Origin of the sequence: Peribacillus sp. NPDC096448 (assembly GCF_044762675.1) — a bacterium.
Lineage (GTDB): Bacteria > Bacillota > Bacilli > Bacillales > DSM-1321 > Peribacillus > Peribacillus frigoritolerans_B.
The window spans coordinates 57672-267049 of record NZ_JBIWEU010000007.1 but is presented as its reverse complement, the minus strand read 5'-3'; the positions used below and the strand labels follow the sequence as shown (position 1 = coordinate 267049).

General features: G+C 39.2%; 195 protein-coding genes, 1 other RNA gene and 7 pseudogenes (1 of these 203 only partly in view). 154 read left to right on the top strand and 49 right to left on the bottom strand.

Annotated elements, in window-relative coordinates; translation table 11 throughout:
* Positions 1 to 132: 132 nt before the first annotated feature.
* Entirely contained in the window at positions 133 to 720 is a 588-nt protein-coding gene (gene plsY / locus ACIQ0C_RS14560; protein ID WP_403061076.1) for a glycerol-3-phosphate 1-O-acyltransferase PlsY, read from the bottom strand.
* A gap of 490 nt (positions 721 to 1210) precedes the next feature.
* Here plsY and ACIQ0C_RS14555 point away from each other — a divergent pair, with 490 nt between their 5' ends.
* From ACIQ0C_RS14555 to ACIQ0C_RS14450, 22 genes are all read left to right on the top strand, one after another.
* Complete coding sequence (locus ACIQ0C_RS14555; RefSeq protein WP_403061073.1) at positions 1211 to 1621, top strand: CoA-binding protein; 411 nt, start codon at positions 1211 to 1213, stop codon at positions 1619 to 1621.
* A gap of 383 nt (positions 1622 to 2004) precedes the next feature.
* On the top strand, positions 2005 to 3990 hold the full coding sequence (gene parE / locus ACIQ0C_RS14550; protein WP_402841358.1) for a DNA topoisomerase IV subunit B: 1986 nt from the start codon (positions 2005 to 2007) through the stop codon (positions 3988 to 3990).
* Positions 3980 to 6424 carry a DNA topoisomerase IV subunit A gene (gene parC / locus ACIQ0C_RS14545; protein WP_402841361.1) on the top strand — a complete coding sequence of 815 codons (2445 nt, stop codon included), beginning with the start codon at positions 3980 to 3982 and terminating at the stop codon, positions 6422 to 6424. The genes parE and parC overlap by 11 nt, the downstream gene beginning before the upstream one ends.
* A 316-nt stretch (positions 6425 to 6740) precedes the next feature.
* Entirely contained in the window at positions 6741 to 8342 is a 1602-nt protein-coding gene (locus ACIQ0C_RS14540) for a long-chain-fatty-acid--CoA ligase (RefSeq protein ID WP_403061070.1), read from the top strand.
* 39 nt (positions 8343 to 8381) lie between these two features.
* Positions 8382 to 9533: an acyl-CoA dehydrogenase family protein gene (locus ACIQ0C_RS14535; protein WP_403061067.1), complete on the top strand. Its 1152-nt coding sequence runs from the start codon at positions 8382 to 8384 to the stop codon at positions 9531 to 9533.
* A gap of 26 nt (positions 9534 to 9559) precedes the next feature.
* Entirely contained in the window at positions 9560 to 10735 is a 1176-nt protein-coding gene (locus ACIQ0C_RS14530) for an acyl-CoA dehydrogenase family protein (protein ID WP_403061064.1), read from the top strand.
* 20 nt (positions 10736 to 10755) lie between these two features.
* On the top strand, positions 10756 to 11520 hold the full coding sequence (locus tag ACIQ0C_RS14525) for an SDR family oxidoreductase (RefSeq protein WP_402841371.1): 765 nt from the start codon (positions 10756 to 10758) through the stop codon (positions 11518 to 11520).
* Between the two features lie 18 nt (positions 11521 to 11538).
* Entirely contained in the window at positions 11539 to 11991 is a 453-nt protein-coding gene (locus tag ACIQ0C_RS14520) for a MaoC family dehydratase N-terminal domain-containing protein (protein ID WP_402841373.1), read from the top strand.
* A complete protein-coding gene (locus ACIQ0C_RS14515) occupies positions 11988 to 12389 on the top strand; it encodes a MaoC/PaaZ C-terminal domain-containing protein (RefSeq protein WP_053534836.1) in 402 nt (133 codons plus the stop codon). Before ACIQ0C_RS14520 ends, ACIQ0C_RS14515 begins: the two co-directional genes overlap by 4 nt.
* A gap of 129 nt (positions 12390 to 12518) precedes the next feature.
* Positions 12519 to 14216 carry a sigma-54 interaction domain-containing protein gene (locus ACIQ0C_RS14510; protein ID WP_402841379.1) on the top strand — a complete coding sequence of 566 codons (1698 nt, stop codon included), beginning with the start codon at positions 12519 to 12521 and terminating at the stop codon, positions 14214 to 14216.
* 824 nt (positions 14217 to 15040) lie between these two features.
* A complete protein-coding gene (locus ACIQ0C_RS14505; protein WP_403061060.1) occupies positions 15041 to 15904 on the top strand; it encodes a branched-chain amino acid ABC transporter permease in 864 nt (287 codons plus the stop codon).
* Positions 15905 to 15932: 28 nt separating this feature from the next.
* On the top strand, positions 15933 to 16901 hold the full coding sequence (locus ACIQ0C_RS14500; RefSeq protein WP_403061102.1) for a branched-chain amino acid ABC transporter permease: 969 nt from the start codon (positions 15933 to 15935) through the stop codon (positions 16899 to 16901).
* A 2-nt stretch (positions 16902 to 16903) separates the two neighbouring features.
* On the top strand, positions 16904 to 17668 hold the full coding sequence (locus tag ACIQ0C_RS14495) for an ABC transporter ATP-binding protein (RefSeq protein WP_403061057.1): 765 nt from the start codon (positions 16904 to 16906) through the stop codon (positions 17666 to 17668).
* Positions 17661 to 18368 (top strand): ABC transporter ATP-binding protein, encoded by a 708-nt coding sequence (locus ACIQ0C_RS14490; RefSeq protein WP_402841391.1) that lies wholly within the window; start codon positions 17661 to 17663, stop codon positions 18366 to 18368. Before ACIQ0C_RS14495 ends, ACIQ0C_RS14490 begins: the two co-directional genes overlap by 8 nt.
* Before the next feature lie 21 nt (positions 18369 to 18389).
* On the top strand, positions 18390 to 19571 hold the full coding sequence (locus ACIQ0C_RS14485; protein ID WP_403061054.1) for an ABC transporter substrate-binding protein: 1182 nt from the start codon (positions 18390 to 18392) through the stop codon (positions 19569 to 19571).
* 262 nt (positions 19572 to 19833) lie between these two features.
* The gene (gene murQ, locus ACIQ0C_RS14480; protein ID WP_402841631.1) at positions 19834 to 20742 is read left to right on the top strand and encodes an N-acetylmuramic acid 6-phosphate etherase; all 909 of its coding nucleotides are present in this window, start codon (positions 19834 to 19836) and stop codon (positions 20740 to 20742) included.
* Between the two features lie 10 nt (positions 20743 to 20752).
* Entirely contained in the window at positions 20753 to 21610 is an 858-nt protein-coding gene (locus ACIQ0C_RS14475) for a MurR/RpiR family transcriptional regulator (RefSeq protein ID WP_402841395.1), read from the top strand.
* Between the two features lie 32 nt (positions 21611 to 21642).
* The gene (locus ACIQ0C_RS14470) at positions 21643 to 23013 is read left to right on the top strand and encodes a PTS transporter subunit EIIC (protein WP_402841399.1); all 1371 of its coding nucleotides are present in this window, start codon (positions 21643 to 21645) and stop codon (positions 23011 to 23013) included.
* The gene (locus ACIQ0C_RS14465; protein WP_403061050.1) at positions 23010 to 23345 is read left to right on the top strand and encodes a MupG family TIM beta-alpha barrel fold protein; all 336 of its coding nucleotides are present in this window, start codon (positions 23010 to 23012) and stop codon (positions 23343 to 23345) included. Before ACIQ0C_RS14470 ends, ACIQ0C_RS14465 begins: the two co-directional genes overlap by 4 nt.
* A complete protein-coding gene (locus ACIQ0C_RS14460; protein WP_403061047.1) occupies positions 23342 to 24013 on the top strand; it encodes a MupG family TIM beta-alpha barrel fold protein in 672 nt (223 codons plus the stop codon). The genes ACIQ0C_RS14465 and ACIQ0C_RS14460 overlap by 4 nt, the downstream gene beginning before the upstream one ends.
* Before the next feature lie 208 nt (positions 24014 to 24221).
* The gene (locus ACIQ0C_RS14455; RefSeq protein WP_403061044.1) at positions 24222 to 26156 is read left to right on the top strand and encodes a glycoside hydrolase family 3 protein; all 1935 of its coding nucleotides are present in this window, start codon (positions 24222 to 24224) and stop codon (positions 26154 to 26156) included.
* 13 nt (positions 26157 to 26169) lie between these two features.
* On the top strand, positions 26170 to 27408 hold the full coding sequence (locus ACIQ0C_RS14450; protein WP_403061041.1) for an exo-beta-N-acetylmuramidase NamZ family protein: 1239 nt from the start codon (positions 26170 to 26172) through the stop codon (positions 27406 to 27408).
* Positions 27409 to 27553: 145 nt separating this feature from the next.
* On the opposite strand, the pseudogene ACIQ0C_RS14445 reads toward ACIQ0C_RS14450, so the two are convergent.
* A pseudogene (locus tag ACIQ0C_RS14445) lies at positions 27554 to 28858 on the bottom strand (transposase).
* A gap of 469 nt (positions 28859 to 29327) precedes the next feature.
* On the opposite strand from ACIQ0C_RS14445, the gene nagE reads away from it, so the two are divergent.
* The 4 genes from nagE (at position 29328) to ACIQ0C_RS14425 (ending at position 33013) form a co-directional block, all read left to right on the top strand.
* Complete coding sequence (nagE, locus tag ACIQ0C_RS14440) at positions 29328 to 30803, top strand: N-acetylglucosamine-specific PTS transporter subunit IIBC (protein WP_403061038.1); 1476 nt, start codon at positions 29328 to 29330, stop codon at positions 30801 to 30803.
* 370 nt (positions 30804 to 31173) lie between these two features.
* Entirely contained in the window at positions 31174 to 31602 is a 429-nt protein-coding gene (locus ACIQ0C_RS14435; RefSeq protein WP_403061035.1) for a DUF1801 domain-containing protein, read from the top strand.
* 44 nt (positions 31603 to 31646) lie between these two features.
* The gene (locus tag ACIQ0C_RS14430) at positions 31647 to 32690 is read left to right on the top strand and encodes an oxidoreductase (protein WP_403061032.1); all 1044 of its coding nucleotides are present in this window, start codon (positions 31647 to 31649) and stop codon (positions 32688 to 32690) included.
* Between the two features lie 128 nt (positions 32691 to 32818).
* Positions 32819 to 33013 (top strand): hypothetical protein, encoded by a 195-nt coding sequence (locus ACIQ0C_RS14425; protein WP_403061029.1) that lies wholly within the window; start codon positions 32819 to 32821, stop codon positions 33011 to 33013.
* Between the two features lie 15 nt (positions 33014 to 33028).
* On the opposite strand, the gene ACIQ0C_RS14420 is transcribed toward ACIQ0C_RS14425, so the two are convergent.
* The gene (locus ACIQ0C_RS14420; RefSeq protein WP_402841420.1) at positions 33029 to 34216 is read right to left on the bottom strand and encodes an MFS transporter; all 1188 of its coding nucleotides are present in this window, start codon (positions 34214 to 34216) and stop codon (positions 33029 to 33031) included.
* Positions 34217 to 34337: 121 nt separating this feature from the next.
* Here ACIQ0C_RS14420 and ACIQ0C_RS14415 point away from each other — a divergent pair, with 121 nt between their 5' ends.
* The 7 genes from ACIQ0C_RS14415 to ACIQ0C_RS14385 all read left to right on the top strand — a co-directional run bounded on the left by ACIQ0C_RS14415 (position 34338) and on the right by ACIQ0C_RS14385 (position 41472).
* Positions 34338 to 34784, top strand: a complete 447-nt coding sequence (locus ACIQ0C_RS14415; RefSeq protein ID WP_403061026.1) for a MarR family winged helix-turn-helix transcriptional regulator — start codon at positions 34338 to 34340, stop codon at positions 34782 to 34784.
* A 618-nt stretch (positions 34785 to 35402) separates the two neighbouring features.
* Positions 35403 to 36506, top strand: coding sequence for an amidohydrolase/deacetylase family metallohydrolase (locus ACIQ0C_RS14410; RefSeq protein ID WP_403061023.1), 1104 nt, complete (start codon positions 35403 to 35405; stop codon positions 36504 to 36506).
* Positions 36484 to 37587, top strand: coding sequence for a DgaE family pyridoxal phosphate-dependent ammonia lyase (locus tag ACIQ0C_RS14405; protein ID WP_403061020.1), 1104 nt, complete (start codon positions 36484 to 36486; stop codon positions 37585 to 37587). The genes ACIQ0C_RS14410 and ACIQ0C_RS14405 overlap by 23 nt, the downstream gene beginning before the upstream one ends.
* 2 nt (positions 37588 to 37589) lie before the next feature.
* Positions 37590 to 38345: a 2-dehydro-3-deoxy-phosphogluconate aldolase gene (dagF, locus tag ACIQ0C_RS14400; protein ID WP_402841430.1), complete on the top strand. Its 756-nt coding sequence runs from the start codon at positions 37590 to 37592 to the stop codon at positions 38343 to 38345.
* Positions 38338 to 39351, top strand: a complete 1014-nt coding sequence (locus tag ACIQ0C_RS14395; protein WP_403061017.1) for a sugar kinase — start codon at positions 38338 to 38340, stop codon at positions 39349 to 39351. Before dagF ends, ACIQ0C_RS14395 begins: the two co-directional genes overlap by 8 nt.
* A gap of 16 nt (positions 39352 to 39367) precedes the next feature.
* The gene (locus ACIQ0C_RS14390; protein WP_403061014.1) at positions 39368 to 40090 is read left to right on the top strand and encodes a GntR family transcriptional regulator; all 723 of its coding nucleotides are present in this window, start codon (positions 39368 to 39370) and stop codon (positions 40088 to 40090) included.
* Between the two features lie 56 nt (positions 40091 to 40146).
* Complete coding sequence (locus tag ACIQ0C_RS14385) at positions 40147 to 41472, top strand: GntT/GntP/DsdX family permease (protein WP_403061011.1); 1326 nt, start codon at positions 40147 to 40149, stop codon at positions 41470 to 41472.
* 213 nt (positions 41473 to 41685) lie between these two features.
* Here the strand turns inward: ACIQ0C_RS14385 and yppF are convergent, their stop codons facing one another.
* Together yppF and ACIQ0C_RS14375 are read right to left on the bottom strand one after the other, a co-directional pair.
* Positions 41686 to 41868, bottom strand: coding sequence for a YppF family protein (gene yppF, locus ACIQ0C_RS14380; protein ID WP_055348417.1), 183 nt, complete (start codon positions 41866 to 41868; stop codon positions 41686 to 41688).
* Positions 41869 to 42129: 261 nt separating this feature from the next.
* Complete coding sequence (locus tag ACIQ0C_RS14375; RefSeq protein ID WP_403061008.1) at positions 42130 to 43422, bottom strand: MFS transporter; 1293 nt, start codon at positions 43420 to 43422, stop codon at positions 42130 to 42132.
* Between the two features lie 1176 nt (positions 43423 to 44598).
* Between ACIQ0C_RS14375 and ACIQ0C_RS14370 the strand changes: the two genes are divergently transcribed.
* The 11 genes from ACIQ0C_RS14370 (at position 44599) to ACIQ0C_RS14320 (ending at position 55856) form a co-directional block, all read left to right on the top strand.
* Entirely contained in the window at positions 44599 to 45414 is an 816-nt protein-coding gene (locus ACIQ0C_RS14370) for an IclR family transcriptional regulator (RefSeq protein WP_402841447.1), read from the top strand.
* Between the two features lie 269 nt (positions 45415 to 45683).
* Positions 45684 to 46217, top strand: a complete 534-nt coding sequence (locus tag ACIQ0C_RS14365; RefSeq protein WP_402841450.1) for a cupin domain-containing protein — start codon at positions 45684 to 45686, stop codon at positions 46215 to 46217.
* A gap of 121 nt (positions 46218 to 46338) precedes the next feature.
* A complete protein-coding gene (locus ACIQ0C_RS14360) occupies positions 46339 to 47277 on the top strand; it encodes a VOC family protein (RefSeq protein WP_403061005.1) in 939 nt (312 codons plus the stop codon).
* Positions 47278 to 47378: 101 nt separating this feature from the next.
* The gene (locus tag ACIQ0C_RS14355; RefSeq protein WP_402841455.1) at positions 47379 to 48170 is read left to right on the top strand and encodes an SDR family oxidoreductase; all 792 of its coding nucleotides are present in this window, start codon (positions 47379 to 47381) and stop codon (positions 48168 to 48170) included.
* A gap of 30 nt (positions 48171 to 48200) precedes the next feature.
* Positions 48201 to 49889 carry a thiamine pyrophosphate-binding protein gene (locus ACIQ0C_RS14350; protein ID WP_403061002.1) on the top strand — a complete coding sequence of 563 codons (1689 nt, stop codon included), beginning with the start codon at positions 48201 to 48203 and terminating at the stop codon, positions 49887 to 49889.
* 12 nt (positions 49890 to 49901) lie between these two features.
* Positions 49902 to 51347, top strand: a complete 1446-nt coding sequence (locus ACIQ0C_RS14345; RefSeq protein ID WP_403060999.1) for an aldehyde dehydrogenase family protein — start codon at positions 49902 to 49904, stop codon at positions 51345 to 51347.
* 16 nt (positions 51348 to 51363) lie between these two features.
* The gene (gene nadX / locus ACIQ0C_RS14340; protein ID WP_403060996.1) at positions 51364 to 52149 is read left to right on the top strand and encodes an aspartate dehydrogenase; all 786 of its coding nucleotides are present in this window, start codon (positions 51364 to 51366) and stop codon (positions 52147 to 52149) included.
* 43 nt (positions 52150 to 52192) lie between these two features.
* Positions 52193 to 53494, top strand: coding sequence for an aromatic ring-hydroxylating oxygenase subunit alpha (locus ACIQ0C_RS14335; RefSeq protein WP_402841465.1), 1302 nt, complete (start codon positions 52193 to 52195; stop codon positions 53492 to 53494).
* A gap of 21 nt (positions 53495 to 53515) precedes the next feature.
* On the top strand, positions 53516 to 54025 hold the full coding sequence (locus tag ACIQ0C_RS14330; protein WP_402841468.1) for an aromatic-ring-hydroxylating dioxygenase subunit beta: 510 nt from the start codon (positions 53516 to 53518) through the stop codon (positions 54023 to 54025).
* Positions 54026 to 54067: 42 nt separating this feature from the next.
* The gene (locus ACIQ0C_RS14325; RefSeq protein WP_403060993.1) at positions 54068 to 54856 is read left to right on the top strand and encodes an SDR family NAD(P)-dependent oxidoreductase; all 789 of its coding nucleotides are present in this window, start codon (positions 54068 to 54070) and stop codon (positions 54854 to 54856) included.
* Between the two features lie 40 nt (positions 54857 to 54896).
* Positions 54897 to 55856, top strand: coding sequence for a VOC family protein (locus tag ACIQ0C_RS14320; protein WP_403060990.1), 960 nt, complete (start codon positions 54897 to 54899; stop codon positions 55854 to 55856).
* A 364-nt stretch (positions 55857 to 56220) separates the two neighbouring features.
* On the opposite strand, the gene ACIQ0C_RS14315 is transcribed toward ACIQ0C_RS14320, so the two are convergent.
* Complete coding sequence (locus ACIQ0C_RS14315; RefSeq protein ID WP_402841475.1) at positions 56221 to 56616, bottom strand: GntR family transcriptional regulator; 396 nt, start codon at positions 56614 to 56616, stop codon at positions 56221 to 56223.
* Positions 56617 to 57242: 626 nt separating this feature from the next.
* On the opposite strand from ACIQ0C_RS14315, the gene cuyA reads away from it, so the two are divergent.
* Positions 57243 to 58235 carry a D-cysteate sulfo-lyase gene (gene cuyA, locus ACIQ0C_RS14310; RefSeq protein ID WP_403060987.1) on the top strand — a complete coding sequence of 331 codons (993 nt, stop codon included), beginning with the start codon at positions 57243 to 57245 and terminating at the stop codon, positions 58233 to 58235.
* Positions 58236 to 58406: 171 nt separating this feature from the next.
* Here cuyA and ACIQ0C_RS14305 read toward each other — a convergent pair whose 3' ends face one another.
* Complete coding sequence (locus tag ACIQ0C_RS14305; protein WP_403061099.1) at positions 58407 to 59252, bottom strand: amidohydrolase; 846 nt, start codon at positions 59250 to 59252, stop codon at positions 58407 to 58409.
* A 53-nt stretch (positions 59253 to 59305) separates the two neighbouring features.
* Here ACIQ0C_RS14305 and ACIQ0C_RS14300 point away from each other — a divergent pair, with 53 nt between their 5' ends.
* Both ACIQ0C_RS14300 and sigH read left to right on the top strand, forming a co-directional pair.
* The gene (locus tag ACIQ0C_RS14300) at positions 59306 to 59809 is read left to right on the top strand and encodes a DinB family protein (RefSeq protein ID WP_402841480.1); all 504 of its coding nucleotides are present in this window, start codon (positions 59306 to 59308) and stop codon (positions 59807 to 59809) included.
* A gap of 505 nt (positions 59810 to 60314) precedes the next feature.
* Positions 60315 to 60965 (top strand): RNA polymerase sporulation sigma factor SigH, encoded by a 651-nt coding sequence (gene sigH, locus ACIQ0C_RS14295; RefSeq protein WP_403060984.1) that lies wholly within the window; start codon positions 60315 to 60317, stop codon positions 60963 to 60965.
* A gap of 236 nt (positions 60966 to 61201) precedes the next feature.
* On the opposite strand, the gene ACIQ0C_RS14290 is transcribed toward sigH, so the two are convergent.
* Positions 61202 to 61516: an iron-sulfur cluster biosynthesis family protein gene (locus tag ACIQ0C_RS14290; protein ID WP_403060981.1), complete on the bottom strand. Its 315-nt coding sequence runs from the start codon at positions 61514 to 61516 to the stop codon at positions 61202 to 61204.
* 316 nt (positions 61517 to 61832) lie between these two features.
* On the opposite strand from ACIQ0C_RS14290, the gene ACIQ0C_RS14285 reads away from it, so the two are divergent.
* From ACIQ0C_RS14285 to cntE, 9 genes are all read left to right on the top strand, one after another.
* Positions 61833 to 62666, top strand: coding sequence for a histidine racemase CntK family protein (locus ACIQ0C_RS14285; protein WP_403060978.1), 834 nt, complete (start codon positions 61833 to 61835; stop codon positions 62664 to 62666).
* Between the two features lie 35 nt (positions 62667 to 62701).
* Complete coding sequence (locus ACIQ0C_RS14280) at positions 62702 to 63490, top strand: methyltransferase domain-containing protein (RefSeq protein WP_403061096.1); 789 nt, start codon at positions 62702 to 62704, stop codon at positions 63488 to 63490.
* Positions 63491 to 63519: 29 nt separating this feature from the next.
* Positions 63520 to 64830 (top strand): opine metallophore biosynthesis dehydrogenase, encoded by a 1311-nt coding sequence (locus tag ACIQ0C_RS14275; protein ID WP_403060975.1) that lies wholly within the window; start codon positions 63520 to 63522, stop codon positions 64828 to 64830.
* A gap of 123 nt (positions 64831 to 64953) precedes the next feature.
* Positions 64954 to 66579, top strand: coding sequence for a staphylopine-dependent metal ABC transporter substrate-binding lipoprotein (cntA, locus tag ACIQ0C_RS14270; RefSeq protein ID WP_403060972.1), 1626 nt, complete (start codon positions 64954 to 64956; stop codon positions 66577 to 66579).
* A gap of 80 nt (positions 66580 to 66659) precedes the next feature.
* Positions 66660 to 67592 carry a nickel/cobalt ABC transporter permease gene (gene opp1B, locus ACIQ0C_RS14265; protein ID WP_403060969.1) on the top strand — a complete coding sequence of 311 codons (933 nt, stop codon included), beginning with the start codon at positions 66660 to 66662 and terminating at the stop codon, positions 67590 to 67592.
* Entirely contained in the window at positions 67593 to 68495 is a 903-nt protein-coding gene (cntC, locus tag ACIQ0C_RS14260; RefSeq protein ID WP_403060966.1) for a staphylopine uptake ABC transporter permease subunit CntC, read from the top strand.
* Positions 68492 to 69298 (top strand): staphylopine uptake ABC transporter ATP-binding protein CntD, encoded by an 807-nt coding sequence (cntD, locus tag ACIQ0C_RS14255; RefSeq protein WP_403060963.1) that lies wholly within the window; start codon positions 68492 to 68494, stop codon positions 69296 to 69298. The genes cntC and cntD overlap by 4 nt, the downstream gene beginning before the upstream one ends.
* 1 nt (position 69299) lies before the next feature.
* The gene (locus tag ACIQ0C_RS14250; RefSeq protein ID WP_403060960.1) at positions 69300 to 70046 is read left to right on the top strand and encodes an ABC transporter ATP-binding protein; all 747 of its coding nucleotides are present in this window, start codon (positions 69300 to 69302) and stop codon (positions 70044 to 70046) included.
* 43 nt (positions 70047 to 70089) lie between these two features.
* Entirely contained in the window at positions 70090 to 71268 is a 1179-nt protein-coding gene (gene cntE, locus ACIQ0C_RS14245) for a staphylopine family metallophore export MFS transporter CntE (protein ID WP_403060957.1), read from the top strand.
* Positions 71269 to 71597: 329 nt separating this feature from the next.
* Here cntE and ACIQ0C_RS14240 read toward each other — a convergent pair whose 3' ends face one another.
* The gene (locus ACIQ0C_RS14240; protein WP_403060954.1) at positions 71598 to 72506 is read right to left on the bottom strand and encodes a LysR family transcriptional regulator; all 909 of its coding nucleotides are present in this window, start codon (positions 72504 to 72506) and stop codon (positions 71598 to 71600) included.
* Positions 72507 to 72829: 323 nt separating this feature from the next.
* Here ACIQ0C_RS14240 and ACIQ0C_RS14235 point away from each other — a divergent pair, with 323 nt between their 5' ends.
* The 3 genes from ACIQ0C_RS14235 to ACIQ0C_RS14225 all read left to right on the top strand — a co-directional run bounded on the left by ACIQ0C_RS14235 (position 72830) and on the right by ACIQ0C_RS14225 (position 76684).
* A complete protein-coding gene (locus ACIQ0C_RS14235) occupies positions 72830 to 74644 on the top strand; it encodes an assimilatory sulfite reductase (NADPH) flavoprotein subunit (protein WP_403060951.1) in 1815 nt (604 codons plus the stop codon).
* A gap of 27 nt (positions 74645 to 74671) precedes the next feature.
* Positions 74672 to 76390 (top strand): assimilatory sulfite reductase (NADPH) hemoprotein subunit, encoded by a 1719-nt coding sequence (gene cysI / locus ACIQ0C_RS14230; RefSeq protein WP_403060948.1) that lies wholly within the window; start codon positions 74672 to 74674, stop codon positions 76388 to 76390.
* Between the two features lie 72 nt (positions 76391 to 76462).
* Entirely contained in the window at positions 76463 to 76684 is a 222-nt protein-coding gene (locus ACIQ0C_RS14225) for a hypothetical protein (protein ID WP_403060945.1), read from the top strand.
* Positions 76685 to 76833: 149 nt separating this feature from the next.
* Here ACIQ0C_RS14225 and ACIQ0C_RS14220 read toward each other — a convergent pair whose 3' ends face one another.
* From ACIQ0C_RS14220 to ACIQ0C_RS14205, 4 genes are all read right to left on the bottom strand, one after another.
* Positions 76834 to 77382 carry a RidA family protein gene (locus ACIQ0C_RS14220; protein WP_403060942.1) on the bottom strand — a complete coding sequence of 183 codons (549 nt, stop codon included), beginning with the start codon at positions 77380 to 77382 and terminating at the stop codon, positions 76834 to 76836.
* Between the two features lie 241 nt (positions 77383 to 77623).
* Positions 77624 to 78709, bottom strand: a complete 1086-nt coding sequence (locus tag ACIQ0C_RS14215) for a Ger(x)C family spore germination protein (protein WP_403060939.1) — start codon at positions 78707 to 78709, stop codon at positions 77624 to 77626.
* Positions 78706 to 79797, bottom strand: a complete 1092-nt coding sequence (locus ACIQ0C_RS14210) for a GerAB/ArcD/ProY family transporter (RefSeq protein ID WP_402841526.1) — start codon at positions 79795 to 79797, stop codon at positions 78706 to 78708. The genes ACIQ0C_RS14215 and ACIQ0C_RS14210 overlap by 4 nt, the downstream gene beginning before the upstream one ends.
* An 18-nt stretch (positions 79798 to 79815) precedes the next feature.
* Positions 79816 to 81342, bottom strand: a complete 1527-nt coding sequence (locus ACIQ0C_RS14205; protein ID WP_403060936.1) for a spore germination protein — start codon at positions 81340 to 81342, stop codon at positions 79816 to 79818.
* Between the two features lie 211 nt (positions 81343 to 81553).
* On the opposite strand from ACIQ0C_RS14205, the gene ACIQ0C_RS14200 reads away from it, so the two are divergent.
* Genes ACIQ0C_RS14200 through ACIQ0C_RS14190 form a run of 3 tightly spaced genes read left to right on the top strand, consistent with a single transcriptional unit; the run spans position 81554 to position 85183 of the window.
* The gene (locus ACIQ0C_RS14200) at positions 81554 to 83008 is read left to right on the top strand and encodes a spore germination protein (protein WP_403060933.1); all 1455 of its coding nucleotides are present in this window, start codon (positions 81554 to 81556) and stop codon (positions 83006 to 83008) included.
* A complete protein-coding gene (locus ACIQ0C_RS14195; protein WP_403060930.1) occupies positions 82980 to 84074 on the top strand; it encodes a GerAB/ArcD/ProY family transporter in 1095 nt (364 codons plus the stop codon). Before ACIQ0C_RS14200 ends, ACIQ0C_RS14195 begins: the two co-directional genes overlap by 29 nt.
* Positions 84071 to 85183, top strand: coding sequence for a Ger(x)C family spore germination protein (locus ACIQ0C_RS14190; protein ID WP_403060927.1), 1113 nt, complete (start codon positions 84071 to 84073; stop codon positions 85181 to 85183). Before ACIQ0C_RS14195 ends, ACIQ0C_RS14190 begins: the two co-directional genes overlap by 4 nt.
* Positions 85184 to 85262: 79 nt before the next feature.
* On the opposite strand, the gene ACIQ0C_RS14185 is transcribed toward ACIQ0C_RS14190, so the two are convergent.
* Positions 85263 to 86711: a flavin monoamine oxidase family protein gene (locus tag ACIQ0C_RS14185; protein WP_403061093.1), complete on the bottom strand. Its 1449-nt coding sequence runs from the start codon at positions 86709 to 86711 to the stop codon at positions 85263 to 85265.
* A gap of 854 nt (positions 86712 to 87565) precedes the next feature.
* Between ACIQ0C_RS14185 and ACIQ0C_RS14180 the strand changes: the two genes are divergently transcribed.
* Positions 87566 to 89263: a sigma-54 interaction domain-containing protein gene (locus ACIQ0C_RS14180; protein WP_403060924.1), complete on the top strand. Its 1698-nt coding sequence runs from the start codon at positions 87566 to 87568 to the stop codon at positions 89261 to 89263.
* A 788-nt stretch (positions 89264 to 90051) separates the two neighbouring features.
* Here the strand turns inward: ACIQ0C_RS14180 and ACIQ0C_RS14175 are convergent.
* Positions 90052 to 91446: an amino acid permease gene (locus tag ACIQ0C_RS14175; RefSeq protein ID WP_402841542.1), complete on the bottom strand. Its 1395-nt coding sequence runs from the start codon at positions 91444 to 91446 to the stop codon at positions 90052 to 90054.
* Between the two features lie 807 nt (positions 91447 to 92253).
* On the opposite strand from ACIQ0C_RS14175, the gene pruA reads away from it, so the two are divergent.
* From pruA to ACIQ0C_RS14070, 21 genes are all read left to right on the top strand, one after another.
* Positions 92254 to 93822, top strand: coding sequence for an L-glutamate gamma-semialdehyde dehydrogenase (gene pruA, locus ACIQ0C_RS14170; RefSeq protein WP_403060921.1), 1569 nt, complete (start codon positions 92254 to 92256; stop codon positions 93820 to 93822).
* 72 nt (positions 93823 to 93894) lie between these two features.
* Entirely contained in the window at positions 93895 to 94809 is a 915-nt protein-coding gene (locus ACIQ0C_RS14165) for a proline dehydrogenase family protein (RefSeq protein WP_403060918.1), read from the top strand.
* 541 nt (positions 94810 to 95350) lie between these two features.
* Positions 95351 to 95857 (top strand): acyl-CoA thioesterase, encoded by a 507-nt coding sequence (locus tag ACIQ0C_RS14160; protein WP_053534899.1) that lies wholly within the window; start codon positions 95351 to 95353, stop codon positions 95855 to 95857.
* Positions 95858 to 96440: 583 nt separating this feature from the next.
* The gene (locus tag ACIQ0C_RS14155; RefSeq protein ID WP_403060915.1) at positions 96441 to 96695 is read left to right on the top strand and encodes a biotin/lipoyl-containing protein; all 255 of its coding nucleotides are present in this window, start codon (positions 96441 to 96443) and stop codon (positions 96693 to 96695) included.
* 987 nt (positions 96696 to 97682) lie between these two features.
* Positions 97683 to 99044: a cytochrome ubiquinol oxidase subunit I gene (locus tag ACIQ0C_RS14150; protein WP_403060912.1), complete on the top strand. Its 1362-nt coding sequence runs from the start codon at positions 97683 to 97685 to the stop codon at positions 99042 to 99044.
* Positions 99045 to 99060: 16 nt separating this feature from the next.
* A complete protein-coding gene (locus tag ACIQ0C_RS14145; RefSeq protein ID WP_403060909.1) occupies positions 99061 to 100107 on the top strand; it encodes a cytochrome d ubiquinol oxidase subunit II in 1047 nt (348 codons plus the stop codon).
* A 28-nt stretch (positions 100108 to 100135) separates the two neighbouring features.
* Entirely contained in the window at positions 100136 to 100891 is a 756-nt protein-coding gene (locus tag ACIQ0C_RS14140; protein WP_402841558.1) for a hypothetical protein, read from the top strand.
* 112 nt (positions 100892 to 101003) lie between these two features.
* On the top strand, positions 101004 to 101705 hold the full coding sequence (locus ACIQ0C_RS14135) for a TetR/AcrR family transcriptional regulator (RefSeq protein ID WP_403060906.1): 702 nt from the start codon (positions 101004 to 101006) through the stop codon (positions 101703 to 101705).
* Positions 101706 to 101765: 60 nt separating this feature from the next.
* Positions 101766 to 102908 (top strand): acyl-CoA dehydrogenase, encoded by a 1143-nt coding sequence (locus ACIQ0C_RS14130; protein WP_402841564.1) that lies wholly within the window; start codon positions 101766 to 101768, stop codon positions 102906 to 102908.
* A gap of 124 nt (positions 102909 to 103032) precedes the next feature.
* The gene (locus ACIQ0C_RS14125; RefSeq protein ID WP_402841639.1) at positions 103033 to 104670 is read left to right on the top strand and encodes an AMP-binding protein; all 1638 of its coding nucleotides are present in this window, start codon (positions 103033 to 103035) and stop codon (positions 104668 to 104670) included.
* A 12-nt stretch (positions 104671 to 104682) separates the two neighbouring features.
* The gene (locus tag ACIQ0C_RS14120) at positions 104683 to 106032 is read left to right on the top strand and encodes an acetyl-CoA carboxylase biotin carboxylase subunit (protein WP_403060903.1); all 1350 of its coding nucleotides are present in this window, start codon (positions 104683 to 104685) and stop codon (positions 106030 to 106032) included.
* A gap of 31 nt (positions 106033 to 106063) precedes the next feature.
* Complete coding sequence (locus tag ACIQ0C_RS14115; protein ID WP_402841570.1) at positions 106064 to 106276, top strand: acetyl-CoA carboxylase biotin carboxyl carrier protein subunit; 213 nt, start codon at positions 106064 to 106066, stop codon at positions 106274 to 106276.
* Between the two features lie 17 nt (positions 106277 to 106293).
* A complete protein-coding gene (locus ACIQ0C_RS14110) occupies positions 106294 to 107193 on the top strand; it encodes a hydroxymethylglutaryl-CoA lyase (RefSeq protein WP_403060900.1) in 900 nt (299 codons plus the stop codon).
* A gap of 19 nt (positions 107194 to 107212) precedes the next feature.
* Positions 107213 to 107995 (top strand): enoyl-CoA hydratase, encoded by a 783-nt coding sequence (locus ACIQ0C_RS14105; RefSeq protein WP_403060897.1) that lies wholly within the window; start codon positions 107213 to 107215, stop codon positions 107993 to 107995.
* A gap of 23 nt (positions 107996 to 108018) precedes the next feature.
* Positions 108019 to 109548, top strand: a complete 1530-nt coding sequence (locus ACIQ0C_RS14100; RefSeq protein WP_403060894.1) for an acyl-CoA carboxylase subunit beta — start codon at positions 108019 to 108021, stop codon at positions 109546 to 109548.
* Positions 109549 to 109739: 191 nt separating this feature from the next.
* The gene (locus tag ACIQ0C_RS14095) at positions 109740 to 110504 is read left to right on the top strand and encodes an NUDIX domain-containing protein (protein WP_403060891.1); all 765 of its coding nucleotides are present in this window, start codon (positions 109740 to 109742) and stop codon (positions 110502 to 110504) included.
* Positions 110505 to 110519: 15 nt separating this feature from the next.
* On the top strand, positions 110520 to 111071 hold the full coding sequence (locus ACIQ0C_RS14090) for a cysteine hydrolase family protein (RefSeq protein WP_403060888.1): 552 nt from the start codon (positions 110520 to 110522) through the stop codon (positions 111069 to 111071).
* A gap of 61 nt (positions 111072 to 111132) precedes the next feature.
* On the top strand, positions 111133 to 112602 hold the full coding sequence (locus tag ACIQ0C_RS14085) for a nicotinate phosphoribosyltransferase (protein WP_402841587.1): 1470 nt from the start codon (positions 111133 to 111135) through the stop codon (positions 112600 to 112602).
* A gap of 34 nt (positions 112603 to 112636) precedes the next feature.
* Positions 112637 to 113467 (top strand): ammonia-dependent NAD(+) synthetase, encoded by an 831-nt coding sequence (gene nadE / locus ACIQ0C_RS14080; protein ID WP_403060884.1) that lies wholly within the window; start codon positions 112637 to 112639, stop codon positions 113465 to 113467.
* Positions 113468 to 113582: 115 nt separating this feature from the next.
* Positions 113583 to 114608 carry a serine hydrolase domain-containing protein gene (locus tag ACIQ0C_RS14075; protein ID WP_403060881.1) on the top strand — a complete coding sequence of 342 codons (1026 nt, stop codon included), beginning with the start codon at positions 113583 to 113585 and terminating at the stop codon, positions 114606 to 114608.
* A 355-nt stretch (positions 114609 to 114963) separates the two neighbouring features.
* Positions 114964 to 115257: a hypothetical protein gene (locus ACIQ0C_RS14070; protein ID WP_402841595.1), complete on the top strand. Its 294-nt coding sequence runs from the start codon at positions 114964 to 114966 to the stop codon at positions 115255 to 115257.
* Between the two features lie 152 nt (positions 115258 to 115409).
* Here the strand turns inward: ACIQ0C_RS14070 and ACIQ0C_RS14065 are convergent, their stop codons facing one another.
* Positions 115410 to 115814, bottom strand: a complete 405-nt coding sequence (locus tag ACIQ0C_RS14065; protein ID WP_101221979.1) for a hypothetical protein — start codon at positions 115812 to 115814, stop codon at positions 115410 to 115412.
* Between the two features lie 357 nt (positions 115815 to 116171).
* Between ACIQ0C_RS14065 and ACIQ0C_RS14060 the strand changes: the two genes are divergently transcribed.
* From ACIQ0C_RS14060 to ACIQ0C_RS14020, 9 genes are all read left to right on the top strand, one after another.
* On the top strand, positions 116172 to 116420 hold the full coding sequence (locus ACIQ0C_RS14060; protein WP_403060878.1) for a hypothetical protein: 249 nt from the start codon (positions 116172 to 116174) through the stop codon (positions 116418 to 116420).
* Between the two features lie 239 nt (positions 116421 to 116659).
* Positions 116660 to 117088 (top strand): YwqH-like family protein, encoded by a 429-nt coding sequence (locus ACIQ0C_RS14055; protein WP_403060875.1) that lies wholly within the window; start codon positions 116660 to 116662, stop codon positions 117086 to 117088.
* Positions 117088 to 117378: a YwqI/YxiC family protein gene (locus ACIQ0C_RS14050; RefSeq protein WP_403060872.1), complete on the top strand. Its 291-nt coding sequence runs from the start codon at positions 117088 to 117090 to the stop codon at positions 117376 to 117378. Before ACIQ0C_RS14055 ends, ACIQ0C_RS14050 begins: the two co-directional genes overlap by 1 nt.
* On the top strand, positions 117375 to 119399 hold the full coding sequence (locus ACIQ0C_RS14045; RefSeq protein WP_403060869.1) for a ribonuclease YeeF family protein: 2025 nt from the start codon (positions 117375 to 117377) through the stop codon (positions 119397 to 119399). The genes ACIQ0C_RS14050 and ACIQ0C_RS14045 overlap by 4 nt, the downstream gene beginning before the upstream one ends.
* 16 nt (positions 119400 to 119415) lie before the next feature.
* Positions 119416 to 119928 carry an Imm6 family immunity protein gene (locus ACIQ0C_RS14040; protein WP_063593421.1) on the top strand — a complete coding sequence of 171 codons (513 nt, stop codon included), beginning with the start codon at positions 119416 to 119418 and terminating at the stop codon, positions 119926 to 119928.
* A 112-nt stretch (positions 119929 to 120040) separates the two neighbouring features.
* Entirely contained in the window at positions 120041 to 120508 is a 468-nt protein-coding gene (locus tag ACIQ0C_RS14035) for an immunity protein YezG family protein (RefSeq protein ID WP_403060865.1), read from the top strand.
* Positions 120509 to 120852: 344 nt separating this feature from the next.
* Complete coding sequence (locus ACIQ0C_RS14030; RefSeq protein WP_403060862.1) at positions 120853 to 121416, top strand: RNase A-like domain-containing protein; 564 nt, start codon at positions 120853 to 120855, stop codon at positions 121414 to 121416.
* 17 nt (positions 121417 to 121433) lie between these two features.
* The gene (locus ACIQ0C_RS14025) at positions 121434 to 121733 is read left to right on the top strand and encodes a contact-dependent growth inhibition system immunity protein (protein WP_403060859.1); all 300 of its coding nucleotides are present in this window, start codon (positions 121434 to 121436) and stop codon (positions 121731 to 121733) included.
* A 144-nt stretch (positions 121734 to 121877) separates the two neighbouring features.
* Positions 121878 to 122162, top strand: a complete 285-nt coding sequence (locus ACIQ0C_RS14020; protein WP_403060856.1) for a hypothetical protein — start codon at positions 121878 to 121880, stop codon at positions 122160 to 122162.
* 277 nt (positions 122163 to 122439) lie between these two features.
* On the opposite strand, the gene ACIQ0C_RS14015 is transcribed toward ACIQ0C_RS14020, so the two are convergent.
* The gene (locus ACIQ0C_RS14015) at positions 122440 to 123324 is read right to left on the bottom strand and encodes an iron-hydroxamate ABC transporter substrate-binding protein (protein ID WP_403060853.1); all 885 of its coding nucleotides are present in this window, start codon (positions 123322 to 123324) and stop codon (positions 122440 to 122442) included.
* Between ACIQ0C_RS14015 and ACIQ0C_RS14010 the strand changes: the two genes are divergently transcribed.
* Together ACIQ0C_RS14010 and ACIQ0C_RS14005 are read left to right on the top strand one after the other, a co-directional pair.
* The gene (locus ACIQ0C_RS14010; RefSeq protein ID WP_402841613.1) at positions 123290 to 123391 is read left to right on the top strand and encodes a hypothetical protein; all 102 of its coding nucleotides are present in this window, start codon (positions 123290 to 123292) and stop codon (positions 123389 to 123391) included. The genes ACIQ0C_RS14015 and ACIQ0C_RS14010 overlap by 35 nt on opposite strands.
* A 464-nt stretch (positions 123392 to 123855) precedes the next feature.
* On the top strand, positions 123856 to 124311 hold the full coding sequence (locus ACIQ0C_RS14005; protein ID WP_403060850.1) for an MBL fold metallo-hydrolase: 456 nt from the start codon (positions 123856 to 123858) through the stop codon (positions 124309 to 124311).
* 708 nt (positions 124312 to 125019) lie between these two features.
* Here the strand turns inward: ACIQ0C_RS14005 and ACIQ0C_RS14000 are convergent.
* Complete coding sequence (locus ACIQ0C_RS14000; RefSeq protein ID WP_403060847.1) at positions 125020 to 126231, bottom strand: SpoIIE family protein phosphatase; 1212 nt, start codon at positions 126229 to 126231, stop codon at positions 125020 to 125022.
* 22 nt (positions 126232 to 126253) lie between these two features.
* Positions 126254 to 127075, bottom strand: coding sequence for an alpha/beta fold hydrolase (locus ACIQ0C_RS13995; protein WP_403060844.1), 822 nt, complete (start codon positions 127073 to 127075; stop codon positions 126254 to 126256).
* 499 nt (positions 127076 to 127574) lie between these two features.
* On the opposite strand from ACIQ0C_RS13995, the pseudogene ACIQ0C_RS13990 reads away from it, so the two are divergent.
* From ACIQ0C_RS13990 to ACIQ0C_RS13975, 4 genes and pseudogenes are all read left to right on the top strand, one after another.
* Positions 127575 to 127718 (top strand): annotated as a pseudogene (locus ACIQ0C_RS13990) (IS110 family transposase); the annotation flags it as partial.
* A 483-nt stretch (positions 127719 to 128201) separates the two neighbouring features.
* Entirely contained in the window at positions 128202 to 129635 is a 1434-nt protein-coding gene (locus tag ACIQ0C_RS13985; RefSeq protein ID WP_403060841.1) for an alanine/glycine:cation symporter family protein, read from the top strand.
* 986 nt (positions 129636 to 130621) lie between these two features.
* Positions 130622 to 131878: a cation:dicarboxylate symporter family transporter gene (locus ACIQ0C_RS13980; protein ID WP_402844151.1), complete on the top strand. Its 1257-nt coding sequence runs from the start codon at positions 130622 to 130624 to the stop codon at positions 131876 to 131878.
* A gap of 735 nt (positions 131879 to 132613) precedes the next feature.
* Positions 132614 to 132850, top strand: a complete 237-nt coding sequence (locus tag ACIQ0C_RS13975; protein ID WP_402844148.1) for a DUF3953 domain-containing protein — start codon at positions 132614 to 132616, stop codon at positions 132848 to 132850.
* 253 nt (positions 132851 to 133103) lie between these two features.
* On the opposite strand, the gene ACIQ0C_RS13970 is transcribed toward ACIQ0C_RS13975, so the two are convergent.
* Positions 133104 to 133334: a hypothetical protein gene (locus ACIQ0C_RS13970; RefSeq protein ID WP_403060838.1), complete on the bottom strand. Its 231-nt coding sequence runs from the start codon at positions 133332 to 133334 to the stop codon at positions 133104 to 133106.
* A 97-nt stretch (positions 133335 to 133431) separates the two neighbouring features.
* Between ACIQ0C_RS13970 and ACIQ0C_RS13965 the strand changes: the two genes are divergently transcribed.
* Entirely contained in the window at positions 133432 to 134391 is a 960-nt protein-coding gene (locus ACIQ0C_RS13965; protein WP_403060835.1) for a peptidoglycan-binding protein, read from the top strand.
* A 111-nt stretch (positions 134392 to 134502) separates the two neighbouring features.
* Here ACIQ0C_RS13965 and ACIQ0C_RS13960 read toward each other — a convergent pair whose 3' ends face one another.
* Positions 134503 to 134811: a hypothetical protein gene (locus ACIQ0C_RS13960; RefSeq protein ID WP_402844142.1), complete on the bottom strand. Its 309-nt coding sequence runs from the start codon at positions 134809 to 134811 to the stop codon at positions 134503 to 134505.
* 284 nt (positions 134812 to 135095) lie between these two features.
* Between ACIQ0C_RS13960 and ACIQ0C_RS13955 the strand changes: the two genes are divergently transcribed.
* Positions 135096 to 136700, top strand: coding sequence for a phosphodiester glycosidase family protein (locus tag ACIQ0C_RS13955; protein WP_403060832.1), 1605 nt, complete (start codon positions 135096 to 135098; stop codon positions 136698 to 136700).
* A 113-nt stretch (positions 136701 to 136813) separates the two neighbouring features.
* Here the strand turns inward: ACIQ0C_RS13955 and ACIQ0C_RS13950 are convergent, their stop codons facing one another.
* From ACIQ0C_RS13950 to ACIQ0C_RS13940, 3 genes are read right to left on the bottom strand one after another with little or no spacing between them, the layout of a single operon-like run.
* Positions 136814 to 137077 carry an IclR family transcriptional regulator domain-containing protein gene (locus ACIQ0C_RS13950; RefSeq protein ID WP_403060829.1) on the bottom strand — a complete coding sequence of 88 codons (264 nt, stop codon included), beginning with the start codon at positions 137075 to 137077 and terminating at the stop codon, positions 136814 to 136816.
* Between the two features lie 12 nt (positions 137078 to 137089).
* Positions 137090 to 137674: a TetR/AcrR family transcriptional regulator gene (locus ACIQ0C_RS13945; RefSeq protein ID WP_403060826.1), complete on the bottom strand. Its 585-nt coding sequence runs from the start codon at positions 137672 to 137674 to the stop codon at positions 137090 to 137092.
* 1 nt (position 137675) lies between these two features.
* On the bottom strand, positions 137676 to 138434 hold the full coding sequence (locus ACIQ0C_RS13940) for an alpha/beta fold hydrolase (protein WP_403060823.1): 759 nt from the start codon (positions 138432 to 138434) through the stop codon (positions 137676 to 137678).
* Between the two features lie 521 nt (positions 138435 to 138955).
* On the opposite strand from ACIQ0C_RS13940, the gene ACIQ0C_RS13935 reads away from it, so the two are divergent.
* Together ACIQ0C_RS13935 and ACIQ0C_RS13930 are read left to right on the top strand one after the other, a co-directional pair.
* A complete protein-coding gene (locus ACIQ0C_RS13935; RefSeq protein ID WP_403060820.1) occupies positions 138956 to 139180 on the top strand; it encodes a hypothetical protein in 225 nt (74 codons plus the stop codon).
* Positions 139177 to 139407, top strand: a complete 231-nt coding sequence (locus ACIQ0C_RS13930) for a peptidoglycan-binding protein (protein WP_403060817.1) — start codon at positions 139177 to 139179, stop codon at positions 139405 to 139407. Before ACIQ0C_RS13935 ends, ACIQ0C_RS13930 begins: the two co-directional genes overlap by 4 nt.
* Positions 139408 to 139552: 145 nt before the next feature.
* Here the strand turns inward: ACIQ0C_RS13930 and ACIQ0C_RS13925 are convergent, their stop codons facing one another.
* Positions 139553 to 140083, bottom strand: a complete 531-nt coding sequence (locus ACIQ0C_RS13925; protein WP_403060814.1) for a hypothetical protein — start codon at positions 140081 to 140083, stop codon at positions 139553 to 139555.
* A 543-nt stretch (positions 140084 to 140626) separates the two neighbouring features.
* On the opposite strand from ACIQ0C_RS13925, the gene ACIQ0C_RS13920 reads away from it, so the two are divergent.
* Complete coding sequence (locus ACIQ0C_RS13920) at positions 140627 to 141358, top strand: hypothetical protein (RefSeq protein WP_403060811.1); 732 nt, start codon at positions 140627 to 140629, stop codon at positions 141356 to 141358.
* Positions 141359 to 141370: 12 nt separating this feature from the next.
* Positions 141371 to 141595, top strand: coding sequence for a hypothetical protein (locus ACIQ0C_RS13915; RefSeq protein WP_403060808.1), 225 nt, complete (start codon positions 141371 to 141373; stop codon positions 141593 to 141595).
* A gap of 185 nt (positions 141596 to 141780) precedes the next feature.
* On the opposite strand, the gene ACIQ0C_RS13910 is transcribed toward ACIQ0C_RS13915, so the two are convergent.
* Complete coding sequence (locus ACIQ0C_RS13910; RefSeq protein ID WP_403060805.1) at positions 141781 to 142035, bottom strand: hypothetical protein; 255 nt, start codon at positions 142033 to 142035, stop codon at positions 141781 to 141783.
* A complete protein-coding gene (locus ACIQ0C_RS13905; RefSeq protein WP_403060802.1) occupies positions 142022 to 142291 on the bottom strand; it encodes a hypothetical protein in 270 nt (89 codons plus the stop codon). The genes ACIQ0C_RS13910 and ACIQ0C_RS13905 overlap by 14 nt, the downstream gene beginning before the upstream one ends.
* Positions 142292 to 142556: 265 nt before the next feature.
* Between ACIQ0C_RS13905 and ACIQ0C_RS13900 the strand changes: the two genes are divergently transcribed.
* Positions 142557 to 142829: a hypothetical protein gene (locus ACIQ0C_RS13900; protein WP_403060799.1), complete on the top strand. Its 273-nt coding sequence runs from the start codon at positions 142557 to 142559 to the stop codon at positions 142827 to 142829.
* 228 nt (positions 142830 to 143057) lie between these two features.
* Here ACIQ0C_RS13900 and ACIQ0C_RS13895 read toward each other — a convergent pair whose 3' ends face one another.
* Positions 143058 to 144119, bottom strand: a complete 1062-nt coding sequence (locus tag ACIQ0C_RS13895; protein ID WP_403060796.1) for a DUF3900 domain-containing protein — start codon at positions 144117 to 144119, stop codon at positions 143058 to 143060.
* Between the two features lie 510 nt (positions 144120 to 144629).
* Here ACIQ0C_RS13895 and bcaP point away from each other — a divergent pair.
* Both bcaP and ACIQ0C_RS13885 read left to right on the top strand, forming a co-directional pair.
* Entirely contained in the window at positions 144630 to 146042 is a 1413-nt protein-coding gene (bcaP, locus tag ACIQ0C_RS13890) for a branched-chain amino acid transporter BcaP (RefSeq protein WP_403060793.1), read from the top strand.
* Positions 146043 to 146517: 475 nt separating this feature from the next.
* Positions 146518 to 147816 (top strand): protoglobin domain-containing protein, encoded by a 1299-nt coding sequence (locus ACIQ0C_RS13885; RefSeq protein ID WP_403060790.1) that lies wholly within the window; start codon positions 146518 to 146520, stop codon positions 147814 to 147816.
* Positions 147817 to 148144: 328 nt separating this feature from the next.
* On the opposite strand, the gene tatA is transcribed toward ACIQ0C_RS13885, so the two are convergent.
* Positions 148145 to 148351, bottom strand: coding sequence for a twin-arginine translocase TatA/TatE family subunit (gene tatA, locus ACIQ0C_RS13880; protein ID WP_101222064.1), 207 nt, complete (start codon positions 148349 to 148351; stop codon positions 148145 to 148147).
* Positions 148352 to 148706: 355 nt separating this feature from the next.
* On the opposite strand from tatA, the gene ssrS reads away from it, so the two are divergent.
* From ssrS to ACIQ0C_RS13860, 4 genes are all read left to right on the top strand, one after another.
* A non-coding RNA gene (gene ssrS, locus ACIQ0C_RS13875) (6S RNA) lies at positions 148707 to 148894 on the top strand.
* A 327-nt stretch (positions 148895 to 149221) separates the two neighbouring features.
* The gene (locus tag ACIQ0C_RS13870) at positions 149222 to 150589 is read left to right on the top strand and encodes an MFS transporter (protein ID WP_403060787.1); all 1368 of its coding nucleotides are present in this window, start codon (positions 149222 to 149224) and stop codon (positions 150587 to 150589) included.
* A gap of 292 nt (positions 150590 to 150881) precedes the next feature.
* Complete coding sequence (locus ACIQ0C_RS13865) at positions 150882 to 151070, top strand: hypothetical protein (protein WP_241588640.1); 189 nt, start codon at positions 150882 to 150884, stop codon at positions 151068 to 151070.
* A gap of 243 nt (positions 151071 to 151313) precedes the next feature.
* Entirely contained in the window at positions 151314 to 152657 is a 1344-nt protein-coding gene (locus ACIQ0C_RS13860) for an MFS transporter (protein ID WP_403060784.1), read from the top strand.
* A 115-nt stretch (positions 152658 to 152772) separates the two neighbouring features.
* Here ACIQ0C_RS13860 and ACIQ0C_RS13855 read toward each other — a convergent pair whose 3' ends face one another.
* Positions 152773 to 153099 carry a YnfA family protein gene (locus ACIQ0C_RS13855; protein ID WP_403060781.1) on the bottom strand — a complete coding sequence of 109 codons (327 nt, stop codon included), beginning with the start codon at positions 153097 to 153099 and terminating at the stop codon, positions 152773 to 152775.
* Positions 153100 to 153474: 375 nt separating this feature from the next.
* Here ACIQ0C_RS13855 and ACIQ0C_RS13850 point away from each other — a divergent pair, with 375 nt between their 5' ends.
* Positions 153475 to 154422, top strand: a complete 948-nt coding sequence (locus ACIQ0C_RS13850) for a DMT family transporter (protein WP_403060778.1) — start codon at positions 153475 to 153477, stop codon at positions 154420 to 154422.
* Positions 154423 to 154809: 387 nt separating this feature from the next.
* Here the strand turns inward: ACIQ0C_RS13850 and ACIQ0C_RS13845 are convergent, their stop codons facing one another.
* Both ACIQ0C_RS13845 and ACIQ0C_RS13840 read right to left on the bottom strand, forming a co-directional pair.
* Positions 154810 to 155097, bottom strand: coding sequence for a hypothetical protein (locus ACIQ0C_RS13845; RefSeq protein WP_403060775.1), 288 nt, complete (start codon positions 155095 to 155097; stop codon positions 154810 to 154812).
* Positions 155057 to 156142 (bottom strand): MBL fold metallo-hydrolase, encoded by a 1086-nt coding sequence (locus ACIQ0C_RS13840; protein ID WP_403060772.1) that lies wholly within the window; start codon positions 156140 to 156142, stop codon positions 155057 to 155059. Before ACIQ0C_RS13840 ends, ACIQ0C_RS13845 begins: the two co-directional genes overlap by 41 nt.
* A gap of 283 nt (positions 156143 to 156425) precedes the next feature.
* Between ACIQ0C_RS13840 and ACIQ0C_RS13835 the strand changes: the two genes are divergently transcribed.
* Both ACIQ0C_RS13835 and ACIQ0C_RS13830 read left to right on the top strand, forming a co-directional pair.
* Positions 156426 to 157169, top strand: coding sequence for a type II toxin-antitoxin system SpoIISA family toxin (locus ACIQ0C_RS13835; RefSeq protein ID WP_402841993.1), 744 nt, complete (start codon positions 156426 to 156428; stop codon positions 157167 to 157169).
* Positions 157170 to 157346: a hypothetical protein gene (locus ACIQ0C_RS13830; protein WP_403060769.1), complete on the top strand. Its 177-nt coding sequence runs from the start codon at positions 157170 to 157172 to the stop codon at positions 157344 to 157346. It begins immediately after the preceding gene.
* Positions 157347 to 157623: 277 nt separating this feature from the next.
* Here ACIQ0C_RS13830 and ACIQ0C_RS13825 read toward each other — a convergent pair whose 3' ends face one another.
* Positions 157624 to 158583, bottom strand: a complete 960-nt coding sequence (locus ACIQ0C_RS13825) for a sensor domain-containing diguanylate cyclase (protein WP_403060766.1) — start codon at positions 158581 to 158583, stop codon at positions 157624 to 157626.
* Between the two features lie 550 nt (positions 158584 to 159133).
* Here ACIQ0C_RS13825 and ACIQ0C_RS13820 point away from each other — a divergent pair.
* Positions 159134 to 161704, top strand: a complete 2571-nt coding sequence (locus ACIQ0C_RS13820) for a helicase-related protein (protein ID WP_403060763.1) — start codon at positions 159134 to 159136, stop codon at positions 161702 to 161704.
* A gap of 77 nt (positions 161705 to 161781) precedes the next feature.
* Here ACIQ0C_RS13820 and ACIQ0C_RS13815 read toward each other — a convergent pair whose 3' ends face one another.
* Positions 161782 to 161991 (bottom strand): YqaE/Pmp3 family membrane protein, encoded by a 210-nt coding sequence (locus tag ACIQ0C_RS13815; RefSeq protein ID WP_403061090.1) that lies wholly within the window; start codon positions 161989 to 161991, stop codon positions 161782 to 161784.
* A gap of 323 nt (positions 161992 to 162314) precedes the next feature.
* Between ACIQ0C_RS13815 and ACIQ0C_RS13810 the strand changes: the two genes are divergently transcribed.
* The gene (locus ACIQ0C_RS13810) at positions 162315 to 162986 is read left to right on the top strand and encodes a hypothetical protein (RefSeq protein ID WP_403060760.1); all 672 of its coding nucleotides are present in this window, start codon (positions 162315 to 162317) and stop codon (positions 162984 to 162986) included.
* A gap of 190 nt (positions 162987 to 163176) precedes the next feature.
* Here ACIQ0C_RS13810 and ACIQ0C_RS13805 read toward each other — a convergent pair whose 3' ends face one another.
* Positions 163177 to 163488, bottom strand: a complete 312-nt coding sequence (locus ACIQ0C_RS13805) for a hypothetical protein (protein ID WP_402841829.1) — start codon at positions 163486 to 163488, stop codon at positions 163177 to 163179.
* 188 nt (positions 163489 to 163676) lie between these two features.
* Positions 163677 to 163957, bottom strand: a pseudogene (locus ACIQ0C_RS13800) (four-helix bundle copper-binding protein).
* A gap of 190 nt (positions 163958 to 164147) precedes the next feature.
* Here ACIQ0C_RS13800 and ACIQ0C_RS13795 point away from each other — a divergent pair.
* Both ACIQ0C_RS13795 and ACIQ0C_RS13790 read left to right on the top strand, forming a co-directional pair.
* The gene (locus tag ACIQ0C_RS13795; RefSeq protein ID WP_403060758.1) at positions 164148 to 164537 is read left to right on the top strand and encodes a DUF948 domain-containing protein; all 390 of its coding nucleotides are present in this window, start codon (positions 164148 to 164150) and stop codon (positions 164535 to 164537) included.
* Positions 164538 to 164632: 95 nt separating this feature from the next.
* A complete protein-coding gene (locus tag ACIQ0C_RS13790) occupies positions 164633 to 164998 on the top strand; it encodes a DUF948 domain-containing protein (protein ID WP_403060755.1) in 366 nt (121 codons plus the stop codon).
* A 194-nt stretch (positions 164999 to 165192) separates the two neighbouring features.
* On the opposite strand, the gene ACIQ0C_RS13785 is transcribed toward ACIQ0C_RS13790, so the two are convergent.
* Positions 165193 to 165384 carry a DUF3934 family protein gene (locus ACIQ0C_RS13785; protein ID WP_402841820.1) on the bottom strand — a complete coding sequence of 64 codons (192 nt, stop codon included), beginning with the start codon at positions 165382 to 165384 and terminating at the stop codon, positions 165193 to 165195.
* Between the two features lie 179 nt (positions 165385 to 165563).
* A complete protein-coding gene (locus ACIQ0C_RS13780; protein ID WP_403060752.1) occupies positions 165564 to 166895 on the bottom strand; it encodes an oligosaccharide flippase family protein in 1332 nt (443 codons plus the stop codon).
* Between the two features lie 179 nt (positions 166896 to 167074).
* Here ACIQ0C_RS13780 and ACIQ0C_RS13775 point away from each other — a divergent pair, with 179 nt between their 5' ends.
* Complete coding sequence (locus ACIQ0C_RS13775; RefSeq protein ID WP_403060749.1) at positions 167075 to 167212, top strand: hypothetical protein; 138 nt, start codon at positions 167075 to 167077, stop codon at positions 167210 to 167212.
* Between the two features lie 76 nt (positions 167213 to 167288).
* Entirely contained in the window at positions 167289 to 167567 is a 279-nt protein-coding gene (locus ACIQ0C_RS13770) for a hypothetical protein (RefSeq protein ID WP_403060746.1), read from the top strand.
* Positions 167568 to 167842: 275 nt separating this feature from the next.
* Here the strand turns inward: ACIQ0C_RS13770 and ACIQ0C_RS13765 are convergent, their stop codons facing one another.
* The 3 genes from ACIQ0C_RS13765 to ACIQ0C_RS13755 form a co-directional block, all read right to left on the bottom strand.
* Positions 167843 to 169279, bottom strand: a complete 1437-nt coding sequence (locus ACIQ0C_RS13765; RefSeq protein ID WP_402841811.1) for an amino acid permease — start codon at positions 169277 to 169279, stop codon at positions 167843 to 167845.
* Between the two features lie 365 nt (positions 169280 to 169644).
* Positions 169645 to 170595, bottom strand: a complete 951-nt coding sequence (gene rocF / locus ACIQ0C_RS13760; RefSeq protein ID WP_403060743.1) for an arginase — start codon at positions 170593 to 170595, stop codon at positions 169645 to 169647.
* Between the two features lie 562 nt (positions 170596 to 171157).
* On the bottom strand, positions 171158 to 171889 hold the full coding sequence (locus ACIQ0C_RS13755) for a hypothetical protein (RefSeq protein WP_403060740.1): 732 nt from the start codon (positions 171887 to 171889) through the stop codon (positions 171158 to 171160).
* A 187-nt stretch (positions 171890 to 172076) separates the two neighbouring features.
* Between ACIQ0C_RS13755 and ACIQ0C_RS13750 the strand changes: the two genes are divergently transcribed.
* The 10 genes and pseudogenes from ACIQ0C_RS13750 to ACIQ0C_RS13705 all read left to right on the top strand — a co-directional run bounded on the left by ACIQ0C_RS13750 (position 172077) and on the right by ACIQ0C_RS13705 (position 183084).
* Positions 172077 to 172961 carry a hypothetical protein gene (locus ACIQ0C_RS13750; protein WP_402841803.1) on the top strand — a complete coding sequence of 295 codons (885 nt, stop codon included), beginning with the start codon at positions 172077 to 172079 and terminating at the stop codon, positions 172959 to 172961.
* 319 nt (positions 172962 to 173280) lie between these two features.
* A pseudogene (locus tag ACIQ0C_RS13745) lies at positions 173281 to 174900 on the top strand (amidohydrolase).
* Positions 174901 to 175003: 103 nt separating this feature from the next.
* Positions 175004 to 176236 (top strand): Zn-dependent hydrolase, encoded by a 1233-nt coding sequence (locus tag ACIQ0C_RS13740; protein ID WP_403060737.1) that lies wholly within the window; start codon positions 175004 to 175006, stop codon positions 176234 to 176236.
* Between the two features lie 139 nt (positions 176237 to 176375).
* Entirely contained in the window at positions 176376 to 176576 is a 201-nt protein-coding gene (locus ACIQ0C_RS13735; RefSeq protein ID WP_402841793.1) for a DUF3311 domain-containing protein, read from the top strand.
* Positions 176573 to 178057 (top strand): sodium:solute symporter family protein, encoded by a 1485-nt coding sequence (locus ACIQ0C_RS13730; protein WP_403060734.1) that lies wholly within the window; start codon positions 176573 to 176575, stop codon positions 178055 to 178057. Before ACIQ0C_RS13735 ends, ACIQ0C_RS13730 begins: the two co-directional genes overlap by 4 nt.
* Before the next feature lie 70 nt (positions 178058 to 178127).
* Entirely contained in the window at positions 178128 to 178994 is an 867-nt protein-coding gene (locus ACIQ0C_RS13725; protein ID WP_403060731.1) for a nitrilase-related carbon-nitrogen hydrolase, read from the top strand.
* Positions 178995 to 179318: 324 nt separating this feature from the next.
* Entirely contained in the window at positions 179319 to 179636 is a 318-nt protein-coding gene (locus ACIQ0C_RS13720; protein WP_402841785.1) for a DUF3870 domain-containing protein, read from the top strand.
* 161 nt (positions 179637 to 179797) lie between these two features.
* A complete protein-coding gene (locus ACIQ0C_RS13715; protein ID WP_402841782.1) occupies positions 179798 to 180958 on the top strand; it encodes a DUF819 family protein in 1161 nt (386 codons plus the stop codon).
* Positions 180959 to 180973: 15 nt separating this feature from the next.
* Complete coding sequence (locus ACIQ0C_RS13710; RefSeq protein ID WP_403060728.1) at positions 180974 to 182056, top strand: dipeptide epimerase; 1083 nt, start codon at positions 180974 to 180976, stop codon at positions 182054 to 182056.
* Between the two features lie 26 nt (positions 182057 to 182082).
* Positions 182083 to 183084, top strand: a complete 1002-nt coding sequence (locus ACIQ0C_RS13705; protein WP_403060725.1) for a C40 family peptidase — start codon at positions 182083 to 182085, stop codon at positions 183082 to 183084.
* A gap of 424 nt (positions 183085 to 183508) precedes the next feature.
* Here ACIQ0C_RS13705 and ACIQ0C_RS13700 read toward each other — a convergent pair.
* Positions 183509 to 183940 (bottom strand): annotated as a pseudogene (locus ACIQ0C_RS13700) (formylglycine-generating enzyme family protein); the annotation flags it as partial.
* A 356-nt stretch (positions 183941 to 184296) separates the two neighbouring features.
* On the opposite strand from ACIQ0C_RS13700, the gene ACIQ0C_RS13695 reads away from it, so the two are divergent.
* The 5 genes from ACIQ0C_RS13695 (at position 184297) to ACIQ0C_RS13675 (ending at position 188487) form a co-directional block, all read left to right on the top strand.
* The gene (locus ACIQ0C_RS13695; RefSeq protein WP_402841774.1) at positions 184297 to 185094 is read left to right on the top strand and encodes a DUF2935 domain-containing protein; all 798 of its coding nucleotides are present in this window, start codon (positions 184297 to 184299) and stop codon (positions 185092 to 185094) included.
* A gap of 218 nt (positions 185095 to 185312) precedes the next feature.
* Entirely contained in the window at positions 185313 to 185963 is a 651-nt protein-coding gene (locus ACIQ0C_RS13690; RefSeq protein WP_402841772.1) for a GntR family transcriptional regulator, read from the top strand.
* 113 nt (positions 185964 to 186076) lie between these two features.
* Positions 186077 to 186865 carry an SDR family NAD(P)-dependent oxidoreductase gene (locus ACIQ0C_RS13685; RefSeq protein ID WP_403060722.1) on the top strand — a complete coding sequence of 263 codons (789 nt, stop codon included), beginning with the start codon at positions 186077 to 186079 and terminating at the stop codon, positions 186863 to 186865.
* A gap of 33 nt (positions 186866 to 186898) precedes the next feature.
* Positions 186899 to 187651: an SDR family NAD(P)-dependent oxidoreductase gene (locus tag ACIQ0C_RS13680; protein WP_403060719.1), complete on the top strand. Its 753-nt coding sequence runs from the start codon at positions 186899 to 186901 to the stop codon at positions 187649 to 187651.
* Positions 187652 to 187701: 50 nt separating this feature from the next.
* Complete coding sequence (locus tag ACIQ0C_RS13675; RefSeq protein ID WP_403060716.1) at positions 187702 to 188487, top strand: glucose 1-dehydrogenase; 786 nt, start codon at positions 187702 to 187704, stop codon at positions 188485 to 188487.
* A gap of 219 nt (positions 188488 to 188706) precedes the next feature.
* Here the strand turns inward: ACIQ0C_RS13675 and ACIQ0C_RS13670 are convergent, their stop codons facing one another.
* Positions 188707 to 188865 carry a DUF4021 domain-containing protein gene (locus tag ACIQ0C_RS13670; RefSeq protein WP_402841760.1) on the bottom strand — a complete coding sequence of 53 codons (159 nt, stop codon included), beginning with the start codon at positions 188863 to 188865 and terminating at the stop codon, positions 188707 to 188709.
* Between the two features lie 229 nt (positions 188866 to 189094).
* On the opposite strand from ACIQ0C_RS13670, the gene ACIQ0C_RS13665 reads away from it, so the two are divergent.
* On the top strand, positions 189095 to 189745 hold the full coding sequence (locus tag ACIQ0C_RS13665) for a lysozyme family protein (protein ID WP_403060713.1): 651 nt from the start codon (positions 189095 to 189097) through the stop codon (positions 189743 to 189745).
* An 86-nt stretch (positions 189746 to 189831) separates the two neighbouring features.
* Here ACIQ0C_RS13665 and ACIQ0C_RS13660 read toward each other — a convergent pair whose 3' ends face one another.
* The 4 genes from ACIQ0C_RS13660 to ACIQ0C_RS13645 form a co-directional block, all read right to left on the bottom strand.
* Positions 189832 to 190383: a DUF402 domain-containing protein gene (locus ACIQ0C_RS13660; protein ID WP_403060710.1), complete on the bottom strand. Its 552-nt coding sequence runs from the start codon at positions 190381 to 190383 to the stop codon at positions 189832 to 189834.
* 207 nt (positions 190384 to 190590) lie between these two features.
* Entirely contained in the window at positions 190591 to 191091 is a 501-nt protein-coding gene (locus ACIQ0C_RS13655; RefSeq protein ID WP_402841751.1) for a VOC family protein, read from the bottom strand.
* 301 nt (positions 191092 to 191392) lie between these two features.
* Entirely contained in the window at positions 191393 to 191806 is a 414-nt protein-coding gene (locus tag ACIQ0C_RS13650) for a VOC family protein (RefSeq protein ID WP_403060707.1), read from the bottom strand.
* Positions 191807 to 191868: 62 nt separating this feature from the next.
* Positions 191869 to 192336, bottom strand: coding sequence for a DinB family protein (locus tag ACIQ0C_RS13645; RefSeq protein ID WP_402841745.1), 468 nt, complete (start codon positions 192334 to 192336; stop codon positions 191869 to 191871).
* Between the two features lie 164 nt (positions 192337 to 192500).
* Here ACIQ0C_RS13645 and ACIQ0C_RS13640 point away from each other — a divergent pair, with 164 nt between their 5' ends.
* Together ACIQ0C_RS13640 and ACIQ0C_RS13635 are read left to right on the top strand one after the other, a co-directional pair.
* Positions 192501 to 192992, top strand: a complete 492-nt coding sequence (locus ACIQ0C_RS13640; protein WP_403060705.1) for a hypothetical protein — start codon at positions 192501 to 192503, stop codon at positions 192990 to 192992.
* A 196-nt stretch (positions 192993 to 193188) separates the two neighbouring features.
* Positions 193189 to 193569, top strand: a complete 381-nt coding sequence (locus tag ACIQ0C_RS13635; RefSeq protein WP_403060702.1) for a VOC family protein — start codon at positions 193189 to 193191, stop codon at positions 193567 to 193569.
* A 101-nt stretch (positions 193570 to 193670) separates the two neighbouring features.
* On the opposite strand, the gene ACIQ0C_RS13630 is transcribed toward ACIQ0C_RS13635, so the two are convergent.
* A complete protein-coding gene (locus tag ACIQ0C_RS13630) occupies positions 193671 to 193991 on the bottom strand; it encodes a 2Fe-2S iron-sulfur cluster-binding protein (RefSeq protein WP_048686384.1) in 321 nt (106 codons plus the stop codon).
* Between the two features lie 273 nt (positions 193992 to 194264).
* On the opposite strand from ACIQ0C_RS13630, the gene cdaS reads away from it, so the two are divergent.
* The 5 genes from cdaS (at position 194265) to ACIQ0C_RS13605 (ending at position 199518) form a co-directional block, all read left to right on the top strand.
* Complete coding sequence (gene cdaS / locus ACIQ0C_RS13625) at positions 194265 to 194885, top strand: sporulation-specific diadenylate cyclase CdaS (RefSeq protein ID WP_403060698.1); 621 nt, start codon at positions 194265 to 194267, stop codon at positions 194883 to 194885.
* A gap of 272 nt (positions 194886 to 195157) precedes the next feature.
* Positions 195158 to 195904, top strand: coding sequence for a type I methionyl aminopeptidase (gene map / locus ACIQ0C_RS13620; protein ID WP_403060695.1), 747 nt, complete (start codon positions 195158 to 195160; stop codon positions 195902 to 195904).
* A gap of 238 nt (positions 195905 to 196142) precedes the next feature.
* Positions 196143 to 196895 (top strand): PadR family transcriptional regulator, encoded by a 753-nt coding sequence (locus tag ACIQ0C_RS13615; RefSeq protein ID WP_402841729.1) that lies wholly within the window; start codon positions 196143 to 196145, stop codon positions 196893 to 196895.
* A gap of 116 nt (positions 196896 to 197011) precedes the next feature.
* Entirely contained in the window at positions 197012 to 198259 is a 1248-nt protein-coding gene (locus tag ACIQ0C_RS13610) for a GTPase family protein (protein WP_402841726.1), read from the top strand.
* A 116-nt stretch (positions 198260 to 198375) separates the two neighbouring features.
* Complete coding sequence (locus ACIQ0C_RS13605; RefSeq protein ID WP_402841988.1) at positions 198376 to 199518, top strand: acyl-CoA dehydrogenase family protein; 1143 nt, start codon at positions 198376 to 198378, stop codon at positions 199516 to 199518.
* 263 nt (positions 199519 to 199781) lie between these two features.
* Here ACIQ0C_RS13605 and ftsZ read toward each other — a convergent pair.
* Positions 199782 to 200805, bottom strand: a pseudogene (gene ftsZ, locus ACIQ0C_RS13600) (cell division protein FtsZ).
* Positions 200806 to 201432: 627 nt separating this feature from the next.
* Here ftsZ and ACIQ0C_RS13595 point away from each other — a divergent pair.
* From ACIQ0C_RS13595 to ACIQ0C_RS13550, 10 genes and pseudogenes are all read left to right on the top strand, one after another.
* On the top strand, positions 201433 to 201774 hold the full coding sequence (locus ACIQ0C_RS13595) for a metal-sensitive transcriptional regulator (protein WP_403061087.1): 342 nt from the start codon (positions 201433 to 201435) through the stop codon (positions 201772 to 201774).
* A gap of 17 nt (positions 201775 to 201791) precedes the next feature.
* Positions 201792 to 201998, top strand: coding sequence for a copper chaperone CopZ (copZ, locus tag ACIQ0C_RS13590; RefSeq protein ID WP_403060691.1), 207 nt, complete (start codon positions 201792 to 201794; stop codon positions 201996 to 201998).
* Positions 201999 to 202116: 118 nt separating this feature from the next.
* Positions 202117 to 202323 carry a copper chaperone CopZ gene (gene copZ / locus ACIQ0C_RS13585; RefSeq protein WP_403060688.1) on the top strand — a complete coding sequence of 69 codons (207 nt, stop codon included), beginning with the start codon at positions 202117 to 202119 and terminating at the stop codon, positions 202321 to 202323.
* Positions 202324 to 202432: 109 nt separating this feature from the next.
* The gene (gene copZ, locus ACIQ0C_RS13580; protein ID WP_403060685.1) at positions 202433 to 202672 is read left to right on the top strand and encodes a copper chaperone CopZ; all 240 of its coding nucleotides are present in this window, start codon (positions 202433 to 202435) and stop codon (positions 202670 to 202672) included.
* A gap of 91 nt (positions 202673 to 202763) precedes the next feature.
* On the top strand, positions 202764 to 205184 hold the full coding sequence (locus tag ACIQ0C_RS13575) for a heavy metal translocating P-type ATPase (RefSeq protein ID WP_403060682.1): 2421 nt from the start codon (positions 202764 to 202766) through the stop codon (positions 205182 to 205184).
* A 29-nt stretch (positions 205185 to 205213) separates the two neighbouring features.
* Complete coding sequence (locus ACIQ0C_RS13570) at positions 205214 to 206092, top strand: hypothetical protein (RefSeq protein ID WP_403060679.1); 879 nt, start codon at positions 205214 to 205216, stop codon at positions 206090 to 206092.
* A gap of 25 nt (positions 206093 to 206117) precedes the next feature.
* Positions 206118 to 206450: a (2Fe-2S) ferredoxin domain-containing protein gene (locus ACIQ0C_RS13565; RefSeq protein WP_403060676.1), complete on the top strand. Its 333-nt coding sequence runs from the start codon at positions 206118 to 206120 to the stop codon at positions 206448 to 206450.
* Positions 206451 to 206605: 155 nt separating this feature from the next.
* Positions 206606 to 206889, top strand: a pseudogene (locus ACIQ0C_RS13560) (Lrp/AsnC ligand binding domain-containing protein); the annotation flags it as partial.
* A 120-nt stretch (positions 206890 to 207009) separates the two neighbouring features.
* The gene (locus tag ACIQ0C_RS13555; protein WP_403060673.1) at positions 207010 to 208281 is read left to right on the top strand and encodes an ATP-binding protein; all 1272 of its coding nucleotides are present in this window, start codon (positions 207010 to 207012) and stop codon (positions 208279 to 208281) included.
* 108 nt (positions 208282 to 208389) lie between these two features.
* Positions 208390 to 209378 carry the 5' portion of an acetoacetate--CoA ligase gene (locus ACIQ0C_RS13550; protein WP_403060670.1) on the top strand. The gene runs 988 nt beyond the window's last position, so only the first 989 of its 1977 coding nucleotides appear in the window; its start codon is at positions 208390 to 208392; the stop codon falls past the right edge of the window.

The window sequence follows — 209378 nt, the reverse complement described above, 5'->3', positions numbered from 1 at the left end:
AGGACAGCTTTTAATTTCAACTCTAATGAATATTTTGTCATAAAAAATAGCACCTCCAATTGTTAGATGGTGTCTAACAATTGGGGTGCAGTTCATATATACGGGCCTGTTTTCACTTGGATATGGTGTGTTTTACAACCATTTTACTTTAGGTTCAGTTTTATCGATAATCCGCTTGATGTTTGCGCGATGCCGGTAAAAAATGAAAATCGTTATTATACCGATTACAATAATGAGCGCTAAATCACCAGTATGAAACACTAAACTGTAGATGAGAGCAAGTAAACAAGCAATCATGGAAGAAAGCGAGACATATTTGGATATGTATAAGGATATGAAGAATATGAAAACGGCGAAAACGAAAAACAATGGTTCATATGCAAGAATGACACCAGCAGAAGTCGCCACAGCTTTACCGCCCCGAAAGTTTGCGAAAATGGGAAACATATGACCGATGACCGCAAAAACTCCGGCTAGCAATGGATTCATACCCACGCCTAGCATATCCGGCAGAAAAGTTGCTAGGGTACCCTTAAGAATATCCATTATAGTAACGGTTAGTCCCGCCTTGACACCAAGTGTCCTGAAGGTATTTGTCCCGCCTAGATTTTTACTGCCATGCTCCCGGATGTCAATTTTGTAAAATGTTTTACCGATTATTAAACCGGAAGGAATCGAACCGATCAGGTAGGCAGCCAGTATAGTGATAAATGTAAGCATTCTATTACCCTTTCTTTAAGAAAAATCTTCTTTTTTTATCACGTTTAAGGGTGATTGTTCCCTTTTTCAAAAATAAACGTGTAGAAATAGCTAAAAACAGCCCTAAAATACCTGTTAAGCTTCTCTTATTGTAACATTTTCGTGACAAAATGGTACGGCTGTCCAAAAAAAATCCACTAAAAAAATGAATTTTCCTTGATGGACTTACATCTTTTGATATACGTTAAGTTCATGAACGGTAATAGGTTTAGGCTTCCTTATTTTCGTAAATATAAAATGAAGGATGCCTACTTGTATAAATTGTTACAATACGTGGTAGTCTGTATGAACATAAGAAAGTTAATTGAGTCATGCCTTTTCGAAACTTATTCTTTCTTGTATAATGGTTTTTCTTAATAATGGTAATAAACAGCTTTTCTCTGTAAAATACCTTTGTTAGGAATACTCTTTATTCAAATATTACATTTTATTATAAAGGGGATTGAAAAGAATGATAGAAAATCCAAGCAGAGAAGAAATGGGAAAGATGTTGAAAAAATCGAAGCGCATCGCTGTCGTTGGTTTATCTAATAACCCTGAGCGCACTTCTTATATGGTATCGAAGGCCATGCAGGATAGCGGATATGAAATCATCCCGGTAAACCCTGCCGTAACCGAAGTGCTGGGTGTAAAGGCAGTTAAAGCCCTGAAAGATATTGAAGGGCACGTCGATATCGTCAATGTTTTCCGCCGTTCAGAGTTCCTTCCGGAGATAGCCAAGGAATTTGCAGAAATCGATGCAGATATCTTTTGGGCGCAGCTAGGGGTGGAAAATGAAGAAGCATATAATTTTTTGAAAGAAAAAGGATATACTGTCATCATGAATCGATGTATAAAAGTCGAACACGCCCTTACTAAGTAAAATGAAGAGCGGAACTTCCGCTCTTTTTTTAAGGTATCGCTGTCTCTCTGGGGAAGAACTAAAAGGCGGCCATAGCAGGCATTGAGCGGTCGGGCAAATTTAGGCCGTTAAAGCTTAATTTGATTAAAATAATAAAAGTATATTTGCCAAATGAAAATTTACCGCTACAATTAGAATGGTAGCTATGATACGTTTTGTTCCACACAAATGTACTAACGCTAATAAAAAGGACAAAAAAACAGAACACTTGTTCTTTGTTCGTGAAAGTATTATACTTGTTATAATGATATTAACGTATTAATGGATTTGTTAAGCTAGTGAGTCATTTCATTGCAGTATGATTTGGCCCGGAAATTGTGTTTAGTAAGGAAAGGGGAATTTCTGTGGCAAAGAAAGTAAAAACAATCGAGTACAATGATGATGCAATTCAGGTACTGGAAGGACTCGAAGCGGTCAGAAAACGTCCCGGTATGTATATCGGCAGTACTGATGCACGCGGACTTCATCATTTAGTGTATGAGATTGTAGATAACTCCGTAGATGAGGCTTTAGCTGGATATGGAGACCAAATTAGTGTGAAAATACATAAAGATAACAGTGTAAGTGTGTCCGATAAAGGGCGTGGAATGCCTATTGGCATGCATAAATTAGGTAAACCGACACCTGAAGTAATTTTGACGATTCTTCATGCTGGAGGTAAATTTGGACAAGGCGGATATAAAACGAGTGGAGGCCTTCATGGAGTCGGTGCTTCGGTCGTTAACGCGTTGTCTGAATGGCTTGTCGTGACAATCAAAAGGGACGGGTTCATTTACGAACAACGTTTTATCAATGGCGGAAAGCCAGAAACCACATTGGAGAAAATCGGTAAAACCAATCAAGCCGGGACCAAAATCCACTTCAAGCCCGATCCTAAAATATTTTCAGTGACGACTTTTAATTATGAGATCCTATGTGAGCGTCTTCGCGAATCAGCTTTTCTTTTAAAAGGAATGAAGATAGAATTGACGGATGAGCGTAACGACCATAATGAAATTTTTCACTATGAAAATGGCATTGAAGCGTTTGTCGATTATTTAAATGAAGAGAAAGAGACACTTCATAGTGTAGTCAGCTTAGAAGGGGAACAAAATGGGATAGAAGTCGAACTCGCCTTTCAATTCAACGATGGTTATTCAGAAAATATTTTAAGCTTTGTGAATAACGTTCGTACAAAAGACGGAGGCACCCATGAGATTGGTGCCAAAACGGCCATGACACGGGCATTTAATGATTATGCCAGAAAAATGGGGCTATTAAAGGAAAAAGATAAAAACCTCGAAGGTACCGATATACGTGAAGGCTTGTCTTCAATCATTTCAGTGCGCATCCCTGAAGAACTTCTTCAATTCGAAGGACAAACCAAGAGCAAACTTGGAACCAGCGAAGCCCGTTCTGCAGTCGATTCCATCGTATCAGAGCACCTAGCCTACTTTTTTGAAGAAGATCCAACCACGAGTACCCTATTGGTTAAAAAAGCGATTAAAGCGTTCCAGGCAAGGGAAGCGGCACGCAAAGCCCGAGAAGATGCAAGAAGCGGGAAGAAACGGAAAAAATCCGATGCCATCCTTTCTGGGAAATTAACACCAGCTCAATCGAAAAATCCCGAACGAAATGAATTGTATCTTGTAGAAGGTGACTCTGCTGGGGGATCCGCTAAACAGGGGCGGGATCGCCGTTTCCAAGCAGTTCTTCCATTGCGGGGTAAAGTTATCAATACGGAAAAGGCAAAACTGGCGGATATTTTTAAAAACGAGGAAATAAATACGATTATCCATGCAATCGGCGGAGGTGTCGGTGCGGAGTTCAATACGCCGGATACTAACTATGATAAAGTGATCATCATGACTGATGCCGATACGGATGGAGCCCATATCCAAGTGCTGCTGCTGACTTTCTTTTACCGATATATGAAGCCGTTAATAGAGTCAGGAAAGGTTTACATTGCCTTGCCCCCTTTATATAAAGTGAGTAAAGGGACAGGGAAGAAAGAAGTCATTGAGTATGCTTGGAGCGACGAGGAACTTCAGGAAGCGATAGACAAGGTGGGGAAAGGCTATATGATTCAGCGCTATAAAGGGCTGGGTGAGATGAATGCCGATCAATTGTGGGATACCACCATGAACCCGGAAACAAGGACATTGATACGTGTGAAGATCGATGATGGAGCACGTGCAGAAAGACGTGTGACAACTTTGATGGGAGATAAGGTTGAACCGCGTCGTAAGTGGATTGAAGCCAATGTCGCTTTTGGTCTCGAAGAGGAATCGAATATTTTAGATAATGAAAATATGTCGATTGAAGAGGAGGTCATTGACGATGGTATTTGAAGAAACGTTTCGGGATTTGCCGCTTGAAGAGGTAATTGGTGACCGCTTCGGCCGTTATAGTAAATATATTATCCAAGATCGGGCACTTCCAGATGCAAGGGACGGCTTAAAACCGGTTCAGCGCAGGATATTGTATGCGATGCATGTCGAAGGAAACACTCAGGAAAAAGGCTTTAGGAAATCCGCAAAAACGGTCGGTAATGTAATCGGTAATTATCACCCTCACGGAGATTCATCCGTTTATGAGGCAATGGTTAGGATGAGCCAAGACTGGAAGCTGCGGAAGGTCATGGTCCAAATGCACGGAAACAATGGTAGCATTGATGGTGATCCGCCTGCTGCGATGCGGTATACGGAAGCAAGGCTTTCATCGATTGCCTCCGAGATGCTGCGGGATATTGAAAAAAGGACGGTCGATTTTGTACCGAACTTTGATGATACTTCAGAAGAGCCCATTGTATTGCCTGCAATGTTCCCTAACCTGCTTGTAAACGGCTCTACGGGAATTTCAGCCGGCTATGCCACTGAAATCCCGCCGCATCAACTAGGTGAAGTCATTGATGCTGCCATTATGCGAATCGATAAGCCGGAAGCGACAGTCGCTGATTTAATGACTGTCATTAAAGGGCCGGATTTTCCTACTGGCGGTATCATCCAAGGTATTGAAGGCATTCGTAAGGCCTATGAAACAGGTAAAGGGAAAATAATCATTCGCGGGTTGGCGGAAGTGGAAACGATTCGGGGCGGCAAACAGCAAATCGTCATCACTGAAATCCCATATGAAGTCAATAAAGCAAACCTTGTTAAGAAAATGGATGAATTCCGTCTAGACCGGAAAGTGGAAGGTATCGCTGAAGTAAGGGATGAGACCGACCGTACAGGACTGCGCATTGTCATCGAACTGAAAAAAGAAGCAGATGCAAATGGAGTCCTGCATTATTTATACAAAAATTCCGATCTCCAGATTGCATACAATTTCAATATGGTTGCGATTTATAAAAAACGGCCAACATTGATGAGCCTGCCTAAAATGCTCGATGCTTATATCGAACACCGTAAAGAGGTAATCGTGAACCGTTCGCGTTATGAGCTGCAAAAGGCACATGACAGGGCACATATCGTCGATGGATTAGTGAAAGCTTTATCTATATTAGATGAAGTCATCGCTGTCATCCGGGCATCTAAAGACAAACGGAACGCTAAAGATAACCTCATAGCTAAATTCGCTTTTACAGAAGCGCAAGCTGAAGCCATTGTCTCCTTGCAGTTATATAGGCTGACAAATACGGATATTACAGCACTTGAAGCAGAGGCAGCGGAATTGAAGAACAAAATTGAGGAATTGACAAAGATTCTTGGCAGTGAAAAAGTTCTTCTTCAAGTAATTAAAAAAGAACTTCGATTCATTAAAAAGGGCTTTGATGACGGACGGCGTTCTAAAATCGAAAAAGAAATTGAAGAAATCAAAATAAATCTTGAAGTCTTGATTGCGAGTGAAGACGTGATGGTTACCGTGACGAAAGAAGGCTATGTCAAACGGACATCGTTACGATCTTATGCAGCATCAGGAGGTCTTGATTTTGGCATGAAGGATTCCGATCGCCTACTCCAGAGACTGGAGATGAATACAACAGATGTCCTGTTGCTGTTCACATCCAAAGGGAACTACCTCTATTGTCCAGTTCATCAGCTTCCTGATATTCGCTGGAAGGAAACCGGTCAGCATATCGCGAACATCATTCCGATTGACAGGGAAGAACAAATCATAAAAGCGATTCCAATCAAAGATTTTACCATGCCGGAATTCTTAGTGTTCATCACGAAAAATGGTATGGTGAAAAAGACAGAATTGGCTTCCTATAAAGCCCAGCGTCATTCAAAACCGCTGGTTGGTGTCAATTTAAAAGGTGATGATGAACTGGTCGATGTCCATCATACCGATGGACAGGCTGACCTTTTCCTAGTCACTCATAACGGCTATGGTTTATGGTTTGATGAAGAAGAAGTAAGTGTTGTCGGTGTCCGGGCAGCAGGAGTCAAAGGGATTAATTTAAAAGAAGATGACTATGTCATTGGCGGAAAGGTTTTGGCCAAGGATAGTAAAGAATCGATCTTTATCGTTACACAGCGCGGGGCCATAAAGAAAATGAAATTAACCGAGTTTGAAAAAACGAGCCGGGCAAAACGCGGTGTCGTGGTCTTGAGGGAATTGAAGTCGAATCCTCATAGGGTCATTGGTTTCGATATCATTAACAAAACCGACAGTCTATTCATTCTTTCCGAAAAGGGAACCATTGAAACGGTTCATGCCGCTTCATTAAAAAATCATGATCGATATACGAATGGATCATTTATTTTTGATGAAACGGTTAGTGGAAAAGCGAAAGAATTATGGAAAATATCATTGGAAGATGACACCGCCATAGAGCAGTGAATCATTTATTAAAACGGGATGCTGAACTTGATCAGCATCCCGTTTTATTTTACCGAAAATGATCAGTTATATCGACATGCCAGCACTATAGTTTGAGTCCTTTTATGAAAGCAATGACTCAATTCAAAAATGACTTATTGAGTCAAATATAAATCCTATAATTATAAACCTAATATTATTAAGAGCGCAGCAAATAATTCAATTTTGAATTTTACCATTAATTGAATCAACGTTTCAAAACGATTTATTTTTGGCACACTCCTTGCATATTGTTAGTATGACTTCTTTATTTTTGAATGAAGAAAGGGGAGGACCAATGGATAGACCTTGGATAAAGCATATCCCGTCCGGAAATCCAATAGAGATTGATATTCCTGAAATTTCATTGACAGAACTATTTTTTCAATCGGTCGAACAGTATTCGGAAAATACAGCGGTAACGTTCATGGAGGAAAGGTATACATATTCAGAGTTGGGGATGTTAGTGAAAAAATGTGCCCGCTTGCTTGCTGATGAAGGGATTGGTAAGGGAGAACGTGTGGCTCTTATGCTACCTAATTGTCCCCAATATCCAATTGGTTTTTTTGGAACTCTTTTGAATGGAGCCATTGTTGTCCAAATCAATCCAATGTATAAGGAGAACGAATTAATACATGTCTTGAAAGATTCAGGTGCAAAGCACATCATTGTGCTCGACGATTTATTGTCAATAGTTGAAGCCGTCATAGCTGAAACCGATGTTGAAAATGTGTTGAGCGTGTCGCTGGAAAAGGGCAAATGTGAAATGACAAAAAAGCTGCTATCTGTAACAGAGGCGGATTTCACTGTGGAGATTGAACCTGCTAGAGATGTCGCCGTCCTCCAATATACAGGAGGAACGACAGGGCGTTCTAAGGGCGCGATGCTTACCCATCGTAATATCGTAGCCAATACGCTGCAAAGTGCAGCCACTTCAAGAATCAATACTCAAAAGGGGAAGGAAAGGGTACTAGGTGTTTCCCCATTATTTCATGTTTATGGCATGACTTCAGGGATGAACCTGACGTTTTATAATGGCGGGGAATTAATTCTTGTATCCCGATTTCAGGTAACGGAGATCGTCGATATTATCAATAATCTTAAACCGACTATTTTTCCAGGGGTACCGACGATGTATATTGCTTTATTACAATATTACCAGTCCCAACCATTTGATTTGCATACATTGACATCTTGTGTTTCGGGTTCGTCACCATTGCCATTGAATGTATTGTCAAGGTTTAACGAACTTAGTGGAACAAAGATTGCAGAGGGCTATGGACTATCCGAGGCGTCACCTGTCACGCACCGGAATCCAGTCAGCGGCCTGCAAAAACCCGGAAGTATCGGGATTCCGATACAAAATACGGATGCCGCCATAATTGACAATATTACAGGAGAGCCTGCACTTTTGGTTGATACACCAGGTGAATTGGTCATAAAGGGTCCACAGGTAATGAAAGGGTATTGGGGCATGCCTGAAGAGACTAGGCAGACGATTCAAAACGGATGGCTGCATACCGGTGATATTGCCAAGATGGATGAAGATGGCTTCTTTTACATTGTGGGACGGAAGAAAGAGATGATCATCGCAGGCGGATTCAATATTTATCCAATTGAAATTGAAGATATACTATACAGCCATCCTAAGGTTCTGGAAGCTGCCGTCTTTGGCGTTCCCGATCAATATCGGGGTGAAACGGTACATGCAGCGGTAGTTCTTAAACCAAGTGAAAGGATAACTGAAACCGAATTGAAGGATTATTGCCGAAAGCAGCTAGCTGCCTTTAAAGTCCCAAAAGCAATCACATTTGAAAGTGAACTTCCGAAGACGGCGGTCGGTAAAATCTTGAAACGAAAACTTCAAGAAAAACATATCGCTCATTCGGATAAGATATGAAAGCGCTAACAACCAATTCGCAGATAAAGGGGAATGCAAATGGACTTTCGCTTAGATGAAGACATCCTGCTATTAAAAGAAAATATACGCCAGTTTATCGAAGAAAAAATCGATCCATTTTCCATGCAGATAGAGGATGAAGATCATATCCCGGAATCCATCATAAATTTATCGAAGGAAATCGGGCTATTCGGACTTAGTATCCCGGAAAGGTATGGCGGACTCGGAATCGGGATGGTGGGAAAATGTGCTTTATATGAGGAAATCGGCAAAACACATAATGGATATACCACTCTGATTGGGGCTCACACCGGTATAGGGACCGTAGGGATAGTTGAAATGGGCAATGAAATGCAAAAGGAAAAGTATCTGCCAGATATGGCAAGCGGTAATAGAATTGGCGCTTTTGCTTTAACTGAGCCTGCAGCGGGTTCCCATGCTACGAATCTCAAGATGACGGCTGTCAAAAATGGCGATAAATATATTCTAAATGGGACCAAGCATTATATAACGAATGCAGATGTAGCCGATATTTTTACAGTTATGGCCGTTACGGACAAAGATAAAGGTGCGAAAGGAATCTCTTCATTCATAGTAGAAAAAGATTTTCCTGGTTTTAGAGTTGGTAGCCTGGAAAGGAAGATGGGTCTTCGAGGCTCACATTCGGCCGAATTGTTTTTTGAAGATTGCGAGGTTCCTGCCGAAAATGTACTGGGGGACATCGGCCAAGGGTATGTAAACGCATTGAAGATCCTTGCAAATGGCCGGGCAGGCCTTGCTGCCCGTAATTTGGGGTCCTGTCAATACCTGCTCGATCTATCTACCAAATATGCCACAGAACGTGAACAATTCAATGTCCCGATCATTGATCATCAAGCCGTATCCCATATGATTGCCGAGATGGCAATGGAAATAGAAGCACTTCGCTCATTCACATACCGTGTTGCATGGATGGTCGATCAGAAAGAAAAAATCATTAAAGAAGCGGCAATGCTTAAGTTGTATGGTTCAGAAGTATATAATCGTGTCGCTGATAAGTCCGTTCAGATTCATGGCGGGATGGGATACATGAAGGATTATCCAGTTGAACGTTTCTATCGGGATGCCCGAATCACTAGAATATATGAAGGCACGTCCGAAATCCAAAAGAATATCATTACCGGACAATTAAAGAGAAAATATCAAAACTAGTCTAATTGGAAAGCGGAGGGGTTAAAATGGATTTACGACTATCAGATGAACAAAAAATGGTACAAAAAACAATACGCAAGTTCGTGGAAAATGAATTGATTCCATTGGAAAATGAAGTGCTTCGCAATGAAATGGCTGGAAAACCCAGTTTGCCAGAGGGGACATTGAAAGATTTACAGGAAAAAGCAAAAAAAGCTGGGTTTTGGGGCATCAATACCCCGGAGGAATTTGGCGGGGCAGACTTAGGGCAGCTCATGATGGCAATTGTCTTGATGGAAGTATCAAAAACGTTTGTACCATTCAGTTTTGGAGGTTCGGCTGATAACATACTTTATTATGCAAATGAAGAACAGAAACAGAAATATCTGATCCCTACGATTAATGGTGAGAAAAAGTCCTGTTTTGCCATGACGGAGCCGGGAGCTGGGTCCGATACGAGAAATATTAAAATGACGGCGGTAAAAGAAGGGAACGAATGGATGCTGAACGGTGAAAAAACTTTCATTACCGGAGGAAATGATGCCGATTTCGTCATGGTCATTGCTGTAACAGACAAAGAACGTCATCAAGCAACCGGAACGGAAGGGGTAACCTGTTTCATTGTAGACCGTGATATGGGCTGGAGATCAGAGTATATCAATACGATGGGAGAATGGGGACCGGCCGGTTTAGTTTTTGATAATGTCAGGGTACCTGAAGAAAACATCTTAGGGGAAGTGCATGGCGGTTATAAACTAGGTTTGGAATGGATTGGGTTTGCAAGATGGATCGTGGGCGCACGCGCTGTCGGTTCTGCAGAAAGATTGCTGCAAATGGCTATAGAATACGCTAAAGAACGAGTCACGTTCGGTAAACCGATAGCTGAGCGCCAGGCCATTCAATGGCAGATAGCTGATTCCGCTGTAGAGATTGAAGCTGCAAGATGGCTTGTATTGAATGCGGCTTTTACACTTGATAATGGAGAAGACAACCGCCATTTAGCTTCAATGGCTAAACTCTATGGAGCCAATATGGGGAATCGCGTCGTGGATCGAGTATTGCAGATACATGGTGGCATGGGCTATACGAAGGAGCTTCCCATCGAACGTTGGTACCGCGAGGCCAGGCTTTGGAGGATTTATGATGGTACGGATGAAATACAGCGTATGATCATTTCCCGAAATTTGATCAAGGGCCATGTTAAATTAGGACAATTCTTATAATAGATTAGGAGGAAACGATTATGACAGGGAGATTTTCAGGGAAAACGGCTTTAGTTACAGGTGGAAGCAGAGGGATTGGCCGGGCGATCGTCGAACTATTTGCCAGTGAAGGCGCAAACGTAGCGATTATCGATATCAATGAAGAGGTTTTGACAGCAACAGGAAATGAATTAAGGGATAAGGGTTATACCATTTTTACTAAAGTGGCCAACGTGGTCAATTCGGAAGAGGTGGAAGCATCGATAAAAGAAATTGCCGACACATTCGGATCGCTTGATATTCTCGTGAATAATGCTGGGGTCATCCGGGATAATCTACTTTTTAAAATGACCGATTCAGATTGGCAGACGGTAATGGATGTGCACTTAAAAGGTACTTTCAATGCGGTGCGTGCCGCCCAGAAACATATGGTTGCAAATAAATACGGAAGAATCATCAATATTTCATCCACTTCGGCCCTCGGGAACCGCGGGCAGGCTAATTATTCAGCCGCTAAAGCCGGGCTACAGGGGTTAACAAAAACACTGGCGATTGAACTTGGAAAATATGGGATAACGGCTAATTCGGTCGCACCAGGTTTTATCGAAACCGAAATGACGAAAGAAACAGCTAGGCGGGTGGGAGTGAGTTTTGAACAATTCGTCCAGGATAGGGCAAACAGTATTCCGGTTGCCAGAAGCGGTTTGCCAAGTGATATTGCTCATGCTGTTGCATTCTTTGCCGATGAGGCATCCTCATTCATTAGCGGGCAGGTTTTATATGTTGCGGGCGGTCCAAAAAATTAAGGGAAAAGGCGGGATGTTATGTTCAACGAAAGTATTGGAAAACGATCCAACCCCGTTAAAAATATAGTTGAACGGGGAGCCGTTAAAAAATTCGCATTATCGATTGGTGATCCCCACCCGATTTTCATTGATGAAGAAACAGGCAGGCAATCAAGGTACGGAACGAATATCGCTCCACCAACTTTCCCAAGGGTCTTTGATTTCGGGAAGATTGAAAGCTTAAATCTCCCGAATAAAGGCTTGATTCACGGTGAGCAGATATATCGCTATAACAGGCCACTGAAAGTAGGGGAAGAAATCACCTGTTATACGGAAGTGAAAGACTACTACGAGAAAAAAGGGAAACAAGGGGAAATGGGATTTCTAGCCTTTAAAAATTATGGTACGGATGCAAATGGGGAAATTGTCTTCACTGCTGAACAGCTTGTCATTTTAAATGAAACGATCAGAAGGATGGTGATGAGTAAGTGACGACATTAACCGAACTTCATATTGGTGACTCGTTACATTCAATCGAACTTGCACCTGTAACGCGACTGGACCTCATTAAATATGCCGGCGCATCAGGTGATTTCAATCCCATTCATACGATTGATGAGGAAGCAAAAAATGCTGGTCTTCCAGGTATCATCGCACATGGTATGTGGACGATGGGAAACCTCGCAAAGCTTTTCAGTAATCTTTATGAAATTGGGTTTATCGAAGAATACAAGATTCGTTTCAAAGGCATGGTTTTCTTAAATGATGTCATAACTCTTCAAGCGGATCTTAAAGAAAAAAATGGGAATAGATATTTTTTTAACGTAGCGGCCACTAACCAGTCAGGTAAGGAAGCGATCAGTGGAGAGGTTATTTTTAAGACTTACTGAGGGAAAGTAGTGATGAAAATTATTTCATCACTACTTTTTTTGGGAGCGAAATTCGACAATTTTAAAGGAGTTTCGAAAATTATCCAGAATTGTACTTAAAAAGAATTCTTTTTGCGGCGGTGAATAGTAATGAATCAAGTGAAACAGGATTCTCAGATTAATTTGCTCAAAGAGTGGACCTTTCCTGCACTGGTCGTGGATTCTGCAAATCGGATAAAGGATTGGGGAAACTATTTTAATCAATTGTTAAGTCAGGATGGTAATAATACACTAACCGAAAAATTCGATGAGTGGCAATTTCTAGATAATAAAAGGCTTGCAGCTGCAAGGCTGCATGATAAACGGTATTTATTTTTATTAATGAAACAAATGGATGCTGACAATACTCTTTATATAGGCAGTGAAACAGAATTTTTGGACGATTTGTTGATTGATGCTCATGAAACGGATAAATTGAATCGCGCACTGGATGCAATAATCGAAAATTCCTATGATGGAATATACATCACCGATCAAGATGGAATCACACTTTATACCAATTCGGCAATTGAACGGATCACTGGCATACCAAAAGAGTATTATATAGGCAAATCGGTGGACCAATTGATTAAACGCGGCATACTGAATGCGTCGGTGACTCATAAGGTAGTGAAGCTGAGGCGAACGGTATCAGTCGTACAGGATAATTTTGCGGGAAAGGAAACATTGATTACAGGAAGTCCCGTTTTTAATGAAGAAGGCGAAATAGAGCAAGTCGTTACGAATATAAGGGATTTATCTGATTTAAATGAACTGATGCATGAGTTGACGAAAGTTAATGAACTGAATAATCAATATAAGCAGGAAATTGAGAAACTGCGGAAGATAACAAGCAAAGATGGAGTCGTATTTGTCAGTGATAAAATGAAAATGATTTATGAGATAGCAGAAAGAATATCGGACATTGATGCGACAGTACTCATTCTGGGAGAAACGGGTGTTGGAAAGGATGTCCTTGCCCGCAATATTTATAATCGGAGCATCCGATCTAAAAAAGGAGACTTCATCAAAATAAATTGTGGGGCAATTCCCGCTGATTTATTGGAATCCGAGCTCTTTGGATATGAAGGAGGGGCATTTACCGGAGCCAATCAAAAAGGAAAACCAGGGATGTTTGAGCTGGCAGAGAGTGGGATCTTATTCCTGGATGAAGTCGGTGAGCTTCCCCTTCAACTTCAAGTGAAGCTGCTTCGGGCTCTTCAGGAAAGGGAGATTCAAAGAATCGGAGGTACAAAACCAAAGAAAATCGATGTTCGCATAATAGCAGCCACGAACCGAAATCTATCGGAAATGGTCAAATCTGGTGATTTTCGTGAAGACCTCTTTTATAGGCTGAATGTCATTCCGATTACGATTCCTCCTCTAAGGGAAAGAAGAGAGGACATCTTGGCATTGATTGACTTGTTTTTAACAAAAGCAAACGAACAATATAAATTCTCAAAAGAGATAGATTCGCGGTTGAAGGAATATTTTTATCAACATGATTGGCCAGGAAATGTCCGTGAATTGATTAATATAGTGGAAAGGCTCGTCGTGCTGACGGATAATCAAATATTATCTATTAACGACCTTCCGGAAGAATATCAGCCGGAAAATCGGAATCAGCCGAACCTCAATGCTACCTTAACTTTAAAACAAGCGGTGGAAAGAGCTGAAAAGGAAATCTTGGCGAAAGCTGCTCAAACCTACCAAACTACATATGAAATTGCAGAAGCCCTTGATTCCAGTCAGGCAACAATTGTGAGGAAACTTAAAAAATATCGATTAAAGGTCATTGGAAAAGAGTAGGTAAGTATGAACAGCACCTCCATTGGTGGACTTTATCCACCAATGGAGGTGCTATTTTTTTGACTAAAGTTCCTAATGATATTTACGAGTTTTTTGGGGAGATAGCTTTAATTACCAAATTTTTTTTTAGTGAATTATTGGTTTTGAGGTTGTTTATTTGTGCATTTTAACCAGTAATTTCGTGAAATGATTTAGGTTGTGAAAGGTATTTTTGAATCCTTTTCATGTTATGTCTTCATTTAATTCTTTTATTGATTCAGAAATGATTTTTTCAGTCAATAGTGAATGAAGGACATCCCGTATGGAACCGATACTTTTGATTTTTTACAATTCAATAATGAATTCACAGACTGGTGAATGTCTTATTGACGGTGATTTAATGTTTGGCACGGCACTTGCATTTATTAACAGGAAATTAATCTACGTATTAGTCCTTTAGAGGCGTGGAAGGGGTGAACGATCCATACGATATCATCGGGCAACCGTTATTAATGAGAAAGTGGAATCATTAGGCATGAAGAATGAGGAGTTACAACGTTAGGTGCATGTTTTGAAATAAGGGTCATAAGAAATGAAAGCGCTAACAACCGATCAGGTGCTTTTTTTCCGCTACATTTAAGCTATATCTGTGGCGGGGAAAAAAGGGACATAAAACAAACAGTTCCTATTTAATTGATCGACTGAATTACTGTTCCTTCCGGAGAGGTTGAGCATGTGGGGAAATAAGTAAAAGAGTGTTTCTTTGCATTTTCAAATATGGACAGGATTGTGAGTCAGGGAATGAACAGTAAAGTGAAATTCAATAATTACCAAGGAGGGGTTAAATGGAAATTTTGATCCAGCAGCTTTTTAATGGTTTGACGATTGGCAGCGTATATAGTCTTGTTGCACTGGGATTGACGCTAGTATATGGAATTTTGCATATCCCGAACTTCGCCCACGGTGCCCTATATATGTTGGGGGGATATATCACGTTGTCAATGATGACATTATATGGGGTCAATTACTGGATTGCCATGTTCGTATCCATTATCGTCGTTGGTTTGTTGGGAGTCCTTTTGGAACGTTTCGTGTTCCGCCTGTTAAGGCAGGCACCTCCATTGCACGATAAGATTGCAGCAATCGGCATTCTCCTTTTTCTTGAAGCTTTTGCCCAATTTGTCTGGGGTGCCGACTTCCATACTATGACTTCTCCATACGGTCAAGTCGTCAATATCCTGGGACTGACCTTCACACTTCAGCGATTATTGATCATCGTGTCAGCTATCGCAGTGATGGTTTTACTTTACCTTTTCCTAAAGAAAACTTATACCGGTTCGACGATAATTGCAATGTCCCAAAGCCGTGAAGGGGCGTCATTAGTGGGAATCAACATTAATAAGGTCGCGATGCTTACCTTCATGATATCGGGTGGATTAGCAGCCATCGCTTCATCCCTTGCATCACCGATTAACCTTGTTTTTCCCGGCATGGGTCATTTAGTCATCCTAAAAGCCTTCGTCATTATCATATTGGGTGGGATGGGGAGCATCCCGGGGGCGATCGTTGGCGGATATATCCTAGGTTTCAGTGAAAGCCTGGGTGCAACTTATATTTCAAATGACTATAAAGACATCATCGCATTCATACTTTTAGTCATCATATTAACGGTGAAACCAACAGGCCTTTTTGCAAAGGGGGAGAGGTAGTGTGAAGATATTAACGAAAAGAAATGGGATTATCGCTCTTATCATCTTTGCTTTTTCATTCCCCTTTATTGCGCAAAACGACTATTATCTCCATATGCTGACACTTTCGTTCATCTGGGCGATAGCTGTTTATGGTATCAATTTATTATCAGGTTATACTGGATATCTCTCGCTTGCACATGCTGGGTTTTTTGCGATTGGAGCATATTCTCTAGGCCTGCTGACGGTAAAAGCGGGAATGAACTTTTGGCTGGCGCTTGTATGTGCATGTTTAATCACATGTGCACTGGGGTTTTTAATCGGTTTGATCGCGCTGAGGACAAAGGAACACTTTTTCGCGATTTATACCCTATGTGTGGGTTACATCATATATCTGGTCATCGATAAATGGGAGGGACTTACAGAGGGGGTTAGGGGATTGATCGGGATCCCTGCTCCTGGGAATATAGGGCCGATCACATTCGATACTGCAGCATCCCAATATTATCTAGTTCTCATTTTCCTGCTTGCAGTGATTTTAATCGTTTATCGGATTATACGCTCGTTGACCGGCAGAACGTATATGGCCATCAGGAACAGCGAGGACCTTGCACAAACGATTGGTATATCCACAATGAAGAATAAGTTAACCGCATTTGTCCTATCCACATTCTTTGCAGGTTTGGCAGGTGCCTTGTACGCTTCGTTCATTCGTTTCATTGGACCTGATATCGGATCAACGGCCATAATGTTCGATCTTTTGATGTATTTATTGGTTGGTGGAATCGGTACACTTTCAGGTCCATTGGTAGGAACATTATTGTTAGTAATCCTTTCGCAGAATCTGCAATTCCTTCAAGAATATCGAATGTTGATATTCGGACCATTGCTTACGGTGATTATTATCTTTTATCCGCGCGGAATAGCAGGAGCCTTCTTTGATTGGCAAAGAAAGCGAAAAGATAATACGCTGTCCGGGGTAAGGGGCGAATTGCACATAAAAGCTGAGGAGGGATGAATTTGCTAATCGAAACTAAGAATTTGACAAAGCGGTTCGGAGGACTGGCGGCGGTGAATAATGTTGATTTTTCAATGGAAAAAGGTAGAATCAATGCAATAATCGGACCAAATGGTGCAGGAAAATCCACTTTTTTTAACTTGATCAGTGGCTTTCATCGACCAACTTCCGGGACAGTCCTTTTTAAAGGGATTGAAATCACCAAACTTCCTGCCAATGAAATAGCAGGGCTCGGAATTTCAAGAACCTTTCAAACGACAAGCCTTTTCGATCAATCGACCGTGTTGGATAATGTCATTGTCGGTCATAGACTGCGAACAAAATCCAATTTAGTGGATGCCATTCTAAGAACAAAACGTTTAAAACGGGAGGAAGCGGCTTGCAGGGATAAGGCTATGGAGGTGCTTGAAATTGTCGGATTGACGGAATCGGCTGACAGAATAGTCTCGAGCATCTCGCAAGAGGAAAAGAAACGGACAGCTATTGCCCTTGCCCTTGCGACGGAACCGGAAATCATTTTTCTTGATGAACCTGCTGCGGGAATCAACCCGGATGAAACGGAGGGCTTGACGGAACTTATTAAAAAATTGAATCGATCAGGACTGACCATTTGTTTAATTGAGCACAAAATGCATATGATCATGAACTTGGCCGATCACATCATGGTCCTTAATTACGGTGAAAAAATTGCCGAGGGCACACCTAAGGAAATCCGCCGAAATGAAGCGGTTATTAAAGCCTATTTGGGAGGTAGTGCCAGTGCTTAAGTTAACAGATGTCGCCGTGAATTATGGGAGCTTCACTGCGATAAAACAGGTGAATATCGAAGTTGCCGAGGGAGAGATCGTTGTTTTGTTAGGAGCTAATGGGGCAGGAAAAAGCACGACTTTTCGTTCCATAAGCGGAATCAGTAAGCTATCCAAGGGGGAAATTCATTTTCTGGGCATGCCCATAGGGGGCCGTGCCCCGGATAAGAATGTTCGGGAGGGGATAGTTCAGTGTGCCGAAGGACGTAAACTGTTTCCGCAGATGACCGTACAGGAAAATCTGAGGATGGGTGCCTATGTGCATCGAAAGAAAAAAGCGGAGATCAAGGATTCTCTGGAATACGTCTATCATTTATTCCCGATTTTAAAAGAAAAGCATCATGATGAAGCGGGAAGCCTGAGCGGGGGCCAACAGCAAATGCTGGCAATTGGAAGGGCTTTAATGTCGAAACCGAAATTGTTGATGCTTGATGAGCCATCGGTGGGACTCGCTCCACTCATAGTCGAACAAATGTTTCAAGTCATTGAAGAAATAAACCGCGAAGGAATCACGATCTTGCTTGCTGAACAAAACGCGAATGCTGCCCTCAGCATTGCGGATAAAGGATATGTTTTTGAAAATGGGGAAATTGTCGTCCAAGGGACAGCAAGTGAGTTATTAGCCAATGATGAAGTAAGGAAAGCGTATATTGGGGCCTGAAAAATTGAATGGGGGATTTTTATGAAGAAACTGAAAGTATTATTTGTCTTTCTCCTGCTAACCATCACTGTTTTGACCGGGTGCAATAAAGGGGATAGCCCTGTGTCCAGCAGTGGCAGTAAAGGAAAAGGTGAAAATGTCGTTAACATCGGTTTTAGCGGTCCTTTAAGCGGGGCAGCAGCGTTATATGGGAAACGGACATTGAATGGTGTTGAAATGGCCGTCAATGAAATTAATGATGCTGGCGGGTTTGAAGTAGATGGTAAGAAATACACGCTGAATTTAGTATCGTTGGACGATAAATACTTACCTAATGAAACAGGGTCGAATGCTAAACGTTTAATTCAGGAATATGATACGCCGATCATTTTCACGCCTCATAGCGGAGGTGTGCTGGCACTTCAGGTTTTTAATGAACAAGAGGAATTCATCATTGGTGCATATACGAGTGAACCGGCAGTGACCGAGAGCGGAAATTCATTAACTGTTCGAATTCCACCGAATTACGAGGGGTACATCGAACCTTTTACAACATATGCAATGGAACATTTCGGCAAGAAGATTGCCGCTTTGCCAACATCTTCGCAATACGGTAAAGATTGGACGGAAGCCGTGCTCCCACATTGGGAAAAGCAAGGCGGAAAAGTCGTTTATAATTCCTCGATTGATTTCGCCAAAGAAACCGATTTCTTTACGATTGTCACAAATGCCTTGAAAAAAGATCCTGATGTGCTATTTATCGGTGGAGCTTCGGAACCTACGGCAAAAGTGGCGAAGCAAGCTCGGGAGCTGGGATTTAAAGGCGGTTTCATCATCATGGATCAAGCAAAGCTGGATCAAATGAAGCCGATTGCAGGTTCATATGAAACATTGGAAGGCTCGATTGGCGTTCTGCCACTGATGGACTCAGATGAAGAAGCAGTGCCTGCTTTCGTCGAGAAATATCAAAAGAATTATAAAGAAGATCCAAGCTCCGAAGTTGGTTTGAATTATATCGCCATGTATGCTTTTGTGGAAGCGATGAAATCTGCAGGCAGCGTTGATGATGCCAAGGCCATCCGTAAACATATGCAAGACGGACTTTCAAATATAGGGCCAGATCAAAAAATATATGATATTCCTACGATCGATGAAAATGGAGGATTTGCATCAACTATTGTGGTCGGTGCAGTAGAGAACGGGAAAGTAGTCCCGATCCGTTAACTGGTAAAGGGATCGGGGCAGTTGTAGTATACTAGTTTAGAATTTTGTTATATTATTTGTGCGTGTATCGTTCCTAATCATAGGTGACGGTACACGTTTTTTATTGTTGAAAAAAATCCTGGGGGCAAAATTCTCAAAAATATCTTGTATCTAAGTAATGAAAACGCTAACATTGAATATAATATGAAATATAATTTCATTATTTTCTATTAAAAAATGAAATTATATTTAAGTGATTGTTTATAGGAGGATTTAATTGTCTATGGAAGAACATTTGCGTTCATTAACGACTGAATTACGTAACGAAAAGACGCTGAATATCGACAGTGTAAATACGATGGAAATCATTTCTGCAATCAATAAAGAAGATTTTAAAGTGGCAGCAGCGGTTCAGGAGGTTTTGCCAGAGGTTGAAACGGTAGTTGAATGGGCTTGCGAATCGTTAAAAAAAGGAGGGAGACTCATATACATCGGGGCAGGCACGAGCGGAAGACTCGGTGTGCTGGATGCCGTGGAATGTCCCCCGACTTTCAGCACACCGCCTGATAGGGTGCTGGGAATAATCGCAGGAGGGGAAAAGGCGTTTGTTCGGGCTGTTGAAGGAGCAGAGGATAAGGAAGAGTTTGGGGAATGTGATCTGATTGACGTCGCGCTTACAGCAAATGATACGGTTATTGGCATCGCGGCAAGCGGCCGCACACCTTATGTGAGGGGCGCTTTACGCTATGCAAAAAAAGTTGGGGCTAAAGCGGTGGCTTTATCATGCAATAAGAACGCGAGCATCACGAAAGAAGCTGATATAGGGATTGAAGTGGTGGTCGGACCGGAAGTGTTAACAGGATCGACGAGAATGAAAGCGGCAACCGCACATAAAATGGTACTCAATATGATTTCAACTGCAACCATGATCCGGTTGGGAAAAGTCTATGAAAATCTGATGGTTGATGTAAATGTCAGTAATCAAAAACTGAAGGACCGTGCAATAAGCATCATAGAAACTGTAACGAATGCTGACTATGATCAAGCTTTGAATACGCTTGAAAAGGCAGATAATCAAGTTAAACCAGCGATTGTCATGATAAAAACGGCAACAGATTATGAAAAAGCAATGGAGTTACTGGAAAATGCGGATGGGGATGTCAGAAAAGCCATCTCTATCTATGAAGATTAGGAGGGAAGCAATGGCTACAGGAGGGTTATCCATCATACAGACGATGTTGAGCAAGTTGCCGCAATCTGAACAAAAACTAGCAGAATATATTCTAAAGAATCCTCATGAAGTTGTGAACAGCACTGTACAGGAATTAAGCACGTCTGCCCAATCAAGCGGGGCTGCAGTTATTAGATTGTGTAAGTCGCTTGGCATAAAAGGATTTCAAGATCTTAAAATAAGGATTGCTGGAGATTTGATGAAGACCGTTGAACAGGGTTACCGGGATATCGAGCCTTCCGAATCACTGTATCGGATTGTGGAGAAAACAACGAGTAATTCGATTCAGACCATCCGGGACACATCTGAAATAATCGATCATGATAATCTCAAACATGCCATAACGCTTATGCTGAATGCAAAAACCGTCCACTTTTGCGGTGTGGGTGCTTCGAATATCGTTGCTGCTGACGCTCAGCAAAAATTACTTCGTATCAATAAAGGAGCGACGGCTTTTACAGATATGCATTTAGTTGCAACCCTGATTGCAAATGCTGATGAGAATGACATCGTTTTTGCCATTTCATTCTCAGGGGAAACACCTGAAGTTGTCAATATATTGAAGCTGGCAAAAGAACGTGGGGTCAAGACAATCGGGCTGACTCATTATGGCCAAACAACGGTATCTTCTTTGTGTGACGCCACATTGTTTACGTCCTATTCGAATGAAGCACCATTTCGAAGTGCAGCGACATCCTCACGATTGGCGCAATTATATATGATTGACATTTTGTTTTTGGGGATGGCTTCAGAGCAGTATGAAGAAACTGTCCAATATATTGATAACACCAGGTCTGCCATTAAATCGATGACAGATCGATATAAATGATTAATCCGAGATTTGACAAAGGGGGCTTATGAATGGGTAAGGGGGATAAGTACGCCAGTTTAGCCGAAGAGTTATTGGGGAAATTAGGTGGGGCTTCTAATGTTGCCGATGCTGCACATTGTATGACCAGACTAAGGGTACTGCCAATCGATCGTTCGAAAGTAAAAATGGAAGATATAAAAAATACGGAAGGCGTTTTTGGCGTCATTGAAGAGGAAACGATACAAATCGTCCTCGGGCCAGGCGTGGTGAACAAGGTTCATACAGAATTTGAAAAGCTTTTGGAGGAAGCTTCTGGAGATTTGAACTTAAAAGAAGTAGCCTCGAAGAATAAATCAGAGATCGATAGGAAAAACGCAAAACCGTTTAAACTTTTTTTACGCAGGATTGCAAGTATTTTCATCCCTTTAATTCCCGCCTTAGTGGCATCAGGTTTGATTACCGGTATTACAAAGGCAATCGTTCAAGCAGGCTGGCTTGCAGCAGAATCACAATTAGCCATCATTTTAACCGTTATCGGATCCGGCCTGTTTGCCTACTTGGGGATTTTGGTCGGGACCAATGCTGCAAAAGAATACGGTGGATCACCAGCACTTGGTGCCCTTGCAGGTATCTTGGTCATAAACCCTGCCGTCGGCGACATTTCATTGTTCGGTGAAAATTTGCTTCCTGGCCGCGGTGGGTTGATAGGAGTACTCTTTGCAGCTATTTTCATAGCCTTGGTGGAAAAACAGGTCAGGAAATTCATTCCCCAATCACTGGATATCATTTTGACGCCAACCATCGCTTTACTCATTACCGGGATCGTCACTTACATTGTATTTATGCCGGTAGGAGGGTTTTTATCGGATGCCATTACGACAGGGTTATTGAATGTTTTGGATTTCGGCGGCGTTATAGCTGGATTCGTGCTTGGGGCGGCCTTCCTCCCTCTCGTCATTACTGGTTTACATCAAGGTTTAACGCCTGTCCATCTGGAATTGATAAATTCGATTGGTGATGACCCACTTCTTCCCATTTTGGCGATGGGTGGCGCGGGCCAAGTGGGAGCGGCATTTGCCATCTATATGAAAACGAAGAAAGCAAGTTTGAAGAGAGCTATCGGAGGGGGGCTTCCTTCAGGGATGCTAGGTATCGGTGAACCCCTTATATTTGGAGTGACCCTGCCATTGGGGCGGCCCTTCTTAACTGCATGTTTAGGTGCAGGAGTAGGCGGAGCATTCCAAGCTCAATTCGGAATCGCAACGTCGTCCATCGGTGTTTCCGGACTGCCGCTTACCTTTTTAGTTCATCCAAACCAAATCGCCCTGTTCCTTGCTGGATTGTTCATTTCCTATATAGCAGGATTTATTTTTACGTATCTTTTCGGATTTAAAGATGAAATGGCGGTTGAATTTAAGTGATCGGAATTTCTTTTTATCTACAGGACCCCCATGCAGAAACACAAATCATACATGCTGCTGACCTTGGAGTGAAGAGAGCATTTACTTCGCTCCATATTCCTGAAGAAAAGGGGGACCTCGTGAAAAGGATGATCAGGCTTTTAAAGCTTGCTGAGGCCTATGGGATGGAAATCCATGCAGATGTCTCATTAAACACGCTTGATCATTTGGGGATTAGCAAATTTAAGGATTTATGGCCATTAGGTATTAAGGGGATTCGCCTTGATGATGGGTTTGATAAAGAAACGGTCATATCCTTATCTAAGGTGTTTTCACTTATGCAAGTACGTTGAATGAAGATGAACTTTTAGCGGTGCTTGGGGGCGGTGTGGAACCGGAAAGTCTGATAGCTTGGCACAACTTTTATCCAAGGCCTGAAACGGGACTTGAAGAAGAGTTCTTTCATGAACAAAATCGAATGTTCAAGAAATACGGCATACCGATCTTTGCTTTCATCCCGGGTGCAGGAAGTAAACGCGGTCCTCTTCATGAGGGTCTTCCAACGCTTGAAAAACACAGGTTGATGAATCCTTACGCCGCCGGAATTGAGCTGATTCAGCATGTGGAAGGAGTTTACGTTGGAGATCAAGGAACGGAGAATGACCTGCTTGAGAATCTGACTGCATATAAAAATCTAAATATTCTAACTGTTAGAGCGGAATCCCTTCTTTTGCAAAGCGGTCAGTATAAATTAAGGCCTGATGTTTCTCAAGATGTATTCCGGCTGCAGAATACCCGGGTCACCGCAAATGTTGAGCCGTTTAATACAGTTGCACGAAGCCTTGGATCCATAACGATGGACAATGATGGTTATGGAAGATATCGGGGAGAGGTTCAAATTTGCAAGAGAGACCTGGGGGCAAACCACCGAGTCAACGTTATTGGAAGAGTTATAGAAGAAGATATTCCCTTGCTGGCCCTTCTAAAGCCTGGTCAAACGATAAAACTTTTAATTGAGTGACCATTGAGCTCCATGAATCAATTATACAGGGTTAACCGGATATATTTCATGAAGGCTTGTTAAAAGAGGCGGCTGCTGGGATTCCCAATGCTGCCTTGATTTCTTTATAGGATCTATATAGTTCATTTCCATTCGTTTTTACCCTTCATAGGGTTATATGGAATTTGCTGCTAACAGAACTAAAAAGTATACAAGGGAGGAAGCCTAAATGATAAAAAGGATATGTGCCCCAGCTGGAATCGCATTATTCTTGGTTTTATCCATTATGGGAGGGAATGCGACAGCAAAAGGATCTGAAAAAACGGAATCGGATATTCAGGAAGTCGTAGAAAACATGACAGTCGATGAAAAAGTCGGTCAAATGCTCATGCCGGATTTTCGTAATTGGCAAAAACAAGGAGAGGTGAAGGCGACGGGGTTTATTGAAATGAACTCAGAAGTTGCAAGCATCATCAAAAAATATCATCTAGGCGGTGTGATTCTGTTTGCTGAAAATGTAGTCGATACTGAACAAACGGTTCGGCTCACAGATGGTTTGCAGATGGCAAGCCAGGACCTTCCGCTGTTCATAACGATCGATCAGGAAGGGGGAATCGTAACTCGACTTCAAACTGGTACGAACCTTCCTGGTAATATGGCACTTGGTGCAGCCAGAAAAGAAAGTTACGCTTATCAATCTGGAGAAATCATTGGCAAGGAACTGTCTTCACTTGGCATAAATGTCAATTTCGGGCCTTCTGTCGATGTCAATAATAATCCTGGAAATCCTGTTATTGGCGTTCGTTCCTTCAGTTCTGATCCGGAACTTGTATCAAAGCTTGGCATTCAGACGATAAAAGGATTGCAAAATCAGAACATGATAGCAACTACCAAGCATTTCCCTGGTCACGGAGATACAGCAGTCGATAGTCATTATGGTCTCCCCCTTGTTTCTCATGATAAAGAACGCTTGCGCTCCATTGAGTTGGTTCCTTTCCAAAGGGCCGTCGATGCTGGAGTTGATATGATGATGACTGCACATGTTCAATTTCCTGCATTCGATGACACTACGTATATCAGTAAAAAAGATGGTCAAGAAATCATGGTTCCTGCAACGTTATCAAATAAGGTCATCACGGGTCTATTACGTGAAGAAATGGGTTTTGGCGGTGTTGTGGTTACAGATGCTTTAAATATGAAAGCCATCGCGGACAACTTCGGGCAGGAAGAAGCTGTTGTCCTTGCCCTGAAGTCTGGAGTTGATATTGCATTGATGCCGGCACAGGTTAATTCGCTTCAAATGGAAAAGAATCTAACTTCTGTATTCAATGCAGTGAAGGCAGCAGTGGCAAGCGGGGAAATTCCTCTAGGGCAAGTCAATCAATCTGTAACGAGGATACTGGAACTGAAAGTGAAAAGAGGGATATTAAACCCTGATAATACCCCGATAGATAAAAAAATCGAAACCGCACTTCAAGTGGTAGGGAATGAAGATCATTTGAAAAAAGAAAGGAAAATGGCGGAAGATGCCATCACTCTATTGAAAAATGAAAACAAAACATTGCCTTTCAAACCTAAGAAAAATGATAAAGTTTTAATTCTTGCTCCTTTTGATGACCAAGTTGAATCCATGTCCAGGAGCATCAGCGAATTAGCTGATAAAAAGAAAATAAAGAAAGTCCAGATAACGGGTATGAGTTTTTCAGGAAAGTCATTTACAGATCAAGTGGCCAGCCTCATTGATGAATCGGACTTTGTCATAACTGGTTCCTATATCGTCAAAAACGATCCGGCTGTCAATGATGGAGTGATAGATGATAGCATTCAGGATTCGTCGAAGTGGGCAACCGCCTTCCCTAGGGCAGTCATGAATCATGCTAAGAAGAAAGATAAAGAATTTGTTTTAATGAGTTTAAGAAACCCTTATGATGTTGCAAACTTTGAAGAAGCGAAAGCGGTTCTTGCTGTTTACGGGTTCAAGGGTTATTCGAATGGGCGTTATAGACAACCGAATATCCCGGCCGGCATCTCGACCATTTTTGGAAAATCAAAACCTAAAGGCACGTTGCCGGTAGATATACCATCAGTAACTAAGCCCAATGAAAGCCTTTATGAATTTGGATATGGATTAGATATTAAATCTGGAAGACCCATTAAAAAATAGGGAGAGAAGCAATTTGAAAAGAATGATAATCCTATTTACCATGTGCCTGTTGACTATCGGCATCGTTTCCTCAAAAAGTGTAACAGCTGTTAAAGAGAAGAAAAAACAAAAGGTCAGTCCCGGTATTGAAGTTCTTTTAAAGGAAGAAAAGAACGTTTTAAGCGGAAAGAAAGTCGGCTTGATTACGAATCCAACTGGCATCGATTCTAAACTAACCAGCATCGTCGATCTCCTTAATGATGATCCGGATATTAATTTGACAGCGTTATTTGGTCCTGAACATGGAGTGCGTGGGGATGCACAAGCTGGTGCAAGCGTTGAATATTATATTGATGAAAAAACAGGGTTGCCCGTATATAGCTTATATGGCAAAACGAAAAAACCGACGCCTGAAATGTTAAAGGATGTCGAGGTCCTTGTTTTTGATATCCAGGATGTCGGAACACGCTATTACACTTATATCTACACGATGGCATATGCAATGGAAGCAGCCAAAGAAAATGATATCCCCTTTATCGTGCTGGACCGGCCGAACCCACAGGGCGGGGAGTTGGTAGATGGGCCGGTACTTGAACCTGAATTCTCATCGTTTGTCGGTTTGTACCCAATACCGCTAAAGCATGGGATGACAGTTGGGGAACTCGCGACTTTGTTCAATAAAGAATTTAATATTGGTGCAGATCTAAAGGTCATCAAGATGAAAGGCTGGAAGCGAGATATGGACTATGATGATACTGGTCTCCCTTTTGTCTTGCCGTCACCGAATATGCCCGCAGTTTCCACTACTTTCGTATATCCGGCTACAGGCTTGATCGAGGGAACGAATGTCTCGGAAGGCAGAGGAACGACTAAACCATTCGAGTTGATTGGTGCTCCTTATATAAACAGTGATGAGCTTGCTGGGAAATTAAATGCATTAAGGTTACCTGGCGTAAAATTCAGGGCAGCCTCCTTTACACCTACATTTTCAAAACATGCAGGTAAACTCAGCCACGGTGTGGAAATTTATATAACGGATAGGGAGGAATTCAAGGCTGTACCTACTGGACTTCACATCATCAAGACCATTCAGGATCTATATCCTGGTGATTTCGAATTCCTTGCAGCCAACAATTTCAATTTATTGATTGGCAATGGCTGGGTAATGTCAAGAATTGAAGATGGTTCATCAGTAAATGAAATCATGAAAGAATATCAAGTAAAGCAAGATGCTTTTAAAAAGGTTCGCAAAAATTACTTGCTCTATAAATAAGTGAAAAAAGAAAAGTCCGGTTGGACTTTTCTTTTCAGTTTGTAGACAAAAGGGGTTCGGAATTTAAAAAATTCCGAACCCCTTTTAAAATTCCCTTGAAATTTTGACCAAAGGATAAGAGATTTGGGCTCTTCGAGCCACCATGTTAAGCCATTTTAGGACCTTTCCATGTCCAAGTGGCCATCTTCTTTAAATTAATGGCAGCGAAAGTAAGCATCGCTTGCATCGACAATTTTTAAGTCCCCTTAAAGTAGTCCAACGCATATTATGCTTTTCTTTTGCATCTGCGAATACACGCTCAATCGTTTCTTTGCGTTTCGCATATATAGGTTTTACATCTTGATGATGACGCAGATGATCTGCTTCTTCTACATATGCTTGCCAGATATGCCGTGTCACTACTTTTTGATAGTCTTTGCTTTCAGTACACCGTGATAAAAATGAGCATGTTGCACAAATTTGTTTTGGCGATTTGTACTCGCGATAGCCCTCTTTATTTGTTGTTGAGTACTTTAAAGTTTCTCCCGAAGGGCAAAGATAACAATCAAGGTGTTCATCGTAAACATAGTCATGTTTGCGAAAGAATCCTTCTTTTGTACGAGGACGTGTATAGGTAAAGCAGGTGTGATTTCTTTGTTAAATAGGTAGCTTGTAATCACTGGTGTTTTATAAGCTGCATCTGCGGCAACTGATTCTGGTTTTCCAACTCTCTCAATCACTTGCTCAAAAAAAGTGGCTCCAAAATATGACTGTCATGTGTATTACCAGGTGTTACAATCGTTCCCAATACAAAACGGTTGCAGTCTGCGGCCGCATGGAATGAATAGGCAAACTGTTTTGTTCGTTCATCTTTCACATAGTAGCCACTCTCAGGATCCGCAGTACTTTCTTTAATTACTTTGGTTTCATCCTTATCAAATTTATCTAGTGGAAAAGGCTTCTTTCCATGGTTTTCACGATCTTGATTTATTTCATCTTGAAGACGTCCTTGATATGCTCGTGTTTCTTTGCGTACGATTTTCTTTTCAAATTACGCTTATTAACTTTCTTTCAGCAGCTGTCATTAAGATGCAATAGAAAATCTGTTCAAACAGGTCTGTATCTTTAAAGCGTCGCTCATAATTTTTCCCGAACGTTGAGAAATGAGGTACTTTAGTATGGAAACCATAGCCTAAGAACCAACGGTAAGCCATATTTGTTTCAACTTCTTCAATCGTTTTACGCATGGAACGAATACCGAAGGTATAGTGAATGAATGTCATTTTACTAAGATAACTGGATCAATACTTGGGCGTCCTACCTCTGAATACATATCTATCACCAAGTCATAAATGAAAGTGAAGTCAATGGAAGCCTCCATTTTACGAACCAAATGATTCGCCGGCACCAGTTGATCTAAAGTAATTATTTCAAGTTGATCTCGCTGATTAGAATTATGTTTCGAAAGCATCTTCATCACCACAAGTTTTAATAGTTCTATTTTAAAACAAAAAAGACTGTAGGCAAAAAGGAGTTCTATCTGAAATTTTAAACATAGTTGATTGGAACGGAAGGTGCGAGACTCCTGTGGGAATAGCGAGTCCAAGGGAGACCCCACAGGCGCAAGTGCGCCGAGGAGGCTCCCGGACCGCCCGCGGAAAGCGAGTGCCTGAAGTGGAAATCAACGTCAAAATTTGTACAAGCCCAAAAAAACTGTAGACAAACTCGATTTTCATCGAGTTTGTCTACAGTCTGAAAAGAAAAGTCCGGTTGGACTTTTCTTTTTTTTATGATTTTTCGAAGGAGGAGTAAATCGCTAAGACTTTATTCCTGAATATAGCCAAATTTATAAATGAAATGAAGTTCTAAAATGGAAGGAACCGTTGTCTAATAGAATATGGGGTTTGCCCTAAATCAGTAATTGTCAGGAGGAAAGCGGAATGAAAAAATATCTTCAAAAAATAGGGCGTTCCTTGATGCTGCCAGTAGCCGTCTTGCCGGCAGCCGCCATTTTAATGGGGATCGGTTACTGGATAGACCCAGCAGGATGGGGAGCGGGAAGTCCGTTAGCGGCTTTCTTAATAAAAGCAGGTTCTTCGATCATTGACAATATGGCCATCTTGTTTGCCGTTGGAGTGGCGTTGGGGATGTCGAAAGGAAAAGATGGAGCCGCCGCTTTAAGCGGGCTGGTAGCCTATCTAGTCGTAACGACTTTGCTTTCCACGGACTCGGTGGCGATGCTGCAAGGAATTGAAGCAAAAGATGTAAATCCAGCATTTGTGAAAATAGAAAATGCATTTGTCGGAATTCTCTCGGGTCTTATAGCGGCAGCTATGTATAATCGGTTCAGTAAGGTAGAACTGCCGGATGCATTCGCTTTCTTTAGCGGTAAACGCCTAGTCCCGATCCTTACTGCGGTGGCCATGTTACTGGTTTCTCTTATATTATTCTTCGTATGGCCACTCATCTACTCCTGGTTAGTTATATTTGGGGAAGGAATAAGTGAATTAGGTGCTGCTGGAGCAGGACTCTATGGATTCTTCAATCGGCTTTTGATACCGACAGGTTTACATCATGCGTTAAACTCCGTATTCTGGTTCGATGTAATAGGACTTAACGATATCGGTAAATTCTGGGCTGGAACAGGAATAAAAGGAACGACAGGCATGTATCAAGCCGGATTCTTTCCCGTCATGATGTTCGGTTTACCGGCAGCGGCTCTTGCCATGTACCATTCGGCAAAATCACGGAAGAAAAAACAAGTGGCCTCATTAATGCTCGCAGCCGGATTCGCTTCATTTTTCACAGGCGTCACAGAACCGTTGGAATTTGCTTTCATGTTTGTTGCACCAGCCCTATTTGTTGTGCATGCCTTACTAACAGGAATATCGTTGGCTATTGCTGCGACTTTCCAATGGACAGCTGGGTTCGGTTTTAGTGCAGGATTCATTGACTTTGTATTAAGTTCAAGATTGCCAATGGCAAATGAACCTTATATGCTTCTTCTTCAAGGGCTGGTTTTTGCTGTCATCTACTATTTCTTATTCCGATTCTTGATAACAAGGTTCAATTTAATGACTCCCGGCAGAGAAGATGATACAGAAGATGAGCTTGATGGAGGAGGAGCGATTGCGGAAGCAGACAACCGTCAAGGCGGGAATAATGAGAGTAAATTCTTTGTAATGGCCTCCGCCATTTATGAGGGATTAGGCGGAGACGCTAACGTAACATCTGTAGATAACTGCGTTACCCGATTAAGGGTAGAGGTGGAGAATATGGGAGCTGTCGATCAGAATAAAATCAAATCAACAGGGGTTGCCGGAATCAATATTGTGGGTCCCCAAAGCATTCAAGTCATCGTAGGGACACAGGTACAATTCATAGCTGATGAAATCGAAAAGATCAGGCGGCAATAGAAATGGTTAAACTGCATTTTGCCTTTTAATTAAAAAATCTACGATCTGAATTATATTTTCTGATCGTAGATTTTTATGATAAAGTACCGTTATAAAACGCGAAAAAGTCTTATCTTTATAAACTATGCTCTTAAAATAGAATAAAACGAATCAATGTTCTATAATATATAAAGGTATTGAATGAAGGATTTGCCATGGAGTATAGAGAATTAGTGTAAAGAAGCTTGTCTGATAATCGTTGGTGGTCAGGGTTTCATCGGTGATGAAGGCTGTATACATATACGTCAATCTAATAGCACTATTCATATAATGTACTAAGTTTTGAGCAAGGATTTTCTTTTGCATTTTTAGTACAGGGGAGGTTCCGGTCATGTATAAGCAAAAAACCAAAGAAACTGACAGTAGTGTCATTGAGTTCATTGAAAATGTCGATAATCCAAAAAAGCGTGAAGATGCATATGAATTGTTGGATATTTTTACCGAAACGACAGGTTATGAGGCTAGGATGTGGGGACCGAGCATAATTGGGTTCGGTACTTATCATTATAAATATGAATCAGGTCACGAAGGCGATGCCCCTCTGGTAGGTTTCTCGCCTCGAAAAGCAAAAATCAGTTTATATTTTGCTCCAGGGGACAAAAAAAGGGAAGAATTATTACAGGCATTTGGAAAACACACTTCCGGAAAAGCGTGTGTGTACATCAATAAAGTGGCAGATATCGATATTAATGTATTGAAAGAGTTGATTAATCAGTCTGTCAAGTTTTTGAGAGATACGTACCCGGATAATGAAATATAATAAAATGTATGTTTAAGAGGAACAAGAAAGCGAGTGGGAACGAAATGGGAAAAATTAAAGTGGGCATAGTTGGGTACGGATTGTCAGGAGCTACTTTTCATGCGCCATTACTTAGTGTTTTAGGGCAGTTTCAAATAGCGAAAGTTGTCAGCTCCAATAAGGAAAAGGTCCAAAAAGATTTGAAAGATGTAGAAGTGGTAAGCAGCTTGGGGGAAGTCCTTGAAGACCCGTCCATTGATTTGGCTGTTATTACGACACCGAGTGGCTTGCATTATGAAATGGCCAAGCAAAGCTTGTTGGCCGGGAAGCATGTCATCCTCGAAAAGCCGATGGTAGTGGAAGCTTGGGAGGCGGAGGAGCTCATCAAGATTGCAGAAGAAAAGAATCTGTTATTAAGCGTCTATCATAACCGGAGATGGGATAATGACTTTTTGACCGTCAAAAAACTTATGGATGATGGAGTGCTTGGGGAAATCAATACATACCAAGTCCATTATGATCGATACCGGCCTGTGGTCAGGGATAGATGGAGGGAAAAACCGGGCCCGGGATCAGGCATGCTTTATGATTTAGGATCACATCTCATCGATCAAGCACTGCATTTGTTTGGATTGCCGCAATTCGTTTGGGCAGATGTAATTTCCCAAAAAGAAAATGCAGAAACGGATGATTATTTCCATGTGATATTAGGATATGAAAAGCTGAGGGTTATCTTGCATTCAGGCTCTATCGTTCCGTTTAATGGACCGCGCTATCAGGTGCATGGAAGTAAAGGGTCATTTATCAAGTACGGTCTTGACTGCCAAGAGGAGGCACTGGCTAAGGGGAAAAAACCGGTGGATGACACTTGGGGTGCAGATGATCCCGAATTCTATGGTAAGCTGGTTACGGTTGAAGGAGAAAATGAGATACATGAAACCATTGAAACACTGAATGGTTCTTATTTAACGTATTACCAGGCAATTGCCGATAGTATATTGAGCGGAAAAAAAGCTCCAGTCACTGCCCAAGAGGGGTTATCAGTCATTAAAATCATTGATGCGGCTTTTGAAAGCAGTAAAGGAAAGAAAGCCATTTATATTAAATGAAATTCCCTTTATAACAATATGAAATGAGAAAACTGAATGATAAGCGGCCTTATTTTCAAAAATAAGGCCGCTTTTTATTTGTCAAAAATAAAAAGCTTCAGCTTAATGAAAAAATGGAGCAAATACTCGTGAACTCGAATGTTATGCAATATTATGAGCAGTTTCCACATGAAATGGGAGTGAATATCCGAGAGTTGGAAGCGTTACTCGTTATTAAACTGTTTTGGAGGGTTTCGATTACAAGAAGTATGGATATAAAAATCATAACGAAACCCCCGGGTAGCGGCCGCTATTCGGGGGTTTCGTTAATGTATCCAATTTGAAATGCCTTTTAAGCTCTAAGATAATGCCTTTGCATGAAGAGATCGCTTTTGCCAAGCCATAGTAATCATTAAAGTAATGAATAAGAGGATCAGGCCCAACATGAACGGATAGGTAATGTGGACATCATACATCATTCCGGCAAGTGTAGGTCCGAGCACATTTCCGATGCTCATATACGCATTATTCATACCCATTGCAAAGCCTTGCTCATTTCCTGCCATCTTGGAAATCAGTGTGTTAAGAACTGGACGTAAGATGGAAGTGGAAAGGAAGATGATAAGTGATATTAAAAAGAAAATCAGGTAACTTGAAGCAAAAAGTGATAGGAGGAAACCGATGGCTGCAACACTGATAAAGATATTCAGCACATTCACTTCTCCGAAACGCTGTACGATCCGGTCGACGACAAATAATTGAACAATTACACTGACGATACCGGTGGCTGTAACCATGACGGCGATGTCCTTTGGACTTGAATTGAATTGATTATCAAGATAAAGACCAATTACAGATTCATACGCCATTAAGCCAAAGCTCATTACAAGAGTAATGATGAGTGGAATGAAATAGGGCTTTTTCACGGATAAAGCAATCTTCCGAACCATCGTTTCAGTTTTTGCATCCATGGATTGAGTAACCTGTGCCGTTTCGCTTTCTTTTAAAACAAAAATCGAAAATACCACTGCTGATAGGGATACCAGCGCAGAAATCAAAAAGGGAAACTTCAAGCCAAAGTCAGCTAAAAAACCTCCAATTCCTGGACCGACTACAATTCCCAGGGACATGGCGGCAGATACTAAACTATTGCCTTTAGCGCGTTGATCGAATGTGGTGATATCGGCTACATAAGCAAAAATTGCGGGTATAAGCAAAGCTGCCCCGATTCCGCCAATGATCCGTGAAGCATATAATAACCAAATGGAATTGACTGCATAAAAAATAAACATGGATAATGTCAAACCGACCAATCCATAAATAATCATTTTTCTGCGCCCAAATTGGTCAGTCCATTTTCCGGCAATTGGCGAAAAGATAAGTTGTGCACCTGCGAAAATGGCAATCATTAGACCAGCGGCGGTTCCGCCTTGATTAATGGATGCCAGGTATGCTGGTAAAATGGGAATGATGATACCGAAACTTCCTATTGCTATAAACATATTGATCATGAGGATAATGATCTTTTTGCGTTGTTCTGCTGACATGGACAGCCTCTCTCTCTCTTTAAAAATCAATAACCAATTTAATTCGCATGGTTAATTTTTTGTTACGTTAATTATGTTATAGTTTTAGATAGATAGTGTCAATAAGAAAGGATTGTCAAACATGCATTCAAGTGAATTGTATAATTTACATCTAGAGATCAGGGAACTTAGCAGCCTATCACAGGAATTGGCGGAACCGATATTGGTTGTATATGATTTAACTTCAGTACAGTATCGCGCATTGCAATTAATAGTCTTGAATGAATCCATAGCTGTTAAAGATGTTTCCAATTATTTGAAAATTAAACCAGCAGCAGGAACTGCACTAATTGATCGGCTGGAACGGAAGAAGTTGATTGAGAGGGTACACAGTGAGGATGATCGGCGGGTCGTTTTTATCCAAACCACCGAAAGTGGAAGGAATACCTATCATTCCATCAATAAGTGTTTTACCAAAATCTTTCGTGACTTTTATAGCGTCCTAAATGAAAAGGAAACGGAACAGCTCAAACAAATTGTTGGGAAACTTAACGAACATCTGTCGTCATGCATAGAGAATAAAAGATAGTCTTCCTGACGTGTACAGTTTCCATTATATATAGAAAGAAGAAGTACTATATAAATTTTCATGTTGCCTTTTTTGAAAAAAGTAATGATTAAAGCAGTGAATTTCACTGTTTTTAGGAGGTTAATTATCAGAATAATCAAAAAACACTTGCGTTACACTGCCAGCAAGTGCTGGAGGCAACGTTCAAATTGTTTAATCCCTTAAAATCTCATCGAGTTTGTCTACAGTCTGAATTAGAGTTAGTTTTTCTTTAAAATATTTCCGGATAATTAGAGTAGGTACTTACAGTATTGGTTATTTGTAACAATCGTAAAAAAAAGGCGGGAGGAAAAACAATCTGTTTTTCCTCCCGCTTTTTTTATGAATAGCACGAAAAAATGAAAAAAACTAATGAGATCATATTATATGAAGAAACTAAGAAACACATAGAAAAATAAGCGTTGATCTTATAAAAATTCTGTAAATTTAATTTAAACATTATAACGTTATATTGATTAGTTCGACAAAATATGATAATCTATTTTTGTAAAGAGAAATGTAATGAATTCTTACACAATTCAGTGTAATCGTATACAAAGTACTTGCAATCGATAGGATGTACCGAAAAGGATGAGGGAAATGACAGATACGTTAGTTCTGAAGAATGTAAAGATGTTAGAGGGAAAAGCAGCGGATATCATTCTGGAAAATGGGATGATTAAAGAAATCGCACTAGCAGGAACTGCAACTGGAGATAAGGTAATAGATTATGATCAAAAAGTTTTTGTTTCGAGCGGATGGATTGATATGCATGTACATGCTTTCCCGGAATTCGATCCTTATGGTGATGAGGTTGATGAGATTGGATATAAAACTGGCGTGACAACGGTCATTGATGCGGGAAGCACGGGTGCAGATAGGATAACTGATCTGGTTAAAAGTTGTGAAAATTCCAAAACGAATGTTTTCGCCTTTCTGAATATTTCGCGGATTGGATTGAAAAGGATTGATGAGTTATCGGATATTTTATGGCTGGACGAAGGAGAATTAATGAAGGCAATTTCCAAGTGCGGGGATTTTGTCGTTGGACTTAAAGCTAGAATAAGTAAAAGTGTGGTTGGTCCAAATGGTGTCGAGCCATTAAAAATAGCTAGGAAGTTCTCGGCTGAAACTGGTTTACCATTAATGGTTCATATCGGTTCAGGGCCGCCTGATATTAAGGAAGTCCTTGAATTACTTAAGGAAAAGGACATTATTACTCATTTTTTAAATGGTAAAGCGAATAATTTATTTGATGAAAGAGAAGAGCCGCTGCCTGAGTTGAGTAAGGCGATTGAACGTGGTGTTCATTTGGATGTAGGTCATGGAACGGCAAGCTTTTCTTTTAAAACTGCAGAAATGGCGAAAAAGCGGGGAATCGGCTTCAATACGATCAGTACGGATATATATCGGAAAAACAGAGAGAATGGGCCAGTTTTTAATATGGCAAATGTGCTTACAAAATTTTTGTACCTCGGTTATCCATTAAAAGAAGTAATAGATGCCGTAACGGTCAATGCAGCAGCTTGGTTGAATAAACCAGAGCTTGGCAGGATTTCGGCTGGGGATATTGCGAACTTGACCTTATTCTCGATCGAGAATGAGCCAACCCTTTTATTGGATTCCGAAGGAGAAAAAAGGATGGCAGAAAAAAGAGTTGTTGTAAAAGGAGTGGTTATAAATGGAGAATTCATTGAATGCTAAGTACGGTTTGAAAAGAGTCATCAACGCAAGCGGAAGAATGAGCATATTGGGGGTCTCTGCCCCAACTGACACAGTGATGGACGCAATGAAAAAGGGTGGGCAAAATTATGTGGAAATTTCTGATTTAGTCGATAAGTCAGGCCGGCATATAGCGAATTTGCTTCATTCTGAAGCTGCGGTGGTCGTAAATTCAGCATCAAGCGGAATTGCGCTTTCAGTAGCGGCGATCGTTACTGAAGGAAACAGAAGGAAAAGCGAAAGGCTTCATCAAGATCTTATTCAAAAGAATGAAATCATCATGCTGAAAGGCCATAACGTTCAGTATGGTGCACCGGTTGAAACCATGATTTTCCTTGGCGGCGGAAAATTGGTTGAAGTTGGGTATGCAAATGAAGGGAAAGCAGAACATATTGCGGATGCCATAAATGAAAATACTTCAGCTATTTTATATGTGAAATCGCATCATGCTGTACAGAAAAATATGATATCGGTCGAAGAAGCATGGGAAGTGGCCAAAACGAATAATATTCCTCTGATTGTCGATGCAGCAGCAGAGGAGGATTTGGAAAAATACGTACAATTCTCCGACCTGGCGATTTATAGTGGATCGAAAGCCATTGAAGGACCCACATCCGGTATCGTTGCTGGCAGAAAAAAATATATCGAATGGGTAAAGGTTCAATTGCACTGTATCGGAAGGAGCATGAAGGTTGGAAAGGAAACGACCTTTGGGCTGCTTCAGGCATTGGATGAGTATTTTGTCAAGATTGATAATAGCGAAAAAGAAAAAGCCAGTTTACAAGTTCTCACATCACTTGACTCCATTGATGGCGTAAAAGTAACGATAGTTCAGGATGAAGCCGGCCGTGCCATATATAGAGCCCGTATTTCCATTGATCCCTTGATAACGGAAACGACGGCGAAAGAAGTGAACGAGCAGCTCAGAAATGGGGATATCGCCATTTATACACGAGATTATGGGATACGGCAAGGCTTTTTCGATATAGATCCGCGTCCATTGCAAGGTGATGATATAAATGTCATTGAAGCACAATTAAGAACCATATTAGGAGGAAAATAAAGATGACAAACATAAACAAACGGTTATTGAATGATCGTGTAGCCTTAAATGTACTTGCAAATAGTGTGGAAAATGCTGTGGAAGTCTTTGAAGCGGCTGAAGGACATGTATTGGTTGGTGTACTCTCAAAGGACTATCCAACTGCGGAAGCTGGTGTTACAGCAATGAAAGAATACGGGGAAGCCATTGATGAGGCCGTTTCAATAGGATTGGGCGCGGGCGATAATAGACAGGCAGCAGTTGTCGCAGAAATAGCAAAATACTATCCAGGCAGTCATATTAACCAAGTTTTTCCGGCTGTTGGTGCTACAAGGGCCAATTTAGGTGATAAGGATAGCTGGATAAATTCACTTGTTTCTCCAACTGGAAAAGTCGGTTATGTGAATATCTCCACTGGTCCAGTAAGTGCAGGAGCAAGTGAAACTGCCATTGTGCCTATCAAAGCTGCCATTGCGCTCGTTCGCGATATGGGAGGAAATGCTTTGAAATACTTTCCGATGAAAGGACTTAAGCATGAAGATGAATATCGTGCTGTGGCAAAAGCTTGTGGTGAGGAGGGATTTGCTTTGGAACCAACAGGTGGAATCGATTTAAATAATTTCGAAACCATATTAGAAATCGCATTAGAAGCAAAAGTGCCTAAAGTCATTCCCCATGTATATTCTTCCATCATCGATGAAGAAACTGGTAAAACGAATGGAGAGGATGTACGGAACCTATTGGCCATAACAAAAAAATTGGTTGAAAAATATGCCTAAAAGGATTGTGGCATTCGGGGAAGTAATGATGCGTTTACAGGTACCAGGGCATGAACTGCTATCACAGGCTAACACTCTGCAATACTCCTTTTCAGGCACGGGAGTAAATGTGGCTTCTGCGATGACAAAACTAGGACATGATGGGTATCTTGTGACAATGTTACCGGATAACCCCCTTGGGGATTCAGCGATTTCAGCTTTGCAGCGCTTAGGAATTGGCAGGAACTATATCTCTAGAGGCGGCAAATACATGGGGATGTACTTTTTGGAAAATGGATTTGGCCAGAGGGCGAGCCGTGTCACATATTCCAATCGACTGGAAAGCAGTTTTAATACAGCCACCTTATCCGATTATGATATGGATAAGGTTTCGGAAAGTACGGATATCATCCATTTTTGCGGAATCACGCTTGCAATGGCGGAAAATGTACGGGAAAGCATGAAAGTGCTGGCTAGAAAGGTCAAAGAAAAGGGCGGTACAGTCTGTTTCGACTGCAATTACCGACCTTCCTTATGGGAGGGAGGTTACGCTGACGCAAAGCCTCATTATGAAGAAATGCTTTCTTTGGCTGATATCGTCATGATGAATGAAAAAGACGCCCTGTATATTTTAGGAATGAAGTCAGAAGGCTCCACAAGGGAAGAACAGCTTGTTGAGTTGATCCCTGAAGTGGCCAAAAGATTCAAAATTCAATCGATAGCGGGGACACATCGTTCGATCAACAGTGATAATAGCCATACGTTGAGGGGGTATATATACAAAGAAGAAACATTTTACTTTTCCGATATCCTATCATTTTCCGTATATGATAGAATAGGTTCAGGCGATGCTTACACCAGCGGAATCTTACATGGCGAATTGCTAGGATATTCCCCTGAAAAGACAGTTCGGTTTGCAGCTGTATCAGGAATGCTGGCATGTACTGTCGTGGGAGATACCCCTTTGGCAACCGAAAAGGAGATACTCTCCGCAATGGAAGGTAAAATGGAAGATATTAAGAGATAAAGGCAGGAGATTAGGAATGAATGTGAACAGAAAAAATGGACCGATGTATTTACAGATAAAAGAAATATTAAAGGATCGTATTTTACATGGGGTTTATGCCATCGACACAAACATTCCCTCTGAGCCTCTTTTGGAAGAAGAATTTAACGTAAGTAAGGTCACTGTCCGTAATGCAATCAAAGAACTCGTGCAAGAGGGGTATGTTGAAAAGAAAAGCGGCAAAGGCACCAGAGTCATAGCTAATGGTTCGATTGTCAAACTTTCCAAAGGAAAACGTTTTACAGAGCTGTTGGTGGAGGAAGGGCACTCCATTTTAAAAAAGGTGTTAAACATAAGTCATGTTGACCTTTCTTCAGACTCCAAGCTGCATTCTTTATTTGGTGACCATTGCATAAGTATCGAACGGATATATTTATTGGACAATGAACCTTATATTTACTTTACACATTATATTTCACTTGATTTAAACCAAGAAGAGATAAAAGAGGTCCAAATCAATTCTTTGTACCGCTTTTTGGAAGATCAAAACGTCAAACTTGAAACATTCAGAGATGAGTTTGCCGTTGCTATCGCTCCGGATCACATTTGCGAAACACTGAAAATCGAGAACAATAGTCCAGTACTAATGAGGATTCGGATTTCCAGTGATGGGGACGGAAATGTTACGGAATACAGTGAAGGATATTACAACACGGCTAAACAGAACTACATTGTGACATATAACGAGCCGGTACAATAATCCCATTTATTGTATTGGTTTGAATGTAAGCGATTTCTTGGGAATGGGGAGAACATATGGATCTATATTTATTAGGAATCACGCTGATAGCAATTGTAATAGTTATTTTGGGTGTATCATGGTGGAAATGGCATGCGTTCATCAGCTTGACTGTAGCCAGTTTATTTTTAGCGATTTTTTCCGGACTGCCTATGGACAAGATTGTTGGAGCTTATGAAACGGGTGTCGGAGCGGTCCTTGGTCACCTTATTGGAATATTGGCCTTAGGGACCATCTTGGGAAAGATGATGTCCGACTCTGGAGCCGGTATGCAGGTTGCTGACTTTTTCATTAATAAATTCGGCGTGAAAAACCTGCCATGGGCCATGCTTTTATCTGGTTTCATCATCGGCATTCCGGTATTTTTCGAGGTTGGATTAGTAATATTGCTTCCTTTGGTCATTTCCATTCGGAAATCAACCAAAGTGAACATCTTGTTAATTGGTATTCCAGTACTTGCTGGTTTATCGATCGTACATGGGCTGGTGCCTCCACATCCAGGAGCCATGACAGCTATTGGAATCTATAATGCTAACATGGGGCAGGTACTTCTGTACTCATTGATCATCGCATTCCCGACTGCTGTAATTGCGGGACCTCTGTTCGCAAAATGGATTCACAAACGGGTTATTCCTATCGGAGAACCGGAATTGATCCGGGTGGAAACAAAGTCAAGTGGATTACCAGGCACTGGAGTTTCGTTCTTCATCATCCTTTTGCCAGTATTGTTGATGGTTTTAACTGTAGTGGCGCCTTATCTGCCGATACCGGGTTCAATTGAAAAATTCTTATTGTTTATTGGAAGTCCAGTGATCGCCCTATTAATCTCCTGTTTTGCAGCCTACTATTTCTTGGGCTACAGACAGGGAATGGACAAATCACTAATTAAAAAGTTGACGGAAGAATGCTTATTGCCATTAGCTTCCATAATTCTTATTATCGGTGCTGGCGGAGGGTTCAAGCAAATTTTAATTGATAGTGGAGTAGGGACTGCAATCGCTTCCATGTCTGAGGAAATTTCTTTGTCCCCGATCGTTCTTGCATTCCTTGTGGCCGGATTGATTCGGATTGCCACAGGTTCTGCAACCGTCGCTTTGACAACGGCAGCAGGGATCGTTTCACCGGTCGTTGCCAATATGACGGGTGTTAATCTAGAATTGCTAGTTATTGCCACGGGAGCAGGCTCACTTATGTTCTCCCATGTTAATGACGCCGGTTTCTGGTTAGTAAAAGAATACTTGGGATTAACCGTTAAAGAAACTTTCAAAACATGGACAGTGATGGAAACATTACTTTCCTTCGTGGCATTCGGTTTGGTTTTAATTTTCGATATATTCATTTAATTAAAGAAAATTTCTGCAATGCCTGATTAAGTAACATTTACCTCCGTGAACTGTCTTGGGGTGACAGATCACGGAGGCTTTTATTTAGTTATGAACATACTGGGGAGGGAGAAAATGGCCGGCTTTACTTTTAAAAATAGGTCGTTGCTGAAAAAACAGAAACAAAATTCATCCACAATCGGAAGTGGTTAGTCTAGTGATAAGGGTGTAGTTTCATCCAGGCGACGTTTGTTTGGCTCCTCGAAGATATAAGTCCTGACAGAGACTTCTATATTGCAAGATTGACAGCTTCCCGTTTACATATTCATTCTGAATATAATCCAACAAATCATTGGCATGGTTAGGCTTTTGACGTTTTTCCTGAATATAATGGAGAATTAAAACTTCTATATTCACACACTCACCTTACTTGACAAGTATTTTTTTCCATTAACAATATAACATGGGCATTCAAAAAAATATCATTTTTTGAATATTTTAACTATCGACATATTTATACAAATAAAGGAGTGATTCGGAGTAAGCAGTGGAAAATTTTATCGGGAATTGCAAAAAAAGCGATATTGTACCAACTTACTTTTAAAGCGGCACAAAAACCCTTGATAATTCAAGGGTTGGATGGTTAATTGAGGTGATGAAACTGATCTTACAAGGAATTCATGCTTGTATCTTTTGTACAGGTATAGGTGATAAGCGCAGTTCTGCGGATTCTCTCTTAATGGAGAATAAATAAGCTGCCAAACCTAAGATGGCTGTAAAGATCAGCATGGCGATCGATGAACTGAAGTCCCCGCCAGACAAGTCACGAAGCCATCCCATGATATAGCTCGAAAAGCCGCCCATGATATTCGTGAATCCAATTAGACCAGCGGCTCGTCCTGCCGTTTCAGGTGTTGAGTATTTTACCATGAGCATATTGCTTAGATGGAACACACCGCCTTGACATCCCATTGCCAGTCCCATACATAGTCCGGCCAAAATAGGATTGGGGATGAAGACAGCTACAGTCAAAAAGACAGCTGTCAATGAAAATAAAATCGTGGCCATCAAACTTGGACGTCTGGTTTTGTCAGCCAGAAAACCGCATGCCAAGACAAATCCTAGAGCGAATAGCCAGGAAAGAGAAGTAATGCTCGACATTCCTTCCTTTTCGAATCCTTTTGCTTCAATGAGATATGTAGGAAGCCAAATGCTGATTCCGAAAAATAAGAAGGAGCATACGAGCATGCCGAACCAAACGATCCAGAAACGATAATCTTGGGCGAAGCTCTTCTTGTTCTGGGAGGGGGCGGTTTCTTTCATTTCATCATCCGTTTGGCGAATGAAAGCCAATTCCTCCTTACTTATACGGGGGTGCTCTTCTGGTGTATTCCTCGTCATAAAGATGAACATCGGGATATTTATAAATAAGTTGAAAGCTGCAAGCATAAAGAAAGCTGCTTGCCAGTGGAGTAATGATATCACGAGCACCAAAACTACGGCTCCCATTGCCGGTCCTAAATAGTTTCCGGTAAGCCAAGATGCCTGGGCCCTACCCAATTCGCGTTTATTAAACCAGTTAGAAATAAGCTTTCCGGAAACCGGAATCATCATCCCTTCACCAAAACCAAGAATTATCCTGCTAATTAAAAATATTTCATATGAATTTGCCAGGCCTGAAGTGATCATCGTGAGTGTCCAAACGAATAAACCGGCGATGGCTGTTTTTCGGGCACCTAATTTATCAATGATGAAGCCCCAAAAAAGATTTGAAACTCCATAAGCAATGGTGAATACAAAAGATAGAAGACCGATCTTCGCATTTTTGTCATCGCCTGTCATACCGAGTGCATGCAAGAATTCCGGATCTGTTTGAATGATGGAAATGCCAACTTTATCAATTTGTCCGAAAAACCAAAAGAAAAAAATTGGAACGGCAATATACAACCATCTTTTTTGCCCATTTAACATAATACCATCTCCTTATCGCTTTTTAGCATTCCTTAAAACACTTACATTTGAGAATAAGTGTTTTACGGTTATCCCTGTAGAAAGGTACCAGTTTTGATTTTTCCCGCCTTTCTTTATAATTTTGATAGATAAAAAAGGAACATTAGTGTTTTGTAAGGAAAACAAAGTTTTACTTTCTTAACGATAAATTAAAATAATTTGATTGTCAATTTAATATTTTGACAATTTTATATTTTTAGAATATAAGCGCTTTCAGTCCGAAACCGAACTTTGTTTCATCCTAATTGAGTAGATGGAACTCTATCAAGAAAGGACTTAAAATGGAAGTAAATCTAATTCTTTGTGTCCAAAAAACAAATTATTAACAAAATATTAAAAATTCTGACTTGTTGATATTGAATTTAAAATCAGGAAAATCTATAATTCATTTATATTGTTTTGTATATGAAATGCTTAATACGAAAAATTTCGTGATTTGGCAGAGAATCGATGTATTAAAATTATTTATTTGTTTTCACTTGAATGATTGGTTATATTTGGGTTATATAACAACGAGCTTTTCTATCGAAACGTCAATTAAGCTAGGCCTTCCAAATAGTTTTATATATGTAAATATGCTTTAATTGACACATGAACACTATTTTATTTATACATGAAGAGTAAAGGATTGTAAGGTAGAAATGGTAGCCAATTTGCAGTACTTACCGATTCTTTATCAGAATAGGGATGACACCAGCTCGGCTTTTACTAGCCGTTTTCCGGAATTGGTGAAAGCGTTGATTTTATCTAATGTGACTCGTTGGGCAGCTGTTTTTAACAGGAAAGAAAGTAAACGGAAACTTCTGAATTGATTACAATCTCGAAATGTGATCGGGTGAACTTGCAAAGCAGAGCGCAGTGCGCTACTCGCGAAAAATGTTCCTGTCCAGTTAAGGAAGCGCAAGTGCCTACGTCAGGATACCGGCCATTTAAGTTATCAGCAGGATACAGGTGTGATAAGGAAGCTTAAGAAAACAGGCAACCATTGAAGTATGCATCAAAAACATTTACCAAATGAACTAACAGAAAAAATGTACATATACTTCAAGTTCTTCTTTCTATTGATGAAGAAAGCTTTACTGAATGGGTTATAGTCACGAGAAAATGAGATTTATTCACAACGGGGGGAATACTCGAATGGCAAGCGAAGAAAAAGAGAAAGAGAAATATAGTGCTAATTCATTGGTTAGAGGGTTGGAAATCATTAAGCTCTTTAATGAAGTACAGCCGAGTTTGTCTCTTTCAGAAATAGCAAAACAACTCGGAGTAAGCAGAACAGTACCATATCGTTTATTATTCACATTACAAAATATTGGTTATTTGTCTCAGGATGAACATACCAAACGTTATAGTTTAACTCCTAAAGTTCTTGAACTGGGATTCAGCTATTTGAATAGCTTGAAATTCCAGGAAATTGTACAACCTTATATGGAGAACTTGCGTGATGAAATCGGAGCCTCCTGCCATCTGTCCATTTTGGATGGACAGGAAGTGGTTTATGTTGGAAGTGCCCCTGTAAGAGGTGTATCAGCTGTCAATGTGAACATAGGTTTGCGGCTGCCGGCACATGCTTTGGCCAATGGAAAATTACTTTTGGCATATCAACCGAAAGAAATGCTAATGCAAATGTTCAAAATCTCAAACCTAACTCCTTATACAGACAAAACACTCACCGCGCCTGGTGAATTTCAAAAACAGTTGGAATCGATTCGGCAAAATGGTTATTCGATGACAAGCGGGGAATTCCACCCTGGCATCCGTTCCGTTGCCGCCCCGATTTTTGACAGGACTGGGAAAGTATTGGCTGCCTTGAATGTCGTGGCAACAGAGTCTGCTTACCAGGAGGATTTCATCGATAAAATTGCCTTGCCGAAACTGTTGGAAGTTTCTCGGCAGTTATCCGTTTATATGGGATTTAGCGGGGTTAAGCCTTATCAACACGAAGATGTCTGAATGATGTAAAATCTATTAATAAATGAATAGCCTCTTTCGAAAGTGTGGATTTCCATTAGGAATCCACACTTTTTTTGTTAAGAAAAGCGATTCGTTACAAGTTTATCCCAGAGTCGCGAGCTTTCGGACTATAAAAATAGTTTTAAATATTCTAAAAACTAATTGACAATGAAGCGGTTTCATTTTAGACTTAATTCATAGACAAAACAATGTTTTGCTTATGAAACATAACGTGTTTTAGAAACAACCAATAAGGGAGGAATTTTAAAATGACAAAAGAAGCTTTCTCAGTGAAGGATTTTGAAAAAAAATATGTTGCCCGATTGAAAGACCGTTCGCTTGATTGGGATGTCTTGAAGTTCCAAGAAGAAATCGATCCCGCCTACAGACGTGCACAGATGAGATATATCGGACGTGGTGCGACTGCCAATAACGATACGAATGTAATTGCAGGTGTACATTTCACTTTAAGTACTATGGTGCTTCCTCCGGGATGTATCGGTCCTTTGCACCTTCATGACGATGTTGAAGAAGTGTTTTTCATTCTTGAGGGTGAAGTCACGGCATTAATTCAAGAGGATAGCTACAGTGAAGTGCATGAAATTAAATTAAGTGCGAGAGATTGCATCAGCAGCCCACCAGGAGTTTATCGGGGAATTAGGAATGACGGGGATGTGGAGGCGCGCATGCTCGTGATGCTAGGGGCAGTGAAACCTAACTTACCGACTTATCCTGAAGGCAGTGACCTCGAAGAACTTCGTAAACAACGCGCTAAAGAAAGAGAAGCCATTATTAAAGAGTGATCATTTAGCCGAAAAGGGCACCTGCATTATGAGAATTAATGAGGCGCCCTTTTCGATTAATTGTTAAATATGGCCAATGCAAATTATCTAAGGGCAATCTAAATTATGGGAGGTATAAAAGATGCTTGGGATTACTCATTTACGACATATAAGCATGATAACTCCGAATTTCGACGAACAAGCAGAGTTTTATGAAAAGGTATGGGGACTGGATAGAGTGGATGTTCCTGAAGAGGAGAATACGGTTTATTTCCGCGGGGCTGGACCGGAACATCATATTTTAAGCCTTCACAGGGGAGAAAAACGTGGTTTGCATCATATAGCTTTTGGCATGGTCGATAAAAATGCGGTGGATCGTGCAGCAGGGATATTACAATCGAAGGGCGTTCGAATTATTGAACCACCTGGGTATTTGGATGAAGCAGGTGCCGGTTATGGCCTGCGGTTTATTGATCCGGAAAACCGCGTGATTGAGCTTTCGGCTTGGGTGGAAGTGCAAACGTCTATTTGGAGCAAGAAAAATGTCGATCCGGTGAAATTGAATCATGTTGTAATGAACACGAAGAACTTAGATATGATCGTTGAGTTTTATACGGATGTACTTGGTTTTAAAGTTACTGATTGGAGTGAGCACCAAATGTCATTCCTCCGGTGCAACAGAAAGCATCACTCCATTGCTTTCAATCAAGATGAGCATGCGTCAGTCAATCATATCGCATACGAAGTCGATTCCGTGGATGAATTGATGCGAGGAATAAGCAATGTGCGAAAAGCGGGCTTGTCAGAACTTTGGGGACCTGGACGTCATGGGCCAGGAGACAATATTTTCTGTTATTTTCAAGACCCAGGCGGTTTTGTAATGGAGTATACATGCTATCTGGAAACGATCGAAGATGAATCTGAGTGGAGAGCACGTGTATGGAAACGGGTTCCGCATTTAATGGATCAGTGGGGGATTGCAGGGCCGCCGAAACCTGAAGCCCGCAAAGCAATGGGAGGAGATCCTGATCCAGGCTGGGTTGATTCTCATATAGACGGTTCTGTCATGGCGGAAAAATGAGGAGGATTTCGGTTTCCTCCCATGATTCTAGCGCGTAGTTAGCTTCTTGTAGATTAAAGGACAGCGTTTGAGGAAAATGGCTTTGAAAAGGAGTGAAGAAAGTGGATTTAGGACTGCAAGGAAAAGTGGCTGTCATTATGGGCGGCACGTCGGGCGTGGGATTAAAAACAGCTGAAATGTTTTTAGCTGAAGGAGCGAAAGTGGCTATTTGCGGCAGAAGCGCTAAGCGTATGGAAAGTGCACAAAGTCAATTGCTCTCATTTGGTGAAAAGGCAGATATTTTTGCATCAACATGTGATGTCACTTCAAAATCGGATGTGGATTCTTTCATTAATGGTACCGCTGAGAGGTTTGGGGGAATCGATATATTGGTGAATGCAGCCGGTCAAAGCGTGATGGGTCACTTTTTTGACATAACGGATGAGCAGTGGGAAGAACAGATTCAGTTAAAGTTCTTTGCCATCATATATGCCGTTCGTGCTTCACATCCTCATTTAGTGAAAAGGGGAGGAGGGCGGATTATTAATATTAATGCAACGCTTGCTAAAGAACCTGAACGTCATATGGTAGCGACTGCAGCAGCAAGGGCTGGCCTCCTTAATTTAAGCAAAACTTTGTCCCAGGAATTGGCCTTTGACAATATATTGGTGAATTCAGTGAGTCTTGGATTGATCCGGACCGATCAATGGGAGCGAAGAAGATTGAAAAATGCGCCTGATATGGACCCTGAAGAGTATTACGGAGACCTAGCGAAAAAACGGAATATTCCTCTTGGCCGCGTAGGGGAAGCGGAAGAAGTGGCCAGTGTCATTGTTTTCCTTGCTTCAGACAAAGCAAGTTATGTAGCAGGTTCGACGATTGAGACGGCAGGAGCGATTGGAAAGGCCCTATAAATATATTACTAAAAAAGGTAGGATAACGCGATGAAAATACAAGAAGAAATAGAGTTTACGACCGCCGATTCCATCGTAAAGGAGCTTGTTCGAGCAGGAGTGGAGGCTGCTTTCGGGATTGTCAGCATTCACAATATGCCAATCTATGATGCAATTCTTAGAGAAGGGAGCATCAAACTCATTTGTTCACGTGGTGAGAGCGGTGCCGTAAATATGGCTGATGGATATGCACGCGCCACCGGGAAATTGGGTGTAGTGATTACCAGTACTGGCACAGGGGCAGGAAATGCTGCTGGTTCACTAGTGGAAGCTTGGGCAGCTGGTGTCCCCCTTCTTCATCTTACCGGTGAAGTGGCTTCTTCTTATCTTGGTACAGGCAAAGGATACATACATGAGTGTAAAGACCAGCTTTCAATGATGAGCGGAGCTTGTAAAAATGCAGTAAGGCTTAGAAACCCTGACCAAACCGCAGCAGTGGTAAGGAAGGCAATCCAAGAAGCTTTAACTGCACCAACGGGTCCGGTTACATTGGAAATTCCCATTGACTATCAATCGGCGATCATAGAAGATCTTTCACTCGAAGGGATGCGAACTTCAAACTCTGAAACAAATTCAATGCCATTTATTCCTGAACAAGCCGTACAAAAAATGGTAGGCGCACGCCGTCCTGTAATATGGGCCGGTGGTGGAGTCATCAGTGCCAATGCTTCGCAAGAGCTGCAAAAATTAGCGGAAATCCTTGGTGCAGCGGTTATAACCAGTCAGTCAGGAAAAGGTTCGATTCCAGAAAACCACGAACAATGCATAGGGCATTTTGCGGCATATGAAACAACAAAAGAGTTTTTAAGAAATGCAGATTTATTGATTAGCGTAGGTGTAAGGTTTAGGGGGAATGAAACATCAAACTGGAAAGTGCCGGTGCCACAAGAACATATAGCGATCGATGCGGATTGGCAGGCCATTAACCGGAATTATAAAGCCACGTTAGGTTTGGTGGGTAATGCAAAAGATATGCTGGGTGCCATCATTCAAAAGATTGAAGAACATTCAGTTCATGCGGAGCCTTCTTATTTACAAGAAGTTCTTTCGCTTAGAAATGAAGTGCGCGCTCAACTCAGGGAAACGCTTGGACCGTATGAGCAATTTGTAGATGGGATGAGGGAGATATTACCAGACGATACCATTCTAGTCCGTGATGTAACCGTACAGGCAAACGTTTGGGGCAGCCGTTTATTTGAAATCTATGAACCGAGAACATCCATTCATGCATCAGGTGGTGGAATTGGTCAAGGTCTTCCAACAGCAATCGGTGCCCAAATGGGGTGTCAAGATAAAACCGTCGTTCTTATGGCTGGAGATGGTGGTTTTATGGTGAACATCGGGGAAATGGTTACGGCAGCCGAAGAAAACTTACCAGTTATCATCGTATTGTTCGATGACTCAGGCTATGGGGTTCTTCGCAATATTCAAACAGCCGCATATGGTCGGCAGGTAGCTGTGGATTTATTGAGTCCTGATTTTGTGAAACTGGCTGAGTCGATGCATTTCGATGCAGTGCGTATTGGTTCTGGAGATGAATTCATATCCGAACTGAAAAAGGCTAAGGAAAGACGTAAACCTTCCATGATCGTTGTTGATATGGAAGCTGTGGGGCCAATGGCCAAACCATTTGGCGGACCGCCAGGAGCTGCGGAAGCATTCAAGCCAAAAAAACTATAAGGAGGATTGAGAATGATTTCGACATACCCATTTGTTTCAGGAAAATATCTAGTTAATGGAGAATGGATAGAATTACCGGAAAAAGTCGATGTGGTAAATCCGGCAAATACATTGGAAGTAGTTGGCCAGGTGGCAAAATGCTCTGAAGAAATCGTGAATGACGCGATTGAAGCTGCAGAAAATGCTTTTGAAACGTGGTCTCGCTCTGATATCGGGGAACGGGCTAACCGGATGAACACTGCGGCTGAAGAACTTTCAAAAGTTATCGAGGAAAATGTTACAGTGTTTGTACGTGAAAATGGCAAAACACTTGTTGAAGCTAAAAAGGATTTACTGCGCTGTGTTGAAGTCATGAAGGGCTGTGCAGCAGAGTTACTTGATTGGTGGAAGCCTGAAGTCCTCCCAGGAAAACAAAAAGTCCAAATCCGAAGAAGGGCAAGAGGTGTCACGGCAATAATCACACCGTGGAATTCTCCGATGATATTAACCTTTAAAAGGGTCATACCTGCTGTTTTGGCAGGCAACGCCGTTGTCGTAAAACCTGCAACGAATTGCCCTTTAACGATCATGACCTGTTTAAAAGTAGTTGCTGAACATTTTCCTCCAGGAGTCATCAATATAGTCTCAGGATCTGGAAAAGCAATCGGCGACACACTATGTTCCGATTCACGCGTACGGACATTGGCGTTTGTCGGAAGTACGGAAACCGGGAAAGCTATCATGCAGAAATCAGCTGGAAATCTGCAAAAAGTATATATGGAACTTGGCGGCAATGATCCTGCCATCATTTTGGAAGATGCCAATATGGATGAAGCGGCTATCAAACGTTTGAGGATGGGGATTTTACGGGCAGCGGGTCAGGTCTGTTCCGCTGTAAAAAGAGTGTACGTCCAAGAATCACGATATGATGAAGTTGTGGAGAAGCTGACCAAAGAGTTTAGCCGGATGGTAATCGGTGATGGCATTCAGCCTGATGTAACCATGGGTCCATTGAATAATAAAGCACAATATGACTTTGTGAATGGCTTGATCGAACGTACCTCTAAGTCAGGAGGAAAAATAATCACAACCGGCATCCAGCTGAATCCGGAAACTTGGGATAAAGGTTATTATATGCTTCCTTCCATTATTACTGGCGTCGATCAGCAAAGTGAATTGGTTCAGGTGGAACAATTCGGGCCCATCATTCCAATTTTACCTTTCCATGATATTGATGAAGCTGTAAAATTAGCGAATGATAGTGAGTTTGCGCTGCGTGCATCTGTTTGGACCGAGAATGAAGATATCGCTGTCGAAATGGCAGATCGCCTTGAAGCTGGTGCGGTTTTCCATAATAATCATACCGTTTTCAGCGACTTGGCCCTGGATTTCCCTGGCTTAAAAGAAAGCGGTGTTTCTCGGGAAACAAGACATTGCGGGTTGGAATTCTTTGCGGACTCATACGGGTTTGCTGATTGAGGAAGGATGAAACTACATGAAGTTAGGTTTAATCGGGTGCGGTAATATCGGAAAATTTCTGCTTCAGGCCATTAATAACGACGGGCTTCTTCCAGGTGGGAGAATCGTTGCCATTTATGCCCGCCGTGAAGAAATTGCGTCACAACTAGCAGAAGAATTCAGGACACAGACATATGGTGATGTCGACGAACTTCTTAAATCCGATGTAGATTTAGTCATAGAGGCTGCAACGATTGAAGCAGCTGAAGAGTATGCATTGAAAGTGATTAAAAGCGGGAAGGATCTCTTGCTAAGCAGCATAGGCGTGATGGCGAATTCTGCCTTTGAAGAACAATCGAACCAAATTTGCAAAATGAATAACGTGAATATTCTCCTTCCGTCTGGTGCGATTGGAGGTCTCGATGTACTTAAATCGGCAAAAGCGGTGAATGGCCTTGAATCTGTTTCCATCACCACAAGAAAACCGCCCAACGCATTGCCAGCAGGTACTTCCACGACAGAAGAAACGGTATTATTTGAGGGATCTGCTGCAGAAGCGATCAAACAGTTTCCGAGAAACATTAATGTTGCGATTGTGCTGTCAATGGCTGGTCTTGGATCTGAAAGGACGAAAGTGAAAATCATTGCCGATCCAAATGTGTTAAAAAACATTCACCTGATCGAAGCGTCAGGTTCGTTCGGGAAACTGAAACTGGAAGTGGAAAATGATCCGATGCCAAATAATCCGAAAACGAGTTATCTAGCGGCATTAAGTGTTTTGGCGACTCTGCAAAATAAGGAAAAGAGCGTTCAAATCGGGTAATGCATTATGATGTGATGTAAAGCTTGGAAGGGAGAGAAAAAGTATGCTTAAAACTGAAAAATCCTTAGAAGAAATGTCGAAACAGCAAGTTGTTAACTATTTGAACGAAACGGTTAAACCAGAGGAAGGCGTCATACCTGCATACCTCCTTGGAGATCCAAAGGTTTATGATATAGAACATGAAAAAGTGTTTCTGAAAACATGGGTTTTTATCGGTCATGATTCTGAAGTACCGAACAAAGGAGACTTCATGACCCGTGAACTTGCTGGCTACTCGCTTATCATAACTCGTGATGCTGAAGGGGAAATCAGGGCTTTTTATAATATGTGCACCCATCGCGGAATGAAACTATGCCGTGCAGATAAAGGGAACAAGTCATTATTTACGTGTCCCTACCATGGGTTTAATTTTAAAAACACTGGTGAGCTCGTAGGGGTGCCGTTACAAAAGGACATATACGGGGGCAACCTTGACCGCTCGGAAATGGGCCTTCACAAAGTGAAGCTTGAATCCTATAAAGGTCTATTATTTGGAACTTGGAATGAAGATGCAGAGCCGCTTGAAGAGTTTCTTGGAGACATTAAATGGTATTTGGATATACTTGTAGGTCGTGCAGAAATGGAAGTAATCGGGGTTCCGCAAAGATTCGTTGTTAATTCCAACTGGAAAGTTGGTTCCGATAACTTTGTTGGTGATTCCTATCACACGATGGTCACACACGGATCCATTGCAAAACTGGGCATGGTGCCAAATGCTACCTATTCAAAGCGCGGTTTTCAAATCCATACGGATAACGGGCACGGCCTAAACTTAGGGACACCTAATCCTGACTTCGCTTTCCCGGAAGAATTGAAAGATGAATTTAAAACTAACCTGTCTGAAGAACAATATGGAGTGTTATCAAACTTAAAGAATATGATTGGGAATGTATTCCCCAACTTATCATTTTTAATATCCCATACAAAAATCAAAGACCAATTCATCTCCAACACCTCAATAAGGATGTGGCGGCCAATCGGTCACAATAAAATGGAAGTGATCGCTTGGATGCTCGTGGAAAAGAACGCCTCCCAAGATTGGAAAGATAGATCAAGAGATTCATTTATCTTGACCTTTAGCCCATCCGGCATTTTCGAACAGGATGATACGGAAGTGTTTACGGATATTACTGAAGCAGCCCAAGGCCCAATGCCTTTCCTAAAGAATTTAACCTACAATTATACAATGGGGCTCCATCGTGAACCAGTTGATTTTATAGGGCCTGGTGTTGCTTATGATGATAAATTCACTGAAGCGAGCCAACGGAATTTTTACAAGTACTGGCTTGAATTAATGACGAAATGATAAGCGGGAGGGGGAACCGAAATGAATGTGGAGAAAATGTTGCTCAAATGTGAATTTGAACAGTGGCTGTATGATGAAGCTCAATTACTGGATGATATTGAATTTGATGATTGGTTCGATTTAATGCACTCTAGCTTGCGGTATCAAATGCCTGTACGTGTTAATAAAGAAGGGGTGGAACGACCGGATTATTCAACGGACATGTTTACTTTTAATGATGATATTGAGCTGCTGAAACTGCGCGTGGATCGTTTGAAAACGGATTATGCTTGGGCCGAAATACCGCCATCAAGAACACGGCGTTTTGTCTCTAATGTACGCGTTAAAGACTATGTTGAAGGTGAAAAGGCAGTCGTCAAGAGCTATCTGCTCATCTATCGGAGCCGCAGCACGGATATTCAGCATGATTTGATTTCGGGGGAAAGAAATGATGAATTCATTTTCGAAGAAGGTAAATGGAAACTTTCCAAACGGATATTCATTGTTGATCAATCAACGATAAATACCAGAAATCTTGCTATCTTCGTATAATATTGACTTTGATTAAAATAGATAACAAGGAGGCTGGTTACAATGACAATGGCATTAAAGGATAAAGTAGTGTTGATTACCGGTGGCAATTCAGGTATCGGGGAGGCTGTCACTAGACGCTTCATACAAGAAGGGGCAAAAGTCAGCATCATCGGCCGCTCGATAGAAACGCTAAAGAAAATGAAAGTGGAATTTGGTGAAGAGATTCTCATTAACCAAGGCGATGTAAGCAAATATGAAGACAATGAGAGGGCTGTACAGGCCACTGTCGAGCAATTTGGAAAGCTGGATGTTTTCGTTGCCAATGCAGGAGTCTTTGATGGATTTGCTAAATTTGCCGACGTAACTCCCGATGCACTTTCCGATGCATATGATTTTCTGATCGATATTAACGTTAAAGGATCTTTCTTCGGTGCTAAAGCCGCTCTTGAAGAACTGCAAAAATCGAATGGCAATATTATTTTCACCGTATCCGGTGCTAGTTTTTATCCGGATGGCGGCGGGGTGTGGTACACAGCAAGCAAGCATGCCCAAATAGGGCTGATGCGCCAGCTTGCCTTTGAACTCGCCCCTAACATCAGGGTGAATGCTGTAGCGCCTGGTGGCACTCTGACAGCATTATCGGTCATTCCTCCCCTACGTCCATTCGTTAAAATCGTGGATAATGAAACGAAGGCAAATAGCATAAAGAAAAGAAACCCTCTGCAGCTTGCACAGCTGCCAGAAGATCATGTAGCTGCATATGTCCTGTTAGCATCGGACGCAGCGCGTGCAATTACCGGCGAAGTCATCTCCAGTGATGGAGGATTGTCAGTTCGCGGACTGGGTTGAGTCCATAACAAAATAAACTATGGGAAGTAGGTTTATAAGTATGGCTGAATCACTATTGGGCAATAGGAATATTAATCAACTCGCATTTGTTGTAAAAGATATTGAATCTGCTAATCTTGCTTTCACAACGCTGCTGGGCATTAAGAAAGCAGAACCATTTTTAACTGGTGACAGTTCTGTTTCGAAAGTCACTTTTAGAGGCGTACCAACGGAATCACAATCCAAACTGGCTTTCCTGAATACTCCGACCGTCCAATTTGAACTAATAGAACCCGATAAAAATCCTGGAACGATGCGTGAGTTCCTGGATGAAGTAGGTGAAGGGATCCACCATATAGCTTTTGATGTAGACTCTATCCAAAAGAGGCTGCCAATCATGGAGAAAAGTGGATACCAAGCCTTGCAAACGGGTGAATTCACTACAAGTGACGGCCGATATGTATATGTGGATACACTAGATGATCACAAAACGTTAGTTGAACTGCTTGAAAGTGCGGAGCCAAGAGCAACGGCATGGGAAAGGCCGGAAGATGCCAGCGTTCAGCCGCTATTAGGGACTAACATAGTGGAACAACTTGCGTTTGTTGTAAAAGACCTCGACGCGGCTTCAGATGTATATTGTAAGTTATTGGGTGTTGAAAAACCTCCCATCATCCATTCTGGTTCAACCGATATTACAAACGTGATTTATAAAGGGAAACCCACTGAAGGCAAATCAAAATATATATTCATCGATACTCCGTTAATTCAAATTGAATTGATCGAGCCGGGCGAATCGCCCAGTACGTGGAAAGATCATCTTGAAACATATGGTGAGGGTGTTCACCATATCTCTTTTGTCGTTAAAGACATGGAGGCTAAAATGAAGCTGCTGGAAGAAATGGGCTATCCGGTCATACAGACAGGTAACTTTTTTAACGGAAAAGGCCGGTATGCCTATATGGATACAACAGCGACCTTTAAAGTGATCATTGAACTGCTAGAACGTTTTGATGAGTAAACAAGTAACAATTGATCATCAAAAGGTTTTCGGATGCAATTGACTGATCACTTGGGAGTTACATAATTAGGAATGATGAACTCCAGCGGTCATTATTTCGAAAACCTAGCCATTTTCCCACCTGACCAGCTGATTAACTTACGAGAAGTGAAACCATAAAAGGCATACAAGGCAATGGTCGGGAAGGGGACTTCAACCATGGCCTTGTACGGTTCGAATAAAAGTGGAAAATTTAAAATCAATATGGATTGTATTGACCTTTATTCTTTTTTCTACACCTTTGTCACGAATGGCATAGATTACCTGAAAGTGCTTGTTGTTTCGTTCCTCATACCAAAATTTATCAACCATTGTAACATCTTCATTACGGGCCGATAAAAAGGAAATTCGAAAAGAAAGCCATGATGAATCTGTAGTCTTTGGAGAAAGGTATTTCTCGAGTAGGAATATAATAAGCGGTGAAATTCAAGATTTGCACGCTTGCCGCTATTCGGCTATTTTTATTAATTGCCTGTTGTAGTTTATCCGTTGCCCATTCCAGTTTTTTTAATTCTTCTTCCGTAATTCCTTCACATGCTTTTTGTATAGAATGGTTTTCGAGCATTTTCCTGATTTCCAATTCTTGCTGCAAAAGATCAATATCCACATTGGATATGACCATCCCTATGCCAGGCTTCACCTGAAGCAAATTTTCCTGTTCCAATTTCCTCAAAGCTTCACGAACCGGTGCGGCTACAATTGAATTGTTGGGCGATATCATCTTCCGTTAACCGGTCTCCGGGCAAAATATCCCTTCAATGATCGCATTTTTAATAACAAAAAATATAGCTTCCCTTAAGGGCTTAGAAGAATAATGTTCTATTTGTGTTTCCAGGGTGCTCCTTTTCTAAAATCCAATTATATACAAGTGTATTTATTTTATCTTAAAAAACGATTGAAGTCATTCTCTGCTTCAGACTTTTGATTGTTTATACATTTCAATGAGCTTTTAGTTCATAAAAACGTTGGTTTATATCAACTATGAAACAATTATAACCAAAGACGCTCACAAAGCTATCGGACCTTATGGAAATTCTAGGTAGCCCTCATATATATGCTGTAACTGGGAAACTGCCTAGCACTTTTGGGAAATAAGGTGTCATAGAGTAAGAGGATGCAAACTTAGAGCAGGTTATATAATCATCGGTTTGGAAAGGGGTCACTTTCCCCTGATGAATGATGTATATGGAAATTCTTTTTACAGATAACCATGCAAGAAGTGAGATTCATGTTGCTCGATTACATAAAGATGCTATGATTGAAATCGAAGCTTATTAAACAAAAGAGAACATCAGATTGATATTTTCTTTTGTTTAATATACATAGAGGATACAGGAGGAGTAATAAATGAATTTAGCACAATTTCCTAGAAAGCGATATACACCGACATATACACCAGTTGAGAGATTAGATCATTTTTCTGAAGTTCTTGGTGGCCCATCCATTTACGTTAAACGAGACGATATGCTTGGTCTGACGGCCGGGGGAAATAAAACAAGAAAACTGGAATTCCTTGTTGCCGATGCATTGGAAAAAGGCGCGGATACATTAATTACATGTGGAGGCATTCAATCCAATCATTGCCGCTTGACACTAGCTGCTGCGGTTAAAGAAAAAATGAAATGCATCCTTGTGTTGGAAGAGGGTCTTTCAAATTCTGAACCGGATTTTAACGGTAACTATTTTCTCTATCATTTATTGGGCGCTGAACAAATTAAAGTAGTGCCTAATGGTTCTGACTTAATGCAAGAAATGCAGAAAGTGGCTAAAGAGGTGACAGAGAAAGGACATCAACCTTACATCATCCCGGTTGGGGGATCCAATGTCATTGGTGCGACGGGATACGTTGCATGCGCTCAGGAGATCTTGGCACAGTCCTTTGAGCAAGGGATTGATTTGAAAGCAGTTATTTGTGTAAGCGGCAGTGGAGGAATGCATGCGGGTTTAGTGGCAGGATTTCATGGAAATCACAGTGGAGTATCGGTAATTGGAATAAACGTTAGTAGGGGGAAAGCTGAACAAGAAGAGAAAGTTTTTCAGCTTGTTAAGGAAACTTTAACACATATCGGCATTCCAAATTCAATTCCTCGTGAGGCAGTTACGTGTTTTGATGAGTATGTCGGACCGGGTTATGCTTTGCCTACACCTGAAATGGTGGAAGCAGTCAAGATAATGGCAAGAACAGAAGGGATTTTGCTGGATCCGGTATATACGGGTAAAGCGGCAGCGGGACTCATCGATTTAATAAAAAAAGGCACATTCAAGCCGGAGGATAACATTCTATTTGTTCACTCTGGCGGTGCTTCATCGTTATACGCCAATACTTCTCTATTTAATTGAAATACTTATCATGCATGTGGCCTAATCCCACTTTTTAAATATAGCAGGGGTGGTTATTAAGCAAAAACATATGTATCGAATAATTAATCCAATAGCTTTCATGCTGAATTTTGCCAATGTCACTAATTCCTGCTCTCTAAATGTACCGTAGGCCGGGCCGCTGGTATAAGCTTACAATGCTTCGGCAAGTGTTATGCACTCATATGGATGCCATACCGTTTTTCCGCTGCTGTCGATTCTCGTTACTGCACGATAGATTTGTTGAAGCGGATTAAGTATATCAATTGGAAAGTCCGTTCCAAATGCCAATTTTGCTCCGGCTTCTTGCAATGTATTAATCGAGAAAACATGCTTTTCTCGTTCAGTACCAATCCGTTCGGTGTAAACACCTCTTTCGGACATCGCAAAGTGATCTGGCTGCATTGAAGCAGTAACGCCCAACTCTATGAAACAATGAACATCATCCGGGTGGATCACTTCAATGTGTTCGACGGAATGACGCGAATCTCGTTTACCGTTTGTCTTTTGGGCTTCACCATATGCATCTAGAGCAAGGCGAACCGCTCCGTCGCCAATGGCATGAAAACGAATGCTAAAGCCTTCTTTATCTGCATCAACGACCCATTTTTTGATCGTTTCAGCAGGGAAAGACGTCTCACCGCGTGTATTAGGTTGATCCGCATAAGGTTCAAGTAAATAAGCGGTACGGGCTGTAATGACACCATCGATAAATTGTTTAAGTCCTGACACACGAAGTTTATCCGATTGATACGTATCTCGTAATTGTTTGACATGTTCAAGATTGCCATTTAAAGCTGGCCATAAATGAATACGGGCTGTTAATTCTCCATTGTCTTCGAATTCTTTGAAAACATCTAGAGATTCTATTGTTTTTAAACCATGTAAGTCATTGACAGCAGTTACCCCTAAGCTTTCTGCGTGTGCCAAGAAATCAGAGAAGATTGGATTTTTTTTTGTATTTGAAAAATTAATAAGGAATTTGTAATGAGGGAACATATGTTTTATAATGTACTTTAAGTAATTATCTATCGAAATAGGGGAGGCATTATATGTATATTTCAATTTCAGATTTTATTAAAGAATGGAATAAAGAAGCCATATTGACTCAAAATGTCTTGGATAGTTTGACTGATGAATCCTTAGAACAACAAGTTTATCCAGGAGGTCGCACCTTAGGAAGAATTGTGTGGCATTTCACCACGAATATTCCAGATTATCTAGCTCATTTCGGGTTAAAGATAGACCGGATAGAAAGTTCGGAAAACGTCCCATCTTCTGCCCGGGAAATTGCCATCACTTTTAAAAATGTAAGTTCTCACGCAGCCAAAATTATTGAACAACAATGGACAGACGAATCCCTGGAACAAATACAAGAAGCGTTTGGAAGACAGGAAACAAATGCTTCCATCCTTATGGGACTAATCAAGCATATTGTTCATCATCGCGGACAAGTTACGGTTCTGATGCGTCAAGCAGGAATAAAACCTTTTGGGGTTTATGGACCGCCAAAAGAAGATTGGATTCATTTAGGTGTGGAAACTCCACCGCTTTAATAACTTATGAATGCTTAAGTTATGATCTTCAACATACGGGGCCATTGGCGAATAATTAAATTCCAGTTCTCCATTTTATAACTGAGTTAATAATATGTTTTAGCATCCATTGAAGGATGCTTTTTTATTTTGCCAAAAAGGGTTTAAATGTCATTATCCTTCATATTCCAATTAAAGCGAATGAAGTAAAAGATGAGATAGATCAACAATCCCGGCATAAAATTACCATTTGTTCCGTCTGTTCCTATTGATTGGCTATGTTAAACCATTAGAGCAGAATAGTTCTTTACTATTATTATTTATAAGTAAATGACGAGATCTCTACCAAATCAATTAAAACTGACTGAAAGTGTCTAATTATAACTATCAGTATTTTGTTGAAAAATGTCGTTATTTGCGAATGTCATTATCGTCATTTCTGAGATATTATTATATTGAATTAACACATTGAAGTGATAATGCAACCTTATGTCGGTGCTCAATTAAGTGAGTGGGGGAAAAATAAATGAGTGTAATCATCGAGAAGAAACGAATGGAAAACTATACTCATATGGAAGATGTAATGTTGGTTGGGAAAATCCATAATGGTGATGAGGAGGCACTGGACTTTTTAATCAAAAAATACAGATGTGTCGTTCAATCAAATGCTTTGAAGTATTTTTTAACGGGTGGAGATAAGGAAGACGTCTTTCAGGAAGGGATGATTGGACTATATAAGGCCATTCGGGACTACAAAAATTGCAAAAAGTCGTCTTTCAGAACATTTGCGGAACTTTGCATTACAAGACAAATCATAACGGCTGTTAAGGCGGCCATTCGCCAAAAGCATTCTCCCTTAAATAATTATGTTTCATTGTATATGCCTATCCATCAAGGAGAGTCAGAACAGGGGCTAATTGATCTAATTCCTGAACAGAGGCAAACTGACCCAGTCACGATTTTAATAAAATCAGAAGAAATTTGCGATATTGAGCTAATTTTAACCGAAGTCCTTAGTGAGTTGGAAAGCAAAGTTGTGGACTTGTACCTCGAAGGAAAAACTTATTTTGAAATATCAACGGAACTGAATGTTCAAAAAAAGACGATCGATAATGCACTTCAGCGGGTAAAAAGGAAACTGGAGCGGCACTTCGAGTCCAAAAGGGTGGAAGAATAATAATAATTCTTTAAACTTGCGGTCATTATTATTTGAAAAATAACATCGAAACGATTAATAGAAGAGATAAAAGTACTTGTTAAAGCATTTTCCTGGTAATGGAGCTATTAGTGCAGAGCTAGCTATCCTAAAGGAAAATAAAATCCTTCTAGATAAATGCGCCTATGATAAATTCTCTGAGCCTAAACACAAAAAGCCCAACTGGAATACATGGGCTTTTTACTATGTTCATTTTTTTAATTCACTCTATTCAATTGGAGATTATATCTTAATGTTTCATCTTCTGAATATAATTTGTACCCAAGTCCATCACTGTAATTAAGAAAGACTTTTTCCGGAAGATGCTTTTTAGACTCACTTGAAATTAATACGGGGACCCCATCGATTATGAATCTCTCATCATCTTCGTTCTTATTATCAATTTTCAATTCATGTTCCACATAAATCGAACAGCTCCCAACATAAATGGCTTCTATACGAACACCTTCATTCTCTTTATAATTCACTTTTAATAGTTGTTCAAGCGCTGCTTCTTTAATTTCAATATTCATAAAACCCGCTCCCATATTATTTTTTATCTATACAATTCTCTATTTATTCGTATACCCCATTGTTTATAAGTTAATGTGTTAGACCTTTCCAAGGAAAAAATAAAGTTTCCAATGGTGATTAATATCCAAAGGGGATATACATGGAAGAGATAAAATGAAAATTATTACATTTATTAAACAAATTAACAATGTTGACACTTTCCAGCATTATGCTATAATTCATTCTGTAATTGCAAATCGTAATCATTACTATTTGTGCCCGATAATGACTTTTGAAGAAAGGAAACAAAAAATATAAGAGTAGAGGGTAGTTGAGATGATCCAGGAAATTGATTTTATAAAATTTAATCCAACACAAAATATGACAGTCCTTGTTAAAACTAAATATCCAGTTGAAAGGTATAAGCATGTTGCTTCCAAAATAATGTCTTATGACAATGTACACGCTGAACAAGTAGGATTCATAGATAAACCGAAAAATAATAAAGCTGTTGCACATTTACATATGGCCGGAGGTGAGTTTTGTGGAAATGCTTGTATGGCATTGGCAGCTTTTATTGCGTCTGAAAAAGGACTAAAGCAAAATGAGATGACAGAAATTTTATTAGAAGTTTCAGGTACAGATCAATTAATAGTGGGTCAAGTGAAAAGAAATATAGATGAATATTACTGCCAAGTAACTATGCCTACCCCAAAAAAGATAGAACAGAGAAAAATTGAATTTGATGGCAGTGATTTGAATTTAATCATAGTGAGATATCAGGAGTTCATTCATATTGTGATTGAAGTGGAGGAATTTGATAAGTCAATAAGGGAAAAAGCAGAATCATTAGCAAAGTTGCTGGGAGTAACTTTAGGTGCTAACTTGATCGGGATTTTATTATATAAAGCGAAGTCCGATGAATTGGCTCCCCTCATTTATGTCCCACATTTAGATACTTTGATTTGGGAAAGGGGGTGTGGATCAGGTACAGCTTCTTTAGGAGCGTATCTTGCATGGAAGAATAAAGGAGAGGTCGTTGCTAAAATCAGGCAGCCAGGTGGGACTATTAATGTAAAAGCTAGCTGTTATGACGAAGAGTTGGAGTGTCTTAAAATTGAAGGGTCTGTTGGAATAGTGGCACAAGGTAAAGCTTTTATAGATGTTTAACTATTATATATTATTGGAGTGGAATGAATGTGTTAATAACAAATACTTTGCAAGAAGATTTGAATCAATTTTCAGTAAGATTTAACGATTTTGCAGCAAAATATGACCATACCATGAATCACTGTCCGGAGTTTGAGGTTCTGATAGATGATTATTCAAAATTCATAATAAGTGAGAGGAATAAAGAAGCTTGGGAACAACTAGTACAACATGAATCCAGGGACTTCTATCAACTAGTCGAGGATTTAAGAACGAAATCAGCACTTTGTGTGGCCATTATGGAGAAATATCGTGCTTTGAAGCTGCTAAATGGAACTACTGAGAGTACCAATTATTTTAAGAATATAGAATCATGTATTGAAAATGAATTTGGCCAATTTCGAATTACTTCAGAATCAAAGGTATTATTGGTGGGGTCAGGCTCATTTCCGATGACACCTTTATTAATTGCTAAGCGAACGGGAGCAGAGGTTATTGGCATAGATATTGATGATGAGGCTATTGAACTTGGACGAAAAGTTGTGGATGAATTGGGTGGGGACTTAAATATAAAATTAGAGAAAAAAGAAGTGGAAAATATTGAGTATGCAAAAGAATTAACCCATATCATTTTTAGTTCAACTGTAGAAGCTAAATATGACATACTTGGTCAAATACATCCATTGACAAATGAAAATGTTGTAGTGGCTATGAGATACGGTAATCAGCTGAAATCTTTATTTAATTATCCTATGAGAGAGGTGGATGCAGAAAAGTGGAGGATGGTTGACAATATATTACGTCCAGATCATGTGTTTGATATCGCATTGTATAAAAAAGCATAGCTTACTTGTTAAAGAGGAAGGGAGATTTCATGAGTGATTTTAAGCGAGTTTTAATTTTAGGTACCGGTCCTACATCCATCCAACTTGCAGTCTTTTTAAAAAAGCATTTAAATTGCTACGTGGGGATTGCCGGCAGAGACTCTGTTCGTTCAGAAACATTATTTAAGACCCTTAGGCAAAGTGACCATCTAATACGTGTAAGTGTTCAAAATGAAAAGCATCGAACCATGGAAGGTGAATGTTTCGTCAACGAAGTTTTTAGAGGTTATGAAACCATAAAGGGTGAATGGGATACGATCATATTCTCTGTAACAGCGGATGCCTATATTGAGGTACTGAAACAGTTGAGTGAGCAGATTTTAAAACAAGTAAAATGTATTGTTTTAATTTCTCCAACTTTTGGATCAAACAGCTTGATAAGTTATTATTTGAACAAGTTTAATCTTGAGGCGGAAATTATTAGTTTTTCTACATATTTAGGTGATACACGATGGATGCTGGATGGACCGTCCAATCATGTTTTAACAACAGCAGTCAAGAAAAAAATTTTTATAGGATCTACCCACTTTCCATCTGAAAATGTAGACAAACTATGTAAGGTATATGAGCAGCTAGGAATTGAATTGAAAATTATGGGGACACCGTTTGAGGCAGAAACCAGGAATATTTCTTTATATGTACATCCACCGTTGTTCATGAATGACTTTTCATTAGGTGCAATGTTTGGAGATATAGAAACGAAGAAATATGTTTATAAAATGTATCCTGAAGGACCCATTACACAATATTTAGTGCGGGATATGTTGTCTCAGTGGAAAGAAATTATGACTATTTTGGAAAAAGTAAATGTAAAGAAGATAAATTTACTTCAATTTATGACAGATGATAATTATCCTGTAAGGTTAGAAAGTTTATCGCGTCAAGATATAGAAAGCTTCTATCATTTAGATCCAATCCATCAAGAATATTTACTGTATATACGTTATACCTCATTGCTGATCGACCCTTATTCAGAACCAGATGAGGAAGGAAGATATTTTGATTTTTCTGCGGTTCCAATCAGAAGAGTGTTTGTCAACAGAGAAGGTTATTTGGATATTCCAAGAATGCCAAAGGAAGATTATTATCGCACCAAAATTATACAGGGAATTGCAAAGTATTTAGATTTGAAATGTCCAACAATAGATAAGTTTATTGAAAAGTATGAGAGTAAACTCGAAGAAGTAGCTCAATCCCGGAAAGGCGAAATGTTGTCTCATGCATTTACCGTTCAAAGTTTTGATGAAGATGTGAATATGATATGCGATGAGATAAGGAAAATAATAGCAACAAAGATGTAGGGATAGTAAATGTCGAAACCCAATAAATAAATATACCATTTAAATAGGAATGATTACGATTTGTGGAGGTGGTATTAAACAAACTGTAAACATATTTAGAAGGACTTAAAGGAGAGAACTACTATGTTTAATAAAATATTCCAACTTGCAGCATTAGTTTTTGTTGTTTTATCCATACTGGCTGCTTGCTCTGAAAAATCAGGAATCACAGATAGTAATAAAAAGGAAGTGGCTGACAACAAGCGAAAAGCAGAAATAGTTTATGCATCAGCCAAAGACATTAATGATATGAATCCTCATCTTTACAAAGGTTCCATGCCAGCTCAAGGTATGGTATATGAATCATTAGTTGAAAACACGGCAGATGGAATAAAGCCTTTACTTGCTAAGTCTTGGGAAGTTTCAGAAGATGGAAAAATATACACGTTTCATCTAAGAGAAAATGTGAAGTTCCATGATGGGGAACCTTTTAACGCTGAAGCAGTAAAGAAAAACATAGAGGCTGTACAAAACAATTCAGAAAAGCATTCTTGGATTAAACTTTCCTCAAAAATAGAAAGTGTAAATGCTGTAGATGAGTATACAGTCAATTTGGTACTGGCAGAATCCTATTATCCAACACTGGTGGAATTATCTATGACAAGGCCTTATGTATTCATTTCGCCTAAAGATTTTAAGGATGGCGAAACAAAAGATGGTGTAGAAGGTTTTAACGGTACAGGACCATATACTCTGACTGAACATAAAACAGATGAGTTCGCAATATTTGAAGCAAATGAAAATTACTGGGGCGGCTCACCAAAAATAAAAAAAATTACGTCTAAAGTTCTCCCAACAGGAGAAACGACCTTTTTATCCTTAAAAAAAGGAGAAGTAAACTTTGTTTTTACCGATGATCGCGGTGCAGATAGTCTTGATGTTGAAGCAATGAATGAATTAGTTGATTCAGGTGATTACCAACTTGTAAGAAGTGAACCGATGAATACGAAAATGATCGTTGCGAATAGCAGTAAAACTGATGAACCTGTTAGTGAAAAAGCTGTTCGTGAAGCCATTTGGCACTCCATTGATAGGGAAACGATCACTAAGGATATTTTAAATGGCACTGAAACAACAGCTCATACCCTATTTTCCCCTAACGTCAATTATGCCAATGTCGATTTGATTAAAAGGGGATACGATTTAGAGAAAGCGAAAGAGATTTTAGATGAAGCAGGGTGGGCATTAGAGGAAGGTGCTCAAGTTAGAACGAAAGCCGGTAACAAATTAGTCATGAAACTTTATTATGACAGCAATTCTTCCAGTCAAAAAACCCAGGCTGAATTTATCCAGGCGTCATCAAAAGAAATCGGTATTGAGTTAGAGATTATCGGTGAAGAGTCAACTTCAATTGCTAATAGAAGGTCAACGGGTGACTATGATTTATTATTCAATCAAACTTGGGGACTAGCTTATGATCCACAAAGTACAATTGCTGCTTTTACTTCCGAGGCTTCTTATCTACATACGACAAGTGGAATCCCCAAAGCAAATGAACTATATAAAAAAATTGACCAGGTTATGGTGTCCACTGACGAGGACACACGAAAATCGTTATATACGGATATTTTAAAAATTATACATGAAGAAGCAGTCTTTATTCCCATTTCCAATGGCAGTGTCACTGTTGTTGCTCCAAAAAATTTAAATGGCATATCCTTTAAACAAACACAATTTGAGTTGCCATTTGAGCAAATGTATTTTCAATAGAAGCATAAATAAAAAGGGGGCTTCCCCTTTTTATTTATGCTAAAGTGCAAGTTTCATGTATTAATTGAAAGGAGACTTTTATGGGAAGATACATCCTTAATAGAGTTTTCATAGCCACCCCATTACTTTTGATCATTTCATTTTTGACGTTTGTCTTAATCAATCTTTCTCCTTTAGATCCAGCCGAAGTGGTGTTACAAGCACAAGGTGTTCCAAAAATAACAGATGAACTAATTGTTCAAACGAAAGAAGAGTTAGGAATGGATCAACCATTTATCATACGGTACTTTGATTGGCTTATTGCTTCCTTACAGCTGGATTTTGGAGATTCATACGTGACAGGAAAACCTGTTTGGTCTTTGATAGCTCCAGCTTTTCTCAATTCGTTCAAGTTAACTTTCGTTTCATCTGTTGTCATTATTATTATGTCCATACTAATAGGTGTTATTTGCGCCTTGAAGGAAGGAAAGCTAGCGGATAAATCGGTTAGGGGGATCTCGTTTTTCCTAACGGCAATGCCATCCTACTGGTTGGCATCCATTCTGATTTGGTATGTTTCTGTTAAGTTGAATTTATTACCAACCAGTGGAATGGATTCGTACAAGAGTTATATTTTGCCGGTTATTATCATCACGGTAAGTTATGCTGGAATTTATTTTCGGAATGTTAGATCTTCGATGATAAGCAATTTAAATGAAGACTATGTTCTATATTGTAGGGCTTGCGGTATACCAGAAAAGAAAATTACCGTGCACATTCTAAGGAATTCATTGCAAGTTTCCATTTCGATATTTGGCATGTCCATCCCGATCATATTAGGAAGTACAGTGGTCATTGAAAACGTTTTTGCATGGCCGGGTTTAGGAAGTCTGAGTGTTAAAGCAATCCTAAGCAGGGATTTCCCTATTATCCAAGCTTACGTTCTTATATTAGCAGCCTCCTTTGTATTGTTTAATACAGTTTCCGATATTATAAATGCAGCAATGAATCCTAGGATAAGGAATGATCTCTAGATGAGAATGTTAAATAATCTAATTAAAGATAAGTTAGCTACTGTATCTTTAATTGTCATTGTTGCAATCATAATAGGTGGACTTTTTGCTCCACTAGTTGCGCCACATGACCCGAATGAAATAAAAATGAGCCTTCGATATGCATCGCCATCGTGGGAGCATTTATTAGGCAATGATCATCTAGGGAGATGTATTTTATCCAGGATCATATATGGAATTCGTCCCAGCGTTTTATGGGTTTTATTTGCATTGTTCATCTCTGTTTTGATTGGAGCGGTATTAGGGTTTCTAGCTGGATATTTTAAAGGAAAAGTAGATGCCTTTATTATGAGGATTTGTGACATTATGCTTTCTTTCCCAGGATACGTTATGACATTGGCGATTGTAAGCGTGTTAGGTGTAGGTCTGGAAAATATTTTGATTGCAAGTATTTTGGTGAAATGGGCATGGTTTGCTCGAGTAATCCGGACGTCTGTCATGAAGTATTCTGAATTAGAATATGTCAAGTTTTCCAAAGCATCCGGTATTAGTGACATGAAAATCATATATAAACACCTGGTTCCTGTTACATTTTCTGATATTGCGGTTATTTCAAGTAGCTCTATTGGTTCAATGATTTTGCAAATTTCAGGTTTTTCATTTCTCGGATTAGGGATCCAAGCCCCGAATGCTGAGTGGGGGATGATGCTAAATGAAGCAAGGGAAGTCATGTTTACAAGGCCAGAGTTAATGTTAGCACCCGGTTTAGCCATTGTTATTGTCGTATCGGCATTTAATTTTTTCTCTGATGCCCTCCAAGTAGCTTTGGATCCAAAGTTAATGACTTTTAATAATAATATCGTGAAAAAACCAAGGACCTCTAAAATCAAATTTCAAAAAAAAGAGGTAGCAAATAAATTATGAATATATTAGAAGTTAAAAATCTGAACATACGTGATGTTAAAACTGATGGTGATATCGTCCACAATGGTACATTCACCTTAAAGGAAGGAAGCTGTCTTGCAATTGTCGGGGAAAGTGGAAGTGGTAAGTCCATAACTTGCAGAGCCATTATGAGATTGAATAAATCGTGGCTTCAACAATCAGGAGACATTTTATTTAAAGGAGAAAATTTAAATCTTCTTTCTGAAAAAGAAATGAGGAAAATGAGGGGTAAAAAACTTTGTATGATTCTACAAAATGGGATGAGCGCTTTTGATCCTTCCTGTGTGATTGGTGTTCATTTAAAGGAAACGCTTGTTGAACATTTCGGTTGGAGTAATAAAGAAATCGAAGAAAAAATGAAAAATGCTATGGAAAGTGTCATGCTGAAAAATCCGATAGAGATTATGAACAAGCATCCACACCAGCTATCAGGTGGAATGTTGCAGCGGATTATGATTGCATTGGCATTGGTATTGGAACCCGACATTATTATCGCTGATGAACCAACAACAGCGCTAGATACAATCTCTCAATTTGAAGTTGTTGAACAATTGATTAAGTTAAGAGAAAAAATGGGCTCCTCGATGATCTTTGTATCTCACGATTTAGGTGTTGTAAAGAAAATTGCAGATAATATTTTGGTCATGAAGGATGGAAAAATCATTGAAAGAGGAAATGTACAAGCCATTTTTTCAGATGCACAACATGAATATACCAAATATTTAGTTTCCGCTAAAGAAGAGCTGAGTAATCAGTTTAAAAAAAATATGGGGAGGAGATAACTTGCTTAAAGTGGATTCTATCGACAAATTCTATAAAAAAGGTGGAATGTTTTCTAAAGAAAGACAACAAGTATTGAAGAATGTTAGTTTTGAATGCAGGAATGGTGAATGTCTCGGAATCATCGGAGAAAGTGGAAGTGGAAAATCCACATTAGGTCGCTTGATACTAGGAATTGAAAAACCTGATCATGGGACTGTTTTATTTGAGGGTAAGAATGTGATGGATCGTAGAGTCAGGTTAGGTGCCATCAGTGCGGTTTTTCAGGACTATAAATCTTCCATTAATCCTTTTTTTACGGTTGAAGAAGCCATTTCGGAGCCGTTAAAAGGTAAAAAAAAGACCCAAAAAGAAATTCACTATAAAATTGATATTTTGTTAAATCAAGTGGGTTTAAATCCTTCCTATAGAAAAAAGCACCCTCATGAGTTATCAGGAGGAGAGGTTCAGAGGGTGTGCATTGCAAGGGCAATATCCACAGATCCTAAATGTATTCTATTAGATGAAGCAATCAGTTCTCTAGATATTCCTGTCCAAATACAAGTGCTGAATTTATTAAAAGAATTAAAAAAAGTCTACAATATAAGCTACGTTTTTATAACGCATGACCTCCAGGCTGCGGCCTATATTTGCGACAGAGTTATTATTTTTAGGAATGGCAGAATTGAAGAAATGGTCAATATTGAAAAATTAAAAGACGTTCAATCGGAATATGCAAGAAAATTATTACAGAAGTTAATAACAGTTTAATACTATGTAAGATTAATTGCATTGTTAGAAAGGAGAAAATACGGTGAGTGGAGCGATGGCATGGCCTTTTTTACGTTTGTATCTGTTGGTTCTATTTTATTTTAGTGCGAATGCTATACTGAACGTTATTATTCCTTTACAAGGGGAAGCATTGGGAGCTAACAATACCACGATTGGCTTGATTATGGGGGCATATTTATTTACGACTATGTTCTTTCGACCATGGGCAGGTCATATTATTCAGAAGCATGGACCCATTAAAGTGTTACGATTTATTCTTATTCTCAATGGTTTTGCTTTAATACTATATACAATTACCGGATTAGGAGGATATCTAGTTGCCCGTATGTTGCAGGGCGTATCGACAGCCTTTTTTTCAATGTCATTACAGATAGGCATCATTGATGCATTACCAGAGGAGGATCGCTCTCAGGGCATTTCACTATATTCTTTATTTTCTTATGTACCAGGTATTATTGGCCCATTGCTAGCATTAGGCATTTGGCAAAGGGATATGGACTATTTTACAGTGGCAATGATAGCAATTGCCATCTTTACAGGATTATTTGGCTATAGTGCAAAGATTGACAAAGCAGAGAGTCAGCCTGTTACAAATAATGCTGAACAGGGAGTAAGCATTTTTAAATCCTTCAGTGAGTTAGTAAAAAATCCGTTCTTATTTAAATGCAGCGTTTTAATGTTGGCTGCATCCATTATATTTGGGGCAAGTACAACTTTTATACCACTGTACGCTGTGCAATTAAAGGAAGGAAATGCTGGAATTTATCTCATGATTCAGGCAGGTACCGTTGTTTTGGCCCGTTTTGCTTGGAGGAAAAAGATTCCCTCAGACGGAAAATGGCATTCTTTTTTTATTATGGGAACCATGCTTCTTTTAGCAATAGCCGCTCAATGTGTAAGTTTTTCTATGAACGGCGGAGCTATCTATTTTTATGTTGGCGCTATTTTAATGGGAATTGCGCAAGCACTCATTTATCCAACATTAACAACATATTTAAGTTTTGTCTTACCTAAGATGAATCGTAATGTGTTACTTGGTTTATTTATTGCGATGGCAGATTTAGGAGTCTCTTTAGGTAGCGTGATTATGGGCCCACTAGCTGATTTTTACTCATATTCAGCGATGTATAGGGTTTGTGCCATTTTAGGTGTGGCGATGCTCTTTTTTGCCTATGATCGTCGAAAAGTATTTGTTGGATAAAGGTAATAGAAGGGGCGAGAGAACGGGAAATCTGTCAAAAAGATTGAGGATAAACAGGTAAAACCAATTAGGTAAGAAAGAATCTAGGATTTTTACTCAGACTTCTTTTTAAGTATAATAAAGCCGATGTTTCCTTAACGCAGGAAATGCCGGCTTTATTCTCGAAATTTGTTTAGCTGCGCTAGTTTTCCGCGTTTTGTGTACAGAAGCATCCTGTTAAACAGCTTACTTCCGGATCATCCGCTTATGATTATTTAATAATATCACCAATAAGTTCCTAACATCATGTGCCTGTAACTTCATTCTTGGAATAGCATTCTTTGCAATGATCATCCTATCGGCTTTGCTTTCATGGGCCATTTTTTGTTTAATTCAGTTATAAAAGTCTTGACATTCTTTTTACCTTCCATAATTGGGGAATAGACGTATGAAAGTGTCCTGTTAAAGGATTCATCTTTTACCTGAATAATAGAAAGGATTTTATTTTGTACATCCCTTTCAATTACACTTCGGGAAAGCAGGGCCAGCCCTGCGCCGTTTTTTATAAGTGTTTCTTTAATTCCTTGATTACTGCTTATCGTGAGTATCGATTTAGTTTTCAATCCATTTGAACGTATGACATGGTTAAGGTATTCACGTGTACCAGATCCGACTTCCCTCGTTACCCATGCTTGGTCATGTAAATCAGTAATCTCCACTTCGTCTTTATTAGCGAGTTCATGAGTGTTAGAAGACACAATGAATAGCTCATCTTGCATGAATGGGTGAACAGAAAGCTCTTTTTCGTTAGTTTGACCTTCGATTAAACCAATATCCACCTTGTATAGCCGAACGGCTTGAACGATTTCTTCCGTGTTCCCAATTACGACTTGAAGTTCAAGTTCAGGATAGTCCTCTTGAAGGTCGATGAGTAAAGAAGGAAGGATATACTCTCCTATTGTAAAACTTGCACCTATCTTTAATTCGCCCTTGATGGACCTATCGTGTTCCTGTATGTCTTGTCTGGTCTGTTCATAGATTGTGATCATTTGCTTGGCCCGGTCGTAAAGAATTTCTCCCGTTAAAGTGACTTTTAAAAATTTGGGAGAACGGAGAAATAATTTGGTTTGGAACTCTTCTTCTAATTTTTTAATATGTAAACTAACACTTGGTTGCGACATAAGAAGAATTTCTGCTGTTTTTGTAAAATTCTTGACTTCCACAAGGGTCACAAATGTTTTTAAAGCATCATAGTACATAGAAATTTCCCCTTATTATTAATATTCTTAATAGTTATAATAAATTATATATATTTTACTAATGATATACCTTCCAGTAAAGTTTTAATGAGAAACTTATTTTAGGAAGAGTATAGGCTGGGGAAAGCTATTGTCCTTTTTATTTGTTGTGTGCTATGAACCTATATAACTGTATTTTAAATTTTTTTTGCAGTTAAAACCGACTTGGTCTATAGGAGTAAACGAGTTAATTAATTTATGGTTCGAAATAAAATATTTAAACCCACTCGTTATACATAATAATCAACTAAGATAAGTTAATATCCCTTTGTGAGGTGGAAATCGTGCAACTTCAGGTAAGTAACAGTCCCTTTAATCAAGAGCAAGCAGAGCTCCTTAACAGCCTACTGCCAAGCTTGACAGAAACACAAAAAATTTGGTTGAGCGGTTATCTGACTGCATCTTTGTCAGTATCCAACACAAGTTCAGCCGACGTCCCGGTATTGGAAGCTCAAAGCGGCGGGAAGACAATATCAAAAGAGGTGACCATCCTGTATGGTTCACAGACGGGAAATGCTCAAGGGCTGGCAGAAAAAGCGGCGAGTAAGCTTGAGGGTAATGGCTTTCAGGTTACCATTTCATCCATGAGTGACTTTAAAGTCAACAATTTGAAAAAAATCGAAAATCTTCTGATTGCCGTTAGCACGCATGGAGAAGGTGATCCGCCGGATAATGCATTGTCTTTCCATGAGTACCTTCATGGCAGGAGGGCACCAAGCCTTGAGGGTCTCCGCTTTTCGGTATTGGCGTTAGGGGACAGTTCATATGAGTTTTTCTGTGAAACGGGAAAACAATTCGATAAACGCTTGGAGGAACTTGGGGGGACACGGTTATTTCCGCGAATGGACTGTGACCTTGATTATGATGAGCCTGCTTCCGAATGGCTGGAAGGAGTCATTTCCAGTTTAAGTGAAGGGCAAGTCAATTCTGCTGCTGCAGTTCCCGCAGCAAAAACTTCTGTAGGTGACCAAACTTATTCGAGAACAAATCCGTTTAAAGCGGAAGTGTTGGAGAATATAAATTTGAACGGCCGTGGCTCCAATAAAGAGACACATCATCTTGAGTTATCTCTTGAAGGCTCAGGTCTTACATTCGAACCAGGTGACAGCCTTGGTATTTATCCGAAAAACGATTCGGATTTAGTGGATATGCTTCTTATGGAACTAGATTGGGACCCTGAAGAAACCGTAAAGATCAATAAGCAGGGAGAACTTCGTCAGCTTAGGGAATCGCTCATCTCCGACTTTGAAATAACGGTATTGACAAAATCGCTCATTGAACAAGCGGCACTGCTTTCAGGTAACGAGGATTTAAAGGAGCTTGTAAAGCCTGGTAATGAAGAAAGATTAAAAGAATATCGAGAAGGCCGTGATTTGCTTGATTTTGTCCGCGATTTTGGTTCATGGGGTGAATCGGCGCAAGAGTTCGTATCAATTCTCCGGAAAATGCCAGCCCGTCTATATTCGATTGCGAGTAGCTTATCCGCATATCCGGATGAAGTGCATTTGACAATCGGAGCTGTCCGGTATGAAAGTCACGGTCGAGAAAGAAAAGGTGTCTGCTCGATTTTATGTGCGGACAGATTACAGCCAGGGGACTTGCTGCCCATTTACATTCAGCATAACCAGAACTTTAAGCAGCCAAAGAACCCAGACACGCCAATTATCATGGTTGGACCAGGAACGGGCATTGCTCCGTTTAGATCCTTTATCCAGGATCGCGAAGAATCGGAAGCGAAAGGGAAAACGTGGCTCTTTTTCGGCGATCAGCATTTCGTGACGGATTTCCTATATCAAACTGAATGGCAAAAGTGGTTGGAAACAGGTGTACTTACGAAAATGGATGTTGCCTTTTCACGCGATACTGATGAAAAAGTGTATGTTCAAAACCGGATGCGCGAGCAAAGTAAGGAATTATACGAATGGATTCAAGAAGGGGCAGCTATATACATTTGCGGTGACGAGAAAAACATGGCACATGATGTCCATAACACGCTTATTGAGATCATTGAGAAAGAAGGCAATATGAGCCATGCTAATGCGCAAGCTTATCTTGAAGAAATGCAACAGAATAAACGCTATCAACGTGATGTGTACTGAAATTTGAAGAAAAGGAGAGTTAACAACATGGTGAACCCACTATTGAAAGCACCAGCAGGCCCGCCTAGTGATGTTGAGCAAATTAAAGAAAGAAGCGATTATTTGCGAGGTACACTCGGAAAAGTGATGCAGGATCGGATTAGCGCCGGTATTCCGGATGATGACAATCGACTGATGAAACACCACGGCAGCTATTTGCAGGATGATCGGGATCTACGTAATGAGCGTCAAAAACAAAAACTGGAGCCTGCCTATCAGTTTATGTTACGTGTCCGCATGGCCGGCGGGGTTGCACAGCCTTCTCAATGGCTTGTTATGGATGACCTTGCTCAGAAATACGGTAACGGAACCTTGAAATTGACAACAAGGCAGACGTTTCAAATGCATGGTATTTTAAAATGGAATATGAAAAAAACCATTCAGGAAATCCATGCTTCCATGTTGGACACAATCGCTGCATGCGGAGATGTAAACCGGAACGTAATGTGCAATTCGATTCCATTTCAATCTGAAATCCATTCCGAAGTATATGAATGGTCGAAAAAATTGAGTGATTATCTATTGCCGCGCACAAGGGCGTACCATGAAATCTGGCTGGATGAAGAAAAAGTTGTCGGTACTCCGGAATTGGAGGAAGTCGAACCAATGTACGGCAAGCTTTATTTGCCAAGGAAGTTTAAAATAGGCATTGCCGTCCCTCCCTCCAATGACATTGATGTCTACTCCCAGGACCTTGGCTTCATTGCAATTGTTGAAAACGGAAAACTTGTTGGTTTTAATGTGGCGATCGGCGGCGGTATGGGAATGACCCACGGTGACAAGGCGACATATCCTCAACTAGCCAAGGTAATCGGCTTTTGCCAGCAAGACAAAATACTGGATGTGGCTGAGAAAATCATTATGATCCAGCGCGATTACGGAAACCGATCCGTACGGAAAAATGCCCGGTTCAAGTATACGGTTGACAGGCTTGGGCTCGAACCGGTAAAAGCTGAACTGGAAAATCGTCTAGGGTGGAAGCTGGAGGAAGCGAGAAGTTATCATTTTGATAATAATGGAGACCGCTATGGATGGGTAAAAGGCATGCGGGATAAATGGCATTTTACACTATTTGTCGAGGGTGGCAGAATTGCCGATTTCAATGATTACAAGCTGATGACCGGTTTGCGCGAAATCGCAAAGATCCATACTGGTGATTTCCGTTTAACTGCCAATCAAAACCTGATCATTGCAGATGTGTCAAGCCAGAAAAAGAAAAAGATCATGGAATTGCTTGAAACATACGGTTTGACGGATGGTGCACATCATTCGGCGCTCAGACGCAGCTCGATTGCATGCGTGGCGCTTCCAACATGCGGGTTGGCAATGGCCGAAGCTGAGCGTTATTTACCGGTTCTGATTGATAAAATCGAGGCCATCGTTGATGAAAACGGCCTGAGGAACGAAGAAATCACGATACGCATGACTGGTTGCCCGAATGGCTGTGCCCGGCATGCACTTGGTGAAATTGGTTTTATCGGTAAGGGACCTGGTAAATATAATATGTATCTTGGTGCTGCTTTCGACGGAAGCCGATTAAGTAAAATGTACCGTGAAAACATCGGTGAAGAAGAGATATTAAACGAGTTGCGTGTACTTCTTTCACGTTATGCAAAAGAACGTCAGCAAGGAGAGCATTTCGGGGACTTTGTCATCAATGCTGGCATTGTTAAAGAAGTGACGGATGGTATGAATTTTCATGATTGATTAAATCGAAGAGAGACAGGAATATTTTCCTGTCTCTTTTTGACGACAATAAAAGTTCGGAATGATTTAACCTTGAATCTAAAGGAAAACTTGATTTTCCTGCATGTTTTTTTACTTAATTATATGTCTGAAACCCTCTCTATATTGAAGGAATTTGCGACACTCCTGCCGAATAACTGGCTAGCCGAGACCCCACAGCCGCTTCCGGAGAGGAGGCTTGGCAGACAGCCGGCGGAAAGGGAGCGGATTTCTGAAATCAGCTGGAACTTTTTTAACAGAAAAATTCGAAGGTAAAATGGTTCTTCACTATTTTGTCTACAGTCTGAGATCGGGAATAACTTCCTGCATCTTTTCTATTAAAATGGTTTTCGGAGTGCAAAGATAACTATACCTGGAACACCGATATTTTGATGATATAGATTCACTACTTTCGTCTAACTTTTTTATTTTAACTTACCCTTATTTTTATAAGCTACTTCTGCTTCAATCTCAATGAGATAATCCGGGGAAACCAGACTTTGCACCCCTACTGTAGAACGAGCTGTTTTCACTGGATTTTCTTTTGTATTAAAGAACAAAGCATAGGCATCAAACCAACCTTGATAGTCTGGTTTATCCCCTTTGTTTGGATCAGGCGCGACATATACACGCAGATAGGTTACATCAGCGAGTGAAAGTCCTTTTGTTTTCAAATCTGCTTTTAATTTCGCTAAGATACCGATTGCCTGTTTTTCTGTATTGCCATATCTTTCATAAGTTGATTTTCCATCCTTGTTTAAAAGAGGGGCTACTGTTCCGCTAAACAATAACCGGTCATAACTTTGAGGCACAGCAACTGAATTGGAAATCGCAGAAGTTGGGGAGCCAAAGAAAGTCACTTTATCCGATTCCATTTCATCTTTTTCGCTGCCAGCAGAAGTAAAAGTGAAACCTGCGATTAAACTTATACCTAATATTGAAGTAGTAATGATTGATTTCATAAATTTTTTCATAAAGTCAGCTCCTGTTATCTATGTATCAACGATAGGTAGATGAATCGGATTCATTTATCCTGCTTTGCAAGGGACTTTACTTTCTATTAATAATTCTGCATGACGGCTAACCACAATTCTTTCTGTTTCAAAAGCACCCGCCAGCCATCCAGTTAAATAACTGAGCTGTTCATCAGCAATTTAATGGGAAAGTAGTTTTTGCGATCAGGCAAAGAATAATAAATGGCCTATCGACAATTTATTATTCTGAAACCCCGGTTTGAATGATGTTAACTTGGGTTTCTACATTAATGTCCATTTCCGGATAAATCTTTTTCCAATGTTCATAGGTCATTTTTTTATTTTTGGCGTGATATTTTTCCTTCAGGCCAATCGGATCAAGGGATTTTTTTTGAAAATCTTTCATAAGTCGGTTTACTTTCTTGGTTAAATCAGCTTCCATTTCCTTTTCAATTTTTTTTATCATCTTTCTATTGGTTAGGTTTTCACTGCGCATGGATTCCTTGATTTGTCCTTTAATTTTGATCTTAATCGTGATCGAGGGATTTCTCTCTGAGCCGGATATCTCATAACTTGAACCGCTTCGGATACTTTCCACTACGATATCGCTTTCGTTCTTGTCTTTAAATTTGAATTTGTATATTCCCCTCCTATGATGTTGAACTAATGTTTTGAAAATGAACATATCATCCGTGGGGACTTTACTGACCATCTTATTTTCATGAAAAAGGGCGACTCCAGAAACCGAAACTTCATTATTAATTAATTTAAATAAAGGAAGATACGAATCGCCGCCAGCTTCTAGAGAGTTTCCTAAAAAAAGATGGAGATTAGTTTCCGGTCCGTTCCCTGTTTCTATTTGTTGATTGATCAAATCTGATAAAAAGATTCCAATATTCACATTCTTATTTGGTGGTTTCGAATTTATGACATTCTTGACCTTTCCTTCAACGATGGCCAATATGACCCTGTTTCCAAGTTGTGGTTCACGATAGAGATAATCAGTCAGTTCTGTCATTCCGATTTCACGAACCATTTTCTCGCTGAATAAAATGATGCGTGTCTGTCCAAGCAATACCGGCTTATCCGCTTTTTTGGAAACGACAGCCTGGACATCACTCGTTGTCGTCGATGTTCCGCTTAAGATTTGATATTTACCCATCTTGTCCTGCTGGAAGATAGGGATGACGAACATTCCTTCGACATTATCATTCTTCAGTATATCGTAGCCAATGGCTTGGGACATATTGACTTCGTCAACCACTCTTGGCTGGGCGCAGCTGCAAAGCAGCGGAAAAATCAAGATAACAAGAAATAATTTTCTCATAAACGTTTCCTCATTTTCTTTATATAGATGATGACCAAAAGAAGAGGCAAGTATAAAACAAGGAAGAACACTCCGTATGGATTGATTATTTTATCCAATATATATAGGGAATCGATATCAAAAACGAATATATTTGTTATCAGGATAATAATCGACATCCCCCATAATGGATACTTTTGCTGAACATTGAACAAGCGCTTGAAACCTCGGCTTGCTGACCACAAGGCGATGGTCATGTTGGGTATGATAACGATGGCCCACCAAGAAACATCTATATATTCAAATCGCTGGATAAAGGGCAATTCGACAATGCTGGTCAGTGATAGTGTCGGCCATATAGTCAGTTCCAACTGTTTATGTGAATAAAAAACAAGTGAAACCAAATAAACGAATACGGTCATTAATGTTGTCGTTAAGGCCCCACCATGGGCATATTTTTGTGAAGTTTTAGCATCTTTGATGAACGGATAATACATTACGATCATTTCAGAACCAAGCAGCGTTAATGAAGTACTTTTTGTTCCTTTCAATATATCTAATAGAGTGTGGTGGAAAACAGGAAGCAAATTGGTGAAATCAGAGTATTTCATGGCATAGAATAGGACAAATAAAAGCCAGTATGTCAAAAGGACGCTTAAAAAGGCAATACCCGTAATAGTACGGAATCCTCCCGTATGAATATAATAAATCAAAACCAGGAAGACCACTGAAAAAGCCCAAGTTGGTACCTCTTCAAACATCCATACATGTATGACATTTATATAGCTGATCATGACTGTCATCCCGAGGAAAAAAAAGTAAAGAATGAATAATAGACTGAAGAAATTCCCTATCCATTTACCGAATGCTTGATTATTTGCAGAAATGATATCCCCAGGAACGATACTGAAAATTTTATATATGATCCAAATCATTATATGGACGATCAGGCCGGCCAGTAGTATCGAAATCCAGCCATCTGTTCCCGTTGTCTTCGCTAAAACTCTTTGAAAACTTAAAACGCCTACTCCCGTTTGCATGGAATGCACTAAAAAAAACACATAGAACGGTGACACTTTATACTTTTCATTAACTCCAGCTTGGTTCATATAGGACCCTCATTGGTATCATTCATTAAAATCATTTTTTTTGATTCTTGCTTTTTTGGGCTGTGGCTGTCTGGATATATCATCTGGACGTAAATTTATAGGCCGTGACTTGAAAAGATTAAAAGGAAGCCGAACAAAGCTGTCTTTCCAATCTTGCATGCGAAATGGGTATATCGGTTCAAGGTACGGGTGTCCCATTGACGTTAATTTGATAAGGTGGGTCATCAAAAATACGGCTGCTATGGTAATGCCAAGCAGCCCCCAAATTTGGGCCCCGATTAAAAAGGGGAACCGCAAAAGCCGAATGGCATTCCCCATTTTATAAATGGGAGTAACAAATGATGCCAATGCCGAGAGGGCAACGATGATCAATAAGATATTACTGGTCAAACCAGCTACAACGGCGGCTTGACCAATAACGATACCGCCGACGATACCTAATGTCTGACCTACCTTTGTTGGCAGCCTGGCAGCCGCTTCCCGTAATAGCTCAATGGAAATCTCCAAGAATAATGCTTCGATCAATGGCTGAAAAGGGATTAAGTTCCTTGAAGAGACGATCGTTTCCAAAAGATCTTTAGGAATCAGTTCATAGTGATAGGTCAGCACGGCTACATAAATGGGAGTGGCAAATATCGAAAAAGCGACCGCGAATATCCTTAATAAACGGAAAGCAGATGCCGGAATCCATGGCATATTATAATCTTCCATGGTGATAAAGTATTCCAACAAAATGGTTGGGGTAATGAGTACAGAGGACGACCTATCGATTAACAGGGCTACCTTGCCTTCAGCCAATGCACTAGCGATGCGATCAGGCCTTTCCGTATTAAGGAAAAGGGGAAACAAAGTATTTGAATTATCATATAGCATTTGCGCGAGATAGGACCCGTCCAATATTTCATCAAACTCTACGTCATTGATCCTTTGGATAACATTATTAACATTTTCCTGATCAACGATCCCTTCTATCGATAAAACTGCCACTTTCGTTTTAGACAAGGATCCCACAGTCATTTCATTTACTTGCAATTCAGGGATAGGCAGCCTTTTTCTGACTAAATTAAGATTGATATCAAGATCCTCGACAAATGCTTCTTGAGCACTTATGATTCCAAATTCAAGTTCAGGTTTCTCAACTTGTCTTCCTTGTTGGGCCGCAACATTGATTAAGAGGCATTCATCAAGATTTCCATCTAAACGAAGTGCAATTTCGCCTCTCAATATCCTTTCTTCGATTACAACCTTGGTACTGGTGATCAGTATATTTTCAATAGGTACTTTTTCTTTAATTTGCTCCAAATTTATCGTTTCCAGAGTCGGTATGACAGAAAGAACACTTTCATGAAGTACTTTTGCATCGATCAAAGAGCGATAAAAAGAGACCCAATAACCTACGCCATTATATGTTCCTTGATGGTTTATGAAATCATTGGATGAAGAAAGAGTATTGAATAGGTCCCTAACTTCTGAAACTTTATTTAATTCATCATTTTTTTCGTTTGGTTGATTGGGCTTTTTTTTGAACGTTCTGCGGTTAAACAATGTTGTCACCTCTGCACTAAAGCTTATTATCCTAGCATTTGCAATTTAATTACAAATTAACCATTTTGGATGTTAATGTTGCTCGTTTCATAGATGAATTTCATAAAAAATCCTTGGTTTAAAAGTCTGTCCCATATCCTGTTCGCATAAAAAAATTGAAACAAGAGGAAACTGAAAAAATAAAAACCCATTTAACCAAAAGGAGTTCACCATGAAAAGTAAACCCTTGCATATTAAATTGGATCAAAAGCAGGAAAATTTGAAATCTGAATTGGATATGCAGGATGATGTAGTATTTAAACAGATATTCATTCCCGGTTATGAAGTTTCGGGATTATTCGTATTTGTCAATGGAACGATGGATTACCCTGCATTCAATGAGATTGTTCTGGATTTATCGGCTGCCCAGGTTGAAACCAAGCATCCGGTTTCTATCGAACAGCTAGTCATTTCCAAAATCTGTTCAGTCAGGGAACAGGATGTTGAAACATATGAAACAGCCAAAGAGCATATTTTTGACGGTAAAACGCTTTTATTTATAGATGGAATGGTAAAAGGTTATGTCTTGAATCTGGAAAAGGAAAAAAACCGAACGTTTGGTGAACCTTCTACAGAGAGGGTTGTCCGGGGACCGAAAATGGGCTTTATCGAAAGTCTTCAGGAAAATATCGGCTTGATAAGGCAATATTCAAACCATCCGAAACTTATCGTCAAACAACAGAAGTTCGGGACGATGGAAAAACGGGAAGTTGCGTTGATTTATTATGAAGGAAAAGCAAGAGATTCATTGTTAAAAGAAGTGAATAAGCGGATAAATGAAGTGAAAGCTATTGATCTCCAAGACTCGGGGATGCTTGAGGAATTAATTGAAGATACAGCGTTAACCCCTTTTCCGCAAATCCAGAATACGGAGCGGCCGGATAAAGTATTGGCTGCATTGCAGGAGGGGAGGGTGGTCATCATGGTTGACGGTTCTCCATTTGCATTGATGGCACCTACGACGATTACGATGCTGCTGCAGTCACCGGATGATTATTATGAAAGATGGGTTGCAGGAACTTTTTTGCGTATACTTCGCTACTTTTCTTTATTTGTTACCGTTTTTCTTTCAGGGATTTATATATCCTTGGTCTCCTTCAATCCTGGATTGCTTCCGACAGAACTGGCTATGTCAATAGCAGGTACAAGGGAAAACGTCCCCTTTCCTCCTTTTGTAGAGGCAATCATCATGGAATTGACAATTGAACTGCTTCGCGAAGCAGGCATTCGGCTCCCGGCACCCATTGGGCAAACGGTTGGATTGGTTGGCGGAGTCATTATTGGACAAGCAGCCGTTCAAGCGAATTTAGTGAGTTCCCTGATGGTCATCATCGTTTCGATCACGACGATTACTTCGTTTACGGTACCACAATATAGCTTTGGACTGGCGTTCAGGGCATTAAGGTTCGGGGCGATGATTTTTGCAGCCGTTTTAGGTTTATACGGAACCACACTATTCTTTATCATCGTTATCAGCCATTTATCAAAATTGACCAGCTTTCAAGAACCTTATTTTCAACCTATGGATTTTTTCGGTAAAAAAACTTGGAAGGATGCGTTCCTGCGGTTACCGAAGCGGAAAAAAGGGGGGGATTCTCTTGGGCCAATCCGACGGCAAAATTCTTAGTGGGGAATTGGCAGCGATTATTTCATGCAGCATGTTAGGAATTGGGATGCTGACGCTTCCAAGGACGATAACGGAAAAAATCAATTCGTCCGATGGATGGATTGTCTTGATTTTAACTGGGATCGCAATTGCCCTTTTGATATGCCTATTGGTTGTACTGTTAAAAAAACATAAGGTCGCTGACTATTACACATACATGGAGGAGGCCTATGGAAAGTGGCTCTCCAAACTTATTGGGTTGGTCGTGGTGGTGTACTTTATAGGCGTGGCCAGCTTTGAAGTTCTTGCGATGAGTGAAATGGTCCGCTTTTATTTGTTGGAGGAAACCCCGGTTGAGATCGTGATACTTTCCTTGATCTTAGCGAGCGTGCATCTTTTGACAGGTAAAATTAAAGCCATAGCAAAAGCATGTGTCTTTTTTCTTCCTTTGACAATCGTCATCGTCTTGCTCATTTATTTGTTCAGTCTCAGGGTGGTCGAGTTAAAAAATCTCCAGCCTGTTCTTGCTAAAGGATTTCTCCCTGTCATGAAAGGAATGGGCTCCGGAACTTTGTCTTTTTTTGGAATTGAACTTTTCATCTTTTTGTTTGGCGTCGTTAAAAATCAAAACAAAGTAAAAAGTGGCGCTTTAATCGGTTTTTTCATACCGCTGATATTATATATAATTACATATGTTCTGGTAGTGGCTACACTGACTGTTCCGGAAGTCATTGCAGTTACTTGGCCAACCATTTCATTTATTCAGTCCTATGAAGTAACAGGCATATTTTTAGAGCGTATGGAACTATTTCTCTTAATAACTTGGATTCTTCAGTTTTTTTTAACACATGCGATTTACTATTACTTCGCAGCAGAAGGGATGACGAAAATATTTAGTAATTCATATACAACGAATCTTATTGTTTTGGTTCCAATCGTTTTTTTTCTGGCCAAAATCCCTAAAGACATACTTGAAATTTTTAAAATGAGCGATTTGCTTGGATATCTATTTCCGGTTATATTGATTGGCTTGCCAATTATTACATTCCTAATCGTTCAAGTGAAAAGGAGCAGAAGAAGCGGATGAAAAGATTATGGTTGGTCTTGCTTATTGCTTTACTTACAGGCTGTTGGGACAGTGAAAATATTGAAGAGTTATCCCTTGTCGTGGGAGTGGGGATCGATAAAAGCAAAAAGAAAGACGAAATCATGTTAACACAGCAAATTTTGGTCCCTCCAGGAAATGGTGTTCAAGAGAATCAGGCCCAACTCAAATATAAAAATGTTACCGTCAGTGCTAAAACGCTGCATGAAGCAATTAGGGATTCTTTGCTCATAACCAATACGGTATTAACCAATCATCAGCGCATCATGCTCATTAATGAAGATTTATTAAGGAAAATCCCGATGGAAGCGATCATTAATCAGTCAATACGCGATAATAATACAAGGAGAAGCTGTCATGTTTATTTAACGAAAAGACCGACGAAAGAAATTTTGAGACTATCCGTCGATGGGGAGATTCCTTCGAATGTAATCTATGAATTGAAAGATAATGAGAACAGAACGAATAAAATACTTCCGCCTTTAACACTGGGCAAAGCATCATCAAATTTGCAGTCAGATGGAAGCTTTGCCATTCAGACCGTTGATATTAGGGGAGGGAAATTAATTTTGAAGGGGGCAGGGGTGATCAACAATTCAAAGTTGGTCGCGGTCATGAATGATGAGGATATTGCTGCATTAAATTGGTTGAACGGAGAGGTAAAGGGCGGTGTAATCGAAGCGGTCCAACACGGTGAGCCTTTAAGTGTTGAAATAATTAATAGGATAAGAAGGAAAATCACGACGGAATTGAACGGTGATCATTTGACGATCAATATTGAGGTCGGGTACACAGGAAGACTTTCGGAAGATTGGTATGGTAAGGAGAATTCTTTTGAAAAAGCCTATTTAAAAGAGATTGAGCATATTGCCGAGGCTAAAGTGAAAAAGGATGTCAAGAAAATCGTATACAAATTACAGCATGAATATAAAACAGGGGTAGCGGGATTGTATCGTTATGTGGAAAATCAGCATCCAAAGTTTTGGGAGAAAAATAAGCAGAAATGGGACGAAATTTTAAGTAATGCTGACATTAATTATGAAGTGAATATTAGGGTCATAGACATCGGTTCAAAAGGGGGGATAAAGTGAATGGTCATAAGAAAACCTTCCAAATCGGAAGGTTTTGTTGTCAATGTTGTTAAGTTAAATAGCCATAGAAATGGTCCATTCATGGATCACCGTATGTTCTAGGCAGATTCGTCACTTCATGTGCAACCCTGATGCCGGATTGAATGGCTCCTTCAATCCATGCTGGTACGGTTGAAGTATGCTCACCAGCGAAGTGGACCCTTCCTTCAGGTGTTGGGATGTATGGAAACAAGTCCGTTTCCTGACCAGGTTTAAACATGGAGAAAGCACCGTATGAATACTGATTCAGTGTCCAGCTATAAGAAGCCCCTGATAAAAAATGATCATACACTTGTTTTCCATGAATCACTGCCAAATTTTTCAATGCGTGTTGTATACGGTCTTTTTCCGGGAGTATATCCCATAATGTGGCATCATCTTCCCATGTATAACTTGCTAAGATGAGACCGGATTCACTCTGGTTGCTCGTTTGGCTGGGGTAATAAGAAAATCTAATGGGTAAATCGGTCGTCAGTTTACCGCCGAAGATTCCTTCCTTTTCCCAAAACCTATGAGTGAATTGAAGCCCGATTTTAGTGGACGCAGCATAATGGAGTTCCCTTATTGCCCTCCACTTATTATAGGAAAAGGAGTTCCTGGGTTCTATATCTATGAATTGCAACAATTGAAGAGGGATCGTCACGATGGCAATGTCACCGGTAACCGTTAAGGGGTTTTGGCTTTGAGTATGTTTGGAGTGGATGGTGACTTGATTATCATGTTGAACGATCTTTGTCACTTCATATCTGAAGTTTAAATTATCCTTCAATTCCGGTAGAAAAGCATAAGGAAGTCGGTCGTTTCCACCTTCGATTGCAAAAAAATTCACGTCTGGATTAAAGAGCGGCATAAGTTCCCGAAGTATGGCCGGAAAAGAAAGTTCCGGGAATCCTTCTAAACCCATCAGGACCTTGATGCTTTCAATCGCCCCTGTAGATAGACTGACCCCGACTGGATTGTACTGTAAAAAGAAGCTCATGGAGTATTTATCAAACTCTTTAATGACTATTTCCCAATTTCTACGTGGGTTTTGAATGATGAAGTCAGTCACAGGCTTAATTGCCATGTTGAGTAATTCTTCTGCTGTTTTACCTCTTTCATGGGGAGCTACAGGGTATCTCAATATATCCGGGTTCCGTTGATATATGGCAGCGGTCGTCTTGATTCCATTGGCATAAATGGGATCATTAGGAGTAGCATTTACAAAAGTGTTGACACGTAAACCATACTTCTTGATGTATTCAGCAACTAAGTAATGATAATTCGGAATGCGCATGGCACCGGCTTCAAGGTAGGAACCTTCAGAAAATGGCTCCCGTATAGTCAAAACACGCCCTCCGACCCGCCCGGTTGCTTCAAATATCGTTACATCGTGCCCCGCTTGTTTTAACAGGGATGCTGCAACCAACCCAGACATGCCGGCACCAATGATAATGATTTTTTTGGGGACCTGGGAAGGCCCCAGGCCATTTCTGATAACAGCAAGCATTTGATCGGGTGAAAGCGGATCTTTGAAAAAGGACAAAGGGTTTTTCTCCTCTCTTGTTACACTTTCTATATGGGATTTAAGCTATCTTATTCCGATTGGGTCACCATTTATGAAGGATCTTCAATAATTTGTCATGATTGATTATTGCTATCGTATTCCTCTAGGTTTATCCTTTATGTGGAATGCTCAAATATTAGATAATTTAATAGTGCAGAAGATGAATATGCTGATTTATTGTTAAAAGATGATGCCATTTTTTTCGGAAGCTAACTATCTAAGACTACGATTTATGATGGAGCCGAATTTAGAAAGTTAGAGAAGCAGTGTCCAGCTTTTTTTGAACAATGGGATGAGATAACGAAGAATGCTATTCGCAAACTTATTTCGGAAAAAACTCACCAATCTATATAAATCAAGAAAAGTTGATCAAGCAATAAAAAAGTGGCATTAATAACTGAGGCAATTATCGTACTTTGTCCTTTGAAACCAAACGCTTTATTAGCATAACAATTGGAGTTAGTATAGTTTCAAATATTTTAGCGAGTGCGCATAAAACAGTGTTAATGAAGTTAAAAGAGGTTTTAGGCTCCTGATCTATGAATTAATGGGATATCCCAATTCTCATCATTGTAAAAGTGCTAATTCCTGAATAAATAATAAAAAAACGCTATTCCATGATACAGTTTTTTAATTATAGTATTCCTTATTTCTATTACATAAAATCAATCGTTAGAAACATAGAGTGGAGTTTATTAGTTTTTATTTAAACATATTTGTTTTATGATTGTTTTAGAAGATGATACTGTATAAATCCTTATACTTTCTCATAAAATATATAATAAAAGGAGTTTATTATGATTAAAATGGAAGAAATTACCTCAGACAACTCCTTCACTATAGTGAAACCCTATACATCTTTAATGGATATGAAGAATAACTTTTTAAAGTATGATTTTGTAATCATTTCAGCGAAGGAATACTACATTGTTTCGAAGAATGAATGCAATTTCTTGGCATTAATGGATGATTCACTGTCTGTAATCGAGTGGATTGAAAAGGTAAAGTGGACTCCCTCTACCATTTCTACAATAGATGAACTTTCTATGTTACAAACTGATTGGAGCAGACCGGTCCTAATTAAAGATCCAGAAAAAGAAGGAATTAGTGGAATCATAACTGCAAACCAATGGGTTCAACTGCTGGAATTGAAAAATGAGGAGCTATCCGCATACTTTTCTACATTGGCGGAAACCATTAATGACGCAGTCACAGCTGTGGATCAAGAGGGGAAAGTTATCTGCTGGAATACCGTTGCTGAGGGAACATACAGCATTAAACGTGAAAATATCCTTGGTCAAAAGATTGGCGAGCATTTTCAATCAGAGTCTATTATATTACATCGTATATTAAATGAGGGACGTCCCGTTCGTGGGGCTTACCATCGCCCTAATAATGATAATCACGTATTAGTAAATGCCTCCCCCGTTATAAAGGATAATACAGTTATTGGAGGCATTGCAACGGAACATGATATTACTCAAATTGTTCGTTTGAACGAGGAACTTGATTCTTCGTTACCATTACTTATCCATCAGGACAACCCTTTTTCCTCTATTATTGGAGTAAATGTAGAAATTCAAAAGGCCGTGAAGGTAGCGCAAAAAGTTGCCTACGCGGACATTCCGGTTCTGTTAACCGGAGAACCAGGTTCAGGAAAAGAGATGTTAGCACAAGCTATTCATTACGGCGGTTCTAAGCGTACCGGCCCTTTTGTATCTATTAATTGTTCAGCCATTCCTTCCACTCTTTTAGAGATTGAATTATTTGGATATCAAAAAGGAGTTTTTACAGCAGATAAGAAGACTGGGAAAAATGGAAAAATTGAACAATCACATAATGGAACTTTATTTATTGAAGAAATTGATAAAATGCCATTGGACATTCAAGAAAAATTTCTACACTACTTAGAACATGGATCATTTTATCGTGTAGGTACAACGGAATTATTGACGACGCATACACGTGTAATTGCCTCTACATCTCAGGCGTTAGAAGCAATGGTAAAGGAAGGGAAATTCAACGAAAATCTTTATTATCGCTTAACTGTAATTAACATTGATATTCCTCCTTTGCGTGAAAGACCAGAAGATATTGTCAAATTAGTTGAACAGTTTGTGCAAGAGTTCAGTTCTAAGTATAAGAAACCAGTTCCGAAAATTGGATCGGAAGTTATAACTATTTTAGTTAACTATGAATGGCCAGGAAATGTCCGCGAGCTTCGGAATGTTGTGGAACGTGTTATCCTTCTGAATGATGAAAATATTATTAAAAGCAATCATCTTCAAAAAAACATAACCAGTAGCTATTATGTTCATAATGGCCATATCTCAGGCCCACAAGAAACATCATTTCAGGAAGAGGAAAAAGAAGAGTTATCCATGATTCAAGAAGCCTTAAGCAAGACATATGGAAACAAAAGTGCGGCTGCCAAATTACTCGGTATGTCCAGAGGAACACTCTATAATAAGATTAAAGAATACGGATTAAACTGATTTATTTTGCATTTTATTATGTCCCAGTTACGCTCTCTATCGAAACTTATGTTATCACCGATAATAAATTAAGATGAGGGCTAGTTTCTGAAAAGACTGCTTTGATAATATCCCCTTAAGGTAGACAGTGTAAACAGACCACAAACAATCGTGGATATTACACTACTACCTGGAGGGGATTTCATTATAGATAAAAAAGGAGAAAGTTCGAGAAATATTCAAAGGAAAAGAAAATGAAAGCTGTACAGATGTATTTGTATGGGGAAGGCAGCAATGAAACGAAGGGTTCCCAAATCAATTGAAAGGTATCGGAGTGTGATAATTATAAAGTACAGGCTGAAAAAAAGCGTATAAGAGACGTTAGATGGTTTTATCCCAAAAAAGGGATGTATACAGAACCATTTTCCATTCGGATCAAGGCTTCTAATAAACATCCCATGCATACAATCTACTACTTCAATATCTTGGCATTAAGTGAAACCAACATGATAATGTTTTAGTGGAATCGTTATTTCCCCATTATAAATCAGAGATGTTGGATCAAAATTTTAAAAAAACTGATCAAGGCGTGGAAGAATATCTATTAATACAGCTACAAACCATTCCAAAAACGACTCAGCCACCAAGCTCCGATTGAATATCGAATCTCGATGACTGTAGTCTTCTTATGAATGTCTACTTGACAGGTAAATCAAATGACTAATCTGAGTTGGGATCTTTTAATGCGCCAGCCCTTGCCTAAGTTCTAATAGAGTCCATTATTTATATCGTATTTCCTATTTTTGTAATTAAGAGGCATTTTTTTCTTTGCTCGTTGATATTAAATCCGATGCTTTCTTTTTCTTTAAGACAAAGAAAGAACCGACAATCAGTATAGTGAGAAGTAGTGTTAAAAAGAATTGTAAACGCAAGGAATCAATAAATGTCATCGAGATAAATATACTAGTGATCGTAATAATCGTGGCATATGTTAAATAAGGAAATAACCACATTCTGATCTTAAGTGCTCCAGGATTTTCTTTTTCGTATTTTCTTCGCATACGTAACTGAGAGAAGGCAATCACTAGATAAACAAGAAGTGCTACACCTCCGGAAGCATTTACTAAAAACAGAAATACTTTATCTGGAGAGAAGTAATTGAAGCCAATACTAATATAAGCAATAACGGTACATCCTAAAATCGCATTCATTGGTATCCCCTTCTTATTTACCTTTAAAAACATCTCGGGGGCATCTCCATTTTTTGCCATTGAAAATAACATGCGTGAGCTCGTATAAATACCAGAATTCAAACAAGAAAGTACTGCCGTCAAAAGCAGGAAGTTCATGATTTGAGCTGCAGCTGGTATATTTAAAAGTTCAAGGACAGAAACAAAAGGACTTTTCATCAAACTGGAAGAGTCCCATGGAAGAATTGTTACGATTATTAAAATTGAACCTAGGTAAAAGGTTAAGATACGATAGATAACGGTATTTGTCGCAACCCTCATGGCTTTTTCAGGATGTGAGGTTTCCCCTGCTGCAGTCGCCACAATTTCACTCCCCATAAAAGAGAACATAACAAGGGCAACTCCTATAAAGACAGAACTTATTCCAGATGGCAGGAATCCACCTCTATGTAGAAGGTTAGAAGTACCAGGTGATTCTATTCCTGGTATGAAACCGAATATAATGGCCCCTCCAAGAATTAAAAAGAGTACAATACTGACAACTTTGATCATAGACAGCCAATACTCAAACTCACCAAATGATTTAACAGAATAGATGTTGGTTAGGGTTAATAAAAAAGTAAGCATAAGGCTGACTGACCAAGAAGGCAAAGAAGGAAACCAATATTGAATAATTGTCGCACCTGCTATTGCTTCAACTGCAATGGCAATTACCCAGAAAAACCAGTATAACCAGCCAATCGTGTACCCGGCCCATGGGCCGATCGCCTCTCGGGCATAAGTGGAAAAAGAGCCACTTGATGGATTTGCTGTTGACATTTCCCCAAGCATCCGCATCACTAAAATTACCAGTAATCCCGCTAGCGCATATGAGAAAATAGAACCTGGCCCAGCAGTATTAATTAACGGGCCACTTCCAACAAATAACCCAGCACCGATGATTCCTCCGAGAGAAATCATGGTAATATGCCGAATTTTCAACTCTTTTTTTAATTCAGGTTGTTGATGATTCATATCCTACATCCTCTCTATAACGTAAAAACCAAAAAAATAAGGGGATTCAAATCTTTCAAAAAAATAACAGAAAGTGATAACCCCTAAAAAAAGAAACAAATCTTTAACAAATCTTCCTCTTTTATTTCTTCTACTTATTAGAATTAAAAATTCAATTTGCATAAAGACTCCAAATAAAAGATGAAAAAATATTAAGAATTATATAATAATACATTTTGTGCATATTTGTCTATTTATTTCCCGACATGGAACATGAACTAAACAGTTGTGTATACTTTAAAGTTATTTATAAAACATAATCATTGGTTAATCAAAAAGCGAGCTCGTTCTGTTGTCATGATTGAAGGCATTCCTTCTGCCATTTACATACTATGTGGTTTAGAAGCTATGCAATTGATTAAAAAAAACGGGTTAATAGGGGGTGAGCTCTTCCCAAGATAATATGAATCCATCCATATACTGTTTAGAAGCTAGTTAATAATCTATTTAAAAAAATGAATATTCAATTGAACAAAAGTGTTTAATTTGAAATTATTTAGACAATTTTGTTAAAAGTGGTATACAAAAGTGTGTAAATGGAATTATAATATGTTCATACCAAGTTTTTGAATATTGTTTGTATTATAAATTTTCCGTTAATAAAGGAGGCAATATTGGATTAGCAAACTTTTCTTCACAAACATCCATTAAAAGTAAAAGAAGAAATTAGAGGCAGCTACTATCATTTGAAAATTATTCATTACTTTTAATAAGATGATTCGCTATTACATCGATTATACAAATCTATTTTTTAAGGGAGAGAATAACATGATTACAACAAACAATACGGAGATTAAAACATATAAACACGAACCATTTACGGATTTTACACTTGAAGAAAATAAAAGTGAATTTAAAAAAGCTTTAGAGGTTGTACAATCAGAGCTAGGAAAAAATTATCCACTTGTCATCGGAGAAGAATTCATTACAACAAATGAACAAATTGAATCGATAAATCCTGCAAATAAGGAAGAAGTAATCGGTCGAGTTTCTAAAGCGAATAAAGAATTAGCTGAGAAAGCAATGCAAGCAGCATTGTCTACATTCAACACATGGAAAAAAGAAAAACCAGAAGAACGTGCTAACATTTTATTTCGTGCTGCGGATATCATTCGTCGTCGCAAACATGAATTTTCAAGCTATCTTGTGAAAGAAGCTGGGAAGCCATGGAAAGAGGCTGATGCAGATACGGCTGAAGCCATTGATTTCCTTGAATTCTATGCCCGTCAAATGATGCAATTAAAAGACGGGGCACCTGTAAAAAGTCGAGAGGGAGAAGCAAACAAGTTCAACTATATTCCACTTGGTGTAGGTGTCATCATTTCTCCATTCAACTTTCCATTAGCTATTATGGCCGGAACGGCAGCTGCAGCGATCGTTGCCGGAAACACGATTCTCCTGAAACCATCAAATAACACACCAGTGATTGCAGCGAAATTCGTTGAAGTTATGAAAGAAGCTGGTCTTCCTCATGGTGTACTTAACTATATTCCAGGAGGCGGCGCGGAAATAGGCGATTATCTTGTTGATCATCCGAAAACTCGCTTTGTTTCCTTCACGGGTTCCCGTGAAGTAGGCTGCCGCATTTATGAACGCGCGGCAAAAGTGCATCCGGGTCAAATTTGGTTAAAGCGTGTGATTGCCGAAATGGGCGGAAAAGATACTGTAGTCGTAGATAAAGATGCGGATTTGGATGTAGCGGCCTCTTCGATTGTTTACTCTGCTTTTGGATTCTCCGGACAAAAGTGTTCGGCTGGCTCACGTGCAGTGGTACATCAGGATGTTTATGACGAAGTCCTTGAAAAAGCAGTGGCATTAACTCAGACTTTAACGATTGGCTGCCCTGAAGATGTAAATACCTATATGGGACCCGTTATCAGCCAGGCTTCTTACGATAAAATCATGAAATATATTGAAATAGGAAAGGAAGAAGGCAAGTTGATGACTGGTGGAGAAGGGGAAGACTCCAAAGGGTACTTTATTGAACCGACCATCTTTGCGGATATCGATGAAAAAGCACGTTTGATGCAGGAAGAAATTTTTGGACCTGTTGTAGCTTTTTGTAAAGCGCGTGATTTCGATCATATGATGGAAATAGCGAACAACACAGACTACGGCTTAACGGGTGCGTTACTTTCTAACACTCCTGATCATATTGAACGGGCAAAAGAAGAATTCCACGTTGGTAATCTATACTTTAATCGCGGTTGTACAGGAGCAATCGTTGGGTATCATCCGTTTGGTGGGTTCAACATGTCTGGAACGGATTCGAAGGCGGGTGGCCCTGATTATTTGATTCTACACATGCAAGCGAAAACAACTAGCGAAACACTTTAATAAGAGCTGGGGCAATTTAAAAAGGTTGCCCCATTTAATATAACGAGGACATGTATTTAGGGGGATATATTCATGCTGGTAGATGTTTCAAAAAATATTTTTCTTCACGCTTCCAACAACAAAGCGTTAAATAAAGCGGCGAAAAAATGGGGCCTTCGATTTGGGGCATCCCAAGTTGTTGCAGGAGATACTATCAAAAGTGCGATTAAGAAAGTTCAAGAATTAAATGAAAAAGGCTTGGTTTGTACACTGGATCATTTAGGGGAGTTTGTTTCAAGTAGAATAGAGGCAATAGAGGCAACGGAATATAACGTAAGAACGTTGGAAGCTATGGGTAGTGCAGGAGTAAATAGTAATTTATCTGTAAAAATGACCCAACTTGGTTTGGACATTGATCGGAATTTTTGTGTTCAAAATATGTGTCTAATTCTTGAGACAGCCAAGAAATACAACAATTTTGTCAGAATCGATATGGAAGATCATGCACATTGCCAAATCACGTTAGATATCCTGCGAGACTTACGCGAAACATATGATAATGTAGGAACAGTGATTCAATCCTATTTATATCGAGCGGAACAGGACGTAAAAGAATTAAAAGGAATTCCCCTTCGTTTAGTTAAAGGAGCTTATCAAGAATCTCCTTCTGTTGCTTATCAAGAGAAAGAAGAAGTAGATAAAAATTATATGAGAATCATTGAAGAGCATTTGCTGAGTGGCAGCTATACGGCGATTGCTTCCCATGATCATCGTATCATTGCCAGTGTTAAAGAGTTTGTTCAAAAACACAATATTCCACGTAACCAATTTGAGTTTCAGATGTTATATGGATTTAGAACAGACATGCAGCTAAGTTTAGCTAAAGAAGGATATACAATGCGTGTGTATATTCCTTTTGGTAACGACTGGTTTGGTTATTTTATGCGTCGCTTGGCAGAAAGACCACAAAATATTGCTTTTGCCCTTAAAGGATTCTTTTCTAAATAATTGATGAGTTTATTAAAACTGGGTGAAGATATCATAGAAAGTTATTTTATTTTAGAGTTCGTAACTGGGAAACTAAACAGATAGGCACAACGACTCTTTCTAATATAGAAAAATATAATCATGAATTCTCTCTCTTTCTCCGATTTAACATGCAAAGGGAAGATTTACGTTGTTAATAAATAAGTTGAATTCATTGATAATGGTGCAGTTTCAACTGGAACAGGAAATCAAAGTAAGCGCACAGTGAAGAAACAATACGACCCCGTCCTCCCTTGACCGGTGAATTCACCAGTATGAAAAGTCTGGTTTCTTCAAAGGGAATGACAACAGTTCATTTGAACAGGAGGAGCTTTTAATGCTATGTAAAGAGCAGATGGTGAATGATATTTTAAAGCAAGCTTCGTATTCTCGGAACACTAGGCTACATACGCCGAGAGTGTTTTAAGGTTAAAAAGCGCAAAATTGTATCATAATATAACCATATACTAAAAGTTTACATAGGTGATGGATATCAGGTCCCATGTTTTAGGAGGACGGGTTTATAGAAGCGAAATATTGCAGAGAATCAAGGGTCATAAGAACGAGTCGTATATTTCCAAATGATGTGAACAATCATAATACATTATTTGGCGGCAGATTAATGAGTGATGTCGATCAAGTAGCATCGATTTCCGCAGCACGTCATAGTCGAAGTGAATGTGTAACTGCTTCAACAGATTCAGTTGACTTTTTACATCCCATTCGTACAACAGATTCAGTGTGTTTTATATCTTATGTGGCATGGACCGGCACATCTTCAATGGAGGTTTTTGTGAAAATTATTGCTGAAGATTTAAAAAGCAGTGTTCGTAGAATTGCAGCGACTGCTCTATTAACATTTGTTGCATTAGATGAGCATAAACGTCCAACACGTGTTCCAAAAGTTATTCCGGAGACAGAAGAAGAAAAAAAATTACATGAAACGGCCTTAGATCGAGCAAGTATGCGGCAACAAAGAAAACAAAAAAGCAAAGATGTGGCTACGTTTTTAAATGTAGATTATCCTTAACTTTCATAACTTACGAGGTAAAAGGCAATCCTTATCAAAATCGTTCAAGTTTGAAAAACCGGACAATAAGCAAAGTGAAGTATTAGATTTACTAAGTTCAACCCAGTCTTTTCTCCGGCTATCGTTCTCTACATAATGATTAGTTTGGCCTACAAAGGGACGAGTTCGTTTTCATCCAGAAGTAACTGCTTTATCCAAGAAAAGGCGGTTTGCGATCCCCCGTATCATGCCCTCTTCTGAATTAGGCTAAGTCGAGGGTATGTGGGAGTGATCAGTCAAATTGACATTCCGCACCAGGGTCTTTACACCCGCAATTTATTGTTGATGGATGAATACAGTGCTAGTGGAATTCCAACAATTGAACAATTGAAGCAACAACCATATTAGGAAAACGGAACGTATTGCTGGTACTAGACTTACTTGCCATTTCTGGTGGATTAACGGCTTCATATTGAATGGATGCAAGGTATCTTCAATAGCACAAAATTATCAAATAGATATGCGTCTAGCTGCTTACATGGCTGGGTGTAAATATGATATATGGAATCTCTAATTTATTTCTTTAGAAAGAGAGGTTTTTAAGGTGAAAAAAGTTATAGAAACTGTCTATAGTCCTTGTTGTGGAAAAGTTGAAAACATATTTGTTAGTCAAGGCTCTTATGTATATGAATGGGAAAAACTAATGGTAGTCCAAACAACGGACAATAAAAAAGTGGAAATTGAGACTAGTGTAAGTGGTCATGTTGTTTCAATTGAAGTAACAAAAAATCAAAATGTAAGTAATGAAACAGTGTTAATTCAGTTACAGGATGATTTATTAATCTCAGGAAGTGATTGAAGTTCCAAAGGGTTTTAGGATTACTAGTATCCTGAATATGAATTTTTCTAAATCAGAGTCTTGTGAAAGCATCTATTGAATATTCGGAATATTTAGTGTATTTAATGGGGTAAAGCTTGACTAAATGAAAGAATTTCTAATTGGTTAAAACGGATAGAAAGTTTATTTAATATATTTGCTGGGTTTATTCATCTTATTCCAGCCTTAAAAGTGCCAGTTAATGAACATATAATTAAAAAGCTCTACGATATGGTAGAGTTTTTAATTATAGAAATCCTTCGTTCTGGTGCAATAACCTATCGCAAGAAATATGGAGCGATTTTTGCAAAAAAGATACTTTTGTATTTATGAATTGTTCTTTTTTATGTCGAAGGAGTTCTATGGATTAAAAATAAATATATAGGCTAGTACCCGTGCTTTAAGGAAAATTGGGCAAAAGTCAATACGGCCCGCAAATACACACATAGACTACTATATTGTAGGGTATGTGTGTATTTTTATTGAATGAAATATAAAAATGAATAAACAGTTCTTTAGAGAATTGTGAAGGATTCACGGCAATCCTCTGTTCAATTCCCAGTGTTGTCAATGGTGATTGTTTGGTGACCCGTTTATGGCACATAACCATAAAGAGGCAGGATTATTGTAAAAAGTAATCATAATTCAAAGACGGATATTTCTGACTTAGAAGAAAGATTGATAAATTGTTCGGAAATTTATAAATACTTTATTATTATTTGCACAGCTATACTAAAATTGCCGTTCGTACATGCAATCTAAGCAAGGTTAAGAAGCGATCAACCGAGTAAATATATCCCAATAATAACCTCGATAGAATATTTAGATGAAACAATTAACCAAAAACATCATCAAGTAAAATACTGTCTTTCTCCAAAACCATGAAAACTTAGTTTGTGGAATATTATTAAATATTTTCCTTTACAGAGGAGATACTACCAAGAGACAAAGGTTAGAAAGGAAGACAGTATGGATCATATACAAATGGCCCGTGCGATGTTCGGGACGAATATGGCTGTACATATCATATTTGCAACGATCGGCGTCGGGTTGCCGATGATGATGTTGGCAGCGGAATTGATGTATCAAAGGACAAAGGATTTACAGTATGTCGTCATGGCTAAACGCTGGACCAAAACATTAGGGGTTTTGCTTGGGGTCGGGATTCCGACTGGTACGATCGCGGGTGTGCAGCTGTCACTATTATGGCCTGGGTTCATGGAAGTGATTGGACGTGTCATGGCGCTTCCATTCCAGATCGAGATTTATGCATTCATGGTTGAAGCGCTGTTCATGTCAATCTACGTGTATGCTGCTGAAAAAATCAAGCCATGGGCCCGTATCGTGAGTTTATTCTTTGTTGCATTCGGTGCAATGGCTTCGGCGGTTTTGATTTCGAATGTCCATGCTTTTGAAGGGACACCGGCTGGGTTCCGGTTTGAAAATGGGGAAATCGTCGATGTCGATCCTTGGGCGGCATTTTTCAACCCAAGTTTCCTGGTGACGGCAGGTCATACGGCCCTGACTGCTTATACTACCGGTGCTTTTGTCGTAGCGGCCGTTGCAGCCTATAAGATGCTGAAAAATAAATATGGCACTGCTGAATTTAATTTTCACCAAAAAGCACTGAGGCTCAGTATTGTCTTGGGCTTGGTTTTTTCGTTTTTGACGGCATTGAACGGTCATGCGACTACACAGCATTTATATAGGGAACAGCCGGAAAAACTGGCGGCTGCAGAAGGGTTGTTTGAAACACAGGACCATGCCGGGCTTACCTTGTTCGGTTATACCGATAGGGAAGCCCAGGAAGTGAAGTATGGGATTGAATTCCCATGGTTATTAAGCTTTCTATCTGGTAATAGCTTCGATACGGTCGTGACCGGTTTGAACGATTTTCCGGAAGAGTATTGGCCGCCCCTTTATGTCCATATCTTATTCAACGCCATGGTCATCATTGGTTCAGGCTTAATCGCGTTGGCACTGTTTGCATTGGTATGGAATAAATGGCTGAAAAAGGAGACATATCCGAAATGGGTTCTTTGGCTGTTTGTTGCGTCAGGCCCGCTTTCGGTGATTTCGATAGAATGCGGTTGGATTTTTGCCTGTACAGGCAGACAGCCGTGGACGATATATAGGATGCTGACCACGGAGGATTCAGTTACTTCGTACGAAAACCTTGGGTTTTTATTTACGATGTTCATTATTGTATATATCATTTTATGCGTTTCTGTCGTGTTTACACTTTTGTATTATTTCAAGCGTCATTCCGTAATGGATGATATATATAAGGCCGAACAGAAAGATGTAAGGCTTTTCGATTCGAATTCATAAAAGGGGGGGAAGGCGAATGAGTGATGCTCTTCTTGCAATAACACTGGTCTGGGGCTTTATTTTTCTTTATGCCATCATGGCCTCTATGGATTTCGGTGCTGGCTTCTGGGCAATGACTTACATTAAAAAGGAAGAGACGAATGCTACCAAGATAGCAAATAGCTATTTATCACCAACTTGGGAAGTGACTAATACTTTTGTGGTTGGTCTTGTCATCGCGATTTACAGTTTATTTCCAGGTGCGGTTTTCCCGATTGGGGTAGCCTTGATCGTTCCCGCGAGCCTGATATTGGTCCTGCTATGTATTAGGAGTGCTTTCTTGGTTTTCTCTCATAGCGTGGACAAATATGAAAAAGCGTTAACGTATATCTCAGGGGTGACGGGATTGATCATACCGGGGCTATTAATCAGCGTATTGCCAATCACCCATCTTGGATTTGTCGAAGGCATGAGAGGAAATGAAGAATTGAATTTATCTAAACTTTTCACGAGTCCGAATGAGTATGCATTTGTGGGGTTCGGAATTATGAGCACGCTTTTTTTATCATCTTTGCTCCTGTCCGATTACTCAAAACAAGCCGATGAAATGAAAGCATACAAAATATATCGCAGGGATGCGATGATAACGGGACCGCTTATGTTGGTCATGGCTCTGTTGGTTATGCTCACGTTAAGAAACGAAGCGAATTGGATTTACCAAGGAATGATGAAAAACTCTGCATTGTTATTCGTCTCGCTCATTTTTTTCATCATTAGCGGGATAGCACTGTACTTACCCTATTTTTCTAAGCAGGATGTTAAAGGGATGCCCCGCCTCGCTGTAATAGCGATTATCATACAGTATTTAATAGGAAGTTATGTTTATGGTATCGCACATTTACCTTATATCATATATCCAAATGTCACGATCCTTTCAGGATTTACCGATCCAACCTCATTCCGGGCAGTGTTTGCCACATATATCGTGGGCTTTGCGATACTAGTGCCGGGGTTCTATTATTTCTGGTCCATCTTCATGAAAGATCAGCGTCGAAAGTTCAAACGGCGACAAATGTCAAATTAATTCATCTTTGAAAAGAGAGGTTATCACAATGAAAAAGTTAGATCTGCTAAAATATGCGGTTTTAGTCATCTCACTATTTTTGAGCTATCAAGCGGTTGAAGCGCATGATAAAAATTTTCAGGTAGCTGGCACATATATATCAACAAAAAGAGATGTAACAGGTGACCAGAAAATAGACATCATCCAGGTTCAAGGTCTGCCTTATGAGGAAGGTAGCAAGTTTCTGAAGAAAATCGAGTTAAGTGTGGAAAGCAATCGCCGTACAATCAACGTCCCGCTTGAAGCTGGGTATAATCCAGATCTAAAGGTTGCCGACTTGAATAATGATGGGGTCCAGGACGTATTGGTCACGGTTTTGATGGAAGGTAGGGAACGGTTGATATCCAGTTACGCCTATACATTCAAGGATGGAAAAGTGAAGGAACTGGAAGTACCGCCATCCGTTCCCGTAATGGCACAATTTCTTGACGGATACAAAGCGGAAATCATTATTGAAGGTCAAAAACCTGTGGTGATGGATGTCAGTTCCAGAAAACAAGCTTATGATGAATTGGGCATTTATCGAAATGGAAAACTAAATGAACCGACAGAGCTTTTGGTTGATCCATACTCTTCACTGGATTTCAAGACCGTTTTTGGAAAAGGAAAAGCACTTATTGGAATCCAAAATGTAAAAGGGTCCGATGAGCGTGATCCGATACTGGCGATTAAATCAGTATGGAAGTATGACAAAGGATGGCAGCTTGTAAAAGCCCAAGTTAAACCGGTCAAGGGTAGTAAATGACATGGTATCGACTCCTTCTTAAATAAACCTAGGTTGACAGCTCTTGGTTTTGAGGGCTGTTTTTTGTTGATAATTAAAAATTGACAATTTTTAAAAATTTGGTAAAATCTAAATGAATCCAGTTAACCACAACACTCTTTATGTTGTTAAATGTAAGCGGATACAAAAAAGGGGGTGCAGTCTTACGGAGTTAAAAGAAAAAATAATTGAAACATCGTTGACGCTCTTCGATCAGCATGGTTTTCATGGTGTCTCAGTCAACGAAATCGTTAAGGCTTGCGGAACTAGCAAGGGTGGTTTTTATCACCATTTCTCTTCCAAAGATGAACTTTTATTTGTCATCCATGATTACTTTATTTCATATGTTTTAACAAAAGCACAGGAAGCCATCTCAGAAAGTACCCATCCAACAGAAAAAATGCAAAAGATCATTCAATCATTTGTTAAAGTTTTTGACCTCTATAAACCACACATCTCAGTTTTCTATCAAGAAAGCATTTACTTAAAACCACCTTATGTTGAAGCAATCAAAAATAAGCGTCAAATGTATAAAGAAATCATATTTTCCGTTATCAAAGAAGGTATTGACAAGGGAGTATTCCGCAGCGAATTGCCAGTGGAAATTACCGGAATGTCCATTCTGGGCATGGTGAACTGGTCCTACAAATGGTACAAAAGGGACGGTGGAAAAACGATTGATGAAATCGGTGATATCTACGTGGATTTAATCCTGAATGCCCTATTGATAGATAAACAAAAAGAAGCGGAAATCACCCAGCCATTTTTACTGAAGAACCAAGTTGTTGTGGATTAAACAATAATCTTGATTTGTACAGACCAACTAGTCGGTCTCAATTGAAAGGGGAATGAACATATGGATTTTTCACTTACAAAAGAACAGCAGATGATTAAGGAAATGGTTAGGGAATTTGCAGAAAAGGAAATTAAGCCCATTGCGATAGAGTTGGATGCAAAGTCCATGTTTGCCGAGGATGTATTCAAAAAAATGGGGAAACTCGGTTTGCTTGGAATTCCGTTCCCTGAAGAATATGGCGGTTCGGGCGGAGATACGATTTCGTATGCCATTGCCGTTGAAGAGGTTGGCAAGGCGTGCGGGGGAACCGGATTAAGTTATGCAGCAGCCGTTTCGCTCGGGGCAAGTCCAATTTACTATTTTGGAACCGAAGAACAGAAGCAAAAATATCTGGTTCCAATCACGACCGGTGAAACCCTGGCAGCTTTCGGGTTGACAGAGCCTAATGCGGGTTCCGATGCTGGCGGTACGAGAACGACTGCCGTGTTGGAAGGTGATGAATATGTGATTAATGGCGAGAAAACATGGATAACAAATGCCAGCTATTCAAGAACGGTTACCGTCACTGCTGTATCGGGCAAAGATCCCAAGGGCAAAAATATCATCTCGGCATTCATCGTGCCAACCAATACCCAAGGGCTAACGATCAATAGCAATTATGAAAAAATGGGAGTTCGGGCTTCCAATACTTGTGAAATCATTCTGGATAATGTCCGGGTACCAAAGGAAAATTTATTGGGAGATCCAGACAAAGGGTTCAAACAATTCTTATTCACGCTTGATGGAGGAAGGATTTCCATTGCGGCTTTGGCAGTCGGTATCGCTCAGGCTGCCTTTGATAGAGCTTTAGCTTTTTCAAAAGAGCGCATTCAATTCGGTAAAACCATATCTAATTTCCAGGCCATTCAATTCAAGCTTGCAGACATGGCGATGGAAATCGAATTGGCGAGGAATATGGTATATAAGGCTGCATGGTTAAAAGACAATAAAAAACCTTTTGCAAAGGAAGCGGCATACGCCAAGCTTTTTGCAAGTGAGACCGCGTTCCGCGCCAGCAATCAAGCGATCCAAATACATGGCGGCTCTGGTTACATGCGCGAATATGAAGTGGAACGCTATTTAAGAGATGCTAAGTTATTGGAGATTGGTGAAGGCACATCCGAAATTCAAAGACTCGTTATCGCCAGGCAATTAGGCTGTTAATCTTTACGGAACGTAAAATGAACTATGATGCTTGGGTTCATTTTGGTGAAAAGCAGATGTTATCTATACAGCAAAAAGCGTTCATTCTTACTTTTATTTGATTAGGAGGAGTTTGATGTCTGATTTGCTAGATGTTACTATCGGGAAACTGCTTGAAAGGACAGCTGAACAATATGGTGATAATGAAGCGGTTGTGTACCATGAACTAGGCCTGCGCCATTCTTATCGCGAATTTGAAAAGATTTGCCGAAAGGCTGCCAGGGGGTTCATGTCACTGGATATTAAAAAAGGGGATCATATCGCCATTTGGGCATCCAATAAACCGGAATGGCTTATATCCCAATTTTCCACCGCGAAAATGGGCGGGGTGCTGGTGACGGTCAATACTAATTACCGCACAAGTGAATTGGAATACCTGCTAAAGCAATCCGATTCGACAACGATCATCCTGATGGAACAATATAAGGATCATTCATATATAGATACGCTGTACGAAATCGTACCTGAATTGAAAAATGCAGAACCAGGAAAATTACAATCTGAGAAACTGCCAAAATTGAAAAATATCATCGTTTTAGGTGAAAAACGTTATCCCGGAACGTTTTCGTGGGATGAAGTCATTAGCGGGAGCGACTCCGTTTCGGAGGAGTCGCTGGACATGAGGATGGAGGAATTGACTCCAGGCGATGTGATTAATATGCAATATACATCAGGGACGACGGGATTTCCAAAAGGAGTGATGCTGACGCATTCCAACTTGGTCAATAACGGATTGAATGTCGCGGAATGCATGAAGCTTACCGAAGCTGACCGGCTATGCATCCCGGTTCCGTTTTTTCATTGTTTCGGCTGTTCACTTGGTACGATGGCATCTGTTTCAGTAGGGGCAACAATGGTGCCGATCGTGGAATTTAATCCACGCCTTGTCCTTCAGACAGTTGAAGCCGAAAAATGTACGGGGCTCCATGGTGTACCGACGATGTTCATTGCTGAACTTAATCTCGATGACTTTGACCAGTATGATTTAAGTTCGTTACGGACTGGTATCATGGCAGGCTCCACATGTCCGATCGAAGTGATGAAAAGCGTGGTGAATAAGATGGGCATCTCGGAAATCACGATTACTTATGGTCAAACGGAATCTTCTCCAGGAATTACGATGACAAGAACGGACGATCCGATTGAGCTTCGTGTTTCTTCAGTGGGAAGGGCATTGCCGAAAGTGGAAGTGAAAATTGTCGATCCGGCTACAGGGGAAGAAGTCCCGCGTGGTATACAGGGTGAACTCTGTTCCAGGGGATACCATGTAATGAAGGGATATTATAATAACCCGGAAGCCACTGAGCAGGCGATTGACCGGGAAGGCTGGCTTCATACGGGAGATTTGGCGGTGATGGATGAAAGGGGTTATTGCAAGATTACAGGCCGGCTGAAAGATATGATCATTCGCGGAGGGGAAAATATTTATCCCCGTGAGATTGAAGAATTCCTCTATCAACATCCTGCAATTGTCGATGTCCAGGTACTCGGCGTTCCAGATCAGAAGTATGGGGAAGAGGTAGCGGCATGGATCATTTTGAAAGCAGGAGAAACCCTTACGGAGAAAGAATTGATAGAGTATTGCAAAGGGAAAATATCTTTTCATAAAATTCCGCGTTACATTCAATTTACCGATGCTTATCCAATGACTGCATCCGGAAAAATCCAAAAGTATAAACTTCGGCAACAAACTCTTGACCTACTATCGGAACGCACTAAATAAGGAGGATATCGAATGATTCGAAAAATTCTTATCGCAAACAGGGGAGAAATAGCATCACGCATTATTCGTACATGCAGGAAGCTGGGAATACTTACTGTCGCTGTCCATTCGGAAGCAGATTCGGATTCGCCATTTGTGGGATTGGCGGATGAGGCATATTTATTGGGTGGGTCGAGAGTACAGGAAAGCTATTTAAACGTCAATAAGATATTGGAAATAGCTAAGGAAACCGGAGCGGAGGCCATTCATCCAGGATATGGCTTTCTTAGTGAAAATGCAGATTTCGCACGTTCGTGTGAAGAAGCCGGCTTGATATTCATTGGTCCCAAACCAGAGATCATCCAGCAAATGGGCAATAAAGTCGAGGCGAGGAAAAAGATGGAGCAAGCCGGACTTCCATTGGTGCCTGGATTTTCACGTCCGTTAATTGATAGTGCAGAAGCGGCAGCCGTTGCCGAAAAGATTGGCTATCCAGTCATGTTAAAAGCAGCAGCAGGCGGAGGGGGAATCGGAATGCAGGCCGTTGCTAATGAAGATGAACTGATCAAAGCCTTCGAAGGGAATCAAAAACGTGCCCAATTGTTTTTTGGCAATGGAGATATGTTCATAGAAAAATTGATCGAGAAGCCTCGTCATATCGAAATTCAGGTATTGGCGGATTCCTTTGGGAATGCTGTTTACTTATGGGAAAGGGAATGCTCCGTTCAAAGACGCCACCAGAAGGTCGTGGAAGAGGCTCCCTCTTCTTTCCTTGACGAAGAAACGAGAAACAAGATGGGGATGGCTGCAGTGAAAGCGGTAAAATCCATCGGTTATAGCAATGCGGGCACCCTCGAATTTTTAGTTGATGCGGATAAAAACTTTTATTTCCTGGAAATGAATACACGCCTTCAGGTAGAGCATCCTGTCACCGAAGAAATTACGGGACTGGACTTAGTCGAACAGCAAATTAAAATAGCATCGGGCAACAAATTGGATTTCACCCAAAGTGAGATTAAACAGGATGGACATTCCATTGAGGTGCGCATTTATGCTGAAGATCCGAAAACCTTTTATCCAGCACCGGGGAGGATCACCACCATGGAACTTCCGGAAGGTGAAGGGATCCGTCATGAATTGGCGGTTCATGGAACTTCGGTCGTATCCCACTTTTATGATCCGATGATCGCCAAATTGGTTGTGAGCGGCGAATCGAGGGATAAAGCGATTGAGAGATTAAGAGAAGCGCTGGCAAGCTATAAAATAGAAGGAATTAAAACAAACCTTCCTTTGCTGATGGAAATAATTTCTCATGAAGCTTTTTCCCAAGGAGATACGACTACGGATTTCATTGCGAAATATATTAAAAAATTGACTGTATAACTTAAAACATAATGATCAGGAGGAAAATGAAATGGCAGAATTAAAGGCTAGCATGGCAGGAAACGTTTGGAAAATCGTAGCGAACGAGGGGCAAAGTGTAACCGACGGACAGGACATCATTATATTGGAATCGATGAAAATGGAAATCCCCATTGCAGCCGAGGAAGCTGGCACCATTAAAGAACTAAAGGTGAATGAGGGGGATTTCGTGAATGAGGGCGACGTTTTGGCCGTCATTGAATAAAGGGACGGAGGGGTAAGATGAATTGGCCTGAAAAAGTGACAATTAAGGAAGTTGGACCCCGTGACGGGCTGCAAAATGAAAAGGTCATGATACCTGCACAAAGCAAAATGGAGTGGATCGATCAGCTCTCTGATACAGGATTAACTTATATAGAAGTGACTTCTTTCGTCCATCCAAAGTGGATTCCCCAATTGAGTGATGCCGCCCTGGTGGCCAAGGGAATAAAGCGCAATCCCGGTATCACTTATGCGGCCCTTGTACCGAATCAAAGGGGACTGGAGTCGGCTCTTGAAGCCAATATCGATGAAATTTCCGTGTTCATGTCATCCAGTGAAACGCATAATCTTAAAAATATCAATAAGTCGATTTCCAACACTTTTCCGATAATGAAGGATGTCATCGGGACAGCAGCAAACAGCGGGAAAACGGTTAGGGGCTATGTTTCAACCGTTTTCGGCTGTCCGTATGAAGGGGAGGTATCGACCGAACAGGTTTTCCGTGTTTGTGATCAACTTTTTGAATATGGAATCGATGAAGTCTCATTGGGTGATACCATCGGGGTCGCGTCTCCAAGACAGGTTGCACTGTTCCTAGAACAGGCTGTAAAAAGATATGATATGAGCCAAATTGCCCTCCATTTTCATGATACAAGGGGAATGGCACTCGCAAATGTTCTTGAATCACTGAATTATGGTGTGGACACTTTCGACTCTTCGCTCGGAGGTTTAGGGGGATGCCCGTATGCACCAGGCGCGAGCGGAAATGTCGCTACGGATGACCTGATTCATATGCTACATAAAATGGGAATTCACACGGGAATCAATCCCGAAAAACTGATGAAGGCTGCGGCCATGGTGCAAAGCTTTTTGGAAAAACCATTGCCTAGCCATCAGATGGCTGTGTATAACGCACAATAAGAGGAATCGAGGTGAATGTATGACTTCATTAGTTGAAATAAGTCATGAAGAAAAGGGAATTGCCATCGTAACTTTGAATCGGCCGGATGCTGCTAATGCTTTATCTACAGAATTGCTTCATTGCTTAGTCGAAGGGCTGGATGAATTGAAGAGAGATTCCAATTTACGAACAGTCATTATTACGGGAGCAGGTGAAAAGGCGTTTTGTGCAGGTGCGGATCTTAAGGAACGAGCAGGTATGAATGATGATAAAGTCAAGGAGACAGTCAAGTTGATCGGAGACACGATTACGGCTGTAGAAAACCTTCCAGTACCAGTCATCGCTGCAATTAACGGTTCGGCTTTTGGCGGTGGGCTGGAGTTGGCACTCGCTTGTGACATACGCATCGCATCGGAAACGGCAAAGGTGGGGCTGCCAGAAACGTCATTGGGCATCATCCCTGGTGCCGGCGGTACACAGCGACTGCCGCGGATAGTCGGAATGCCGACAGCGAAAGAACTGATTTATACGGCAAGGAGATTGGATGCAAAAACGGCATATGCCTTGAAAATCATCAGTCATGTATATTCACCCCAACATTTACTTGAGGGAGCGAAAAAATTGGCTAAGGAAATTGCGGTCAATGCCCCATTAGCACTCAGGGCTGCAAAAGCAGCGATCAATCAAGGGGCTGAGACTGACTTGAAAACAGGATTGCAAATTGAAAAAGACTGCTATCAGACAACTTTAAAAACCCTTGACCGACTGGAGGGTCTGTCAGCATTCAAGGAAAAACGCAAACCGGTATATAGAGGCCAATGATTTCAATTGAAGGAGGAACAGGGATGGTAACGACGGATAAACTAACCGAAACGGTTGAAACGATTAAAAAAGGCGGTTTAGAAAAGTATCATCAAAAAAACGCTGAAAAAGGAAAGCTTTTCGTGCGTGAACGTCTAGAGCTGCTTTTCGATGAAGGAGTTGAAATAGAGGACGCTTTCTTTGCTAATTGTGCCAGCGATGGTCTGCCTGCTGATGGTGTGGTTACAGGCATCGGGAAAATCAATGGTCAGAGGGTCTGTGTCATGGCCAATGATTCGACTGTAAAAGCTGGTTCCTGGGGAGCAAGGACCGTCGAGAAAATCATACGCATTCAGGAAACAGCTGAAAAATTACAGCTGCCTCTTCTTTATTTAGTCGATTCTGCCGGGGCACGAATTACGGATCAAGTAGAAATGTTCCCAGGACGCCGCGGAGCGGGACGCATCTTTTACAATCAAGTGAAATTATCAGGAAAAGTCCCGCAGATTTGTCTATTATTCGGCCCGTCTGCCGCCGGAGGAGCATATATCCCAGCTTTTTGTGATATTGTCGTAATGGTTGATGGCAATGCATCCATGTATTTAGGTTCACCGAGAATGGCAGAAATGGTCATTGGTGAAAAGGTGAGCGAAGAGGAAATGGGCGGGGCGAAAATGCATTGTTCCGTTTCAGGATGCGGTGATGTGCTTGTCAAGTCGGAAGAAGAATCGATCGCGTTTGCACGCAGGTACTTAAGCTATTTTCCAGGAAATTATCAAGAAAGGCCTAAAAGCGTAAAACCTGAGCTGCCTGCGGATTTCGAAAAATCTTTGGAAGAACTGATTCCTAAAAATCAGAATGCAGCCTTCAATATGTATGACCTGATCGATAGGGTTATAGACAGGCAATCATTTTGTGAAATCAAGAAGCTATTTGCCCCAGAATTAATCACTGGGCTTGCAAGGCTAAATGGACAAACGATAGGGATCATAGCCAATCAGCCGCGTGTCAAGGGCGGCGTCCTGTTCCATGATTCAGCTGATAAGGCTGCCAAGTTCATCAACTTATGTGATGCTTTCCATATACCGCTGTTGTTCCTGGTGGATATTCCAGGATTCATGATTGGGACGAAGGTCGAACGGGCAGGAATCATTCGCCATGGTGCGAAAATGATTTCGGCCATGAGTGAAGCCACGGTTCCCAAGATTTCTGTCATCGTCCGGAAAGCTTATGGTGCCGGGCTATACGCAATGGCCGGTCCCGCTTTTGAGCCGGACTGCGTTATTGCCTTACCGACGGCATTGATAGCGGTCATGGGGGCTGAAGCTGCGGTAAATGCCGTCTATGCCAATAAAATCAATGCGATGCAACCAGAAGAGCGCCCTAAATTCATCGAACAGAAGCGCAATGAGTATAATGAAGATATCGATATCTACCGGTTAGCCTCTGAAATGATTGTTGATGGCATCATCCAGCCGAATGACCTGCGGGATGAATTGTGCGTTCGCTTTGAAGCATATAGCAGTAAGCAAATGACATTTACCGATCGTAAACATGGGGTCTATCCCGTATAAAGTGTTCAATGAAAAAGCCCGGTCAACATGACCGGGCTTTTTTCATGTAAAGCAATAATGATTATTTAAATAATTAGAAAATTTTTCTGATTTAGAGTTGCTAAATCACACAAGGAAGAGTACTATAATTAGTAATTAATGATTTACTAATTACTTAATTCCATACTTAGTGAAAGAAAGTGAGAGTTGCCATGGCTCAGCAGGAAAAAAAGAAATATATTACTCCAGATGGATACACAGCAGATATTGCGATCTTTACTATCACTACAAAGAAAACGGCAGAGAAAGCCCCGCCTGAAATGTTTTTGAAGCTATTATTAATCAAACGTGCCTCAAAAGATAAGGAAGGAAGCACCAATGTTGAAGGAGATAAATGGGCTTTACCCGGAGGCTTTGTCAATGCTGGCGAGACTGCCTATGAGGCAGCTAAACGAGAATTGAAAGAAGAAACGGGTGTAGCAGGATTCCATGTCAAGCATTTCGGGGTTTATGACCGGCCAGGGCGCGATCCCAGGGGATGGATCATATCCAATGCTTTTTATGCAATCGTCCAGGAAGAGTTTCTTCATCAAAGAAAAGCGAATGACGATGCAGCTGAGGTTGAATTGTTCACGATTCAGGAAGCCTTACAATTAGATCTTGCATTCGATCATTATACAATTATTAACGATGCGATGAATTTAATGAAAAAAGAAATGGTGCAAACGACGATAGCCCAAAAATTCCTGCCGGATGAATTTACACTTTCTGAACTGCAACGGGTTTTGCTGACAGCCAGAGATGATGCAAAAATCAGCGCAGATTCACTTTTTTATGCAAAAGCCCCGAAACTTCCGTTTTTGGAGAAAGTATTGGATGAAAAGGGAATGCAGAAGAAAACGAAACGTAATTCATATCGGCCTTCACAGCTTTACCGGTTTAATGCAGAAGTTGTCATGGACTCTATTTACTATTAAGGGGGAATTGGTGAAATGGGAAAAAAGGCATTGATCAATATAGATTATACGTATGACTTCGTGGCAGACGGGGGTTCATTGACCTGCGGGAAGCCAGGTCAGGATATCGAGAAGGAACTTGTCAGTATAACCAAGGATTTTATCAAACAAGGCGAATACACGGTATTCGCGATTGATTTACATGAAGAAGGAGACCGCTTACATCCCGAAACGAATTTGTTTCCACCGCATAATATTAGCGGTACAATGGGTAGAGACCTATACGGGGCGTTAAAAGAGGAATATGAAACAAATAAAAATCAAAAGAATGTTCATTATATAGATAAAACACGTTATTCGGCCTTTGCAGGAACGGACCTTAATATCCGCCTGCGGGAACGTCACATCACCGATGTATATTTAGTGGGGGTTTGTACAGATATCTGTATTTTGCATACGGCAATCGACGCCTATAATCTAGGCTATAAAATCTTTGTATATGAAAATGCTGTGGCCTCGTTCAATGATGCCGGTCATCATTGGGCGCTTGGACATTTTAAAGGATCTCTTGGAGCCACCATTCTATAATAACGATTCACGCAACAGAATAGAAGGGAAGCGGATGCTTCTCTTTTGGGAGGAACTATCCATGGAAAAAAAATACAACGACGACAGTTACGCATTACACACTGACCTTTACCAAATCAATATGGCCCAAACTTATTGGCAGGACAAAACACATAACCGCAAGGCAGTTTTCGAGATATTTTTCAGAAAGCTTCCATTTAATAGCGGATATGCAATTTTCGCAGGACTTGAAAAAATTGTCCATTACCTTCAAAACTTTTCCTTCTCGGAAAGTGATATCGACTATTTGAAAAATGACCTGCACTATGATGAAGAATTTTTGAATTATTTGAAGAACATTCGTTTTACGGGAGCGATCCGCTGCATGAAAGAGGGGGAGCTCGTCTTCGGCAATGAACCGATATTACGGGTGGAAGCACCGCTTGGTGAGGCTCAACTCATAGAAACTGCGTTGCTTAACATTGTGAACTATCACACACTCGTGGCAACAAAAGCATCACGCATCAAACAGGTCATCGGTGAAGAATCTGCCCTTGAATTCGGTTCAAGGCGGGCGCAAGAAATGGATGCCGCAATTTGGGGAGCAAGAGCAGCCTATATTGCTGGCTTTGATTCCACTAGTAATGTACGTGCTGGAAAGCTGTTCGGCATTCCGGTTTCAGGGACGCATGCACATTCCATGATCCAAGCTTATAAAGATGAATATACGGCTTTTCATAAATACGCTGTTTCCCATAAAGACTGTGTATTCTTGGTTGATACTTATGATACATTGCGTTCTGGCATCCCGAATGCAATCCGTGTTGCCAAGGAACTGGGTGATAAAATCAATTTCATTGGCGTCCGTCTTGACAGCGGTGATTTAGCTTACTTATCAAAAGAAGCACGACGTATGCTTGATGCTGCAGGGTTCCATGATGCGAAGATTGTCGCTTCCAATGACCTTGATGAATATACGATCATCAATCTGAAACAACAAGGAGCAAGGATTGACATTTGGGGCATCGGAACCAAATTGATTACGGCTTATGACCAGCCAGCTCTCGGTGCTGTTTATAAAATGGTTTCAATAGAGGGCGAAGATGGGAATATGAGAGATACCATCAAAATTTCTTCTAACCCTGAAAAGGTTACGACACCTGGCTTAAAACGGGTATATCGAATCATCAATAAAGTGAACCATCATGCTGAAGGTGATTATTTGGCTATGGAATATGAGAAGCCGCAGGAACAGGAAAAATTAAAAATGTTTCATCCTGTCCATACCTTCCTAAGTAAATTCGTCACGGATTTTGATGCGGTTGATCTGCATGTGGATATTTTCAAGGATGGAAGTTTGATTTATGAATTGCCGACCATAGATGAAATCAAGGTCTTCACGCAAAAAAATCTCCAAGTATTATGGCCGGAGTACCTTCGTGCACTTAATCCTGAAGAATATCCGGTAGATCTAAGCCAGGATTGTTGGGATAATAAAATGAGGAATATAGATGAAGTTAAAGCCAATGTAGAAAGAATGCTAACGAAATGACCAATCTATTTTATTAGAAAGCGGGGAAATGCCAATGCGTCCATTACAAAAAGAAATCGTAAAAAAATTACTTGTCCAACCAACGATCGATCCTGAAGCTGAATTCAGGAAAAGCGTTGATCTATTAAAAGGGTATATGAAGAAAAATACGTTTCTGAAAAGCTTTGTACTTGGAATTTCCGGAGGTCAAGATTCAACACTGGCGGGTTATATTGCCCAAACCGCTGTCAATGAATTGAATGAAGAAACGAGTGGCAGCGACTATAAGTTTGTTGCCGTAAGCTTGCCATATGGAGTTCAGGCTGATGAGGATGACAGGCAGCTGGCTTTAAAATTCATCAAGCCAAGCCAAACGGTTACAGTCAACATCAAGGAAGCGGTGGATGCTTCAGTCAAAGCTGTGGAAGAAGCAGTTTCTGAAAAGCTATCGAATTTCCTAAGGGGAAATGTCAAAGCACGTGAACGAATGAAGGTACAATATGATTTAGCAGGACTGTATAAAGGCGTTGTGCTTGGAACTGACCATGCAGCTGAAGCGATCACAGGTTTCTTTACGAAACATGGTGACGGTGCAGCGGATATCATCCCTTTATATCGCTTAAATAAAAGGCAAGGAAAAGAAATCCTGAAATTCGTTGGTGCTCCTGAGCGTCTTTATACAAAAATACCAACGGCCGATTTAGAAGATGATAAACCGTTACTTCCTGATGAAGTGGCTTTAGGCGTTAGCTATGATGAAATCGATGATTACCTTGAAGGCAAGGAAATCAGAACGGAAGCTGCCGAAATCATCGAAGGATGGTATACTAAAACCGAACATAAACGCAATGAAGCCATTAATGTTTATGATACTTGGTGGAAATAAAAGAACGAGTGAAAAACCCGCATCACATAAGATGCGGGTTATTTTGCAAGACAATAACGAGCACCTTGGCCAACACATCAGTAATGAAAATTTTACCGGCAAAGGGGAAAACGAAATGTCGACTCTACATATGGATATATCCAGGAATATTGAAGAAACGAGCAAGGACATTGAATTCTCGGGTGTAATCGGTGTGAAAGTGGAAGATGACCTGATCCATAGCTCAGCACATGGCTATTCCAATCGAGCGGATGAAATCATGAATACGACCGAAACAAGGTTCGCAATTGCTTCCGGTTGTAAACTGTTTACCGCGATAGCCATTTGCCAGTTAATACAAAAAGGGAAACTTAAATTCGATTCTAAGCTTAATGACTGTCTTTCGATCGTGTTTCCTGATTTCTCTCAAAATGTAACCATTCATCACCTATTAACACATACTTCGGGCATCCCTGATTACTTTGATGAAGAAGTGATGGATGATTTTGAAGAGCTATGGCAGAAAAATCCGATGTACCATGTAAAAAGATTAAAAGATTTCCTGCCAATGTTTCAAAATAAGGTTATGATGTTTCAACCCGGGGAAAGATTTCATTACAATAATGCAGGCTATATTCTATTAGGGTTGATCGTTGAGGAACTAACCGGACTTGAATTTACTGAATATATCGACAAGAACATCTTTCTGCCTTGTGAAATGAAAAATTCAGGATATTTTTCCATGAATCAGCTACCTAAAAATACTGCATTAGGGTACATAGATGAAGAAAATGGTGCATGGAGAACGAATGTTTATTCCCTTCCGATCAAAGGCGGTGCGGATGGAGGGGCGTATATTACCACATCAGATATGTTCAGGTTTTGGGATGGGTTATTTTCCAATCAGTTACTGAATCAAGAATATACCAATCTCTTATTGGAAACCCATATTGCAACAAAAGTTGAAGGGGAATACTATGGCTATGGTATATGGATCCGTAAAAAAAATGACGCGATTTTCAAATACCATCTTATGGGGTATGACCCGGGTGTAAGTTTCAATTCTGCGGTATATCCGGCAAAGCGATTGAGAACCGTCATTACTTCTAATAAAGGCATGGGTCCATACCATATTACTAGAGCGATCGAGAAAGAATTATAAAAATAAATGGAACCTTTCCACTAATGGAGGGTTCCATTGTTTATAGTCAATCTGAATTCATTCAAGGTATTTTTTAAGAAAGGGACGAATTCGCATTCAATTGCTAAATTGGTTCCAGAACTTCTGGAGTTTCAAGGGAAGAACCCCTTCTGTACCCTTATTCAAGAACGAATCTTTAATGATGATGCGGCACACCAATTTTTCATTTATTGTCGGAATCTTTAAGGAGGTAGCTTTCTTTAGGTTTCAAGGCTTTTACAAACAAAGAATTTGTATATTTAAATATCTTGAAGTAGAGTATATTTAATATACTTTATTTTATCCGGTATTTTCCGATGGAGGTTCTTTTTACATTATGAAGGCAAGATATGAACTAGCGAACATGAACTTAACAGTAAGCAATGTGACTTTACGTAATGCTGCGGATAGCTATGTCCTCTTGAAAGCTGCAGATGATCAAAATAATGAAATCACGATCAAGCTTTCCCACGAACAAGCGGAATTTCTCGAAACGGAATTAAGGGAAGTAAATCGCCGTCGCAGGGAAAATAGTCCTGATATAACAGGAAATGACCAGGAACGTATTAATGACGACGATTCTTTTAATCTGTTCAGCATTGATTTATTCAATGAAAATGAATCGAAGTAATTCCCCGAATCAAATTTGCTTCTCTGTAACTTTCCTTTCCATTTAAGATGATGCTGCAGAGAATTTATCATTCCCACCAATACAAAAATCCGAATTTCCAGTTATTGAAAGGCATTAGGAATGTTTTAAAGCATGGTGACCTATCGTTACCATTATTTTGATTGCTTGAATAAATTCTTCACCAATAGGAATATGGATGATAGTACAGCAAAAACCATGAAAAATACGATGAACCCCCATAGGCCTATCGCCGCATCTTGAAACTCCATATTTCCTCTGCTGGTAAGGGCTTGCTGTATCTCAATCGCAAATACTAAAACAACCATGACTGTAAAGGTATAAAGGAAAGAGAGGATCGTTATCCCAAAACGCATGCGGGCAATTAAATTAGATAAAAATAACACGAATAAAAATATGATGATACCGATGATTCCCATTATCCAAAAATGCAAATCTTTGTCCGTTGCATTTGAATTTAATGTGTCACTTACAAAGAATAAGATGAAATCGTGAAGATTATTGACGATTTCAGCTAATATCTGGATGATTTCTTTCATTTCTCACACCTCCAATCCTTAGATTATAGCAGGTTATAAATCTATATAGAAGAGGGAAGGTCCCCGAGGCTGCCAGATTGAACTTAGGTAAAAGTAATGGGAAATCATAAAAATACTTGGAAACGAAAAAAAAAACATAAATGAATGAAGAAATCAGTTCATGTAATGTCAGCTCAATAAGGGTAGATTGAACAAAATACATAGAAAAATAAAGTAATTCATGGAAAGCAGGAGTGCCTATTTCCAATGTTTTAACACCTTAGCGATCTAAGCCATGATTGTTTTAATCGGTTCCTTTATTATAATGCCAGTAAAAAATATCTTTACTTAATGATTTCATGGTTGGAGGGAAAAAGAATGAATGATATACATAATCATGTGTTAACAGTAATTGATTTTATGAAAACCGGACACAAAACTTGCTTTGTGAAGGTCATCGGTTTTGATGCTGAATCCGGACAGGATTTTGAAGGTGAAGTTAAATTTGTTAGTGATTTGCCTTTTGGTGATTTGATACATCCCGAGCGGTCACATTTATCTTCCTCTTGCAGGGAATTTGTTCGAAATGACTTGCTGCGCAGATACAGTCAAGGGCAATTTGAATGAAGTGTTGGAAATTTTTATAGAGAATCTAATTAGATGACATTCTGTTAACTTGTTTAAAATTGGTAAAATGCCGGGTATAAAGAATATGGTATGTAGGAACTTTTTTATGCCAAACTTCTCTTTCACCTGACAAAATAGCATATTTCTCCCTATTTAACTCTCGGACTATAATCCTTATAATATTAAATAGGAAAATATGACATTTAGTGTAGGATTATACTGTTTCTGAGGTGAGTTTCATGGTATATGCAGATATTCTGAGTAATATACACTCTGCTATCTCCAGTAAAAAAGCTGATTTAAATGTAAAAATTGAACGATTAGAAAATGCGAAAAACGATATTATAAAAGAGCAGAGCATGTGTCTTAACGAGATTAGGAAAATAAAAGACCCTGAGCTTGGTGGCAGCTGGACAGGGAACCGTTCGGATCACTTTCAGGATGCCCGTCATGATGCCTATTATGTGATGTTCAGTATCATTCATGACGATTATGATGATTACCAATGGAAAATCGAGGCGATGATTACAAAGCTGAATGCCGAGAATACGCTTCTGAGTATAGCGGGGAATATAGCCCAAGAAGCCGACTCCCTTTTGAATAAAGGCGAAGAGGCATTTGAGCAGCTGGAAAGTAAAATATCCGATTTAAAAAGGCGGTTGTTTTAATGACGACAATCAAACTGAATCATCCTGCCGTAATGAAGCAAGTCGATCAGGTGAAGACGGCACTTGGTACAGTCACGCTTGGAAATTTGCCGGCAGGCGAGCTTGGCAACAATAAATTGGAATTCACTTCGAAATGGATCGACCGGGAAACGAACCTGGAGAAGGTCTTTGAACAATATATCAAAATCGTCCAGAAAAATGTGGAAGATACCCGTGCCAACATTGACTTATTAAAAGAACAGGATGAAGCCATCGCCCATGCGTCTTCACATGGGTACCCTACGCGATGAAAATTTATGAAGCCGAGACATTGACGGCCGCAACCAAGTCGCGCGCCAAGCAATATGAAGAACTAAAGAAGGAAGTCTCAGCCCTGAAAAAGGAATTTCAGGGCATCGTCGGCCTGGATAACGAGTTTCAGGGAGCCGGTGCTACCGCCATCAAAAGCTTCTATGAAGCGCAAATCGAGGTGGCGGACACCTGGATGGAACTATTCACGACCCAAATCAGTTTTTTGGAAGGCATTCCGGCCAGTCTGGAAGAGGCGGACCTCTCCGGAAATACAGTGGTCGAGGTTCCCTTTTTAGATGGCGAAGTCTCAAACCGCATCAACCAAGCGAAGTCGCTTGTCGATCAACAAGCGAACGATCTCCAAAGGATCCTGAACAGCATTGACGATATCCTGCCTCTCGATATGTTCGACCAAAAGGACTTTAATGAAAAAATCACGCTGGCCGGGCATAGACTGGATGACACCGTGACAAAGGTCGAGAATGTGGACAGGCAATTGGTCGAGGAATATGATGTGTCCATTGGGCAGGAAAACGTGGCCGTTGGCCTCTTCCGTGCCTTGCTTGATGCCACCAAACAGGATGGAAACGTTTCGCCGATGACATTCAATCAATCGGCATTCAAGAGCAGTGACGTCTATCAAGTGAAGGATGAAGTCGCCGGTCAGATGAAAGACTATCAAACCTTCAAAAAGCAGCAAGCCGAAGCCCGGAAAATCGAACAGGAAATGGAAGAACTCGAAAACCGTCCATGGTATGAAAAGGCCTGGGATACGACAAAAACCTTTACAGGGGAATTTACGGGATATTATGATTCTATCAGGGCCTCGACCGGAGTCGATCCAGTAACGGGCCGCAAGTTGTCCGATGCCGAACGAATCGCCGCAGGCGCCATGGCCGCCGCTGGATTCATCCCCGTCGTCGGCTGGGCCGGACGGGCCATCAAAGGCGGCAGCGCCCTATACAAAACGGCCAAAGGGCTCAACGCAGCGGACCATGCGCTCGATGCCTATAAAACGACAAAAGGCTTTAGCCTCCTCCAGAAAACCGAATACGGGATATACGGGCTCCTCGCAGCCAACGGCCTCGGCGAAGCGGCCACAGGCAAAGATATGTTCGGCAACCAGCTAACCGAGGAACAGCGCCAGAACGGACTATTGATGGCACTCGGAATCGGCGGTGTAGCTGGTGCAGCCAAAGTCGCCGATAAAGTAGCGAGTGGTACAAAGTTCATCCCTTACAGCAAGGAATTTGCGCAAAAGCAGGTTCAGAAGGTTCAAGCATTCGGCAGGGAAATCGGCAAGGTGGAAGTACCTCTCCGGATTAGGGTCGAAGAATTAGCGACGGCGTATGGAAACAACTATAAACATGTCACATTTGATAAAACGACGATTAAGGATATCGTGCAGAAGTTTGCGGTGAAGAGTGATGGTGGTAAGGGTGTAAATGGAACTGGAAGTAAATCGGATATTAACGTTGGGAAAGAAGACTTGGAAAGACTTAGAAAAAAACTAGGTGTTCCTGAAACTCAAACAATTGCTATTGGAAAAACGGATATAAAAGGTTTAGAAGGTATAGTATTTGAGGGTGGCTCTCCCAAAGTTAGAAAAGAAGCAGGTTTACCAAGTTTGGATGAACTATATCCTGGTCGTGAAATTAAAGCTCCTTATAATAGAGCAATAAGAGGACATGCCCAGTTCATGGATCATGCAGAAGAAGGTATAATAGCTGAATTTGAGGATGCTGTTAAAAAAGCACGACTTAAACCAGAAGATATGAAGGGAACACTATATATCCATCAGTCTAATCCAAACGGAATTTGTAATAAATGTACAAAAGGTTTGTTTGATTCTGTTCCAAATGATGAAAGAGGAATATTTAAGCAAATGACTGATATGTATCCTAATTTAAAAATTAAGGTAACGACTGAAATAAATCCAAGTTTACCATATCCAAGAGATACATTATCCTTTGAGGTAATAAATGGGTTGCCAGAAAATGTGGTTAAAATAAGAAAATAAGTAGGGAATGATAGTTATGGATTTTATCAATAATCTCAATGCAGTGGCTAAGGTTGCAGTAGGATTAGTAATAGCTGAAAATATGTATAATATAATTAGTATGAATGAACTCGGATATAAAACTGGTAGAGAAGCTCTAGATTCCTGTTGGAAATGGCTAGAAGGTGAAAAAATCGATGCTGATGATTTGTGTAACTATATAGATAGCGAAGATTATGTAGATGTAGCTGAGTTTGCAAATAAAGAAAAGGATGTACAAAAACAATATGCATGGTATTCAGTTTTAGATGCTGTTTCTTATACAACTTATCAAGCATATAAAAAGGAAAAAAGAGACTTTGTTCCTCAAGTGATTGAAGTGATTGATGATGAAACGTTAAGAATATTAGGTGAAAATGCAATTGAATCTGGTTATTTTAATATTGAAAGTCTAAATAATGTAAAAAAATACTTATTGGAAAACTACTCATTAAACCATAATATTGAAAACTATAATTATATAAAAAGGGGTAGTTTACCGTTGTTCTAACAACATACAATAGACCTTCTTCCTAAGGGAGAAGGTTTTTTTACTTAACAATACTTTTTAGGTGAACCTGGGAATGTTAAGAAAAATTGAAAATAGAGCAGGGGGATAAAAAATGAATGAATCAAAACTAAATGAATATTACCTGAAAATAGCTCAAACTGTAAATGAGATGATTCCAGAAGAATGGAGTAAAGTAATTTTGTATGGAGAAGTTAATGAGGGGACAGGGACTGCGTTCTTTTTCTATCAGTCTAATATTAATGATAAACTCATATATAGTCACGATATCCCTGAATTACATAGTATTAGTAGAATAGAGTATAGAGATACATGGCGGAGGTTAATAAAGGTTTTAAAAGAATTATCAGATGAATTTAAAGATAATAATCAAGAACAATGGACCAATTTAACTATTACTTTAGAAAGTACAGGAAAATTTAAGGTTGACTATGATTATGAAGATTTATCAGATGCAGATGATCACGAAAGAAGGGTTATTTGGGAATATACTCGTTTGGGTCTTTTACCTGAAACTGAATATGATAAGAGTATTTTAGAAGAATACCTCAAGAAAGAATAATGGAGGATAAAAAAAGCTTGTTTTTTTGTATGACCTTAACGGTAAAGTTAAGGTCTTTTCATTGTAGAAATAGATTATGTATCGTTTTAAGTTATATCGGGCTTCTCAGATAAAAGGCCGTTAGGTCTAAAAAAGATATATAGATAAGAATATGGATTTACTGATCTCAGACATCGTGATTAAATACAAGTGGTACAAAGTTCGTCCCTTACAGCAAGGAATTTGCGCAAAAGCAGGTTCAGAAGGTTCAAGCTACAATAACAGACATCGCGAGATCAGGAAAAACCACGTTAAAAAATATAGGTGACGAACTAGGTAAAAAAGAAATACCTAAACGAATAAGTATGGAACAAGTTTCCCTCGCAGGAGGACCAAACCTTCCCCAAATTGTAATGGAAAAACAGACAATTAAGGAAGCCTATCAGAAATTCACGGTGAAGGATAGCAAAGTAGAGGGTGTATCAGGGGAGAGTATTTCTAAGGGTATAGATAATGTTAAACCAGGAGATAAGAGTTCTCTTGCACCTGGAGGTGGACTGGCTGTACATGAGTCAAGAGGTGGGCATTTGATTGAAAGACATGTTGGGAAAACTGATGAAGAATTATTAGAAAGGATAAGAAATAATCCAAGAATTACTGGTTCTTCTACTTTTATAGATAGGCCTACAGCTGAGAAAGTTGCTTATACAGTCTTAAACAATCCCAAAAATATTGAGAAAATACAAAAGTGGCTTTCAGACCCTAATAGTAGACCTACATTACCATTAAGATACAAGGGTGATGGAAAGATAATTGGTAGAAGTGTATCAAGAAACTCCGAAGTTGTAGAGAATGTTACAAATGCAAAAATTGTACTTAAAAAGGATTCAAACAGTAATTTTATTCTAACAGGATATCCAGAAAAATAATGAAGCGAGGAATTTAAATGGACGAAAGTTATAATTACTTAGAAGAGTTAGAAGATTTTTTAGGTGGAACATTCCACCAGGATATTAGTTCGCCTGAACAAGCATTAGCTGAGTTTATAAACGAAGCTAATAAAGAATGTTTGCTTTTTACAATAAAGTATTGTGACGAATTTCTAACTAGTAATAGAACAAAACAAGAAAAGGAAAACTATATTCAAACTAATGCTGAAATTTATTTTCCCGCAATTGGATTAACTCCTATACAGTGGCTTAATAATGTCGTAGAACAAATAAAAGAAGCTGTGAAATCAAAATAGTATTTTTTGTAACAATCTTGGGTGAAAACAAAAGGACCTTAACGTATGTTGTTAAGGTCCTTTTATTATAGTGATTGAAGGACTATAGCCTCCTCCAGAAAACCGAATACGGAATATACAGACTCCTCGCAGCCAACGGCCTCGGTGAAGCGGCCACAGGCAAAGACATGTTCCGGCAACCAGCTAACCGAGGAACAGCGCCAGAACGGACTGTTGATGGCACTCGGAATCGGCGGTGTGGCAGGTGCGGCGAAGGTCGCAGATATAGTAGCAAGTGGTACAAAGTTCGCCCCTTACAGCAAGGAATTTGCGCAAAAGCAGGTTCAGAAGGTTCAAGCTGCAATAACAGACATCGCGAGATCAGGAAAAACCACGTTAAAAAATATAGGTAATGAAATAGGTAAGGAAGAAATCCATTTGGGAATATAACCGTTTAGGCCTTTTACCTGAATCTGAATATGATAAGAGTATTTTAGAAGAATACCTTAAAAAAGAATAATGAAAGACAAGAAAAGCTTGTTATTTTTATGACCTTGGCTCAAAAGTTAAGGTCTTTTCATTGTTGATATGAATATCAGCTAGATTTAGATTTAACACTGTTTGCCTTTTATGCAACAGCTGTTTTTTGTTTTTTCTAAGAAGGAATTCAAGTGTAAAACACATTAAAGAAAGGAATTCTCATTTAAAGAATTCCTTTCGTTGCATACTATTTTTTAAGAAATGACTTTTCGAAAAATTCCAGAAGATGCTCTAGAGTGATTGGATCACTGTAGGTGGATGCTTTACTATTTATTTCAAATATACGATCATTTTTAATTGCAGGTATATTTTTCCAAGTTTCTGTTTCCACAAATGAATTAACTACGTCCGGGTTTTTACTAAAGATAATATAATCTCCAGTATATTCAGGTAGCACTTCAGATGAGAGGACATAAATGCCGGATTTAAGTGCCTTTTCTTTTACTTTTTCAGGCATTTTCAAGTCCATTGCTTGGTACAATATTTCTGTTCCGCGTGCATAATTATTGCCGAATACATAAAACTCCTTAGCATCATTTTCAATTACAGAAACGGTTGCATCTTCACCAATTTTTGCACGTATCGCTTTTCCTGCGGATTCTGCACGCGTTTCGAAATCATTAACCCATTCTTTTGCTTCCTTTTCTTTGTTTAAGAGTTTTCCGATTTCTATTTGCTGTGATAAATAATCTAATTTTCCCCAAGTGAATACTACAGTTGGAGCAATTTCATTTAACTTTCCAATATTTTTCATCTCGGATCCCGCTATGATTAGATCCGGTTCCAATTCAATGATCTTCTCGAGGTTATCTTCTGATACGACTTCCACTCCCTTTAGTCTTTCTTTAAAAAGTGGATTCATATTAGTCCATTGGTCTATCCCAACGACATTACCTTCCAAAGCCAATACATTAGGTCCATTAGAGAGAGCAATTATTCTTTTTGGGTTTTTAGGAATCTCAATAGGGCCAGTTTCTGATTGATATGTAACTGTTTCTTTTTTAGCCTTGGATGCATTATTTTCGTTCGCTGTCTCTTTGTTCCCGCAAGCACTAAGAATAAGGACGAACAAGAGTAGGAAGGGGATGAATAGCTTTTTCATTCTGATTTTTCTCCTTATTAATTATAGAGTAGGTTAAAAACATATCAAAAAAATGTCTAATTAATAATGATATTCATTTTCAATGAATACTTCAATATATTAATAGTAATGATAATCATTGTCAATAACTTTCGCCAGATGACTAAACTCTGTGTACTTAAAAATTGCAGTGTTCCCAGTCATCATTTTCTGCCTGCGTCGTTAAATACTTGATGTTGAAGTCTTCTGTTAAATTTTTATTAATCTATAATGTTCTATTTGATTAATACTTGTTTACATAACTATGTTATGGTCTAATGGTTGAGAAATCATACTTATTTGAACTGAAATTTGGAAGTATATATAATTCTATAAATATAACTATAAAGAAGGAAGAATTATATGAAGAAGTTTAAAAAGGATTTTTAGTCTTGTTAGCAAGTTTTTGTTTTTTATTACTACAATGGCTTTGGAACATGAATTAAATCAAAACGAAGGGTAATACCCAGTGAGGATGGATCAGTGGTTCTAACTCAAATAAAAAAGGATGCATGGGTACATACAACATATACGGAAATCCAAGGTAATAATGCGAATGGTCTGGTTCTAAGTACTTCAAAAGGAATCGTCTTAGTTGATGCTACTTGGGACGATAAACTGGCTAAGCAATTATTGCATATGATAAAAAAGGAATTCAATAAACCTGTCAAGCTGGCAATAAACACTCACCATAAATACGAAAGAATCGGTGGTATACAGGCATTATTGGATCAAAAGATAAAAACGGTAAGTACTCCTGAAACCGCAAGTTTGTCAAAAGAGTTCAACTATCCCATGCATGATCCTTCAGTAGATTCAATGGAATCGACTTTAAAGGTTGGGAATATGAAATTGAAATATACTTCCCCGGGGAAGCCCATACTTCTGATAACCTGTCAATCTGGCTGCCAAAGTATAACTTATTATTTGGTGATATGATTTTCGCGCTGGAACATCCGGGATCATTGATGAAGCCAACAGGGAAGCTTGGCCAAATACGATGAAGAATTTAATGTATGTGTTTAAAGATGCGAAAATCGTTATTCCTGGCCAAAAAACTTGGGGAGATTACAGTTTGCTCCCACATACATTGGAAATTCCAGGATCATGAAAAATGAATTAATTTGCATTCACTTCTAAACTTTTAGCAACTTGTCCACACCTTCCATCAGTCCATGCATATACAATAGTAAGGAGGGTGTTAGGATGGAGCTAAATTGTTGTTATGAAGAAAAATGTTTTGAGAACAATGACCCAAGTACAGTATGGTTTCCTGGAAAGCGTTGTAAATGTAAATGTAAATGCAAAAAAAACAAGCGCCGTTTTTATTAATCACTAAATGAATGACTGAAAAAAAGTTGTTCAACAGAGGCAGTCCTAGTGGCTGCCTTTTTTATTTGGACATACAGTTATTGGTGAGAGTGGGATAATATTAGTGGGAATGCGCTGAAAATATGTAAAGATGAAAAAACACTCAACCGATATGGCTGAGTGTTTTTAAGCAAGGGATATAGAATAATAAAAGTTCATTGAACTTAATTCTTAAATAAAAGGGCGTATCGAACATAGTATCTACTATACGAACTTCCAAGAAATTGAACAGTAACTTGTATTAGTTTATGTAACAGATAGCACAACCCCAATGTTTTATTTTAGTTTAACTAATATAAGACATTGGTCATCTTTACGTTGGTGTGTCTCTTCTTCATATCTGAGCGATTGTATAACTTCCTCCTTAAGTGTAGATAAAGGGGCAGCCGAATAGGTCTTTAACAATGAGCATAAACGGTCTGAACCTAAAGGTTCTTCCACTCCATCTGTATAAAGGCAAAGCTTACTGTCCTTGCTGTATGTAAGGGTATTTGTATTAAAAATTATATCTTCAAACATCCCGAGTGGTGGCCGATTAGAACGCAACTCATATTGTTTTCCGTTTATATCCTGTAAAAGAACGGAAGGGTGGCCTGCATTGATATAATTAATTTCTCTCTTATCAGTATCGATTAAAAGGTAGACGGCTGTGCAATAATGCGAAGATTCACTTGTGTTTTTGAATAAAGAATGAAGATGATCCTCTAATTCCTTCATCACAGTTTTCACTTCTGAACCTTTTAAAATTAATCTCTCAAATATGGAATGAAGTGACATGGTTATTAGGGATGAAGAAAGCCCGTGCCCCATCACATCAAGTAGGATAAGGCCATACCGTTGGGCGTCAATTTGGTAAAATCCATATAGATCACCCGATAATTGATTGGAGCCTTTATAATACGCTTGAATTTCAAGATGTTCATTCATAATAGGAACTGGTAATAGTGTCTCTTGGATTTTTTTGGCAAGATCCAGTTCTCTTTCTGTATCTACTTTGTATTTTTCATTTTTTTCGTTCAATTCAATCAGCTTATTCTTTTGCATTTTCACCGTTTCATGAGCAATCTCTAAATCAGCATAAGCCTTATTCCTAGCATTTAGAGCGGTCACTGCCTCTTTTTTCGCTATAAGAAGCTCATTTTCTAATTCGTTTCTTTTGCGCATTGGAATCACCACACACTCAATAATGGTTCTTCCATCTCGCTCTCTTTGAACGGCGTTGAGTAACACTGGTATTTCTTCATCATCTACAGACTTTAAGGATATATATATTTCCTCAATGTGATTTTCTAACTTAATCAGAGGAACCAGATAAAGCTGATGAAAGAGTATAGCAGAAGCCGAAAGGATATAATTAATATGCTGCCCATTCAATTGATCGAGATTATATCCCAATAATTTAAGTAATGTTTGATTAACGGATAAAATAGCATCTTCTTCTGATAAAGTTAAATATCCGCAGGGTGCCTCATTTAGTTGTTCATTCACAAAAATTCACACCCATCTCTTTCTATAAATCGTTTGTCGGAAATTCATCCAAAAACTGTCGGATTAAGTATATCGTCTCTTCAGGATGACTCATATGTGGACAGTGTCCTGTTGCTTTCATCATTTTCAATGTACTATCAGGAAGATGCTTATGAATATATTCACCTACTGCTGACGGAGCAATAACATCTTTAGAACATTGCAAAATGAGTGATGGTATTTTTACTTTTTCTAGGTCTTTACGGTTGTCTGCAAAAAAGGTAACCTCCGCAAATTGTCGTGCGATAATGGGATCAGTAGAACAAAAACGATTCTCTAGCTCCCGTTTAAGCTCTGGGCGATCTGGATTATTCATTACCGTTCCCGCAAAGGCGGTTGCCCAGCCAATATAATTTTTGTCCATCATATCAATCAATCCTAAAAGTTGTTCTTTCTCGAATCCTCCATAATAATCATTAGGGAGATTCAGGTAGCAAGGGGAAGGACCAACCAGGACAAGTTTAGAAAAATATTCAGGATGTTTAATTGATGCCAGCATGCCAATCACACATCCAACAGAGTGACCAACAAATATAGCATCTTTTAGGTCTAATGCGGAACAAACATCAATTACGTCTTGTGCATACCCATCAAGAGTACTGTATCTTTCCACGTTATATGCCTGTATATCTGAATTACCAGACCCAACATAGTCAAATAGAATAATATGGTATTCATCTTCGAAGTCTTTTGCAACGGATTGCCAGACATTTTGATCACAACCAAAACCTGGTGCAAATATCATTGGTCGTGTACCTTTTCCTCTAACCTTTACATTATTACGCAATAAAATATTGGGATTCATGATTGGCTCCTTCATTTAGAAGATATACTTACTATATGTTAACACTAACCTTATTCGAATTAAAGAATTACACTTTAGGAATGGGGAGAGAGGTATACACTTGGTGGAGTTTCAGACTATTGACGTATACACGACCTCTTATACCCGGAAATGGTCGACAATGTTCCTTGATAATTGATCTTTGGAAAGCCTCATTATAAAAAGGGATTATGTATAGGGGAACTACGAGGGATTTTTTGATTAGATCGCTAAGAAATATATGGTCATGATGTTATTCATTCCACTACTCTAGAGTAGAGCAGAGATAAGTGGGGATTTAAACCCTATTTTATGTTTATATTTTAATAGATGAAATAGGGATTTTTATTATGGGTAACTTGTATGAAAATGAAAAAGGAAATGTTACTAGTGAAATAGGAATTAGGTCTTACACGAAATATTACAATTCTATTGATGCTCACTAAAACTGGTCATTTTTGTTTTGCTTCCTCTTTTTAAACAAAAACTGAGACATATCAGATATGATAAGAAAAAATCAGAAGGAAAACCTCCCAAAGTGTCAATCGTTGCCTGTATGAATAAGTTGCTTCATTGGATTTACGCTCTATTAAAGAGAAAAGAAATGTTCCTAGATATAGCCTGATTAACGGTTTTATGAAAAAGAGAAGAATCCTTCTAAAAGGGTTTTGGAGGGTTATTTGGCATGGCCAAAAATAGTATATCATAAGGAAATGAAAATTTAGAGAAAGATATTGACATCCTATTAGCTGGTTTAGCTGAAGAACGGAGCTGTCTTTAAGGCAGCTTTTTCTTTATGCAACTGGGGCAATTAGTTGCATAAGAGCTGTAAATAAGTATCTTAATGAAATAATCATCTATAATTTATCTTGAATTATTATATTTTTATTACTATAATTACAAGGAAAGTACGCGAATTGAATAAATGATTGCGAATTGAATACTTTCTTTTAAAAAACTTATTGTAATAAGAGATAGAGGAGCCATTATCATTAAAAAATTAATGTTGTTTACGACTGTGGGAATTCATCAGTTGATGAAGTTGATATTTTTACAGTGAAGAAACTAGGTATCTTCTAAGCTAGTAAATTTTATGAGGGGTGTTAGAATGCAACAATTATTACATGATGTAGTTGGCGTAACAAATGAATTCCTTTGGTCAAAATTATTAGTTATTATGCTTGTTTCTTGTGGGATTTATTTCACATTTAAATTAAAATTTGTACAGGTTCGAATGTTAAAGGAAATGGTCCGTGTTTTAATGGAGGGGAGAACTAGTTCTAAAGACAGCGTTTCCCCATTTCAAGCTTTCTGTATTGGTATGGCGGCTCGCGTTGGAACAGGTAATATCACGGGAATTGCGATTGCGATTGCATTAGGCGGTCCTGGAGCGATATTCTGGATGTGGATTATTGCTATTATTAGCTCAGCAACCAGCTTTATTGAAAGTACGTTAGCACAAGTATATAAAGTAAAAGATAAAACTGGTTTCCGAGGCGGTCCATCCTATTATATGGAAAAAGGATTAAACAAACGTTGGATGGGAGTATTATTCTCCATTTTAATTACGCTTTCTTTCGGTCTTGTATTCAATTCTGTACAATCAAATACCGTTACAATTGCTTTTGAGAACTCATTTGGCACAGATCGTTTAACTGTAGGGATTCTCATGACACTTGCTTTCGCTGTGATTATCTTTGGCGGGGTGAAGCGTATTGCAAAAATTTCTGAATACAAGGTTATGATTCTAGGTGTGTTATACCTTGGAATGGCATTATTCGTCATAGCAATGAACATTACCAAAATGCCGGAAATTCTTTCTCTTATTATTAATAACGCGTTTGGCTTTGAACAACTAGCAGGCGGTTCAATCGGAGCTGCGTTCATGAATGGGGTTAAACGTGGCTTATTTTCGAATGAAGCGGGGATGGGGAGTGCGCCAAACGTTGCTGCAACGGCTAAAACAAGTCATCCGGTGAAACAAGGACTTATTCAGGCATTTGGCGTATTGACGGATACACTGATCATCTGTACAAGCACAGCGTTTATTATTTTACTTTCGGATGCTTATAAACAACCAGGGCTATCTGGCATTGCACTTACACAAACTTCATTAAGTGAACACATTGGTTCCTGGGCATCAGGTTGTCTCGCTATCTTTGTTTTCCTATTTGCATTCGGTTCATTAATTGGTAACTATTATTATGGGGAAACAAATATTCGATTTTTACACTCAAGTAAAGTATGGTTGATTTTATATCGAATAGGCGCGTTCGCCATGATTGTATTCGGTTCGATTGCAAAGGTCGAGCTTGTATGGGAATTAGCAGATATATTTATGGGCTTGATGGTTATCGTAAACTTAATTGCCGTTTTCTTATTATCAAAAGTAGCTTTTGCAGCATTAAGTGATTATGTGAATCAGAAAAAAGCTGGCCAAGATCCTGTTTTTTATAAAGACAGCATTAAAGGGCTTGAAAATCTTGAATGTTGGGAGCACTCTCAAGATGCTACCACTTTTAAAAAGGAAAACGCCATGTAATAAAAAAGAACGGCTAAAACTAATATCCCCAGCGAACCGGTTCATTTAGCTCTAATGTTGACAGAACACACGAAAAATCCCCTGAGTACTGTGGGAAGTACCATTAGAGGGACACGAAGGTTATGTGTGAATGACTGACTATATCTATAGTCCATTGTGAGGAATGGGTGACCCTAAAATTTTTTAGGGATAAAAATCGCTGACGGTATTACAACAACCGCAGATAGAACCATTATGGAACATATTTTTATCAATGGAGTTTAATATCATTTACTTTAACTATTTTCTGTTACCGTAAATTTTTAAATTTGTACCAATTATTTCAAACTAATATATATGAATAGCTGTCTTTTAGGACAGCTTTTTTTATTTATTGATTGTGAAAGAGTGTACTTAAACTAACTGGCGCTTTAGCTGAAGGTCGGAGCTGTCTTTAAGGCAGCTTTTTTGTATGAAAACACATTAGTAAAAAGGCCATGCTAAAAAAACCCTCCATATTCTCATTTTTTTCGAAGGGCGTAAATGTACTATTTCGTTATTTTAACTGGTTATGCAGTTTGTTGTTTAGATGGAGCAATTGAATAGCCTTTCTTTTTTAGGTGGAAAATTACGCTACAAAGTTTTTTTGATTTTGCCGTGATCCGTCAAAAGATGACAGAACTGCAAAAAAACTCAGGAGCATGTATCACTTATAATCGAATTAACTTGAAATAATTCTTTCACTTTCATTATTTTGTAACGAAACGATAGAAGTCGGATTCATTAATTATACAAACATGGGTGCGTTTACATTTCAGAATATTCTTAAATAATAAATGTGAGTTTTTGTAGTTTTTTGTAGGATGATGTAGTTTCGATGATAAAGTAAATGAAAAGTTAAGTTTTTATTAACATTGGTATCGTTAGGGGATTCAGAGTCAGGTAGCAAAGGTCAAAAAGTAAAAAGAGCTTAAACATAATGAAAAAGGAAAGGTCAGGTAAGTAAAATGAAGAAATTCAAATTAAGTTTAGCTAGCCAAATCTTCATTGGTTTAATTCTAGGGATTATCGTTGGTGCCATTTTTTATGGTAATGAGTCGGCCCAAAGCTTTTTACAGCCATTCGGAGACATTTTCCTACGAATGATTAAAATGATTGTAGTGCCGATCATCGTATCCAGCCTTATCGTTGCAGTTGCCGGTGTAGGTGATTTGAAAGCGGTAGGTAAACTAGGTGCTAAATCATTATCATACTTTGTTGTCGTAACTATGATTGCGATTGCTGTTGGTTTAATTTCAGCGAATATTCTCCAGCCTGGTGCTGGTGTGAATATGAAAAATCTGGAACAAACAGACATTTCCACTTATGTTGATACAGCAGAAACTAAACAGCATGAATCGTTCGTAGATACACTTGTACACATCGTGCCATCCAATCCAGTTAAAGCCATGGTAGAAGGCGATATGCTAGCGATCATTTTCTTCTCCGTGTTGTTTGGACTAAGTATTGCGGCCATAGGTGAAAAGGGTAAACCAGTATTCCGTTTCTTCCAAGGTGTGGCTGAAGGAATGTTCTACCTAACTAACATGGTCATGAAATTCGCTCCTATCGGTGTATTTGCATTAATCGGTGTGACTATCTCCAAGTTCGGTTTGGAATCTTTAATTCCGTTAGGTAAGTTAGTGCTTTCTGTATACGGATCAATGCTTTTCTTTGTAATTGTCATTCTGGGCCTTATTGCAAAATTTGTAGGATTCAATATCTTTACGTTGATTAAACTTCTAAAAGAGGAATTGATTCTTGCTTTCTCTACAGCAAGTTCAGAATCGGTTCTTCCGAAAATCATGGAAAAAATGGAGAAAGCGGGATGTCCGAAACATATTGCTACATTTGTTATTCCGACTGGATACTCCTTTAACCTTGATGGTTCTACATTATACCAAGCGTTAGCAGCTATCTTTATCGCTCAAATGTACGGAATCGATTTAAGTGCGTATGAGCAAATTACGCTAATGCTAGTGTTAATGATCACGTCCAAGGGGATTGCGGGTGTACCGGGTGTATCCTTCGTAGTTCTTTTAGCGACATTGGGAACTGTCGGCATTCCTATTGAAGGTTTAGCATTTATTGCCGGTATCGACCGTATTCTTGATATGGGACGTACTGTAGTAAACGTTATCGGTAATTCTCTTGCGGCAATCGTCATCTCTAAATGGGAAGGTCAATTTAATGAAGTGAGAATAAAGTCGGATAAAGTTTCATAACCGAGTTTAATGACTAAGAATACGAATCGGAATTCTCTTTGAAGAAATAACCTAAATGATTGAAGTTTCACCCACACCATCACCGCGATAATGTTTTTTTGGTTCTTGTGTAAAACTTCAAGATTAGAGTTGGACTCTTTATCTAAGCAAGTAATCCAGAGTGATTCCTGAATTTTGGTTACTATATGTTATATATCAATCTTCCGCAATCGGGCGCTTTTATTGAGAAAGGATCCCAGAAGTGAACAAACTTTTTTATAAAAGAATGATTGAATTGAATATATTAAGAGCGTGTTTTGATCAATCTTTTTTTCAAAACACGCTCTTTCTTTTTTTGTTTATCAAGGTCATTATTATCAATTTGATCAAATATTAATCTAAAAGTTTTATGCAACTAACGTATGCGTTAATTCCATAAGAAGCTTAAGAAGACCACTTTTAAATCAAAGAAAATGGGGAGCGAAGCATATTTATATTTGGCAATTTAGATACGAACGTACATAATAACGGCAGAGGAAAAGTTTGACTTAAGTTCTAAAAGACAAGCTCCGCATACAATATTAAGGTGGCAGGTAACGATCCATTGAAGGAGAGGATGCCTTTAATGTCGGAAGAAAGTTGGGAATCCTTTTATAAAGAAAATAAGAAATTTTTTTTAGAACTAGAAAAATATAAGTGGAAAAATAAATCTGAATAATTTCATAAATTTTACAGATCTTTGAGGGGGGAAGTATATTGTTAAAAGTAGTTAGAATTATTTTAGGGATAATTGTTCTTGCTTTATCTACTTATCAACTTATTACTGGGAATTTTGAGTTGATGCTATATTCTATGTTCTTCTTGGGAGCACTAATGTTTGTAATAGGTTTAGCCGAACTTCAAAAAGACAGAAAAGGATTTGTAGGGTATATGTGTATTGTTGTCTCTTTATTTCTTATCTTTGCTTCCATACTGGAAATCGTAATATACTAGCGAGGCAATAATGACAAAGAATCGACAATAACTTTTATGGTTACTAATAAAGAGCAGGTGCTTGTAACATAAAATAGATTTAAAAGACGTTGAGCATTGATTTGTCAACGTCTTTTTATAATGTTGCACATTATATGGTAGAGGTTTTAATGTAGTTCAGACCTCTCCGAAGACCTCTTCTACAACAAGAAATCAACTGCATACTCATTATCAATAGGGTCTTTCTCTAATTCTGGCTTATAAAGGGTTATTGCTATCGACGAATCGCCGGGTGAAACCTATCGTGAAGAATTCTAGATCCTATAATTAATTCTATTGATTTAGCTATAACCTCAGCTTCATTTTTACTTATATTATGCCTTTGCTTTTTTTTATTTTTAATGCCGATTATTCTTTGAACAATTCTTAATTTAAAATGGTCAGTTAAAATCATATTTCCTTTTTCAATTCCTCCTGTGTCGTATTTTGGTTCTAGTGAAAGCAAACTAGGTCCACATAAAAAGGGCGTTTATTTTGTAACGTCAAGGTAGGTGTACAAGCATTTCCTAATTAGCTCCATAACATATTAGGAGGTGATTAAATTGACAGTTAAATTAGAAACTTTATTGGATCGTTCAGAAAAGAATATGGGCAGCGGAATTCATCCAGTCGTAAAAGAATCAGCTTTGGAAATGGTTAAACGGGCATATCAAGAAGGCATTTTCGTGCAAATCAGCGCAGGTTATCGGTCTATGGAAGAGCAAGCAAAGCTATATGGTCAAGGTCGCCTAGGTTATATATACGATGGTAAAAACTATAGTGATTTATCAAAACCAAGAGTGACCAACGCGATGCCAGGTCAATCTTACCATAACTATGGACTGGCCATTGATTATTTCATAGTCAGCGATGATGGAAGGAATGCCATATGGACAGTTGATGCAAAATGGAGACGGGTAGCGGCTATTGGTAAATCCTTGGGCTTTGCATGGGGCGGGGATTGGTCAAGCTTTAAAGATTATCCGCACTTGGATATGACGGGCGGACTGACTTATTCTCAGTTAAAAGCGGGAACAAAGCCTAGACTGATCTCAAAAGTGAATGGAACCACTCCACCAGCTACACAAGTCGAATCCGAAGTCATTGTAAAAGATACACCAAAGGACAGCGGCAACAACACTATCAGGTCCATTCAGAGGACATTAAATAGCAGATATAATGCAAAAATAGATGTTGATGGATATTATGGTCCCAATACTAAAAAAGCGCTGATCAAGGGTTTTCAAACCGAATTGAATAAACAATATGGTGCAAAAATTAATGTTGATGGAATATGGGGACCTCAAACAAAAGCGGCTTCACCTAATGTTAGGGAAGGGGCGGAAGGGAATATCACCTATATCCTTCAAGCTGCACTTTATTTGGAAGGACATAATCCACATGGCATAGATGGTATCTTTGGAAGCGGAACGGAAATAGCGGTGAAGTCATTTCAAAGGGCCAATGGAATATCTGCAGACGGAATCGCCGGTGAAAATACCTTCGCAAAACTATTTGGATGATATATGAAATGGGATAGAACGATAATGTTTAAATGCAATTAATTTAGCAAAAAAGCCCTTAAAATGAGGGCCCTTTTTATGAAAGAAAAAGTATTTTAGAATGGCAGTTTTTTAAAAGTAAATATCCCAATCGTTTAAGAATCGAAGTATAAGGAACGTGAGAATACATATCGGGACAAGAAATGTAACCCCATTCACGAAATGAAAGTACTTTAATGCGGAATGCTTTTTGACTTTAATTACTAAATAGAAGAATGATAAAGTTGCAATCAATGGGCATAACAAGCCAAGATCAGTTAAAATGCTTGAAATTGGGTGATTCAAAACACTAAGTCCAATGAGGAATGAAGCAAGGCAGAGAACATTGATAACCGACAAAATGGTTGGTATTAACAACAAGTTCTTTTTTACTGTCTCCATAAATTTCACCTCCCAGGAGATAAACCCACACGATATCTTATAATATCCACTGATTAGGTAGCAAAGCAAGGTTAAGGCTTTGTTAAAAGCAAACGTTGATTTAGTGTGTACAATGAGAAACTAATCAAAATTTATCCATTCACAAATATGAATTGTAATATTTATCGAGTATTTATGCTCATTTTTGTTCACTTAAAATTGACTGAAATATAATAGTTTTTTTAATTTTCCATCACATTTAGACAATAAAGTTAAAGGAGGACATAACTTTATTGGAGGAAAAAATGAAAAAAATATGGAAAAAGCCAATTTTGCCTATCGCCTCTATTAGTTTGGCATCTGTGATGTTTGTAAATGCACTTCCCGAAACTCCAGTTCAAGCAGAATTGAATGTTCAATCACAAGTGCAAATGAAAAATCATTTGCTTCCGCTTGGAACGCCAAATTTGCAGGAGAAAAGAACTTCCGTGAATCTAGCACCAGGAGTGAAGTATACCAAAATCAATCGTGGTGAAACATCTTCTAAAGACTTTTACACAGTGGATGTGGCATTTGTAGAAACACAAAAGCAGGCAAAGAAATTGCTGGAAAATTTAAAGAGAGACGGTTTCAAGAATGCTCGTATCATAAAAGAGCCGGATCGGGCAGTGGATGACCGGAAAAAAGGACCGCTTGGTTACATTGTTCGCATCGGTCAATATCAGCTGGAAGCGGATGCAGCCGAAATGAGAAACAAGTTAGCGGAAAAGGGATATTCGGGACTACGGACTGTGTATACGGGTGAAGACGGAGAGAAAACAACAGGACCATGGGTAGTGAACGTCCTTGAAGTGGATCAGGGTCGGTTTCATGGGCATGTGGTGCCTAGATTAGCAAATGATGCAGTGGCAGGGAAAGAAACATTGACCCAAATCGCTGATAGAAATGATGCCATTGCAGGAGTTAATGCCGGATACTTTGTTGTAGGAGAGAAGGATGGAACACCAGGCGATCTTGCCGGTATATTCGCCAGCAAAGGTCAACTTGTCAGTGAAGCTATAAATGGCCGTTCAGCTCTGATTTTATCTTCTGTTGAAGAGAAGGCAAACATTGCATCTGTGTCCACGTCAATCCAGGCTACTTCATCTGATGGTGCGGTTAGGGAAGTGGATGGATTAAATCGGAAGCCAGGATTAATCCGCAATTGTGGCGGTGTTGGAGGAGATACGACAACAGAACGGGCAAAACATGATTTTACTTGTAAGGATGAAAGTGAACTTATCCAATATACGTCCGTATTTGGAGAAAAGACAGAATCGGGCGACGGTATGGAAGTGGTAGTAAATCAAGCCGGGGTAGTGGCGGAAATTCGTAACAAGCGTGGGGGAGACATTCCAAGCAGTGGTTCTGTTCTTGCGGGAACGGGGGAGGCGGCAGAGTGGCTTCGTGACCATGCCCGACAAGGAATGAAGGTTCAAGTGAAAAGTAAAATCATCGGCGATGGAAAGCAATTAAAATTAGACCAAACCACAAGTATGATTAATGGAGGTCCTCGATTATTGGAAAACGGAGAAATTTCCATTAATGCCGTAGAGGAAGGTTTTCACTGGGAAGAAGATCCAGGGTTTTATTATCGTTTTGGGGAACGTCGTAATCCTAGAACGCTTGCGGGAATCAAAGAGAATGGCAATCTATTATTTGTCACCATTGATGGACGCGCACCCAGATGGAGCGTGGGAGCTAATTTTGAAGAAAGTGCGAAAGTCATGAAGTCATTAGGGGCAATCGATGCCATCAATCTTGACGGCGGCGGATCGACGACCATGACAGTCGGGGATGACCGAGTCACAAGACCATCTGATGCAGCAGGTGAACGTCCGATTGCCGACGGTATTCTGTTAGTAGAATAGATGGGCGGAGATTAACGTCTTCATTTATCGTTTTAGTTCAAGCGGGTCGTCACAAAAAAATCTCTTCAGAAAGGTTTCTGAAGAGATTTTTTTTTGTGATATTTTGATATAATTTAATATAAGGATTTTGAAAGACTTTCAGTAGTTTTTAACAATAAAGAGATATGTTGTTCCATCGATTCCTTATTCCAGCGAAAGACAGGCCCGGAAATGGAGATGGCTCCAATGACTTTTCCTTTGGCACCGAATACTGGTGCTGATAATGCAGCTACATTCTTCGTGATTTCTTCCTCATTAATTGAGTAACGGGTATTTACTATAATTTCTAATTGTTGTCGTGCCCGATTGTGTAAGTTCCTTTTTAAATCTTCATTCAAGATATGTCTAGACTAGTTACAAAACTCCCTTATAATCTGGTTCTTTATTTCTTCTACCGGAAACCCTTGTTGATAGGTGGATATCATCAACATAATACCTTGTAGCACAGATGAAAAATATAATGATCGTTTCCTTGGTTCCTTTTCACCCATACTTTCAAATATTTTACATTGAAACTCAAATTGTCTAGCGTTTTCTTCAATTATGAGATGACTGTATTTTTTCAACTCTTCATTTGCCTCTGGCTGAGTTTGAAGGTGTAGATAGAAGCGATGGATTTCTGGTTTTTGGTGGATATAATCAATGGCACCATTGATTATATGTTCAAGCTGTTCACGAGGTGAATTTAAACTAAACGCTTCTTCCATGACTTCCACCACTTCCTTGATTCTGGCCTCGATCATTTCAGAAAGCAGTTCTTCTTTTCCTTTGTAATAGTTATAGAGTAACCCTTTCGAAATGCCCGCCTGCTTGGCAATATCGCTTATGGAAGTAGCGTAATATCCTTGTTTCATAAATAACTCCATGGCTGCAGCGCGAATTTTTTCTTTGGATGCTTGGCGAATACGGTCATTTTCTTCGGGAGTACGTGGCATTTTATTTTCTTTCCTCCATAAAAGCAGTGAATTCTTGATATAAAACTTCAGAATGGGTGAGGGGAAGCATATGATCGGCATCCTCTATTTCGATGAAACGGATGTTTGGAACCTTTCGGAAACAATCGGCAACTCGAAAATTATCTGCCAAGTCCTTTTTGCCGATAAAAAATAAAGTTTCAGGGTTCAATTCTTCTAATCGTTCCATTGCTGGCGGCTGTGGCCATATCATGCAGAAATCAGCGGGCCACTTAAGCATGCGCCCGAAATGATGCGTGAGCATTTGGACAGTGAGATCTTTGTGCGGACTATCGATAACAACCTGATATGTTGGTGAATGAAGGGCAAGCTCTAACATCTTATCTATATTGGGGGCACTTTTCAATATCTTGTCATGATATTGTTCAAACTCCTTTGAATAGGGAAAACCAGTTAAAGAAGGAGCAATTAATACAAGTTTCGATATCCTTTCAGGGTGAATAAGGGCGAAATCAGTTGCAATCTGCCCGCCCATTGAATGACCTATAATCGTTGCCTGATTAAGCTCCAGGTAATCCATTAGTGCCAATACATCGTCAACATAGTTTGCATGTTTTATGGGGGATGGTGATTTACCGGCACCACGGCCATCAAAAGCAACCACTTTGTAATTTTTAGATAAATGAGATGCTAAAAATGTCCATTGCCTCAAATCAACCCCACCACCATGAATAAGAACAACCGGAAGACCCTTGCCATTAATCTCGAAATGTAAATCCAATGCAACCCCTCCGTCTTTTATCACTGAATTTTCAGATTTATTTTATTATTGAATGAACGTTTAGTCAACAGAAAATGCAATAAAATTTTGAATGAGCTTAGATATTATTTCTATTCCAATAATGGGGCTAATCAACAGAAAAAGCACATACCCAGAAGCATAGCACCCTGAAATGGCCCCTTTTCCTGATTTTACAGTTTGGATGCAATATAAGGCTGAACCTGTCTCTAAAGTGACATTGATAATGTTAATTCTTCTGAAAGTATACTTACAAGCAGATATGTATATCCCTGCATTGACAGGGTTTAAAATGATTCCACCATTTATAATAAGAATAGCTTGAGCATGGGTTACATTGTAGAAAGCGATAGCAACAACAAAACGCTGATGGAATAACTTTGGGGCAGGTATCTGATGCAATTATTCGTGTGGCAGAAAAAATATGGAATGCCTGTATGCGATTATAGAGAGAGTCTAATTTTAATGTATGGATGCTAATTTTAGAACTGGATACATAACTGATGCGTTGCATCCAAACTCTGCTGGACATCAGAGATTGGAAAGGTTTTTATGATGCACCGCATTTTGAAATGACAGGTGGATTAAATGTAAAGGTTTTTTTACAAAATGGTAAGCGATCTGTATTTATGGACGTACTAGTAAAATCTGGAGTTACAAAGCAAGCCGAAGGTAAGTCACTGCAAAAACTAAAGCACCTGTTAAAACTGTTTCTGGGAAGTCTGTGAGCTTACCAAGTGGAGTATATAAAGAAGGCGACAAAGGAAAAGAAGTTAAACAAATTCAAGAAGCGTTAGATAAGCTTAACTTTAAACTTGGAAAAATCGATTCGCATTGGGGACAGCATACTACTGACGCTATGAGAAGAGTTCAGAGTGTATATCTTCCGAGAGAAGTCGATGACGTGTATGGTTCAAATAGTCGAACTGCATTGTTAAAACAATTAAAAAAATAATAATTAAATGGTATTAAAGCAGGGGACAATTATATTAGTGTACTGTCCCCCCTAAGTGGTACGCTCATCCTCTAAGCCCTTCTTTTAATCGAGAGGGGCTAGAATCACTTGCAAATACTTTCGGTGCTATAGTCTAGTACATATATTATTCTAGTACAATATCACCTGTACTTTTAAATTTCTCCAAAATATTAAACATCCTTGCATAACTATCTTGAATTGTTTCTTCGTTTTTTATGTTGTTATAAAGACTTAATCCGAAATAGGTATCTTTATAAAAACCTATTAAATAGTCTCCTGATGTTGATTTATGTGCATTTTCATAAGAAATGTCTTTATCAATATAGGCCAAATAAACTTTATCAGAATCTATAAAGACAAATGGTATAGGTGATTCTAAATAAACATTGGCATATTCTGCTTTTGCTGCTTCACTTAAATATTTTTTGTTAATAAATACACTATCTAAGTTATCAAAGTTCGAACTTGAAATATCTTCCATCGTCAAAGGAATAAAGGAAACATTTTTTTCTTTAATTTTTGGTTTTTCACCCACGATTCCTATTTTCAAATCATTACCTGAATAAATTATTGGGTTAAAATTATTCTCTTTACTACAAGAAGTAAGTAATACAAACAAAAGTAGAATTAAAAAAGTAAATCTAAATCTTTTCATGATTTCACTCCATTTTTTTGATTTTTTTAAATATTATTATACAATAACTACCAATTAAACGGGTTGCAAATGGTAATTTCTACAATAATACTTCAGTAAGCGGGTATTCATCATTTTTGTTGCCCTAAATAAATCTTTTGCAGCTTCAATGTCATAACTTATTAAATGACTTTTAACATGAATCTGTAATTGTTCAGGGTTTAATTCCTAATAGTTTTTAGTAGGTGGATTTTTCAATTTTCAAAGAATCATAGTTGATTACTTTTTTAACAGATTTGGATTTAATTGATAACTAGGTTCACTTGAAATGCTATTAATAAAGTCAGAGAGTTTGATCATGCATGCGGTCAATCCATTTAAGATGAAGCAGATAAGTTATATTAATGATTTAAGGAAGGATATTCAACAATTGAAGGTAGTGGCTAATTATTTTAAATGGTATATAGACATAGTCCCAGTGCTGGTATTATGGAATATCATTAACTAAAATTTGTTCACAATTACAATTTATGGTTTATATAGTTAAAAGGGAATGGTGAGAACATGGTAAATTTCAAAAGGTTTTTTTGTAGTTTCTTAGCTTTAATACTATTAATTGGTTTTATAGGTCCTGGTGTTGGTAATGCCAATACAGTTCAAGATAATTCCAACCAAATTGAATATTCTGATGTTATAAATGACACTGTATTATCTGAAGAGTTAGTGGATATTGAGCAGGAGATAGATAATTACTTAGAAGAAATTCCCTATACAGAATCAGATTACGAGAATATGCGTGATGAAGAGTTCGAAGAGGTTTATACCAAATACTTCGAAAGTAATGAATTTTTGCAATTAGAAAAGGAACATGAAACGTTATATAATGAAATAGATGGTGATCAATCAACAATTACACCAAGGATTGCTCCAATCTTAATTCCTATAGCTGCTGCTGCAGCAAGAGTGGCTTTAAAGACCATAGTAAAGCAAGGTAATAAAATAGCTACAAAATACCTGAAGAATAAGTTGAAGTCTGCTGGTAAAAAATATAAGTTAGAATGGAATGTGAAAAATAGTAAAGGTAAAATTACATCATTATTAAAAATAACTCATAAACCCTCTAAAACACAGATTTTTCGTTTAGATAATGGTAAACTCGGACTAAAACCAGGTACAAATGATTGGTTTTGGCATTATCATATAGGTGATACAAAAGGTAAAATGAAGCATCATTATTCATTAAGATCACTTGTACCATCTAAATATAAGCCGTCATCGAAAACAACATTGTATTAAAAGGAGTAAACTATGAAAATATATGATATTCCCCTTTCGGGTTTGTTAATTAATGATTTAGTAGCTTATGAGAGCGAAGAAAATGATAACCAAATAGTTTACCAAATAAAAAAAGGGAAAGTTCAAGTCTTAGGTGAATTTAGATCAGTAAAATATGATAGTGGTATTGCATATGTTATTTTTGCTAATGATGAAGTGATTTCAGTTGACAAGGACATGGTAAAGTTAAAAGACTAAATAAAACCCTTCTCTTTTGAGAGGGGCTTTTTTATATCAGAAAAAAGAATTCAAATTTATTATAGTATGATTACATTAGTAATTAACTTTTAATATCTTCTATTTCTCTACTTATTTTTCCCCATTATTGTGGGAAGCATTTCAATTATAATTACAACATAGTATCTAAATCACTAATTTCAACTTTACCCGGACGGGATGGTGTCAAGATACTTAACTTTACCATATATCCCTCTTTTGTTATTTTCTGCCTTCATGTAAATTACTTTCCTATCTCGATTTTTAAGCTTGTTCGGATTCAAAGGATTTAAAATATATTCATTACCTTGTATTAAATCTATTTTCCTAATAAGTTCTCCATTATTTCCCGAAATAGTTAAAACACTTTTATGTTTAAATTCTTTTATAGAAATAATCTGCATTTTATTATTCCCACTCATTAGGAAGTACTGCTATATTATCATCTGCAAAAGTATCATTGAAAATAACTTCATAACCACTCCCAAACTTATAAGGTTCAACAGTATAACTCTCAAAAGAAACTCCAAGTCCCTTTTCGATATCTTCAATAGATGACTCAGTATCAACTTGCATATGCGCTATTTTACCTTCATAGAAAATTACAGAAGTATAATCAAATACATCATTTTCTCCATAATTAAACTTATCTGCGTTTACAATTGATCCATCTTTCAATTGGAATTTACCATTTGGATATTGCGTTTCTTCTGGATCTTAACCGACAACCAATCACAATGGATTGTATTCGAAGATGAAATGCAAGCGCAGGATTCCAATACAAACTTGCTACTATAGATGACCTACACGACTTTGTTTCAGCTACTGGTGAAGTATTTACATACAACGTAGAAACTGCAGAAGGGGTTGCTAAGTGGCACACCAAGGAAAAAACTTATGAAGATGCTGAAGATTACATTTGTGAATATCGGGTGATTAACTAATGAATAACAGATACCTTCCTTCCATTACACTTTCCTCTGACATCCTTGATGAAATTATCGCAGCCACACAGCTAGAAGTTGATGAATTAAAAATGAAACTTGATAAGTACGATAGGAAAGGGAATAAAGAAGCTGCAAAGGTAACTGTAGAAGTATACTTCGCAGCAATGAGAAAGCTAACATCTTATAAGGAAATGAAAAAATCTCTTCCGAAACGCAGTAGACAAGGGGGAATTTACAACTTTGGAATGCCGAAGCGAGAAGTTGTATGAAAACAAGCTCTATAAGAAAAGAGCCTAAGTAACAGTATTTACTTAGGCTCTTGATAGGCATGCATTTCTAAAAAATATATTTAACTTCTTAATTGAAAATAGTTCTTAGAAAATATAAACAAAATAGAGAAACTACTAACAAAAGTTAGTAGTTAGATTTAAGAGTATTAATAGTATTTTAAGGGTCTAAAATTGATTACATACTGCTCACATTTCTCGGACTATTTATCAACTTTTATTTATGATTTTTTCAATTAGTATTTGCAAATCATCCGGCCTATGAAATTCAATCGGGGAAACGCCTTTATCGAACTCTATTGTATTGGATTCTATCATCAATACATACTTCCCGTTAATCTTCCCTAAATGGATGCTGTCGCCGAAATCGGCTAACAGTCCTTTGACAGATGTACTGCCAAGCCTCATTCGCAGTTCGGCTTCAGGTGTATGCTCGACAATCTGGGCTGTGGCTTCGACGACCTGATGGGTTTCAAGACGTTCCTGAATTTCCCGCTTTTCACTCGTTTCCCAGATTTCCAGGTCCTGTTCGAATTTCTGCAGTTCGTCACTGTTGTCTTCGAATTGTGCGGATACATGTTCATGGACCATGTGGATGACCTGGTTTTTCATGATTTCAGGCATCGATTCGCCATATTCGACGAACTTCAAAAAGTCCTCGAAGTAGCGGGCATGTGAGGCCTGATGGATTTTCAGTTCGCCTTCTTCAACCATTCCTTCTTCGGGCATGTAGGGGTATTGAATGGATTTCATATTTTTAGTGGTGATTGCCATTTCAACGTGCCGAATCAAGGTCCGTTCATCCGAAATGGAAGCAACTTTCGGCTCGAAATCACATTTCAATAAGAAAACGAATGGTTCATCAAGATATTTCGTTAATTTTGCCGATGCAATTATGAAGACACCGCCACGGACGGCACTTGTATCAATATAAGACCGCGTGAATTGTTCATTTTCCTCTTGGAATTCCTGTTTTGTTTTTGCATATCGAACACGGTTAAATACATTGTAATTAGGGTTGGAATCAAGTGCATGTCCTTCTTCGACAATAAAAGAACCGATTTTCGTCGGTATTTGTTCAGTTTTTGGATGACGGTCGACTTTCCGTTTGGAAATCTTCATCAACTCCCCATCCAAAAAATCCTTTAGAGGACTTTCCTCGTATTCTTCAGTATCAAGAGTTTGGAAATGTTTAAAACGCTTATCAGCCTGATCGCCTTTGCCTTCGACTTGGATTAAATAAAAAGACAGATAGGTAATCGCAAAATCCATGAATGTCACCTTCTTCAATTATTAAGCATAATTCCCGTACTTTTTTTAAGACTTAATAAGTATAGTGATGTACTTTGATTCCGTCAAACTATTGGTGCATGAATGATTAGAATAATTTTGGTGTATTATTTCATAATAATACATAGAAAAAATAAATATTGATTCTCCATAGGATTGAAAATATTGGAACTATTACAAGACAAATTAATGGTATGCAGTAAATACTCCAACAGCAAACTTTATTAATATTAAAATAATGAATTGTTTACCATACATGTTAAATGACAGGTGATTTTATTGGATATTAAAGATTTCATTCCACAAAAGATTCAAAAAATAGAATTTTACAATAATAATTCATTGACGAAGGAAAGGGTAATACGTATAATTTGAAAGTCAGATAATTCAGGAATTGAAGAAATTTGTCGGAATTTCTCCGATATAAATGGTAAGTGAAAATTATTTGTCTGCAGTTTTCAGAATAGTTTATAAAATTACGGAGGAGAGAACATGAGTATTTTTAGAAAGAAGTCCATTGAGGACTTGTTGAAAAACGCAGGTTCCGGCGGTAAGGGATTGAAACGGGAACTAGGTGCTTGGGATTTAACGATGCTAGGAATTGGAGCGATTATTGGGACAGGCATTTTTGTTTTAACAGGCACAGGCGCAGTGAATGCTGGCCCTGCACTTTCATTATCGTTCGTCATTGCTGGTCTTGCTTGTTTATTCGCCGCACTTTCTTATGCAGAATTTGCAGCTTCCGTGCCGGTATCCGGTTCGACTTATACCTATGCGTATGCAACTTTAGGTGAATTCGCCGCTTGGATAATCGGCTGGGATCTAATCCTCGAATACTTATTGGCTGTTAGTGCCGTATCGGCAGGATGGTCGGGCTATTTCCAATCATTTTTAAGTGGATTCGGGATTAACTTTCCGGAGAAATTGACTGCAGCACCGGGTTCGGTGGAAGGTATTACGACTTATATGAACTTACCTGCATTTTTGATAGTCATGGCGATTACCTTTTTGATTTCCATAGGTACGAAACAAACGACTAGAATCAATAATATAATGGTCGTTATTAAAGTGCTGGTTGTGCTGTTATTCATCGTTTCTTCTATTTATTATGTGAAACCGGAAAACTGGCAGCCTTTCATGCCATTTGGAATCGATGGTGTATTTTCAACTGCCGCATTAATGTTCTTCGCCTTCATCGGCTTTGATGCAGTTGCATCTGCTGCTGAAGAAACAAGAAATCCAGGAAAGAATTTACCACGTGGAATCCTCGGTTCCTTAGTCATTTGTGTTGTGCTTTATATGATTGTAAGTTTAATCATGACAGGTGTGGTACCGTATGCACAATTCAGCAAGGCTCTTGATCACCCGATTTCTTTGGTCTTGCAAAGCGCAGGTCAAAATTGGGTTGCAGGAATCATCGATCTAGGTGCCTTCCTCGGAATGACAACGGTGATCTTGGTTATGTTGTATGGCCAAACGCGAATCATGTTTGCGATGTCACGTGATGGGCTGATGCCCAAATCCTTATCAAAACTTCATAAAAAATATAAAACACCTTATGCGGCTTCATGGATATTTGGTTTGATAGCGGCCCTATTGGGAGCATTCATACCTCTTGGTGAGTTGGCAGAGTTGGTCAACATTGGAACATTGACTGCGTTTACGATGATTTCCATAGCGGTCATCGTTTTACGGAAAACAAGACCGGATATGAAACGAGCTTTCTATTGTCCGGCAGTACCGCTCGTTCCAGGCCTGGCAATCGTTTTTTGCGTATTCTTGATGATTCAGCTAGGAAGTCATACATGGATAAGGTTTTTGATCTGGATGGCAATCGGAGTAGTCATTTACTTTGCTTATTCCCGTAAGCATTCCAATCTTAACCAGCAGGAAAATGATCATTGAAAGCAGGAATGTCGCAAATTTCTTCAATCTAGTAGGGTTTCATAGAGATGTAAAAAACCAAAAAATATAAACTAGTCTTATGAAAGGGTTCGAGATGAGTCCAGCCTAAAGTTTTTTCTTAAAAATATATTCCAGTTGATTGGAACGGGAGGTTTGAGACTCCCGCGGGAAAAGCGCGTCTAAGGGAGACCTCACAGGCGCCAAGAGCGTCGAGGAGGCTCCCGGACCACCCGTGGAAAGGGATAGGATATCTGAAAACAACTGAAACTTTTTTAAAAGAAAAAATAGTAGGAAAACTGGCTCTTCTCAATTTAGCATACGGTCTGAGACACTCTCTGGAGTGTCTTTTTTGTTTGGACATAAATAGTTCATAAGTCTTCTGTCAAGGAAGAAAATTTATCAAGGTGAATTAAGATTAACCGACTTTATGTCGAAATAGTATATATGGGTTAAAAAATTGGAGGGCAATTCAATCATGAAAAGTATATGGAGAAGTAAACAAAAGATAGATTCAATAGACTATATGCAATATAAAGAACACGTCGGTATCAATATCCAGAAATATCCGAGCGTATTGAATCAAGTGGACATGATCCATTTGACAATCGAGGATTTGTGCATAATTCGTTCTTTACAGGAACAAGTGAAGGGACAGTTGACCCAAATAGTAGGGAATTTTTATAAAAACCTAGAAAATGAACCCTCTTTAATGAAAATCATTAAGGACAATAGTTCTGTTGAAAGGTTGAAAAAGACACTGCATCGTCATATGTTCGAAATGTTTAGCGGAACCATTGATGATGCGTATGTTAAACAGCGTTATATCATCGCACAATTACATGTGCGAATTGGACTTCAACCAAAATGGTATATGAGTGCATTTCAGGATTTATTGCAATCATTAATCATTCATGTGATTTCCAACATAAAAAATATTGAGCAATATCAAGATAACATTCTGGCCGTCACTAAAATTTTTAATTTAGAGCAGCAAATAGTTTTAGAGGCATATGAACTTGAAAATGAGAAGATTCGCCAAAAAAACATAGCAGAAAAAGAAACGATTAAACTGCAGGTCAATCATAATGCAGAGGAATTGGCAGCAATCAGTCAAGAGACCAGTTCAGCGACTCAATTAATGGCAAATAAGGTAGGTGAAATTCATGATTTCACTCAAAAGGGGTCAGAGATTGCCATACATGCAGAGGGAAAATCAAATGAGGGAGTCGAACTGTTACAGGGATTAGAGAAAAGATTGGTAAAAACGCAGGAGCAAATGACGATCATTTCAAAAGATATGGAACAGCTTTCCAATACTTCAAAAGAAATTGAACGAATTGTCACGATCATCACTTCAATTGCAGAGCAAACGAATTTGTTGGCGTTGAATGCAGCGATTGAAGCGGCAAGAGCTGGTGAAAATGGTAAAGGATTTGCGGTTGTGGCTGGTGAGGTAAGGAAGCTATCAGACAATACCAAGGAATCAGTTTCTGAAGTAGTGAAACTGGTTAATGGAATTGCTCATTTTACCAATGTCATGAACACGTCAATTTCCATGGTTAGCTGGGAAATTAGTAAAGGCACGAAACAAGGAAAAGAAACGGGTATATTTTTTACTGATATAGCAAAGGCCATGCTTTCTGTTAAAGAGCAGAATATTGAGATCACCAAGGAAATGACAGAGCTGAATGATATATTCGATGAAATTAATGAAGCGTTCAATCAAGTGGCCGTTTCCTCGGATCAATTGACTCAATTGACGATGAACTTGTAATGAGGTTGAACGGTTTTGTAAGAATAGCTTTATGGGGCTCACTGTATTTTAATAAACAACTCGGTAGAATATTCTTAAAAACCCCAAAACGGTTCCTAGAATATGAACAAACTATAAAAACCAGGGATTTAAATCAATTCCAATGGATGCCGTTAACAGGCTGCTCAATAAATCACTTGATAAAATATAAGTTTAATGTTATAGTAATAAAGCGATGAGCTAATTTGTGTAAGTCGAAGAACAAGCTTTTAGCTAAACGTCGGGATGTGGCCTGACGGTTCTGCGCCACAAACGCATCAAAGACGCCTGCTGCGTGCAGGCGTCTTTTTCATTTTATCGATTCTTTTCTTGCAGCTTGTACATCATCTTTGAATTCCTCTTGTATTTCTTCTGTTATTCCCTTGGTTGCATCCTTAAATTCCCTAAGCGAGGTACCGACTGCCCGTCCGATTTGAGGTAGCTTGTTCGGTCCAAAAACAATTAAAGCTAAAAGAAGAATTAAAATTAAACCGGGAAAACCAATGTTTGAAAGCATAACCAGTCACTCCAATCAAGTCTATTAGTTAATATTATAGACTCCTTCCATGTATTTGCAAATGTTATTTAGGATATATTATAGTGTTCAACTTCCTATGATTTCGCAAGACAAATACTTTCAATTCCGTCTCAATTTTATCTTGCACATTCTATTTAAAAATATTTACTTACCCAAGTATGATATTCCCTAAAAAGATTTCAATGAAAGTGGGGGACGGTAAATCAGAGTGCCGTCTTACGTTTTGGGCATTGAACTAATTTGGCTACACCAGCTTAATGTGTGGCATGAAATTTTTTTGTTACATGGGAATGATTAAACTTGCAAGATTGAAGATATTTCGGTATTATAACTATACAAGCTGCGTTGTTCGTAATGATAATTAAGTTTTAACCTTTAAGCTGTAATAGGGAGTTTTATATTGAAACAGGAATGTTATGCCTCGTCACTGACTTGGACAACAGGATTGCTTCTGCAAACACCCACTTTGAGGAGTGGTGGTTTAAAACTTTCTTACTTGAATACGGCAATTGCGGCTTACTACTTTAATAATTAGAAACCAGTCCGATAAGGGACTGGTTTTTTGTTGTTTTACGGTTTGGAACGTTGAAGATCGGTATAAAAAAAGGATGTTATTCAGAAATCGCAAATACCATGTAATTAACCTGGTTATGTGAAGGCTTCACGAATTATGAATAATTTGTGAAAGTTTTTATTGAAATATCAGATAATTAGCATTTATAATAACAATTAGATAACTCGGTTCACTATTTGTATAAAAATATGAAAGTCGAATATTTTTTGAGTGATTACGTAAGCGCTATCATGTGGATGGAATTACTGCAGTCACATAGAGAGGAGAAAAATTTTATGGCTAAAATTAATACGACCGAGGTAATTAGCAACAGTAAATTTAACCGCTTTCATTTTGGGTTGCTGGCATGGTGTTTTATCATTATCCTTTTTGACGGCTATGACCTTGTCGTTTACGGAACAGTTGTCCCGTTATTGACGGAGGAATGGAACCTTACTTCCGTGGAAGCGGGGGCTATGGGCAGCTACGGTCTATTTGGAATGTTGTTCGGGGCCATCTTCTTTGGTACATTAGCAGATCGGATTGGCAGGAAAAACGTAATCGCGATTACACTTATTTTATTTAGTTTATTTACGCTTTTATGTGGATTTGCGGATACGCCTACGATGTTTTCGACTTTCCGGTTTCTAGCGGGATTAGGGCTTGGGGGCATAATGCCGAACGTCATTGCCTTATTGACGGATTATGCACCGAAAACGATGCGGAGCATGGTCGTTTCAATCGTTTTGTGCGGTTACTCATTCGGAGGGATGCTTGCTCCGATACTGGGCATCCTGGTTATGCCGAGACTAGGTTGGGAATCAATATTCTGGTTTGCCGGAATACCATTGTTATTTTTACCCTTCATGATGAAACGTTTACCAGAGGCATCGACCCATCTGATCAGAATTAACAAAAAGGAAGAACTGATCAGAATATTATCAAAGGTAAGTCCGGAAAGTAAATTCGACATCAAGGACAAACTTGTGGAAGTGAAAAAAACAGAAGCCAATATGCCGATTGTTGGATTGTTTAAGGATTCCCGTGCTCTTAGCACATTAATGTTCTGGATCGCCTTTTTCATGTGCTTATTGATGGTTTATGGATTGAATACATGGCTTCCAAAGCTAATGATCGAGGCAGGGTATGCGCTGAATTCAAGTTTAGGTTTCTTGATCGTCCTTCAAGGTGGCGCTATAGTAGGCACGCTTATCATCGCTAAACTTTGTGATCGTTATGGTTCCAAGAAAATGCTTGTGCCGATGTATGCGCTTGGGGCTGTAAGTTTGACGCTATTGGGAATGGGCGGAAGCTCATTTGTGATTTACACATTGGTAGCGATTGCAGGAGCCTGTACCATTGGTGCCCAAAACCTTGTACAAGCCTATGTTTCCCAGTACTATCCACCAAGTATTAGATCGACTGCACTAGGGGTGGCGTCTGGTATCGGAAGGATTGGAGGTATGCTCGGGCCCATACTCGGTGGATTTTTATTATCCATCTCGCTACCCATCCAATTGAATTTCATCGCCTTCGCCATTCCGGGTCTGATTGCTGCGGTTGCCTTATCATTCGTTCCGGTAAAAATGGCTTATTATAAACAGGATCATTCGGAACCAACTGAAGAAATGGTCGTAGAATCCAATAAAATGAACGTCTTGTGAACTACATGCATGAAATGCAGTGCTGGGATACCATTGCTGTCATTTCATGCCTATTTGTTTTTTGGACTTTTTTGCCGTAGTAATGAAGTTGCAAATTGACAAGAAATAGCATATAGATTTTCCAGGGCTTGACCTTATTCTTTAGAAAAGTTGCATAAATGTTCATAATTTCGCAATATGAGTCACTCTTAATATAAAGAATAAATGTTAGAATGATGGTACGGATAATTAATTCTCCCTTGAAGTGGAGCGAACTAGAAATTAATCTCATCTTTTGTGAGGAGTCAATACTTTGAAAATTTTAAAACATGTAATTTTTTGGTTAAGCATTATAGGGACATTATTCTCTATGATTTATTTCTTTGTAGCGGACATTCCATTGTATGTTAAATTGTTAGGCGGAGCCATCATCCTTTATCTTGGTTATGATCTAATAACAGAATCAAGGAAAAGAAAGCGTAAAGAAGCCTTGGAAGCCTAATCCTTAACTCATTAAAAGCCCTCTTTGATAAGAGGGCTTTTTTGTTGATTAATATGGCTAATCGACTTTGATTATTGACAATATTCTAAAAACTAAGTTAATATATAGTGAACTTAGTTCTATATATGTATAATTTTTGTTTGTAACTACAATATCGGTTGTCATTAAAATGTTAGCTCAGCCAAAAAAATAGAGACATCCTTAAGACTACGTCAAAAGGAAAAGCAGAAAGAGGGGAAGGAAATGCGCACATTCCAAGTGTCTGAAATGATTGATGAACAAAGATTTAACCGTTTTCATTTACAGATTTTATTATGTTGTATTTTTATCATCATTTGTGACGGGTATGATATGTTCATGCTTGGCACGATTCTACCATCTTTGATGGCGGAGTGGAGGGTAACTGCTGTAGAGGCAGGTTTATTCAGCAGCTATGCATTGTTTGGAATGATGATAGGAGCGTTGGTCTTTGGACCGCTGGCTGATAAATTCGGCAGAAAGAAAGTCATTTTGATTTGTACGGTCCTTTTTTCCGCATTTACATTTACATCTGGTTTTGCCCATGATCCTACTTCTTTTGGAATACAACGTTTTATTGCAGGACTAGGCTTGGGAGGAGTCATGCCGAACCTAATTGCAATCATTACGGAATATTCTCCTAAAAAACTTAGAAGTACCCTGGTCGCGATCATGTTTAGCGGACATGCTCTAGGGGGAGTTGTCGCTTCATTGGGAGCGATGTACCTGATTCCGAACTTTGGTTGGCGGGCAGTGGTTTGGCTTGGTGCACTCCCATTAATCTTCATGCCCATATTATATAAATTGTTGCCTGAGTCAATAAATTATTTCATGGCAAAAAACAAGAAAAGCAAATTGGTGGACGTTTTGAATCAAATGAATGTAGACGGGCAATACACCATTAATGATCATTATGTCCTGCAGGAGCAACTTAAAAGAGAAATGAAAGGGTTTCCAGTTAAACGGTTGTTCAAAGATGGGAGGACTTTGAGTACCCTCATGTTCTGGATTGCATTTTTCATGTGTTTGTTCGTAATGTATGGTTTGAGTACATGGCTGCCAAAAATCATGGGAGGGGCAGGATATGAATTAGGTTCAAGCCTGACATTCTTAGTCGTATTGAACCTTGGAGCAGTTTTTGGGGCAATCGTTGGAGGGAAGCTTGCAGACAAATATGGTGCTAAGAGGATTTTGGTTACTTTTTTGGTCATTGGATTCATTACCCTAACGATGCTGAGCTTCAAGCCAAGCATGATCATGCTTTATATACTGATTGCCATTGCAGGAGGTACGACAACAGGTACACAAATCGTAACGAATGCATATGTATCGCAGTATTATCCGAATGAAATCCGTTCTACAGGTGTCGGCTGGGCATTGGGTATCGGCAGAATTGGAGGAATACTCGCTCCTACTTTCTGTGGGATCTTGCTAGATATGAAATTTTCATTGCAAGTCAATTTTTTAGCTTTTGCCATACCATGCATCATTGCAGCAATGGCGATTTGGTTCATACAGGATAACTTCAGCAATATGACGGCAAACAGGCAGGAAAAGAAATTGATATGATGTACACCAAGCTCGATCACTGCATGGAAATGTTTAAATGAAAATTGGTCAGAACAACAAATGGAGATCATGGTAAAGGAAAGGAAATAAAAGGGCCTTATGCCCTTTTATTTTTTTACTGTCTAGGGCCCCATATAATGACTGAAACACCGACCAAACAGATTACAGCTCCAATCCAATCATATAAATCAGGGGGTTTCCTATCGATGCCCCATCCCCATAAAACAGATAGAACAATGAAAACCCCGCCATATGCAGCATATACACGGCCAAAGGTAGGGAACATTTGGAAAGTTGCAATGATGCCGTATAACACCAACCCGAAACCTCCGGCAAAGCCTAGATAAATGGATTTACCTTCTCTTAGCCAAAGCCAAATAAGATAACCGCTGCCAATTTCTGCCAGGCCAGCCAAAAGGAAAATTACAGTAGTAACTAACATATATGTATACCTCGCTTTCTCGTTGAAATTTTATCTTATATGAAACTGTAAATGATACAGTGTTGTTATTAAATTAACTGGGCATCCCCGTTGAAAAGAAAACAGAAAGCTCAGACCGCTTATGAAGAACCAATTGCCTACAATAGTATTGAATTAGAAGAGACCTATCGAAAAAACTCTGTCATTGTCGATTAATATTTCTTACGATATGATGCATTCAGATTTTAGTTCAACCATACATTATTGTAATAGGCTTTAATTCGTAAAATATCCAAAAAAAGACCAGTTTTTTTACTCTAACTTGGGTTGCAATACAGATGCAAAGGGTACTATACCTAAATAGGAATATAGTAATCTAGTTGAGGAGTTGCAGCCATGAAATCCCGATCATTTGCATACATGTTAGCACTATTTCATTCAAGTATTGTCGGCCTATCTTTCTTATTCACGAAAATGGCGATCGCAGAATCGAATCCGCTTGATACTTTGGCGTTCCGGTTCACGGTTTCTTTCGCCATCATTTTATTCCTGGTCGCCGTAAAAGTCATTAAGGTGAACTATTCTTGGGAGTCGATTAAAAATCTTGTACCGCTATCTCTATTATTCCCAACTCTTTTCTTTGCCTTTCAAACTTTCGGACTTAAGTATTCGCAATCCACCGATGCTGGAATTCTGTCTGCCGTCACCCCGATTCTAACATTGATGATAGCTGGGTATTTCCTTAAGGAGAAAACATCTGTATATCAAAAACTTTCGATTGTCTTGTCGGTAGTTGGGGTCATTTTTATTTTTGTGATGAAAGGGAGCACCATCAATTTTTCTGACATGCTTGGGATGGTGTTGATCCTGCTATCCTGTATTGCAACTGCTTGTTATACAACGATGACCCGTTCACTTGCCAAGGACCATACACCAGGTGAAATGTCCTTTTTCATGATGGGAACAGGCTTTGTCATTTTTAATGTGGCTGCTCTCGTTACCCATTTAAAACAAGGTACGATGGCGGAATTCTTTACACCATGGTCGAGCATGGAATTCATCAGTTCCATTTTGTATTTGGGAATATTGGCTTCATTGGTCACTTCGTTATTATCCAATACGATTTTATCAAAAATCAAAGCGTCCCAAATGAGTGTGTTTGCAAATCTTTCCACTGTTGTCACGATTGCGGCAGGAGCTCTCATTCTAAATGAAAAGATTACAATCTACGATATATTGGGGTCGATACTAATCATTTTAGGTGTAATAGGCACGAATTATTTTGGAGTGAAGAAAGAGCATTCAATAAAAGTGAATCTTGAATATAATGAAGGGAAAATATGAAATGAATAAAAATGGTCCATCCGATTAGAAATGGACCATTTAGACTGTAGTTAAACTGAAAATTGAGTTGTCTACAGTTTATTAATGGCTGTACAATTAGACGTTGATTTCCGCTCCAGGCACTCGCTTTCCGCGGGCGGTCGGGGAGCCTCCTCGGCTTTCGCCTGCGGGGTCTCCCTTGGACGCGCTTTTCCCGCAGGAGTCTCGCACCGTCCTCTCCAATCAACTTAGATATAACATTTAGATAGAAACCATATCCGAGGAGTTGAAGGTATAGCTCTGGGAACATCATTTGATGAAAAAGGTCCATCCCAATAGGAATGGACCTTTTAGACTGTAGTTAAACTGAAAATTGAGTTGTCTACAGTTTATTAAGGGCTGTACAATTTAGACGTTGATTACCGCTCCAGGCACTCGCTTTCCGCGGGCGGTCGGGGAGCCTCCTCGGCTTTCGCCTGCGGGGTCTCCCTGGACGCGCTTTTCCCGCAGGAGTCTCGCAGCACCTTCCTCTCCAATCAATTTAGATATAACATTTAGATAGAAACCATACCCGAGGAGTTGAAGGTATAGCTTTGGGTCAATTGGTTCGGGAACATCATTTGATGAAAAAGCTCCATCCCAATAGGATGGACCTTCATTTCCACCATCTTGTTTGAGGGAAATCCGTTGAACCAATCACTACTGGTTCGCCTATTTGAGGTGTGCAGACCTGGACACCAAGGTCATTGGCCGCTTTTGTTACCCGTTCTATCGGATCTGTCCAGTCATGAAAAGACAATGTGAAACCAGCCCAATGAATGGGGATCATCCGTTTTCCTTGTACATCGATGTGTGCTTGAACAGTTTCTTCCGGAATCATATGGATGGTTGACCAACGTTCATCATATTGGCCGCATTCCATTAAAGTTAAATCAAAAGGCCCGTAATTTTCGCCGATTTCTTTAAAATGGCTGCCATATCCACTATCGCCGCTGAAATATACCTTTTCTTGTTTTCCTTTAATTATCCAGGAACACCATAGTGTCGTATTGCCATCGCCTAAACTTCTTCCAGAAAAATTCCTTGCAGGCGTACAAATAAATTGCAAGTCCTTGAATGTAACTTCATCCCACCAATTATGTTCCTGAATCAGTTCTTGTTTAACGCCCCATCTTTCTAGATGTCCACCGACACCGAGTGGGACAATGAATTGACTGACCTTATCTTTTAATTTCTTTATCGAGAAATAATCCAAATGATCGTAGTGATCATGTGAGAGCAGGATGGCATCGATAGGAGGCAGCATATCCAAATCAATAGGCAGCTCCCCGCTAAAGCGCTTGTTCCCGAACCACGGAAAGGGAGTGGGTGCTTTGCCAAACATTGGATCCACTAAAATGGTTTTCCCATCTAACTCCAACATGAATGCAGAATGACCAAACCAGGTGATTTTATTGGAATTCATAGATGCAGGGTCTTTTGTTCCAATTACAATGGGACTGTCGGGCCTCCTTTTTGGATTAGGTTTTATGAAATCACGTAAAATGGAACCAGTATGTTTAAGACTCATCGCTTGACTGGCAGGAATCTGATTTTGGAATTTTCCCTTGGCAAAATTCTCTTTAGTAGTGAAACTTCTCACTTTTTCCTTGTTTATCCGTCTTCCAAGCGGTGGATAGAGGTTTAGGAAAAGGAATAATAGTATAAAAGAAGAAATGAGGATCTTAATAATTTTCATCATGATGGTTTCCTCCAATATTAATCATACCTTTTATTAAAACATATCATATCACAGAATTTATAGAGTGATTTACTATGATGTCCCACAAGAAAAATGATAAAGATATTATTGATTAACTGTAAATTCACATTAGGAGGAGTGTTTTTTCATCTGGTGAAAACTTCTGGCAAGTGTTTAAGTTTCACCCGTCCTAGGCAGGGAATAGAGGGATATATAATGAATAATATAGAGGGCGGCATAAGGAATGTAGCAGCCGAAGGGTAGGGTGATAAATCGATTGTTAATGTTTTTCAGATTCTTTGTATGGGTAGTATTTATAGCTTTATTAGCCTATGTCATTCTTTCTTGGAAATATAAAGACAAGGTAAGTAAAAGGATTGAAGCGATTCGAAAAACCTGGTATATCATTTTCATACTGGGAGCACTGATTTATTGGAATTTCTATCCAATGAGCATTTTTAATGAGTGGAAAAATTTCTTGATTATGGCTATCGTATTCATACTGATTGATATGTTTGTGTTCTTGAGCATGTATATATCCAAGATTGGCGATAACGAGTTATCCTATGCAACAAAAGCCGTTGCGGAAAGTGATAAACTATTAACGGATAATAGGGAAAAGGTCAAGAATATGTTTCATCTCTTAAAGAAAGAGGGAATACCAGAGTATTATCAAACGAATAAGGAATACTTGGCTTATTTGAGCATTCTCCTTCAAGCATATGCAGCAAAGGAAGGGATGAACGTGAAAATCCTTCCTTTCAAAACCGAACAGGACAAGCAATTGGTGTTAAATGGGCATCCGAACTTGAATGGCAGTACCATTCGTGCTACATTGGAAAGAGACGATACGTATTATAATGATGAAGAAAAAATGGCTTTGCAGCCTGTTAGTATTTTGATGGAACCCTATATCCTTGACGTTAAATCAGAAAGCTTCGTTTCAGAAGTCGATTGTTTATTGATAGCATTATTAATCATGATGTTCGATATGGTCATAAAACAAAAACCAGGTGGTGAAGGATAAATGAGCATTTATGATAAAGCCGGCAATGTGTCAGTTGCCGTAATCAAACCACAGGTTAAAATACCCGATGTAGGTTTAAGTCCCCACACTAAAAAAGTGATGAAACAGAACGAACGCATTATCCTGAAACAAAAAGAAAAAGCTGCACGCTTCAGCCGTTTAAAAAATGTTTTATAAGATGGAAGGGGTTTTTCCTTTCCTTATGATATTTAATGGAAAGCCCGCATATACTATTCAAATCAAAGAATAGGAAGGGTCTTTCAGAATATGAACAAAAAACCCGAGAGAGTTAACATCCCAGTCCCCTCCGCTTCACCATCCGAGAAACGGATACATAAGGAAAATGCCGAACTGCTCAAGCTTTTGCAAAGGCTGAAAGCGAAACGTTGGATTTTTTTAAGGTAAAAGAAAGCCAGTCTCTAAGGAGAGCTGGTTTTTTTTATTTTTCACATGATCACTTAGGGTGGAAGTATTGAATATTTTTCCTTCCAGACTCTTTTGCCATATACATGGAGCGGTCCGCTTTTTTCAAAAGTGAGTCCATTTCCGTACCATGATGAGGATAAAAGCTAATCCCTATGCTAGCTGATACAAAATGATCATTTCCATTAATGGTAATGGGCATGGTGGATAAACTGTTCAATAATAATTCAGTGTTTTGCTGCGTGCTTTTCATTAAATCCTCACAATGCGAAGGATTTAATAATACAATGAATTCATCACCACCGATTCGAGCAACATGACTGCCTTCGGGGACGGTTTGCAAAAAACATTCGGCAGCCTTTTTAATGACGTCGTCACCAGTATCATGGCCAAAGGAATCATTGAAAAATTTAAAATGATCAAGATCGATGTAAAGAAGGGCCATTTCATCGTTCGTTTTGTCTTGATGATAATCAAAATAATTATAAATGAAATTCCGATTATAAAGACCTGACAATGGATCCCTGATAATCCCTTTTTCAAGATTGATGGCATGACTGATCAAAGCTGCCAAAGACTTAATGAGGTTCAGATCATATTCTTTAAAAACATGTGGTTTAATGTCGAATGCACATAATGTCCCAATGATTTCACCCTCATTTATTAGGGGAGCTCCCATAAAACACCCATTCCCGATTAACTTCGTTGCGGGGTGGCCACTTGTCAATTCATGTTCCCCAAAATTAGGGATAACGAGTGGTTCCAAGCCATTCTCAACAACTAATTTACAATAAACCATATTATAAGGAAGGATGTCACCTTCACAAATTAACTTTGCATTTCTATTGAAGGACTTGATCATGAAACTCTGGATGGGATTCAATATAGAAAGGAAAAATGTATTGACCTCGATGGTTTGAGCTAATAGTGCTAATACTTCTTTAGCGATGGAATCGAAATTTTTATAATAGTTGATATCTTGCTGAATCATTCTCAAGCTCCTCTTTTATCTATATTCTTTTTAGTTTTCTGGATGATATTTCTCATATTCAAAACAAAGACACAAAAGCGTAATCTGAATATCGTGACAGTTACCCAGATTTCCTCTAAACTCAATTAAGGGGTTGGATTCGTATTATGGATGAATCATGTAATCGAGAAAGTTGAAAAATTGACCTTTACTTTATTTTCGGCTTTTTTTACTAATCTTTAAATTTTGCCTGATTCCAAAATAGCTAATCCGTGTACACGATTCTGGGCAAGGCGGGGTATCTTTTCATAATCGATAAATTCTAATCAGTATTTATAGCATTATACTGTAAATGAAATGGTGAGAGTAACTTTAATGTGCATATTTGGTATTTTCTTGATATTTACCGTGGAGAGTAAAGCAACTTGGCATTTTTGCATCCTCTCAAGATAACGGAGCACATGAATTTAAATCGATAAAACGAATGTACCGAGCTCATTTTAAACAAAAATTTGGGGAGGATAAAAGGAAGTAATAAAGTACATATTGGATAATTCAAAAGGGGATCACTATGGGAAAATTAGAAAGTATATATCCTATTGCTATAGAGAATACAAAAGAAAAAATAATCCAGGATATTGATTTTTATTTAGAGAATCAAGAGACGATGCCTGCTTATTCAGCATATATATCAGACAGGACGACTTTTATTGAGCAAATTTGGATTAATGTTTGGATAAATAAAGCATCGAATGATGTGCCCAGAAAGGAAAAAAAGGCTTTTTTAAGCGAAAGGGGATTTGTAACGGAAGGTTCAGATCATAAGCTGATCAATAGCATGTTTCGGAACGAATTAAAGAAGTATCGCCCGTTTGATGGCTTAACGTGGATTAAAAAGACCTTTGCAGACAATCAAGAAGATTGGGAAAAAAGATATAAAAATGCAAGGGAAAAATTCTTTAGGCGTCTAGAAGAACAGCGGCTTGCCAAGCAGCGTTGGAAAATACGAGCAAGGCTGCAAGAAGAGGCCAATTCATTTTTCGAAAATAACTCACTTCTTTTATATTTACATGTCAGGTATTATATTGCCGGTATTTTGGCAAAAGATCTTAAGAATAAGCCTAAATTCCAATATGTCGATCCATACTTGCTTGAAGAACAATTGGTTGAAGAGGGCGGCTTTCAAGCTGCCGAATACCTAATGGTCACTGACTTTTTCGAAGAGCTGACAGGCGATATTCATTCGTTAATCGGTTGGGGAAGGAACCGCTATGAATATGAAAATTACTTCTACAGGTATGAAAGGTTAGTTTCGGATTTCATTATGAAATTAGCCCCTGATAAATACTTGAAACATCTATCTGCCGCACTGCATCATGATTTTTTGGAGTCATATGGGGAAAGGCTGACGGACGATGCCCTTCAAGGTATATTAAGCGATGAATTGGCAGATTTGTCTCAGTCCTGTTTTGATGAGCTTCAGGAAGAATACCTTTCTGATTTACTGAAGCTTGAGGGAATTCCTTTTAATGAAACATTGCATGAAGAAATATTTGAAAAAGACGTGGAGAACAGAGAAAGAAGAAAAGCTGAGGTATTGGCAGAACAAGCCAGGAAGCGGGCAGAAGAGCAAAGGATGATCGATGACATCATCGGTAAGGCCTATACTCCATCGTTAGGAAAAAAAGTTAGATATGTTTTGCATATCGGTGAGACCAATACCGGGAAGACGCATAAGGCCCTGGAGAAAATGAAACAAGCGGAAAGCGGTATGTATCTGGCTCCACTTAGACTGCTGGCACTTGAAGTGTTTGATAAATTAAATGCGGACGGTGTACCTTGCTCATTAAAAACCGGTGAAGAAGAAAAGGCTGTTGAGGGTGCTAAACATGTCTCCAGTACCGTTGAAATGTTTCATGAAAAAGACTACCATGAAGTAATCGTCATAGATGAAGCCCAAATGATTGCCGATAAAGATCGAGGCTTTTCATGGTTTAGGGCGATTACACAAGCTAATGCGAAAGAAGTACACATAATCGGGAGCAATAATATCAAAAAAATGCTTCTGAACCTTCTGAATGAAGCTGATTTAGAACTCCACGAATACAGACGGGAAATACCGCTTGAGGTGGAACAAAGGGAGTTTGGACTGAAGTATACCAAAAAAGGGGATGCCCTCATTTGTTTTTCTAGAAGGCAGGTACTGGAAACCGCGTCCCGGCTTAAAGAGAGTGGACATAATGTCAGCATGATATACGGCAGTATGCCTCCTGAAAATAGAAAACGGCAAATAGAACTATTCAATCGAGGTGAAACATCAGTTGTCGTTGCCACCGATGCGATTGGAATGGGGTTGAACTTGCCAATACGCCGAATCGTCTTTCTTGAAAATGAAAAATTCGACGGGACACGAAGAAGAAGATTGACTTCTCAAGAAATCAAACAAATCGCAGGCCGAGCGGGTAGAAAAGGCATTTATGACACTGGTAAGGTAGCATTTACAGCAGAAATCAAAATCATGAATAAGTTGCTGGAACAGGTAGATGAGCCAGTTCAAACCTTCACTATCGCCCCAACCTCTGCTGTATTTGAACGTTTTCAAAAATATTACCGGAACCTAGGGACATTTTTCGAAATGTGGGAGAGGTTTGAGCCTCCTAAAGGCACGAAAAAGGCATCTCTAGCGGAAGAAAGGGAGCTTTACGAACTGATACGGGATACTGAAATCGAAGCTCGTTTTTCTTTAATGGATTTATATGGTTTCCTGCATATTCCCTTTTCGGCAAAAGAACCAAGTCTGATCAGACAGTGGCTGGAAACGGTCGAAGCGATTGCCGAGAACAGTGACCTTCCTGAACCGATCATCAAGACAAGGAATCTTGAAGAATTGGAGCTATCTTATAAAGCGATAGGTCTTCATCTATTATTTTTATATCGGATGGGAAAGCGGACGGAAGCTGTTTATTGGGAGCGTATCCGTGAAGAAATCAGTGATGGCGTTCATGATCAGTTAAAAGATGAAATGTTGAATTATCAAAAAAAATGCAAGCGCTGTGGGAAAAGGCTGCCGGATGACTCACGTTTTCAAATATGTGACGCTTGTTATCATCGAGGGCTTAGAAAGACGCACAGATTCAATTAAACGAATTCCTTTTATAATAATGACCCGAATGAAGTGCACAATGGTGTCGTCATTCGGGTTATTGGTGTTTGAATAAATCATTTGGTCGTTCGTTTCGATTTAGCAATAAATGCTGCTTGCTGCTTCATTCGCTTATCCGCTTTCTTATCATGCTCCACTAAGATTGCATGAATTAAACCAGGGACATAAAAAAATAGTGTGAGGACCAAATTAAGCACAGCCTGAATGGGTTTACCGGCTAATAATACGGCTAATGGAGGGAAAAGAATCGCAATTAAATAAAGAATGGTGAACACTCTCCAATAAAAGATTTTTATCTGACAATAACGGTTTGTTTCTCTAATGATTAGTTTACTTTAATTTAATTGAGAAGCAATTCGGTTAATGAAGTTCCATTTCCTGATGATACCTCTTGTTATCGCCTTGATAAATATATGCTCAAGAGCCCGATTCATACCTACTGAACATTCTGGCTCAAAGAAGCAGTCTTTTTACCTCCGATATAGCAGGAGGGCCATTGCTAATCATCGTTTTTGCTGCTTTCGGTCAATGTAACGCCGTTTTTTGTGTTAGAATAATCAGAATACTAACTGACGAAAGCGGGAGATTTATGAAAAAAAAGATAGGCTGTTTGCATGCTCACTATACAAATATAGAATACATAGAAACCGCATTCTCGAAATTCGATATTGAATGGCTTCATTTTGTAGATCCGGGATTAATGCAACGGGTGTCAACGGATGAAAATTTTAATCATTCGGATGCTCAAAAAAAGGTTAAACAGCAAGTCGAATGGATTGCCGAATGTAAAGTGGATGCCATCCTGATAACCTGTACAAACTATATCGCTTTATTAAACGAAGAACAACTATCTTTACCGATGCCCATCATTAAAATCGATGAACCATATTTTGATCAAATTTGCCAATTGCAGCAACCGCAAATGATATTTTTCACGAACCCTGCCACTGTTGAAGGAACGGTAAAACGTTTAAATGCACATGCTGAAAAATATGGGACTGTGGATTTTGAAGTCATCATTATCGACAATGCCTTTGAATTCATCATGCAGGGGTTGGGAGAAAGCTATAATCAGGAAATCATGAATTTCCTATACCAGTTTAATAACGAAAATAGACCGCTGTCTGTGGCTCAACTCTCAATGGTCGAAGCAGCAAGGAAATATGAACTTCAGACAGGAAAGACCATTTTAAATCCATTGCATGCATTAGTTGATTCCATGATCGTTCAACTAGAACTAAGTTCCTTGAGTGGTCTTTGAACTAGGATTTATGGTGCCGCATATACGGAATGATTATAAAATGCAAAAATGTCTTTGGAATGACCTGGTTAAATCACAATGCAGGGGTTTCAGACGACAAGCTCAAAGAAAAGCGAGTTTGACTGCGGTTTTTAAATTTTAGGTAGAACCCCATTCTTCAAACTGAAATCCCTATGCGGGGATTTTTTTATTATGCCTTTGTGCGTATTTGTTCACGGATGTTTTCAAGTTCTTCAAGGGATAGATCCGTCAGGGAATTTTTAATTTCTTCTTCCACCCGTTTTCGGTCAAGCTCCCTATATTCACTCCACCAATCCCGCAGCCCTTCGGTGTTTTCGAGAAGATACTCTATATCTATTTCTTCTTGCTCATCATCTGATAAATATCGCATGACCGCACCTAATAATCGATTGAGTTTCGCTACTTCACTTTCCTTATCAGGTGAAGCGGGGGTATCTTTCATTTCTAAATCATCTTTAGCAGGAACATTCCGAGGTGTCATAATATCCTCCTGTTTTTAATACTAGTGTGCCTAAAAAGGGCGGTTTTCAATATATGTTTTTCTTAAAAATTTCAACATATACCTCGCTAGAATATATATTTATACCATTAGCCTTTAATAGGTTAAAAAAAGTAGTCAGTAGACAAGGGGTAATATAATAAAAGGAATAGCATTATCTATTCCTTACATCAAGCGACTAATTTTCTGCATTCTTCTGCACACCTCGAACAAGCCTCAGCACATTTTTGACAATGTTCATGATCGTGTTTTTTACATTCATTTCCGCAGCTTTCACAAATCTTGGCACAAGCTTCAGCCAACTCTGAAATAACGGTGTTCCTCTCCCTATCGCCTGTGCTAAATAAGAACAAATATCCGAACATTCCTGATCCAAGCGAATGCATTCCACCATCATGTTTACATGATCTTCTTTTAAGCATCCGTCGTAACAATGATTACACGCGGTCATACAATCATTTAAAGTTTGGATAACAGATGAATAATTCTCATGTGTCTCTCCTTACTATTATCCATTAAACTATCCTTTAAACTTCTTTTAGGTAAGGTAAATGGTTCTTTCAAACTGACCGGACAAGTAATGGCCTATAGGGAATGAATGAAAGGGACAGTGCATAAATTTAAATGAAAGGAGTGGATATATGAAAATGTTCATTAAATTAAGTGTTGCCAGTGTCTCCGGAGCCGTCGTGTATTTGATATATAATCTCAACCAGACGCTGCGTAAAGGAATGGGAACGCTCGAAGAAACAAATAAGACACTGGAAGAGGTAAGAAATGCAGTACATGGATTGACGCAAGAGTCCAAACAATTGATCCACTCTGCCAATCAAATTACAGCGGATGTAAAAGGGAAGATGGAAAATGTAGATCCATTGCTGGAATCCGCTCAAGATGTTGGGGAAATGATTCATAATGTAACCAGCTCCATGAAAGAAGCCAGTTTGGAAGGCCGCCCCAAGGATTCATCCACACCGTCAGCTCCTTCAACTCGAACTGAAGCTGGGGGGGTTCAAATAAAAATCAAATAGAATCATCATTTATCTTAAAAACAGGCACCCCGGGATTCACTAACATAATAAAAATTAATCGTTTCTACTATTTAATTTAGAGGGGGAGCTTTATCTTGATTATTCAATATAGTGTGGCTGCAATAGCTTTAGCCTTCATTTGGTTGGTCGTATTTTTAATCAGTACACTTCAAAAGGGAATGGTCACGATAGCGGAAGCCAATCAAACATTGGTTGAGGTGAGAAATGCCATCCACGATTTGTCCGGTGAATCGAAACAACTTTTGCAAACTGCAAATGAAATCACCGACGATGTAAAAACTAAAATGAAAACGGTTGAACCATTATTGGATTCTGCTCAGGACGTTGGTGAAGCGATACATTCAGTTACAAACTCTGTTAAAAAAGCCACTAACGGCTTCCGTACAGAGTTTTCCCCGAAAAAAATCAATGCTATCAAACCCAAAAGCCAAATTAGATAAAAAAAAATGAAAGACACTACCGGTTTTTGGAGTGTCTTTTTTGATGGTATGTATAATAGCCGTACTCTTATGCCTCATATGGATATCGCCAGTAGTTTATATCTATAAGACCCATTTCTCTCATACAGATCTCTTAAACCCTGTATGAGAATGTGGAACAAACATAAATTTTGTATGGATTAAAGGACAAGCGATTATTTTTCTGTCTTGTCACCTATAGAATGACCCGATGTTTTTGAGTCATTGGAATGCTTGACACCTTTACTAACATATGGTTTGGCGCTTTTTTTCTTGTTGGCACTTGTTTTCCAACGATTCCAGCCCTTCTTGCCCGTTCCAGTGCCCGTACCTTTACCCGTTCCGCTCTTAGCCTTAGCTTTACTCATGATATCACTCCATTACTATTGTATGGTTAGTTTAAACCATTTCACTTGATTATTATCCAAGTATGTTGAAATATACAGTAACGAAGGTGATATGTACAGGGAAAGGCTCAATATTTTTAATCTAAATCTTTATAAACCAATAACAGAAAGGTTTTTGCGGGGTGTACTTGTTGTTTGCCTCACTTTATCGATATCGATCTTGATTTCGTCAGTAAGATGCTTATGCCGATTTTTTTGCAAATGGTCAAGTAGTGCATCAAAGTTAATAATACCGCACCTGTATTCATTCCTAAAATGATTCCTCCCATATTAAGAGAAGCCTGTGACCCTAGGATATACATCATTAAAAAGGCAACAATATGGGACCATACGGTATGGATGAAAGCATCTTTCACCAAACCCAGGCCGATGAGATAGGCTTGCATGGGAATGACAAAAAAATGAAAAAGGAAGTAAGGACATAATAATTTTAAATAGTATGCGGCAGATGTTGAAGAAAAAAAGAGGGAGGTCAAAGGTTCCGCAAAGAAATAAATGAAGATCACCGCAGGAACTCCATACAATACGGTGAAAGACATCGATTTTTGCAATAAAACCCTCAATTTTTCTTTATCCTGCCTCTTGTAAGCATTCGAAACATTCGGAATGAGCATGATCATTAAGGAATGTGCGATAAAGGCTGGAAAGAAGCCGATCGTCATTGCAACTCCAGTGAGCATCCCAAAATGCTCTGTAGCCACTACCGCACCGAATCCTGCCGAGAGAAGGGCAGTGTGGATCAAAAAAGGTTGGATGGCATTTGTAATCGCATGAAAGATCCTTAACCCCATGGTGGGCAGAGAAACCGCCAATAACTTTTGCCGTGCATGTTTACCGGTTGTCCGTGAGTTCGTACCGCGCCTCATGATCCGCATTTGAAGAATCAAAAGGTTGATCAAGTATAGAAAAACGAGGAACTCACTGCCAATCAAAACAAAAAAGGCCATCAATAATGACTTTTCCTGGTTAAAATGAAATAAGTTAAAGATGAGGAAAAGCAAGCCGAATTGAATGATATCTTTTAAAAAGTTGGAAAAGGCGATCTTTCCCATTTGCTGGACACCCATGAAATAACCTCTTGCAATCGACGAAAAGGCAACTATCGGGATTAATGTGATGAGCAGCCATTTAATATAGGGATGGTATTTGTCCATTATGGATGAGAAGGAAAGTATGAAAGGCATGACTACACACATTACCAATACGACGACTGCAGCCATTTTAAGTGCATGAATGATAAGATTATAATGCATTGCCTGTTTATTTTCCGCAACGAATTTTGAAATGGAAATATGTAATTCAAGGCTGGCGATCACATATATCAAAAAGAAAATTGGCAATATGGACATATAAAGACCCATGCCTTCTTCGTGTAATTCCCTGGCTAGGAGCATATTCACTAAAAATTCGATACATTCACCAAAAAACGCTGCGACAATCAAGATGAGCGTTCCTTTATAAAAAGATTTCATGTTGGTCCACTCCTAACAAGGTGTTTGTATAAAGATATGAGACATGCCATGGAATATTCATGAGGAACTGCAGATCCCGGCGATACAATGTACGGTCATGCCTATGGCAATCCTTATTAATCGCTGTTGAAAGATAAAAAATTTAATCAGGGTAAGGGTGGGAATTTGAATGAAATCGATTGGTTACAATCATTTCTAATGAGGAAATCATTACCCATGCCATCTTCATCAAAAGGCTTCATACGGTGATATTCCAAACAGGGGCAAGGGATGTTGCCATGTGTTCCCTTTGGTCGAAAGTGTCAGATGAATCATGAGCATAAGGTGGGAATTGAATTTCGCTTTGAAATTCATGCTTTATTTTGCTATCCTTTAGCAGAGGGGATGATCAATATGAAATTCACATCTATTAGTCAATCAAATATAGATGAATTGTGCATTGCGTTTGAAAGCTGCCTTACGAAACATGACATTACATTTAAATATGTAGATATGATGGAAGATAACGGAATCATATCGTTTATTTTTTGTAATGACCCGGAAAATGCGAGATCGGTCGACATGGAAAGTGAACGCTTCATTGGATTGGATACCGATTACATAGCCAAGGAAATCTTAGAGCCAATCCTGCCTAGATTAAAAGAATTTGCACAATATAATATCATCGATTAAGATGATTTTTTTGTTTTGAGACTTGTTTTTATTGCCTAGATGGAGCTGGAAATTTAACTTCCTATTATATGTGTATTATTATAGACAGGGTATAGTTAGGGGAAGTAAAAGAGCTGGAAAGCGATTTACCATTGGGTAGCTATGCAGGAATGGTGATTAAATAAAAGAAATACCCTGGGTGTGTAAACATCCAGGGTATTTCTTCTTTGAAAGGCAATCTTGGTGGATTGTAAAGATCGCATTTCACCTTTTACTATACTTCGCGGAATTCTGGATCAAATGACCATTTTCTTACCGGCATTTAATTCAACTTCCTGCTTGGGAGATTCTACTTTCTTGATTTTCTTCACTCTAAAGTGATAAACCGCATAACATCCAAGGAAGAATGCTCCCCCGCAATATAGGGCCATTCGCTGCTCAGGAACAAATGCTAAACTGATCATGACGATGCAGTTTGTTATTAAAGCAAGAATGGGGATGAATGGGTATAGCGGAACTTTGAATTTCAGATCTTCTATTTTTCCGCCTTGGCGGGTATAGGATTTTCTAAAAGCAAGAAGACTAGCCGATATGGCAATCCAGCCAATTTGTGCACCTAATCCTGCAAGGGAGAGAAGAAAGACAAATATTGTGTCTGCGGCTACCACACTTGAAAGTAAAGACAAACCGGCAATCGCCAGGGTGATGAGCAGGGCATTAAGCGGAATCCCTCTCTTATTCACTAAACCGAGCTTCGGACTTGCCATCCCTTCCCTTGAAAGCGAGTAGAGCATACGTGTCGCAGCATAAAGACCTGAGTTCGCCACTGACAATAGTGCTGTAAGAATGATGAAGTTCATGATGTCAGCTGCATATGGAACTCCGATACTATCTAGTACAACAACGAATGGACTTTCTGAGATCCCGGCTTTTTCCCTTGGAATCATCGCCGAAAGTACTGTGACCGAAAGAACAAAGAAGAAAAGGGTTCTCCAAACCGTTTGTTTGATGGATTTTGGTATGACCTTTTCCGGGTTTTCACTTTCTCCAGCGGCAATTCCGATTAATTCTGTGCCCTGGAAGGAAAAGTTCACTGTAATCATTGTGATTAGCAGGGCCGATATCCCATTGGGGAAAAGACCCTCAGCGAAAAAGTTTGAGAAAAATGGAGTCTCTTGTCCACCTTTCATATCAATCAAACCAAACATAGCAGCACCGCCAACGATGATGAACAGAATGATGGCCACTACTTTTATGCTAGAAAAAACAAATTCCGATTCACCAAATGCCTTTGCTGATAACGCGTTTAGTGAAAAGATGAGGAAAGCAAAGATTGCACACCACATCCAAACGGGTGATTCAGGAAACCATCTTTGCATAAGCTGGCCTGCCGCCAGAAACTCTAAGGCAACTGTAACCGCCCAACCTAACCAGTAAAGCCACCCAATGGCAAACCCGGTTCCAGGACCGATGAACTTTGTCGCATATGTCTGAAACGAACCGGAAACAGGCATGGCAACGGATAGTTCACCTAGACAAAGCATCGTTAAATACATGATGAAGCCGCCGACTATGTAAGAGAGGATAGCACCGAAAGCTCCTGCTTCATGAATGGTATAACCTGAACCGATGAAAAAGCCCGTACCAATACATCCCCCTATTGAAATCATAAATAAATGCCTTGCTTTCATGCTCCGTTTTAATTCATTTGGTTGATTTTCTGCTGTTTTCATTGAAAAACTCCTTTACCTGATGGGTGCAAACGGTTTCATTTATTGACGTTATTAGGGAATTTTTGTTTTCACAAGTCTAATAGTTTTGATTGATTCTTAGATGATGTCGAATCCCCTCCGAAAAGAGATTACTTCTGCATTAAAGAAGCATGAGTCAATGTACATAGGTACCTATGCAGAATTTATTTCGAAAGCGCCGCTTAATAAAGAAAAGGAAGCCAAGCGTCAGGAAACTAGGAATGTAAATTGATTCATGTCGAACATCCGCCAATGGAGGAAGAAGCACATAATGAAGTATGGGCTTTTTCCTATGGAGTATCACTTTAACGAACTCTCTATATTTCTATCAAAAAAATAGTGTCCGATTATTTTACATTGGCCAATAGATCAGGAGTTATATGTTCTTCCGCTCCATAAAGTAATTTTTCCCCAAGCAATGAGCCCATTAATGCGACAGCAACTTCAGCCGTTTTATTATGCTCGTCCAATATTGGGTTTATCTCAACAAACTCTGCTGATGTAATGATATTAGCTTCAGCTAGCATTTCCATGGCAAGGTGGCTTTCACGGTAGCTAATGCCTCCCATTACAGGCGTTCCGACCCCTGGGGCATCATCTGGATCAAGACCATCAAGATCAAGTGATAAATGTACAAGATCCGTACGTTCTTTCAGGTAGGCAATCGATTCTTCCATCACTTTTGTCATACCCATTCTATCAATCTCATGCATAGTATAGACTTTAATTCCTTTTTCCCTGATTAACTCTTTCTCACCCTGGTCTAAAGAACGGGCACCAATGATTACGATATTCTCTGGTTTGACTTTTGGAGAATATCCGCCGATATTAGTCAGTGCAGGGTGGCCAAGCCCCAAACTTACGGCTAGGGACATACCGTGTATGTTTCCTGATGGGGAAGTTTCGGCAGTATTTAAATCCCCATGTGCATCATACCATATTACCCCTAAGTTTTCAGTATGCTTCGCTAAACCGGCTAATGTCCCGATAGCAATGCTGTGATCTCCCCCTAAAACTAAAGGAAAACGATTCGCCTGGATGACTTCATCCACTTTTTGACTCAATTTTTCATTACCTTCTGCTACATCCTGCAGATTCTTTAAATTTGTGTCACTATCACTTTGTGCTCTTTCCTGTATTTCTACTTTAATATCACCTTCATCACGGACAGTATAGCCAATGTTTTCAAGTCTTTCACTTAATCCTGCATATCTGATGGCACTAGGCCCCATATCCACTCCTCTTCTAGTTTGACCAAGATCCATTGGCACACCAATGATTGAAATTTCCTTTTTCATATGTAATTCCTCCTTCGATTTTTCTACCCTAGTATAAGGGTAAAAGGATAGATGACTCAACTCGACATTTTTTTGAATATTTATACGATTGAGAAAAGGGTGAAAGTCTTTGGTTGAATTTCCTGTTATTGATTATTGATGAATAGGATATATTACCATGCGGGGTATGAGGGGAATTTGGATGAATTCCTTTAAAATCTGCAAATGTTGAGATTTTTATTCCAGGAATGGAAGTGTTAGCGTTATCAATCGGAATCTATGGCCAAGGAAGATTCAGAAGATATTGAATATATTTTACTAGTTACATTTATTCATCAAAAGGAGCGGTTTCACCTAAAATGCATGGAAGGATTTTTCATTTTTATATTAAAAAAATTTTTTTTGACATGAGAATAAAGAACTTTTTCGCCAATCTGGTCAACCTTTAGAAACAATTCATTCCAAAAATGGGTTTTTTCGCTAGAGATAAAAGCATATGGAAGGGTTTTTTTTCCGTAAAAAAGGTAAAGAGCGGCAGGCTGGATTGCTGCTCTTTACCTTACTGTTAAACTATATGATTGTTTTAAAACTTTTTACTCCAATTCTCCTCTTCAAGTGGCACACCTTTGGTACTAATATAGTCTACAATCATATTTCCATGTTTAAGAACTCTATCTTTTTTAAGGGCGTTGATAATTTCTGTAAAGCGGTCTTCATCTGCGTCCTGTTTCTTACGTGAAAGGGTAATCCGAATGGTTGGGGAAACTTCGTAATCTTTATAGCTGGCTGGTTTATTCGGATCAATCTTCAATTCTTTACCTATCCCCTCTTCAAAGACCAAGAGTAATTGATTATAATCGCCTATTTCTTCTTGAATCTTCTCCCAATCTTCGCTTTCCGCAATTCCTTCCATTTCCTTGGATATCAACACGTCACCCAGTTCTTTTTCAACATAAGGCCTGATTTCCTTCTCTGCATCATCCTGCCATTTATCAGATAGGAATGTATCCTCCATTTCCCCTGTTTCATCATTAAAGAAAACCAGAAAATGCGTACCATATTTTTCATGTTTCACTTTAGCTGCGTATTCAAAATAGCCCCTGTTTCCCATATTGTCGTATAGGACATCGTATATTTCGGTTCCTTCATCAAAATTTTTCTCTAAATATCGTTCAGCTTGATCCCTGACCTTCTTTTCTTCATCAGGATCTGTTTTCATGCTCTGTGTGAATGAAAACATAAGGATCATCACACCGGCCAAGATGATTAAAAAAACTCCTAGTAAAGTCAGTAAAATCTTTTTTGTTTTGGTCAAGGAACACCCTCCTGTAATCTCTGCTACTTCTCATTAATTCCCATATTATTCTAACATTTTAATCGCTCATTTTACTATGGAAATGGAGCCTATCTTTTCCTCGGTGCGAAATCACCTGCACTCCAAAATATCGGGATACTTTGTTACAATAAATAAATCCGGTAGTACCCTAAAGGGAGAGATTGACTTGGAAACCTATCAAAGAAAAATGAATCATAACCGGGATGAAGACAGAAAGTTGCGGTGGAAACAGCATCGTATACAAGTTACTGGGTTATTCGATGCCGTTTTTTTGAAAAAAGCGTTCGTAAATAAAGTGGCTATCGTCGGTGCAGGCAATTGCGATGATTTGGATTTAGAGTATCTGGCAACTAAATGCAACTCCATATACCTATTTGATATTGATATGAAAAGTATGGAAAAGGGTACGGCAAATTTGCCTGAACGGACCCGGGAGAAAATTCAACTTATCGAAATTGATGTCACAGGCCTCGATAAAGTGGATTTTGATCACCACCTGTCTTCCATGCTGAATCGTGGCGAAACGGCAAAGGGAATTATTCAATATTTAAAGGATACCGAAAATCGGTTAGGTCAGCTTTCTGAAAGTGTTTTTGCTAATTATTATAATGATTTTGATATCGTGGCAACTTCCGCCATTTATACCCAACTATTTTATAATTGGGCCAAGGAACTGCTTTCTGATCATGCAAACCACTATCAGAAAATAGATGCAGAAGAGCTGAAGAATGGAATTTTAGATTTAAGGGATGAGATCGTTCGTACAGTGAATCACTCTATATCTAAATGTACTAAGCAAAATGGATTCTGTATTACATGGACTGATATCTTAAAAATCGAACCTGAGTATATGGATACCATTAACGAAGGGATGAATGCCATCTTTGCATTGGCCTCGAACGTGGGATATGGGGCAGCATTGATAGGGGTAAAAACGTTTATTGAAAAAGTCGATAAAAGCGAATTAACCCTTCGATACTGGCCATGGGATTTTCATGCAAACAAACAGTATTTGACCATTGGCATTATCGGGAGATTGAATGGGTTGTAATTGAATTAATGGCGGGATAGATAAGCGAATCAGCAGCTGAATCTATCCTTTTTTGTTGGTTATGGTCCACTTAGGTATTAATCCTTTGGGCGTGATAAAAAGGGGCTGGGCCAGCAAACCATGGGAAATAAGACATAATTATATAAAAGGTATAAAAAAACGATGATATTTTTAACTATTTGTCTAATGATTTCACAATCTGGTGTGGATATAATGAATCTGTTGAAAACAGAATATTCCGATAAGTGGCGACAGGGACAGCAAAGGAAGAGGTTGCTAAAACTGAGGGTGGAACAACAATAAGGAAGGGGTGTGTTGGTTGAAAGCTGATATCGTGTTCATTAACGGCGAAGTCATAACCGTAAATCAAAAAAATGAAGTCGCAGAAGCCCTGGCAATTAACGGTGATCGTATCTCGGCGGTCGGAACGAATCAGGAGATCAAGGCATTTATCAGAGAAGAAACAAATGTGATTGATTTGCAGGGAAAGTCATTACTTCCTGGGTTTATAGATTCTCATATTCATCTTATATTGTATGGTGTCAATCAATTGGCAGTTAGCTGTAAAGCTGAACATATCAAATCTGTAGAAGATTTGTTAAACGATCTGAAGAAGAAAGCTTCGACGATCCCTAAAGGTGAGTGGATCCGTGCCTGGGGCTTCAATGAGACCGCAGTGAAAGAAAAACGTTATCCAACTATAGCGGAATTGGATGCTATTTCAACAGACCATCCCATTATCGTAACCCGTACATGCAGCCATATAAGCGTGGTGAATAGCAGGGCGTTAGAGATTGCCCGGATTGATGAAAACTCGGAGAATCCAACTGGGGGGATCATTGAAAAAGATGGAGCGGGGAGGATTACAGGCAAACTCATTGAAACAGCAAATATGATAATGGCCGACAGAGCAAGCTATTCGGAAAGTGAACTGTTGAAGGCAGTCAAAATAGCGTCGGAGCATTTCATCACAGCAGGCATTACAAGCATTCATGAAGCTGGTGCTCATGGTCCTGAAAGTTTCCGTTTAATGCAGCAGGCCATAAAAAATAAGGATATTCGTGTCCGTATCTATGCGATGGTCGGTTCATTGAATAATTCTCATGAATTTGTGAATAAAATGGTGGATTCGGGAGTGATGACCGGAACTGGGGATGAAAGATTCAAAATCGGACCAGCCAAATTGTTTACGGATGGCAGCAGTACCGGTCCGACAATTGCTACCCGTGAGCCTTATTCGAGTGACCCTGGTTATTCCGGCATTCTTTATTATAAAGAAGAGGAGATCTATCAAGTATTAGGTCAGGCACATAAAAAAGGCTATCAGATCACAGTCCATGCCCAAGGTGACAAAGCGATAGAGATGTATTTAAATTGCGTGGAAAAGGCTTTGAACGAATCGCCCAGAAAAGATCATAGACATAGAATTGAGCATGCTGGAATATCTTAGCCAGATTTACAAATGAGGATGAAAGAACTTGGAATAATCCCGATCCCCAACCCCCCATTTCCTTATGAATTCGGAGATATTTATATTGAACATTACGGCAATAGGGTCAACCACATGTACGCTGCCCGTGATTTTATTGACAATGGCATTATGGCCGCAGGCGGTTCGGATGCTCCCGTTACTGATCACGACCCTATATTAGGCATACACGTTGCTGTTAATAGAACAAGCAGGTCTGGTACGAGAATAGGTGCGGTTCAATCGATTAGCGTATTGGAAGCCATTAAACTATACACATGGAATGGCGCGTTTGCGAGTTTCGATGAAGATGTCAAAGGCAGTCTGGAGGCAGGAAAGCTGGCCGATCTAGTAGTATTGAATGATAGTATATTGAAAGTGGATTCCCAAAATATCAAGGATTTGAAAGTTGAATCAACGATTCTGAATGGGGAGATTCTTTATCATAGGGAAACAATGGTGGAAATATAATCTAGCGTGACTATTCTAAAACAACAAGACCTCCACTTACCTTTTTTTGGCTTAAACGAATGCAAGAAGATTTAGCAAGTTATTTAAAAGGGGGATATTCGCTATGAAAAAGCAAAAATTATTAATTAATGGTGAGAGGCTGAGTCGTACGCTAGAGAAATTTGCTGATTTTGGACGCACGGAAAACAACGGAGTCACACGGCTATCCCTTTCCGAAGAAGATCGATTAGTCCGTGATTATTTTTGCGCTTGCTGTAAAGAATTGGGTATGACGATTAAGGTTGATGATATGGGGAATATTTATGCCACTTTGGCGGGACTAGAAAACAAACCACCTATTGTAATGGGATCACATATGGATACCGTAAAAAAGGGCGGACGGTTTGATGGTATCTTGGGTGTGGCTGCAGGTTTGGAAGTCGTGCGGACTCTGGTGGAAAATAATATCCAGCCTAAAATTCCGGTAATGATCGTCAACTTTACGAATGAAGAGGGAGCCAGATTCGAACCTTCCATGATGTCCTCGGGAGTCCTTTCAGGTAAATTCGAAAAATCGATCATGCTGCAAAAAACGGATAGTGAAGGAACGACTTTCGAAAGTGCTTTGAATGCCATTGGATATGCTGGGGATAAAGAGTCTCGTTTAAAAGAAGCGACTGCATTTCTAGAGTTGCATATTGAACAAGGGCCAATTCTTGAACGGGAATCACTAACGGTCGGTGTCGTTGAATGTGTCCTTGGTATGGTGTGCTATGAGATAGAAGTTACAGGAGAATCCGATCATGCAGGAACCACACCGATGAATATGAGAAAGGATGCTTTCTTCTCTGCGAATAGCTTGATTATGGAGGCCCGTCAGAAGTTAGGCATGCTTGATGACGATTTGGTTTTTACGATGGGAAGGGTAAATGTGTTTCCTAATATCCATACGGTCATCCCTAATAAAGTGGTTTTTTCGCTAGAAGCGAGGCATAAGGATTCCAAAGTCATCGAAAAGGTGGAGGAAGTCATAAAAAGCCTTACAACTACAGGTTCAGAAGGCGGCTGTGACATCCAAGTGAAAAAATTGTGGGACAGGGATACCGTGTGGTTCGACAAATCCATTTGCAATTTATTAGAGCAATCGAGCAAATCACTAGGACTACCTTATAAAAGAATGGTAAGCGGTGCAGGACATGATGCACAGTTTATTGCCAGCTATATACCTACTGCCATGGTTTTCGTTCCAAGCATCAACGGAAAAAGCCATTGTGAAGAGGAACTTACTACTTGGGAAGATTGTGAAAAAGGCGTCAATGTAATATTGGAAACGGTCCTTGCCATCCAGTCATCTTAAGACGAAAATAGGGTGGTTGTAATACAGCTAATAACAGTGACCTAATGGTGCTAGCAAACCATCAGTTCATCATGAAATCCGGCTTGACTGATGGTTATGCATCCGTGGTGTAAGGAACCTAATTGGGGGAGGGTATAATTTGGATGCTATTAAGCTATTGCTTTTTGTTCCATTTATAGGGTTTTTAGGTTTATTGCCCTATGCAAATAAAATAGAACCGTACATATTTGGGATGCCTTTTTTGTTATTTTGGGTAGCATTTTGGATGGTGATGGCATCGATTATCCTAATGATCGTCTATAAGTTCGATCCTGATAATAAAGGGAGTGATTCTGAATGAATATCTCATTGCTCATCATTGCCATCTTTTTGGTTCTAGCACTTTATTTAGGGATAAAAGCAAGAAAAGGGAAGGATATGGATATGGAGCAATTTGCCGTAGGGGGCAGGGGCTTCGGTACATTCTTCATTTTTCTCTTGATAGCAGGTGAAATTTATACAACTTTTACATTCCTGGGCGGAAGTGGGTGGGCATACTCAAAAGGTGCCGCCGCTTATTATGTTCCCGCCTATATTTTCTTAGCTTACGTCCTATCATATTGGCTCGTCCCTAAAATATGGAGATATTCAAAACGCCATTCCATTATCTCTCAGCCAGAGTATTTTGCATCTAAATATAAAAGCAGGTCGATGGGGATGATCGTTGCGGTATTGGGAAGCTTAGCCCTTGTTCCGTACATAGTCATTCAGCTCAAAGGATTAGGTATCATTGTTTCAGAAGCATCATACGGAGCAATTTCACCAGTTGCTGCAAGTGTGATCGGTGCTGTGGTTGTAACTACTTATGTAATGATTTCAGGCATTCATGGGTCGGCATGGACAGCCATACTGAAAGATTTCATGATTTTGGTGGTCGTTATCTTTTTAGGGATTTACATTCCAGTTCATTACTTCGGAGGCATACAGCCAATGTTCGAGACCGTCCAAGCTGCTAAACCGGAAATGTTGGTTTTGGCGGATCAGGGATTGAGTCAGTCCTGGTTTGTGTCCACCGTTTTGCTGAATGCACTAGGATTTTATTTGCTGCCACAAACATTCATGGTCGTTTTATCGTCCAATGGGGAAAGGACCCTTCGCAAAAATGCGATTGCGTTACCCTTATACACATTGTTGCTGCTGTTTGTTTTTTTTATTGGATTTACAGCCATCATGGAAATCCCGGGTTTGCAAGGAGCTGATGGGGATCTCTCACTTTTAAGGCTGGCGATTCAAACATTCGATCCATGGGTGATAGGGATAATCGGAGCTGCCGGTTTATTGACGGCCCTAGTACCTGCTTCAGTCATGCTAATGGCTGCATCGGTAGGTCTGACAAATAGCTTTTTCAAAGTTCTGGTCCCTGCTGCGAATGAAACACTTCAATTGATTGTCTCAAGGATAATTATTATCGGTATCTCAATCATTGCTTTAATTGTAACGGTTACAGGCGGCGAGGCTTTGGCCATCTTGAATATCATGTCATACAGTTTAATTACACAACTGGCACCTTCCTTGTTTTGCAGTTTGCCAAAAAACAATATCATCAATAAGTTTGGTGCAATGGCAGGAATATTGGCAGGTGTCCTGATTGTTTTATATGCGACAATTGCAGATGTGAAGGTTTCTACATTCCTCCCAAATACCCCACATGTAATTAATGATATCAGTACAGGCGTCATAGCATTATTGATTAATATATTAGTAACATTCATTGTAAGTGCACTGACAAAACATATCTCCACGCAACACACCGAAATGAATGATTTGGACAAGATATCCTGATTTCTTTTAAACAAGGCAAATGGAAGTACTGTCTGGAAGAACTGATAAAACATGATTTGGGAGGAATTTTGTGAAGATTAAAATAACGGCTTGTCAATTTCGTGTAGAAAAAGTGTCAACTTTCAATGAATTTCAGGAACAAGTAGAAGACTTGATCACCCAAGTTCCCGAAGACTCGGATTATATCATTTTTCCTGAACTGTTAACTATCGGGTTATCAACGGCCTTTGGGGAACAGGATGCTTCGTCCGTTACCAGGATTGATGAATATACGAATCAATACAAAAATCTTTTCAGCTCACTTTCAAGAAAAAGAAAACAGGTCATCATTGCGGGCACTCATCTGGAACGCCGTAAAAATGAATACTTCAATATAGCGTACATTTTTGATAAAGACGGATCGGTCGTTGAACATAAAAAGACTCATATATTTCCTGCTGAAGCGAATTGGCATACTTCTGAAGGTGATGATCTAGAGGTTTATTCCATTGGTCCGGTTAAAATAGGAATAGCGGTATGTTATGAAGCGGAGATACCTGAAATTTCAAGGATATTATCAGTGAACGGCGCCGACATCATTTTTTGCCCATCATACACATTTACAGAGGCTGGCTTTTGGCGAGTTCGCCATTGCGCACATGCACGTGCAATCGAAAATCAGGTATATTTTGTTCATTGCCCCACTGTTGGTGAACCAGGGTCACCCTTGCCGAACGGATATGGCCGTGCCAGTATCCTTAGCCCCTGTGACAGCGCCTGGCCAGCAAATGGAATAATAGTCGAGGCGGTAATGAATGAACATACAATCATTACCGGTACAGTGGATATGGACGAGCTTTATCAGAATCGAAAAAGTGGTGCGGCGACCACTTTCAAGGATCGCAATCGCCGAAAAGACATGTATGCGAAATATGCGCCATATGAAGGGCTGAAATAATGTGTTGGATCCCGAACCATAGTCGGAATAATGAATGTGAAGGTCCAATAAAGTGTGGGGGTAGGTCAAAAAATGACCCCTGAGAAGTGTTCTTTAATACCTAGTTATTCTTCGTGATTTTTTCCGTTTGATTGGCGTATTGGTTAAAGACCTTATCTATTCTCTTGCGAAAGAATCGGGAATTGACTTAATATACAAAATATAATTGTCAACTGCTTGCTATATATATTAGAATATATATAACCATTTCATATTGTAATAATATAGATAGTCACCCTATTTATACCTGTTATGATGTCTGTAATGGCAGGAGGCACAACAAATATGTTTCAACAGAATACAGTATATATAGTTGGCGAATCGAAGGCGGCGTCCAATAATCCAATTACACAGCAATTCAACTGCTTTTTTATCGGGTTCGTCATTGATAGTGATACGCATGAAATAGTGGATGCGGAATGCTCGACTACGATATCGATTACATCACGCTTCATTCAATCCATGTTAGTTGGTAAATCTATTCTTCGGCCCGATGAATTGGAAAAAGAAATTGAGCAACGGTATTTTGGTTCATCTCAGAAAGCACTGACTGTCGCCCTGAGAAATGCCAGCATCAAATATCAGCAACTTTATAAGATATAGCTGCTTCTTTTGTCAGTCGCAATTGAAATCCAGCTGTTAAAGAGTGCGTACGCACTCTTTGGCAGCTGGATTTTTCTATGTTGTGCTATGCAAGAATCCATTGATGAGTTTGAATAAAATGGAAATTTCATTTTGTTATAAAATATAAGGAGGTATGGAATATGATTCAAGATGGTGTGATGTTTGTCTGCTTTTTATTGGCATTTACTGCCGTGATTGCGGTTGTGGAGAAAAAGATAGGAGGAAAGTTCTTCAAGTATGTTCCTGGTATTGTCCTTATTTATATTGGAGCGGCTCTGATGAAAACATTCGGGGTCTTTTCAGATAGTGAGTCAGTCGAAAGTGCATATGGCACCATACGGGGGCTCCTGCTGCCTGCCATGTTGATGCTTATGCTTTTGCAATGCGATATGCGGAAAATCATCAGACTTGGACCAAAGATGCTTTTAACTTTTTTTGCGGCTTCATTCAGCATTATTGGAGGGTTCACTCTTACTTATGTTTTAATGAATGGCTTTTATGCGGAAGGAACTTGGAAGGCATTCTCGGCTTTGAGCGCAAGCTGGACAGGGGGATCTGCCAATATGGTGATCTTGCAAGGCATACTTGATGTGCCTGAAAATATTTTTGGCTATGCGTTGATCATGGATACAATCAATTATTCCATTTGGGTCATGTTCTTGTTTTGGCTGGTGCCTCTTGCTGGAAAATTCAATATTTGGACTAAAGCAGATACATCTTTCATTGATCAAATGACTTCCGAGCTTGAAGCGGGGGAAACCGCCAAGACGGAATTTGGATTCGTGGAATTGATCGGTTTCTTGGCGCTGGCATTAATTGTTTCAGCAGGGGCAACCAAAATTGGGGAGAAACTGCCGGTACTCGGTGCCGCTGTGAATGGAACCACTTGGACGATCATCATCGCTTCGACCGTAGGATTAATTCTGGCTGTCACGAAGGTTGGACGTATTGCCGGTTCCATGGAAATTTCCAAAGTCATGCTTTATATAGTCATTGGTTTAATTGCTTCCCATGCCGATTTTTCACAGCTGTTTCAAGCACCTGTGTATATTATATCCGGATTTATGATCCTATTCTTTCATGGATTGATCATGGTCATTTTGGCCAAAATCTTTAAGTTGGATCTATTTACAATGGGAGTTGCCTCGTTGGCCAATATAGGGGGTGTGGCATCGGCCCCTATATTGGCTGGAGCATTCAACCGGGCGCTAATACCGGTCGGGATATTGATGGCTGTACTTGGCAGTCTTCTGGGCACCTATTTTGGAATTCTTACATCATATATACTCTCAAGCTTTTAAGGAAGGGTTGTTAATATGAAGATTGAAAGTTTACAAGTATCAGTGGAAACCTTGCCACTTGTCAAGCCATTCAAGACTGCATTACGCACCGCAATGGAAATTGAAAACATCATGGTTTCCGTAAAGTTGGAGGATGGAACGGAAGGTTTGGGAGCTGCAGCACCTACGGTTGCCATCACAGGTGATTCTGTAAAAGGAATCATGACGGTCATTGAAGAAGTGATCACACCACATCTGATTGGCCGCGACATCGAGAATATCAATGCATTGTCTCAACTGATCCAACGATCCTGTGTAGGTAACACTAGTGCAAAAGCTGCTGTTGAAATCGCTTTGTACGACGCAGTCAGCAAACGATGGCAGCTCCCATTATATCAATATCTGGGCGGTAAAACCAATGTCCTGAAAAATGATATGACCATCGGCGTTGATGAACCCGAAAAAATGGCAAAGGCGGCATTGTCCCTTATCGATGGAGGGTTCTCTACGATAAAGATAAAACTGGGGAAAGATTGGAAGAGTGATGTGGAGCGGGTTGCCAGCATTCGTGCTGCTGTTGGCGACCAGGTTATGATCAGGATTGACGCAAATCAAGGGTGGACAACAAAACAAGCGATTTCCATCATTCATGAAATCGAGGAAAGAAAGCTGAACGTTGATTTGGTGGAACAGCCCGTTCAAGCCCATGATATCGAAGGATTGAAAGAAATAAAAAGGTCTGTCCAAGTGCCGATCATGGCCGATGAAAGTTTGTTTTCCCCACGTGATGCCATGAGACTCCTGAATGAACTTGCTGTTGATTTCCTTAATATTAAATTAATGAAAACTGGCGGAATTCGACGTGCACTCCAAATCGCCGATATGGCAGAAGCAGCTGGAGTGGAATGCATGATCGGGAGCATGATGGAATCAACCGTAAGTGTAGCGGCCGCGGCTCATCTTGCAACCGCCCATCCAAATATAACAAAGATTGATTTAGATGCACCATTATGGATTAAGAATGAGCCATTTGAAGGCATTCAATTTATAAAAGATCAACTTCTAATTTCCGATAAACCTGGACTGGGAGTCAAGAGGAAATCCTCTTTTACTCAATAAAAACAATTTCGAAAGGGTGAGTATTTTTGAAAAGCTTAACTGTGTTTGTACTTTCTTTATTTGCGATTGGTATTTTAGTATTCAGTCCCAATGAAGCTAGTTCAAGAGAGAAGCTGCGAATTGCCTATGTTGATGTGAACGTGGCAACTCTTTGGACTGAGCCGGGATTATTAAGGGAAATCGATGCTCCATCTGCATCGAATCCCGTTGATTTGAACGCATGGATCGGCTCGATGAAATATGAAGACAAGCTGTGGCTTGTAGGTAACCTGGAAACACAAGCTTTATATGGTTCTAAAGTGACGATTCTTGAAGAGCAGGGTGAATGGGTGAAAGTAGCCGTTGCCAATCAACCGACACCCCGCAATGATATTGGTTATCCAGGATGGATGCCAAAGGTACAATTAAAAGACGGAAATTCTTTTGAGAAGCAATTTAAACGAGGATTTGCCCTTGTAAATGCCCCAAAGACTTGGCTCTATTCGGATTCGAAACTTCGGTCCAAATTCATGGAGGTCAGCTTCAATACCCGCCTCCCGATATTGCAGGTGAAAAAAGATAAAGTGAAGGTGATGACACCGAGTAATGGGGCAAAATGGATAGAAAAGCAGGATGTGTCAGTCTATAAAAATGAAAATCAAATACCAACTCCAAACGGTGAGGACATCGTTGAATCAGGAAAAGGATTTTTAGGGCTACCTTATCTATGGGCAGGAATGTCCGGTTTTGGATTTGACTGTTCTGGATTTACGTATACCATGTATCATGCTAATGGAATAACGATCCCAAGGGACTCTTCCGTTCAGGCTCAGCATGGCAAAAAGGTTGAACAAGAAAATCTTCAACCAGGTGACTTACTATTTTTTGCCCATGATAAAGGGAAAGGAAAGGTCCATCATGTCGGAATGTATATTGGTGACGGCAAAATGATCCATTCGCCTAACAGCTCAACACATGTAAGGATAGATGAAATAAAAACATCGGGTTACGGAGAGGAATATGCCGGGGCAAGAAGATATATCGATTGATGCTTAATAAGCTAGAAGCTTAAGAGCACTGTGCTCTTAAGCTTTTTTCGTATTTAAACAGATCTTACTTTCAGTCTAGCGAATGACAAAACGATGCTACGATTTCTTTATAGAGGAATAGTGTTGAATAACCTGAAGTAGCGGATACCTATATAATGTTTAGTTAAGATTAATTGAACTAAATTTATTTTAAGGGAGAGAAGATTATCCTTTTTACGCTAGTAAAAACCTTAATTCACTACTTCCTTAATATCAATGAGGAAAAAAAGGGTATAATTATTTACGGATATTTCTCAATATTATAAATGTAAGGGGTTGCCAATGATGATCACTTTTCCAAAACCTGATGTTGAGCAATTTTTAAGAACGTTTTCCATTGCTGATTTTACTGTAACTCCAGATGAAAAGCATCTGGTATTCAAGCCCATGGATTAGGTTCCTTTGTTCCTATTTCATGGATTTTGTCCCCTGAATTTTCGTTATACCAGGCAATGTTATTCAGCTCTCCATTTCTATAACCAGCAGTACCGGCTTTACATGCATTGCTTCTGTAGGAAGTCGAAAACCGTTTGATTCCCAATCACAAACAATGTTTTCACCATTAATAGAATAAGACTCTCCCAGTCCAGCTTTTTGTGAAAGTAGATTACAAAAAGAAATGGCATCATACCAAGAAATATTCACAACAGGTTTTAAATCCCGATCAAAAGGAATTAGGTGATTCATTTGTAATAGTATAGTAGAAATCCGTAGTAACAGGATAACGGGCAAGAAGGAACGGTCTGATTTCAGCTTTCCATTTGCTTTTAATTCTATCGTCCCTTAATTCTATTTCTCCACCTGGAACTTTCACCATTGGATAGTCAATGTAACTCATTACTTCCTTTGACAATCTACCTACCTCCAACTGACCCCGATTCACAATTTTCACCACTTGAAGAACATTTAAATCAATACAATTTATGTTTGTATTTGCAGATATCTGTAGGGATAAATATGTACTAAAATGACCGGTTTGAAGAAGGTATGAACACGTTTGACTCACTGGGGAGTGGACGGGATTTGACCTCGGTCGATGTACAATCATGCGGGTATGAATCAATCTTAAGCTTAATTACGCCCCATATAATTATATTAATAAGTTTGTAGGTTTAGGAATACAAATAATAAGTGACTTTCTTTTCTTATACTTAAAATTATGGGGGAGAGTAAATGAACGAGTTTTTGGAGAAAACAGCAAGATTCGAGCATCGGTTTTGGCTGCAAATCTTAGGTGACCATGCCAGGTTCATCCATGAGTCTTTAGCTCCGGTTGAAGTGGAATACATTGAAATTGCCTCAGAATTCATTCAAGTTTTTGATTCTCTCCTTGGTAAAGCCAATTCAGAAGAGATTTCCCAACTTACCGCCAAGGCTGAAGAAGAAACATTAAGATTTCGAGAATTTAAGCTATGCCTAATTAAAGAACATCTGGTGGGTAAAATAAAAATACATCTTTCACCTTCATTCCTTAATCATATGGTGAATGAATTAGAAGAATATTTAAGGTTATTGAAATACTTCAATTCAAATCAAATGCCACCGGTTTTTCATGAACTTCATCATCATTTAGTTTGGCTATTAGATGCAGCAGGACATGCAGGTGCAATATCATCCAATATGGATGAAGTTGAAAAAAGGTTAAAAGAGAAAAGTGACCAATATAAAAAACATTTTAATGATTTTTATTTAAAAGCTGTTGAAATGGCTGGGTTTTTGCGAACCAATCTGTCAACATTCCCAGCATTGGAAAAAATGAATGCGGACGTCACATTGGAAATTAAATTCTTCCAGCACTTCCTGCTTGAATTGGAGGAGCTTGACCTCAGTGCGCAGGCCCTTGGAACGCTTTCGCCATTAATGGCAGATCATATGTGGCGTGAAGAATGTTATTATTTAACGAAACTAGCTGAATCGACAGACACGGAAAAGCCAGACTGCGATCCAGCGAAACCGAGGCTAGTGGAATAAAAAAGTACACCATGGAGCCCTTTCTTTAAATGGGCTCTATATCAGTTGCATTTAACCCCAAAAACCAACAGGGTATGCATAGCTCAGCGAAGAGGCTTTCGGTTAATTCTAGGTTGGTTACCATACGGGATGTGATTTTTTTAAAGGAAGTTAATTCCTATCCTTATGTTATACTAGAAGAACTAAAATTAATTATAGAAGTATAGGAGTGCTGAAAGATGTTTGGAAATACTTCCAATTTGGCAGATGGCATTTATTTTGGAGAATCGTTACCACAACAAATTGCTAAACACATTTTAAAAAAAATCATTGAAGGTGAAATAGAAGCTGGAGAGAAAATCGTCGAAGAAGACATTTCCAAAGAATTGAATACCAGCCGTGCACCCGTACGCGAAGCCCTATATCTATTGCAGGTTGACGGTATTGTTGAGAGGATGCCGCGGCGGGGAACGATAGTCAAGCCATTTTCACAAAAGGAAATCATTGAATATAATGATGTTACGATCGGGCTGATCCAGATGGGCATTGAATTTTCCCAAGGGAAGTGGCACGCAGAAAATAAGCAATCATTACGAATGCATTTGGCAAGTGCTACCGATGAGTGTGAAAAAAGGAATGTAATCGAGTATCAAAAAAGGGCAACACAGATATTTCGATATATTTTTTCAATCGCTAATAACAAAGCATTATCAAGATTTTTTGAAGAAGCCAGTCATATTCTCATGGTTTTTGCCCAAAGTCAATGGAGCACGGAAACAATGGAAAGTTTCCATTTCAGATTAAAAATGTCCATAGAAGCCATTCTAGAAGATGATTTCCTTAAAGCAAAAAATGAAATTCATGAAGCCTTGAATCGTGGAGTGATGTAGAGTCTTTGACTCTAAAACCAAATTGTCGACAATCGACAAAAATGGTGTTATGATGTAATCGTATTCAAACAAGAATATCATCACCAAGATTAAAGGGAGAAAGGGAGAATATTATGCAAGCATTCAATTTTACAGAAAAAGTAGCAATTGTTACCGGTGGCGGCGGGGGTATCGGCCGGGCAGCGTCTATTACACTTTCAGAAAATGGGGCCAAAGTGGTTGTTGTAGACCTTTCCGAAGAGGCTGGCATGCTAACGGTTAGTAAAATCAAAGAAAAAGGCGGCGAAGCGAAATTCGTTAAAGCCGATGTTACAAAGGAAGATGATATTAAAGATTATGTTCAAAAAACGATAGATTTCTATGGCAAAATCGATATTTTCTTGAATAATGCCGGATGGGAAGGCAAAATAATGCCGCTTATCGATTATCCTACTGAGGTTTTCGATCAATTAATGTCAATAAATGTACGCGGCGTTTTCTTGGGCTTGAAACATGTATTGCCACATATGATTGAACAAAAAAGCGGTGCGGTCGTAAATACAGCTTCTGGAGCGGGTTTACTGGCAACACCAAACATGGTGGCGTATGGCGCAAGTAAACATGCGGTTCTTGGAATGACGAAAACAGCTGGTGTCGAAGTTGCTCCATATGGTGTCCGGGTGAATGCCGTCTGCCCAGGTGTCGTCAATACGGCTATGATGCGGTCGATTGAAAGCGGCTTTGGTCAAGGTGATTCCGAGGCAGCTGAAACGGCTAGAAAACAGTTGGAAGCAACGACTCCGGATGGACGGTATGCTGAGCCGCAGGAAATTGCAAATTTAATGATGTACTTAGTATCCGATCTTTCCAGCCACATTACGGGTCAAGAACTTGTAATTGACGGAGGGGCCATTTTAATTTGATAAGCAACAAACTTTGTTAAAGGGGGACGTTACATGAGTTTACAAGGAAAGGTCATAATAATTACAGGAGCGGACAGCGGTATTGGCAAGGAAACGGCATATAAATTAGCTGAACAGGGAGCTATTGTCGTTGCGGCTGATTACAATGATGTTGCTGCCAAAGAAACGGCTGAATCTATTCAACAAAAGGGAGGCACGGCATCTTTTGTGAAAGTGGATGTAGCTAAAGCGGAAGAAGTGGAAGCGATGGTGGAAGCTGCAATTGCCAATCATGGCACCATCAATGGCATTTTCAACAACGCTGGAATTGGACTAGTTAAACCATTTTTAGAGATGGATCCAGAATCATACCACAGAGTAGTTGATGTTGACCAACACGGCGTATATTATGGCATGTATTATGCAGCAAGGAAGATGGTCGAGCTTGGTGTAACTGGGGCAACGATCGTCAATACAGCGTCAATATATGGAACGATGGTTTCAATTGGCAGCTTTAATTACCATGCTGCAAAAGCTGCAGTCATCGCCATGACTAAATCCGGTGCAATTGAACTTGCGCAATATGGGATTCGTGTTGTCGGCGTTGCACCAGGTTTTATCGAAACGCCGATCATTGGCGAAGATCCAGAGTTCCTGGACAGTTTGGCACAACTTCATATGAGGAAAAAATTGATTCAGCCAGAAAAAGTTGCTGAAGTTGTAACGTTCTTGTTCTCTGAAAAAGCGGATGCCATTAATGGACAAGTCATTCCTGTTGATGATGGATTCTTAAGCTTTAAGGGATAATCAGTATTCAAATAGATTTTCGGGATAACTTAAAAAGGGAGTTTTGACAAATGAGCAAACGATTCGATGGCAAAGTTGTAATCATTACTGGGGCAGGATCCGGTTTAGGACAAGCAGCCGCATTGGAATTGGCTAAAGAAGGGGCTAAACTTTCATTAGTTGATTTAAACGATGCATCTTTGGAAGTGACAAAAAAATTAATCTTGGAAATTGCACCAGAATCGGACGTGCTTTTAGTCACTGCAGACGTATCGGATGAAGAGGCAGTTAAGAACTATGTAGACCAAACAGTCAGCAAATATGGCAGAATCGATGGATTCTATAATAATGCGGGTATCGAAGGTAAACAAGCCCCTATGGCTGAGTACGATAGTAAAGTTTTCAACAAAGTAACGGACATCAATATCAATGGTGTATTCTTTGGTATGAAATACATTCTGCCAATCATGAAAGAACAAGGATCAGGCGCAGTGGTGAACGTGGCTTCCGTAGGTGGAATTCGTGCTGTACTTAACCAAGCTGCGTACGTTGCAAGTAAACATGCTGTAGCAGGCTTAACAAAAACAGCTGCCATAGAATATGGCCAATATGGAATCAGCATAAATGCCATTGCACCAGGGGTAATCTTAACAGCGATGGTAGAAGGATCATTCAGGCAAATAGGCGGGGAAAATTGGGAAGAGGCAATGGCGGATTTCGTCAGTGTGAATCCTAAGAAACGCTTTGGTAAGCCTGAAGAGGTCGGCCGCTTAGTCGCCTTCCTATTATCAGGGGAATCAGAGTTCATCAACGGTGCAGTCATTCCCATTGATGGCGGACAGTCTTCACAATACTAATCGAGTAAAGGGAGTGACAGTATTTGGTCACCCCCTTTTTTAATCGTATCCTTTTAGTTAATGACCGAATGGATCTAAATTTGAAAAAAACGAAGACTTTCTCGGTTTTCGTTTTTTTTGTATATTTAAAAATCAGTTCATATGAAACAAAATACGAACCTTTAGAATATGAACACATAGAAAAACGCCATATAAGGCGCTTATACAATAACCCAATCGTTACTTTTCTTTATCGTGAAGCTTATCTTCATATTCAGTTTCCAACATACCATACAGGCCATTCATTTCTTGTTCATCCGGATCTGCCCCAAACTCGTTTCTATATTTTTTCTTTTTATCATCAAGGATGATTTCTTCTTTTTCATTCTTCTTGTCCATACATATCACCTCCAACCAATAGGGTGACTCATTGTTCGATAAAATATGCACAGTGTGACACTGTTCCTTCTAAGATTTTGCGGTTAAGTTTAGAGCTGAAGGAAATATATTAATTTCAATTACTGGCAGTCTCATTTGCAAAACATTTAATTGGGTATTCTAAATAGTTATCAGTCTTACTATTTGTTAAGATATAAATATATTAACTTAGAGATATCGGAGAGAGAATGTGAAGAAGAAGAAACGTAATAAATCAAAGAAAGTTTTTGTCATTTTTATCCTGGTTTTTACATTTTTGCTCATTAAGGAGATCATGAAAACCCCCAATTCCGAAAATGTTTCCACATCAGTAAATACGCTTGATTCTTTTGCGAACGTAAAAAAGTATAGCTCACTTCTTCAAGGGGAGTTGTCTAAATACGGACTTGAGGAGCATACTTCGACATTGATTGCTTTGATGCAGCAGGAAAGCCGAGGACGGGGCGGAGACCCCATGCAGGCATCTGAGTCAGCGGGACTTGATCCAAATGCAATCACAGATCCAACGGAAAGCATTAAGTATGGGGTGAAACATTTTAAGAAGATCAATGAATATGGCAATGAAAAGGGCGTGGATTTTGCCACGATCATTCAAGCATATAACATGGGAATCGGTTATATTGATTTCGTTGCGAATGAAGGGGGCAAGCATAATGAAAAACTTGCGAAGAAGTTCTCCATGCTTCAGGTCGAAAAGAACCCCACTCTCTATGATTGCGGCGGAGACAAAGATAATTTTCGATACCCATATTGCTACGGTGACTACTCATACAGTGCGAAGGTATCTAAGAACATTGAGGAGCTTGCCAACAGTATATCGGCTCAAGCTGATGGTGAGTGAGAGGGAACAAAAAGCCTACTGAATGAAGTAGGCTTTTTGTTCATGAAGTTACCTCTATTGTGGAGTTCAAAGAATCAAAACCATTGTCATTTATCGTTCAACCATGGAAGGAGGTCGTAATGTTTATAGAGTTTCTTGGATTCTTCAATGATTTGTGAAAGAGAAATATCAATGGAATCAAGTAAAGAGTTTAAGGCTTGTTCTACAGAACCACTCTCAAATTGCTCTAATGGCACAGGTAACTCTTCCTTGTCCAAAATAAAATGGGCGCCACTTGGAAGCACCAAGATATCAATGATCAAATCCTCAAAGGATACCAACTTATCCGCCATATATGTATTTTTTACAATATTAAAATAGGATCCTAAATAATTGCCTTCATTATCTCTCCAAATGTATAAATTATAAGGGCGGTCTTTCCAATAATAAGCAATCGTATAACTTCCAATAGGAATGGTTAATTTTATAGGACCCGCTTTCATCGTGAACGAATCCATGATTTCATGAAACAGCACGACATGATGATTTTGTGCTTTTAAAAGCAAACAGTTATGTTCTACAACTAAGGAATCATAGCGGATTTTTCTTTCTATTATTTCATCGCCACGTTGAAGTGCTGTTGGAAATATATTGTCCATCGATTCTATTTCTCCCTTAAAAACTATCTAGATCATTCATTTTCCTTGAAAGTTTTTCTTTTTTACTTTGATAACGACAGGAAACTTTAAGGAAATTCAAATATCAAAACCTAATTTCAAGTACCGAGAAACTAGGCTTTTGTTACTTCAAAATCGTCCACTTTTCTGCAACGAACACAGCTTACTAGAAATTTGTTTCTTGGAACTTTATCCTATATACGCCTGATTTAAAGTTTTAATGTCAATTTTCTTCATTTGGAGCAGCGCTTTCATCATCCTTTCCGATTTTTCAGGATTGGAGTCGTTTACCATCTCAGTTAGATTCGCAGGGACAATTTGCCATGACACGCCAAATTGATCTTTCAGCCAACCGCACACTTGCGCCTTTTCATCTCCGCCTTCGGAGAGTTTTTCCCAATAATAGTCCAATTCTTTTTGATCCTCGCAATGGATGATAAATGATATTGCCTCTGTGAATTTGAATTGCGGACCGCCATTTAATGCTACGAATGCTTGTCCTTCCAATTCAAATTCCACTGTCATCACTGTTCCCTGTGGCTTCCCATGGATTTGATTTCCTTCATTTCCATAGCTAGTGATTCTTCCGATCTTAGAATTTTCGAAGATGGAAGTGTAGAACTTCGCCGCCTCTTCAGCTTGTGAATCAAACCACAGGTTGGTTGTGATTTTTTGAATTTTGTTTTTCATGATTTTTCTCCTTTATTGTTTTTATGTATATCCAGGATAACTAAACTTGCTATTATGATCATGGAAATGGGAATTTAGTCGATTAGATTAAATACCTTGAAATTACCCTTTTACTATACACCATTTATCAAGAACCAAGATAATGATGTAAAGTCAGGGTGCGTTGTGTATTCCAACCGATCATTTAACTAATCCCCTTAATCCTTTGCTGTTACAATATCCTTGCCTCATGGTGATGGAAATACAAAAGGATATAGAAACTTTTCAAAACCGTGAAAAGTCCTATATCCAAATTTCTTTTCTAGCTTTCGAAGTTAAATTGCCATTGGATTCCGAATTTATCGGTTAACTGACCGTAAATTTTACTCCAGAATGTTTCCTGTAGCTCTAGACCAACCGTGCCGCCTTCACTTAGTTTGTTAAAGATCGATTTAATTTCTTCCATATCATTACCGACATATGCCAGGCTGATATTATTTCCTTCTACAAAAGGCATACCAGGAAAAGTATCTGAAAACATGATATTGCTTCCATTAATAGTAAGCCTTGTATGCATGACTAAATTTTTCGCTTCTTCTGGAAGGGGAAATTCCGGATTAGGCGGTGTTTCCCCAAAAGTCATGATATTTGGTGGTTCCGTTCCAAAAACCTCTGCGTAGAACTCTACTGCTTGTCGACAATTTCCATTAAAATTAAGATATGCATCAACTGACATGTATCTCACTCCTATTTTCTTATTTATTTTTCATTGCTCCCAATTTATTACTTAATGCATTATTACCTTACGAAAAATTCCGGTGGTTCAATTCCAAGCGTTCTAAGATAAATATAACCCTGTCCCCTATGGTGGATCTCATTTTCCAGGGCATATTGAAGTCTATCAAAGTGGCTTTGTGAGGGACCGAAAAAAGGATCTTTTTCAACCACTCCAAGCGTTTCCTCGGTCATTTCCTCCCACAATTTCCTCGTCTCATCCCTTACTGCTTCGCATGCTGATACGAGATCTTCTTTGGTGGAAATTACGGAAAAGGAATCTGGAAACTCCCAAATACCCAGTGCAATTCCACGCATATATCCAGTCTCAATGTTCATGACTTCTTTAACCATCTCTGCGAAAGGGCGAAGCTTCCCGGCCGGTGTATAATGAAATAATTCCTCTTCAGGGAAAGCTTCAACCACCCGCAACGTCAATCTCCTGTTGCCTTCCAAAATATTTAACAAACCCTCTTTCGAAAGAACCACCATTTCACTCTCCTTTGATAAATACTCTGTAAAGAAGTTCTGTGAAAAATCGAAAAGTCCTGCAAATTTATGTATATAAAGATTGCACAGCTTTTTTAATTAAACAATGGAGCAATTCCATTAATGTATAATTAACCAATAGATAATGTGAAAAGGGGAAATGTCATATGTTCGGTTCCTTAAATAAAACTAAATTAATAAAAAATGATTTAAAAGGCATTGCGAAATTAATGTATCAGGATGTGTCAGAAGACAATTGGGATCAAGAGAACCTAACAAAGAGAAATTTAGATTTCACTATTGAAAGCATTCGTTATATAGATGCTTATACGAAAAGATTAAGTACTACTCAAATGGGGAGGGAACTTTTAAAGAATCATTTTGATAATTTTGTGATAAGGATAGGTGCGTATATTGGAGAAGTTATAAAAAGGAATATAAATCAAGATTATAAATGGTATGAATATGATTCTGTATATCATTTTTCTTCTGAACTAGATGAAGTGAATAGGGGCATTAAAACAGAGACGGTTCTTTACTCCAAAAAGAGAGATAGAGTTATAATACCATTAACTGTGGTAGCTCAATATCTGGAAGGTAATACGGCACATACAGATTTCTTGGAATACGTAGAAGAAACAATTAAGCAAAATTCGTAAGAGATATCTGCTTTCCTTAAACACTTGTGTTGGTTATTAAAAACCCTCCTAAAAGCGGAAAAATTCAATTTTTGTAAATATTGATTAAATCTTGCATTTATTATACGATTAAATCAGTTTATTATTCCCAACCAGCATGATGCTTATACATAACGATTCAATTAATAACGGAACCAGCAGAAAAGGAGAGAACCCAATGATTAATAAAGTCGGTCAAATTATGTTATATGTTAATAACCAAGATGAGTCATTGAAATTTTGGACGGAAAAATTCGGATTTAGCGTAATTTCTGAAGAAGATAACGGCCAAGGGTTTAGATGGATTGAAATAGCCCCAACAAAGGAAGCACAAACGAGTATCATCCTGCATAATAAGGAATTCATTGCTAAAATGCAGCCTGAATTAAATCTTGCTACACCTTCATTAATGTTTTACTCGGATAATCTTGATGAATTATATAAAGACTTTTCGGAGAAGAATATCAAAGTGGGAGAACTTGTAAATATGCCATCTGGAAGAGTCTTCAACTTTGCTGATAATGAAGATAATTACTTTGCGGTCATGGAAAAGAAGTAAATCATTTAGCTAAAGATAAAAAAAACAGCAAAACGACTAGAAAAAATATTTTTAGTCGTTTTGCTGTTTTTTGATCAAAACTACACTATTTATGAAACTATTTAGTCTTCAGGCCTTGGCCCAGCAGGAAGTCCAGAGTTCTCAACCGTTTTGATCGGCCGAATGGTTATGTCTCCATTCACGTAAATTTGACAAGATAAACGCAAATGATCTTCCATTCCTTTTTCCTCAAAGACCTTTTTTTCTTTATGTGTGACCTCCAAAAAATCACCTGCCAATATTTCCACTCTGCAAGTTGTACACTTAGCCTTCCCACCGCATCGGTGTAGAATATTTATTCCGTTATCTTCCAATGCTAATACTAACTTTTTTCCCATTTCAACTTCAAACGTTCCTTGGTCAAATACTGTTACATAAGGCATCTAATACCACCTCTTATTATAGGATATCTATCAACAGGTCATTAATATATCTATTCTCTTACCTTGCCCATATGACATAAAAAAATGTGAAGTCATTGCTGATTGATAGTAAAGATGAATAATTAATTATCGTGAAGACAAACTTTAAGTACATTCATAATTATTAATTTTACAAGGGTAAATAGTGCTAGGGAAATTAAGAAAGGTCTTTTCGAGGCCAATTAAGATTTATGGAAAAAAGAGAGTGAAATAATAAAAGGGAGGTGCATGCCTGTGAATAATGGCAATTGTGATTTTTCACCGATGAAACAAATGTTAAAAGAGGAGATACGCCAAGTAATATCGGCATTACAGGATAATTTAGAAGCAATGGGTGATGAAAATTATTGTCTCCTTGGAAGTTTCGAGAAAATAAAGGATAAATTCATATTCATCGATATGAAGGCAGCAACATTTTATTTAAACTGTTATTTGTCACCGTTTACGGACAAATATCCCGAATTATCAATTTGCGTACAAAATTTGTCAAATTTGAGACATGGCGGATTGATCGTGATTCAACGGGGAGATCCTCTTGATTCATTGATTAAACCCGGTATTTCAATAGGAGCGGAGTTAACCCATTCTTTATTGGAATCAATTTTTTTCCCTGGAAATCCACTGCATGATGGTGCCGTTTTGGTTAGTCAAAACCAGATTGTTTCCGCAGCAAATGTCCTTCCGCTTTCAGACAGATCAACAGGGGGAAAAAAACTTGGAACACGCCACCGCTCTGCATTAGGTTTATCTGAACGAAGTGATGCACTTGTATTGGTAGTATCAGAGGAAACAGGAAGAGTTTCTTTTGCTTTTAATGGGAATCTGTACCCAATTAATACACATGGTCCTATTTAGAATTTTTGAAACAATAAGCCATATGGTGATTATTATGTTCTAGGTAAATCACACCTGGAATATTCAATTGTGTAAATAACGTAGACGCTCGCTTCCATTTTTAGCACTTTTGTAAAAGCTTATTTTTCTAAGAAATGCAGGTACAGAAAAGGTCATGAATTAATGAACCCGGTGATTTTTACCGGGTTTTTGGTTGCTTTTTATATAAAAAAAGGCATATGATAAATAAGGAGTCTCAAGCAGAAAAGTTATAAAACGAAAGAGGATTTTAAATGATAACCATTAAAAGTGAACGAGAAATAAATTTGATGCATGAAGCGGGCAAACTTCTTGCTGCGACGCATAGAGAAATTGCAAAAATGATAAAACCGGGCATCACGACTTGGGAAATAGAAGAATTTGTCGATAACTACTTGGCAGAGCATGGTGCTACACCTGAACAAAAGGGCTATAACGGCTACAAATATGCAACATGTGCATCAGTGAATGATGTGATTTGTCACGGCTTTCCGCAAAAAAAAGCATTAAAAGAGGGAGACATCGTTACGATTGATATGGTGGTGAACCTTAATGGCGGTTTGGCGGATTCAGCTTGGACATATGCAGTCGGTGAAGTTTCCGATGAAGCTCAGCGCTTAATGGATGTAACCAAGAATGCTTTATATAGAGGCATAGAAGTTGCACGGGCAGGAAATCGTCTCGGGGACATCGGGCATGCAATCCAGTCATATGCAGAAGGTGAAAAGTTTTCTGTTGTCCGCGATTTTACAGGACACGGAATCGGCAAAACCATGCATGAGGACCCAACCGTCCTACATTATGGTAAGCCAGGTAAAGGTGCCCGTTTAAAAGAAGGTATGGTCATCACGATCGAGCCAATGCTGAATGCAGGAACATGGCATATGAAAATGGACCAAGACGGCTGGACGGCGAGAACGGCAGATGGAAAGCTTTCCGCCCAATATGAACATACCCTCGTCATTACAAAAGAAGATCCGATCATTTTAACGGAACAGTAAAAACAAAAAGAAACGGCCTTATCATAGGCCGTTTCTTTTTGTTTTAAACTAATTCACAATAAACCTCGACAGGATATTCGGAATTCCCCCATCCCACAATAGATCGAATCCAAAAAATTAGTACTAGGCAGTTTGGCATTAAAAACTTTACTATTATGTGGCAGCACAGGATAATAAGGGGAAGAAAGAAATATTTATTTATGTATTATTTAAACAGTATACTAAGGGGGGAATGACTGTGAAGAAAGGGGAAAAACTGTCTGCGACGGTTGAAACGGTTGGTTTGAGCCAGCGTGAATTTTTAACGATTTTCTTACTTCACTCTTTGAGGATAAAAGCGAATTATCCAAGAGCGATTCATCAGGACCTGAAAAATACGTTCACGGGAAAAGTGCATAGCTATGACTATCTTTGTAAAATATCCAATACACTAGTCGAATCCAATCATTTATCATTATATACGAATAAGGGAAGAAATTATTATCAAATAACGGAAAAAGGCAAAGAGCTTTACATATGGTATCAAGAAAATTTCCTGGAACGGTTTTCCGAAGTGAAAAAGGTCATTGATCGCTTCATGTATGATTTAAGGGGATCTGGTGAAAACCCACCGGTTGTTAATGAGCTTCCTGAAGAATACAGGTCGTATTTCTCGAAAATAATATCGGTGAAGGACCTTGTCCGTTATGTAACTTTAAAAGCCGCTTTCACTAAGAAACCCATTTATATGGGGGAAATTGGCGATCTGCTTAAAAATCAGTTCGGTTGGATCGCTTCAAACGGCTATTTATACGATTTATCTCATGAAATGGAAGAGAACGGCCTTCTTGTCGGCAGGTGGGAAAGTGAAAAACGAACTAAACGGTATTTACGGATCACTGATGAAGGACAGCATCATTACAAACAGATTGCGGATTCTGCCGCCTTTCAAGTTCAGGAAATCCAAAAATATATGGCCAGTGTCGTTATGTTCTTAAAAGAAAAGAGCTAAATGAATAGAGAAATGGAGCCCCTTAATTTTACAAGGAGAATGAAGTTACATGCTTAAATTGAATCGTTCAAGGGTAAATGTTACTTAAAACACTTCTTAAAAAGGGGGAATGAGTGATGGCGGAAAAACACGATGAAATGGGAAGCATATTCAGTTTCATTAAAGGTCAGGTAGATAAGCTCCCAATTTCACAATCAAAAAAGAACAAAATGCTCGACCAGCTCTTAAAGCTTAAAACGATGACAGTTGATGCAAGAGAACCTCGAATTGCTCTTGTCGGAAGGCGAGGATCTGGGAAGTCATCACTGATCAATGCGATGTTTGGTCAGGAACGGCAATATGTCAGTTCCGTTAAATCTGGAACAGGTAAGGGGAAATGGCTATGGTACCCGAGTGATGCCGAACCCAAAATTCGTTTGCTGGACTCACGCGGGCTGGGTGAGAGTGAAGCTCCTACGGAAGAGTTCGAAGAAGAAACACCGTTGGATGAATTGATGAAAGCGGTGACTGAAGAACAGCCTGATGTGTTTCTTTTCTTGATTAAAGCAAAAGAAACGGATTCACGTATTGAAGAAGACTTACAAGAATTGAATAAGCTGCGCAAGATCGTTAAAGAGAATCACCATTATGATGTACCCGTCATCTGTGTGGTCACCCAAGTGGATGAATTAGATCCGCCCCATTATAAGCAAGTACCTTTTGATGCCAATCCTAAGAAAAAAAAGAATATTGACGAAGCCATCGATTTGATGTCAAAACGATTTAAAGATAGTGAAATACCACTTTTGAACATCATTCCCACTTGTTCGTATATTGATTTTGATGAAAGCGGAAATATTGAATATGATATGCGTTGGAACATAGATTTGCTTTCTGATTATTTAATTGAGGCCTTACCCAGTGAAGCGAAGCTGAAGACTGCCAAGGCGATGCAGAGCCAATTCGTTAAGAAGAAATTCGCTCGGACGATAGTGGGAACGTTTACGGCAATCGCAGGTTTAATCGGTGCAGAACCAATACCTTTTGCCGATTTTCCCATTTTGACCGGCATTCAAGGTTTGATGATTGTGGTGATTGGTTTTATCGCGGATAAAGAAATCAATACGAAAACGGCAAGTGAATTCATTGCAGCATTAGGAATCAATGTTGGTATCGGGCTCCTTGTCAGGGAAGGTGTCAGGGCTGCAGTCCGTTTCATCCCAGGGGCTGGTCTAGCCGTTTCCGGTGCGGTAGCGGGCGCCGTCACTTATGGAATCGGGCAAGCCGCGATAGCTTACTTTCTCGAAAACAAAAATATTGACCAGGCGAAGGAAGCTTACAAGAACGCGAACAAAGAATATAAAAATGAAGACATTGACTCTTAATGTGCAGATTCAAACCATAAACTACACTAAGGTGATATGATAAAGTGGAGTTCGCAGTTCTGTTTCTGCTGCTGGCTGGTTCAGGATTTTTGTTTACTAGAGGAGGGATGATCTTCATGTCGTTTTTTCAATCATGGAAGCAAAAAGAATATATACAAAAATTAGAGGAAGCGATTCAGGCATTTTCCGGCCGATCTGAGGCTCTTGATGATTCAAAGGGATTTCCTTTTGAAAACATTCAGGAGTTAAAGGAATTCGGATATCCCCAATTAACTTTAGCAAAAGAAGATGGAGGATATGGAGGTTCCTTATATGATTTTCTCCTATGCCAGGAAAAAATAGCTCAATATTGCGGACCAACAGCCTTAGGAATAGGCTGGCATGTCGGAACGGTCCTATCCTTAACGGAGAAGAGACCATGGGAAAAAGGAGTCATGAATGAATTGTTTGATGAAGTGTCGAAAGGCGCTCTAATCAATACGGCAGCATCTGAGGCTGGAACGGGAAGCCCGACGCGCGGAGGCCGACCGGAAACGACCGCAATCAAAAAGGGTAATCAATGGAACTTGAATGGTAGAAAGACTTTTACTACACTCTCTCCCGTCCTTGATATTTTTCTCGTAACGGCATGGGTACCCGAAGATGAGTGTTTAGGCACATTTTTAGTTCATCGTGATGTTACGGGTGTAAGTATAGAAGAAACTTGGGATATGATTTCGATGCAGGGGACAGGTAGTCATGATCTGGTGTTAAATGATGTCAGCCTGCCTGAAAAGTATTATGTCATGAAAAGCAATCCTGGTGAAAAAAGAAAACCTGAAGCGTGGCTTTTACATATACCGGCATGCTACTTGGGAATCGCAGTGGCTGCCAGAAATTACGCAGTCGAATTTGCGAAAACCTATTCTCCGAATAGCTTACCAGGACCAATCAGGGACCTTCCGAATGTTCAACGTACTATTGGGGAGATGGAACTGGAATTGGGGGAAGCACACCATTTCCTCTACTCTGTCGCAGAAAAATGGATGCGGCAGCCTGAAGATCATGATGAATTATCGAAACAATTGGGGGCTGTTAAATTATCGGTCGTCAACAAATCGATTTCCATCGTCGATAAAGCGATGAGGGTCGTCGGAGCCAAAAGTTTACAACGAAACAATCCCCTGCAACGCTACTATAGAGATGTACGCGCAGGTCTCCATAATCCTCCGATGGATGATGCGACTATAACGATGCTCGCAAAATCCGCACTTTATTAAGTGCGATTTGCATATTTTTGATGACACTGAAATGAATTATTCGTATCAGTGTTTTTTCTGTTCATTTTCTAACATAGATGTTTTCTTGGATTGATTTTCTAGACTTTCAGATAATTCTTGCTCCATACCTTCTATTTGACCTTCATCTAACAGTGGTCTTGGTGATTTATAATATTCGTATTTTGCATTCTTCAAGAATTTTACATGTTTTTGAGTATTAAACTTCCAGGGTTCGGTCAAATACTAAACGTGAATTTTTTGCATCAAAACTCTAGTGACAATTGTTTTTCCATTTCTGTTATTGAAGGACGGGCAGACAATTTTAATGATGGAACCTCCTGATCATTCAAGCCAGTAGCAATGATAATTACTATAATTTCATCTTTTAAGTTTTCATTAATAACAGAACCGAAAATCATATTTAACTCGGAGCCTGCCGCAGAAGTAACAATATTTGCTGCCTCTTGTACTTCATATAGACTTATATTGGCGCCTGTGAGTTTCATTAGCACACCTTGGGCTCCGTCGATGGAAGTGTTAAGTAACGGACTGGCCCAATGGCTTTCTTTGCAGCTTCTGCAGCGCGATGTTTACCTGTTGCTCTGCCAATTCCTATTAAGGCAGACCCTTTATTGGCCATGATTGTTTTCACGTCTGCAAAATCAATGTTGGTTAAACCTGGTACAGCAATTAGATCCGATATACCTTGGATACTTTGGCGAAGAACATTATCCGCTTCACGAAATGCTTCAAGCATGGGTGTATTTTTATGTAAAATCTCCAATAAGCGATCGTTTGGAATAACAATTAATGTGTCCACTACTTTCTTCATTGAAACGATTCCGACTGCTGCTTGTGCTGCACGCTTATGGCCCTCAAACGCAAACGGAAGTGTTACAACGCCAATGGTTAGTATGTCAAGCTCACGGGCAATTTGAGCAATAGCAGGGGCAGCACCCGTTCCTATACCGCCGCCCATTCCGGCTGTAACGAATACCATGTCTGTACCTTTTAATGCTTCTTGGATTTGCTCTTTGCTTTCTTTAACTGCTTTTTTGCCTATTTCTGGATTTGCCCCTGATCCTAAACCTTTTGTCAATGTAGCACCGATTTGTATCTTGATCTCTGCTTTTGATAATTAAGAGCTTGTGCATCTGTATTAACAGCAATAAATTCTACACCTTTAACTCCATGCTCGATCATACGTTTAACGGCGTTATTTCCTCCGCCGCCAATACCAATTACTTTAATGTTGACTGTTGTGTTTACACTTGTAACAAACTTCATTTTATAGGACCTCCTAATTCATTGAAATTACCTTGTTTCAAACTATTCATATAAATAGCGGAAACACTCATTCATTTTATTCGAAATGTTTTGTCTTTCTTATATTTAGATTTAGTTAATGACAATGCCTTTCATTGAATCCTTCCACTCTTTGCTAAAGTTGGAAAGGTTCGATATCCTAAAAAGGTAATCTTTACTTTTTATTCTTCTAAGGGAATTCCAGTTTTAAATCAATAAACATTATTACATGTGTTTAAAACTGATACTTATTTTCCAAAATATATTATTGGCAATCGGGCGCGATTGCTGAACAATGAGCAGTCGCGTTTATACTAGTCGGATTCGAATAGTTCAATAAATAAGTGGATGTAAATAATTAAGAAACCTAGCTAATCTTCATGTGAAGGTAGCTGGGTTTTAAAGTTGAATGTGCAAAATAACATTTCAATTTGTAATGCATAGATAAGGTGAATCTTGTATAGATTACACTCAAGTATTATTAATCAAACCGCCGTAATTTTTAAGAATAATCTCTGTCAAATACCTATTTTAAACTTTTTATAAAAAATCCTTCACATACCATAGAGGGGTATAGTATTATGTGATTAAGGAGGTGAGGCAATGTCGATGAATATAGAAAGTCTTGATAAAATTGTTGAAATCGATCAATGCTGCTCATCAGACGGTGAAAGAAAGAGCCATCACTCAGATAAAGTGAAAAATAATTTAGTAACAAGATTGAATCGAATTGAAGGACAAATTCGAGGAATAAAAGGATTAATTGAAAAGGATACGTATTGTGATGATGTCATTACTCAAATATCTGCGACTCAATCAGCTTTAAATAGTGCCGCTCGTATTTTACTTGAAGGGCATATGAAGTCATGTGTTCTAGAAAGAATTCAAGAAGGGGATACGGAGATTTTAGATGAGGTAATGGTGACAATTCAAAAATTAATGAAAAAATAAAAGGAGACTATAGCGATATGGAAAAAATGACTCTTAACGTAAAAGGAATGTCATGTGGGCATTGTATAAATTCAATTGAAGGCAATGTAGGTGAATTATCTGGAGTTACCACTGTTAAAGTAAACTTAGATTCTGGAACTGTTAGTGTTGAGTTTAATCCGAACGAAGTTAGTATTGATAAGATCAAAGAAACAATTGATGACCAAGGTTATGATGTACAATAAAGTTAATACAGAACGTGCTGATTAAAGCACGATTTCTTTCTGAAAATAATATACTATACAGGGGTATGGTTTAAGTTATTAAAATAGATCATTTGACATAAGTAAGGAGGAGTAAGAAATGGAGAATGTAATATTAACAGTGAAAGGAATGTCATGTGGGCATTGTATAAATTCAATTGAGGGAAATGTAGGAAAATTAAATGGTGTTCATTTTGTAAAAGTTCACTTAAATGAAGAAAAAATAGAGGTATCATATAATTCGAAAATGGTTTCTTTAAAGGGAATTACTGACGTTATAGAAGATCAAGGTTATGATGTACGATAATATTAATAAAGAATGTGCTGATTAAAGCACGATTTTTTTCTAAAATTCATATACATTACCTGGGTATGGTTTATGTTATTGAAATAAATCAATTAAGGAGGATAAAAGAATGGAAAATGTAATATTAGCAGTGAAAGGAATGTCTTGTGGGCATTGTATTCATTCAATTGAAGGGAACGTAGGAAAAATGAAGGGAGTTTATTTTGTAAAGGTCCACTTAAATGAAGAAAAAGTAGAGGTATCATTTGATCCGAAAGTAGTTTCTTTAAAGGGAATTACTGACATGATAGAGGGCCAAGGTTATGATGTAGAGCTGAGTAAATTACCTAAAAATCAAAGTTGTCACTAAGGAATTGAAAAAACGTGCTGTCTCGTCCCGGCACGTTTTCTTCCCTAAAAATATACCCCACTATAGTATGTGGTGATAGGAGTGTAAGGTTATGAGCGATAAAAAAGAAACAACACTTCAAATAGCTGGCATGACGTGTGCTGCCTGTGCAGTGAGAATAGAAAAAGGCCTCAAAAAAATAGATGGAGTAGAGGATGCAAGCGTGAATTTTGCTTTAGAAAAATCAAAAGTAACGTTTGATCCATCCAAATCAAGTGTGAACCAACTTAAAGATAAAGTTGAATCCTTAGGGTATAAGGTGGTTAGTGATAAAGCGGAATTTGATATATCTGGTATGACATGCGCCGCATGTGCTAACAGGGTTGAAAAACGTTTAAACAAGTTAGATGGAGTTCAAAATGCAACTGTAAACTTCGCCTTAGAGTCAGCCCTTGTAGAATATAATCCTGATGAAGTTTCGGTCCCGGATATGAAGGATGCCATTAAGAAATTGGGTTATCATTTAGAACAAAAGCAAGAAACGACAGGCGAAAAGGTTGATCATAGACAGAAGGAAATTGAGAAACAAACAGGAAAATTCATATTCTCTTCTATTTTGTCCATCCCTTTACTTTGGGCGATGGTCAGTCATTTTGAATTTACATCTTTTATTTGGCTACCAGAGATGTTCATGAATCCATGGGTCCAACTCTCACTTGCGACTCCTGTTCAATTCTTAGTTGGAGGTCAGTTTTACGTAGGCGCCTTTAAAGCATTAAGGAATAAAAGTGCAAACATGGATGTTTTAGTTGCACTTGGAACCTCTGCGGCTTATTTCTATAGTGTTTACTTAAGCATTCTGTCAATAGGGTCCGATGCACACATGGTGGAATTATATTTTGAAACAAGTGCCGTATTAATTACTCTCATTATATTAGGTAAGTTATTTGAAGCAAAAGCAAAAGGGCGTTCATCGGAAGCCATTAAAAAGCTTATGGGATTGCAAGCCAAAACAGCCACAGTTTTAAGAGACGGTCAAGAAATGAATTTACCTATCGAAGAGGTAATAGCTGGAGATATCGTTTATGTTAAACCAGGTGAAAAGGTACCTGTAGACGGCGAAATATTTGAAGGGAGATCTGCCCTAGATGAGTCAATGATTACAGGTGAAAGTATTCCTGTTGATAAAACAGCAGGAGATTTAGTAATTGGCTCAACCATTAACAAAAACGGGTTTCTGAAGGTTAAGGCAACAAAGGTAGGAAAGGATACCGCCTTAGCTCAAATTATCAAAGTAGTCGAAGAAGCACAAGGATCAAAAGCGCCTATTCAACGCTTAGCCGATGTCATCTCAGGAATATTTGTCCCTATTGTAGTGGGTATAGCAATTATTACTTTTCTTGTGTGGTACTTTGCTGTAAGTCCAGGAGAGTTTGCAGTAGCACTTGAAAAGTTAATTGCCGTATTAGTTATCGCATGTCCATGTGCTCTAGGCCTAGCTACTCCGACGTCCATTATGGCTGGGTCAGGTCGAGCAGCTGAATATGGGATTTTGTTTAAAGGCGGGGAGCATCTTGAAACGACTCATCAAGTGAATACAGTGATTCTTGATAAAACGGGAACTGTAACAAATGGAAAACCAACACTTACAGATGTTATTCTCTCAAATGGGTTTGAAGAAAAGGAATTTTTAAAGTTAGTCGGTGCTGCAGAAAGAAATTCTGAACATCCGTTAGCTGAGGCAATTGTTGAGGGCATTAAAGAAAAAGGGATTGAACTAGGCAACTCTGACCATTTTGAAGCTATTCCTGGCTTTGGTATTGAATCTACAGTTGAAAACAAATCCTTATTAATTGGAACACGCCGTTTAATGGCTAAAAACAGGATTAATATTCAAGACATATTACCGCAAATGGAAAATTTAGAAAAGGAAGGTAAGACTGCAATGCTAGTTGCAATGGATCACCAATTTGCCGGAGTGATTGCAGTTGCAGATACAATTAAAGAAACCTCTCGGAAAGCAATTGAAAGGTTAAAAGAGATGGGTCTGGAAGTCGTCATGATTACAGGTGATAACAAGCAGACAGCTCAAGCAATTGCAAATGAAGTCGGAATTGACCATGTTATAGCAGAAATCTTGCCAGAAGGAAAGGCAGAGGAAGTTAAAAAGCTTCAAAAATCTGGAAAGGTCGTAGCGATGGTTGGTGATGGAATTAACGATGCTCCAGCGTTAGCTACTGCAGATATTGGCATGGCAATCGGTACTGGCACGGATGTAGCAATGGAGGCTGCTGATATTACCTTAATTAGAGGAGACTTAAATAGTATTGCCGATGCCATCTTTATGAGTAAAATGACGATTCGAAATATCAAGCAAAATTTATTTTGGGCCTTTGCTTATAATGCCATAGGAGTTCCAATTGCAGCACTAGGCTTTCTGGCACCATGGCTGGCAGGAGTAGCCATGGCATTCAGTTCAGTTTCAGTTGTTTTAAACGCACTCAGATTACAAAGGATTAAGTTAAAAGGATAATCTATCAATTTAAAAGAGAGGGTTTTTTCATGAAACAAAAAAACATGTTGACCTGGACTATTTCAGCCATTGTGTATCTTGGATTAGTAATCGGCGGTTATTCAATATATGCAAGCTTGAACAATAATAACAATCACTTGGATGCCCATGCGGCAAAAACAAAGGGTAACGAGGAAAAAGAATCTAATAATGAGCAAGCACATACCGATAATCATACGAGCAAAAAAAGTGATGGTAAGGATTCAGGGCATTCAGACCATGTAGCTCATTCAGAAATTGAAGTGGTCACAAACGTTAAATATGAAGAAGGTATAATTACCATTGATGTGAAGGATAAAGATCAAAATTCACCTAATTTACAAATTTCACATGAAAAGATTATGCATTTAATTATTGTAAGTGCCGACTTAGAAGATTATTATCATTTACATCCTGAGGAAAAAGAAAATGGCGTGTATACTCTGAAATTCGACCTACCTGAAAACTCTTATAAAGCGTTTGTAGATATTAAACCAAAAAACCTTGCCTATCAGGTTAGTCCGATAGAGCTGCACGTAGGGAAAGGTCATGGTGAACATAAGGAAAACCCACTTAAGGTTGATACAAACTTAACAAAGACAATCAATGAAAAGACAGTTGAATTAAACACTACAGAGCTAGGAATAAACAAAGATGTTACGTTAAGTTTTGATACGAAAGAGATTATTCCAGAGCCCTATCTAGGGGCTTTAGGCCATGTTGTTATTTTGGATGATAAGGGTGAGAAATTTGTTCATGTGCATCCTACATCAGAAGAAAAGACACTATTTGAAACAAAGTTTGATAAACCTGGAATCTACAAAGTATGGGGAGAATTTAAATTTGATGGTAAAGTCAATAGCTATCCATTTGTTATAGAGGTCAAATGAATTCGAAGAATAAAGGGGAATTTTTATGAACTTAGATGGGGTTAGCAAACATCTATTAATTTGCAACGGGAAAACATGCACGAAAAATGGAGGAGAAGAAGTAACAGAGACCATTAGGGGAGAATTGAAAAACTTAGAGCTGCAAAAGGAGATTCACACAACAAAAACATTATGTAACGGCCAATGCAAGCATGGTCCGATCGCTGTTCTATATCCACAAGGAACCTGGTATAAAGAAATGAATAAAACAAAAAGTGAAGAACTTATTCGTCAATTGAAAGAAAATGACACTGTTCATTTAGGCTCTGAACTTTATTACCATGATGGGAAAACATTCAAGAGCCATGAGAGTGAATGAACTATACATCTTACTTCCATATCTAAAAAGGGTTTCTGTACAGGGCGCTTAAAAATTGCGATATTCAATGGACTGATCATTTTTACCAATCAGTCCATATTTCCACCAATAGGGTTTACTTCTCCCCATTAATACTAATTGAAAATGTTCTCTTAGAAAAAATGGAAGTATTGGAAAGGGCATTAGAGTATATGTCATAAGTAATGGAGTTTCATTGTTTAACAGGTGAGTATGATTATCTTTTAAAAGTGGATAACAAAGATTGGAAGGAATTAGATTTATAAGAAAGTTAAATAAACTAGGAATTACAAGAATACTAACTAGCCTAGCTCTTAGAAAATTCAACAGTTTCACCAATATGGGAAGAAAATACCCGTTCGTAAAACTACACTTTTACGAACGGGTATTTTTTATAACATCACCTCAAATTCTTTTCTGATGTCGGAAGAGGAAACTTTTAATTCCCTCATATTAATTTAACTAGCTTATCATTCTCTATCTTGTTATGATTGTTACACCTGTCTAAATCTTCAAAAAATATCGAAAGCTCGGTGTGAAAATGAATCTTATGACCAAAGATTTACTGATTAACTTTTTAATTATCCTTTTTCCGATCTTTTTATTGCAAATGAGCTATCTAGTGAAGTACGTTTACCGTTTAGATGCATTAAAAGGATCCTTCCTATCGATATTCCCTATTCTTTCCCTTGTTCTATGCATGCTATTTCCCGTTGTTATGGAAGAGGATTTTGTGTGGGATCTTAGATGGATCCCTTTTCTGTTAGGCGGTTTATATGGAGGCTACCGGTTAGGAATCATATTGATAGTCATCACTCTTATTATCCGCTATTTAACAGGGGGGGAAAATGGATTTTATATATCATGCATCACTTTTCCACTAGTGGGTGTTTCCCTGTTTTTTATATCTAAATACTATTTGAAAATGTCTGTCAGTAAAAAAATTATCATCGGTATATCATTAATCTTCATTGTACATATTCTCACACAGTTTATTTCAACAGTAGTATTTGAACTTACTATCGGCATAAGTCTATGGAAACAATACTTCACGATCCAAGTCATAGGAATCGTTGTTGTAATCTTACTATGGGAGGTCATCCTCACTAATTTTCAGGTTCTCGAAAAATTAGTGAAAGCGGAAAAATTGCAAATCGTTAGCCATCTCGCTGCAAGCATATCCCATGAAGTCAGAAATCCCCTTACAGTTACCAGGGGATACATACAAATGTTAAGCGAAGACGTGTCTTCCCATACAAAGGTCAGATATGCAAATATTGCACTGAAGGAATTAGATCGGGCCACGGATGTCATTAATGATTATTTGACGTTTGCTGCCATAAGCCCTGAAAACACAGAGCGATTAAGGGTATCGGAGGAAATTCAGCATGTCATGAACAGCATTAAACCCTTGGCTAACAATAATGGAACAGAATTGAAGTTATCACTAATCGAAGATGAAGCTTATTATATCATGGGGGAAAGGAAGAAATTCCAGCAGTGTTTGTTCAATATCCTAAAAAACGGCATAGAATCGATGGACCATGATGGCAAAATATACATACATTTAATTCATGCTGCCTCCACCATCCAAATTAGAATCCAAGATCAGGGAATTGGAATGACGCAGGAACAAATATACCGTCTAGGTGAGCCTTACTTCACGACAAAAAATAAAGGGACTGGATTGGGCATGATGGTTTCATATAGCGTTATCAAAAGCATGGATGGAACGATACATGTGTCAAGTGTACAAGGGAAAGGGACATGCTTCTCCATTAACCTGCCCATACATAAATACGAGCCTAATTGAGTTTAGTGTTAATTGACAGTTTTAAAACTCATAGATTACAATTTAAGTAAACTACCAATATTATGAAATGATTCAATGACGCATTTGATACCTAAGGGAGATGATTGAATGAAATCGCTTACAGATGGACAGATCATTTGGGAACCGACAAAGGAACAAATCGAGCAAACGGTATTGACTCAATATGTGAAATGGTTAAAAGAAAAGAAGGGTTTAACGTTTCATGATTATCATGAATTATGGAAATGGTCGGTAGATGAACTGGAGGAATTTTGGGCTTCAATATGGGATTATTGTGATGTAAAAGCTGCCAGGAAATATGACAGGGTTTTAGCGGAGCAATCAATGCCAGGTGCGAAATGGTTCGAGGGGGCAAGGCTTAATTATGCTGAAAATGCATTATTGAATGATCAAGAAGAGAAAACGGCGATTTTTTTTCGTTCCGAACATATCAGGCAGCAGGAGGTTAGCTGGAAAGAGCTGAAAGAAAAAGTAGCTTCTGTCGCTCATTCATTAAGGAAACTTGGTGTGAAATCCGGTGACCGTGTTGTTGCCTATATGCCAAACATACCCGAAACGGTGATAGCTTTCTTGGCAACAGTGAGCATAGGTGCCATCTGGTCCAGTTGTTCACCTGACTTTGGGGCAAGAAGTGTCATAGATCGTTTCAAACAAATTGAACCTGTTGTATTACTGGCAGTTGATGGGTATCAGTACAATGGAAAAGTATATGATAAAACACCAGTCATCTTACAGCTTAAACAGGAATTGGTCTCTGTCAAGCATACCGTGTTGGTTCCTTACATAGAAAAAAAGAGTTTGGAAGATACGATTCCGTGGGATGACCTTTTAAAAGAAAAGGCAGAATTATCCTTTGAAAGTGTTCCTTTCGATCATCCGCTTTGGATTCTCTATTCATCAGGTACAACCGGGATGCCAAAACCGATTGTACAAGGCCATGGCGGTATAGTATTGGAGCATTTTAAATCAACAAGAATCCATCAAGGCATGACTTCCGAGGATACTGTATTTTGGTTTACGACTACGGGCTGGATGATGTGGAATCTCCTTATGGGCGGTTTGCTTAATGAAGGGAC

Excerpts from the sequence above, each read along its gene's own strand:
- ACIQ0C_RS13835 (WP_402841993.1), top strand. The coding sequence starts at position 156,426 with ATGTTTTTCAGATTCTTTGTATGGGTAGTATTTATAGCTTTATTAGCC.
- cntA (WP_403060972.1), top strand. The coding sequence starts at position 64,954 with ATGTTTAATAAAATATTCCAACTTGCAGCATTAGTTTTTGTTGTTTTA.
- ACIQ0C_RS14345 (WP_403060999.1), top strand. The coding sequence starts at position 49,902 with ATGATTTCGACATACCCATTTGTTTCAGGAAAATATCTAGTTAATGGA.
- ACIQ0C_RS14520 (WP_402841373.1), top strand. The coding sequence starts at position 11,539 with ATGTTCAACGAAAGTATTGGAAAACGATCCAACCCCGTTAAAAATATA.
- bcaP (WP_403060793.1), top strand. The coding sequence starts at position 144,630 with ATGAGTATTTTTAGAAAGAAGTCCATTGAGGACTTGTTGAAAAACGCA.
- ACIQ0C_RS14190 (WP_403060927.1), top strand. The coding sequence starts at position 84,071 with ATGAAAAGATTATGGTTGGTCTTGCTTATTGCTTTACTTACAGGCTGT.
- ACIQ0C_RS14390 (WP_403061014.1), top strand. The coding sequence starts at position 39,368 with ATGAATGTGAACAGAAAAAATGGACCGATGTATTTACAGATAAAAGAA.
- ACIQ0C_RS13830 (WP_403060769.1), top strand. The coding sequence starts at position 157,170 with ATGAGCATTTATGATAAAGCCGGCAATGTGTCAGTTGCCGTAATCAAA.
- nadX (WP_403060996.1), top strand. The coding sequence starts at position 51,364 with ATGAAGTTAGGTTTAATCGGGTGCGGTAATATCGGAAAATTTCTGCTT.
- ACIQ0C_RS14395 (WP_403061017.1), top strand. The coding sequence starts at position 38,338 with ATGCCTAAAAGGATTGTGGCATTCGGGGAAGTAATGATGCGTTTACAG.
- ACIQ0C_RS14060 (WP_403060878.1), top strand. The coding sequence starts at position 116,172 with ATGAATGATATACATAATCATGTGTTAACAGTAATTGATTTTATGAAA.
- tatA (WP_101222064.1), bottom strand. The coding sequence starts at position 148,351 with ATGCTTTCAAACATTGGTTTTCCCGGTTTAATTTTAATTCTTCTTTTA.
- ACIQ0C_RS14120 (WP_403060903.1), top strand. The coding sequence starts at position 104,683 with ATGATTCGAAAAATTCTTATCGCAAACAGGGGAGAAATAGCATCACGC.
- ACIQ0C_RS14030 (WP_403060862.1), top strand. The coding sequence starts at position 120,853 with ATGGAACAAGTTTCCCTCGCAGGAGGACCAAACCTTCCCCAAATTGTA.
- copZ (WP_403060685.1), top strand. The coding sequence starts at position 202,433 with ATGGAAAATGTAATATTAGCAGTGAAAGGAATGTCTTGTGGGCATTGT.
- ACIQ0C_RS13645 (WP_402841745.1), bottom strand. The coding sequence starts at position 192,336 with ATGGTGGTTCTTTCGAAAGAGGGTTTGTTAAATATTTTGGAAGGCAAC.
- ACIQ0C_RS13640 (WP_403060705.1), top strand. The coding sequence starts at position 192,501 with ATGTTCGGTTCCTTAAATAAAACTAAATTAATAAAAAATGATTTAAAA.
- ACIQ0C_RS13660 (WP_403060710.1), bottom strand. The coding sequence starts at position 190,383 with ATGGACAATATATTTCCAACAGCACTTCAACGTGGCGATGAAATAATA.
- ACIQ0C_RS14275 (WP_403060975.1), top strand. The coding sequence starts at position 63,520 with ATGAGTGATTTTAAGCGAGTTTTAATTTTAGGTACCGGTCCTACATCC.
- ACIQ0C_RS13895 (WP_403060796.1), bottom strand. The coding sequence starts at position 144,119 with ATGGATTTTGCGATTACCTATCTGTCTTTTTATTTAATCCAAGTCGAA.
- ACIQ0C_RS14375 (WP_403061008.1), bottom strand. The coding sequence starts at position 43,422 with ATGTTAAATGGGCAAAAAAGATGGTTGTATATTGCCGTTCCAATTTTT.
- ACIQ0C_RS14055 (WP_403060875.1), top strand. The coding sequence starts at position 116,660 with ATGGTATATGCAGATATTCTGAGTAATATACACTCTGCTATCTCCAGT.
- ACIQ0C_RS13870 (WP_403060787.1), top strand. The coding sequence starts at position 149,222 with ATGGCTAAAATTAATACGACCGAGGTAATTAGCAACAGTAAATTTAAC.
- ACIQ0C_RS13685 (WP_403060722.1), top strand. The coding sequence starts at position 186,077 with ATGCAAGCATTCAATTTTACAGAAAAAGTAGCAATTGTTACCGGTGGC.
- ACIQ0C_RS14540 (WP_403061070.1), top strand. The coding sequence starts at position 6,741 with ATGGATAGACCTTGGATAAAGCATATCCCGTCCGGAAATCCAATAGAG.
- ACIQ0C_RS13780 (WP_403060752.1), bottom strand. The coding sequence starts at position 166,895 with ATGAAATCTTTTTATAAAGGAACGCTCATCTTGATTGTCGCAGCGTTT.
- ACIQ0C_RS13900 (WP_403060799.1), top strand. The coding sequence starts at position 142,557 with ATGAATAACAGATACCTTCCTTCCATTACACTTTCCTCTGACATCCTT.
- ACIQ0C_RS14485 (WP_403061054.1), top strand. The coding sequence starts at position 18,390 with ATGAAGAAACTGAAAGTATTATTTGTCTTTCTCCTGCTAACCATCACT.
- ACIQ0C_RS13630 (WP_048686384.1), bottom strand. The coding sequence starts at position 193,991 with ATGCCTTATGTAACAGTATTTGACCAAGGAACGTTTGAAGTTGAAATG.
- ACIQ0C_RS13985 (WP_403060841.1), top strand. The coding sequence starts at position 128,202 with ATGCAACAATTATTACATGATGTAGTTGGCGTAACAAATGAATTCCTT.
- ACIQ0C_RS14350 (WP_403061002.1), top strand. The coding sequence starts at position 48,201 with ATGAAAATACAAGAAGAAATAGAGTTTACGACCGCCGATTCCATCGTA.
- ACIQ0C_RS14505 (WP_403061060.1), top strand. The coding sequence starts at position 15,041 with ATGGAAATTTTGATCCAGCAGCTTTTTAATGGTTTGACGATTGGCAGC.
- map (WP_403060695.1), top strand. The coding sequence starts at position 195,158 with ATGATAACCATTAAAAGTGAACGAGAAATAAATTTGATGCATGAAGCG.
- ACIQ0C_RS14325 (WP_403060993.1), top strand. The coding sequence starts at position 54,068 with ATGACAATGGCATTAAAGGATAAAGTAGTGTTGATTACCGGTGGCAAT.
- ACIQ0C_RS14420 (WP_402841420.1), bottom strand. The coding sequence starts at position 34,216 with ATGTCAGCAGAACAACGCAAAAAGATCATTATCCTCATGATCAATATG.
- ACIQ0C_RS13730 (WP_403060734.1), top strand. The coding sequence starts at position 176,573 with ATGAATATCTCATTGCTCATCATTGCCATCTTTTTGGTTCTAGCACTT.
- ACIQ0C_RS14145 (WP_403060909.1), top strand. The coding sequence starts at position 99,061 with ATGAGTGATGCTCTTCTTGCAATAACACTGGTCTGGGGCTTTATTTTT.
- ACIQ0C_RS14050 (WP_403060872.1), top strand. The coding sequence starts at position 117,088 with ATGACGACAATCAAACTGAATCATCCTGCCGTAATGAAGCAAGTCGAT.
- ACIQ0C_RS14510 (WP_402841379.1), top strand. The coding sequence starts at position 12,519 with ATGAATCAAGTGAAACAGGATTCTCAGATTAATTTGCTCAAAGAGTGG.
- ACIQ0C_RS13555 (WP_403060673.1), top strand. The coding sequence starts at position 207,010 with ATGAATCTTATGACCAAAGATTTACTGATTAACTTTTTAATTATCCTT.
- ACIQ0C_RS14095 (WP_403060891.1), top strand. The coding sequence starts at position 109,740 with ATGGCTCAGCAGGAAAAAAAGAAATATATTACTCCAGATGGATACACA.
- ACIQ0C_RS14215 (WP_403060939.1), bottom strand. The coding sequence starts at position 78,709 with ATGAGAAAATTATTTCTTGTTATCTTGATTTTTCCGCTGCTTTGCAGC.
- ACIQ0C_RS13715 (WP_402841782.1), top strand. The coding sequence starts at position 179,798 with ATGATTCAAGATGGTGTGATGTTTGTCTGCTTTTTATTGGCATTTACT.
- parC (WP_402841361.1), top strand. The coding sequence starts at position 3,980 with ATGGTATTTGAAGAAACGTTTCGGGATTTGCCGCTTGAAGAGGTAATT.
- ACIQ0C_RS14360 (WP_403061005.1), top strand. The coding sequence starts at position 46,339 with ATGCTTGGGATTACTCATTTACGACATATAAGCATGATAACTCCGAAT.
- ACIQ0C_RS14220 (WP_403060942.1), bottom strand. The coding sequence starts at position 77,382 with ATGAAAAAATTTATGAAATCAATCATTACTACTTCAATATTAGGTATA.
- ACIQ0C_RS14210 (WP_402841526.1), bottom strand. The coding sequence starts at position 79,797 with ATGAACCAAGCTGGAGTTAATGAAAAGTATAAAGTGTCACCGTTCTAT.
- ACIQ0C_RS13935 (WP_403060820.1), top strand. The coding sequence starts at position 138,956 with ATGCGTTGCATCCAAACTCTGCTGGACATCAGAGATTGGAAAGGTTTT.
- ACIQ0C_RS13670 (WP_402841760.1), bottom strand. The coding sequence starts at position 188,865 with ATGGACAAGAAGAATGAAAAAGAAGAAATCATCCTTGATGATAAAAAG.
- ACIQ0C_RS14130 (WP_402841564.1), top strand. The coding sequence starts at position 101,766 with ATGGATTTTTCACTTACAAAAGAACAGCAGATGATTAAGGAAATGGTT.
- copZ (WP_403060688.1), top strand. The coding sequence starts at position 202,117 with ATGGAGAATGTAATATTAACAGTGAAAGGAATGTCATGTGGGCATTGT.
- ACIQ0C_RS14070 (WP_402841595.1), top strand. The coding sequence starts at position 114,964 with ATGAAGGCAAGATATGAACTAGCGAACATGAACTTAACAGTAAGCAAT.
- ACIQ0C_RS14415 (WP_403061026.1), top strand. The coding sequence starts at position 34,338 with ATGCATTCAAGTGAATTGTATAATTTACATCTAGAGATCAGGGAACTT.
- ACIQ0C_RS14525 (WP_402841371.1), top strand. The coding sequence starts at position 10,756 with ATGACAGGGAGATTTTCAGGGAAAACGGCTTTAGTTACAGGTGGAAGC.
- ACIQ0C_RS13885 (WP_403060790.1), top strand. The coding sequence starts at position 146,518 with ATGAAAAGTATATGGAGAAGTAAACAAAAGATAGATTCAATAGACTAT.
- ACIQ0C_RS14185 (WP_403061093.1), bottom strand. The coding sequence starts at position 86,711 with ATGCTTGCTGTTATCAGAAATGGCCTGGGGCCTTCCCAGGTCCCCAAA.
- plsY (WP_403061076.1), bottom strand. The coding sequence starts at position 720 with ATGCTTACATTTATCACTATACTGGCTGCCTACCTGATCGGTTCGATT.
- ACIQ0C_RS14100 (WP_403060894.1), top strand. The coding sequence starts at position 108,019 with ATGGTAACGACGGATAAACTAACCGAAACGGTTGAAACGATTAAAAAA.
- ACIQ0C_RS13785 (WP_402841820.1), bottom strand. The coding sequence starts at position 165,384 with ATGAGTAAAGCTAAGGCTAAGAGCGGAACGGGTAAAGGTACGGGCACT.
- ACIQ0C_RS14385 (WP_403061011.1), top strand. The coding sequence starts at position 40,147 with ATGGATCTATATTTATTAGGAATCACGCTGATAGCAATTGTAATAGTT.
- ACIQ0C_RS14455 (WP_403061044.1), top strand. The coding sequence starts at position 24,222 with ATGATAAAAAGGATATGTGCCCCAGCTGGAATCGCATTATTCTTGGTT.
- ACIQ0C_RS14140 (WP_402841558.1), top strand. The coding sequence starts at position 100,136 with ATGAAAAAGTTAGATCTGCTAAAATATGCGGTTTTAGTCATCTCACTA.
- ACIQ0C_RS13650 (WP_403060707.1), bottom strand. The coding sequence starts at position 191,806 with ATGTCAGTTGATGCATATCTTAATTTTAATGGAAATTGTCGACAAGCA.
- ACIQ0C_RS14090 (WP_403060888.1), top strand. The coding sequence starts at position 110,520 with ATGGGAAAAAAGGCATTGATCAATATAGATTATACGTATGACTTCGTG.
- ACIQ0C_RS13980 (WP_402844151.1), top strand. The coding sequence starts at position 130,622 with ATGAAGAAATTCAAATTAAGTTTAGCTAGCCAAATCTTCATTGGTTTA.
- ACIQ0C_RS13910 (WP_403060805.1), bottom strand. The coding sequence starts at position 142,035 with ATGAGTGGGAATAATAAAATGCAGATTATTTCTATAAAAGAATTTAAA.
- ACIQ0C_RS13850 (WP_403060778.1), top strand. The coding sequence starts at position 153,475 with ATGAAATCCCGATCATTTGCATACATGTTAGCACTATTTCATTCAAGT.
- ACIQ0C_RS14135 (WP_403060906.1), top strand. The coding sequence starts at position 101,004 with ATGAATCCAGTTAACCACAACACTCTTTATGTTGTTAAATGTAAGCGG.
- ACIQ0C_RS13825 (WP_403060766.1), bottom strand. The coding sequence starts at position 158,583 with ATGATTCAGCAAGATATCAACTATTATAAAAATTTCGATTCCATCGCT.
- ACIQ0C_RS13655 (WP_402841751.1), bottom strand. The coding sequence starts at position 191,091 with ATGAAAAACAAAATTCAAAAAATCACAACCAACCTGTGGTTTGATTCA.
- ACIQ0C_RS13770 (WP_403060746.1), top strand. The coding sequence starts at position 167,289 with ATGAAATTCACATCTATTAGTCAATCAAATATAGATGAATTGTGCATT.
- rocF (WP_403060743.1), bottom strand. The coding sequence starts at position 170,595 with ATGAAAAAGGAAATTTCAATCATTGGTGTGCCAATGGATCTTGGTCAA.
- ACIQ0C_RS13570 (WP_403060679.1), top strand. The coding sequence starts at position 205,214 with ATGAAACAAAAAAACATGTTGACCTGGACTATTTCAGCCATTGTGTAT.
- ACIQ0C_RS14410 (WP_403061023.1), top strand. The coding sequence starts at position 35,403 with ATGACAGATACGTTAGTTCTGAAGAATGTAAAGATGTTAGAGGGAAAA.
- ACIQ0C_RS14045 (WP_403060869.1), top strand. The coding sequence starts at position 117,375 with ATGAAAATTTATGAAGCCGAGACATTGACGGCCGCAACCAAGTCGCGC.
- ACIQ0C_RS13565 (WP_403060676.1), top strand. The coding sequence starts at position 206,118 with ATGAACTTAGATGGGGTTAGCAAACATCTATTAATTTGCAACGGGAAA.
- cntD (WP_403060963.1), top strand. The coding sequence starts at position 68,492 with ATGAATATATTAGAAGTTAAAAATCTGAACATACGTGATGTTAAAACT.
- ACIQ0C_RS13945 (WP_403060826.1), bottom strand. The coding sequence starts at position 137,674 with ATGCCACGTACTCCCGAAGAAAATGACCGTATTCGCCAAGCATCCAAA.
- cysI (WP_403060948.1), top strand. The coding sequence starts at position 74,672 with ATGGTGAACCCACTATTGAAAGCACCAGCAGGCCCGCCTAGTGATGTT.
- ACIQ0C_RS13695 (WP_402841774.1), top strand. The coding sequence starts at position 184,297 with ATGAACGAGTTTTTGGAGAAAACAGCAAGATTCGAGCATCGGTTTTGG.
- sigH (WP_403060984.1), top strand. The coding sequence starts at position 60,315 with ATGAGTGTAATCATCGAGAAGAAACGAATGGAAAACTATACTCATATG.
- ACIQ0C_RS13610 (WP_402841726.1), top strand. The coding sequence starts at position 197,012 with ATGGCGGAAAAACACGATGAAATGGGAAGCATATTCAGTTTCATTAAA.
- cntC (WP_403060966.1), top strand. The coding sequence starts at position 67,593 with ATGAGAATGTTAAATAATCTAATTAAAGATAAGTTAGCTACTGTATCT.
- ACIQ0C_RS13635 (WP_403060702.1), top strand. The coding sequence starts at position 193,189 with ATGATTAATAAAGTCGGTCAAATTATGTTATATGTTAATAACCAAGAT.
- ACIQ0C_RS14180 (WP_403060924.1), top strand. The coding sequence starts at position 87,566 with ATGATTAAAATGGAAGAAATTACCTCAGACAACTCCTTCACTATAGTG.
- ACIQ0C_RS14435 (WP_403061035.1), top strand. The coding sequence starts at position 31,174 with ATGTATAAGCAAAAAACCAAAGAAACTGACAGTAGTGTCATTGAGTTC.
- cuyA (WP_403060987.1), top strand. The coding sequence starts at position 57,243 with ATGAATTTAGCACAATTTCCTAGAAAGCGATATACACCGACATATACA.
- ACIQ0C_RS13740 (WP_403060737.1), top strand. The coding sequence starts at position 175,004 with ATGAAAAAGCAAAAATTATTAATTAATGGTGAGAGGCTGAGTCGTACG.
- pruA (WP_403060921.1), top strand. The coding sequence starts at position 92,254 with ATGATTACAACAAACAATACGGAGATTAAAACATATAAACACGAACCA.
- murQ (WP_402841631.1), top strand. The coding sequence starts at position 19,834 with ATGGAAGAACATTTGCGTTCATTAACGACTGAATTACGTAACGAAAAG.
- ACIQ0C_RS13995 (WP_403060844.1), bottom strand. The coding sequence starts at position 127,075 with ATGAATCCCAATATTTTATTGCGTAATAATGTAAAGGTTAGAGGAAAA.
- ACIQ0C_RS13575 (WP_403060682.1), top strand. The coding sequence starts at position 202,764 with ATGAGCGATAAAAAAGAAACAACACTTCAAATAGCTGGCATGACGTGT.
- nagE (WP_403061038.1), top strand. The coding sequence starts at position 29,328 with ATGAAAAAATATCTTCAAAAAATAGGGCGTTCCTTGATGCTGCCAGTA.
- ACIQ0C_RS14200 (WP_403060933.1), top strand. The coding sequence starts at position 81,554 with ATGAAAAGTAAACCCTTGCATATTAAATTGGATCAAAAGCAGGAAAAT.
- ACIQ0C_RS14320 (WP_403060990.1), top strand. The coding sequence starts at position 54,897 with ATGGCTGAATCACTATTGGGCAATAGGAATATTAATCAACTCGCATTT.
- ACIQ0C_RS14470 (WP_402841399.1), top strand. The coding sequence starts at position 21,643 with ATGGGTAAGGGGGATAAGTACGCCAGTTTAGCCGAAGAGTTATTGGGG.
- ACIQ0C_RS14330 (WP_402841468.1), top strand. The coding sequence starts at position 53,516 with ATGAATGTGGAGAAAATGTTGCTCAAATGTGAATTTGAACAGTGGCTG.
- ACIQ0C_RS13915 (WP_403060808.1), top strand. The coding sequence starts at position 141,371 with ATGAAAATATATGATATTCCCCTTTCGGGTTTGTTAATTAATGATTTA.
- ACIQ0C_RS14300 (WP_402841480.1), top strand. The coding sequence starts at position 59,306 with ATGTATATTTCAATTTCAGATTTTATTAAAGAATGGAATAAAGAAGCC.
- ACIQ0C_RS13860 (WP_403060784.1), top strand. The coding sequence starts at position 151,314 with ATGCGCACATTCCAAGTGTCTGAAATGATTGATGAACAAAGATTTAAC.
- opp1B (WP_403060969.1), top strand. The coding sequence starts at position 66,660 with ATGGGAAGATACATCCTTAATAGAGTTTTCATAGCCACCCCATTACTT.
- ACIQ0C_RS13675 (WP_403060716.1), top strand. The coding sequence starts at position 187,702 with ATGAGCAAACGATTCGATGGCAAAGTTGTAATCATTACTGGGGCAGGA.
- ACIQ0C_RS14555 (WP_403061073.1), top strand. The coding sequence starts at position 1,211 with ATGATAGAAAATCCAAGCAGAGAAGAAATGGGAAAGATGTTGAAAAAA.
- ACIQ0C_RS13595 (WP_403061087.1), top strand. The coding sequence starts at position 201,433 with ATGAATATAGAAAGTCTTGATAAAATTGTTGAAATCGATCAATGCTGC.
- ACIQ0C_RS14150 (WP_403060912.1), top strand. The coding sequence starts at position 97,683 with ATGGATCATATACAAATGGCCCGTGCGATGTTCGGGACGAATATGGCT.
- ACIQ0C_RS13925 (WP_403060814.1), bottom strand. The coding sequence starts at position 140,083 with ATGAAAAGATTTAGATTTACTTTTTTAATTCTACTTTTGTTTGTATTA.
- ACIQ0C_RS14405 (WP_403061020.1), top strand. The coding sequence starts at position 36,484 with ATGGAGAATTCATTGAATGCTAAGTACGGTTTGAAAAGAGTCATCAAC.
- nadE (WP_403060884.1), top strand. The coding sequence starts at position 112,637 with ATGCGTCCATTACAAAAAGAAATCGTAAAAAAATTACTTGTCCAACCA.
- ACIQ0C_RS14025 (WP_403060859.1), top strand. The coding sequence starts at position 121,434 with ATGGACGAAAGTTATAATTACTTAGAAGAGTTAGAAGATTTTTTAGGT.
- ACIQ0C_RS13690 (WP_402841772.1), top strand. The coding sequence starts at position 185,313 with ATGTTTGGAAATACTTCCAATTTGGCAGATGGCATTTATTTTGGAGAA.
- ACIQ0C_RS13820 (WP_403060763.1), top strand. The coding sequence starts at position 159,134 with ATGGGAAAATTAGAAAGTATATATCCTATTGCTATAGAGAATACAAAA.
- ACIQ0C_RS14115 (WP_402841570.1), top strand. The coding sequence starts at position 106,064 with ATGGCAGAATTAAAGGCTAGCATGGCAGGAAACGTTTGGAAAATCGTA.
- ACIQ0C_RS14065 (WP_101221979.1), bottom strand. The coding sequence starts at position 115,814 with ATGAAAGAAATCATCCAGATATTAGCTGAAATCGTCAATAATCTTCAC.
- ACIQ0C_RS13805 (WP_402841829.1), bottom strand. The coding sequence starts at position 163,488 with ATGACACCTCGGAATGTTCCTGCTAAAGATGATTTAGAAATGAAAGAT.
- ACIQ0C_RS14530 (WP_403061064.1), top strand. The coding sequence starts at position 9,560 with ATGGATTTACGACTATCAGATGAACAAAAAATGGTACAAAAAACAATA.
- ACIQ0C_RS14285 (WP_403060978.1), top strand. The coding sequence starts at position 61,833 with ATGATCCAGGAAATTGATTTTATAAAATTTAATCCAACACAAAATATG.
- ACIQ0C_RS13710 (WP_403060728.1), top strand. The coding sequence starts at position 180,974 with ATGAAGATTGAAAGTTTACAAGTATCAGTGGAAACCTTGCCACTTGTC.
- ACIQ0C_RS14040 (WP_063593421.1), top strand. The coding sequence starts at position 119,416 with ATGGATTTTATCAATAATCTCAATGCAGTGGCTAAGGTTGCAGTAGGA.
- ACIQ0C_RS14335 (WP_402841465.1), top strand. The coding sequence starts at position 52,193 with ATGCTTAAAACTGAAAAATCCTTAGAAGAAATGTCGAAACAGCAAGTT.
- ACIQ0C_RS13680 (WP_403060719.1), top strand. The coding sequence starts at position 186,899 with ATGAGTTTACAAGGAAAGGTCATAATAATTACAGGAGCGGACAGCGGT.
- ACIQ0C_RS14430 (WP_403061032.1), top strand. The coding sequence starts at position 31,647 with ATGGGAAAAATTAAAGTGGGCATAGTTGGGTACGGATTGTCAGGAGCT.
- ACIQ0C_RS14305 (WP_403061099.1), bottom strand. The coding sequence starts at position 59,252 with ATGTTCCCTCATTACAAATTCCTTATTAATTTTTCAAATACAAAAAAA.
- dagF (WP_402841430.1), top strand. The coding sequence starts at position 37,590 with ATGACAAACATAAACAAACGGTTATTGAATGATCGTGTAGCCTTAAAT.
- ACIQ0C_RS13855 (WP_403060781.1), bottom strand. The coding sequence starts at position 153,099 with ATGTTAGTTACTACTGTAATTTTCCTTTTGGCTGGCCTGGCAGAAATT.
- ACIQ0C_RS13840 (WP_403060772.1), bottom strand. The coding sequence starts at position 156,142 with ATGATGAAAATTATTAAGATCCTCATTTCTTCTTTTATACTATTATTC.
- ACIQ0C_RS13955 (WP_403060832.1), top strand. The coding sequence starts at position 135,096 with ATGAAAAAAATATGGAAAAAGCCAATTTTGCCTATCGCCTCTATTAGT.
- ACIQ0C_RS14085 (WP_402841587.1), top strand. The coding sequence starts at position 111,133 with ATGGAAAAAAAATACAACGACGACAGTTACGCATTACACACTGACCTT.
- ACIQ0C_RS14075 (WP_403060881.1), top strand. The coding sequence starts at position 113,583 with ATGTCGACTCTACATATGGATATATCCAGGAATATTGAAGAAACGAGC.
- ACIQ0C_RS13920 (WP_403060811.1), top strand. The coding sequence starts at position 140,627 with ATGGTAAATTTCAAAAGGTTTTTTTGTAGTTTCTTAGCTTTAATACTA.
- ACIQ0C_RS14290 (WP_403060981.1), bottom strand. The coding sequence starts at position 61,516 with ATGAATATTGAAATTAAAGAAGCAGCGCTTGAACAACTATTAAAAGTG.
- copZ (WP_403060691.1), top strand. The coding sequence starts at position 201,792 with ATGGAAAAAATGACTCTTAACGTAAAAGGAATGTCATGTGGGCATTGT.
- ACIQ0C_RS13795 (WP_403060758.1), top strand. The coding sequence starts at position 164,148 with ATGAAAATGTTCATTAAATTAAGTGTTGCCAGTGTCTCCGGAGCCGTC.
- ACIQ0C_RS14535 (WP_403061067.1), top strand. The coding sequence starts at position 8,382 with ATGGACTTTCGCTTAGATGAAGACATCCTGCTATTAAAAGAAAATATA.
- ACIQ0C_RS14315 (WP_402841475.1), bottom strand. The coding sequence starts at position 56,616 with ATGATATCGCCCAACAATTCAATTGTAGCCGCACCGGTTCGTGAAGCT.
- ACIQ0C_RS13605 (WP_402841988.1), top strand. The coding sequence starts at position 198,376 with ATGTCGTTTTTTCAATCATGGAAGCAAAAAGAATATATACAAAAATTA.
- ACIQ0C_RS14240 (WP_403060954.1), bottom strand. The coding sequence starts at position 72,506 with ATGTACTATGATGCTTTAAAAACATTTGTGACCCTTGTGGAAGTCAAG.
- ACIQ0C_RS13960 (WP_402844142.1), bottom strand. The coding sequence starts at position 134,811 with ATGGAGACAGTAAAAAAGAACTTGTTGTTAATACCAACCATTTTGTCG.
- ACIQ0C_RS14175 (WP_402841542.1), bottom strand. The coding sequence starts at position 91,446 with ATGAATCATCAACAACCTGAATTAAAAAAAGAGTTGAAAATTCGGCAT.
- ACIQ0C_RS13765 (WP_402841811.1), bottom strand. The coding sequence starts at position 169,279 with ATGAAAACAGCAGAAAATCAACCAAATGAATTAAAACGGAGCATGAAA.
- ACIQ0C_RS13810 (WP_403060760.1), top strand. The coding sequence starts at position 162,315 with ATGAAAAAAAAGATAGGCTGTTTGCATGCTCACTATACAAATATAGAA.
- ACIQ0C_RS14365 (WP_402841450.1), top strand. The coding sequence starts at position 45,684 with ATGACAAAAGAAGCTTTCTCAGTGAAGGATTTTGAAAAAAAATATGTT.
- ACIQ0C_RS14475 (WP_402841395.1), top strand. The coding sequence starts at position 20,753 with ATGGCTACAGGAGGGTTATCCATCATACAGACGATGTTGAGCAAGTTG.
- ACIQ0C_RS14110 (WP_403060900.1), top strand. The coding sequence starts at position 106,294 with ATGAATTGGCCTGAAAAAGTGACAATTAAGGAAGTTGGACCCCGTGAC.
- ACIQ0C_RS13720 (WP_402841785.1), top strand. The coding sequence starts at position 179,319 with ATGTTTCAACAGAATACAGTATATATAGTTGGCGAATCGAAGGCGGCG.
- ACIQ0C_RS14165 (WP_403060918.1), top strand. The coding sequence starts at position 93,895 with ATGCTGGTAGATGTTTCAAAAAATATTTTTCTTCACGCTTCCAACAAC.
- ACIQ0C_RS14105 (WP_403060897.1), top strand. The coding sequence starts at position 107,213 with ATGACTTCATTAGTTGAAATAAGTCATGAAGAAAAGGGAATTGCCATC.
- ACIQ0C_RS14370 (WP_402841447.1), top strand. The coding sequence starts at position 44,599 with ATGGCAAGCGAAGAAAAAGAGAAAGAGAAATATAGTGCTAATTCATTG.
- ACIQ0C_RS14035 (WP_403060865.1), top strand. The coding sequence starts at position 120,041 with ATGAATGAATCAAAACTAAATGAATATTACCTGAAAATAGCTCAAACT.